The organism is Carboxylicivirga linearis, from assembly GCF_018271995.1.
GTDB lineage: Bacteria > Bacteroidota > Bacteroidia > Bacteroidales > Marinilabiliaceae > Carboxylicivirga > Carboxylicivirga linearis.
Genome location: NZ_JAGUCO010000006.1, coordinates 1 through 230,686 on the forward strand (window position 1 = coordinate 1; position 230,686 = coordinate 230,686).

General features: G+C 36.5%; 166 protein-coding genes and 3 tRNA genes (1 of these 169 cut by a window edge). 73 read left to right on the plus strand and 96 right to left on the minus strand.

Features of this window, described 5'->3' with window-relative positions; translation table 11 throughout:
- The first annotated feature begins 357 nt into the window (after window positions 1–357).
- The 3 genes from KEM10_RS10220 (at window position 358) to KEM10_RS10230 (ending at window position 2,787) form a co-directional block, all read left to right on the plus strand.
- Window positions 358–1,122 carry an energy transducer TonB gene (locus tag KEM10_RS10220; RefSeq protein WP_212215900.1) on the plus strand — a complete coding sequence of 255 codons (765 nt, stop codon included), beginning with the start codon at window positions 358–360 and terminating at the stop codon, window positions 1,120–1,122.
- Between the two features lie 65 nt (window positions 1,123–1,187).
- Window positions 1,188–1,949 (plus strand): LuxR C-terminal-related transcriptional regulator, encoded by a 762-nt coding sequence (locus tag KEM10_RS10225; protein ID WP_212215901.1) that lies wholly within the window; start codon window positions 1,188–1,190, stop codon window positions 1,947–1,949.
- Window positions 1,950–2,082: 133 nt separating this feature from the next.
- Window positions 2,083–2,787, plus strand: coding sequence for an energy transducer TonB (locus KEM10_RS10230; RefSeq protein ID WP_212215902.1), 705 nt, complete (start codon window positions 2,083–2,085; stop codon window positions 2,785–2,787).
- A 137-nt stretch (window positions 2,788–2,924) separates the two neighbouring features.
- Here the strand turns inward: KEM10_RS10230 and KEM10_RS10235 are convergent, their stop codons facing one another.
- Entirely contained in the window at window positions 2,925–4,067 is a 1,143-nt protein-coding gene (locus KEM10_RS10235; protein WP_212215903.1) for a methionine aminotransferase, read from the minus strand.
- 151 nt (window positions 4,068–4,218) lie between these two features.
- A complete protein-coding gene (recO, locus tag KEM10_RS10240) occupies window positions 4,219–4,950 on the minus strand; it encodes a DNA repair protein RecO (protein WP_212215904.1) in 732 nt (243 codons plus the stop codon).
- Window positions 4,951–5,091: 141 nt separating this feature from the next.
- Between recO and KEM10_RS10245 the strand changes: the two genes are divergently transcribed.
- Both KEM10_RS10245 and KEM10_RS10250 read left to right on the plus strand, forming a co-directional pair.
- On the plus strand, window positions 5,092–6,462 hold the full coding sequence (locus KEM10_RS10245; protein ID WP_212215905.1) for an MFS transporter: 1,371 nt from the start codon (window positions 5,092–5,094) through the stop codon (window positions 6,460–6,462).
- Between the two features lie 91 nt (window positions 6,463–6,553).
- Window positions 6,554–6,637, plus strand: a tRNA-Leu gene (locus KEM10_RS10250).
- 59 nt (window positions 6,638–6,696) lie between these two features.
- On the opposite strand, the gene KEM10_RS10255 is transcribed toward KEM10_RS10250, so the two are convergent.
- From KEM10_RS10255 to KEM10_RS10270, 4 genes are all read right to left on the minus strand, one after another.
- Window positions 6,697–7,914, minus strand: coding sequence for a hypothetical protein (locus KEM10_RS10255; RefSeq protein WP_212215906.1), 1,218 nt, complete (start codon window positions 7,912–7,914; stop codon window positions 6,697–6,699).
- Window positions 7,915–7,994: 80 nt separating this feature from the next.
- A complete protein-coding gene (locus KEM10_RS10260) occupies window positions 7,995–8,552 on the minus strand; it encodes a hypothetical protein (protein WP_212215907.1) in 558 nt (185 codons plus the stop codon).
- A 147-nt stretch (window positions 8,553–8,699) separates the two neighbouring features.
- Window positions 8,700–11,000 carry a TonB-dependent receptor plug domain-containing protein gene (locus KEM10_RS10265; RefSeq protein WP_212215908.1) on the minus strand — a complete coding sequence of 767 codons (2,301 nt, stop codon included), beginning with the start codon at window positions 10,998–11,000 and terminating at the stop codon, window positions 8,700–8,702.
- Between the two features lie 29 nt (window positions 11,001–11,029).
- On the minus strand, window positions 11,030–11,524 hold the full coding sequence (locus KEM10_RS10270; protein WP_212215909.1) for a YfiR family protein: 495 nt from the start codon (window positions 11,522–11,524) through the stop codon (window positions 11,030–11,032).
- 298 nt (window positions 11,525–11,822) lie between these two features.
- On the opposite strand from KEM10_RS10270, the gene KEM10_RS10275 reads away from it, so the two are divergent.
- Window positions 11,823–12,221, plus strand: a complete 399-nt coding sequence (locus KEM10_RS10275) for a hypothetical protein (RefSeq protein ID WP_212215910.1) — start codon at window positions 11,823–11,825, stop codon at window positions 12,219–12,221.
- Here the strand turns inward: KEM10_RS10275 and KEM10_RS10280 are convergent.
- From KEM10_RS10280 to KEM10_RS10315, 8 genes are all read right to left on the minus strand, one after another.
- Window positions 12,208–12,420: a YwbE family protein gene (locus tag KEM10_RS10280; protein WP_317196655.1), complete on the minus strand. Its 213-nt coding sequence runs from the start codon at window positions 12,418–12,420 to the stop codon at window positions 12,208–12,210. The genes KEM10_RS10275 and KEM10_RS10280 overlap by 14 nt on opposite strands.
- On the minus strand, window positions 12,410–12,934 hold the full coding sequence (locus tag KEM10_RS10285) for a YkgJ family cysteine cluster protein (protein ID WP_212215911.1): 525 nt from the start codon (window positions 12,932–12,934) through the stop codon (window positions 12,410–12,412). The genes KEM10_RS10280 and KEM10_RS10285 overlap by 11 nt, the downstream gene beginning before the upstream one ends.
- A gap of 46 nt (window positions 12,935–12,980) precedes the next feature.
- Complete coding sequence (locus tag KEM10_RS10290; protein WP_212215912.1) at window positions 12,981–14,486, minus strand: TlpA family protein disulfide reductase; 1,506 nt, start codon at window positions 14,484–14,486, stop codon at window positions 12,981–12,983.
- Between the two features lie 45 nt (window positions 14,487–14,531).
- Complete coding sequence (locus KEM10_RS10295; RefSeq protein ID WP_244825749.1) at window positions 14,532–15,275, minus strand: glycosyltransferase family 2 protein; 744 nt, start codon at window positions 15,273–15,275, stop codon at window positions 14,532–14,534.
- 18 nt (window positions 15,276–15,293) lie between these two features.
- Complete coding sequence (locus KEM10_RS10300) at window positions 15,294–16,175, minus strand: hypothetical protein (protein WP_212215913.1); 882 nt, start codon at window positions 16,173–16,175, stop codon at window positions 15,294–15,296.
- A gap of 24 nt (window positions 16,176–16,199) precedes the next feature.
- Complete coding sequence (nadB, locus tag KEM10_RS10305; protein WP_212215914.1) at window positions 16,200–17,771, minus strand: L-aspartate oxidase; 1,572 nt, start codon at window positions 17,769–17,771, stop codon at window positions 16,200–16,202.
- Between the two features lie 92 nt (window positions 17,772–17,863).
- A complete protein-coding gene (locus KEM10_RS10310) occupies window positions 17,864–19,546 on the minus strand; it encodes a hypothetical protein (protein WP_212215915.1) in 1,683 nt (560 codons plus the stop codon).
- A 15-nt stretch (window positions 19,547–19,561) separates the two neighbouring features.
- Window positions 19,562–20,761, minus strand: a complete 1,200-nt coding sequence (locus tag KEM10_RS10315; protein WP_212215916.1) for a DUF4249 domain-containing protein — start codon at window positions 20,759–20,761, stop codon at window positions 19,562–19,564.
- A 182-nt stretch (window positions 20,762–20,943) separates the two neighbouring features.
- Here KEM10_RS10315 and KEM10_RS10320 point away from each other — a divergent pair, with 182 nt between their 5' ends.
- Window positions 20,944–21,648, plus strand: coding sequence for a hypothetical protein (locus KEM10_RS10320; RefSeq protein WP_212215917.1), 705 nt, complete (start codon window positions 20,944–20,946; stop codon window positions 21,646–21,648).
- A 12-nt stretch (window positions 21,649–21,660) separates the two neighbouring features.
- Window positions 21,661–24,435: a TonB-dependent receptor gene (locus KEM10_RS10325; protein ID WP_212215918.1), complete on the plus strand. Its 2,775-nt coding sequence runs from the start codon at window positions 21,661–21,663 to the stop codon at window positions 24,433–24,435.
- Between the two features lie 50 nt (window positions 24,436–24,485).
- On the opposite strand, the gene KEM10_RS10330 is transcribed toward KEM10_RS10325, so the two are convergent.
- From KEM10_RS10330 to KEM10_RS10355, 6 genes are all read right to left on the minus strand, one after another.
- Window positions 24,486–24,812, minus strand: coding sequence for a DUF2149 domain-containing protein (locus KEM10_RS10330; protein WP_212215919.1), 327 nt, complete (start codon window positions 24,810–24,812; stop codon window positions 24,486–24,488).
- A gap of 27 nt (window positions 24,813–24,839) precedes the next feature.
- Window positions 24,840–25,433: a MotA/TolQ/ExbB proton channel family protein gene (locus tag KEM10_RS10335; RefSeq protein ID WP_212215920.1), complete on the minus strand. Its 594-nt coding sequence runs from the start codon at window positions 25,431–25,433 to the stop codon at window positions 24,840–24,842.
- Window positions 25,433–26,128, minus strand: a complete 696-nt coding sequence (locus tag KEM10_RS10340) for a hypothetical protein (protein ID WP_212215921.1) — start codon at window positions 26,126–26,128, stop codon at window positions 25,433–25,435. Before KEM10_RS10340 ends, KEM10_RS10335 begins: the two co-directional genes overlap by 1 nt.
- Complete coding sequence (locus tag KEM10_RS10345) at window positions 26,128–30,351, minus strand: cobaltochelatase subunit CobN (RefSeq protein WP_212215922.1); 4,224 nt, start codon at window positions 30,349–30,351, stop codon at window positions 26,128–26,130. The genes KEM10_RS10340 and KEM10_RS10345 overlap by 1 nt, the downstream gene beginning before the upstream one ends.
- Before the next feature lie 130 nt (window positions 30,352–30,481).
- Window positions 30,482–31,150, minus strand: a complete 669-nt coding sequence (locus KEM10_RS10350; RefSeq protein WP_212215923.1) for an HmuY family protein — start codon at window positions 31,148–31,150, stop codon at window positions 30,482–30,484.
- Window positions 31,151–31,175: 25 nt separating this feature from the next.
- Complete coding sequence (locus tag KEM10_RS10355; protein WP_212215924.1) at window positions 31,176–33,371, minus strand: TonB-dependent receptor plug domain-containing protein; 2,196 nt, start codon at window positions 33,369–33,371, stop codon at window positions 31,176–31,178.
- Between the two features lie 670 nt (window positions 33,372–34,041).
- Here KEM10_RS10355 and KEM10_RS10360 point away from each other — a divergent pair.
- The 4 genes from KEM10_RS10360 (at window position 34,042) to KEM10_RS10375 (ending at window position 41,033) form a co-directional block, all read left to right on the plus strand.
- A complete protein-coding gene (locus tag KEM10_RS10360; RefSeq protein WP_212215925.1) occupies window positions 34,042–34,425 on the plus strand; it encodes a hypothetical protein in 384 nt (127 codons plus the stop codon).
- Window positions 34,426–34,480: 55 nt separating this feature from the next.
- Window positions 34,481–36,718 (plus strand): TonB-dependent receptor domain-containing protein, encoded by a 2,238-nt coding sequence (locus KEM10_RS10365; RefSeq protein ID WP_212215926.1) that lies wholly within the window; start codon window positions 34,481–34,483, stop codon window positions 36,716–36,718.
- Between the two features lie 68 nt (window positions 36,719–36,786).
- Window positions 36,787–39,135 (plus strand): penicillin-binding protein 1C, encoded by a 2,349-nt coding sequence (gene pbpC / locus KEM10_RS10370; protein ID WP_212215927.1) that lies wholly within the window; start codon window positions 36,787–36,789, stop codon window positions 39,133–39,135.
- 200 nt (window positions 39,136–39,335) lie between these two features.
- Window positions 39,336–41,033, plus strand: a complete 1,698-nt coding sequence (locus KEM10_RS10375) for a S41 family peptidase (protein ID WP_244825751.1) — start codon at window positions 39,336–39,338, stop codon at window positions 41,031–41,033.
- 57 nt (window positions 41,034–41,090) lie between these two features.
- On the opposite strand, the gene KEM10_RS10380 is transcribed toward KEM10_RS10375, so the two are convergent.
- Together KEM10_RS10380 and KEM10_RS10385 are read right to left on the minus strand one after the other, a co-directional pair.
- Window positions 41,091–42,542, minus strand: coding sequence for a DUF5723 family protein (locus KEM10_RS10380; RefSeq protein WP_212215929.1), 1,452 nt, complete (start codon window positions 42,540–42,542; stop codon window positions 41,091–41,093).
- Complete coding sequence (locus KEM10_RS10385; protein ID WP_212215930.1) at window positions 42,542–43,147, minus strand: hypothetical protein; 606 nt, start codon at window positions 43,145–43,147, stop codon at window positions 42,542–42,544. The genes KEM10_RS10380 and KEM10_RS10385 overlap by 1 nt, the downstream gene beginning before the upstream one ends.
- Window positions 43,148–43,269: 122 nt before the next feature.
- Between KEM10_RS10385 and KEM10_RS10390 the strand changes: the two genes are divergently transcribed.
- A complete protein-coding gene (locus KEM10_RS10390; RefSeq protein WP_212215931.1) occupies window positions 43,270–45,258 on the plus strand; it encodes a thioredoxin domain-containing protein in 1,989 nt (662 codons plus the stop codon).
- Here KEM10_RS10390 and KEM10_RS10395 read toward each other — a convergent pair.
- Window positions 45,247–45,474, minus strand: a complete 228-nt coding sequence (locus KEM10_RS10395) for a putative signal transducing protein (protein ID WP_212215932.1) — start codon at window positions 45,472–45,474, stop codon at window positions 45,247–45,249. The two genes, KEM10_RS10390 and KEM10_RS10395, sit on opposite strands and share 12 nt — an antisense overlap.
- Window positions 45,475–45,671: 197 nt before the next feature.
- Here KEM10_RS10395 and KEM10_RS10400 point away from each other — a divergent pair, with 197 nt between their 5' ends.
- A complete protein-coding gene (locus KEM10_RS10400) occupies window positions 45,672–46,046 on the plus strand; it encodes a BlaI/MecI/CopY family transcriptional regulator (protein WP_212215933.1) in 375 nt (124 codons plus the stop codon).
- Window positions 46,039–48,003 (plus strand): M56 family metallopeptidase, encoded by a 1,965-nt coding sequence (locus KEM10_RS10405; RefSeq protein ID WP_212215934.1) that lies wholly within the window; start codon window positions 46,039–46,041, stop codon window positions 48,001–48,003. The genes KEM10_RS10400 and KEM10_RS10405 overlap by 8 nt, the downstream gene beginning before the upstream one ends.
- A 45-nt stretch (window positions 48,004–48,048) precedes the next feature.
- Here KEM10_RS10405 and KEM10_RS10410 read toward each other — a convergent pair whose 3' ends face one another.
- Together KEM10_RS10410 and KEM10_RS10415 are read right to left on the minus strand one after the other, a co-directional pair.
- Entirely contained in the window at window positions 48,049–49,569 is a 1,521-nt protein-coding gene (locus tag KEM10_RS10410; RefSeq protein WP_212215935.1) for an acyl-CoA dehydrogenase family protein, read from the minus strand.
- 200 nt (window positions 49,570–49,769) lie between these two features.
- On the minus strand, window positions 49,770–50,333 hold the full coding sequence (locus KEM10_RS10415) for a flavodoxin family protein (protein WP_212215936.1): 564 nt from the start codon (window positions 50,331–50,333) through the stop codon (window positions 49,770–49,772).
- A 257-nt stretch (window positions 50,334–50,590) separates the two neighbouring features.
- Here KEM10_RS10415 and KEM10_RS10420 point away from each other — a divergent pair, with 257 nt between their 5' ends.
- Both KEM10_RS10420 and KEM10_RS10425 read left to right on the plus strand, forming a co-directional pair.
- Window positions 50,591–51,490 carry a porin family protein gene (locus KEM10_RS10420; protein ID WP_212215937.1) on the plus strand — a complete coding sequence of 300 codons (900 nt, stop codon included), beginning with the start codon at window positions 50,591–50,593 and terminating at the stop codon, window positions 51,488–51,490.
- 17 nt (window positions 51,491–51,507) lie between these two features.
- On the plus strand, window positions 51,508–53,070 hold the full coding sequence (locus tag KEM10_RS10425; protein WP_212215938.1) for a WG repeat-containing protein: 1,563 nt from the start codon (window positions 51,508–51,510) through the stop codon (window positions 53,068–53,070).
- A 48-nt stretch (window positions 53,071–53,118) separates the two neighbouring features.
- Here KEM10_RS10425 and KEM10_RS10430 read toward each other — a convergent pair whose 3' ends face one another.
- The 13 genes from KEM10_RS10430 to KEM10_RS10490 all read right to left on the minus strand — a co-directional run bounded on the left by KEM10_RS10430 (window position 53,119) and on the right by KEM10_RS10490 (window position 74,589).
- Entirely contained in the window at window positions 53,119–54,375 is a 1,257-nt protein-coding gene (locus tag KEM10_RS10430; RefSeq protein WP_212215939.1) for an ABC transporter permease, read from the minus strand.
- A gap of 38 nt (window positions 54,376–54,413) precedes the next feature.
- Window positions 54,414–56,666 (minus strand): heparinase II/III domain-containing protein, encoded by a 2,253-nt coding sequence (locus tag KEM10_RS10435; RefSeq protein ID WP_212215940.1) that lies wholly within the window; start codon window positions 56,664–56,666, stop codon window positions 54,414–54,416.
- A 170-nt stretch (window positions 56,667–56,836) separates the two neighbouring features.
- Window positions 56,837–57,709: a helix-turn-helix domain-containing protein gene (locus tag KEM10_RS10440; RefSeq protein ID WP_212215941.1), complete on the minus strand. Its 873-nt coding sequence runs from the start codon at window positions 57,707–57,709 to the stop codon at window positions 56,837–56,839.
- Window positions 57,710–57,720: 11 nt separating this feature from the next.
- The gene (locus KEM10_RS10445) at window positions 57,721–58,926 is read right to left on the minus strand and encodes a glycoside hydrolase family 88 protein (RefSeq protein ID WP_212215942.1); all 1,206 of its coding nucleotides are present in this window, start codon (window positions 58,924–58,926) and stop codon (window positions 57,721–57,723) included.
- A gap of 121 nt (window positions 58,927–59,047) precedes the next feature.
- The gene (locus KEM10_RS10450; protein WP_212215943.1) at window positions 59,048–60,487 is read right to left on the minus strand and encodes a glycoside hydrolase family protein; all 1,440 of its coding nucleotides are present in this window, start codon (window positions 60,485–60,487) and stop codon (window positions 59,048–59,050) included.
- A 128-nt stretch (window positions 60,488–60,615) separates the two neighbouring features.
- Window positions 60,616–63,387: a two-component regulator propeller domain-containing protein gene (locus KEM10_RS10455; protein ID WP_212215944.1), complete on the minus strand. Its 2,772-nt coding sequence runs from the start codon at window positions 63,385–63,387 to the stop codon at window positions 60,616–60,618.
- 182 nt (window positions 63,388–63,569) lie between these two features.
- Window positions 63,570–64,433, minus strand: coding sequence for a helix-turn-helix domain-containing protein (locus KEM10_RS10460; protein WP_212215945.1), 864 nt, complete (start codon window positions 64,431–64,433; stop codon window positions 63,570–63,572).
- Between the two features lie 665 nt (window positions 64,434–65,098).
- Complete coding sequence (locus KEM10_RS10465) at window positions 65,099–65,578, minus strand: hypothetical protein (protein ID WP_212215946.1); 480 nt, start codon at window positions 65,576–65,578, stop codon at window positions 65,099–65,101.
- A 96-nt stretch (window positions 65,579–65,674) separates the two neighbouring features.
- On the minus strand, window positions 65,675–66,547 hold the full coding sequence (locus tag KEM10_RS10470) for a DUF4349 domain-containing protein (protein WP_212215947.1): 873 nt from the start codon (window positions 66,545–66,547) through the stop codon (window positions 65,675–65,677).
- A 25-nt stretch (window positions 66,548–66,572) separates the two neighbouring features.
- Window positions 66,573–67,526: a hypothetical protein gene (locus KEM10_RS10475; RefSeq protein WP_212215948.1), complete on the minus strand. Its 954-nt coding sequence runs from the start codon at window positions 67,524–67,526 to the stop codon at window positions 66,573–66,575.
- A gap of 200 nt (window positions 67,527–67,726) precedes the next feature.
- The gene (locus KEM10_RS10480; protein ID WP_212215949.1) at window positions 67,727–69,307 is read right to left on the minus strand and encodes a hypothetical protein; all 1,581 of its coding nucleotides are present in this window, start codon (window positions 69,305–69,307) and stop codon (window positions 67,727–67,729) included.
- A 951-nt stretch (window positions 69,308–70,258) separates the two neighbouring features.
- Complete coding sequence (locus KEM10_RS10485; protein ID WP_212215950.1) at window positions 70,259–74,044, minus strand: LamG-like jellyroll fold domain-containing protein; 3,786 nt, start codon at window positions 74,042–74,044, stop codon at window positions 70,259–70,261.
- Between the two features lie 200 nt (window positions 74,045–74,244).
- Window positions 74,245–74,589, minus strand: a complete 345-nt coding sequence (locus KEM10_RS10490; protein ID WP_212215951.1) for a LytTR family DNA-binding domain-containing protein — start codon at window positions 74,587–74,589, stop codon at window positions 74,245–74,247.
- 232 nt (window positions 74,590–74,821) lie between these two features.
- On the opposite strand from KEM10_RS10490, the gene KEM10_RS10495 reads away from it, so the two are divergent.
- The 9 genes from KEM10_RS10495 to KEM10_RS10535 all read left to right on the plus strand — a co-directional run bounded on the left by KEM10_RS10495 (window position 74,822) and on the right by KEM10_RS10535 (window position 86,827).
- On the plus strand, window positions 74,822–76,738 hold the full coding sequence (locus KEM10_RS10495) for a S9 family peptidase (protein WP_212215952.1): 1,917 nt from the start codon (window positions 74,822–74,824) through the stop codon (window positions 76,736–76,738).
- 536 nt (window positions 76,739–77,274) lie between these two features.
- Window positions 77,275–78,864, plus strand: coding sequence for a bifunctional phosphoribosylaminoimidazolecarboxamide formyltransferase/IMP cyclohydrolase (gene purH / locus KEM10_RS10500; protein WP_212215953.1), 1,590 nt, complete (start codon window positions 77,275–77,277; stop codon window positions 78,862–78,864).
- A gap of 12 nt (window positions 78,865–78,876) precedes the next feature.
- Window positions 78,877–79,902 carry a rod shape-determining protein gene (locus KEM10_RS10505; protein ID WP_212215954.1) on the plus strand — a complete coding sequence of 342 codons (1,026 nt, stop codon included), beginning with the start codon at window positions 78,877–78,879 and terminating at the stop codon, window positions 79,900–79,902.
- 76 nt (window positions 79,903–79,978) lie between these two features.
- Window positions 79,979–80,809: a rod shape-determining protein MreC gene (mreC, locus tag KEM10_RS10510; RefSeq protein WP_212215955.1), complete on the plus strand. Its 831-nt coding sequence runs from the start codon at window positions 79,979–79,981 to the stop codon at window positions 80,807–80,809.
- Window positions 80,802–81,320: a rod shape-determining protein MreD gene (gene mreD, locus KEM10_RS10515; RefSeq protein ID WP_212215956.1), complete on the plus strand. Its 519-nt coding sequence runs from the start codon at window positions 80,802–80,804 to the stop codon at window positions 81,318–81,320. The genes mreC and mreD overlap by 8 nt, the downstream gene beginning before the upstream one ends.
- A gap of 3 nt (window positions 81,321–81,323) precedes the next feature.
- Window positions 81,324–83,153 carry a penicillin-binding protein 2 gene (mrdA, locus tag KEM10_RS10520; RefSeq protein ID WP_212215957.1) on the plus strand — a complete coding sequence of 610 codons (1,830 nt, stop codon included), beginning with the start codon at window positions 81,324–81,326 and terminating at the stop codon, window positions 83,151–83,153.
- Window positions 83,143–84,561, plus strand: coding sequence for a rod shape-determining protein RodA (rodA, locus tag KEM10_RS10525; protein WP_212215958.1), 1,419 nt, complete (start codon window positions 83,143–83,145; stop codon window positions 84,559–84,561). The genes mrdA and rodA overlap by 11 nt, the downstream gene beginning before the upstream one ends.
- A gap of 290 nt (window positions 84,562–84,851) precedes the next feature.
- A complete protein-coding gene (locus KEM10_RS10530) occupies window positions 84,852–86,156 on the plus strand; it encodes a KamA family radical SAM protein (protein WP_212215959.1) in 1,305 nt (434 codons plus the stop codon).
- 95 nt (window positions 86,157–86,251) lie between these two features.
- Window positions 86,252–86,827: a pentapeptide repeat-containing protein gene (locus tag KEM10_RS10535; protein ID WP_212215960.1), complete on the plus strand. Its 576-nt coding sequence runs from the start codon at window positions 86,252–86,254 to the stop codon at window positions 86,825–86,827.
- A gap of 52 nt (window positions 86,828–86,879) precedes the next feature.
- On the opposite strand, the gene KEM10_RS10540 is transcribed toward KEM10_RS10535, so the two are convergent.
- On the minus strand, window positions 86,880–87,554 hold the full coding sequence (locus KEM10_RS10540; protein ID WP_212215961.1) for a hypothetical protein: 675 nt from the start codon (window positions 87,552–87,554) through the stop codon (window positions 86,880–86,882).
- Between the two features lie 44 nt (window positions 87,555–87,598).
- Window positions 87,599–89,188, minus strand: a complete 1,590-nt coding sequence (locus tag KEM10_RS10545) for an aspartate:alanine exchanger family transporter (RefSeq protein WP_212215962.1) — start codon at window positions 89,186–89,188, stop codon at window positions 87,599–87,601.
- Between the two features lie 206 nt (window positions 89,189–89,394).
- Here KEM10_RS10545 and KEM10_RS10550 point away from each other — a divergent pair, with 206 nt between their 5' ends.
- From KEM10_RS10550 to KEM10_RS10560, 3 genes are all read left to right on the plus strand, one after another.
- Window positions 89,395–89,721 (plus strand): acylphosphatase, encoded by a 327-nt coding sequence (locus KEM10_RS10550; RefSeq protein ID WP_244825753.1) that lies wholly within the window; start codon window positions 89,395–89,397, stop codon window positions 89,719–89,721.
- 66 nt (window positions 89,722–89,787) lie between these two features.
- Window positions 89,788–90,273: an RNA polymerase sigma factor gene (locus KEM10_RS10555; protein ID WP_212215963.1), complete on the plus strand. Its 486-nt coding sequence runs from the start codon at window positions 89,788–89,790 to the stop codon at window positions 90,271–90,273.
- A gap of 11 nt (window positions 90,274–90,284) precedes the next feature.
- On the plus strand, window positions 90,285–91,346 hold the full coding sequence (locus KEM10_RS10560; protein WP_212215964.1) for a hypothetical protein: 1,062 nt from the start codon (window positions 90,285–90,287) through the stop codon (window positions 91,344–91,346).
- Between the two features lie 6 nt (window positions 91,347–91,352).
- Here the strand turns inward: KEM10_RS10560 and KEM10_RS10565 are convergent, their stop codons facing one another.
- The 5 genes from KEM10_RS10565 to KEM10_RS10585 all read right to left on the minus strand — a co-directional run bounded on the left by KEM10_RS10565 (window position 91,353) and on the right by KEM10_RS10585 (window position 96,578).
- The gene (locus KEM10_RS10565; protein ID WP_212215965.1) at window positions 91,353–91,619 is read right to left on the minus strand and encodes a DUF4834 family protein; all 267 of its coding nucleotides are present in this window, start codon (window positions 91,617–91,619) and stop codon (window positions 91,353–91,355) included.
- 48 nt (window positions 91,620–91,667) lie between these two features.
- Window positions 91,668–92,540, minus strand: a complete 873-nt coding sequence (locus KEM10_RS10570) for a phosphatase PAP2 family protein (protein ID WP_212215966.1) — start codon at window positions 92,538–92,540, stop codon at window positions 91,668–91,670.
- Window positions 92,541–92,822: 282 nt separating this feature from the next.
- Window positions 92,823–94,427 (minus strand): S41 family peptidase, encoded by a 1,605-nt coding sequence (locus tag KEM10_RS10575; protein ID WP_212215967.1) that lies wholly within the window; start codon window positions 94,425–94,427, stop codon window positions 92,823–92,825.
- A gap of 9 nt (window positions 94,428–94,436) precedes the next feature.
- Window positions 94,437–94,886 (minus strand): dCMP deaminase family protein, encoded by a 450-nt coding sequence (locus KEM10_RS10580; RefSeq protein ID WP_244825755.1) that lies wholly within the window; start codon window positions 94,884–94,886, stop codon window positions 94,437–94,439.
- Between the two features lie 96 nt (window positions 94,887–94,982).
- Window positions 94,983–96,578: a M14 family metallopeptidase gene (locus tag KEM10_RS10585; protein WP_212215968.1), complete on the minus strand. Its 1,596-nt coding sequence runs from the start codon at window positions 96,576–96,578 to the stop codon at window positions 94,983–94,985.
- 97 nt (window positions 96,579–96,675) lie between these two features.
- On the opposite strand from KEM10_RS10585, the gene KEM10_RS10590 reads away from it, so the two are divergent.
- The 4 genes from KEM10_RS10590 (at window position 96,676) to KEM10_RS10605 (ending at window position 99,758) form a co-directional block, all read left to right on the plus strand.
- Entirely contained in the window at window positions 96,676–97,575 is a 900-nt protein-coding gene (locus KEM10_RS10590) for a DMT family transporter (RefSeq protein ID WP_212215969.1), read from the plus strand.
- On the plus strand, window positions 97,556–98,047 hold the full coding sequence (locus KEM10_RS10595) for a YkgJ family cysteine cluster protein (protein WP_212215970.1): 492 nt from the start codon (window positions 97,556–97,558) through the stop codon (window positions 98,045–98,047). Before KEM10_RS10590 ends, KEM10_RS10595 begins: the two co-directional genes overlap by 20 nt.
- 55 nt (window positions 98,048–98,102) lie before the next feature.
- Window positions 98,103–99,116 (plus strand): type IX secretion system protein PorQ, encoded by a 1,014-nt coding sequence (gene porQ / locus KEM10_RS10600; RefSeq protein ID WP_212215971.1) that lies wholly within the window; start codon window positions 98,103–98,105, stop codon window positions 99,114–99,116.
- A gap of 126 nt (window positions 99,117–99,242) precedes the next feature.
- On the plus strand, window positions 99,243–99,758 hold the full coding sequence (locus KEM10_RS10605; RefSeq protein ID WP_212215972.1) for a hypothetical protein: 516 nt from the start codon (window positions 99,243–99,245) through the stop codon (window positions 99,756–99,758).
- On the opposite strand, the gene KEM10_RS10610 is transcribed toward KEM10_RS10605, so the two are convergent.
- The 10 genes from KEM10_RS10610 to KEM10_RS10655 all read right to left on the minus strand — a co-directional run bounded on the left by KEM10_RS10610 (window position 99,755) and on the right by KEM10_RS10655 (window position 108,824).
- The gene (locus KEM10_RS10610; protein WP_212215973.1) at window positions 99,755–101,068 is read right to left on the minus strand and encodes an NAD(P)/FAD-dependent oxidoreductase; all 1,314 of its coding nucleotides are present in this window, start codon (window positions 101,066–101,068) and stop codon (window positions 99,755–99,757) included. The genes KEM10_RS10605 and KEM10_RS10610 overlap by 4 nt on opposite strands.
- A gap of 102 nt (window positions 101,069–101,170) precedes the next feature.
- On the minus strand, window positions 101,171–102,061 hold the full coding sequence (locus KEM10_RS10615; RefSeq protein WP_212215974.1) for a lysylphosphatidylglycerol synthase transmembrane domain-containing protein: 891 nt from the start codon (window positions 102,059–102,061) through the stop codon (window positions 101,171–101,173).
- Between the two features lie 75 nt (window positions 102,062–102,136).
- Window positions 102,137–102,841 carry a phosphoadenylyl-sulfate reductase gene (locus tag KEM10_RS10620; protein ID WP_212215975.1) on the minus strand — a complete coding sequence of 235 codons (705 nt, stop codon included), beginning with the start codon at window positions 102,839–102,841 and terminating at the stop codon, window positions 102,137–102,139.
- An 89-nt stretch (window positions 102,842–102,930) separates the two neighbouring features.
- Window positions 102,931–103,959 (minus strand): 6-phosphofructokinase, encoded by a 1,029-nt coding sequence (locus KEM10_RS10625; protein WP_212215976.1) that lies wholly within the window; start codon window positions 103,957–103,959, stop codon window positions 102,931–102,933.
- 61 nt (window positions 103,960–104,020) lie between these two features.
- The gene (locus KEM10_RS10630) at window positions 104,021–104,833 is read right to left on the minus strand and encodes a universal stress protein (RefSeq protein WP_212215977.1); all 813 of its coding nucleotides are present in this window, start codon (window positions 104,831–104,833) and stop codon (window positions 104,021–104,023) included.
- A 110-nt stretch (window positions 104,834–104,943) separates the two neighbouring features.
- A complete protein-coding gene (gene queA / locus KEM10_RS10635) occupies window positions 104,944–105,993 on the minus strand; it encodes a tRNA preQ1(34) S-adenosylmethionine ribosyltransferase-isomerase QueA (RefSeq protein WP_212215978.1) in 1,050 nt (349 codons plus the stop codon).
- Window positions 105,994–106,152: 159 nt separating this feature from the next.
- A complete protein-coding gene (gene truB, locus KEM10_RS10640) occupies window positions 106,153–106,860 on the minus strand; it encodes a tRNA pseudouridine(55) synthase TruB (RefSeq protein ID WP_212215979.1) in 708 nt (235 codons plus the stop codon).
- Between the two features lie 11 nt (window positions 106,861–106,871).
- Window positions 106,872–107,666, minus strand: coding sequence for an undecaprenyl-diphosphate phosphatase (locus KEM10_RS10645; protein WP_212215980.1), 795 nt, complete (start codon window positions 107,664–107,666; stop codon window positions 106,872–106,874).
- Window positions 107,667–107,681: 15 nt separating this feature from the next.
- Window positions 107,682–107,933, minus strand: a complete 252-nt coding sequence (locus KEM10_RS10650) for a DUF3098 domain-containing protein (protein ID WP_212215981.1) — start codon at window positions 107,931–107,933, stop codon at window positions 107,682–107,684.
- A gap of 12 nt (window positions 107,934–107,945) precedes the next feature.
- On the minus strand, window positions 107,946–108,824 hold the full coding sequence (locus KEM10_RS10655; protein ID WP_212215982.1) for a cell division protein FtsX: 879 nt from the start codon (window positions 108,822–108,824) through the stop codon (window positions 107,946–107,948).
- A 200-nt stretch (window positions 108,825–109,024) separates the two neighbouring features.
- On the opposite strand from KEM10_RS10655, the gene wecB reads away from it, so the two are divergent.
- On the plus strand, window positions 109,025–110,182 hold the full coding sequence (wecB, locus tag KEM10_RS10660; protein ID WP_212215983.1) for a non-hydrolyzing UDP-N-acetylglucosamine 2-epimerase: 1,158 nt from the start codon (window positions 109,025–109,027) through the stop codon (window positions 110,180–110,182).
- A 1-nt stretch (window position 110,183) separates the two neighbouring features.
- On the plus strand, window positions 110,184–111,368 hold the full coding sequence (locus KEM10_RS10665; RefSeq protein ID WP_212215984.1) for a glycosyltransferase family 4 protein: 1,185 nt from the start codon (window positions 110,184–110,186) through the stop codon (window positions 111,366–111,368).
- On the opposite strand, the gene KEM10_RS10670 is transcribed toward KEM10_RS10665, so the two are convergent.
- The gene (locus KEM10_RS10670) at window positions 111,360–112,718 is read right to left on the minus strand and encodes a polysaccharide deacetylase family protein (RefSeq protein ID WP_212215985.1); all 1,359 of its coding nucleotides are present in this window, start codon (window positions 112,716–112,718) and stop codon (window positions 111,360–111,362) included. The genes KEM10_RS10665 and KEM10_RS10670 overlap by 9 nt on opposite strands.
- A 22-nt stretch (window positions 112,719–112,740) precedes the next feature.
- Window positions 112,741–114,234, minus strand: coding sequence for an oligosaccharide flippase family protein (locus KEM10_RS10675; RefSeq protein WP_212215986.1), 1,494 nt, complete (start codon window positions 114,232–114,234; stop codon window positions 112,741–112,743).
- Window positions 114,235–114,477: 243 nt separating this feature from the next.
- Here KEM10_RS10675 and KEM10_RS10680 point away from each other — a divergent pair, with 243 nt between their 5' ends.
- The gene (locus tag KEM10_RS10680; protein ID WP_212215987.1) at window positions 114,478–115,293 is read left to right on the plus strand and encodes a DUF1698 domain-containing protein; all 816 of its coding nucleotides are present in this window, start codon (window positions 114,478–114,480) and stop codon (window positions 115,291–115,293) included.
- Here the strand turns inward: KEM10_RS10680 and KEM10_RS10685 are convergent.
- The 3 genes from KEM10_RS10685 to KEM10_RS10695 all read right to left on the minus strand — a co-directional run bounded on the left by KEM10_RS10685 (window position 115,277) and on the right by KEM10_RS10695 (window position 118,961).
- Window positions 115,277–116,404 (minus strand): hypothetical protein, encoded by a 1,128-nt coding sequence (locus KEM10_RS10685; protein WP_212215988.1) that lies wholly within the window; start codon window positions 116,402–116,404, stop codon window positions 115,277–115,279. The genes KEM10_RS10680 and KEM10_RS10685 overlap by 17 nt on opposite strands.
- Window positions 116,405–117,073: 669 nt before the next feature.
- Window positions 117,074–118,489 carry a Kelch repeat-containing protein gene (locus KEM10_RS10690; RefSeq protein WP_212215989.1) on the minus strand — a complete coding sequence of 472 codons (1,416 nt, stop codon included), beginning with the start codon at window positions 118,487–118,489 and terminating at the stop codon, window positions 117,074–117,076.
- 7 nt (window positions 118,490–118,496) lie between these two features.
- Complete coding sequence (locus tag KEM10_RS10695; protein WP_212215990.1) at window positions 118,497–118,961, minus strand: T9SS type A sorting domain-containing protein; 465 nt, start codon at window positions 118,959–118,961, stop codon at window positions 118,497–118,499.
- Window positions 118,962–119,038: 77 nt separating this feature from the next.
- Here KEM10_RS10695 and KEM10_RS10700 point away from each other — a divergent pair, with 77 nt between their 5' ends.
- Complete coding sequence (locus KEM10_RS10700; protein ID WP_212215991.1) at window positions 119,039–119,776, plus strand: tRNA lysidine(34) synthetase; 738 nt, start codon at window positions 119,039–119,041, stop codon at window positions 119,774–119,776.
- A 32-nt stretch (window positions 119,777–119,808) separates the two neighbouring features.
- On the opposite strand, the gene KEM10_RS10705 is transcribed toward KEM10_RS10700, so the two are convergent.
- The 3 genes from KEM10_RS10705 to KEM10_RS10715 form a co-directional block, all read right to left on the minus strand.
- Window positions 119,809–121,053 (minus strand): DEAD/DEAH box helicase, encoded by a 1,245-nt coding sequence (locus KEM10_RS10705; protein WP_212215992.1) that lies wholly within the window; start codon window positions 121,051–121,053, stop codon window positions 119,809–119,811.
- A gap of 96 nt (window positions 121,054–121,149) precedes the next feature.
- The gene (locus tag KEM10_RS10710) at window positions 121,150–121,710 is read right to left on the minus strand and encodes a 3'-5' exonuclease (protein WP_212215993.1); all 561 of its coding nucleotides are present in this window, start codon (window positions 121,708–121,710) and stop codon (window positions 121,150–121,152) included.
- Between the two features lie 29 nt (window positions 121,711–121,739).
- Entirely contained in the window at window positions 121,740–122,297 is a 558-nt protein-coding gene (locus KEM10_RS10715; protein ID WP_212215994.1) for a hypothetical protein, read from the minus strand.
- A 233-nt stretch (window positions 122,298–122,530) separates the two neighbouring features.
- Between KEM10_RS10715 and KEM10_RS10720 the strand changes: the two genes are divergently transcribed.
- Both KEM10_RS10720 and KEM10_RS10725 read left to right on the plus strand, forming a co-directional pair.
- Window positions 122,531–122,926 (plus strand): hypothetical protein, encoded by a 396-nt coding sequence (locus tag KEM10_RS10720; RefSeq protein ID WP_212215995.1) that lies wholly within the window; start codon window positions 122,531–122,533, stop codon window positions 122,924–122,926.
- Window positions 122,927–122,958: 32 nt separating this feature from the next.
- Entirely contained in the window at window positions 122,959–123,357 is a 399-nt protein-coding gene (locus KEM10_RS10725; protein ID WP_212215996.1) for a hypothetical protein, read from the plus strand.
- A gap of 90 nt (window positions 123,358–123,447) precedes the next feature.
- Here the strand turns inward: KEM10_RS10725 and KEM10_RS10730 are convergent, their stop codons facing one another.
- Window positions 123,448–123,660, minus strand: a complete 213-nt coding sequence (locus tag KEM10_RS10730; protein ID WP_212215997.1) for a PLDc N-terminal domain-containing protein — start codon at window positions 123,658–123,660, stop codon at window positions 123,448–123,450.
- A 125-nt stretch (window positions 123,661–123,785) separates the two neighbouring features.
- Here KEM10_RS10730 and KEM10_RS10735 point away from each other — a divergent pair, with 125 nt between their 5' ends.
- From KEM10_RS10735 to KEM10_RS10750, 4 genes are all read left to right on the plus strand, one after another.
- A complete protein-coding gene (locus KEM10_RS10735; RefSeq protein WP_212215998.1) occupies window positions 123,786–124,205 on the plus strand; it encodes a hypothetical protein in 420 nt (139 codons plus the stop codon).
- A 145-nt stretch (window positions 124,206–124,350) separates the two neighbouring features.
- The gene (locus KEM10_RS10740; RefSeq protein WP_212215999.1) at window positions 124,351–126,738 is read left to right on the plus strand and encodes a TonB-dependent receptor; all 2,388 of its coding nucleotides are present in this window, start codon (window positions 124,351–124,353) and stop codon (window positions 126,736–126,738) included.
- A 37-nt stretch (window positions 126,739–126,775) separates the two neighbouring features.
- Complete coding sequence (locus KEM10_RS10745) at window positions 126,776–127,996, plus strand: DUF4374 domain-containing protein (RefSeq protein WP_212216000.1); 1,221 nt, start codon at window positions 126,776–126,778, stop codon at window positions 127,994–127,996.
- A 103-nt stretch (window positions 127,997–128,099) separates the two neighbouring features.
- Complete coding sequence (locus tag KEM10_RS10750) at window positions 128,100–129,236, plus strand: PepSY-associated TM helix domain-containing protein (protein ID WP_212216001.1); 1,137 nt, start codon at window positions 128,100–128,102, stop codon at window positions 129,234–129,236.
- Window positions 129,237–129,326: 90 nt separating this feature from the next.
- Here KEM10_RS10750 and KEM10_RS10755 read toward each other — a convergent pair whose 3' ends face one another.
- The 7 genes from KEM10_RS10755 to KEM10_RS10785 form a co-directional block, all read right to left on the minus strand.
- Window positions 129,327–132,578, minus strand: a complete 3,252-nt coding sequence (locus KEM10_RS10755) for a DUF6055 domain-containing protein (protein ID WP_212216002.1) — start codon at window positions 132,576–132,578, stop codon at window positions 129,327–129,329.
- Window positions 132,579–132,793: 215 nt separating this feature from the next.
- Window positions 132,794–134,053: a DUF819 family protein gene (locus KEM10_RS10760; protein WP_212216003.1), complete on the minus strand. Its 1,260-nt coding sequence runs from the start codon at window positions 134,051–134,053 to the stop codon at window positions 132,794–132,796.
- Window positions 134,054–134,258: 205 nt separating this feature from the next.
- On the minus strand, window positions 134,259–134,702 hold the full coding sequence (locus KEM10_RS10765; protein WP_212216004.1) for a hypothetical protein: 444 nt from the start codon (window positions 134,700–134,702) through the stop codon (window positions 134,259–134,261).
- A complete protein-coding gene (locus KEM10_RS10770; protein ID WP_212216005.1) occupies window positions 134,702–135,571 on the minus strand; it encodes a hypothetical protein in 870 nt (289 codons plus the stop codon). The genes KEM10_RS10765 and KEM10_RS10770 overlap by 1 nt, the downstream gene beginning before the upstream one ends.
- A 10-nt stretch (window positions 135,572–135,581) precedes the next feature.
- Window positions 135,582–137,105, minus strand: coding sequence for a RagB/SusD family nutrient uptake outer membrane protein (locus tag KEM10_RS10775; protein WP_212216006.1), 1,524 nt, complete (start codon window positions 137,103–137,105; stop codon window positions 135,582–135,584).
- 11 nt (window positions 137,106–137,116) lie between these two features.
- Window positions 137,117–140,236 (minus strand): SusC/RagA family TonB-linked outer membrane protein, encoded by a 3,120-nt coding sequence (locus KEM10_RS10780; protein WP_212216007.1) that lies wholly within the window; start codon window positions 140,234–140,236, stop codon window positions 137,117–137,119.
- Between the two features lie 24 nt (window positions 140,237–140,260).
- Window positions 140,261–147,946: a S8 family serine peptidase gene (locus tag KEM10_RS10785; protein WP_212216008.1), complete on the minus strand. Its 7,686-nt coding sequence runs from the start codon at window positions 147,944–147,946 to the stop codon at window positions 140,261–140,263.
- Window positions 147,947–148,351: 405 nt separating this feature from the next.
- Between KEM10_RS10785 and KEM10_RS10790 the strand changes: the two genes are divergently transcribed.
- Window positions 148,352–149,983: a tetratricopeptide repeat protein gene (locus KEM10_RS10790; RefSeq protein WP_212216009.1), complete on the plus strand. Its 1,632-nt coding sequence runs from the start codon at window positions 148,352–148,354 to the stop codon at window positions 149,981–149,983.
- 38 nt (window positions 149,984–150,021) lie between these two features.
- Here KEM10_RS10790 and KEM10_RS10795 read toward each other — a convergent pair whose 3' ends face one another.
- The 5 genes from KEM10_RS10795 to KEM10_RS10815 all read right to left on the minus strand — a co-directional run bounded on the left by KEM10_RS10795 (window position 150,022) and on the right by KEM10_RS10815 (window position 162,587).
- The gene (locus tag KEM10_RS10795; protein ID WP_212216010.1) at window positions 150,022–152,790 is read right to left on the minus strand and encodes a carboxypeptidase regulatory-like domain-containing protein; all 2,769 of its coding nucleotides are present in this window, start codon (window positions 152,788–152,790) and stop codon (window positions 150,022–150,024) included.
- Between the two features lie 269 nt (window positions 152,791–153,059).
- On the minus strand, window positions 153,060–156,068 hold the full coding sequence (locus KEM10_RS10800; RefSeq protein WP_212216011.1) for a VIT domain-containing protein: 3,009 nt from the start codon (window positions 156,066–156,068) through the stop codon (window positions 153,060–153,062).
- A gap of 499 nt (window positions 156,069–156,567) precedes the next feature.
- Window positions 156,568–161,898 carry a T9SS type A sorting domain-containing protein gene (locus KEM10_RS10805; protein ID WP_212216012.1) on the minus strand — a complete coding sequence of 1,777 codons (5,331 nt, stop codon included), beginning with the start codon at window positions 161,896–161,898 and terminating at the stop codon, window positions 156,568–156,570.
- 440 nt (window positions 161,899–162,338) lie between these two features.
- A tRNA-Ser gene (locus tag KEM10_RS10810) sits at window positions 162,339–162,425 on the minus strand.
- Window positions 162,426–162,514: 89 nt separating this feature from the next.
- Window positions 162,515–162,587: transfer RNA gene (locus tag KEM10_RS10815), tRNA-Trp, on the minus strand.
- A 194-nt stretch (window positions 162,588–162,781) separates the two neighbouring features.
- Here KEM10_RS10815 and KEM10_RS10820 point away from each other — a divergent pair.
- Window positions 162,782–163,651: a tetratricopeptide repeat protein gene (locus tag KEM10_RS10820; protein WP_212216013.1), complete on the plus strand. Its 870-nt coding sequence runs from the start codon at window positions 162,782–162,784 to the stop codon at window positions 163,649–163,651.
- A gap of 129 nt (window positions 163,652–163,780) precedes the next feature.
- On the opposite strand, the gene yccS is transcribed toward KEM10_RS10820, so the two are convergent.
- A complete protein-coding gene (yccS, locus tag KEM10_RS10825) occupies window positions 163,781–165,904 on the minus strand; it encodes a YccS family putative transporter (RefSeq protein ID WP_212216014.1) in 2,124 nt (707 codons plus the stop codon).
- Window positions 165,905–166,490: 586 nt separating this feature from the next.
- Here yccS and KEM10_RS10830 point away from each other — a divergent pair.
- From KEM10_RS10830 to KEM10_RS10875, 10 genes are all read left to right on the plus strand, one after another.
- Entirely contained in the window at window positions 166,491–168,146 is a 1,656-nt protein-coding gene (locus KEM10_RS10830) for a glycoside hydrolase family protein (protein ID WP_212216015.1), read from the plus strand.
- A 155-nt stretch (window positions 168,147–168,301) separates the two neighbouring features.
- Window positions 168,302–168,742, plus strand: coding sequence for a TPM domain-containing protein (locus tag KEM10_RS10835; RefSeq protein ID WP_212216016.1), 441 nt, complete (start codon window positions 168,302–168,304; stop codon window positions 168,740–168,742).
- Complete coding sequence (locus KEM10_RS10840; protein ID WP_212216017.1) at window positions 168,717–170,000, plus strand: TPM domain-containing protein; 1,284 nt, start codon at window positions 168,717–168,719, stop codon at window positions 169,998–170,000. The genes KEM10_RS10835 and KEM10_RS10840 overlap by 26 nt, the downstream gene beginning before the upstream one ends.
- An 81-nt stretch (window positions 170,001–170,081) precedes the next feature.
- Window positions 170,082–171,044, plus strand: coding sequence for a transglutaminase domain-containing protein (locus KEM10_RS10845; RefSeq protein ID WP_212216018.1), 963 nt, complete (start codon window positions 170,082–170,084; stop codon window positions 171,042–171,044).
- On the plus strand, window positions 171,041–171,574 hold the full coding sequence (locus KEM10_RS10850) for a hypothetical protein (protein ID WP_212216019.1): 534 nt from the start codon (window positions 171,041–171,043) through the stop codon (window positions 171,572–171,574). The genes KEM10_RS10845 and KEM10_RS10850 overlap by 4 nt, the downstream gene beginning before the upstream one ends.
- Window positions 171,575–171,645: 71 nt before the next feature.
- Entirely contained in the window at window positions 171,646–173,148 is a 1,503-nt protein-coding gene (locus KEM10_RS10855) for a TolB family protein (protein WP_212216020.1), read from the plus strand.
- Between the two features lie 48 nt (window positions 173,149–173,196).
- Window positions 173,197–175,419 carry a patatin-like phospholipase family protein gene (locus KEM10_RS10860; RefSeq protein ID WP_212216021.1) on the plus strand — a complete coding sequence of 741 codons (2,223 nt, stop codon included), beginning with the start codon at window positions 173,197–173,199 and terminating at the stop codon, window positions 175,417–175,419.
- Window positions 175,420–175,573: 154 nt separating this feature from the next.
- Window positions 175,574–176,956 (plus strand): sensor histidine kinase, encoded by a 1,383-nt coding sequence (locus KEM10_RS10865; protein ID WP_212216022.1) that lies wholly within the window; start codon window positions 175,574–175,576, stop codon window positions 176,954–176,956.
- Window positions 176,957–177,167: 211 nt separating this feature from the next.
- Complete coding sequence (locus tag KEM10_RS10870; protein ID WP_212216023.1) at window positions 177,168–181,511, plus strand: CusA/CzcA family heavy metal efflux RND transporter; 4,344 nt, start codon at window positions 177,168–177,170, stop codon at window positions 181,509–181,511.
- Window positions 181,512–181,515: 4 nt separating this feature from the next.
- Window positions 181,516–182,619 carry an efflux RND transporter periplasmic adaptor subunit gene (locus KEM10_RS10875; RefSeq protein WP_212216024.1) on the plus strand — a complete coding sequence of 368 codons (1,104 nt, stop codon included), beginning with the start codon at window positions 181,516–181,518 and terminating at the stop codon, window positions 182,617–182,619.
- A 29-nt stretch (window positions 182,620–182,648) separates the two neighbouring features.
- Here KEM10_RS10875 and KEM10_RS10880 read toward each other — a convergent pair whose 3' ends face one another.
- Window positions 182,649–183,113, minus strand: a complete 465-nt coding sequence (locus tag KEM10_RS10880) for a hypothetical protein (RefSeq protein WP_212216025.1) — start codon at window positions 183,111–183,113, stop codon at window positions 182,649–182,651.
- 186 nt (window positions 183,114–183,299) lie between these two features.
- Here KEM10_RS10880 and KEM10_RS10885 point away from each other — a divergent pair, with 186 nt between their 5' ends.
- From KEM10_RS10885 to KEM10_RS10895, 3 genes are all read left to right on the plus strand, one after another.
- Window positions 183,300–185,204: a helix-turn-helix domain-containing protein gene (locus KEM10_RS10885; RefSeq protein WP_212216026.1), complete on the plus strand. Its 1,905-nt coding sequence runs from the start codon at window positions 183,300–183,302 to the stop codon at window positions 185,202–185,204.
- A 118-nt stretch (window positions 185,205–185,322) separates the two neighbouring features.
- Entirely contained in the window at window positions 185,323–186,003 is a 681-nt protein-coding gene (locus KEM10_RS10890) for a hypothetical protein (RefSeq protein ID WP_212216027.1), read from the plus strand.
- A gap of 74 nt (window positions 186,004–186,077) precedes the next feature.
- The gene (locus KEM10_RS10895; RefSeq protein WP_212216028.1) at window positions 186,078–186,626 is read left to right on the plus strand and encodes a GNAT family N-acetyltransferase; all 549 of its coding nucleotides are present in this window, start codon (window positions 186,078–186,080) and stop codon (window positions 186,624–186,626) included.
- A 371-nt stretch (window positions 186,627–186,997) separates the two neighbouring features.
- Here KEM10_RS10895 and KEM10_RS10900 read toward each other — a convergent pair whose 3' ends face one another.
- The 5 genes from KEM10_RS10900 to KEM10_RS10920 form a co-directional block, all read right to left on the minus strand.
- The gene (locus tag KEM10_RS10900; RefSeq protein ID WP_212216029.1) at window positions 186,998–187,639 is read right to left on the minus strand and encodes a M50 family metallopeptidase; all 642 of its coding nucleotides are present in this window, start codon (window positions 187,637–187,639) and stop codon (window positions 186,998–187,000) included.
- 77 nt (window positions 187,640–187,716) lie between these two features.
- Window positions 187,717–188,160, minus strand: a complete 444-nt coding sequence (locus KEM10_RS10905) for a MarR family winged helix-turn-helix transcriptional regulator (RefSeq protein ID WP_212216030.1) — start codon at window positions 188,158–188,160, stop codon at window positions 187,717–187,719.
- Window positions 188,161–188,227: 67 nt separating this feature from the next.
- Window positions 188,228–188,707 (minus strand): glutathione peroxidase, encoded by a 480-nt coding sequence (locus tag KEM10_RS10910; protein ID WP_212216031.1) that lies wholly within the window; start codon window positions 188,705–188,707, stop codon window positions 188,228–188,230.
- A 66-nt stretch (window positions 188,708–188,773) separates the two neighbouring features.
- Window positions 188,774–189,217, minus strand: coding sequence for a DoxX family protein (locus KEM10_RS10915; protein ID WP_212216032.1), 444 nt, complete (start codon window positions 189,215–189,217; stop codon window positions 188,774–188,776).
- A gap of 22 nt (window positions 189,218–189,239) precedes the next feature.
- Window positions 189,240–189,653 carry an organic hydroperoxide resistance protein gene (locus tag KEM10_RS10920; RefSeq protein WP_212216033.1) on the minus strand — a complete coding sequence of 138 codons (414 nt, stop codon included), beginning with the start codon at window positions 189,651–189,653 and terminating at the stop codon, window positions 189,240–189,242.
- Between the two features lie 111 nt (window positions 189,654–189,764).
- Between KEM10_RS10920 and KEM10_RS10925 the strand changes: the two genes are divergently transcribed.
- Window positions 189,765–195,413, plus strand: a complete 5,649-nt coding sequence (locus KEM10_RS10925; RefSeq protein ID WP_212216034.1) for an alpha-2-macroglobulin family protein — start codon at window positions 189,765–189,767, stop codon at window positions 195,411–195,413.
- Window positions 195,414–195,610: 197 nt separating this feature from the next.
- On the opposite strand, the gene KEM10_RS10930 is transcribed toward KEM10_RS10925, so the two are convergent.
- Together KEM10_RS10930 and KEM10_RS10935 are read right to left on the minus strand one after the other, a co-directional pair.
- A complete protein-coding gene (locus KEM10_RS10930) occupies window positions 195,611–197,182 on the minus strand; it encodes a T9SS type A sorting domain-containing protein (protein ID WP_212216035.1) in 1,572 nt (523 codons plus the stop codon).
- 183 nt (window positions 197,183–197,365) lie between these two features.
- Complete coding sequence (locus KEM10_RS10935; RefSeq protein ID WP_212216036.1) at window positions 197,366–198,931, minus strand: T9SS type A sorting domain-containing protein; 1,566 nt, start codon at window positions 198,929–198,931, stop codon at window positions 197,366–197,368.
- Window positions 198,932–199,157: 226 nt separating this feature from the next.
- Between KEM10_RS10935 and KEM10_RS10940 the strand changes: the two genes are divergently transcribed.
- Complete coding sequence (locus KEM10_RS10940) at window positions 199,158–200,711, plus strand: glycine--tRNA ligase (RefSeq protein ID WP_212216037.1); 1,554 nt, start codon at window positions 199,158–199,160, stop codon at window positions 200,709–200,711.
- Window positions 200,712–200,860: 149 nt separating this feature from the next.
- On the plus strand, window positions 200,861–203,362 hold the full coding sequence (locus tag KEM10_RS10945) for a YfhO family protein (RefSeq protein WP_212216038.1): 2,502 nt from the start codon (window positions 200,861–200,863) through the stop codon (window positions 203,360–203,362).
- Between the two features lie 899 nt (window positions 203,363–204,261).
- Here the strand turns inward: KEM10_RS10945 and modC are convergent.
- From modC to KEM10_RS10960, 3 genes are all read right to left on the minus strand, one after another.
- The gene (modC, locus tag KEM10_RS10950) at window positions 204,262–205,344 is read right to left on the minus strand and encodes a molybdenum ABC transporter ATP-binding protein (RefSeq protein WP_212216039.1); all 1,083 of its coding nucleotides are present in this window, start codon (window positions 205,342–205,344) and stop codon (window positions 204,262–204,264) included.
- Between the two features lie 3 nt (window positions 205,345–205,347).
- Window positions 205,348–206,052 carry a molybdate ABC transporter permease subunit gene (gene modB, locus KEM10_RS10955; protein WP_212216040.1) on the minus strand — a complete coding sequence of 235 codons (705 nt, stop codon included), beginning with the start codon at window positions 206,050–206,052 and terminating at the stop codon, window positions 205,348–205,350.
- A 165-nt stretch (window positions 206,053–206,217) separates the two neighbouring features.
- Window positions 206,218–207,291 carry an alpha/beta hydrolase-fold protein gene (locus KEM10_RS10960; RefSeq protein ID WP_212216041.1) on the minus strand — a complete coding sequence of 358 codons (1,074 nt, stop codon included), beginning with the start codon at window positions 207,289–207,291 and terminating at the stop codon, window positions 206,218–206,220.
- 94 nt (window positions 207,292–207,385) lie between these two features.
- On the opposite strand from KEM10_RS10960, the gene KEM10_RS10965 reads away from it, so the two are divergent.
- A complete protein-coding gene (locus KEM10_RS10965; protein ID WP_212216042.1) occupies window positions 207,386–208,096 on the plus strand; it encodes a hypothetical protein in 711 nt (236 codons plus the stop codon).
- Between the two features lie 131 nt (window positions 208,097–208,227).
- Here KEM10_RS10965 and KEM10_RS10970 read toward each other — a convergent pair whose 3' ends face one another.
- Window positions 208,228–208,683 (minus strand): hypothetical protein, encoded by a 456-nt coding sequence (locus KEM10_RS10970; protein WP_212216043.1) that lies wholly within the window; start codon window positions 208,681–208,683, stop codon window positions 208,228–208,230.
- Between the two features lie 233 nt (window positions 208,684–208,916).
- On the opposite strand from KEM10_RS10970, the gene typA reads away from it, so the two are divergent.
- The 6 genes from typA to KEM10_RS11000 all read left to right on the plus strand — a co-directional run bounded on the left by typA (window position 208,917) and on the right by KEM10_RS11000 (window position 215,451).
- Window positions 208,917–210,719, plus strand: a complete 1,803-nt coding sequence (gene typA, locus KEM10_RS10975; protein WP_212216044.1) for a translational GTPase TypA — start codon at window positions 208,917–208,919, stop codon at window positions 210,717–210,719.
- A gap of 158 nt (window positions 210,720–210,877) precedes the next feature.
- Window positions 210,878–211,537 carry a TatD family hydrolase gene (locus KEM10_RS10980; protein WP_212216045.1) on the plus strand — a complete coding sequence of 220 codons (660 nt, stop codon included), beginning with the start codon at window positions 210,878–210,880 and terminating at the stop codon, window positions 211,535–211,537.
- 20 nt (window positions 211,538–211,557) lie between these two features.
- Window positions 211,558–212,262 (plus strand): ThuA domain-containing protein, encoded by a 705-nt coding sequence (locus tag KEM10_RS10985; protein WP_212216046.1) that lies wholly within the window; start codon window positions 211,558–211,560, stop codon window positions 212,260–212,262.
- Window positions 212,263–212,304: 42 nt separating this feature from the next.
- Complete coding sequence (locus KEM10_RS10990; protein WP_212216047.1) at window positions 212,305–213,066, plus strand: sulfite exporter TauE/SafE family protein; 762 nt, start codon at window positions 212,305–212,307, stop codon at window positions 213,064–213,066.
- 110 nt (window positions 213,067–213,176) lie between these two features.
- A complete protein-coding gene (locus tag KEM10_RS10995) occupies window positions 213,177–214,196 on the plus strand; it encodes a branched-chain amino acid aminotransferase (RefSeq protein WP_212216048.1) in 1,020 nt (339 codons plus the stop codon).
- 190 nt (window positions 214,197–214,386) lie between these two features.
- Window positions 214,387–215,451 (plus strand): 3-deoxy-7-phosphoheptulonate synthase, encoded by a 1,065-nt coding sequence (locus tag KEM10_RS11000; protein ID WP_212216049.1) that lies wholly within the window; start codon window positions 214,387–214,389, stop codon window positions 215,449–215,451.
- Between the two features lie 4 nt (window positions 215,452–215,455).
- Here the strand turns inward: KEM10_RS11000 and KEM10_RS11005 are convergent, their stop codons facing one another.
- Window positions 215,456–216,073, minus strand: coding sequence for a GIN domain-containing protein (locus KEM10_RS11005; RefSeq protein WP_212216050.1), 618 nt, complete (start codon window positions 216,071–216,073; stop codon window positions 215,456–215,458).
- 100 nt (window positions 216,074–216,173) lie between these two features.
- Here KEM10_RS11005 and KEM10_RS11010 point away from each other — a divergent pair, with 100 nt between their 5' ends.
- Together KEM10_RS11010 and KEM10_RS11015 are read left to right on the plus strand one after the other, a co-directional pair.
- Window positions 216,174–217,385 (plus strand): dipeptidase, encoded by a 1,212-nt coding sequence (locus tag KEM10_RS11010; protein ID WP_212216051.1) that lies wholly within the window; start codon window positions 216,174–216,176, stop codon window positions 217,383–217,385.
- A gap of 308 nt (window positions 217,386–217,693) precedes the next feature.
- Entirely contained in the window at window positions 217,694–218,419 is a 726-nt protein-coding gene (locus tag KEM10_RS11015) for a DUF6567 family protein (protein WP_212216052.1), read from the plus strand.
- 130 nt (window positions 218,420–218,549) lie between these two features.
- Here the strand turns inward: KEM10_RS11015 and KEM10_RS11020 are convergent, their stop codons facing one another.
- A complete protein-coding gene (locus KEM10_RS11020) occupies window positions 218,550–220,448 on the minus strand; it encodes a methyl-accepting chemotaxis protein (protein WP_212216053.1) in 1,899 nt (632 codons plus the stop codon).
- A gap of 216 nt (window positions 220,449–220,664) precedes the next feature.
- Window positions 220,665–221,228, minus strand: coding sequence for a YceI family protein (locus KEM10_RS11025; protein ID WP_212216054.1), 564 nt, complete (start codon window positions 221,226–221,228; stop codon window positions 220,665–220,667).
- Between the two features lie 155 nt (window positions 221,229–221,383).
- Here KEM10_RS11025 and polA point away from each other — a divergent pair, with 155 nt between their 5' ends.
- Window positions 221,384–224,167, plus strand: a complete 2,784-nt coding sequence (polA, locus tag KEM10_RS11030) for a DNA polymerase I (protein WP_212216055.1) — start codon at window positions 221,384–221,386, stop codon at window positions 224,165–224,167.
- A 252-nt stretch (window positions 224,168–224,419) separates the two neighbouring features.
- On the opposite strand, the gene KEM10_RS11035 is transcribed toward polA, so the two are convergent.
- The 4 genes from KEM10_RS11035 to KEM10_RS11050 form a co-directional block, all read right to left on the minus strand.
- Entirely contained in the window at window positions 224,420–225,280 is an 861-nt protein-coding gene (locus tag KEM10_RS11035) for a 4-hydroxy-3-methylbut-2-enyl diphosphate reductase (RefSeq protein ID WP_212216056.1), read from the minus strand.
- A 4-nt stretch (window positions 225,281–225,284) separates the two neighbouring features.
- Window positions 225,285–225,989 (minus strand): (d)CMP kinase, encoded by a 705-nt coding sequence (gene cmk / locus KEM10_RS11040; protein WP_212216057.1) that lies wholly within the window; start codon window positions 225,987–225,989, stop codon window positions 225,285–225,287.
- 89 nt (window positions 225,990–226,078) lie between these two features.
- On the minus strand, window positions 226,079–228,133 hold the full coding sequence (locus KEM10_RS11045) for a M16 family metallopeptidase (protein WP_212216058.1): 2,055 nt from the start codon (window positions 228,131–228,133) through the stop codon (window positions 226,079–226,081).
- A gap of 62 nt (window positions 228,134–228,195) precedes the next feature.
- Entirely contained in the window at window positions 228,196–229,527 is a 1,332-nt protein-coding gene (locus tag KEM10_RS11050; RefSeq protein WP_212216059.1) for a M16 family metallopeptidase, read from the minus strand.
- Between the two features lie 271 nt (window positions 229,528–229,798).
- On the opposite strand from KEM10_RS11050, the gene KEM10_RS11055 reads away from it, so the two are divergent.
- Both KEM10_RS11055 and KEM10_RS11060 read left to right on the plus strand, forming a co-directional pair.
- Window positions 229,799–230,296 (plus strand): DUF6452 family protein, encoded by a 498-nt coding sequence (locus KEM10_RS11055; RefSeq protein WP_212216060.1) that lies wholly within the window; start codon window positions 229,799–229,801, stop codon window positions 230,294–230,296.
- Window positions 230,262–230,686: the 5' portion of a DUF6048 family protein gene (locus tag KEM10_RS11060; protein ID WP_212216061.1), read on the plus strand. The gene runs 265 nt beyond the window's last position; only the first 425 of its 690 coding nucleotides appear in the window; its start codon is at window positions 230,262–230,264; the stop codon falls past the right edge of the window. The genes KEM10_RS11055 and KEM10_RS11060 overlap by 35 nt, the downstream gene beginning before the upstream one ends.

The following is a 230,686-nucleotide window of genomic DNA, read 5'->3' on the forward strand; positions in this document are numbered from 1 at the left end:
AAGAGCATAAACATACCATTGAGTTGAATTATCCATAATACTAATTTATTGAAATATCTGAAATAACGGTTTAGCAAACTGCTATTCCCTGCCTGCTGCAGGCAGGTATCCGTTGAACTAAGGGATCATTAATTCGGCTGCAACAATAATTAATATAGTACAATATAAAAATTGCATGCCTATTAAGTCTGTCTTCATTTATGATTGTAATGGATAATCAGAATTAGTCTGTCAATAAGGCACTATTTCCTCAACACATTATACTCATAATTGAGTATCGACACCTCATCTACAATGAAGTAATTTTGTTAAAGTGTTTATCTCAGAATGCTGATTTTTACAACTAAACTAAGTGTCATGAAGAAGGTATTGATTGTGTTGTTGTTAGGATTCATGGCCATGGGAATTCATGCTCAGACTGATGAAAGGAGTAAGACAGATGACGGAATGATTCCTGCCCAATTCCAAACCAACAAAATGCAGTGGCTTGAAGAAGTGACTGCTCAACCCACTAGTCCCATTTGCTGTTTCTTGCAAAAAGAGATTGAATATCCCGAACAATGTGCCGAGATATATGAAGAAGGCGAAGTAGTAGTGCAATTTGTTATTGAAACAAACGGAGAAATAAGAGATATTGAAATAACCAATCCGGTATCAAGACTACTTGATAACCAAGTGGTATACTGCCTAAAAAAAACCAGTGGCAGCTGGGTACCAGCTATTCAGGACGGAATATCTGTTGAAACCACACATAAACTATGTGTAATATTTGATGTAGAAGGCAATACTCCTCTGGAAGAACTATCGGCCTCGCATTACCTAAGCGGTATTAAATACTTATTGGAAGCTGAAGAGATTGAGCAAGATGTTTTCCTTGCTGAAAACACCAGAAATAAAAAAGCAAGAAGACATTACAACAAAGCTTTAGCACACTTTAAAGAAGCCAATAAGTTACAAGCCGAAGAATCATCTATCTATTACTGGCAGTCAAGAGCATATGAACAAATGGGAGATATGTCGATGATGAAAGAAAAAATGGATGTATATGAGGAATTACTAAATCCCGATCCTGATATTATAGAAGAGTATGTTACCATCGGGTATAAAAACAACTCTAAATAGAAGCGGTTGTCTCTTGACATCACTCTTAACAGGCAGATAACTTTGCTGAAATAAAGCATTGGAATATGGAATCGTTATCTTTTGCCGACCTACTCTTTGCAATTAAAATACTCGACTCGCAAAGTATTAGAAGTGATGACAAACCGCAGATTGATTATATAGCCCTTCATTCTGAGAAAACACTTTTGGGCAATCAATTTTACCATATTGTAAGCTTCCCTCAGTTTAAGCTCGAATATGTCTCAGAAAACATTTCCAATCTTTTAGGTTTAGATCCCGCTCGAATTACGCTTAAACAATTGTATAGTCTTATCCATCCCCAGGATTTACCTCAGATATTACTGGCCTCAAAAAAACTAATAGAATTTTTATTTAGAAACTTTCAGTTGATTCAACCACATCAAATAATAGTCACATTTGATTACCGCATTAAAAATAAAGAGGGTCAGTACATAAGAATTCTAGCTCAAAATGGCATGATAAGTAAAAACATAAAAGAAAGATCGTGTAAAACCATTACACTACATTCCGATATCACCCATTATAAAACCAACCATAAAATAAAGTTTGATCTGATAAATTATGGCGATCCTATTAATTTTATTTTTCCTGATGAGGAACTAAATAATATGGATTTGTTTTTCACTCCACGCGAAAGAGAAATACTAACACTTTTAGTAACCGGTAAAAACAGTACCGAGATTGGTAAAGAACTATTTATAAGCAAACATACTGTTGATACACATCGCCGACATATGCTTAGCAAAACCCATTTATGCAATACGGCCGAATTAGTTGCCTTTGCCGTTAATAACCATCTGTTTTAATAAACGGCTGACTTCTGCCTTCATTCTGTTATTTAATCCACGTTCCATAATTATAAAAGGTATCGACAAGCGCATTAAATAGTTGTATATTTAATAGTGTGTTAGTTCAGAATTCTAATTTAAAACCGATGTCATGAAATATTTACTGGTGATACTTTGGTTTGGAATCATGACAATGGGACTTCAGGCTCAAAATGAAGAAAGGAGTAAGAAAAAAGAGGGAAGAGTTCCTGCACAATCTCAAACCAATAAAACTCATAAAATCAAGGAAGTAAAAGTACAACCAAAATTTTCAATTGGGTACTTTATGCTTAACGAAATTGAATACCCTAAAGAAAGTTTAGATCTACTGGATGAAGGTCAGGTTCTGGTCCAGTTTATAGTTCAGCCCAACGGTGAAATTCGGGATATTGAATTATTAAACTCCGTTTCAGAAAAGTTGGATGAACAGGTAATTAGTTGTTTGGAAAGAACGAGTGGAAAGTGGACTCCGGATGAAGAAAATGGAAAGCCCGTTGAATCTGTACGTAAAATGTTGGTAACATTCGATATTAAAAACAACGCACCCCTTAACCAGCGATCTATCAATCATTACACCAGGGGTATGAAGCATATTTATCAGGCAGAAATCTATGAAAAAGACAATGCTTTAAGTGAAAATAAAAGGATCAACAAATTAAACAGACAATATAAAAGAGCTTTATATCATTTTACTGAAGCAGGAAAATATCAAGCCGAAGAAAGCACCATCTATTACTGGCAATATTATGCAAATAAAAAACTGGGAGATGTTGAAAAGATGGAAGAAAACCTTCAGGCATTCAAATCAAGCCTGTAACACACTAACCTTTGATGATAAGCACCTATGTTGATTAAACAAATCATCTGAACTAACACATTTTACAATTAGCCAAATCAATTATAGGATACAAAAAGAAATTCACAGATTTAATTATAGAGTGCTTGGCTAATAATTTACAATTGCTTCAATCTATTGGCTGCCTCAATCAATATTTCATCGGGTTGCGCGTAATTAATACGTACTACCTGTCTCTTTGATTTCTCATGCATAAAAGCACTAATGGGCATTACAGCAACTCCTCTATCCTTAATTAATCGAATAGCGAAATCCTTGTCTGCCTCTTCCGATACTTCGGAAAAGTCAAACAACTGAAAGAAACTTCCCTGTGAAACAATGGGTTTAAACTTACTTGATTCCATTAAGTCAATAAAAAAAGCTCTACGATCCTGATAAAATTTACGCAATCCCTTATACTCTTCTTTTTCGCTTAAAAAATCGGCTAAAGCTAATTGAAAAGGTGAATTAACGCTTTGCACCATCACCTGATGTACTTTTCTGAATTCACGCATTATTTCTTCCGGGGCCAGACAATACCCTATTTGCCACCCTGTCACATGATAAGTCTCTCCAAACGAAGCAATGATAATACTTCGCTCTGCCAAAATAGGATATAAAGCTACACTTTGATGTGATTCTTCATCAAACACAATATGCTCAAATGTTTCTTCACTTAATATCACAATCTTGGTTCCATTAACCATACGTTGCAAACGAAGCATATCAATTTCTTTCATCACCCACCCCGTTGGATTATGCGGCGTGTTAATAATGATCATCCGGGTTTTTGAATTAATCATCATCTGCACCTGTTCCCAATCAATATGAAAATCGGGCTCTTTCATAGGCACATAAACAGGCTGAGCTCCATTCATTTGTATGGCAGGTACGCAATATTCGTTAGCTGGCTCAAAAACAATAACCTCATCTCCTTCTTTAACCAAAGCTGAAATAGCAGTAAACATAGCTTGCTGCACACCAGCAGTTATGGTTACTTCGGTCTGGGGTTGATAAGTACGGGAATATAATTCTTCCGTTTTGATAGCTAATTTTTTACGCAATGCCATCTCTCCCTGAAAAGGGGCTATTTGATTCAATCCTTCGCGAAGATGTTTTTCAACTAAACCAATTAATTTTGAATTACAATGAAAGCCGGTATAACCATCAGCCAGATTAATAGCATTGTATTCGCTGATTAATGGTGCTATAGTTGATGAAAAATTAGATTTCAGGTTTTGATATTTTGTACTTATGTGCATAATTGGGGTGCCGAGAATTATCTCTGTTTTATTTATTAACTAAATGTAACTAAACTGGAAATAAAAAGCGATGAGTTTGTGCTTTTTGAATCAGTTTTAATTACCAACGTAGGGAAATCTTTGACAAAAAACGCTGCAGGCCTTGTGATAACTACTCTTCACTATGAAACAACGCTTGCAGAACTTCAAAAGATTTAATGGTTCCCAATCCGTCTAAATGTAACTCGTAATAGCGAATTAGAACTTCCAATAACTGACTACGATAATCAGCACTCATCTTCAAATCAGATAGGTTTTCTATATCCAGATGATATAATTCCTCCCATTTTCTGCAAAGCGCATCTTTAATAAAATAACCATGTGATGGTTCGTACGAAACAAATCGCCCGTTTAATAAATCAAATACCTGGTCGTTTTCATCATCTGCTGCCGGACCAAAACCAAGAAACCGACTTAAATGAAACAGAAAAAAGAGATGGAAGTTATGCATCCCTTCACCCCCGGTGTCAAACACTTCAATACCATGATAAATAAAATTGAACAAATCTTCATTAGACTCCTCTTCTCGTAATACCTTAGCCATTATTTCGGTTAGAAAAAATGCGATGGCTCTTTTGGTCTGATCAAAAGGAATAGAAGATAAGGGATGTAGCAATTTAAATTCCTTTATACGCTGCAAGTCCGATTTGGGACGATGATATACCTGCATATCAATTAAGCTTAATGGCTGCAACAGAACTGTATTTCCTTTGTTTTTACTCGACCGAACACGATTTACCACATACGATTGCCGACCAAAAGCCTGGGTGTATACATTAACAATAATGCTACTCTCTTTGTACTTAATATGATTTAATACTATGCCTTTTGTACTTACTATCATCATTGCAAAAATAGAAGAAATAAACATTGCTTTTTTACTCTAATAACTTTCTTACTCTAACAACTGTCAAATATCAGTGTATGATTGATATAAAGTATCTATTTTAGCAGCCTTTATTTCGTTAATTTTAAATTTTAGTAGATGAAGAAGGAATTCTCAAAAGCATTCTGGGTTGCTAACACTGTTGAGTTGCTCGAGCGGGCAGCTTATTATGGGGTTTTTGTTGCAATGACCTTATATCTTTCTCGAATATTAGGTTTTAATGACATTGAGGCAGCATGGATTGCCGGACCATTTGGTGCTTTATTATACTTCTTACCCACATTTAGCGGAGCATACGCAGATAAAATTGGATTTAGAAAAGCATTAATGTTAGCCTTCTTACTGCTAACCATTGGTTATGCCGGTATGGGTATTCTACCTGCCATTTTTGAAAACGCCGGTTATGTATCATATGGAGAAACAACCACTTTCAAGGGACTGGAGTCATCTAATTATAAATATTTTATCATTCCCATCCTATTAGTTGTTGTAGTTGGTGGTTCATTTATAAAAAGCGTCATTACAGGTACCGTTTCAAAAGAAACAACCATATCAAATAGAGCACGTGGTTTCTCAATTTTTTATGCCATGGTCAACATTGGTGCTTTTTCAGGAAAATTAATTGTAAAGCCTCTAAGAGTATCCATGGGAGACGAAGGTTTATATATCCTTAACTTCTTTGCCGCAAGTATGACATTAATAGCTTTGGTCACAGTTTTTCTTTTTTATAAAAGTACACAGACCAAAGGTGAAGGGAAATCAATAAATGAAATATGGAGCGCATTGGCAAAGGTTTTTACAAATACTAGATTAATAACCCTAATCATAATTATTACAGGATTCTGGATGGTGCAAAGTCAATTGTACGCCACAATGCCTAAATATGTACTTCGAATGGCAGGAAATGATGCAGCTCCCTCTTGGTATGCAAATGTCAATCCTTTTGTTGTATTTACAACTGTTGCATTTATTACTGAACTTATGCGAAGGAAAACTGCATTGTTCTCGATGACAATCGGAATGTTTATAATGCCTGTATCAGCTCTTGCAATGGCATCCGGTAATTTATTTAATGGAAATGAGTTATTGGGTTTTCACCCTGTTTCATTTATGATGATTGTAGGCATTATTTTTCAAGGTCTTGCAGAAGCGTTTATCTCTCCTAGATTTCTGGAATATTTTTCGTTACAGGCACCTAAAGGCGAAGAAGGACTTTACCTTGGTTTTAGTCACCTTCATTCATTTATTGCACATCTTGTTGGATTTGGTTTATCAGGTTACTTATTAAGTAAATATTGTCCTGATCCAAAAATTTTATCTGATACAGAGAAGCTCACTGCATATGATCATGCTCATTATATCTGGTTTGTATTTGTTGGTATTGCCTCGGTTTCCGCTATTTCGTTGATTATCTATGGTAAAGTCACCAAATGGATTGACAGCAAAAAAGAAGCTCCTCAGATGGACTAAAAAATGAAAAACATTTTAAAGTTTTTGTTTGCAGATATGGAAACTTGAATTATCTTTGCAACCGCTAAAGCGAAAAGGTCTTTAGAATGTTGCCCAGGTGGCGGAATTGGTAGACGCGCTGGTCTCAAACACCAGTGATAGCAATATCGTGCCGGTTCGATCCCGGCCCTGGGTACAAAAGCAAAACCTGATAGTTGAACTATCAGGTTTTTTTGTTTTATAAATTAAGAACATCTATACCACGGTGACTCCGTCTGTTTGAAGAAGTGCAATTTTCTCAATCTTTTTAAATATCAACTTTGGATAGGCTCCCAATACATCTTGATTCCTTCGAAGATAGGAAACCCGCACCGGTGAATAATCTGTAAATGATTTTACATACTTCTTACTGAAAAGAGAGTTGGCAGATACAACTGATTCAAGGACGAACAACTCAATGCTTTTTTTCATCAGGGTAAGAAAAACAGCCTTATTATTATAGCTAAGGTTCTCAATGCTATCTAATATTTTCTTTCCTAACCAGAATGTTTTACTTGCATAATCATCAATAACTGATTCTTTAGCGGTAGCCGAAAAACAAGTTAACAGTCCTTGTGATGTATCATCCTGCACATCTTGTAAATCATCCAATATTTGAAGGTAAGCTCCATAATTATACAAAAACTCCTTTTGCTCTTTATTTAAGTCACCCAAAATCATGTAACCATCAGCCTGAACCGAACAACCTCCCTTTTCAACACATATTTCAAAGATCTCATCTTGGGTTAATTCTCCACTTTCAGAAAGCAAATCGGAGCTTTTTGTTTGAGCTTTATGGATAGCAAGTAAGCTTTCGTATACCTTTGGATATGATTCCCGTGGCCATTGCTTCTCTATCATTCCAACCAATTGAAAGATTTTATCTTCGTTGTGATTGGCCGGATCCACCAACTGATTATCCAAACGTTTATAAAACCGATGGGCAAAAGCTGCTTTTTCATCTTTTGAAATGTTAGCATCATCTACAAAATTATCGGTATAAGGATAAAGCATGCTATAGGCAAATACAGAAGGTGTCAATTTAATATCTTGCCCTAACAAATATTGAAGCCCGTTCATAATCCAAACATTACGACAGGCCTGAAATATTTCTTCCAACTCTAATTCAGCATCAAACTGACGTGCTTTTCTTACAAAATGCAAAGTAGTATCAACCATCTCATCCGATAAGATGATGTTCAGTTGTTCATCTGAATAATCCAGACATTCCTTTAGAAAATTTCTAATATGAGTAAATAATGGATGTGAGGATCCCATCTCACAATCAGACAAACACGCATTTATACTTCGTAAAAAAGCTTCAAATTGCTTTTCTTTTACTTTCTTTTGAAGAAGCGAATAGGCAGTATCTAATTTTGGAAAAACAGAAGAACTATTATTCCATAAGGTTTTAAAGTGGGTTAGGTATTCCATCAGCGATTAAGTTTATATCACTAAGATAGAACTTTATTTATTTTTAAAATGAGAATGCTTGTTGCATTTGTTTAGCCTCGTCAGCTATACTTCTTTATTAAGATATGAATGCTTTTACGTGTTCTAATTCTTTTTATTTCATCAACAAACCATATTTGTGCTTTTAACTGACATTCGCTAATAATAGCAAATAACTCCTGTACTTTCTGAATTTCATCTTCGCAATCGAATTGAGGGGTAGAATAATCTGATACTATTTTATGCCCTAATTCATTTCTTAATTCGCCTAAATGCTGTGCGGCAGCAAGTAACTCTGCCTTACTCTCAAATTCAATAGATTTTTCAATCTCCTTCAAACTTTCAGTAAAACCCACACGTGTCTCCATTTTCTTGGTAAACCTTATTGGATACAAAGAACCTCTGGTAATTAAATCACAATAACGTAATACAAAGGCCAGCACTTCTTCTGTTATCTGATAATAAATAAACAGTGATGTAATTCTGGCTTCTATGCTATCACTATTTTTTAAGGTTTGATTTGCTACACCTTCTAATTCATTAATTCCACGCATATAATTTTCAAACATATATACATCAGGATGTAGTAATTCATTAATTAAATCTTTTTCATAATCCATATTGTAAATATTAGAGGTGAAACACTCTTATAAATTAAGAAAATTCAACGTCGCTACAAAATAATATTCTCATAAGATGCTATACTGACATAAAATAAGAAGAGCCACCATTGCAATGGCAGCTCCCCAACTAATTAGTAAATGGAATTAAAAGGTAAGATTACAGCCAACCAAGTAGCTAATACCTGTTTTATCGGTAAATAAAAATTCCTGAGCTGTACTATTGGTTACGTTTCGTACATTCAAGTATGTATTTAACCATTTATTTACCTGATAAGATGTTTTTAAATTCATTGTTAGTTTGGGATCAATCTCAACCCACTGAAAATTTTGTCCCACAGAATAGAATGTTTTTTGCTTTGATAAGGCATAAAATGATGTATTGATATTCCATTTTTTACCAGGCTGATAGTTAATATAACCCCCTCCATAAAATTTAGGAGTATATTCATGTGTGAATGACAAATACGCTGGCGTATTATTCAAATCATATGCATCAGCACTCTCACCGGTTATACCTTCATAAAAAGAAGATTCAGTAACTTCAAAATTCTCCAACTTAGTATTCTGATACGTTGCAAAAACAGAAGCATTTAATTTTTCGTTATGCACATATTTCAAGCTTAAAGTTGCACCCAGCTGGTTTGCTTTTAAATCAATATTCTGCATACTTTCTGTAATTTCCACATCAGTTGCACCCGGGTCTCCTCCTTCGCCAAAATTCTTAGTCATTTGCGAGAAGTTATCCGACTGATTATAAAAAACCGACAAATCGGCTTGCAGTTTTTTACCTAACTTTTTACGCATACCTAACTCATACATGGTCATCTCCATGGGTAATAAATCCTTGTTCCCCAATCGATACATGGTCATTCCTCCTGATTGATCATCCTCTCCCATACCAGGCATATTAATGGTTTTATTCATATAGGTATTTAAAACAAAAGGACCAGAATTGGCTTTTGAAGCAACTGCTCTAAACAAAGTTGATTCATTTGCCTTAAATGAAGTTGAGAATTGATATGAAGTAAAGTCATCGTCCGTGGCAGTAAAATACCCCTTTACCATTGCCCCTGTTAGTCGTAGTTTCTCAAAAGCAGTATAATCCAACCGTAAACTTCCTTGTAGTGTACCTAAATCAACCAAACCATTTAACAATCCTTCATCAGAATCAGTATCTACATAATTTTCATCGGAATACAATGCATAATCAGCTTCAACACCAGGACGAATTGTTAAGTTTTTAATAGAGAAGTTATAGCCCATTTTGGCATCCATCTCAGTATAATCATACTCATATCCTGCCATCCCTTTTATAGCATTTAAATGTCCTGTTACCGCCGAAAAGTTGGCATCGAATTTACCCGAAGTCAGATTTAGGTTATTACTGAATGAATTGGATTCTCGCGTTGACAAAACTGAACCTAAATCCATGTATGAAGTTTGTGATGATGAGTTCTGATAAGATCCTATATAATGGATCTGTGTTTTATCTGATATTTGATAATCCACTCCCAGATTCAAACCTGCTTTATTCACACCCAACCAATAATCATCATTAAAGCCCGATGCCGAAAACATATCGTTCACACTTGCATTTATACTTCCTACCTCGCCACCAGAAACATAGGTATCGTTTTGCGGAATATAGTAAGTATCCTGAAAACGATCAGCTTGTTGATAATTGGCTGACAGATTTAAGCCAAGTTTTCCTTTTGAATACGAAATATTACCATATCCAATGACTGAATTATGCGAACCACCCTGCACATCGGCTCTCGCATGAAATCCTTCCTCGGTAGTCTTTTTCGTAATTAAATGAATAACTCCTGAAACAGCATTTGGACCATATAACGCTGTTGCCGGACCATAAATAATCTCTATCTTCTCAATATCCTGAATTGTAATAGGAAGATTTTCCCAAAAGGTAGCTCCCAAAAATCGGTTATACACAGGTCGATTATCAATCATCACTAATGTGGTTGAGTTAACCGAATTAGATACATCGGAACCCGGAGGTAAAAAATCGTTCCCTCGAATATGAACATCGTAATTACCGTTTGTTTTTTCACGAACTATAATGCCCGGAGCTAAGCGCAATGCTTCAGGAATATTTCGGGCACCTGAGTTTTCTAACTCTGTTGAACTTATCACCGTAGTCGCCAATGTTGATTCAAAAAGGTCCTCTTCTTTTTTTGAGGCTGTTGATTGTGATGGATTTAAAATCAACTGATACAATTCATCAACTGACGAAACTTTAAACCGTTTAACCAATTCAATAAGATCTTCGAATGGTATCTGTAATAAATCATCTTGCGTTAAATCTCGCATCTCATCAAGCGACATTTCGCTATAATTTAAAACCTTTGACTCTTCCTGCCCTTTTACAAAGTGGCTATTCACAATTACCAAAGTGGTAATGATCAATATATATTTAATCCTACTCATAATATCCTCTACTAAAAAAATGATGTGTTTTATTCTCTTACAATTCCCAGGTTTAGCAATGAACCTGACAGATGAAGTTGATGTGATTTTATGACAGTCGGAAATATCTCAAATTCAATTTTACTGCTATTATCAATAAAATTAATTCCTCCGCCTGTTAAACCATTCTTATCTGTTATTAACAAGGTTGGCTTTGATACCACCTGCTTTTTCACATCACCCAATTTTACACTTGACGATCTATCAAGGTAAAGAACATGATACAACTTCCCAGATAACTCATCAGCGTTAACATGAACTACTTTAATTGAGTTTCCGAACAATTGCTTCTTTTGAGCAATAGACTCCAACTCCTGGTGCATTTCCTTACTACCAATTACACCGATCACGAATTCTCCTGCCAAATTAGGCCACTCAATTCGTTGGGCAATGTTGTACATAAACAAGGCCTGAAACTTGTAATTCTGTGCTTCTGCTCCCCAAGCAATACAAAGCAACACAATTAGTGTGTACATTTTTTTCATAAACAGTCTTATTAAAATCCCCTTTAATTCCATGGTTATCTAAAAACCATATTTAACTGGTACAAAACTGCATACATCCGGTATGGGAAAGAAAATTATTCAATCAACAACAACATATCCTCTACCTGTTAGTTGATTGATAAACGAGAGTCGTTAGTTTATTAATGCCGGCCATTTGTTGATTTCAAAGCATGAAAGGAAACCTTTAACTAACCCTCTTAGTATAAACGATCTTTTCTTTTCAGAACCATTGGCATTATCTTTGCTTTTATGGCATCATTTACCTAATGATTGAGATATGAATAGAATAAAAAATTCCTTTTTTGATGTAAAGATGGGAACTGCCGGCGCATTTTTTTTGGGAGCTGTTGTATTTGCCGTCAATTATGGTCATGGTTGGCAATTGGCATTGGTGGCAGCATCGAAACAGGCATTCTATACTTTTTTTATTGGGGGTGTAATGACGAAGATGACTGAAAATCTTGCCGTAAAAATCAATAAACGAACTAAAGCACTTACAATGGCAGTATTGATTCCCACCTTGGTAACTTCAGCACTAACCTACGGCATGCACTCATTAAAAGGAACACCAGAACCTTTTATAAGCACCATTCCTACTTTTATTTTTGCTCCTCCCGGATTTTTTGGATGGGCCTTACGTAAACGCAGGCAGTTGGAGAAGCTTAATCCTCAATAATTTCCTGTACCCTTCCTACTTGCCCATCTTCTAAGCGCACTTTAATACCATGCGGGTGAAAAGCACTTTTTGTTAGAATATCTTTTACTATGCCTCGTGTAAGCTCACCCGTCCGCTGATCTTTCTTAAGAACAATATCCACTTCTAAGCCGGCACTAATATTTCTTCGTTCTTTTCCTGTCATTTCTTTATTTTTCAAGTAAACTCTTTAGTGGAACCAAATCCTTTTCGGAGTAGTTTAATTGCGGATTTTCCTCCAGATATTCCTTATTAATCAAATACAGTTTGCTATTGTAGGTATCTTGCTCAAAAATATTTTCATCATCGAAATACTCGTCATCCACATCGGTGAAATTCAGGTGACAAAACGATAATTCCCACTGATCGCCGGCCTCATTCATATTTACCAATGGAAATCCATGGGTACGACAAATAATTGGGCGAGCATTATAAATGGTACAGACATGATTCTTCAAATAAGCACAAGTACCTTTATTACCCTCTTGAATCTTCTGATTTAGCACCTCAGGATATTCCTTTTCTATCTGTTTTTTGATGGCCTCAAATTCAACGGGAAAAACATCAAAATCCAAACAACACAAATCGCATCCTTTTTTACAAACCATATGATTGCTATGCTCATCACTCAAATAATTCACATAGGAATCAATCTCATCCCGCAAAGTATAGTAAGAATTTAATTGCTCGCTCATCCCTCATCATTTTTTGCAAAGATAAGGCTAATCAAGCCTTATGCAATTAAATATTGAGTGCTTCATCAATTGCATCCAGCAGCACTTGATTATCTGATGGATGTGGAGCATTTGAATAAATCATCTCTCCATCAGTATTAATTAATATATAACGAGGTATACTATTAATATCCAATCTCTTGTTCAATTCAACCAAATCTTCTTCTTCCAGTATGTAATGCTCACCCTTAATCCCTTTTTCAGTTATGGTAGCTTTCCACGATTCCTCAGTACACTGCCAGCCAACATATACAAATACAACGTCTTTATCTTTCAGTGATTTTTTCATCCCTTTGGCATATTCCATCTCTGTCATACAAGGGCCACACCAGGGAGCCCAAAAGTCGATGTAAATAGCTTTGCCTTGATATTTGGTAACGATATCATTTATAAAATCACTGCCACTATTCAGAATATGCAAATGAGAATTATCCTCGGCCTGCAATTGCTCATATAGTTTTAATTCCTCATTATATTTAGTCTCTAGTTGAGCCTTTACGTTTTTATCAGCAATAAGATTGGGATCATAAACACCGTCAAGGTTGTTGAATTCATGATTCTCTAACTCACGATAGTACCTTTTGGCAATTAAAATATCCTTAAAAAAACCATCATATTGACTTTGATAGTTTTCAATATCAAATTTTATTTGCTCACTAATAATAACATCGCCAAAATACAAACTATCTTCCACTTCCTGTGGTATGCTAAGGGTGGTTTTTACATCCAACTCGTGCATTAAACCCCCAAACCAACCGGTTTTAAAATCACTGGATGATAAATTGGCCTCTTCTAAGAATGAAAAATATGATTCTGGTAATTCTGAAACGAATTGCTTCATGTCTTGCCCCGTTTTCATAGGATGTCTCCATATATATCGCATCCTTAACCAGTAATTATTTTGTGTGATATCTGTTTTGACCCAATCAACTAATTGCTTACTGTTAGGCTGAGATGATAAATAATTATTCAGTTTTGCAATGTCTTCTTTTAATTTTTGATTCATATAAGCTGAGTAATCTAAAGGGCCCAAGTTCCTAACAATACTGTCTGAAATATGATAAGCCTCGTTTATTGAATCTTCAAAAAACACATTGTAATTCTTAACCTCCTCAGCCAATTCACTTCCCTTGCCCGACACCTTATATAAATCATGCAGATCCTGAGTATTATTAATCACTTTCGTCCAGCATTTTCCATCAATATCTATAAACAGACTATCACCAGGCGAAACATAAAAACGAGTTCGACCAAAGTACTCCAATTCAATATCAATGGGTTGATTCAGCTCAAATGCAAACTTAAAAGAACCATCGTCTTTAATAATCTGGTACTCTACATTCTTCTCTGTAAACATATCGGGCACAAACAAAGTCATCATATTATGATTCTCCACTTGTTCGTAATCACTTACTTTCCCACTAACAATAACTTGATTAGAAGAAATACTTGTTTCATCAACGCAAGAAATAAGCAATAGAGCAGACAAAAACAGGATGCAAATATTTTTCATAAATTTAAGTTTTGTTAAACCTAAGAAAGTGAATTTATTTGAATCTTAAAAACGCTTATATACGATTACATATTTAAAAAAACGAAAAGCGATAGGAATGTGATGAAGTATCGTTGAACCTAAACCAAAATACCGGCGCATAATATCGAAACGCTCTTTCAGACCCGGAACTATATTTTGCTTGGTTAGCCCGCCATCCAAAAATCGAGATAAAACCAGATGAGTATTAACTACTGAATGGGCCTTTTTCAATGCAACCAAACACCACTCAAAGTCGGCCGAAAAGCGATATTTTGTATTGTATTTTTCCGCAATTTTGGTGGAAACCAGTATCGACTGATGACTTACCAGCATTCCTTTCTTAAAATCGGTATATTGTAGTTTTATTGGTGGTTGAAGGCGACGTTCTCCAATAACTTCACCCTGTGCATCAATCATAACCGTATCGCCATAATAAATATCAGCCAAATCATTATTAACGAATAAGTTTGACAAGGTTTCAGCATCGTAAATCTCATCCCCCGAGTTAATAAACCAAAGATAATCACCAGTAGCCAAATCAATACCTTTATTCATGGCATCATACAAACCATCATCCGGTTCACTAATCCATTTAGCAATTACCTTTTTATTGGCTTCGATAATATCATACGTTCCATCGCTTGATCCGCCATCAACAATTATATACTCAATATTCTGATAGCTTTGACAGGCAATACTATCAATGGTTTTTTGCAGCGTATCGGCTCCGTTATATACAATGGTAATAATGCTAACTAATGGCTTCAAAAGTATTGCTTTTAGGTATTAACTCTTTTTCTTGAAATAACTGAAAAGTTCTTTTACTATGTCCTCGCGATATTTGGTAACCAAACACGGATTGATATAAATATTGCCATGCCCTTTTTGCGCCATTTGTTGATGAAAAGCAACGTGTTCGCACAGAACCTGTACTTGTGGATCATTATTATCTAATGCCTGATAGCTACACCCTTTTACAGACTCATATTTATAGATGGCTAAGCCATTAAATCCCGATGCCACCGGAATAAGAGGATGATGTTTTTTAAGAAAATTCCATTTCGTTCTGTTTCCTTCAATGATATTCTCCGTCATTGGCCTTTCGTCACCCGATTCCCTTAACGCATAGGTATCATGAAATACTTTCTTACATCGCTTATATAAAAACTTAGTTCCGTTTGACACCAACGCATCCCATGATATATCCTGACCAAATGAATGAACAATACCTTCAAAACTGAAATGGTTAATATCCAGATCAATTACAATCATATAATCAAACTGTCGTTGCAAGCTATCGAGATAATCCATATACATATTTCTGAACCTCGACATTTTCTCTATTCGATGGCGGGAATAAAACGGATTAACACCATCTTTCTTCTTCACTGGTATAGTAACCTGCTTGGTGTCCTCTCCTAATATATGAACATCATTGGCTTGCGTTTTCCAATTTTCTAAAACCGCTTTGGTATCATCAATACTATCATTCTCAACCACCACAACGGCTGATTCATTGAATTGACTTCGGAGCCTTTCAATAATAGGAATGTTTACTGTTAACCGCTTCCCGCAATCTCGCACTATCGAACAAATTACAACAGAGGACTCACTCATTTTCTGTAAGCCCTGTTCTTTCATCTGCTCAATCTCACTTGTATATTCCATTACTGAATTACAATTTTTTAAAGTTTAATCCTCTAATTTATTCGGATAATCAATGGTATAATGAAGTCCCCGGCTTTCTTTACGTTTGCGCGCCATTTTTATGATCAGATAGCCAACATTGATTTTATTACGCAGATGGCAAATCTTTTCTGACACCTTAGAGTCTTGATACAATTTCTCCGTTTCGCGGTAGATAACTTCCAATCGATCGTAGGCACGATTTAAGCGAATATTGGAACGAACAATACCCACATATTTACTCATTATCTGCTGGACTTCTCTGTTGGACTGAGTAATCAGAATCATCTCCTCAGGATGGGATGTTCCTTCATCATTCCAATCCGGAATACGTCTGTTAATCTCTATATTCTTGATGGTTTCAATGGCATCTTTAGCTGCCGCATCGGAAAAGACTAAAGCTTCAATCAGCGAGTTACTTGCTAACCGGTTAGCTCCATGTAAACCTGTTGATGAACATTCGCCGGTTGCATACAATTGATTTATTGAACTCCGTCCGTTTAAGTCAACTTTGATTCCTCCACATAAGTAATGTGCTGCAGGCACAACCGGAATCATATCTTTGGTAATATCAATTCCCAAACTCATACACTTATTGTAGATGGTTGGAAAATGATTTCTGGTTTCCTCTGCTGACTTATGAGTAACGTCCAGAAAAACATACTCATCGCCAGAAAGCTTTAACTCATTATCAATAGCACGAGCTACAATATCACGAGGTGCCAGACATCCACGCTCATCATATTCCTCCATAAATTCCTGTCCATTCTGTCGGCGGAGAATACCTCCATAGCCTCTCATGGCTTCGGTAATTAGGAAGGATGGTCTTTCTGAAGGATTATAAAGCGAAGTTGGATGAAACTGAATAAATTCCATATTCTCAATAATCCCCTTGGCCCTGAATACCATCGCAATACCATCACCTGTAGCAATTAATGGATTAGTTGTAGTATGGTAAACACTACCTATTCCACCTGTAGCCATCATGGTTGTTTTGGCTAAGATAGTTTCAATTGCCCCGGTATTTTTATTCAGAACATAAGCTCCGTAACACTCAATATCACGCATCCAGGGCTCAGTTACCTTACCCATATGATGTTGTGTGATAATATCAACTGCAAAGTGATACTGTAACACATCAATAGATGGATGTGAATGTACTTCTTCAATTAATGCGCGTTGAATTTCTGCGCCGGTATTGTCTTTATGATGAAGTATTCGGTGTTCGGAGTGACCTCCTTCGCGATGTAAATCAAACTGGCCATCTTTCTTTTTATCAAAATCAGTACCCCACTGCAATAATTGCTTAATTTGCTCCGGAGCTTCCTTTACAACCTTTTTAACAGCCTCCACATTACACTCTCCGTCACCAGCAATTAAAGTGTCGTTAATATGTTTTTCAAAAGTATCGGGATCGTATGTTACGGAAGCAATTCCACCCTGTGCATATGCGGTATTGGTTTCTTTCAGTTCAGTTTTACTGACCACAGCAACTTTACCATAATCAGCCACCTTTAAGGCATAACTTAAACCGGCAATACCTGAGCCGATAACCAGAAAGTCGTATTCCCTTTTCATTATTTTCTAGGTTTCAAACCTTACAAAGGTATAAAAAGATTGGCCTTTATGGTCATTTGATCAAAAGGCATCTGTATAAAAACAATGAAAATTTATCTTACGGTAAACTCACTGGTTGTCCGAAGCACCTCTCCTTTAGAATTAATCCCCTCAACAATAACGGTATACTCACCCGTATCATCACCTGTATAAAATACTACTTCGGTTTCTTCATCGACAATATCCACATTGCCAAAATACAGCACATTACGAAAATCGGCTAACCTGTTTTTTCTTTTCTCTTTACTTGAGTAATCTGGCGAAACATAAGTATAAGAAGGATGGTAGCATTCTCGTGCTTGTCGAAAAATCCGATTATCAAAATCCATTGCTGCCATATTATTCTCTATGGAATAAAAGCAAAGCAATCGACCTAATTTTTCTTCTTCTAAAAAGTAATCTAAATTAATCACTTCAATATGATCTAATTCTTCCGGATTTATTTCGAGTACTCTATTTATATTGTGAACCGGAATACCGTCGACCAATGTTAACGTTTTTCCATCTCTTGGGTAATAAGATTTAGGTTCAAAGGTTTTGAAAAAGTACTCCCCTTTTTGCTTTCTTAATCCCACATACGGTACAATTTCCTTTATTACTTCTTCTACCGTTGGCAAATTAATAAACCTACCTATTGGAACTAGAATTTCAGCTTTGCCATAAAAAGGAGGTTGTTTTTGTAACGAATCTTTCCCGCTTCCATCCTCGCGATATGCCGAATAAATGGTGTTAATTTGCATATTAATGATGGCCCTGTTTAGCTCTTCCACCTTTTCTTTTGACAAATTCAAAGGCTCAATCATCTTTTCGGGATAATCTTCTGAGAAACTTGGATCTAAATTAACCTTATAATTGATAGAACTAGTATCCAAATTAAAGGGTTGAATAACCATTTCACGTTGTCCGAATTCGTTAACAACAAATCTAAATCTACCCAATGAATCGGTCGTTGAAAACTGCATTAGCGGAGAATCACCTACAAAATTCAGCGTCATTTTTTCTCCGGTAATCAGTTCACCATTTTCTAAATCAGTAATGGTACCTGTGATCAATTCCCCTTCAACTTCAGGTAGCAAAAGATCATCTCCTTTAACCACACTTTGTTTTTTATTGAAAGACGACAGTGAGTTAGTATTAAGCCCTTTTATAAGACATGATTTAACTACAGACACTGTTACATGATTCACATCCTCCTGCAGTGTTTTTGATAAACTTAGCTTTACATTATCACGATTACCATAAAACACCTTTTTTACATCAACTTGTATAAAATTACCATCCTCTTCGTACTTACTATTAATCTGCTTTTTAGTTGATATATCACTCTCAGCAACAGCTGGAAGTGAATTCTTTGCAAAGGGATTAATTACTGATATAGTTTTATAGGTATAAGGTTTAACATCTAGATTTCTCATCCATCGAGTATAAACCCTAAGTGCATAATTAGCTGTTGATATCGTATCAGGCAATGATACTACTGATTTGACTTGCCCATCTTGCAATCTTAATTTTTGTTGTAATACCGGCTGATGTTCATTGTTTAACAATTCAAGATAAACCACCTTTGAAAGATCGGAAGGCTGATTTGATTCGGAATTTAAATTCACAACATTCACCCACATATCTTCACCGCCAATATAAAAATCTCGGTCGGTACGTAATACCAAACTCTCTTGACTACGAACAGTTATAAAACTGACTACAAATATGATTGCTAAAGCAATATTTCTCTTCATTATATTAGGGTTAAGTTATTCTTCCCAGAAAGCTGGTGGATAGGTCACTCCTCTCAATGAGCAATCTGAGCAGATTGGATTTGATAAGAGCAATCCAACTACATTAAAGCCCATTTCACCATAAACCGGTTCATAAAACTTAAAATTGCCATTCTGAACTTCACCAACATAAATATCATAAGGAGTTGGATAATCAATTTCATCGGTGAAAAAAGTATCAAGATTACAATTTTCATAAATATTGTACAATGGAATGTCAAGCTTTAATATCTCATCATAATCAATATAGATTCTTTTTGAAAGGACAGATCCAGTTTGAAAATATCCCATAACAGGCTCACTTTCATTATTAACATTAAAAACATTCCCTCTTAAAGAGAATGGTTGTTTACCAAAAACATCACCAACTTCCTCAGTTGATTCAGCTAACTTTCTCCAATATTCATATTCTTCCTGAGAAATAGTTAATTGTTTCACCAAAACACTATATCTCATTGTTAATCTATCAGATAAATCAGATGGAATAAAATTTATTTCCTTATTAGTAATTTCTCCTCCTATTTGATCACTAAAAGAATAAACATTAATATTATTCGATTGATTAGTTTTCCAACAAATATAGTTTTCTATCGGAAGTGAAATCAATATTTCATCATCAGTATATGCATATCTCTCTGGATATGGAGTCATAAACTTCCAATCCTCCTCGTACATCCAACGTACATAAGCACTCTGACTTGCACTTCCATCTACATAAATACTTATTCCCTCATTTTGATTTTCTTCTTCCTGATCCCAAGCCGTATTTTTCTTATAGTAAACATTACTTATCTCAGTCTTTGGTAGTATCTCACACTCACTAGACTGGTATTTATTTCCATCAGATGTTTGAATATGCAGGGTTAATTTATCACCTTCACTAACAATCAGATTTGTACTATCGGATTTATATACACCTGGACCAAACTCAGCAAAATAATATTGTTCTCCTTTATCATCAGTTACAAAAACAACGGCACCAGACTCGTACGGTGATGACTCTGTTATGGAAGTTGTAGATCGCCTTAATTCGATCGTATGAGACTTATTTTCATTGGTAATTAAACCATCAACTACCAACAAATTATCATACCCATCAATATTTACATTATATGGTTCCAGACAAGAGTAGGCAATTGCTAATAAAACAATACCAAAGATGAATTTACGGAGCATGATAGATTTTTAGGTTAAGTTGAGTTGGTGAATCTGAATATCACTTCAAATCTGACAAAAAAAAATGAAAAAATACAGAATTTGGTTAGAAATGTAACAAATAACATCACACCCCCTTGAAAACCCGCGATAATTTTTAAATTTGTTCGATCTATCACAATCTAACCTTTGCTCCAAAACCTATGCTAAGAAATTTAATCATCTTTGGATTTTTAAACCTGACCATCTCCCTCATTGGTCAGAATACTCAAATGATAACCAATCGGGTTGATTCAATTAAGGATTTCTATTATTCTGAGACCTATAATGAATATGATTTTCTAAACGGAAAAGAATACAAACCTTATTACAATCCTACCACCTCATCACCCCTTTTAGAATCAACCATGGGTGTTGGGACGGTATACTGCAAAGGTGTTGCTTACAAAAAACTAACTCTTTTATATGACAGAAACCTGGATGAATTAATTGTAATGCCCAATAAATTCATTGCAGAAAACATATATGTAACACTTAATAAAGTTAAGATTGATTCATTTTCAATAAAATATAACGATAAGCTATATCATTTAATCCATCATAGATCTGATGATGAGTTACCTCAGGGCTTCTACGAGATACCGTATAGTGGCAAAAACAAATTATTCATTAAACACAGCACCAACAACCTATATAACAACGGTATCTTAACCTACTATCCTAAAACCGAAAGGTATTTATTAAAAGATGATCAGTATTTTCAATTTAAAAAGAAAAAGGATCTGCTATTGATATTTTCTGAGAACAAGAAAAAAATACGGAAGAAATTAAGATCATTTCACAAACCTTTCAAACAGCTTACTAACTATCAAATTTCACAAGTCCTTCAATTTGCCGAATCACTTTAACCTACCCGATCGATGAAGAAAGCACTAATAATATCACTTTTTATCTCATTGTCTTTAAAGGCTTTTAGTCAAGTTAGCACAACAGACTCCATTTCTTTTGATCAGGCAATTGATTATTTAGAAGAAAACTCCCCATATCATTTCTTCTACAGCCCTGAATGGAGTAAAGGTGTGTACTTTTATGATTTTCCTGAAAACATGGCTCCCACAAGTGCCATCCGTTGGATAGCCAAACAATCAAACCTAAATTATTCCATAGTGGATGAGGTGAATGTTGTTTTTCTTAAAGACTATGTATTAAAAACCAATTATGCTCAAACATATCTGAATTATCTTAATCAAAAAGAAGCTTTTGTGCGCGACACCGTTGTATACGAAGCTCCTAAAAAACAAATTGATGAAGAAGTTGAAATAAGTAAAGAATACCAGCTTTTTAAAATCGGAAGTCCTTCTGGAAATATAGGTGTAAAAACGGCCACATTAAGCGGTAAAATATCCGATATTGAAACTGGTGAACCTTTGATTGGAACGGTTATTTATATTGAAGATTTGAAAAATGGTACTGTATCAAACATGTATGGGCATTACTCATTTACACTTCCAAAAGGAAGGTATAAAATAGAGTTTCGATCCATTGGAATGAAAACAACATACCGAAATATTGTAATCTATTCTGATGGGAATCTGGATGTTGAAATGAGAGAAGAAACAACTTCATTAAAAGAAGTAACCATTACTGCCAGAAGTGAAGATCCGGTTCGGAACCTACGCATGGGAATGGAAAAAATTTCAATGAAAACACTGAAACAATTGCCACTGGGAATGGGTGAACCTGATATTATTAAAAGTACCTTATTACTTCCGGGTGTACAAAGTGTTGGCGAAGCATCAAGCGGGTTTAATGTGCGTGGAGGTAGTACTGATCAAAACCTTATTCTTCTTAACGAAGCTCCTATTGTTAACACCTCACATTTCTTCGGGTTTTTCTCTGGATTCAACTCCGATATGGTCAAAGATATTACTCTATATAAAAGTGGAATACCAGCCAAATACGGTGGTCGTGTATCATCAGTTATGGATTTAACATTAAAAGAAGGAAACCGCAAAACCTACAAAGTAAACGGAGGTATCAGTCCGGTATCCGGAAGACTAATCGCAGAAGGCCCATTAAAGAAAGATAAAGGATCATTCATTCTAGGAGCGCGAACTACTTATTCCGATTGGGTTTTGAAATTATTAGATGATAGCAAACTTAGTAATAGCAAAGCCAACTTTCACGATCTTCAGGGTAACTTCTCATACGATATTGATGATAAAAACAGCATCTACCTTTCGGGCTATTACAGCTATGATAATTTTGACTACTATACCGAAGATGCTTTTGAATACTCCACTATGGCGTCAACATTAAAGTGGAAACATGTATTTAGTCCTAAGTTGTTTTCAACTACATCAGCTATGGTGAGCAATTATGAATATACTGTTGATTCACGAACCGACTCTACTCAATTGCATTCGGTGGAATATAGTCTGAACCAGTATGGTTTCAAGTCTGATTTCTCGTACCGATCAAGCCAAAACCATAAAATCGATTTTGGTTTAAATACAATTTGGTATGAACTATCTCCCGGCACCAGAACACCTATTGGAGACGAATCACTAATAGCACCTAAAACGATTGAAGATGAGCAAGCTTTAGAAGCTGCACTTTATGTAAGCGACGAATTTGATTTGACTCATTTCATGTCAATATCAGCTGGCTTACGTTGGTCGTTCTATAGTAACTTCGGGCCCAAATCGCAATTCAATTATCAGAATGGATTACCACGTACCGAAGAATCAATTACTGATACCAGCCATTATGCATCGGGCAAATCTATTTCTTTTTATTCAGGTCCTGAGTTCCGCTTTTCTTCCAACATCAGATTGAGTTCTACAAGCTCGATGAAGATTGGATTTAACCGGATGTATCAATATATTCAAATGATTTCCAATACAGCTGCCATGGCACCTACCGACATCTGGAAATTAAGTGATAACTATTTAAAACCGCAGCGAGGTGATCAATATTCTATTGGGTACTACAAAAAGTTGCGTAATAATACTATTGAAGCATCTGTTGAGACTTATTATAAAAGCCTAAAAAACATCATTGATTATAAGGGTGGGGCTCAATTAACCATGAATGAGCATTTGGAAACAGATGTACTAAATGGTGTTGGTAAAGCCTATGGAGTTGAAGTGATGTTTCAGAAGAAAACCGGCAAGCTAACCGGATGGGTTAACTATACCTACTCGAGAGTATTGCACAAAATTGATGGTAATTTTCAGGAGGAGAAGGTGAATAATGGAGATTATTTTTCGGCAAACTACGATAAACCTCATGATTTTAAATTTGTTACCAACTATAAATTTAGCCGACGTTTTAACGTTTCAACCAACTTCTTTTATAGCACCGGACGACCGTTTACAGCACCGGTAGCTTACTATGATTTAGCCGGAGCTCAACGGATTTATTATTCCGACAGAAACTCCATACGAATGCCTGATTACATTAGATTAGATGTTGCTGCCACCGTAAATGGTAACCTGGTTGCTAAAAAACTAAATCATAGTTCATGGACTTTTGCGGTATACAATATAATGGGACGTCAAAATGCTTATAACGTATTCTTCAGAACCGAAGGAGAAGAAGTAAAAGGATACAAAATGTCGATTTTTGGACAGCCTATCTTTACTGTTACCTATAACTTTAAACTATTTGGCAACGCCAAGGATGATTTTTAAAATATATCAGCATACAAGTAAAAATTGTTGCTGATATATTGTACTATATTTTATTCGGGTATATAAATGATTTCTCCATTTTCGAGCTGGTAGGCTACCCCTACTCTTTTCCCTTTGTTTCTGCTTTGAGAGGTTTCATCAGATGCCTTATAAGTTTCTATTTTTTCTCCTTCTTTAGTAATGATTTCCATGTTTTCTTTGCCCGGATTTTTAACCATAGTAAAATCGTCTTTCGAAAACATTTCTGTCATTTTATAACGCGAAACAAGTGCCACCATTAGCGCTACGGCAAATACCATAGCTACATCAAACAGATTTGACACGGTAGCCATTGGATCAATATCTTCATCTTGTAAAAAGCGTTTCGAACGTCTCATATTATAGCTATTTTAATATGGGTTTACTTACTTCTCTTTCTTTAGTAACTCTACTACAAACTCAAGATTGTTGATATCTGTAGCATACCATCGTCTTTTAATCTGAAGAATAATAAAACCCACAGCACCTATCAACAAACCAATAACGGTGGTAGCAAAAGCAACCTGCATATTACTGGCCATGGATGCAATATCACCCGAAGCTAGTCCTACAAGGGCAGGCCCCATAGGAATTAAGGTTCCCATCAAACCTAAAATAGGTCCCAATTTTGCCAAGGTCTGACTTCCGGATAAATCTTTCTGACACTCAATTTCAAAATCGTTTAAAACTTTATGATAGTGTGTTTCGGTTGGTTCAACCCTCATTACCTTACTGAGGTAAGCAAAAGACAGTAATTTTACATGCTGACTTCTCTCCTGCAGTTCATCTCTCACATTCTTCGAATTCAACTTATCAAAGACACTCTTCATCTCTTTATTAAATTTAAGCTTCTGAACATAAATGCTGTAAAATGAACCGATAAGCATAAGTGCGCGAATAAAAAATATCAACAGCAATACCATTACAGGTATCATAAGTCCTGTAGATATCCAATATAATAATTGTGTTATTTGTTCCATTATAAATGTGTTATTTTTCTTTTTATTTGAAAACACTTCCATACAACGCCCAGTGCAATAATTGCAACAACAGCTACTAATATGAAGATATATTCGAAGCTATAAATGTTATGATCGGGAGATTTTGTAACCGGAAGTCCCAGATATTTAATTGATAGTATGATTGCTCCCATTAACTGAAAAATGTGCATAAAAAATTTCATTTCGATGCGTAGTTCCACTTCAGGCATGCTTTTTCGAAACAACAGTTGAACACCACCTATTGCCACAATAAAAATGATTGCTATTGCTATTGCCATCACTTTAAAATCGATACCCGATATGTTCAAATAAATGAGGCTTTCGAAGTAAAACAGTGCAGGAAATACAATCAAACCGGGGAAATAAATACTGAATTTAAAAAACCTCTTTACTTTTTCACCATAATGATTGCGTATCATATAAATGGCCAGCAAAGCTCCTAATATGGCATCGATCACCAAAAAAACCACAAAATCGATCATTCGGTCATTATTTTGTAAATGACTCCTGAGTAAATCATAACTCTGTTCAATGGCTACAGTATGCATTCCCCAAGTATATATACCAACAATAGATAACCATGCAAGAAGTACCCCCGGCTTTGAGAAAAAGCTAAGCTGAATTCCGAAAACCAGGGTGGCTAAAATAAAAAGTATGATGATTATTGTTTCCATTACTTTCTTCGAAGTCGAATAAACAATGCTAATAAAACCAGTAATGCTAAAACTGCTATAACAATAGTTGTATTAGCTGATAACTTTTTCAGCTCTGCTTTTTGAGGTTGCACTTTCTGGTCTTCTTCTTTTTTTAGTACAACGTTATCATTACTTTCTTTACTAACGGGTTCAAGAACCTTATCTATCTCACGATTATAAGCCTGTTGCTTGTCTTCAGGCAATTGATTATTAATAAAAAGACGAAGCTTAGCATTATCACAGACAAAACCACTACATCCCGCTTCGTAATTTGTAACCAGGTTGGCATGCATTGCGGCCATTTTCTGAACCTGTTCAGGGGTAGCCTCCCACATTCCTTTACGAACGGTTTCCAGCATTATGGCAGTCATTTCCTGTAATGCATATGGGTTTTTATTGCGAAAAAAGTCTTGTACCTGCAATTTGTATTTATCCTCGACATACACCTCATACAAATCATCCCATAAGCGATCTTCAATAACACTTTCTTTCATCACATTCCATCCAAAAGTATTACGAAACGTTTCAGCAAACACTTCAGCTGAAGAAGCTCCTCCTTTCATATGTTCTTGAATATACCGCGGATTAAGCAAGGTTGTTTTACTTTCAATTCCAATGGTTTCTTTCAGTCCCATTACACGAGGCTTATTACTATTCCTGAAATCATTAAAATAGCTTTCAGCGTCATTTCCGGTTACTTCTTTAACCGCCAGGTTTATCCCTCCCATAAATTCATACACATGGTCGAGACTTAAAGCACCCCAAGCGTTACTCTGACGAGGTTGTACCACTGCCTCGGTATTCAGTAAAGCAGCTTCAAAAACGTTCTTACCAAAATCGCCCCAATTATCTTCAGTTCCGTAAACAGCACCCATATTATTTAAATAGGTTTTAGCTACAACAGAGGTACTATCCCAGCTGTCACTTTTTTCAACCATACCCATAATAGCTGTCCCGTAATTACCGTTTACCCCCCCGAAAACGCGATGCTTCGACATTTCCCGTGCTTCTTTAGGCGAATAACCTTTATCAATCAGATATTTCTCTGCGTCTTTCATGCCTTTGCTAATTAGGTTATCACCATCCTGAGCATCGGCAGCCATTGCAACGGCACGATTAATAATAAACAGGCGTGATGCAGCCAAATCGCGCAATTGACCGGAGGTTTGAACCACTAAATCAATACGTGGGCGACCTAACTCCTCTTCACTAATAAGACGTATATCATTTACCTTACCGCGAGGAGTCCATATGGGTTCAATTCCCATCATATAAAGAATTTGTGCAATGGTTGTTCCTTCCGATTCGATAAAGCTTCCGGCCCACAGTGTGAAACTGATTTTTTGAGGATAAACTCCGTCATGCTTCTTCTTATAATCTTCCAATAACTGATCCGTAAGTTTTTTGGCAACCTTCCAGGCCTCTTTGGTTGGGGTATTTTCGGCATTAATCGAATAAACATTAAAACCTGTAGGTACGGCAGATGAATTAGCAATAGGATCACCACCTGAATTAGGACGAATATAACCGCCATCCAAAAAGTTTAAAATACTTACCATCTCACCCTCGGGACTTTGAGCCAGTTGTTTCTTCTTTTTATTGATATCGTATAAGGTGTTTTCAATCGCTAACACAGCATTGGCAAAAGACTGTTCTTTAGGGTCAGCTTCAGGTACTTTAGGAGTAGCTCCACTACTGGCATCCACATCTTCCGGTTTCTTAATTGCTTTTTTAACCTTCTGTTCTTTAGCTGAGTCATGCTTTCCATTAGTCGAATGCTTATGAGTTGCTGCTTTCTCTTTTTTGGCTTTCATCATAGCCATTTTTTTTGCATCCGTTTCTTTTTTTAAGCGGGCACGCTCGGCCTTAAAATCCATAGCTTTTTTGTAATCAGCTGTAGCCACAATCTTTTTCCTTACAGCATCTTCATCATGCCCCTTAATAACGCTCTGTACATATTGTGTTGACGGTTTCAGGTATGTTTTTCTGAAATAAACTTCATCGTTGAGTTGTTTTCGATCTACGGCTCCACGCTCAAAATCATATTCCGACATAGCAAAAGCCAATGCATCAATATGCATCATCAGAACTGTCTCATCCAATAATTTAGGAGTGTATGGTATGCCTAAGGTATACAAGCCTCCTGCCACTTTTTCGTGCTGAAGCTCGGCCAGGTATGCCTCTATTTTATGCATCTCATCCTCAGTGTAAGGAATGGATAAATCATCATTCAAATTCAGGTCAAGATGCATTCCTTCATCAACAAACATTTTTTTTGCAGATAAAGCATACTCTTGCCTGATGGCTCCTTTTGACTGCGACCATGTATCCATTTTTTGCACAAGCAATTGTGAATTACTCAAAGCCTTGGCTTCGATAAAGGGAGGTGTAAGATGCTCAAGTGTAGCAGCATAAGAGCGTCGTTTGGCAATCATAGCTTCACCAATATTACTTATGGTATAAACATATCCGTGCGGCGTATTACCGATTAAAGGATCTGTCCAATCGTAATCCGATAAAGCAATTTGCTTGCCCGGAGTAAATTCTAAACTACCGTGTGTGCCAAAATGCATAATGGCATCGGCCTCGAAGGCTTTTTGAATCCACAAATACGGAGCGATATATGTATGCGGAGGAGCAACCTTAGCTCCATGCACCAAGGCAAACGTATTATTGCCCAGTCCCGGCAACTGTTGAGGAACTATTGCTACATTACCAAATTGGACCCGTCCGACAGCAATATGATCCTTTCCGTTTTGGTATACCGACATATAGTTTCCGGGAGCTTTTCCGTATCGATCCACCACATCCTGATAGATTTCAGATGGTAATGTTTCTTCGCACCACTGCTCATATTGGTCGGCTGTTATTAAAGCCGGATTGCCTGTTTGAAGATAAGTATCAAAAGCACCATCGGCGTACGGTCCCAAAACCGGACCTTCTTTCATCACACGCTTTTCAAAGCTGCTATAGTCGGCAGGTAAATCCCCCAGATTATAACCTTCTTTCTGCATACGTAGCAATACATTGTGTAGCGACGGAAGCACTTCCATATCGGCCGCTACCAAAGCATTTTTTCCGGGGCCTTTAAAATACACAATGGCCACTTTCTTATCAACATTAGCGGCATCGGCCAGATATGTATATTTATCAACCATCTCGCCAAATTTCTTTAATCGGTTGGGTATGGCTTTAAAAATCAAATGCCCTTTCTCATCTTCAAATTCTGCAAATAAGGCATATGGAGCAATTCCGCCATCGAACTCTGGCATGGTAACACTTTGTGAGAGCAACCCACCTTGCATACCTTTTTTATCATCAAGCCAATCTTCGTATCGCTGATGAACCATTATCGGACATAGAACAGGCACATTTTGATTTTGAAGCCATTGAGTAATCCCTCCGGCATTACCACCACCCATAGATAAACGCCCATGAGGAATATAGATAATCAGGTCGGGCGATATCTCTTTCATATACTTTAAACGACCGGAAAAACCGGCAACCGGATAAACGTTATATTGACGCTCTTCCAGTTCATGAATCAAGCTATTAAGGTAGCCTCGATTTGAATTAAAGGGCCCCGGTATACTGGTCAGTAGTGCAATTTTTTTATATCCTGGCTTGTGAACACCTTGTTTCACACAATAGGATTCAAAATCCTTTACATTTTCAAGTGCTACCTCTTCATCGATATAAAACAAAGCATTTGAGGGAATTGTGAGTGCAGTATCGATAAGTTGTGTAAAGGTTGTTTTTCCATCAATAACAGTTCGAATATAATTAAACAGGTTACGATAGTTTTTATTTCCTCCGTTGTCGAGGTAAGATTCAACAACTCTGGCTGTATCACCGGTAATATTGGTAATATTTAATCCTTTGGTTGTAGCTCCCCAAAGATTCATTGCTACACCTTCATTAGCGGTTTGATGGACATACTCTAACTGTTCTTCGGTCAATTTTAATCCCATCCCAAAGAATAAGAGCATATCGTACTTTTTAAGATCAGATAAATCTTTCTGCTCTAAAATATCGATTTTAACGAAACTATTTTCGTTTGCCCCGGCCATTTTAGAAGACATGAACTCAGGATAATTTATTAAGGCTACTTTGGTAGGAGAATAGTACCTCCCCCATACACTAAAAGCCGCTACTATTATAACAATACCGACTAATGAACCTATCAGTTTTTTTGTTTTCATATTCAAATTGAGTTGGATATTTGTTGATTGAACTTTTATTATAAAAGCCTTGCTTTATCCGGAACAGATAAAGCAAGGACTCTCATAATTCAGGGGGGCTTCCAAAAACCCGATAGTATAAAAAAGAATTTTATTGCATTAAAGCATATTCCGCATTAATTACACGATCGCTAGTTGTTGCACCGTAAAAACCTGTGAAACGCAATTTATAAACATCACCGTTTTCGAATTTGATAAAATAGAAGTAATGGCTATTTACTTCATAGAGCATAGAGTTCATATCAAAACTCTTCCAATCATATCCGATGGCGTCCATTTCACTATTATAGACTGCATCAGCTATATCGGTTAAAGTTAAATTAGCAAACGATTCTGCAATCGCATCTGCATCTTCACTTTCAGTAAATTCTACAAATGCAACCTGACAATCAGAACTAACCAAAGCACCTGCAACATCATAGGGATAAGGTTCAGCACTGGATCCTAAATTAAGTCGATACGAAGTAAAAACAATATCCCAACCTGTTACAGTTGTTTCAACATTGTATTCTTCACCATCAACCCCTTCACAAAGGTTAAAGCTTGTCCAGCTATCCGTATCGTATTCTCCTTCCGACACTGGAGATTCTTCTCCTAACTTAATGTATACCTGACTGGTATAACTAACGCCGGCAGAAGTATTATACCCCAGGTCAGCTTCAATTGTTTTCATTCCATAGTCTTTAACATCTATGGTTTCATCATCGTCGCAGGCTGCAAATAAAGCAACAACGGCCATCATCAATAGTAGCTTTTTCATCATATATTATTTTAATTGTTATTATTTATAAATGTGTGAAACGATATTTCAAATTGATAAAGAAGGATCTACCGTAAGAAATGGGGATACCCGCACCACTTGAGTGAGCTCCTCCACTAGACGGCCTGTTAACATTGGTAACATCCAGCAAGTTTTTGGCCCCCATCGTAAGCTTTAGTTTGTTTTGGTAAAAACATTTCATCACGGAGAGATTGAAAGTATGATAAGCGTCTTGTTTTCCCTCCGTTATATTTCCATCAGAATTTGAATAGAAATAAGGAATAGCGCCATTATACTTGTAATCGGCAGATAAGGTAGTTTGAGTTTTTTCTTCGGTTAGCTTAAAACCACCAAACAAATCGTTTGTAATATTAAATTCATCAGAACCGTTTTGCTCTGTGTAACTATTGTAACGACCTGTTATACCATAACCAGCGCGCATGGTAAGAAAATTACTAATTCCGTAATTAATGCTTATATCACTTCCTGTAGATTGATATTCGGTTATATTCTGATAGACATATTGGGTGCTGTTTTCATCCTGCACCAACGAAATCATATCATCAACATCATTATAATAAGCTGATAAGCTAAAACGCCAATGATGCTTATTCTTTTGTATTGAATAATCTACCGACGTATTCACATTGTACGACGATTCTGCAGTCAGATCCGGATTACCATAAATCTCGTGATTAGAATCCACAAAGTCGTAATACAGCTCTTTTAATTCGGGAGCTCTGAAGCCATGCGCAAAGGATGCACGCCAATTAAGAGCATCACCCACATGCCACTTGGTATTGATTGAGTATACAACGGGCGCATCATATCCTGAATTATAACTGTATCGAAGTCCGGGTTGCAATTCAAAATGATCAGAGAGCTTATAATTAAGATTAAGAAAAAATGCATAATCACCAATGCTTTGTGATTTATCGATTACCCTTTCACCTTCAAATGTTTCGTAGTTTACATCCACTCCACCTTGCATGCTTAGCACCCCCGGATAAATGGAAGTTCCGTAAATGGCTCTCATCATTTGCTGAGTTGCTTTCTGCGAACTAAGCTTTTCGCCTTTGGTTTCTTCTCCGTTGGCCAAATCCTTATTCACTGCTTGCGACGAACGATCGTAATAGTTATAGGCAGCTACCATATTTAAATGGTGCTTTTTATTAAATGTATTTTGTAATCCTCCCGAAAAATCATACCTGTTGGTAAAATAATAGGTGTCGTACACCCTCGTACCGGAGATATTACTCTTATTATGCAGCTCATCGCCAAATAACCTGAGATTGACATTTACCTGAAGTTCATTTTTATGAAATGTATAACCGGCATTAGCTCGCTTGGTATTTTTGGGTTTCCAATTCATTTGCCGATCAGACTTATCAAAATCTACTCCGTTGAAATACTCATATCCTCCTTCGGCAGTAATAGAATGATTACCCGTTTTAAAAGCTGCGTTGGCATTACTTACAAAACGCCCAACACTCTCAGCATAGGCATTTGCCTCGGCCAACCATTTATAATAGCTATTATTTTGTGTGATTATATTAATGGTTCCGGCCAATGCATTATTTCCATATATAACCGACATGGGGCCTTCAACCACTTCTACCTGCTTGACATTGGCCAGGTTAATCTGACTCAAATCCACGTTTCCGTCTATGCGGCCAATAACAGGTACACCATCAATCATTACTTTTACACTTGATCCACCCATACCAAGCATTTCAATCTGGCTACCTAAAATCAAATCTGATGTTATACGAATATTTGCTTCCGCCAACAGTAATTCATTTAAGGTAACAACACCTAGTTGTTCAATTTTCTTCCCGGTAATTACTTTCACCTTAAATATTGAACTGTCGGCACGTGTAGGGGTATTTGTTCCTGTAACCACTATCTGATCCAAATCAAAAACGTCTGGCTCCATTAGAACTTCATTTACTTTACCCAGTTCTTCAATTGATACATATTTAGTAACATACCCAATTGATGAAATTACAACCATGCCGGCAGTTAGTTTAGACATATCAAGTTTAGCATATCCCTCATTATCTGATACTACATGACACGCTCTATTATCCATTAATTGAATGCATATATGAGAATTGCACACAACACTTCCATCTTTTGCATCAATCATTCTAAAAGTATGTAAGTCGGCAGGCTTTTCTTTTTCATAATCGGCCTGGCTAAATACATGTGTATTAGACATGATAATATAAATTGTTAGTAATAATGTTGTTCTGAAATTTTTTTTCATTGATAAGTGGAAAAATGATACTGCTGTGTTTATCAATGCAAAAATAGATGCCTTCACAAGGCTGAACAATCCCAAATAATTGTTAAAATTTCTTAGTTCAACCTATTATATTCAATTAAATACACGATCTTATTTAAACATAAAATACTGTATTATTGGCGAATAAACTTTTCAATACCCCAACATATAGTTAACCACAAATGGTTAGTTAAAAAATGCCAATAGTCTGACTTCTTCGGACGATCATCTTTCGTTTTAGTGAAAATTCGAACGAATTTCTTTCAATCATCAGGCTTTTTTGCTCGAAACTCTGATTTTTTAGCAGGTTTTTTAATGAAATTGCTTCAAACTCCTGGCTTTTTCAGATAAGCTTCTCCCCAAAAGATGAAATTTTTTCTGAAAATCATACAACTTCGACATAAAAACTCAGGCAGTTAAGCATTTTCGCAAGACGATCTTTCGAAAAAGTTACAATGATGTCGCTTGTTCCCAGATCATTCTCACTTTTTGCGAGAAAAAAGACCACAAAAGACAGAAGTTTTAAGGTTTCAGCCAGATGACTTATAATTAACAGGCAAACAATCGGTATAAGTTATTGTTAAAAACAAAACGCATCCACATTTTGAAAAAAGTTCTGGTCATATTTCTCTCAGCAATTAGTCTTACTGCTTCGTTGCATTACAGCTTTACATTGTTGATATTTAAAATAAACCAGAATTACATTGCTCAAAATCTGTGTATTCAGAAAGAGATTGAAGATAATACATGCCAGGGTTGCTGTCACTTAAAAAAGGAATTAACCAAACAAAACAATCAGGAAACCAACCTACCTGAAGAAAGTCAGCGAAAAGTATTGATTGATTTCTTTCCCAATAGAATCATTTCATTCAATCCTTCACACACAGCACAAAAAGTACTCTTTGGATCTTATCAGATCTTTTACATGTTAAGGATTACAAAGGATATTTTCCATCCTCCCAAACTGTTGTTAAAACATAGAATTTAAAAAAGCACATTTTAACTGATGTGCACACATTGTTTCAACAACATACAATTCAAATATGAAAAGATTAATTCTTATGATGTTGTTGTCATCTGTATGCTTTGCTATGTCATATAGCCAAACGTTACAACTACTTGATGGGCAACAACAAACTCCTGTTATCAATGCTACCTTCAGCTACGGAAGTCATCATGGCATTTCCAATAAAGAAGGTGAAATTAAAATCAAAAACGACTCTTCATCAACGTTATACTTATCACACATCAACTATGGTGAATTATCGATCAGTCCAAATCAATTATCAGAAATTTTAAAAATTGGCAGCTTATTGTGGAATGCGCATAATTTTGAATTACAACCGGTAAGTATTATCGCTCTTCATCAAACAACCAACGACTCACTTACTATTGTATTTGATAATCACAATCGGTTATCGCACGATGCAGCGTCTGTTTTATCACAATTACCAGAGGTTTCATTAATCAGAAAAAGCGGAAGTTATGGTTTCGATCCAGTTCTGCGTGGCTTTAAATACGATCAGTTGAATATTATAATGGATGGAGCTCAAAGTGCTAATGCAGCTTGTCCCAATCGCATGGATCCGCCAAGCAGTCAGATGCCGGTTAATATGTTATCACAAATAACTGTTTTAAAAGGCCCCTACTCCTTGCGTTTTGGAAATGGTATTGGCGGTACCATTAATTTTAAAACGGAACCATTTCAGTTTAATAACAATGGTCCACTATCGGGCAGGTTATCCGGAAGCTACGAAAGTAACGGAGGTATCTGGCGAAGCGAAGGTTTGATTGCTGTTCAACAAACAGCTTACAATCTTAAATTTTATGGTGCTGCCTCTTCAGGCAATAATTACAAAGACGGTGATGGAAATGAAGTTCCTTCTTCCTTTAGTAGAAATAACATCGGTGCCATTGCAGGATTTAAGCTAACTGACAATCAAATTATCAAGCTAAATATTAGTCATAACTATGCCAAGAATGTTGATTTCCCAGCTCTTGCGATGGATTTACGGAAAGATGATACCTGGCTGGGTAGTCTGCATCACACTGTTACTTTTAATAAAAAGTTGGTAGAATGGAATACCAGTCTCTACTCAACATTTGTTGATCATTTGATGGATAACTATGATAAAATTATAGATCCTCGAATGGCAGATGCGGTTACAGATGCTAAAACCTATAACTATGGGGGACGCACCGAAGGAAAATGGCAGTTGGGAACTAACCACTTATACCTGGGTGCTGATTATAGAGGCGATGAGGCAGAAGGAGAAAGAAGCAGAACGTTCTTAATGGGGCCCAATTCAGGTAATACTGTAACTGATAATGTATGGCAAGATGCATATGTTAGTCGTGCAAGTGTTTTTGCTGAATTTCAACAGCCATTAAATCAATGGAAACTCATTTATGCCGGTCGTATCGAGTATAATCAGGCGGATGCCAATAAACCCGACGAAATGTTCGAATCGCTATACAATGAAGTTTCAAGCACTAGTTTCAATCCCTCACTTAGTCTGGGTGTAAGCAAAAAACTGAACAAGTCTTTTGAAGCAGAGTTATGGTTAGGACATGCCCAACGAAGTGGAAGCATAACCGAACGATACATCAATTTTTTACCGGTTGGGGTTGATCCCTTTGAAATGATTGGAAACCCTGAATTATCATCCGAGAAAAACAATCAGCTGGATGTTATTCTTAAATACCAAAAGGCTTCAACTCAGGTTCAGGTTTCAGGCTTTATGGCTGCTGTTAATGATTTTATTTCTTCAGAGATAAGACATGACATCAATCCTAAAATGGCAACGGCCCCCGGCGTTCGTCAGTTTATAAATATTGATAAAGCTGTATTAAAAGGTTTTGAAATAACCTGGATCCAGCAATTCACTTCAACCATTAGTCACAGGTTAAGCATGGCCTATACACATGGTAATAATAATGAAACGGATGAAGCCTTACCAGAAATTCCACCCATGGATTTGCGTTATTCTTTATTCGGTAATTTTCTTAAAAACAAACTTCAACCCGAATTAACTTACAGGCACGTTTGGAAGCAGGATCGAATCGCTTCAAGCTTTGGTGAGACTGAGACTCCCGCTTTTCAACTGATTGATTTATCAATTAACTATGAAATCAGCAAACACCTACAATGCAACGCCAGCATTAATAATTTGTTGGATGAAACGTATTACGAACATCTGACTCGTTCAGTGCGTGGCGGTAAAGCAGCCATTAATGCACCGGGGCGGAATATGATGTTTACAATTGTTGCCCGTTGGTAAAAAATGAAAAGCCTGACAGGGTGCATCTCTGTTAGGTTTTTTCTATTTTCCTCTTAAATTTGGCTTTCATGAAAAAAGGAGAGTCGTCATTAAAAAGAAAAGGCATATGGATATTAGTTGGCCTGTTGGCTATATCCTATTATTGGTGCCTACCTAAAACTCTATTCGACACAACTTATTCAACCTGCATCAACTCAAAAGATGGAAAACTACTTTCTGCTCATATTGCCAATGACGGTCAATGGCGCTTTGAAGCAGCTGATTCCATCCCTTATAAATTCAAGGAATCAATTCTTCTGTTCGAAGATGAATATTTTTACTATCACCCGGGTTTTAATCCCGTATCTATGGCTCGGGCATTGTTTCAGAATATAAAATCAGGAAGCATTAAAAGCGGTGGCAGTACCCTAACTATGCAGGTGATCAGATTGGCGTTCAACCGCAACCGTACCCTCTTTAATAAACTGATTGAAACAATTCAGGCCACACGTCTGGAACTACGATGCTCAAAAGATGAGATTCTTCAAATGTATTCTGTTCATGCACCATTTGGAGGTAATGTGGTGGGATTGGAAGCCGCGGCCTGGCGCTATTTTGGGAGACCTGCGCATCAATTATCGTGGGCCGAATCGGCTTTACTGGCCGTCTTACCCAATGCTCCTTCGTTAATCCATCCCGGCAAAAACCGATCACGTCTATTGGAGAAGCGCAATCGTCTCTTAACAAAATTATTGGATAATAATTCCATTGATTCAACCGACTACTATTTATCTTTGGCAGAGCCTCTTCCTGACAAGCCTATTGCCTTACCACAATTAACGCCCCACCTATTACACCAACAGATGAAACAGCATGGTGAGGGCACGATGCAAACATGCATCAACTATATCTTACAGAAGCAAAGCAACCAAATAGTTGATAAGTTTTACCGAATCTACCGACAAAACGAAGTGCATAATATTGCAGCCATTATTGTTGATAATCAATCGAAGCAAGTGCTTTCTTATGTTGGTAATTGCAATTCGCAATCAAGTGAATATGGTCATGATGTAGATATTATACAAGCATCACGAAGTACTGGCAGTATTCTTAAACCCTTTTTGTATGCCGCTGCACTGGATGATGGAATATTACTTCCTAAGATGCTGGTAGCCGATATTCCAACCTACTACAGCGACTTTGCTCCAAAGAATTATACTGAAAAATTTGATGGTGCTGTGCCCGCTCACACAGCCTTATCCAGATCGCTGAATGTACCAGCCGTAAGGCTTTTAGACGACTATAGGGTGGAACGATTTCACACTCTGCTTAAAAAAATAGGAATATCAACCATTAATCAAGCTCCTTCGCACTATGGATTATCTTTGATTCTGGGTGGTGCTGAAGCTAACCTTTATGAATTAACTTCAACATATGCTTCAATGGCTGGCGTTTTAAACTACTATACAAATAACAATAGTACTTATCAAGCTAATGCGTATCAATCAGCTTGGATCAAAACAAATGCTGATGACCTTGCTACCCCTACCAACACTCTTCCACCTTTATCAGCCGGGGCAATTTATCATACTTTCGAAGCATTAACCAACGTTCAGCGCCCCGAAAACGAAGCTGGATGGGAGAACTTTACTTCTGGCAGAAAAGTGGCCTGGAAAACAGGAACCAGCTTTGGAAACAGAGATGCATGGGCCATTGGTGTTACACCTGAATATACCATTGGAGTATGGGTTGGTAACGCATCTGGCGAAGGCCGTCCTGCAATTATTGGAGGAAGTGCTGCTGCACCAGTAATGTTTGATCTTTACCGTTTATTGCAACCAACCAGTTGGTTCGACATCCCGTATGATGATCTTCAACCGATAGAAGTTTGTAAAGAAACTGGTTTTAAAGCATCAATCAATTGTTTTAACCGAGATACCTTGTATGTACCTTTGGTGGAAAAGGATTTACCAGTTTGCCCATATCACAAGATTGTGCATCTTTCAAACGATGGTAAATACCGCGTTAATGCCGATTGTTATCCGGCTTCACAAATCCGCAATGAATCATGGATGATTCTTCCTCCGGTTATGGCGTGGTATTTTCAATCGAAAAACCCCGGCTACAAGAAGCTTCCTCCTTATCTACCAGGCTGCAAACCCAACGATGAATCACCATTAGAAATTATTTACCCAAAACCCGGAGCACAGTTGGTGGTTCCTAAAGAAATTGATGGTTCCATCGGTAGAATTGTATGTAAAGCATCACATCAAAACCGCTCCGAAACATTATTTTGGCATTTGGATAATGAATACTTAGGTAGCACTCGTCATATTCATCAAATGGAGATATTGCCACAACAAGGAAATCATACACTTAGTATAAGTGATGAAAAAGGGAATATAATAAAAAGGCATTTCAACATTCCATCCCTTTAAATGATTCTAAACTAAGTGACATAAAAACTAAGTTAAACTTGAGTTAAAGTGTAAGATTAGTAGCATTGAAAGCGAAGGTTTTAAACGGAAATATTAACTTTGCTTTTACGACTTTATTAAAAAACCATATTATTTATCTGATTTACCCTTAAAGTCATTAAAAGAAAAGAAACGCATTGTATATGAAGAATTTTGTGAGAATGCCGAAAGTAAAGTGGACAGCTACCATTGCGGTAGTCTTCGTAATGCTTTTTGGTTTGTATAGCTTTAATGATGACAAGCGTAATTTTGAAATCATTAAAAACCTTGATATTTACTACACCCTGTTTCGCGAACTGAACAGTTATTACGTTGATGAAACAGAACCCGAAGAACTTGTCACTACAAGTATCAACGAAATGCTTGAGTCATTAGATCCATATACTACTTATATTCCGGAGTCGGATATGGAGGATTTTCGCTTTATGACAACCGGCGAATATGCAGGTATTGGCTCATTAATATCAAAAAGAGATGAGCACGTTGTTATTGCCGAACCTTACGAAGGATTTCCTGCTGCTAAAGCCGGATTACTTGCCGGAGATAAAATATTAGAAATTGATGGTAAAAACATGGTTGGAAAAAGCACACCTGATGTGAGTGATATGCTAAAAGGACCGGCCAATACTTCATTAAAAATAAAGGTTGAACGCCCAGGCGAAAAGAAACCTTTAACTTTTGAATTAACTCGCGAGAAGATTCAAATCAATGCTGTTCCTTATTACGGCATGGTTGATGATGAAACCGGATTAATTATACTTAATAACTTTACTCAGGACTGTGCACGTGAGGTAGAAAAGGCATTTCTTGATTTAAGAGATCAGCAAGGGGCTAAAAATGTAATTCTTGATTTACGCGCTAATCCTGGTGGTTTATTAGATGAAGCAGTAAAAATCGTTAACCTTTTTGTTCCTCGCGGAATGGAAGTAGTTAGCACTAAAGGTAAAGTGAAACAGTGGGATAAAGTATATAAAGCAACTCGTCAACCTATTGATACTGTTATGCCAATGGCTGTATTAATTAGTAGAGGATCGGCTTCTGCTTCTGAGATTGTTTCAGGTGCTTTACAGGACTTAGACCGTGCTGTTATTATTGGCCAACGTTCTTTTGGTAAAGGTTTGGTTCAAACTACCCGTAACCTATCATACAATGCTAAGTTAAAATTAACCACCGCTAAATATTACATTCCTTCGGGCAGATGTATTCAGGCTCTTGATTATTCGCACCGCAACGACGATGGTAGTGTTGGACTGGTTCCTGATTCATTGATTTCGGAGTACGAGACATTAAAAGGACGAAAAGTATATGATGGTGGTGGTATTTCACCGGATATCTTGGTTGATGCTCCAAAATATTCAAGCATTACATTTGCTTTAGTTGCTCAACAAACCATATTTGATTATGCCACTCAGTTTGTGCTTGACAACAAAAGCATTGCTCCGGCTAATGAATACAAAGTGGATGATGCAACCTATAATCAATTTATTGAGTATGTGAAGGTGCAGGAAGATTTCAAATACACATCACGTTCGCAGCAAAAATTAAAAGACTTAATTGAGATTGCTAAGAAAGAAGATTATTATTCAAAAGCAGAAGATGATTTCAAGCAATTAGAAGAGACCTTGAAACTGGATATTGAGAAAGATCTTAATTTGTTCAGAAACGAGATTGAAGAATTACTTGCCATTGAAATAACCAAACGCTATTATTACCAAAAAGGTGCCATTTTAGTTGGTTTGCAAGAAGATAAAGAATTATTTAAAGCCAAGGAGCTTTTAAGAGACAAATCACAGTATAATGGGCTATTAAATGGTCAGGTATTAAGTCACGCTGGTGATAAAAGATCAATGAAAGAATAGAACCAAGCTTCAAGATATACAAGCCGGGAGTCATTTGCTTCCGGCTTTTTTTTATAACTATCTCCAGGCTCTTCGATGTTTTGTGTAAGGATTATAATAGCATGGCAGAGCCTGAATACCTTTATTAGGTTGCCTTTTCTTTTCGTCTTTAGGATCACACCCCGGAATAATGCTGATTCCGAATCTTAGATTTATTCCTCTTGCATCGCTTAAATCAAAAAATGAGAAAAGGTTATCGGTGATAGCATGAATATGTATCGGTCCCAATTTAGCTCCAACACCAGCTCCAATGTTAAAGTAATCTCCATTTATCATTGAATATGATAAGGATGCATTGAGAACTTTATAATCAAAGGTATTAGCTGATAATGAAAACGAGGGATGAAGACGATTTCGATAGAACTCGTTACGGAATACAGCTCCTGCATTAATATGATCTGTTAAAACACGAGTTAATCCCACATACATTTGAGGTAAAAGGGGTGAAATATAACCTGAAGCATTTGGCTGAGGCACAAAAATATTTTGCAAACTATCACCAATATTTGAGATATAATCTGGATCATCAAAATCACTTTCGCTATCGGTTCCACTATAGCTAAATGTTCCTGTCGACTCAAAATTATTCACATCACTTGTCCAGTTAATAAAACCAACATCCAATAAGCTTCCTGATAATGTAGTTCGCGAATTCAACTGATAAACAAATCCAATATCAAAGCCTATACCCAAATTACGGTTATTCATCATATAACTCATCCAATCAATATCTTCCTGAAAAGCAATATCTGTCACATAACCATCTTCATCAGTTGATACTTCCAATGGAAAAGAAGTATTTACCTTTGTTTCCAAATCCATATCTAAAGCAAAAGTGCGGTCGTCGGTATATAAACCACCTTCAGTGCGAGGAGTATATACATTTCCCTTACCAAAAATCAGTTTACCCCTAATACCTAATTGAAACCTTTCACCCGTTTGTTTAGCCCAACCAACTGCATATTCGCGGTAATGATTCATATTTAATCGAAGTCCGTTTAATGAAGCCGCATTACCTGTAAAAGCCGGATAGTTACCTTCCCATAGCAGCTTAGCCGTATTCTGATTAAAGGTATTATAAGTATACACCTTCTCAGTTAAGGCAAATGTCCAATACGTATTTTTTATCCACAAACCCAAATAAAGAGGTGTGTAATGCGTTTCAGCACCAACCAGTTCATGCCCCTTCATATTTCGAATGGCTCTGTCTGGATTAAAATAGAGCGAGTCATTCTCTTCCTCAAATAACTCCTGAACCGTAAAAGCTGTATTTGAATAATTAGTATGAAAAGAAGAAAGCCCAGGCATCCCAATTATAACAGGGCATCTGGGAGTAACTGCCGGATTCACAAAGTTGGCCTGGGGTAATTCGTGCATTAAAAATAAAGTAAGGTTCTGCTGCGCCATACCTATTTGCACAACAGTCAACAAACTACCTAAAATGAAAACTCTTCTTAGAATACTATTCATCAGTTTTCAATATTAAGTTCAACCCTCACTCCTAATGATGTTTGAATTGAATATTTATTAAAATTTAGCCTTACTATGTTTGAAAGCACCAGATCATTTACCTCTAACTCAATGATCATCTGATCAGCAGACAATAAGCCATCAATATGCTCTGTTACCTCAATAAAAGATGTTTCTTTTGATTCCTTTGTAATAATGCCATTTTCATCAATAACAGCCTCATCAACCTGAATACCATCAACAGGTGTTATTTCTATGGCACTTCCCAAATTCTCAAGATAATAAAAACGCAATGTTCCTTTGGCAGGGTATCGGTTTACAAGATCATAATGTAAATAGACTCTTTTAATATATTCTTCCGACTCAAAAGATTCATTTAAACTAAAAAACAAGGTATCTTCCAGCACCACATCAATGGGAGTTAAATCACCAATAGGTGGAATATCTCCGGGAAGTTCATGAGCATTGTTAAACTGGTATCCGAAGGAACCCACAGGCAAGGCAATTTCGGGCTCATAAACTACCTCATCCGAAATTTTATCATAGTCCAATCCTACACATCCGGCAAGAAGTATAAGTATGATAATGATTAAGGTAGGTCTCATGAGTTATTGCTTTAATATATTACACGCAAATTTAACTTTAATATTGCCCTTTTTAAGCACATTGTCAACCATTATTTGAACAGTCTTTCAATCATGATGTTTTGCTAGAAAGAGTAACTTTTATGAAACCAAATAAGCTCATTGCCGAAACCAGTCCTTATCTTCTTCAACACGCTCATAATCCGGTCAAATGGTTTCCCTGGGGTGATGAAGCCTTTAAGAAAGCTCAAAATGAGGATAAACTAATACTGGTTTCAGTTGGATACTCGGCATGCCATTGGTGCCATGTTATGGAACATGAATCCTTTGAAGATGAAAGCGTGGCTGATATCATGAACCAACATTTTGTTTGTATTAAGGTAGACAGGGAAGAACGCCCTGATGTTGATCAGGTGTATATGGAAGCTGTACAAATGATTAGCGGACAAGGAGGCTGGCCTTTAAACTGTTTTGCCCTACCTAATGGACAACCGGTTTGGGGTGGAACATATTTCTCAAAAGAGCAATGGATACAAGTGTTAACAACCCTAAGTAACTTATACCAAAACGAAAGAGATAAAATTATAGATCAGGCCAAACACCTTACAGAAGGAATTCGCCAGCAGGATTTTCCAGAATTATCAATACTGCCGCAGTCGACCGATGAAGCAGAAATCATTTCAAATCTTAAAACCCGGTTTGATAATATAAACGGTGGATTGGGGGCTGCTCCAAAATTTCCTATGCCAATATCTCTCGAATTAATATTACAATTGGGATATATAAAAAACAACAAAGAATTGCTTGATTTTGCATTTCTAACATTGGATAAAATGGCCTCAGGAGGAATTTACGATCAGGTTGGAGGCGGCTTTGCCCGATACTCAGTTGATGAGCATTGGTTTGCTCCTCACTTCGAGAAGATGTTGTATGATAATGCCCAATTAATATCGCTGTATAGTAATGCCTATAAAATTAGTAGCAATCCTGATTACAAACGGATTATTAATGAAACGTTTGAATTTATTCAACGCGAATTAACTTCTGTTGATGGAGCTTTTTACTCTGCTTTGGATGCCGATAGCGAAGGAAAAGAAGGTAAGTTTTACACCTGGAGTTTTAATGAATTAAAAGAGATAATTGGTGATGACAAATACTTTTTCAGTTACTTTTCAATAAATGAAAATGGCAATTGGGAAGATGGAGTAAATATTCTGCATGCAGTTACTCCTCGAAACATTTATTCTGAAAATCAATCCCTTGTACCACGAGAGTTTGAAAGCAATATTCAGCAAATGCTACGAATGCTTTTAATTGAAAGGAATAAACGTATTCGCCCAAGCCTGGATGATAAAATCCTTACTTCGTGGAATGCCCTGACCATCATCTCATTTTGTGATGCCTATCAAGCTTTGTCCGATCAAAAATTCTTAACTGCGGCCCAAAAAGCTTTTAACTATCTACGGTCAAAAGTAGTGCAAAAGGATGGTACAATTCATCGGTCATCAAAAAATGGAGTCAGTAAAATTGAAGGCTTCCTGGATGATTATGCCTTTTACATTCAGGCTTTAATTAAGCTTTATGAAGTCACCTTTAACGAAGAATATATACTTGATGCATTGAATACAACTCAATTTGTGATGGATCATTTTTACGATGAAGCCATTGGAATCTTTTATTATACTTCATCTAAAAGTGAAAAACTGATTGCCCGCAAAACAGATATTCAGGATAATGTAATACCATCCTCAGTAAGTACAATGACTATGAATCTGATTCAACTTTCGCAAATAACTCACCTACCCGATTACGAAACCATTGCAGATATGTTAATTACCAAGATGCATGATCAGATAGAAAAAAATCCGTCTTATTATGCGCAATGGGCTTTACTATCATCACTTCGGCAGGCAAGAAATGAAGTGGTTATATGCGGTACAAATGCTGAGATGTTTCGAAAAGAGTTACAGACGGAATTAAGGCCCGGCACTATTTATGCCGGTTCATCAAATTCTAAAACTCAACTGAATATTTTAAAAGATAGATACCAATCGGATAAAACACTTATTTATCAATGCAAAAACAAAAGCTGCGATCTACCCATTGAAGATCCCGAAGATTTAGTTATTTAAGCTCATGTATTTCATTAATTCCTGAGCTTCCTCCATATCCTTCTGAAAAATCATAACATTGGCTTCAGGTACAATATGTGGAGCTATGGTACTGGTATAACCATTTAACACACTGGCTTCAATATTATGGCTTTCCAACAATTCCTTAATTTGAATAGCATCCATTGGGTTACCCGAAAAGGCAATTACCATTTTTTCGTTGTTTACATCACTCATCTTTCTACATATTTAAGTTAAGATTAGTATCAAATATAAAAATAATTTGCATAAGCTAATCCCTTTTACAATAAGGCTTTCGTTATTAAAATCAAAACTACAAAACTTAAAATTACGTTACTAAACTTATTTTTAAGTTGACAAACTTAAATTTAAGTTGTAAGTTTACAGTGCTGATTAACTAACTTGGTATTAAAATGATAACTTTAACAAAAGCAGAAGAGAATATAATGCAAATATTGTGGAAGCTGGAAAAAGGCTTTGTAAAAGATATCCAGAGCCAGTTTCCCGATCCCAAACCTCCTTACAACAGTGTTTCAACAATTGTGCGAGTGCTGGTAAAAAAAGAAATTGTAGGGTACACCAAGTACGGTGGTACTTATGAGTATTATCCATTAATTTCAAAAGAAGATTACCGAAGTGGTCAGATGGGACGTTTGGTTAACAAATATTTCAATAACTCTTTCAAACAAGTTGTCAATTTCTTTTCCGAAAATAAAAACCTCAAAATAGAAGAAGTAAATGAAGTAATAAAAATGCTTGAAGAACTGAAAAAAGAAAAAAATGACTGATTTTCTGATATACCTGTTTGAATCGGGATTGTGCTTAAGCCTGTTTTACCTTGGCTACATTGTGTTTTTTCGAAAAGAAACCTATTTCACATTCAACCGATTTTACCTGCTGGGATCAATGATACTGGCACTTACAGTACCTCTTATTTCAATACCCGTTGAAATTGGTAATCAGGGATATTTACATGAAACAGCCAATGGTGTAAGAAATATTAAAGATTACTACGAACACCTTATTCTTTTAACTGATCCCGGAACACTTGCTGATCCGTTAGCTGTTGCTAAAGATCCACAAGAGGCATTGCCTCAACAGTTGGTAAGCAAATCAGTCATCTCTATTTCAAGCATTCTGATAACAATATACATACTGGGAGTGCTGTTCTTTACCTTTCGGTTATTCTACTTATTGTTAGGCATTAAAAAGATGCTGGCAAGAGCAAAAATTGAAAAAAGTAAAAAGATGAACCTGGTACTCATTCAGGATGAAGTACCTTCTTTCTCATTTCTGAAATGGATTTTTGTTAATCCAGGCATACTTAAACCCGAAGAATTGGAACAAGTACTAACGCATGAAAAAGTTCATGTGGAACATAAACATTCAGTGGATTTGCTATTGGCACACATCATAACCATTTTCCAATGGTTTAATCCACTAACATGGCGCATACAGAAATCAATTAAAACCTGTCACGAGTACATTGCCGACCGAAAGGTGGTTGAGCACGGACATGCTTTATTTGATTATCAGTCTCTATTACTGAGTCAGTTAATCAGCATTCGCTCAGTAGAGCTGGTCAATAATTTTAATTTATTATCAATTAAAAAACGAATAGCCATGATGAATAAACATAAATCGGGCAAATGGGCTCAATTGAAAGCCTTTGCCATCGTACCTATACTATTAGCTGCTTTCTTCTTTTTTACAGATATGACAAGCAGAAATGAAGATTTTAGTTTCGAACAGCCTGTTGCAGAAAAATCCAATCAACTAATTGGTTCGTGGATATCAAATGAAACAGGAATTAATGTTATTCAATTTGTTGAAATTAAAAATGATGAACTTCTTACATTCAAAACTACCGGTGATAATAACATTGTAATAAATGATTATTCATGGGATGCAAGAAAAAGACAATTGATACTTAGTAATGAAAAAATTAAAGAGAAAGTTAATTATAGTCTTGAGAACAATAAGTTAATCATCGACTGGGGTAAAAATAATAAAGTAACTTATATCCGAAATGATGAAAAGAATTCTTACACCTTAATGGATGATGGATTCCAAAAGCTGAATCTACCTTACGCAACACAGTTAAATCCGTATAAAAAAGAAATGGTGTTATGCACTATTACTTTAAGCGGAGATAAACTGAATGTAGATGGTAAATCGGTTCGTTTTTCTGAGTTGGAAAACTTTATGGTAAAGTTAAGATCTACAGCAGATCAAAGTAAGGTGGCCAAAATGGTAGTGCTAATGAATATCGACAAAGATGCCAAAATGGAATATGTCGATCAGATTAAAACAGCACTCAGAAAAGCCAACACTTTAAAGTTGGGTTATCTGGCCAAATTAAAAGGTCATAGCGGAACTGATTACATGGCCTTATTTAATTTATTACCACCGATGGATGCAATATTAATTGAAGATGTTGATCTCGACAAAAAAGGAATTGCTCTGTTTGAGATTGAGAAAGATTATAAAGACTTTGGTTCCAAACTAAGTAAGCATGCAAGAGACAATAAAAAATATGTAATGCTATATAGTTACAGTAACAATACCAGTTATGAAGATTATATCAAAACCATTGATCTGGTTTATAAAACTATCAATTCATTGCGTAAAGAAAAGGCTTTCTTCCAGGGCGATAATTATGCGGAATTAAGCTACGAAGAACAAAAGGCTTACCGAGAAATGTATCCTATTTCTTTAACGATGAGAAATATTGATGAAGATTAGATAAAAAATTAAAGCTCCGACTGGCCATCGGAGCTTTTTGTTGTTTTATACATAGTTTAGCCAGTTGCTATCATATTTATAATCTTCAATAACCTGAACTGAATTATTATATTTAAAGGCAGATAAAATACTGGTAATCTCCTGTCGAAGGTATTCTATAGCATTATCGGTTAGCTTAGAATCAAATCCTTTGTTACTTAATTCCAGCACCTGATCAACACTAACTATACGGCCAATTACCTGACCCAATTCCACCATTTTTCGCTGAGGCATATTCAAATCAATTTTAAAATTGACCAAATCCTTCACCACTTCACTGGCTTTTTGAGTCAGGTCATAGCTTCTAAAGAAATCCAGTAGATTATCGAGTTTAGCTTTTCGCATTAATTTCAAAACAGCTTCCGATATTTGTGAATAAAGCATATCATTTGAACCTTCAAAAATCTGGAATGGTCGACTATCAACGGTTGATCTACCCGCAATATGATTTAATTTGTACCCCTTGGCTCCCACTAATTGAAGTAAGGTTTGTGAGGCTGCCTGCATCATATCAGTAGCAATACTTTTTACACTATTGGCTTCAATACCAATCCCTGAAAGATCGTTTTTTAAACCAGCCTTGCCACTACTGTTAACACACATAGCAGAACAAATGGTAAAACGCGATTGCAATTCAGCCAACCGTTGTTGCACCTGATCGTAATTTAATAAGCTCTTACCACCAACAAAACGCTGCTGACAATGCTTAATGGCCTCATCCAACATACGCTGAATAAAACCCATGGCCATTCCCGGAAACGACATACGGCTTCGATGTAACAAGTCAAGCATCATTTTAACACCTGAATTCTCCGGTTCTAACTTCTGTACTTTTGGAATTTCTACATCAATTTTGTTTCGCCCGTAAGGAATCTGATACAAACCAAGGTTTTCGAAATACTCTTCTACTACAATATGTTGCTCGGGCTGAGTAACATCACAAACAAAAAAGTCGATATCGCGAGCTAGTTTTCCATCACCGGTATCTTTTCGTGCTGTAAGTAACCAGTAATCGGCCCAACCTGTTAAACCAGCCCAATGTTTAGTACCATTTAGTTGATAATGCGAACCATGATCTTTATAATGAGTTTTCATACTTAGGGCATCACTTCCAAAATCAGGTTCTGTAATCATTAATCCACCCATATTACCTTTTTCAACAAAGCGTCTCATCACCTGAGCTTTTGTTTTTTCCTGACCTGATTTTATAACCGGCTGTAAGAACAAAGCCATGTTAATACCAAAGGTTAAGGATAAAGCCAATGATTCGTATGAGGCCGCACTCATTAAAGCAATGCTTTCTTTTACATCACCTCCTAGTCCTCCATATTCTTTTGGAATAATTGCCGAAAACGGATTTGCCGACATAATTTCGCGCATGACAAAAGGTGGCATCCCGCGCCTTATTGCTAAATCATCAACCGTAGATCGCTGATGATATACACTTTTCATTTTGTTTTTTAAGTCGTTTAGAATCACATCAAATGCACTCTCAACTTTTTCTTTTACTTCTGCAACCTTAAACATTTATTCATTTTTTAATTACCACTCTTGTTTTAAAAACAAGAATATCGCTTCTAAGTAACGAATTATAAATGAATAAGTTTTACTTTATTTAAGATAATACGATCCGAATATATTGGAGGAAAATTCTAACAACTCTTTAAAGCATGTTATTGAAGTACTTGAACGGATGATAAACAGAAAAATCCAAATAAGTAACTCTGTTACTTTTCCAACACATTGTGTTGACTTTGCAAAATACGATCCTTCAAATCAATAATCAGGTTGTGGAAATTTTCATTTTTCAAAACATCACCCTTTTCATATGCTTCCATCGAAATCGCATCTAAATATTCAATGCCCAAAGCCTTAAACAATCGACGAAACTGCTCAATGGTTAAATCTCTTTCATCTATTTGAACTGCCGAAGGTAAAAGTAAGGCTGCTTTTTTGCCATACAGTTTTTTGTTAACGAAATAGGGTTTAAAGCGATCGATCATCAACTTAGTACGCCCTGATGCTCCGAACCAGTATACAGGAGTACCAAATACCAAAACATCCGATTCTTCCATCTTTGCATACAACTTCTTCATGCCATCAGATTGCATGCAAATTAATTGTTCTTTGTTACATTCACGACAATCAATGCAAGGCTCAATATCATGATCATACAAATCAAACACATCAACATCAATCTCTTCATCTTTTAACTGTTCGGCCAATAAATTAGCCATAGCAAAGGTGTTTCCGTTTTTCCTGGGGCTTCCTATAAATATTGCTACCTGCATATTATATTGATGTAAGGTTCTTTTATTAATATACTTATATTTTTTCAAAAAGATTTATTCTGAAGCAATTTTTAATAAGAATAACATCTCGTAAAAATTGGTTCACTTAAAGTATATCTAAGTAACAAGCATTAATAATCGAAAGCATCTCAAGCAAATTATTGAATTAGATTAATTTTTTCTCATCACCTGTAACATTCAAAAGATATAAGCCGTCCTACCTCATGAATAACAATTAAACTTAAATTTTGGAAGCTATGAACCGATCTATACTTATAACCCTAATTGTTTTATGCACTACTAATCTGTTTGCACAAAACGAAAACGTAACAAAAATTGTAACCATCAATGAAAACGGAGAACGAACTGAAGTGATTGTTCCGGGAGTAAAAGTTGAGGTAAATGAATTTAACGATACCATTACCAAAATCACAGTAGGACGCAGACGAATTGACGTTATTGAAGACCATAATCGGGCAAGGGTTCGAATGGTTCGATTGCCTATAGAGAAATTTAAAGGCCACTGGGCAGGTGTTGACATTGGCTTTAATGGATATATGAATTCCGATTTCTCAACCAGCTTGCCTGCCAACGATATGTTTATGGATTTAAATCAAGGTAAATCCGTTACTTTCAGCATTAACTTCTTACAATATAATATTGGTTTACAACGAAACAGAAACAATCTGGGAGTTGTAATCGGATCGGGTATCAGCTGGTACAATTACCGAACCGACAATCCATACTTCTTCCAGAAAAACCCGAACACGAATGTAACCGAAGGCATTCCTGTACCCGATGAATATGATGTTACTAAAAACAAAATAACATCCACTTTTATCAACTTTCCTTTGTTGCTCGAATGGCAATTACCAGCCTCTAACGATGCCCATCGTTTCTTTATTTCTGCAGGTCCTTATGCCGGATTTAGGTTATGGGGTCGCACCAAAATGGTATATCACGAAGGCGGTTCGCGGAATAAAGAAAAAAGTAAAAAAGATATCAATGTAAATCCTTTTCAGTATGGTGTGATGGTTCGCATGGGTTATCGATTTATTAAACTTTACGGATCGTATAATTTCTCTACTTTTTATTCTTCCAATAAAGGTCCTGAGCTTTATCCTTATACTGTTGGAGTAACATTATTAAGCTTTTAAACTTAAACAGATTAAATATGCAAATTCGCAAAATCTATATGTTCCTTTTTATCCTTCTTGTTTGTCCTTTATTTTCGATACAAGCACAAACAACTACCGATAGTGTGCTATTGAAATACGATCGCCACTGGGAAATAAAAGAAGGTCTATACCGGGTGATGCTTGACAACAAAATGGGTGTTGTAAAAAGTAATGGAGACATTATTGTTCCATGTCAGTTTAATCAGGTGTGGAACATTGATTCCGAAGGTTTCTTCCGCGTTCTGAAAAAAGGAAAAGCCGGTGTTTATCACGAAAGTGGAAAAGTGATTATCCCTGCAGAGTACGATCAAATATGGTCATTTAATAATGGTTGGGCCAAGGTGATGCAAAACGGTAAGCTGGGTTACTTTAATCGCGAAGGATTAGCTGTTGTGCCTTGTGTTTACCAACAAATATGGTCTTTTGAGAATGGAAGAGCTCGTGTTTTAAAAGAAGGGAAAGTAGGCTATATTAATGAAAAAGGATTTGAAATAATACCTCCTGCCTATCAACAAATATGGTCTTTTGAGAATGGTAGGGCACGAATTTTAAAAGATGGCAAGGTGGGGTATATTGATGAAGAAGGAAACGAGGTAATCGCTCCCATCTATTCGCACATTTGGAATTTTGAGGATGGTAAAGCAAAAGCTTTGCTGGATGGACAAATGGTATGGATAGATGAAAAAGGTCAATTGCTTGATATTCCTATTGATCAAACCGAAGCCAAAGAAACAGAAATTGAGGAAAGGCAAACAACACAAAAGCAAATTGTTATTGAAGATGACTGGGGAAATGAAACACGAGTACGCATTCCCGGTGGCAAAGTAATTATAAAAGAAGATGGAAATAACACCTATGTAGAAATAGGTACGGGTAATAGTAAGAAACAATACCGGTATAAAGACAGGAGATTTAATGGTCATTTTACCGGAATTGAACTAGGTTTTGCCAATTATGTAAGCGCCGATGGTACCACACACCTTCCGGATGATGCCAGCTATTTAACATTGAACGATGCTCAAAGTTTTAGCCTTGGATTGAATTTTTTGCAATGGAGCATTGGGCTTCAGCGCAGAGGTAACATTGGATTAGTTAGTGGTTTAGGAATTGAACATACCCGTTATCGATTAGCAGGACCATATATCATTACGAAAGATGAAAATGGCAATACAAGTTATAATACGAGTGACAGAAACATAAAAACCAATCAACTCACAACTACCTATATTAATGCTCCTTTATTACTTGAAATGCAAATTCCTACGGGTCATTACCGTCCGTTCTATATTTCAGGTGGAGTTATTGGCGGATTTAGAATCAATTCGTTTAGCCGGGTAAAATATAATGACAATGAAGGTCCTGGTAAAGAAAAGAAAACAAGCGATTTTAATATTCGTGATTGGCGCTATGGGGTAATGGTTCGCATGGGATACAGAGCCATTAATTTATTTGGAACTTACTATTTATCAACTATGTTTGAAGACAATAAAGGTCCTGAAATCTATCCTGTTTCTGTAGGTATATCCATTGGAATAGATGGATGGGATTTAAGCAGGTAACCTGATTTTAACTCTAACTTATGAAAATACGGCCACGGCCGTATTTTTTTATAAGGCATTAATAGCTTCCACCGGATCCATCTTAGAGCCCTTCCAGGCAGGAAGGTAACCTGACAGAATACCAATCGTAGCAGATATTCCTAATCCTTTTAGAATATTGGTGAGGCTTAAAACAATGGATGTATCCAGTACTAGGTTAATTACTAAAACTCCCAAAAAGATAATTAATAATCCAGCCAACCCTCCTATGAGTGATAAAGCAGTACTTTCAATTAAAAACTGTAAGAGTATAAAACGGCGTTTGGCGCCCAATGCTTTTTGAATTCCAATAATTCGGGTGCGTTCTTTTACCGAAACAAACATGATATTTGCAATACCAAATCCGCCAACCAAAATAGAAAAACCACCAATAAACCAACCGGCAATATCAATCACTCCAAATAAATCATTCAATCCTTTCTGAACTAAACTAATGCGATTTAAAGCAAAGTCATTTTCAGCTTGAGGTTTTATTCTTCGGATTGATCGCATAATACCTGCTAATTCATCACTAATATCATCGGACGAATAACCCGGTAATGCTTTTACCATAATAAAGGGTTGCACTGATTCGCTGCGAAGGTTAAACATTGTTTTAGCAAAGTTAACTGGTATCAGTATGTTTTTATCCAAACTGTTTCCCAACATATCTGTTCCTTGCTTCTGAATTACACCAACCACCCTAAGTCTTCTTCCCATTAATTTAACTTCACGATCCAAAGGATCTGTACCCTGAAATAATTCTTCTGCAATATCAGCTCCTAAAACAGTTATATTGGTTCCGTTATGCGATTCTTGTGGTGAAAAATAGCGCCCCGAACCAATTTCAAAACTCCATATATCTTCAAAACTATGAGTCACCCCCATCACTGCTACTTTGTCAAACGAATTATTTTCAAATGACAATCTTCGCGACGACGCCATAACATAACAAACTGCTTCTGCCAGCTGCGACCTTTTCTTCACTTGTTCATAATCATCCAACCCGGGAACACGACGATTCATATATCGCCACCATGGATACTCAGTTTCACCCTCTGGTGGTGCCCATGGCCACTTTTGAATATAGATAACATTATTCCCTAAAGACTCAACGCTTTCGCGAACCGAATTTTCCAGTGTATCTATCAAAGTAAAAACTGAAATAATGGAGAAAATACCAATGGTAACACCCGATAAGGTTAGAATTGTACGTAATACATTTGAACGCAATGCATTGATTGCAAACAAAAAACTCTCTTTAAAGAATTTATAAATAAGAATCATGGGTCGGTATCTTTGCAAAGCAAGATAGGAAAAATGTCTCAGCGTTCCATGTAAACCGTTCCCAATCTGTTGGATCGATTATAATCAACTGCATGATCTACATTATTGATATACACTTTTTGGCCCTCCTCCTTTTGATTAACAGATAACTTAAATGGAATTTGGCTGTCGATAGTAATGTTATTCTGTTCAGGTTGCCATTCCACAGCTGCAACATATTTCGAAAGGCCATGCAACAGCACCCTATCTTCATTTCTGAGATAACTCCCATGAGCAATAAAGCAACTTTTACAATTATTTATGTCAGCCTTATTCTCACTGTTAAAAGTAACAGCAGTAATCCATGCATCTGTTTCCCATCCATCAAATGAATTGATACTATTTCTATGCTTGATCCTACCGTCTGCCTTTAGATTGATAAATACCTTCGTTACCTCATCTCCTTGCGCAATGCTTACTCCTTGCATATCTTTTCCATCAAAGGTTTTTATAACCGGTTGCCTTTTTTCATTATCACTTAAAATAATAGCTGTCACAAAAGTATTTTTGTCGGTAATCTTATCCTGATAAACTGACCAATATGGTTTCTCATTTTTCGGTTGATGATCTTCTAACCCAATTTTTTCTTTAAGTTTTATCTTCTCAGGAAAATCATGAGGTAATCCTCCATCAGGAAAAGTATTTGGAAACAGAGGCCTGACTTTAATTTCTGCATCAGCCTCTTTTACTGTAAGATCTATGCCATTCCTTTTTGACTCTCCATTATAATGTAGAAGCCACTCAAAGCTCCCGGGTTCATAACTTTCTACTTCATCAATGATTAAAATTACGTCTCCAACCCATAAAAAATGACGATGATTTCTACTAAAATAACGAGCAGTGGGCCCGGTTGCATCAGCCATAACATATTTATAAAAACCATTATCAATCAGATGGTTTACACTTCCGGAATTGGATACTCCATAATACTGATCTTTCTGTTCCTGAGCCTTTTCATTCCATGTTATTACATTATGCGCCTCACTTTGTACGTAGTATTGGGTATAGCTGGGATGCCCGTAACTTGAGTTTCCTGAATCAATAATCAGATTCTTTCCTTTATGAAAAAGTATAAAAGACCCCGCATCGGCATGAGCATGATTCCACGAAAAACCAGATTTAACAGCTAACATGGTGGAGTTATTTTGCCATGAATCTCGCATTACCACCCATCCAATATCAGAATACATTTTCGACAATTCTTTCTCAGGAGCATAATCAACAGGTAGTAAGGGTAACTCAGGATGAAAAATTAATCCCAATGGTGTTTCGCTTTCAAGCCCTTCAGCATGATTTCCGCTATTTACCCGTTGCAGATACCAGGCGTAAAGATCACTTTGATGACCAAGGTTCCACAATAACAAAACTACCGAATTACCATTTCTGCGAATATCAGTATCACCAAAATTAACACACATACTGCTACCCTCTTCGGTATAGTAGGTTGTATAAATAAAGAAGTCGGCCATTTTTTCCATCATCTGAACATCAGGCAGATTCTTGTCAGGTAAGCTATTTTGAAACGCATATCGAAACAGCATATATTGCGAAAATCCATAGGAAGCATAGTTTATACCCTCATAAAAACCTCCGTCTCTATCGAAATTGGATGGTTTATTTTGTAAAACGCTACCCTGATATGAAACCCACTCGTTAATGGTTTGCGATATATTTATAGCCCATTCTGTAGCCTCAGGAATTTCATTTTTAACTGCTAAAGAAGCAAATCCGGCCATGTACACACAGGCTCCCCACCAATTATGGCCCATAGTATCAAATGTATGAATACTGGTTTCAGGATTTAACCAATCATCCATAGCCGGCTTAATTCCCAGTCGTACAATGCCTTCTGCAATTTTTCTCCTTTCGTCATGGTTTAAATATTCATAAATACAATCATATGCTATTGCTAAATCAAAACTGGTATGCGATACATCTAACCCTGCCTGCCATGGTGGATTACGGTTTAATAATTGCTTTCCTTCCCAAGTGGTTTTATGGATGTAATCAAGTAAGATTCTTTTTAATGCATCGGCATATTTTTCATTCTCTGTCATTCGATAAGCCAATGCAAGGGTGGCACATTCTCTTGATGCCAGATGATCTTTTTTTACTAATTCATTGGCATTGTTTCTAATTTTCAGCCACGACCTTTTGACTGATTCATTTGTGGTTATGTGCCTTTTAAGCCTGTTAATATTATCATCTGTATGTAATAAATAGTTATGTGCCTCAACAGTTATAAGACTCATTAAAAAAATTACTATTACAAACAACCTCATTAAAACTCTCATCTAATATATTCCTTCAATTAATGCCTATCTACTCGATTATCATTTGATAATAATCATCAATATACTACACCCATTGTTATTTTTATTCATTTTTTCCCTTCTTTTCTAATCAATTCCAATGATTTGTATTAATCAATGGAGTAATGCAGTATTGATTCGTCATCTTTAAAATCTTTCGGACTACATTGATAATAACCTTTGAAGCATCTGGAAAAATATCCCGGTGATTCAAATCCAACCATATAAGCAACTTCAGAAACATTTTTATCGGACTCTTTTAATAAAACAGCAGAAACTTTTAATCGCTCAATTAGAATAAAGCGTTTCATTGTTAGTCCGGTCTTTCTTTTAATCCTGCGATATACGTAATTAGGCGACAAGGATAACAAACGGCTTAGCTTTTTCACGTTTAGGTCAGTATCATCAATATGCTCTTGAATTACCGCTCGTATTCTGCATATAAAATCATCATCCTTTACGTTGTATAAAGGACTTGCATCAACTACTTCGTTCTGACTCAAATGCAGATGCTTTAGAATATTAAGCACCTTAAATTTAAGTATGTAAAAATTTACGGGCACCGATATGATATCAACTGCCCCCAGTTTCACGCCTTTTCGTTCGTTTAGATAATTATCTTCTGTTGTTAAGAATATAAGTGGAATGCAGGAAGTAGAAGAATTATTCTTAATTAGCTGAGCTATTTGCAAGCCTTTTACATCTAAACTGACAATAATTACATGTGCAGAATATAGCTTATTCCAATAAATAAATCGTGAATCACTAATACAAGAAGTCAGATTAAAATCATTCGACAACTGTTCGCGAAAAGCACTTAGTATATCATTATTATTTCCGATTAAAACCATTTGAGGAAGGTCGTTTTTCACATCTTTAGGTTCAGGAATCTCAGTATGATTCCTCTGATCAGCAATGGCTCTTAAATGAGTTAGTCTGTTTGCTATTTTAACTGTCCCTAAGGTTGATTCCATAAGATTCATACGAGTTGATTTTAGTTAACATCTGATTTAAGTCTTAACATTTTGCGTAATCGTAACAGAGCCTCCAAATAATAGTAGTCGGCATAAATGATTGAAGCATCTATTTCACTATTGTTAGGTTTATGCCCGGTAGAATGCATCAGAAAAGAGGAGTTATGGTTTCTACTCTGGTAGATTTCTGATGATAATTTCTTGAGCAATTGAATGGCGGTGGTATTATATTTCTCTTGTTTCGAGTCGGAACTAAATTGCGATAATTCCAACAAAGCGGAAGCCGCAATACAAGCTGCTGAGGCATCTTTGGGTGCTTGGATAGAAGGATCATTAAAGTCCCATTTGGGAATTTCACCTTCAGGAATATTACGAATAAAAACATCTGCCATCTTCTGAGCCGTAGCTAAAAAAGGTAAATAGTTTGTTTCGCGATAGCACATGGTGAAACCATAGATGCCCCAAGCCTGCCCCCTTGCCCAAACCGAATTATCATTATATCCCTGATGCGTCACTCCTTTAATTAAATGACCATCAATAGTATCAAAAACGGCTACATGAAAACATGAAAAATTATCTCTTACCAAAGATTTCCTTGATACTTCAGCATGACTAAAAGCAATATCATATTGGCTATAATCTCCTCCATTTTTTGCAGCCCAAAAGAGCATTTCCAGATTCATCATATTATCGATAATGGTATTATGTGGCCAATGCATTTTTTTGACCATTGCAGGCCATGACAGAATGGTTCCAACCTTTGGATTAAATAGCTTTACCAATTTATTTGATGTATCAATAATTACTTGCTTGCTAAGCGAATCAGATAAGTTTTTTTGCTGATTTCCATAACTACAGAAAACCTGAAATCCCAGGTCGTGGTCATTAGGAGTGCCAAAAGCTAAAGGCTTCAATAGACTTGTATATTTAATTGCCTCTTCTTTCCATTTATCATCGCCGGTAGCCTCAAACAAATTCCATAAAACACCCGGCCAAAAGCCACTTGTCCAATCATTATAATCCACACAATTCCATTTGGTTTGAAGGCTAAGTATATTTCTGGGCAAGCTATCAGCAGGTAAATTATTAAGCGTTTTAACAGCCTGGCGAGTGCAATATTCAATTTGTGTATCTACCCATCTGGTATTTATGCTACTTTCACAAGAACTCAGCACTATTACACTAACAATCAATGCAATTACTATATGTATTCTGTTAATATTCATTCAATAAAATTCTATTGCAACACTTTTTAGTGTTGAGTTATATTCAATTTCTCTGCTAATTATTATGAAGGTGATGCCTGATGGCAATCAAACCCAATTGCACTTCTGCAACAAAAATCTTTTAATGATCTGTTTTTATAAATTGTATATTCTCTGCGTGTTCACCTATATATATTCGTGCAAAATCAGAAGTTTTATACCAAGGTGGTTTGCCCTTCATATTGTCATGAATGGTGTCTCCGTTTATAACCAGGTTCTCGAATACCACATTTTTCACCTGTCGTTCATTATTATATCCTGAAATAATTGATAATTCGGCGTTATCACCAAAGTATGAAATATCCTTAAAATAGATATTCTCAATACTTTTACCCGGTGCCTTGCAGTACTTTTGGTTATAAAAAATTCGAAGATTCACCAATTGCCCCTGTCTGAAATTTTCAATTCTGATGTTCTCAAACCTAACGTTTCTGATGATGTTATTGTCTCCCCCATTAATTGCCAGGCAACCCTGATAATCGATTTGCTGTTCTTTATGATCGAGTATATCAATGTTTTTATAAAGCAAGTTTTCAATAACATCGGTTGAATCAGCATTACCATGAATACCAATAAAAATGGGATGTGCTACATCGGCCCAAAGCACTGAATTCTGCATGGTAATATTTCGGCTTGCTCCGTTAAATCCTTTTCGGGTGGCATACACTGTTGTGCAGTCGTCGGAATTTCGGCAAAAAACCCTGTCGAATAGCACATTGTTGCTGGCAAAAACATTCAACCCATCACCCCATCCAAAATAGCTGATGCTTTTTACGTTACTAATAACAACTGAATCGGATCCTCCGGTAGCACATTGAGTTGTAAATATACCTTCAACCAACACATTTTTAGAGTTAGCAATATGTACCCCCATCTTAACAGTGTGTTCTATCATACCCCTGCCAATTACCTTAACGTTATCAGCATTGTGTATAAAAATCTGACCTCGCACAATGGCATCACCAGCTATATAAACGGTTTTCCCAGATGGAACAAAAAGCTTTCCATCTTCCAGGTTATGAATACCCTTGCCAAAAAATATAACATTCTTGTCATTTGCATCCGGCACGATATCTTCAATTGGATTGGCAAAAAGATGCAGGTTATGAAAGATATCTCCATTTACTTCGATAGAGAGGTTTTGAGGTTGATCAAGAAAAAATGTTAATTGCTTTTTAGAAACCTGGGGTTGTATATCTAATGATAAAGGCCTGACTTTGCTTGTTGAGATCAATCCTTTGTTATTGGTAACCTTCACTTCAATTTTACCATTGAAATCGAAAAATGCCATTGAAGACTTCTCAACAGTGTGTTTACCATTCCTTACTTCATCAACCTTGGTAAGATAAGTTGGTATTGTTTGCCATTTGCCATCGGTTAATCTCACCTGAACTGTAAAATCATCGTTCAACAGGGCACCCTCCGGTGCAACATATGTTTTCAATAATCGTTCAGCTATCAAATTACCATTGGGAATTATGAGAACAATACAGAAGGTTAATATTTTTAATATCGATTTCATTTGCAACATCGGATTTAGATTAACTAGGTATTGCTGATTAATGCAAAGTAAAGGCGAGATCTTGATTTTAATGAAACAAAATCGACCTTTTGGGTATCATTTTACTAATTTGGGACTTCTTTTATCTGTTAAAGATCCTCTTTAGAAATGAATCTTTTATGGTATTCGGCAGGTGTATAACCGGTTTCTTTCTTAAAAATTCGGTAGAATGACGTTTTTGAATTAAATCCACAATTTTGAGCCAATGCAACCAAAGTAAATTTTGAATATTCGGGATTACCCATCAGTTCAATTACTTTTTTCACCCTAAAACCGTTGATAAATTCGTTGAATGTAATATGAAGGTTTTGATTGATAGACTGTGATATTTCATTGGAAGAGCACCCAAGCTCTTTAGCTAAATCGGCTATTTTCAAATCAACATTTAAATACAACTCCTTTTGTATGATAAACTGACTTATCTTTTCTAGCATTGCCTGACTCTTCTCTGATGTGAGTCGCGAGGATTCATATTTTTTAGTCTCCTCTTTTTCTTTGGGCTTACCTTTTTTTATATTGTAACCCATCCATAAAATAATCAACAATACCGCGAGAACTATTACTGCCTGCCAGAAGGGATTCCGATAAAACACAGGAGATATAGTTACTTTCAATTGTCTGATTGTATTTAAATCAGGACTTTCATTGCCTTTTGCCAGACAAACCTCAAAGACATACTTACCTGCTTTTAAACTCTGATAAAAAACCTGATTGTCGCCCTTGAGAACTTTCCAATTATCATCCTCCCCTTTTAAACGATATAAGTATACATTGTCGGACTGAGCATAATAATTGAGTGCTACAAAACGAAAACCAAGGTTATTCTCTGCTCCCTTCAGGTTGAGATACGATAGTTCTTCTACAGGTTCCTTTGCTCCCTTTTCATCTGAAGCTATAAACCGATTACCATTTACAAAAATATCAGTAATCAGTACTTTCTTTCTTATGGGATCTTTTATCAAACTATCCGGTTGAAAATGTACAAGGCCTTTTTCATTTCCAAACCATAATTGACCATCCTCTGAGATGCTATTCATAACAGCATTAGGATTAAATGCCAAGCCTGGTAATCCGTCGGAAAGAGAATAAGATTGAAACACCTTATGTTCCACGTCAAAGCGGCTTAAGCCTTTCAATGTTGCTACCCATAAAACGCCTTCAGGGGATTCAGCAACAGAGGAAATAGAATTATTGACCAATCCATCGGTCTGTTTATAGGCTTGTATTTTATTCAAATCTGACGATACCTGATCCAAACCTCCTTTTTCGGTAGAAACCCATATATTACTTTTAGAATCTTCGAAGAACGCTACTGTTTTATCTAACGGAAGGCCGATTGCTGTAACAATACGTTTCGGAATTCCGGTTGAAATATCATAAATAGCTGTTCCAATCATACTCCCAAGCCAAAGACGATTTTTACTGTCTATATAACCGGCATATAATTGGTTACTTATTATATCTGAATTAGATTCTGTAAAAACCTGAGCTTCACCAGAGCCATCAATTTTGTATAAACCATTTAAACTTAATATCCATCTAACATTATTGGCGTCTTTAACAATGCCATATATTGCTCCCGACAGAAAATCTTTTTCCGTGCGATAATTGATCAACTCATCACTTGCAACGTCATACAAACTTATTCCTCCTCCGTAAGTACCCACCAGAATATTATTCTCCGTAAGAGGATAAAAACTAAGTATAATATCGGACCTCAAGGCGTCAACATCGTCCTTTCGATAAAATTTGCTTATCCCTTTATCCGGGTTGCTCACAAACAATCCATCCCGAGTACCGATCATCTTCAAGTTGTGCTTACCAAAATAGAACGATCGAATACTTTGTTGGCCAATAAATAACTCTCCTACCTTGGATGAAACCTTAATTGAGCCATTAATACGATTGCTATAATTTAAACCTGCAGCATAAGATCCAATCCAAAATCGTCCATCAGCATCAACCAGAACTGAATAAATTGAGTTGGAACTTAAAGATGATGGGTTGGAACTGTCGTGAGAAATTAGCTTGCTCGTTTTTGAATCAATATTGTATAATATTAAACCTCCTCCATCTGTTCCGATGCACAAATTATTATTGACAAGATCAAAAGTGAGTGTTAGAATATAATCGTTAACAATAACAGGTAATTCAGTTATTTTTTTTGAATCTGTATCAAATAAAAAAAGTTGTTTTGTATCCGTTGCCAACACTAAATTCTCAAGATAACCTGTGATAGCAACCAATCCTCCGCCAAAATTATTTGTAGCATAATAACCTGTTGTATTACGAGCAATATCGTACTCGATCAATCCTTTATCAAGGCTGGCAATGTACAATTTTGTTTTATCGGCTGAAAGATACGTGCTTGTTATAACTCCTTCATTAACAACCTGCTGAATTGCTTTTGTTTGAACATTTATTTTTGACACCCCTTTGCTGGTTCCAATGTAAATACTTGTATCTGCAGGACTTGATATCAGACACTTAATTTTATTTTCATTAGTAACTATTTGATAAGACTCGAAAAATGGGTTAATAAAATCCCAATAAAACAATTGATCATCAGAACCAAACCAAATACCTTTATCCGGATCGTTGGCAAAACAGTTAATACTTACCTTATTAGTAGGGAATTTTTCCGAAAAAGACCTGATTGTTACTCCGTCAAAACGGTCGAGTCCTTCCAATGTAGCCAACCAAACATAACCGAACTCATCAATGTGAACAGATTTTATATAATTGCTTGATAATCCATCTTCAACTCTTATTTTCTTAAATGAATTAATCTGAGCCCGCAGCCCATATGGAAGAAATAATATTAAAAGTGCAAATAATATTCTTGAGTATCCGATATTCATTTATCTCACGGTTCTGTTTTTACAGCAATAATAAAATTCCATGGGAACGTTTATTACGATCTCAAATGTACAAAAACAGATCTAAGTAAAGACAACAATCAATAAGGATGAATCAACTTCCTTAATTGTTTCAATAGCTATTTTGTAAAAACAGTATAGGTGGAAAAATGAATAACATATTATTATACAGCTTCTCTCTGTATTTCGGATGGCAAATAACCAAAATGTTCGCTAAAACACTTTGAAAAATAACCTGGAGAAGTAAAACCAACCATGTAAGCAACTTCAGAAATGGTTTTATCACTCTTTTTCAACATCGATTCTGATATTCTTAATCGCTGTACTCTAATAAATTGCTTGGCTGTATAACCCGTTTGTTTTTTAATTTTTCGGTATAACATCGTATAGGAAACACAGAGAGAATCAGCCAATTCAGCCACACAATAATCATGTTTATCAATATTATCCTTTATGACCGTTATTGCCTTGTTGACAAAATCATCCTGATAAGAACCAGATTCAGCTTCATCAGTGGCAGCTTCATTAATTTCATCAATCTTGTTAGTACTTATATGATTAAGAACATTTAAAATCTTATACTTAAAAACACTATAATTAACAGGTAAAGATACAACGTCTATGGCTCCCAGTTTTAAGCCCTGAAGCTCCTTAAATGAATCATTTATTAATGTGGTAAATAGTAAAGGAATACGTGAAATATGAGGGTGAGCCTTAATTATTCTTCCTAATTCTAAACTATTAAAACTTAAGTCTAAAACGATAACGTCTGCATCTTGTAATTCTACAAAGTTAACTTTATAGAATTCTGTTGATCCCATTGAAAGATTAAAATCCTTTGATAATTGCATTTTGAAATCACTCTGCAAAAGATACTCATCTCCTATTAAAACCATATTTGGTTTATCTATAGCTGTATCGGGCTCAATACCATTTGTGGTATCCTTCTTCTCAGAAAAAATAGATCTTAATGGGATAAATCTTTTTGAAATACGGACTCTACTAAATATATCTTCCTGGATCTTCATAGCATTCATTTTTTGAAAAATTAGAGTTAGCCTAATTCTATCTCATTATACAATCTCTTGAAATAAATCCTTACACTGTTAGCTATCGTAATATGATAGGGCAAAATTATTCTGCAATTGACATTAAGATATGGAAAATTGTTCAAACTCCTTTAAATTCTTCTTCCATCATGTGCATCATTAAGGGAGTAGATGCACCTTCACATCACTAGCAAAATCTAAAATACTTGCTTTGTTAATTTAACTTGTTGAAACATGTATATCACATATTATCAAGTTGATTAAACAACTATGCAATGTTAGTATGTTCATAAAAAACAGACGTATCAAAAAATGACATCCCCATATCATTTAAGGCCAACTTAAGCATATAAGGGCTTTTCTGCAAGCTCGTTATCTAATTATCCTAAACCTTTACCTATTTATCCACCTCAGCTACACCAAAGCAACCTTTCATGTTAATTATCAAGACATAACAATCCAATACTCATATTTATAATGAATATTACACTTTAAAACTATCTCTAAGTGAGGATGTGTAGTTTTTAATATAAAATGATTTGCTGAGAGAGATCAATTAAGTGATTCTGTCAGATATATAAATCAGATCCTATTATTTTATGTGAATACACAAACCTAAATCAATTAAATAAAATGAAAACAGATTAGGCTGTGACCTTAGCCCCATTCCATTCCTTTTGTATATCGTGCATTTTAATTACAAATGGTATCAAGGCGATTAGTTCAAGGCGTAAATTAAAATGAAAACCGTTTGCAAGATTCAGGAAGGGATAAACAAACATCATGATACCACAAACTAATATTCCTGCATATCCATCGAATAATGCCAGCTGAATAGCCCAATCTTTTTCAGTCCATAAAGCAAAAGCTGTAATTGCCTTTACAATAAAAATTATTGAAAGGAGTAATCCAACAGGTGAGATAGGTTCATACGATTCTAAGCCATACAATGAAATACTATAGGTAGCACCCAATAAACCTGCCAATAAACCAGGGATAGCAAGACCGCCGGTAATTAAAAAGAACCAAAGAAATATCTTTATCCATAAAGGTAATAACTGACGGCGTGTCTTTTTTAACTGATTGCGAATATCGTCGAAAGGATCATATGTGTGGTCATCCATTATTGTGAGGTTTACTTTACTTAAAAAATATGCAATTTATGATGATTTGATCAAACGCTTACCGTCCCTTCTATAACTATCGAGGAATTCGGGGTATTACATGTTCTTCTTCTTACGCTTCCAATTCTTCCATAACCAAACGATACCAATTGCCAAAATCCAGAATGGCCATAGTCGAATCATAAATAACAAAAAATCAACAAAAGCAAACCAGCCTTTGGATAGCGACATTTTTAAACGCTCCAAAAACGAATCTCTTTTTTTGGCTACATAGGTAAATTCCTTTTCCTGAGTGAGCGTTAGCCTAAGAGTACTAAAATTAACCTGACTACTCAGGTATTTTAATGTGCCGGTGGTGCTTTCAATCTCTTCTTCAATACGACGGATCTTTTCTTCTATCTTCAATATTTCCTCAACAGTATTGGCTTTATTAAGCAGTTGGTTATACCGCGCCAGGTAACTCTTTTTATTGGCCAATCGGGTCTCCAGATCAATAAACTGGGTAGTGACATCACGGGCATCAATATTTTTATACTGTACTTCTCCTCCGCCTTTTTCCAATGCTGTAATAAATAACTCGAAATAACGGCTGGGAATTCGAATGGTTAGATCATACGACGATTGATAGGTAGAATTACTTAATGCCTCATTGCCATAATAGCCCTGCCAGCGCAATAACAAGGTATCTACCCTGCTTTTAGCCGTCTCAAGGTTCGCCACCTTAATGTCCATACGGCCATCTTTAATAATCTTCTTTTCCTGTTGCTGAACAGCACTTTCTACAGGCAATTCCGGCATAGGTGGTGCAGGTGAATTGGCAAGTTCCTGGCTGGTTATGGGTATTTCTTCTTCTAAAGCAAAATCTGCCATTTCTGATCCTGTTCCCTGATAGCCCAAAACGGTTGTAGGTTTCTGATGACAGGAGGTTAATAGTGCTGAAATTAAAAGGATGTAAAGTGAGGTTTTCATAAGATATGGTTATTACAGAATAATATTAATCGATCCAAGCTTTTATCTTATCATGTAATTTGATTTCTAATTCTTTTAGATCTTTATAAACTATATGAGGATAATGATTCGTATCGAAATGTGTTTGATGAAAATCACTTTCTAAGCAAGAATAAATAACAGGCCTTTTTAAACCTAATGCATATCCTGCTTCAAAATATACTCCGTGTTTCTGTTCTGTAAAGTCGGCAATTAAAAACTTACTTTTTTTAATATATCTAATAATTGCATCATTAATAGTTAAATCACTATCATAATGAATCTCATCAACAATTATTGGTTTATAACCGCACTTACTCACCACACTTTTTATAGTGCTTCTTAAATCTTGTGATTGATCCGAAAATGACATAGCTATAAAACAATTTTTAGACTTGGCACCATTTTCTATTGATTCAACAACATATTTCAAACCTTTAAATGTAAGCTGAACTATCCCAGCTGATTTTCCTTGCTTTGTAATGGATGTTTTTAATGTGACTAATTCTTGTTCTTTTAATGTAGAAAAATAAAAATAGAGTTCGTCATTATTCTTAAAGTATAACCTCTTTGATAAATCATCATAGTCATATCTAAGATCAATCTGTGCCCCTTCAAAATCTTGACTAGAATGCAAGTAAAGCATCAGATTAGTAATCTTTTCTTCAGGAAAAATTGGAACATTAGCTTCTCTAATCATTCTCTCTAATATTTCATTAGTAAGAACAGATTCATTACCTAATCGGCAATATTCCTGAGGAAATTTATCATTTAAAATTAGGCCATAAAGAATGTACTTATTCTTCTCAACAAATTCACTATTCACATGATCATAATGAAATCTAAAAAACTGATCTCTTCCTCCAGTATTAATTGTATACTCTACTAAATCAAAACTTGAAGGATAATTCTTAGTTTCTAATCCTGTTATATGGCATCTTGCTATATGATAGTTACCCATAAATTTATGTATTAAAAAAAATGCAATAACACCAGTTTTTCAACTGTGCTATTGCATTCTATATTCTTATAGGTTTTAGTTTGTATTGCATTAGGGCTTTGTTTGTTCCCTACTAATTTAGTTTATGTTATTTAGGTTTGCAAAAGATATCACTTCTTCCTTTGTACTATCATAGTATTATTTAATAATTGAATTGATTATTAAACAAGCATTAGAACAAGAGATATAGCTTTTGGAGCCCATTCTATAAGTGAAGACCAAACATTCGAATCCCAATCTCTATCACTATCTTCCTTTTTTAATTCTTCAGAAATACTCTTCGCTAAAGCATTTAAATTCTCTTCAAATCCGATTTCCTCTAAATATTCTTTTATCTGAGATCTATTCCTACCTTTTAGATCATTTACGTCAACAACAATTGCATTTTTCGCCAAATAACTATTTTCTTCAATACCATTTACTTTTGTAGTAATTAAAACAGTTTTTTTATTATCTGATTGATTTTTAATACTCTGAGATATCTTTTGCATTGTTTTATCATTAAGAGAAAAAAGAATTGAATATTGGTTAGGATCCGATGCTGACTTATTCATCTCAATATCCACCCCATCAACAACCAGATATACCTTACTTTTTGGTGCCGAAGAGAATTCTGATTTAACTTCATAGGTATCGTCATTTACCTCTAATTGTATGAATTTTCGCTTAATTGGAGTTTTTGTAAAAGAAAACATAACTGATTGAAATGGCACTCCGGCTTTACCTACTCCTGTAAATAAAAGGTCATGAGTTCCGAAAGGAATATCAGCGTTGTCAGGTATAGTCAATCTCCATCTATCATTTTTCAAATCAACCAATTTATATTTGCTATAAACATATTCTCCTCTTTGCAAACTAGCAGTTATTTCTAATGCAGCTCCAGTTGCATCAAAAACTTTCTCAAAATCGAACTCTCCTTGAATAACAATATTTTTTCCTTCGGGAATTAATGGTTTAATGGTAATAATCGGTTTTTTATGTATTTTAAATTTATTATTATCATTATTAGGAAGTGGGTATGAAACCTCTATTTTTGCATCATTATCAATAAAACTACCATACAGATAATATTCCTTTGACTCTTTTAAATTATCTAATGAATTAAATTCCAATTCCGTAAAAACATTTGAATTAACTCTAATTATATCATTATTAACTTCTGCCACACACGTTGCGTCTTCTCGCGGTTGCAATAATAACTTAAGTCTTTTTACCTGTATACCATCACGTGTTGTTTTTATCTTAATTCGTGGTTTATTAATATCATTAAGATAATAAATGCCATCACTTGATACATCAACTCTAAGATCAATATCCGTATTAAATCGCATTCTCAATGTTCTAGGTTGTGTCTTATAACTGAGTCGTTGCCCATTTTGATTTGAAATTTCCCATCTTACTACATATTGCACTTGGTCATAAGAATTGATATCTTTCGAATTAATCTTGAATTCAACCTGATTTTCAGAGTCTGTTGTGGCATCAAATTTTCTGAATGGGTTTTCTGCCCCAAAATTATAAAACTCTAGTTCTTCAATTCTAGGATTCAATGAACTTGCATATAATGAAGAATCACTTGACCAATTAAACGAATAATAGAAATGATAAAAACTGTTTCCATCTTTGCTAGGAGCTGCAATTTCTATTACTGGATTTAATACATTAATATACCTTAATGTTTCTTGAGCTGTTAGATTCCCAAAAAATACAATCAACCAAAATAAGAAAGTTAACTTTTTCATATTCTAATTTTTAACTATTAATTAAACATCTTTTCTACCTTATATATTTCTTAATTACCCACCCCTCCAGCTTCACCTTACACCAGTCATTACGGGTTCCCTGCACATCAATGGGGTAATCCTTTAAAAGAATGGCTCTAGGCCCTGGGGCACTTCACGCAGATACAGCTTTTCGGTATCTATCTTTTTATGATTGGTAACCTGGGTTTGCATGGAAGGAGCCACAGTATCGCGATAGTGAATAAATACCTTATTGCCTGCTACCAGCTCGGTGGCAATCTGCGGATAGATACGTTCGTAAGCCAAACCACTATGAGAGATAAAACCATCTTTAGTCTGGTTATTATTGGCTTCATCACCTGCAACATACCATAATGAAAGTCGCTACCATATTTTTCAAGATACTTATGACAGCATTATTTTTTACGAGGTGTTAAGTGTTTCAGTTTTCATTGGCATGGGTTAAATATTACTAGTACCCAAATTAAGGAGGGATAATAAAAGATGCCAATGTCTGGTTTATTTTAGAGGATGAGCGGTCGCTATTTCTGGATAAGCGGTAAAAAAGACGGAAGACCGAAGCGAAATTTTAAAATATTTACACTATAGATTGTAATGTAGAATTGTTGAACTACTTGGCACCTAATTAGTAATCCAACATTAAAGACAATAGTAAAATTATACTCTTAAGTAAAAAGTAGAAAGGCTAATGGCTAAAGAAGACAGGAGACGGAAGTGTGAAACTGATTGTTAGGATTTGCTTACCTGGTCATCTTCAAATAATCGGGAGTCCTGTATGGATGACAGTAACTGATTTGCAAAAAAAGAAGAACGGAAAAACAGAGAAAGGGCTTTTAAGCTGAGCTTGTATCTGAAGATGGATCGCAATTGAGTAATATTGAGCCATTGAACTGCAACAATGGCAATTCAACGACTCAATTGTTATTAAGGCTAGTTTTTAATTATTTTAAAAGTCTCGGTGGCTGTTTGGGTACTGACATTAACAATATATAACTGCGATACAGGCAGGGTAAAAGTGGTTTCTGCTTCAAAAGCTGACCATTGCTGCACAAGATTTCCGGCAAGGTCGTAAACTCTAACAATCGCCTTTTCACCTGTGGTTTTCAAAGTAAAGTTATTGGCTGAGGCAGTTGGATAAATTGATATCCCTGATTCCTTTCTGTCATTGGCAGGAATATTGGTTGGTTGGTCATTAAAAACTTTCAGGTTTACATAGTCGAAAAAGATTTTGGCATGATCACCTGTACCGGCATTTTCCGATTGCATTCCTACCTGTATCTTTCCACTTGTTTCTTCATCCAGTGTAAATGTTACTATTTCCGACTCCCATATTCCATATCCAAAAGATGTTTTAGATGAAAGAACAGCAGTTCCACTTTGAGGAATCCATCCTGCCAGACATTCACCCTGAGTGGCGCTATTGGCATTATATACAGCATACTCCAGATTATAGCTACCTGCAGGTAAAGTAACATTCTGATAGTATACGGCAGAACCTGTCCATCCGGCAGTGATGCCCAAAGCTCCTGCTCCGCTTCCTACTGCACCGTCTGATCCTGCGGAAGGAATACTAATACCATTTAAAGTCCCCAGGTATCCATACTCAAAAGTAGATGCAGCTACCCATTCACCATCCTGAACACGGGTCCATCCTTCAATGGTTTCAGCAGCTCCGTATCCGGGGCCAAGATTACTGCCTGTGCCGGTTGTTTCGGTATAATTACAATTGATATCAAAGCCCGGATTATTAAGATAAGTTGATGTTACATCTTCCGACAGATTTAAATAAAAAGTCTGGTTATACGAAACTCCCTTGTAGGTATAAGCAACTGTTATTTGCGATGATTCCTGCACATTTTCAAACACATGGTTTTGTGTAGTATTTCCATCACTCCATAGCCAGCTGCCGGATGTCATAACCATACCCGGCTTGAACGTGGGAATCAGTTCAACACTTTGACCGGCTAATACCGAGATAACGCTATCGTTTACAAGGTCGCCAGCATCCAATTTATAGCCAGCATAAAATGGTTTTACTTCTTCCATTATCTCCACAACTTCTGTATGGGTCATTGAAGCTCTGTATATTTTTAATTCATCAATAGTACCTATAAATAATGGATCGGGCCACTGCGATTTGCCTACATAGTTTTGAGCAGTATATCCCATATCAGAAGGATTAATTGTCATTGAAGAATTACTTCCTGCTTCTACTCCGTTAACATATAGCTTAGCTGTATTACCCGATTTTGTTACCACCAGATGAGTCCATTTATTTGCTTGCAATGCCTTTGTAGTAGTTATTTGTTGCTCACTCCCTCCGGCTTTAATGGCAAAACGAATATAACCATCGTTTGCCTTTGGAGTAAGAAACATATTGTAATTGGTATTATTTCCAAAGTCCCAAACGCGACACCAATCGTTTAACTCATCGGGTTTAATCCAAACGGCAATGGTAAAATCATTGAGATTACTCACCAAATTATTCGGAAGATGCAAATAAGATTCAGAGTTACCATCTAACCACACTGCACTATTGTTGGCTCCCATACCGGTATAAGAACAGGTATTTAAGTTGGCATCATTTCCGGCCCACACATCAATAACTGTGTTACCCTCTTCTTCATCCATAGGATAATAAGCAAATGCATTTTCACTGGGTACCAATACAATTGAATAATTTAGCGAATAATCAGTTCCATCTATTGAATAAGTTACGGTTATACCTCTTTCTTCCTGTACATCATTCAATACTATATTTTGTGATGTTTCGCCGGTGCTCCACTGCCAGGTTCCTCCTTCGATGCCTTCTTTTAGAGTTGGCATCAGAGTAACTGATTGGCCGGCTACCACCAACACCTTTGGGCTATAAACAATAGCAGCTTCACCCACTTGATAAGCCGGGCCTATGGGTTTTACATTAATATGGAAGTTAATGACTGATTCAGCTCCTCCCATATTGGTACCAGTAACAGAAATCACGGTGTCATTAGTATTTACAGTTACTTCTTTGCTACTCGTTGTTTCTCCGGTATTCCATTCATAGCTCGAATGCCATGATGATGCCCAAACCGAAATAATGACATTTGAATTCTGATTCACGGTTACCACTGAGTCATTAACGACCCCATCATCAGTGGTTATCGAATAGAAATACTGATCGGGCAAACAATCACCATGCATAGATATACTAAACATCTGGGTACTCTCCACTCCATTCGCATTTGTATAAGTTACCCTGTACAAACCGCTATTATTAGCTTCTATTTGCAAATCTTTTGATGTACTTCCATTACTCCACAACCAGTTACCGGTATCTGTTTCTCCATCTGGTAATAATGGCATAAGGGTTAACTGACTGCCTGGAGTAACATTATTTAATTCGCCTTGATTATAAGTAACTCCATCATACAAAATAGAAGCACCTAAAGTAATGGGAGCATCAGCCTCAGTAATTGCGGGACGAGTACAAGTTAAAGTGGTAAAACCCAAATGATCGTATCCACCACTGGTTCCACCCCAGGCACCATCATCAGCAACCACCATATCAGCCATATCATGAGCATAATTCAGTGCAATACCTTTACGCCCTTCGTAATGGCCTAATATTCTATCCCAGAAAGGTCTGAATTGACCTCTTGATCCTCCATTAGGTCCTGTTTGTCTCCATGAATTCCAATAATCGGTTCTCACGTCATGGTACCAATAATCTGTCCACGGCACATCATCAACACCTGTGTTATAAGCAGCCACAAATTCTATTCCGGCTAGCAGGCGATCATCCATATAACCGTACAAGTCATCACCCTGGTTCCAGGCTATCTCGCAAATATCAACAGCTAATCCCACAGCCATCATGGTGTGGCCCTGGTCTCGTCCCGATTCCTGCATCTGACCTAAATACCCCAAAGGCCCTCGATCGTCTTCATGCACTACCGGCACCAGGTTACCGATAAATTCAGTCAAGCCCCAATTATCAACATTGGTAAGAGATGGATCTTCTTTAAAAGTCCCAACCTTATCGTACTTATAAAAGGCAACTCCCTGATTATAGATAAACTCATCATCACACAAAACTCCGATACTCATTATGGCCAAAACATTGCATAAGCCCCAATTCGACCAATAATGACCGGGTGTTCCGTTGGCCCATGTATCATGCCTTCTACTTAAAAAATCGTAACACTTAGGATACCATACTCTTTGCATCCACAATTGAAAGGCTTTAAAATCATCCGGATCCCACCCTTCATAATCGCGCATTAACTCAGCTGCATTGGCAAACTCATAACCATACAAACCTGAAGCCAACGACATATTGGTATTACCGGTTACATCCTTAGTGACACTTGCCCAGCTGTTAAGAATATATACAGCCCGGTTAGCATGAGCCACATCACCGCTAATTTTCCAGCGCAAGGCATTAAGGTAAGCAGCATGCGCTCCACGTGCGGCATTAATATAATTCTCATCGCCGGTAACACCTCTTTTAATAACTTCCACGGGCCAGGTTGCCACATCGGATTGTGACCATTCGTTGTTCTTGAGATTATTATAACCGGCTACAACGGCAGGATTATTGGCTGCCAGCTGTTCATTTATTCGGACAAAATCTTCTTCGGTATGAAGCATGCCTGGATGCTTAAATCCTTGTGCAACTATTTGCCCCGATAAAAGAATCAGGATGAGTATGTTAATAAAGGTAGATTTTTTCATATTCAGTTAATTAATTTGTTTACAAAATCATGCAACATATGCATGATTAGAAGTGTAAACCAAGTTGATTTCCACGAGCAAAATTAAGCTGTGTTAATTCAATACTATTATAATTATTTACAAAATGTTTATAAAGAATCGATCCGTTTTAATAGCAATTTTTGCCAAAGATTAGCTCTGAAAAAGAAAATATAACCGACTTAGGAGTTTACAGTCAGATAGTGCTGCTTTATTTTTTTTACCAGCATTGAAATATTACGACGAGAAACAGTAAATGAACGACCGTTTTCCATGGTTACCTTAGGTGTATGTTTATAAAAAGCAACCAAAAACAGAACATTGATAATTGTATTGCGGTTAATCTTCACAAATTCCTGCGGAAGCTTATCCTCAATTTCTTTTAAAGCCATACAACACAATATCTTTTCTTCATCATGCAATTCAATAGTAATCACACCATCTATGTAATACATGTGGCATACTTCGGTTAAATTAATCTTACGATACTGTTGTGTACAGTTTAATATTAAACTACTATTCATCATGGGGTTAGATTATAGCAGGTGGATTATTACAAATTTAACATATCTATTTGAACATTGAAAGTTAATTTCTGTTCAATACAGATTAGATTAATATTTTTTTGTATTCGCTATTATTCAAGCCCCACAACTACATAAATAAATTAACACACTGTATAACAATCACCTACCTTGCATTAGTTTAAAACAATTCGTAAATTCAATACTTTAAAAAACATCTTTAAACCTATATCTAATGAAAAATCACCCAGTTTTAAGTCTATTGATGATTGGAACTTTACTGATTACAAGTTGCACTTCATCTCCCAAACAGGAACAGCGCGCTCCTATCCTTCCTCTTGAGGACTTCTTTAAAAACCCTGATAAAACCAGTTTTCAGATTTCGCCTGATGGTGAATACTTTTCGTATCGAGCACCGTACGAAAACCGAATGAATATATTTGTCCAGAAGGTTGGTGAAGAGGGTACTACTCAAATCACCTTTGAAACCGACAGAGATATAGCCGGTTATTTCTGGGCTAACAACAATCGAATTTTGTATGTAAAAGATGATGGGGGTAACGAAAACTATAAAATATACGGTGTTGATATTGATGGATCGAACCTGATCTGTTTCACCGATTTTGAAAATGTTCGAGCGGGCATTATTGACGACCTGAAAGATATACCTGAAGAGGTTATAATAAGTATGAACAAACGCAACCCTCAGGTTTTTGATCCTTATCGTTTGAATATAGAAACCGGAGAAATGGAGTTGCTATACGAAAATCCAGGTAATATTGCAGGATGGATTACCGATCATGAGGGTAAACTAAGAGCAGCCATAGCAATGACTGATATGATCAACCAAAGTTTATTGTATCGCGAAACAGAAGAAAATGAATTCAAGAATATCCTTACCACCTCATTTAAAGAAACATTAAATCCTTTGTTTTTTACTTTTGATAATAAGATGCTGTACGCGTCATCTAATATTGGAAGAGATAAGTCGGAAATAGTGATTTTTGATCCTTCAAGCGCTGAAGAAAAAGAAGTATTATTCAGCCATCCTGATGTGGATGTGAGTGGATTAAACTATTCTGAAAAACGTAAAGTTTTAACAACTGCTACTTATGTAACCGATATGCAAGGCCGTCATTTCTTTGATGATGTGACAAAAGCACTTTATGAACGAGTTGAAAAAGAATTACCCGGATACGATGTATACCTTGTAAGTTCAAACAAAGAAGAAGATAAATTCTTAGTTCGCACCTATAGCGACCGCTCCTTGGGTGCCTATTACTTTTTAGATACTCAAAAAGATAAGCTTACACACTTAACAGATATCAGTCCCTGGTTAGACGAATCACAAATGGCAAAGATGAAACCGATCAAATACACTTCCCGCGATGGTAAAACAATCAACGGTTATCTAACTCTGCCTGTTGGTATTGAAGCCAAGAATCTTCCGGTTGTCATTAATCCTCATGGCGGACCATGGGCACGCGACGAATGGGGTTTCAATCCTGAGATACAATTTTTAGCCAATCGTGGTTATGCTGTTCTCCAAATGAATTTCAGAGGATCAACCGGTTATGGTCGTGAGTTTTGGGAATCATCATTTAAACAATGGGGTCGTACCATGCAAGATGATATTACCGACGGTGTACAATGGTTGATTGATCAGGGCATTGCCGATAAAGAGCGTATTGCTATATATGGAGGCAGTTATGGTGGTTATGCTACTCTGGCCGGTTTAACTTTTACTCCCGATTTATATAAATGCGGTGTTGATTATGTGGGAGTAAGTAACCTGTTTACTTTTATGAACACCATTCCTCCTTACTGGGAACCCTACAAGCAAATGCTTTATGAGATGGTTGGCGATCCGGTACAAGACAGTTTGTTGCTGGCAGATGCATCCCCTGTTTTTCATGCAGATAAAATAACCGCTGCCTTATTTGTAGCACAAGGAGCTAACGACCCACGAGTTAATAAAGATGAGTCGGACCAAATGGTGGCAGCCATGAAAGAACGTGGTGTAGATGTAGAATACATGGTGAAAGACGATGAAGGTCATGGCTTTCGCAACGAAGAAAATCGCTTTGATTTTTATAATGCCATGGAAAAATTCCTGGCTAAGCATTTAGAAAATGAGGTAGTAGAAGAGTAGTAATTAGAATATATAAGAAATAGGGAACGATTCTTTGTTTGCATTTTGCTGATAGAGAACCGTTCCTTATTTTTTAACACCTCATCTCGATCCTCTCCTCAAGGAGAGGAAGACAAGACGATAAAATAACAAGTAACAACTCCTTCTCCTCGAGGAGAAGGTGGGTTGAGGTGACAAAACTATTGCTTATTCTTTGCGATGAACCAAATATGATTGTGATTAAACAGCTTTTTAGATTGAGAATAACCTGATTAATCTGTGGTTTTAAATATTTAATCCTTTAATAATAACTACATCACTACTTCTTCAGCTGAAGGTTGAGATCAGGTCTTTTTTCTTAACAAAAGCAAACAATTCCTAAAAAACCAATTCTTCAATACTAAATCTCAAATTAACTCGTCAATAAAAATAAATATGTCCAAAGCATATTTATAATCGTAAAAATCCGTAATATTATAAGCGTTTTAATGCAAAAAGCACCTTTGCCAAACAGGCTTATTTTCTTATTTTTGCGCTAAAGAACTAATTGGATATAAATGAATACGTTAAAAAAGGTCAAATCGGCATTGGTATCTGTCTTTCACAAAGACGGTTTGGATGAAATAATTAAGACGCTGCACGAGCAGGGAGTAACTATTTACTCTACTGGTGGAACACAAGCTTTTATCGAAGGATTAGATGTTCCTTGTGAGCGTGTAGAAGATCTTACAAGTTATCCGTCTATTTTAGGTGGAAGAGTAAAAACATTACATCCGAAAGTATTCGGTGGAATTTTAGCTCGTCGCGATAACGAGGGTGATTTGGAGCAATTAGCCCAATACGAAATTCCAGAGATTGACCTTGTTATTGTAGATTTATATCCATTTGAAGCTACAGTTGCTTCTGGTGCTCCTTTACAAGACATTATTGAAAAAATTGATATAGGTGGTATTTCTTTAATCAGAGGTGCTGCTAAAAATTATAAGGATGTAATCATCGTTCCTTCAAAAGATCAATACGCTGATTTATTAACCATCCTGAAAGAAAAGAACGGAGAATCAACTCTGGAAGATCGTATGCAATTTGCCGCTGCTGCCTTTGGAGTTTCTTCGCACTACGATTCAGCCATCTCCAACTTCTTTAACAAAGAGAAAGATGATATGGAACGCATCAGTCTGAATAATGGCGATGTATTACGTTATGGCGAGAATCCTCATCAAAAAGCAACAGTTTACAAATTCAACAATACCAAAGAAGGTGCTGCTTTGGCTGATGCAAAAGTATTGCAGGGAAAAGCTTTATCATACAACAATATGTTGGATGCCGATGCTGCCTGGAAATCGGCCAGTGATGCTTACCATGCTGTAACTCACTTAGAGAAGAAATCAGCCGTATCGGTTATAAAACACCTAAACCCTTGCGGTTTGGCTGTGAGCGACGACATTATGAAATCGCTGGAACTGGCATGGGCTGGTGATCCAATCTCGGCTTTTGGTGGTATTATTTGTTTCACTGACACTGTAGACGCTCCTATTGCAGAATGGTTTGCTAAAAGATTTGTAGAAATTATCATTGCGCCTAAGTTTACCGACGAGGCATTAGAAATATTTGCTAAGAAGAAAAACCTTCGTTTGCTTGAGACTCCAATTAAGGAGGCTATCACAGGCGAAAAACTGATCCGTTCCGTGAGTGGCGGTATTTTGGTTCAGGATGAAGACGAAGGAGTTGACGAAAAATTTGAAACCGTAACCAAACGTCAGTTTGCTGATAACAAAATGAATTTGGCTAAATTCGGTATCACAGCTTGTAAGCACCTTAAAAGTAACGCCATTGCGCTAGTTACCGAAAACGAAGACGGTGCTTTCTGGTTAACCGGAGCCGGTATGGGACAACCTAACCGTTTAGACAGTTTGCGTCATTTAACTATTCCTCGTTTCAATCTGAAAGAAGGAATCGATATTAAAGAAGCAGTTCTTATTTCAGATGCATTCTTCCCATTCCGCGACAGTATTGAAGCAGCCAACGAATATGGCGTTAAGTACATTGTTGAGCCAGGTGGAAGTATTCGCGATGAAGAGGTTATCGAAGCTTGTAACGAGTTTGACATGGCCATGATTTTTACAGGAAAAAGACACTTTAAACATTAAAAAACTAATTGGATGGGACTATTTTCATTCTTGTCGCAAGAAATAGCCATTGACCTGGGAACGGCCAATACCATTATCATCAGCGGTGATAAAATTGTGGTAGACGAACCTTCGATTGTGGCATTGAATCGCAAGACAGACAAACTGGAGGCCATTGGCGAAAGAGCTCGTCAGATGCACGGTAAAACACACGATAACATTTATACAATCAGACCACTGAGAGATGGTGTTATCGCTGACTTTAATGCTGCCGAGCAGATGATCAGAGGTATGATCAAGATGACCAATAATAAATCGCGAATGTTCACGCCGTCGTTAACCATGGTTGTTTGTATCCCATCCGGAAGTACCGAGGTTGAGATTCGTGCCGTACGTGACTCGTCGGAGCATGCTGGTGGACGTGAAGTTTATATGATTTACGAGCCAATGGCAGCTGCCTTGGGTATTGGTTTAGATGTTGAAGCTCCTGAAGGAAACATGGTGGTTGATATAGGTGGTGGTACTACCGAGATTGCAGTTATCTCGTTGGGTGGTATTGTTACCAATAAATCTATCCGTATTGCAGGTGATGATTTAACTGCCGACATTATGGAATATATGCGTCGCCAGCACAACATTAAAGTAGGTGAACGTACTGCTGAAGAAATCAAAATACAGGTTGGATCTGCTCTTCCTGAGCTGGAAACTCCACCTGAAGATTTTATTGTGCAGGGTCCTAATCAAATGACAGCGTTACCCATTGAAGTACCTGTATCCTATCAGGAAATTTCACACTGTTTAGAGAAATCCATTTCTAAAATTGAAACAGCTGTATTATCTGCTTTGGAGCAAACACCTCCTGAGTTATATAGCGACATTGTAAAGAATGGTATTTTCCTTGCCGGTGGTGGAGCATTGCTTCGTGGTTTGGACAAGCGTTTGTCGGACAAAATCAATATTCCATTCCACATTGCCGAAGATCCGTTACATGCGGTGGCTCGTGGAACCGGTATTGCATTGAAAAACCGTCATAGGGTATTACCATACCTTATCAAATAAAATTAATTCACCTTAACTGCCTTGCTGATCGGGCAAGGCAGTTTTGTTTTATTACTGAAAACACCCACCACTTGCAATGAGAAGTATTATCCGTTTTATCATTAAGAATCATTTTACCATTCTTTTCGTCCTAATAGAACTGATATCCCTTCTTTTCGTCATCAATTACAACTCGTATCAACGGTCTGTCTTTTTATCCTCATCCAACCATGTAACCGGTGGTTTGTATGAAAGCTACAGCAACAGTACCGAATACCTGATGCTAAAACAGATTAATAACGAGTTGGCACAGGAAAATGCCTATCTGCGAAGTCGTCTTCCCGAATCATTTAAAGCATCAAGAGACTACTTTAATCTGGTCTTTGACAGCTTGAGTCAGCAGGAATATGTTTACCGAGCTGCGAAAGTCATTAACAACTCAACCAACAAACGATTTAACTACCTAACACTTAACAAAGGTCGCAACCATGGTTTAGAAGCCGAAATGGGTGTTATCTCTTCAAAAGGTGTGGTAGGAATTGTTAAAAATATTTCTGACAATTATTCAACCGTAATCTCAATCCTTAACACACGTTTAAAGATATCAGCCAAATTAAAATCATCGGGTTATTTTGGTGCTCTGGAATGGAACGGTGGAAATTATCAATTTGCTCATTTGCGGGAAATTCCGCGTCATGCTAAAGTGAATGTGGGTGATTTGATAGTAACCAGTGGTTATTCTTCCATCTTCCCAAGTGATATTTTAATTGGGCATGTTGAAGAAGTAACCTTAAACCAAGGCGAAAGTTTTTATGATATCAAGGTGAAACTATCGGTTGATTATAAGAATTTGTCTTATGTGGAGGTAATTGGCCATCCATTGAAAGAAGAACAACTAGAACTGGAACAAGAAACAGAAAATGATTAATTTATTACCAAGATATATTTTCAACTTCTTTTTTCTAACACTTATACAGGTGTTGGTACTAAACAACATTCAGTTTAGTGGTTTTGTAAATCCCTATTTGTATGTGTTGTTTATCATCACCCTTCCGTTTGAAACACCTGGTTGGCTTTTATTAGTGCTTGCATTTGCATCGGGCTTTAGCATTGACATATTCAGTAATACCTTGGGAATGCATGCTTCGGCTACCGTTTTAATGGCCTTTTTCCGACCAACAATACTGCGTGCCTTTGCTCCGCGCGACGACTACCAACCCGGAACCATTCCTACCATGGCATATTACGGACCCAGTTGGTTTTTACGTTATGCATTAATCCTGGTTTTTATTCACCATTTGTCCTTATTCTTTATTGAAGTATTCTCCATCACACATTTCTTCTCTACCTTATGGAGAGTATTGGCAAGCTCGGTGTTTACAATGATATTAATCTTTCTATCGCAACTTTTTGGTCGCAGTAAAACAAAAGGGAGGTAAGTCGTGGGAGGAATTAATAACCGCACCTTAGTAATTGCAGCCATAATGGTGGGCATAGGATTGCTATACATTGGCAAACTATTTGTTTTGCAGGTATATGATCCTTCTTATAAATTTTCGGCTGAAAGTAATACCCGACGCAAAGTTACACAGTATCCATCCCGTGGATTGATTTATGATCGTAATGGTAAACTTCTGGTTTCTAACCAGGCCGTGTATGATGTAATGGTTGTACCTCGAGAACTGGCTCCATTCGACTCCTTAGACTTTTGTGAATCATTGGATATTACAATGGAAGATTTGCGGAACATGTTTGATGAGATGAGGGTAAATATTAGAAACAGAAAAATATCAACCTTCAAACCATCGGTTTTTTACAAACAGATGAGTGCAGAACGATACGGACGGTTTCAGGAAAAATTGTACAAATTTAAAGGATTCTTCGTTCAGGGTCGATCACTTAGAAAATATGAGTATCCTTTAGCGGCGCACGTACTAGGCTATTTGGGTGAAGTGGGGCAAAACAAACTCGATCAGGATAACTATTACGAAAAAGGCGACTACGTTGGAATCAGCGGTATAGAGCTAACATACGAAAAAGAACTTCGAGGTACCAAAGGAGTAAACTATGTAATGGTGGATGTTCATGGTCGTTCCAAAGGCTCATTTCGCGAGGGAAGATATGATACTGCTGCTATAACCGGTCAAAACCTTACTTTATCACTCGACATTGAATTACAACAATATGCTGAAAAGCTAATGCAGAATAAAATTGGAAGTATTGTGGCCATTGAGCCTTCTTCCGGTGAGATTCTGACATTTGTTTCGGCACCGGGTTATGATCCGTCTCTTTTGGTTGGCCGAAGTCGGGGGAAAGGATTCAGCACACTGGCAACCGACTCATTAAAGCCCTTAAACAACCGAGCTTTACAAGGCACTTATTCACCCGGATCATCCTTTAAACTGGTAAATGCTGCCATTGCCTTTCAGGAAGAAGCAATTAATGATTACACCCGATTCGACTGCGCTGGTCCATCAGCCACACCAATTCGCTGTACACACCATCACCGTACACCCATTGAAGCTGTCGGTGCCATTGAAACATCATGTAATCCATTCTTTTATCAGGCTTTTAAGCAAACATTGGAACGTCCCGGAGTTAAAACACATGATGGGTATGAAAAATGGTATGAACATGTTCGCAGCTTTGGTTTTGGTGAACGATTGGGCATTGATTTACCATATGAAATAACAGGTAGTGTACCATCCGCCGAGTTTTACGATAAATTGTATAAAGGACACTGGATTGCTTTAACCGTTCGTTCACTGGGCATTGGACAGGGTGAATTATTGGTTACCCCTTTACAAATGGCCAACGAGGCAGCTATATTTGCCAACAGAGGGTACTATTACAGCCCTCATGTGGTAAAGGCTATCGAAAATCAATCTTTGGCAGAGAATTACACTGATAGAATTAATACAACTATTGAACCACATAATCTAACCTCGGTAATTGAAGGTATGTCGAAAGTTTATAGTGGTGAAATAGGTACGGCCCGATATTATCAGAACGATTCCATTGCTATGTGTGGTAAAACAGGAACCGTGCAAAACCCATTTGGTGAAGACCACTCTGTTTTTATTGCATTTGCCCCCAAAGAGAACCCGAAAATAGCCATCAGTGTTATTGTTGAAAACGCTGGTTACGGAAGTACCTGGGCCGCACCTATGGCAACTCTGCTAATGGAAAAATACATTACAGGTGAAATACCACGACGACATAAATATTATGAGAATAAAATGTTAGAAGGAGACTTTATACATGCCGAATAATCAAGTCAAAAAAATAGATTGGGTTGTAGTATTGCTTTATACGCTATTGGTAGGGTTTGGATGGCTAAATATTTATGCCGCCAACTTTAACCCTGAAAATCCTGTGTTTTTTGATACTAAGTTTGAATATTTCAAACAGTTAATGTGGATAGGTTTTTCCTTATTCTTTGTTGGCGTTATTCTTATTACCGACAGTAAATTTTTTGTTGAGTTTTCATACATCTTTTATGGTATTACCATCTTTTTATTACTGATGGTTTTGTTTTTTGGTAAAGAAGTTAATGGAGCTAAAGCGTGGTTTGAAGTTGGTCCTGTTCGATTCCAACCCGTTGAACTTTGCAAACTGGCCACCACGCTTGCTGTTGCACGATCTATCAGCAGATATGGTTTTAGTTTTAATAGGTTTAGCGATTTTGTGAAGGTAGCAAGCATACTGGTATTACCCATGCTTATAATTATCCTACAAAATGATACCGGATCAGCTCTTGTTTTTGCTGTTTTCATCCTGGTATTCTATCGCGAAGGTTTATCTCCATACTACCTGGTATTTGGGCTAATTGCAGCAGTGGTTACTACGCTGACTCTAGTTGTACCGAATGCAACTATCGTTGGATTAATTGCGGTAGGTGTTTTTATAGTTCTTTTCCTTAAAGGAATGCGTATGGAATTAGTTCGTCCCATTCTTATCACCCTGATAACATTAGGTCTGGGCTATTTATTACGAAGGTTCCTAGAAAAAGATTGGCCAACCGAATACATTGTTCTACCTGGTTTACTAATTGCAAGTATATTTTTACTGGTCAAATCATTTGTAAAACGAACTTTAAAGAAGCTACCCGTTTATATTCTTATTTTATGGAGTGCTATACTTCTTACTTTATCTGCTGATTACTTCTTTGAGGAGGTACTTTCAGATTATCAGCGAACCCGAATTAATGTTGTTCTTGGTTTGGAATCAGATCCCTTAGGTGCCGGATGGAATTTAACTCAATCGAAAATAGCCATTGGTTCAGGTGGTTTTATGGGGAAAGGATTTTTAGAAGGTACACAAACCAAATTTAACTTTGTACCCGAACAATCAACCGACTTTATCTTTTGTACTGTTGGTGAAGAATGGGGCTTTGTAGGTTCTGTTGTAGTGGTTGTATTATTTTTAGCACTTTTTCTTCGTTTAATTTTCCTTGCCGAGCAGCAGCATTCAACTTTTAGTCGGGTTTATGGCTATGGCGTGGCATCTATCTTTTTCTTTCATTTTGCCATTAATATGGGTATGACTATGGGGTTAGCACCTGTAATTGGTATTCCACTACCTTTTTTTAGTTATGGAGGCTCCTCATTATGGGGCTTTACCTTGCTATTATTTGTATTTCTAAAGCTCGATACCAACCGTAACGAATTGATACGTTAATCTATGTTAATTGTAAGCAACAGATACAAAAAGCACGCATAACACTTGATTACCGAAGTGTTTTTCAGTAACTTAAAGTATGTGTTGATTTTTAGTTGAGCTGTTTTGAAATAACTTTTTTTTAAACTACTTTTGCAGCGCTCTTTAGGGATTGAAAACTAAGAGTCTCACACCAGGCTAAATACATAATATATCGATTGTTATAATCATTTACAATCAAGCCTGATTAGTATAAACCGATGTTTATTACGTGCATTTTTGCCGAATCATCAAAATAAGTAGTTACGCCTATGAAGTATAGAATTTATGCGCTGCACAATTATCGTCAAATCCCACAGATTGAGAAGCTTTCAGATGAAGATAGATTCAATATCGAAGTAGTTGGCACTGTTCTACCATTCAAAACAAACAGTTATGTTGTTGACGAATTGATAGACTGGGATAACTATAAAGAAGATCCTATTTTCATTCTTAATTTCCCTCAAAAAAATATGCTGGCCGAAGAAGATTTTAATCATATGGCCAAAGTTTTAAAAAGCGGTGCCGATAAAGCAACCATAAAGGAAGAAGCCAATAAAATAAGGGAAAAATTAAACCCCCATCCCGCCGGACAGTTAGAATATAATGTTCCTGAATATGATGGCGTAAAACTTACCGGAGTACAACACAAATACAACGAAACCATGTTGTTTTTCCCTGCTCAGGGACAAACATGCCATGCTTATTGTACTTTTTGTTTCCGCTGGCCTCAATTCACCAATATGGATGAAATGAAGTTTGCCATGAAGGAGATAGACTATGTGATTGGCTATTTAAAAGAACATCCTGAAATTACAGATGTATTGATTACCGGAGGTGACCCAATGGTGATGAAAGGCAAAATCATCGATCAATACTTAACAGCATTGGTGGAAGCCAACATACCACATTTGCGAAATATTCGTATCGGCTCTAAAACTCTTGGATTTTGGCCCTATAGATACCTTACCGATGATGATGCCGACATGGTGCTAAATGCCTTTAAAAAGGTTACCGATGCCGGTTTATCATTAGCTTTTATGGCACATTTCAACCACTATCGCGAGTTGGAAACAGAAGCCGTACAACAAGCTATTAAGAAGATTCGTGCAACTGGAGCTCAGATTCGTACTCAGTCTCCGCTTTTGAATCACATTAATGCTAAACCCGAAATATGGTCAACCATGTGGCAAAAGCAAGTTCAATTAGGAATAATTCCTTACTATATGTTTATTGCCCGTGATACAGGAGCCCAAAAATATTTTGGAGTCTCGCTAGCTGATGCATGGGAGATATTCCAAAAAGCTTATACTAAAGTTAGCGGTATATGCCGTACTGTGCGCGGACCAAGCATGTCTTGCACACCAGGTAAAGTTCGAATTGTTGGAGTTACCGAAGTAAAAGGAGAAAAAGCATTTGTATTGGAGTTCATTCAAGGCCGCAACAGCGATTGGGTAGCTCGTCCGTTTTTTGCTAAATACAGCAACAAAGCATTATGGATGGATGACTTACAACCCGCCTTCAATCAAGAGGAATTCTTCTTTGATCAGGAACTTTCTGATATGTTTTTAGGTTAAGCAACAAATAAACCTTATATATTTAAGCGGAAACAGAGTCATTTTGTTTCCGCTTTTATTTTGTATGTTTATCCCATCATTTATTTTATTGTGATATGATACGCCCATTTTTTGAAGAAGAAGAGTTTTCTGGAATAACATTTACCCAAGACACCTTGAGCAAGGGCGAATATGATAATTGTGAATTCATTAACTGCCAACTTTCAAATCTCAATCTATCAGAATTCACTTTTGTTGACTGTCTTTTTAAAGGCTGTGATTTAAGCACCTCTCAATTAACTAAAACAGCCTTTAGTAATGTTAGATTTAAAGATTGCAAGTTGGTTGGTATGCCATTCAACGAGTGTCACGAATTCATGTTCTCCGTTCAGTTTGAAAATTGCCTGCTAAACTTGTCATCATTCTATAAGAGGAAGATGAAAAACACCTTTTTTATCAATTGCCAACTGGAAGAAGTAGATTTTACTGAAACTGACTTATCGGGATCTGAGCTTCCTGATTGCAACCTTAAAAATGCCATTTTTGAGCGCACTAATCTTGAAAAAGCCAACCTAAGTTCAGCATACGACTTCAATATTGATCCTGATATAAACAGGATCAAAAAAGCCAGATTTTCGCTTCGTGGATTACCCGGTTTATTAACTCAATATGACCTAAAAATTGACATATAAAAAAAGCTGCTTCCATCATTAAAAGCAGCTTCTTTATTATATTTTAATTCTTCTAAAATCTAAAAATCAATCCACCGGAAAAATCTCCTTGCACAGTTAAAACCCCTGTACTAATACCTACTCCAGAAGACGGACCACCACTGCCAATACCCAGAAATAAACCTCCTCCTTCGAAATACATAGGCATTAATAATCTTCCTTGAAGTCGAATACCTATTCTGTCACTTAAATAAAATTTTAAGCCGCCTCCAATAGCACCAGAAAAGGAAACATGATCATCTACTCCACTCTCAACATCAAACCAGGTTACACCCAACGAAATTAAACCAAATGGCTTAACAGGCCCATCCATCACTTCATAAATACCACCTAACTGAAAATAGTGAATGGTCATATCATAGCTTTCACGGATTCCATCATAAGTACTCCATTTAGCATCTGTAGGCGAAAAAGAATAACTCAATTCTCCCATCATTCGGGGCTTTACACCTACCGAAAGAGCTACACCATAGTTCTCAGCATTATACATCTTTAAACGCCCACGATAAGCATCAATGCTACCATTTAGCTGATACCCAAATAAGGGGGTCAGCTCAATAACCGGGCTATTTCCTGATGAAGATTTTGATTCTTCAGGTAGTTTATACATTTGGTGCACCGTTCCACTCTGCGCCCACCCAATAATTGTAAAAAGCAGAAAAGAGACACTTACAATTAGTTTTTTCATTGTTATAAGGTTATGATTCTAATTGTATAGTAAGTACGTAAAATTTAAGCTAATAATCCAAGTATTTGTACAAATATTACCAACAATACCATAGCAACCGGATATACCGTTGCGTATGCAATAGCCGGAGCATTACTATCGGATGTACTATCTACAGCAGCCAATCCAGGTGTACTGGTCATCGACCCTGTAATGGTTCCTAACAATGTTAATATATTTATCGATTTGATGAAATATGCTGCCACAACAGCCATTATCATTGGTATAAGAGTAAGTAATCCTCCAACCACAAATAGTAAAAAACCATATTGTTGATAGGTATCAACCAGGGTAGCACCTGCTTTCGTTCCTACGGAGGCTAAAAACAACATCAAGCCTAACTGACGTAACAATTGGTTAGCTGCACCTGACATACTCCAAATAACCGGTCCGGTTCGACCAATACGACTTAAAATCATGGATACAGCTAAAACACCTCCGGTTAGCCCAAGGCTAAAAGTAAATGAGTGACCAAATGAAAGTGACATTTTTCCAAATAATACACCTAGCACAATACCTGCCGCAACGGGGAAAAAGTCGGTGTCTGATAGTTTCTTATCATCATTACCAAAGATTCTAATTACCTGCATCATATTTTCACGATTACAAGCTACCATTATTTTATCTCCCATTTGCAACTTCACATTGGGCGATGGTGTAATATCAATTCCACTTCGTCGAATACGAGTGACCGTTGCCTGGTAATTAATCCAAAGATTAAAACTGCCTAATGTTGCACTTACAGCTTCTTTATTGGTTACCAATATCGATTGTACTTCATAACCTTTATCCAAAGGCACCTTTTGGTCGGTTTTAGATCCAATTAAAAACTCTATCTTTTCCAATGCAGCTTGTGTACCTACTGCCCTTAATAAATCACCTTTATGCAAAACTGTTTGACGACTTGGCGTTACAGCATGTCCATCATGCATCACACGAGAAATCACAGCTTGTGTCATAGTCCGTACACGAAGCTCTTGTATGGTTTTACCAATTACATTCTCATTCTCAACCCTAAGGCTGATGTGTTTTATTTCAGGATGACCTTCAGTTGATTGTCTTTCGTAATCTTCCTCTGCTTTTTTAATGTTAGCGCGAATAATCTTAGGATAAAACTTTACAAATAGTATCACACCTATCACACCAAAAGGATAAGCAACACCATAACCAATTGAAACCAATGGCGAATTGGTGGTTTCAATAGCCGCCGCCAGTCCGGGCGTACTGGTCAAAGCTCCGGTAAGTAAACCCGTAACAATAGGCATGTCTAGCCCTAAAAAGTAATACGATAAAAAGGCTACCAATGACGCTGAAAAAATAACGGCTGCTGCAATTAAAACCAGATTTCGACCATTCTTTTTAAAAGAATCAAAAAACCCAGGACCCGCCTGAACACCAATGGTATAAATAAATAAAATCAGTCCTATCTTTTCCAGCACACTGGGTAATACAACCCCCATATGACCAAAAACTAATGCCACAAATATAATGGCCGAAATATCCAGCGATACTCCTTTAACTTTGATATTACCGATAATAAAACCTAAGCAAATAATAATAAATAAAGCAAAATAGCTTGTTTGAAGTAGTTCCATGGTTTTGTTAATGTTTGCCTGCAAAGTTAGCTAATTTTAAGTGACCAGAGTTAATATTTATACCATTTATATTCATAAATATTCTTAAACACCCCCTCTATTTAGACTTTTTTTGTATTAAAATTCACTTTTACATTTCACACCCCTATAAAATATTCAAAATTTCTGCATATTTTTTAATATTTTCACGTATCAAAAATAATTTGATGAAGCACTTTCCTTCTTTGTTGCTCTTTTATAAATTTACAGGTATGGAGGATGGTAATATGAAACGTGTTCGAGTGATTGTTGGTGGAAGGGTTCAGGGTGTTGGCTTCAGATACTATGTAGCTAATGGTGCAAAGCAACATTGCATTAAAGGGTATGTGCAAAACCTTTCCGACGGAAGAGTTGAAATTGATGCTGAGGGCGAAAGTGAAAATATACATCACTTTTTATCTGATTGTAAAAAAGGCCCTAACTTCTCAAGAGTCGATACCTTTTTGGTAAGCGACATTCCTTTTTACGGTTTTGATCGATTTAAAATAAAATAATTTTAACCGTGCTGTAACATTCCAATTCACTAGTGCGTCACACCTGTGTCTTATGACAACAAATGTATGACTGTAAAAGAATTTAACCTAGCTGTAGATCAATACTCCGACGGAGTCTACCGCTTTGTTCTCAAGAATATAAAAGATGAGGACAAAGCGAAAGACATTGTGCAGGATACATTTGAGAAACTATGGAAAAAACATTCAGATGTAAATAACGATAAGGTTAAAAGTTACCTTTTTTCTACAGCGTACCATACATTAATTGACCTTACCCGACGTGAAAAAAAACAAGCCCGATGGGATGAAGTAGATGATAACAAACATTCATTTACCGATGGCTATAGCGATTTAAATGAAATTCTTCATCAGGCTGTTGATCGATTACCGGAGATCCAGAAAATGGTGGTGATGTTGCGCGATTACGAAGGATACTCTTACAAAGAGATTGGAGAATTAACCAATCTAACTGAATCTCAGGTGAAAGTTTATATTTTCAGAGCCCGTAAATACCTAAAGGAATACATCGGCAAAATGGAAGTAGTGGTTTAAAAGGAAAGATTATGAAAATTGATAAAAACAATTACGAAGCATACCTACTGGATTATCTTGAAGGAAATATAACTCCTGAAGATAAAGCTATCTTGTTTTCTTTCCTGGATGATAACCCTGAGTTAAAGAGCAACTTAGATGTTCCGGTAGATCTTATTCTACCAAATCCAAACATCGGCCCTTCATTTGATAAAGCTTCTTTAAAGAAACATGAGGCTGAAGAGTTTGACTTAAGTCCGATAGAATATTTATACATTAAAGAACAGGAAGAAGGACTAACTGAAGTTGAGAAAAATGAGCAAAGTATTCTTGAACCTAATGAAGATAAACGATCAAAAGAGCGAAAGTTATATTCTATCAGTTTTTTAAAGCCCGATTTAAAAATACATTTAAGCAACAAATCACAGCTGAAACATTTTACTATCAACAAATTCATTAGCCAGATACGTTTGCAACATGTGGCAGCTGTTATTGCTGTTTTATTAATTGCATCTGCCTTATGGTTTACGCCTAAACAATATACCCGCAATTCGATGGCAGTTATTGTTGACAGAGAAGAAACTTCTACTAATACTGAGAGTGATTTAATAGCTAAAACAGAACCAAAAGTTGATAAAACGCCTTTAATTATTAAGACGCCTCCTTCAAAAGATAGTCTGATGCAGATTGCAAAAGACCCAATGGGTAAGCAAAAAAATATAAATAAGAATAAGACTGCCGTTACTCAACCTAAAAAACAAATTATTGTTGCTCAAAAACTGAGTACCCGTAGCGACATTAACCTTAATCAAACAAAAGAAATAAATGGCTATGAGTATGCACTGAATGTGATGATGCCTCAATATTTATCAAACAATATTTTAAGTCGTGAACTAGCCGAAATTTACAAGAAGATTGAGACCGATGAAGAGGTTCCAACAAAAAACATAGCTTTAGTTGAAGGTGGAGTTAAATTCATTAACTTCTTCTCAAAAGATGCAGTTAGTTTAGATAAATATTACGATAAAGAGGGTAATCTAATTGGCTATAACCTGCAGGGAAACGGATTAAGTGTGAAGCGCAATGCGCAATAAAATCCATTATTTCATCTCTTCAAAATCTACATATTCTCCCTGATTCTCCATAAACGTTGAATCATTCTTCTCCTGTGTGCCTTTATTAATGGTTACAGTTCCTTCTTTTTTCTTTTCTTCCTGTCTGAAATTATTGGCAGCATTTTGCTGTTGTTTTTGCATTCGTTCCACACCTTTCTTTAAGAAATAAGGCATTACTAATCTACCTATAAACTTAAATACATAGTAAAAAACTAAAATATAGAAGATGGTTCTTAACAGACCTACAATCATAATCGACAATTTTTACAAATATAAGTCAATAAACCCGCAATAACCATGCTAAAACTGAACCAACATCGATACGGCTGCTCCTTTGTCAGTTATTGCCGGCACAGCTGTCACATTGTGCTTCTTTTTCTTTGATCGTCTGTCGTAATGCCAGTAAACCAGGTTAGTAAAAGCAATCCCCATAGCTGCTCCAACCGTTACGTCATTAAACCAATGGCGCTGATTTAACATACGCATGGTTCCTACAGCCGAAGCCATTGTATAACCGGCAATGCTATAAAAAGGACTTATATGCCCATATTCACGATGCAAATAAGTAGCAGCCACAAAAGCCTGACAGGTGTGCCCCGATGGAAATGATCTTTCTCCTTCACCATCTGGTCTTATATTATCAGTGGTAGATTTTAATATGGTAACGAAAGATGCTGCCAACAACTCTGATTTGATCAATAACTTAGTGCTCTCCCAGGTGGAATGTTTACCCTGTAATCCAAAGGCCTGTAATCCATAAACCATTGCGATAGGTCCCCATTGAAGATAGTCATCAAAAGAACTATGAAAACCACTAAACTCTTCCTGAATCGAACCATTGATCGAACGTTTCCCAAAGCGATCGGAGGTGTTTGCCGAATTGCCTGAATACATACCAATACCCATTAGCAAGGCAGGCGCGATTAATGACTTTTTTAACCGATTTGAAGGTTTTACGTCGTATTGATAGCTGATTGGATAATCCCAGTTGATATCAGGGCTTATTAGCCTTTGATCCTTTAGATCTAAATCGAGATTAAAGTTGATTTCCGGCTCTATTGAAATGGAATCAATACTAGATAATTTTAAATTAAGAGTAATACGATCCTCTTGTGCAATAATTGTTTGTCCCCACAAAACAATCATTGCAATTCCTAAAAATGCAATTCTCATCCTATACTTATTTGCGTAGCACCCGGTAAAGAGTCACTACTAGTCCCACTCTATTGCCTTTGAATCTATCAATCCCCTATCAAAGACAATCTCTTTAACTATTTCAAAATAAATAATGTTACACTTCCGATGAATTATCTAAAAATTAAATAGCCAACATTCAACATATCAATCCATTAAAAAATACCCAACATTAAGACACACACCAATCGCATTTATCCCCATAAAAAAACCCTGTTCACAATTCTGTAAACAGGGTTTGATATTATTTTAATATTTAATTTACAATTTCCGAGCTTCGTTCAAAGCTTTAATAAATGTTTCATCCACCTCGTGTATCATTGGATAGAAACCTTCATTATCTATAATATTTCGAGCTATATAAGCTTTTACTTCTTGCCTGATTAATGACTTAGAAATCTGGTATTGATCTTTATTAAACGAAATACCTTTATCTTTAGCATAAGCCAGAAAATCATTCATTATTTGGTGCTCATCTAATTTATCACTTATTGCTGAAGCAGTTCTAAGCTCTTCCAGTTCTTCGCGATGGTTATCGGAATATTGCAGAGCATATCGATAAATAATACCATTCGATCGTAGACTGATAAAATAATCAGTAATCATAGTGGTATCGCGAGGCACAAAAACATCAGGCATAATTCCACCACCGCCATAAACTGTTCTTCCTTCTTTTGTTTTATAGGCTAATGATTCATCAAACTCAATACTGTCCTGACTAAATAATTCTCCATGCGCCACCCTATTATAGAAGTCGTGATAATAATCTTCAACTCCGTTGTCATATGGCTTTTGAATACATCGCCCACTTGGAGTGTAATAACGTGCCACTGTTAATCGAAGAGCTGATCCATCGGGCAATGGAATTTGCTGCTGCACTAAACCTTTACCAAATGATCTGCGACCAACCACCAAACCACGGTCATTATCCTGAATAGCACCGGCAAAAATTTCACTTGCCGAAGCAGAGAACTCATCAATTAAAACAATCACTTTAGTATCCTGACATGAACCCGCACCATTGGCATACACATCCTGTCTTGGTTGAGATTTACCTTCGGTATAAACAATCAGTTCTTTAGCTGCTAAAAACTCGTTACACATTTGAATGGCTATATCCAGCAATCCTCCTGAATTTCCACGCATATCAACAATAATTTTCTCGCACTTATTTGCTTTTAACTTAGCAAGAGCGGTCAAAAATTCCTGATAAGTAGTTTGTGCAAAACGATCCACTTTTACATATCCGATGTTGTCTTCCACCATATAACTAACGTCTACACTATACATTGGAATAGCTCCACGGGTAATGGTATATGGTATAACTTCATTGCTGGGACGACGAATAACACCTACCTTAACTTCAGTACCCATTTCGCCCCGCAACGTCTTCATTATGTCATTACTACTAATATTTCTTCCTGCTATTACCGAATCATTCACCTGAACAATACGGTCGCCAGGCAAAAGCCCCACCTTTTCTGAAGGTCCACCGGAAATAACACTAATCACCAACACAGTATCTTCCTGCATACTAAACTGTACTCCAATACCGCCGAAGTTACCTTGTAATTCCTCGTTCACTTTATTCAAATCCTTAGCCGGAATATAAACGGTGTGAGGATCTAGTTCCTTTAATATCTCAGGAATAATAGCTTCTTCTATTTCTTCGCGGTCAACCGTATCAACATATTCGTTAACGATATGATCCATTAATGCATCCAGCTTACCAGTTTGTGGATAAATCATTAGAGGATTCCCTTTCCCGGATGGTGCCGGCATAAAATTTCTGCCAATGAAAATGCCCAACACTACCAAAAGGGCAAAAATCACCGGCATCAATATCTGATTACGTGTATTTTTCATCCTAACTATTTATATAATTTCTTCTTCAATATGTACAATCTCTATCTCGGCTCGTTCCAACAGTTTTATACCATCATCATTATGGTATTTCTCGGTGAAAACCACTCGTTTAATGCCTGCCTGAATAATTAATTTAGCACACTCAATACATGGTGAAGCTGTTACATATAAAGTGGCTCCATCAGAACTATTATTCGAACGGGCTACTTTGGTAATTGCATTTGCCTCGGCATGCAATACGTAGGCTTTTGTTTTGTTATCGCAATCTTCGCATTCGTTTTCAAAACCCGATGGTGTTCCGTTATAGCCATCGCTGATAATCATTTTGTTTTTTACGATGATAGCTCCCACCTGCCGGCGATTACAATATGAATTCTGCGACCAGATACGCGCCATTGCCAAATAGCGTTGATCAAGCAAAAACTGCTTTCTGTCTTTTTGCATTGTTGTTGTATCCATATTTTTTTGTTGAACACAAATGTAACAAAATAAGCTTCTATACCTTTTGGAATGGCCTATTTATGCAATAATTTTAAATATTGGAAGTTCGAAAATCTAGTCTAAAACCCTGTAAACCGGATATGGATAATAATTACTTCCCCATTGTGGAACAATATAACGATCGAAAAAGTTCCATTTCAACAATCCATCATCAGCCTTTGCTTCAAATAAGTATGAAATCAAATTAGCTAAAGGTTGATTCATGGGTATTAGAATGTCACCTTCTGAAAATATTTTCTCTTTTTGTGTCCATTCACCCTCTATATGATTTGGGTAATGCCCCTGATTCAATCTATTAGCAGGACTAATTTTTGAAAATAGAAATTCTTCTACATGCATGGTAGCTTCTTGTTCAAGCCTTGAATATTTTACACCATGAATATCAAGTAGTTCAACTACTTCATTTATTGGCTTATTTAACACATAAGCTTTGGGGTATGAAATACTTGATTCTGCAAAATAATCGGCAATATAAGGGGCCGTTACCGTGATTTTACGATCTGTTTTCTTGTATCGCTTCCATCCATTTTCGGTATGACTATATTCTGCCTCAAAAGCCAATATGGTAACTGAATCCGGGGTAGGATAACCTTTGTATGTAATAGCAAAAGAATCCTTTACTGCTTCCTGTTCAGCGCGAGCTATGGTTCTGTTATCAGCCTCCTGTAATAGATCTTTTATCTCTTTTTTATTTTCCACTGCATAATCTAAAATACTCCATAATAGATTGTAACAACCTTGCACCCTTGATTTATAATCAGCATACACATAGTTCTCGTTTAAAATAGCCAAACGGTTGCGGACACCAATATAATTGACCAAATAACGGGGTTCGGCAGCATATGAAATCCATCCTTTCTGAGGTTCCAAACGATCTACAAACTCTCCGTAATAACAATTTAAGGTTTGATATTTATCGCCAAGGGTTTTATGCACTTCCGGCATCATATTATCGCGCATATAATTTATTAACTGCCTGTCGCCATTGGGATTCATCATCCAGGTAAAAGTAATAGGTTCTTCGTGAAAAGATCCATTGGTTGTATGACAATCAACGGTAATAGAAGGATCCCATTTATTAAGGATATTACTTACCACACCTCTAATTTCTGGTGATTCAAGCTTTAAAGCATCACGATTTAAATCCAGGTTTTGACCATTATAACGTATACCAACTACTTTAGGTCCATTTTGATGCGTTCTGTTTTGATCGCTTCTTTTCTCATTTCCATCCGCATTTAGATTCGGAACAATCAACACAATGGCATCTTTCAGATATTTCTGATTTTCTTTCTTTAAAATATCACGAGCCAGCATTAAACTGGCTTCTTTTCCTTCTACTTCTCCGGCATGTATATTTGACTGAATATATACTACAATTCGTTTATCATTCTTTAGTTCTTCCACAGAATAAATCATAGGATTGGCAATTACCAGCATAGGTACCTTTCGCTCTTCAATAGTTTCTGCAACCTCTTCAATTCGAATAAATTCTGATTGTTCATCTAACCATTCGACTATTTCCATCACCTGGGTATAATCTGAAGTTTGGGTATAATTAGATGATTCAGCTACTGTTAGCCTTTCTTGAGAAAATAAATTACTTGCCATAAAAAATGCAAGAATAAGTCCTGAAAAACGTAGATTCATGGTTTAAATATTGTATTAGAAGTCGTAAATATAGTTATCTTAACTCATTGACGAAACGAACAGTAATACTACCTTTGCGCGGTTAAACAAAACATTTATGCCAGAACGACTAAAAGTTATATTAAGCCTATTACTATCAATGATTTGTTGGGCTATTTCTTTTGTTTGGATCAAACAGGCATTTGAGTCGTTCAACCCCATTACCATTGTATTCTTCCGATTGGTGATTAGCTCCCTGATGTTAATTATTATTTTAAAACTTAGCAGGAGACTAATACCTTTAAAACGAGAAGATGTGCGATGGTTCTTCTTACTTGGTTTTTTTGAACCTTTCCTATACTTTATGGGCGAAAGCAATGGTTTAAAAATTGTATCCTCAACAATGGGTGCAGTTATTGTTTCAACCGTACCCCTTTTTGCTCCCATTGCCGACCGCTTGTTTTTTAAATCGCGATTAAGCTTTTTAAACCTTGCCGGAATCACTATATCATTTACCGGTGTTATGATTCTGATTTTTGAAAAAAACTTCAGTCTGGCAGCACCTATTGAAGGAATTGCCTTGATGTTTATGGCTGTATTTGCAACCATGGGCTATGCCATAGTTTTAAAAAAGATTCCGGCTCATTATAATGCGGTTACTATTATCACCTATCAAAATGTAGTGGGTACCATTTTATTTCTACCTTTCTTTATTGTTATTGATTGGCAACATGTTACCCACACACACATAACTACCGAAGCAGTGATTGCTGTTCTTCAGCTCTCGGTTTTTGCATCCTCACTGGCATTTATCTTTTTTACCTATGGAATGAGAAAAATAGGAATTAGCAAAGCCAATGTATTTGTAAATATGATTCCTGTATTTACTGCCTTTTTTGCTTGGTGGATACTGGATGAAGAAATTGATCTGCAAAAACTCGTTGGTATAGCAATTGTTATTGGTGGAGTATTTATTTCGCAATTGAAACTAAGAAAAAATGGCAATCGACCTAAATAAACTCAAAGTTGACGCACAGAATAAGTCAAAGGAAAACAAGGTATTTCTCACCCGACTAAAGAAGAAAAAACCAAAGGATCTGGATGAGAATGCTCAAGATTTGCACCATCAGGTTTTTGAATATACCAATTGTCTTGAATGCGCCAACTGCTGCAAATCAATAAGTCCAATTGTTATCGACAGAGATATTGACCGACTGGCAAAACATTTACGTATTAAACCCTCTGCCGTTATTGACCAATACCTTCATCTGGACGAAGATGGTGATTATGTTTTTAATGAAACACCCTGCCCATTTCTGATGCCTGATAATTATTGCATGGTATATGAATCACGTCCACGTGCCTGCCGAGAGTATCCGCATACCGACAGAAAACGATTTTTTCAGATTAGTTCGCTAACCTATAAAAACACTTTTGTTTGTCCGGCTGTTTTTGATGTGGTAGAAGGATTAAAAGTCATTTACGATTAATAATTAGACAATCATTTACACTAAAATGATACTTTTGCCGTTTTAGAATCTAATGATGAAAAAATTACTTGTCATATTAACCATATTAACCTGCTGTATAGCTGGCAATGCCCAGCAAGCAGGCACCTACACCTACGATTTTCTTAACCTGGCTAATTCAGCACGTGTTGGCGCTTTGGGAGGTAATCAGGTTGGTTTAGCTGATGATGATATTAACCTGGTTTTTAATAATCCGGCCAACTTAACATCTGCCGTTAATACAGACTTAACTCTTAGTTATGTGCCTTATGTTAGCGATATCAATATATTTTACTCAGGCTATGCTCATCATGTTGAAGGCGTAGGAACTTTTGGATTAGGTATTCATACTATCAATTATGGTAATTTCGATCGTGCTGATGAAGACGGAAATTTGCAGGGAACTTTTTCTGCAGCAGAATATGCTATTCAGCTTAGTTATGCTAAAAAACTTTCACAAAAACTTCACCTTGGAATATCGATTAAACCAGTTATTTCCAGTTTCGAACAATATAACTCCTTTGGTTTAGCGGCGGATATTGGAATGATGTATCAATCCACTAATCAACTGTTTTCTGCAGGATTGGTAGTTAAAAATGTGGGATCACAAATCAGCACTTATAACAACACTTACGAATCGATGCCTACTGACGTTCAAATAGGTATTGCTAAAAAGCTGGCCCATGCCCCTTTCCGGTTGGCCGTAACGGCTCAGGATTTATTAGATTGGAATTTAAAATATTCAGTTAGCAACGGCAGCGGTGATGAAATTGAAGATGGAGGCAATAATGGAAATGCTTTTGATCAAATGATGCGTCATATTGCCTTAGGAATTGAATTTGTTCCAAGCGACAATTTTTGGGTTGATTTTGGATATAACCACCGCCGACGCAAAGAATTAGGGATAGGCTCAAAAATGTCGACAGTAGGCTTTTCTTGGGGATTTGGGTTTAAGGTTTATAAATTCAGGTTTTCCTATGGTTCAGCCCGGTATCATTTAGCTGGCACATCTAACCATTTCAGTCTTTCTACTCGTCTATCCGACTTTTAGTATAGAAAACATAATATTCAGTTGTCATCTTTACTTACATAATGTTAAGAGAATATAAATATTTATTTATATTTGTACAGACACTTGTCGTTTATTTACGTTATAACATCATAAACTGGAAGAAGTATGAAGACCTTTAAGGTAGAAATTCCTGAGGATCAAGCTGACTTTATGTTAAAACTGTTTGAACAACTTGACATTGCATATCATGAAGATTTTGAGCCAGAAGAAAGAACCTATATTGCTCAGGATTATATGATTGAAAAAGGCCTGATCCCCAAACCCAAGGATAGTACAATGGGCACAGAGGAAACATCTAGCGATCTGGATAAACTAAAGGAACTAAGAAATGCTATTAACCGTTTGCAAGACACCCGTTCTTCGGTAATTGGTGATAACATGATTAAATTTAGGTTGCCGAGCTCTAAGGCAAACGTTCCTAAAACATTATTCAACAGCCTCAACGACTTAAAAGAATATCTTCAAAATTACCTGAGGATTGACATCGATCACATCTCTTTCTCTCCTGTTAAAGGTGAAAAAGTTCAAGAGGATGATATATTTGAAGTTATTGTACATGTAAAAGATGCCAACTCAGGAACTACTACTATTACTGCCGGATACAGCGACAAAGCCCTTTAGCTAGTACGCACTAAAGGTTGGTTGCTTTTATCCTTTTTAGCTTTGTTATAGGGTGCTATTAATATGCGTAATGATTGATCGCGCCACAAGTAACTTTGTGCCCAATTCACAAATATAAAGAAGCGATTTTTAACACCAACAATGGCCATTAGATGAACAAACAACCATAGTATCCAGGCTATAAATCCAGAAAACTTCATTGCCGGCAAATCAGCTACAGCCATATTACGTCCAATAGTAGCAAGGCTACCCTTATCTTTATATTTAAATGGCTTCTGACTCTTTTTAACAAAATTATTTGCCAAATTATCGGCCTGTTGAATGGCTACCTGTGCAACCTGAGGATGACCTCTTTCATATGCATCATCATCTAATACACAAGATATATCGCCAATTGCATAAACTCCATCTAATCCAATAACCTGATTATATGAATCTACAATCAATCGATTTGACGGAGTATAAACTTCCTTATTTAAACCTTTGATGTATTTACCACTAACACCTGCGGTCCATAACAGATTTGTTGCATATACTTCGGTTTGATCAGACAAGCTGATTTTTTCACCATCATAGTCTTCTATACGGGTGTTCAGATGAACTTCCACTCCTAATTCTTTCAGGAATTCAAGTGCCTTTGCTCCAGACTTTTCCGACATACCATTCAGTAATCGAGGGCTAGCTTCGTATAGCAAAATTTTCATCCGACTAAAATCCAGTTCCGGATAATCCTTAGGTAAAACATATCGTCTCATTTCAGCAATGGCACCCGACAATTCAACCCCTGTTGGTCCACCTCCTACTACCACCACCGACATTAACTTCGTATGATCATTTACATTCTCTGTTAAAATCGCTTTCTCAAAAGATGCCAGTATTCTGTTTCGTAGATTAATTGCTTCAGCCGTTGTTTTCATTGGCAAACCATATTTTTCGAGATTAGCTGAACCAAAATAATTAGTACTCACTCCGGTTGCAATCACTAATTTATCGTAACTTAATTCACCATTCCCAGTAATAATCTTCTTCTTATCAGGAAGAATTTCCAAAAGTTCTGTTTGCCTAAAATGAAGATTGGTATTTTTCTGAAAAATCTTTCTTACCGGAAAAGATATGGAACTTGGCTCAATACCTGATGTTGCCACCTGGTAAAACAATGGTTGAAACTGATGATAATTCTGCTTGTCAATAACCACCACCTGGTAAGGTGATTTTCGAAGTTTACGCGCAATTTTCAGGCCGGCAAATCCTGCTCCTACAATAACGACTCGTTTCTTGTTGTTTTGTGGTAAATTAAAGTTGTTTTCCATGGTTGACTCTTGTTTTATGTAGGAAACAACCACTAAACAGGAAAGTTCGTTAATTATAGAAAAAAATCTATAATTAAATTCATTTCACTTATTTACTATCAATTACGACTCTTCTTCAGATATGGCAAAAACCTTTTTCACCCTGAAAACATAGTATAATCCAGGAGTGGACACTAACAAGGAATTCAAATAAAACAACACACTTACAGCAACAGCAATTTCCTGATTGACTCCCAACAACAGGGCTCCTTTAAAAAAGGTAACTTCGCGAGCACCTATTCCACCTAAAGTAATGGGTATGGCAGAAGCAATGGTTGAAAGAAAGAACAAAAACATATAATCATCCCAATGCCCTTTTGTTTGTCCTCCCAAAGCTTTTAACAGGCATAAAACGGCTAACATTTGCACACCCTGCACCAATAGCGACCATAAGGTAACCGCAACAAAAGCTTTAGTTAGTTTTTTATTAAAAATGCGTAGAAATAGATAAAACCCTAAACTAACAAAAGGAATGAATAAGAAGAACCACCCCTGGTAAGGTAAATCATAATTAATAAAATAAACTAAGCCTAATATATAAACCAGAATGATAGACAAACCACTCACCCTGTCTGCCAATACAGCGCCCAACAACTGCTTAACAGGTGTTTTAAATTTTTTATGTAAGTAAAAAACTTTATAGCCATCGCCTCCAACGCCACCCGGCAAAAAGAAATTATAAAACATACCTAACCAGTACAGCTTTATATTGGCTATATGAGGTAATTTAAGTTGAATAGCATTAAACAGTTCATTTAAACGAAAAGAACTAATTATCTGAGACAATCCATAGATTAGCAATGCCCAGAACACATACCAAAGATTAGCTGTAGAAATTAAATGCCCAACTTCTTTTAAATCAAGTTTAGAAACAATGTAATAAATGGCAGCTGCGGAGAACACAATCTTAAGAATGAGCTTAAGTACAGTAACTGCTTTTTTTGATAATGCCATACTTCTGTTTATCAAGCGTAATTTTAAAACAAAAAAAGGCATCCTCATTATAAAGATGCCATATATTTTGCCTCATTATCTTTTATGCAATCCACATTCTTTGGTATCAGGACTTTCCCACCACCAACGGCCGGCTCTTACATCTTCACCTTCCATTATAGCTCTGGTACAAGGCTGACAACCAATACTTGGAAATCCTTTATCATGTAACGTGTTATATGGAATTTTTTTTGTTTTGATATAATCCCAAACCTGCTCTTCACTCCAGTTAGCCAGCGGATTAATCTTCAGTAAATTATTATTACTATCCCATTCAACCACCTCAATATCTTTTCGTGTTACCGACTGACCAGCACGTAAACCACAAATCCAGGCATCAAGCCCTTTAAAGGCTCTTTGTAAAGGCTCTATTTTGCGAACGAAGCAACATTCTTTTCTATTTTCCTCGCTCTCGAAGAACAGATTGATTCCTTTTTCATTCACCATCTTCTGAACTTTCTTCTTCTTAGGGAAGTAAACCTGAATGTTCTTTTTATATTTTCTGGATGTACGATCAATCAAATCATAGGTCTCAGGGAACAGTCGACCTGTATCCAAAGTAAATATTTTAATATCAGGGTTGATCTCCACCAACATCTGAGTTAACACCTGATCTTCGGCACCCAAACTTGACGATAAAGCAATCTTATCCCCATACTTATCTGTAAAATATTTAATGATTTCCTGAGCACTTGCGTTACTCAATTCATCATTAATCTTCTTTATTTCTTCAGCACTCATTTACATCTATTTTGTGCAAATATAATAAAAAAGCCACCTGAGAGAAAAGAGGCGGCTCATATGTTATTCCTACATTAATACTATCATTTTCAGGTACCGAAACACACTCCCATACTTCGTCCCTGCTGAATTAAATAATGGTCGGGATTAACCAAACGCAATTTACCTCCCACTTCCTCTAAGGGTACCGATGTAATAGTATCGTTTTTGATTGACACCATCGTTCCAAATTCTCCGCGATGGATTAAATCAGCTGCATGAGCACCGTATCGGGTAGCTAAAATTCTGTCTTGCGCACTAGGAGAACCTCCGCGTTGTATATAACCTAAAATAGTCTCACGTGTCTCAAGACCTGTCATTTTCTGAATTTTCTTTCCAATATAACTGGCCGCTGATTTTTTCTTTGGGTGTTCGATTCCTTCAGCTACTACTACAATAGAATAGGGTTTTCCTACCCTGTTACGTGCCATTAAACACTCGGCAACATGGTCCAGATCATATTCCAGCTCAGGTAAAAGAATAACATCTCCACCCGCAGCAATACCAGAATATAAAGAAATCCAACCGGTATGGTGCCCCATTAATTCAATCACCATAACCCTTTTATGAGAATTGGCTGTTGTATGTAAACGGTCGATAGCATCGGTAGCAATACCCACCGCAGAATCAAAACCAAATGTTACATCTGTTCCCCAAACATCATTATCAATAGTTTTAGGTATACCCACTACATTTAAACCTTCTTTTGAAAGCAAATTGGCTGTTTTTTGAGTACCATTACCTCCAATACAAACGATGGCATCTAATCCTAATTTTTCGTAGTTTTCTTTGATGATTTTAGGCATATCGGCATCTTCTTCACCAGCCGATCGCTTAAATGGTTTCAAACGTGATGTTCCTAAGATGGTACCTCCAACGGTAATAATTCCCGAAAGAGCTTTTTCTTCCATCAAATTAACATCCATATCAACCAAACCACTAAAACCATTTGATATACCCACGATTTCCATTCCGTATTTTACAATGGCCGTTTTTCCAACTCCCCTAATGGCTGCATTGATACCCGGACAATCACCTCCTGCTGTAAGTATACCTACCCTTTTTTTGTCTTTTCCCATAACATCAAGATTAAATCTTTACTCTAAATTACATCTTTTTATTGAATCAACCCCTATTTTATCATTCATGAAAAACCAAAAGAGGCACATCTGTATGAAACAGTATCTTTCGGGTAATACTAGGATGAAATATTTTAGAAATCATGTTTCTCTTTCTGCGTGTCATCGCAATCAAATCAGTTTCTTTGCTTTTAATGTAATCATCCAACGAATCGATAAAATCATCGCCAGTAATGAATTCAAATTCCATCTTATACTTGCGATAGGTTTCGGCACAATACAAGCGCATTTCTTCCAGGCGCTTCTTATCCCATCTATCAGGCATATTAGTGGCAAAATGCACAGCATGAATTACTGTATTAAAAGGCGTTACCAGCTTAATAAGTTTATGTAGTGAACGGTAGTCCTGCTCACCAAAGTCGGTTACAAATAATACATGACTGATTTTATTTAGGTCGATAGTTGACTCTGCTGGAACAGCCAGAACGGGGACCTTGGCATTTTTAATCACATCGCTGGTTACACTACCTAGTAATTCTTTGATGGTTTCACCCTTACTCCGGGTGCCCATCACTATTACATCCGGATCATCGCTTACACTTAACTCAACCAGAACATCTTCGGGGTAACCTTTTACATGACGGGTATGCATTCTCACATTACTTGTCAACTGTGGTTGATATTTTTTTAACAGTACGTCAAAATGATTTCGTATCTGCGTATCATCCAACTTTTCAGAATCGTCATCATGATAAGCATGAGAACAATGCAACAAGGTAATATCAACTTCCAGTTTTTGCGCCAGTGTCATTGCATAGTTAATAGCATTAACCGAATATTCAGAAAAATTCACAGGCACATAAATCCTAACCATCAGATTGATTTAAATGAGTTACATAACCCAATTTACAAAAAAGATAGTTTATTATAAAACAGAAAAGCCGACTTTATTAGCCGGCTTTCTATTTATCTAGATTCTAATTCTTAAATAATTAGCATCGCATCTCCATAAGTTCCAAAACGATACTTTTCTTTTACTGCTTCCTGATAAGCATCCATAACAAAATCGTACCCTCCAAAAGCAGCTGCCATCATTAATAGAGTTGATAATGGTAAGTGCAAGTTAGTTATCATGCTATTTGCCACCTGAAACTCGTATGGAGGGAAAATAAATTTATTCGTCCATCCTTCAAAAGGCTTCACATGACCAAAGGTAGAAACTGAGCTTTCTAAAGTACGCATTACAGTTGTACCAACAGCACATACTCGTTTCTTCTTGTCCTTACCTGCATTAATGATTTTAGTCGCCTCTTCGGTAATAAAGATCTGCTCCGAATCCATTTTATGCTTGGTTAAGTCTTCCACATCAACCTGACGGAAGTTACCTAAACCAACATGTAATGTAATTTCAGCAAAATCGGTACCGATGATTTCCAAACGCTTCATTAACTCACGACTAAAGTGCATTCCTGCTGTTGGAGCAGCAACGGCACCTTCGTGCTTTGCATAAATGGTTTGGTAACGCTCACGATCTTCAGGAACCACCTCACGATTTACAATACGAGGAAGAGGTGTTTCTCCTAATCCATAAAGCTTCGACTTAAATTCATCATAAGGTCCATCATATAAAAAACGTAAAGTACGTCCTCGTGAAGTAGTATTATCAATTACTTCAGCTACTAACGAATCATCATCGCCAAAATATAATTTGTTACCAATACGAATTTTACGAGCCGGATCTACCAAAACATCCCAAAGTCGTTGTTCGCGGTTTAATTCTCTTAATAGAAAAACTTCTATTTCAGCTCCGGTTTTTTCTTTGTTACCATATAAACGAGCCGGAAATACTTTGGTATTATTAAATACCATTACATCCTGATCTTCGAAATAGTCAATCACATCTTTGAATATCTTGTGCTCGATCGTTTTTTCTTTGCGATTTAACACCATTAAACGTGACTCATCCCTGTTTTGAGTAGGATGTAAAGCAATTAATTCTTCAGGCAGTTTATATTTAAACTTCGACAGCTTCATAGAGTAATCTTTTTCCTGTTATTATTTTATTTATTTTCTTCCTTCAAAACCATATTTCACCATCCATACCATTTAAGATATGCTTCTGTACCAATTAACAAAAGAGGGTGAAAGATGACATTTTAATTAAAGCATAGGCCACCTTATACGTAAGGTTTTCTATTTTGTTACAAAGGACGCTAATTTTTTTTCAAAATCAAAGATTGAAATAGCATCTTTTAACTGATAATCACCAATTCGCGTTCGTACCAAACCTGATAAATGAGCTCCCGAATTTAAAGCCACACCTAAATCATAAGCCAGAGAACGAATATAGGTACCTTTGCTACAACTAACATCCAGCTTTAGATGTTTCTCACCAAATTCTATCAATTCAAGCTTACTGATATGAATCTTACGCGCTTTCATTTCAACGTCCTTTCCTTTACGAGCCAGATCATAAGCTTTTACACCTTTTACTTTTAAAGCTGAGTATATGGGAGGAATTTGCTCTATATCACCTCTGAACAGCTCAAGTTTCTCCTGTACCAACTCTTCTGTAATATGCTCCCAGCTGTAAATTGCATCAGGCTCAGATTCTTTGTCGTAGGTTGGAGTAGTACTACCTAACTCAACATCGGCAATGTATTGTTTATCTAAACCAGAAAATTGCTCGATTTGCTTAGTAGCCTTTCCGGTGCAAACAATAACCAATCCGGTTGCTAAAGGATCAAGTGTGCCGGCATGACCAACTTTAATTTTTTTGATATTCAAATATCTCTTTAACGAATATCTGATTTTATTGACAACATCAAAGGATGTCCACTCAAGCGGTTTATCAATTAATAAAACCTGACCTGCCTGAAAATACTCAGCCGAAAATTCCATCTTCTTACTCTCTAACAAAATAACCCACACACAATTGCAACTAACCCAACTACTCCACAATAAATAGAGAAATAGGTTAATTTACTTTTTCGCACTAACTTAATCATCCAGGTACAAGCCAATAATCCAGTTAAAAAGGCAGCAATAAAGCCAACGATAACAGGCATAGCAGATTCACCAGAAACTGTAAATTCGCTCGATAACAAATCCTTGGCCATCTTTCCTAAAATTAATGGCACAACCATTAAAAATGAAAATCGAGTTGCTCGCGTTCTATCAATACCCAACATAACTGATGTAGAAATAGTAGCTCCTGAACGTGAAATACCGGGGAGAATAGCGATAGCCTGAGCAATACCAATAACAATGGCATTCGAATACGAAACCCCTTTTTCGGTTGTTTTAGCTTTATCTGCCAAAAATAAAAGTCCAGCAGTAACCAACAGCATAAAACCAACCAATACAATCTGATTTTCAAATAAGGTCTCTAACTGATCGGCAAATACCACACCTACAATAGCAGCTGGCACCATTGAAAGTATTATTTTCAATGAGAAAATAGTTTGTTCATTCCATTTAAACTGAAATAAGCCACCTAAGATCTCTCCAATTTCTTTTCGAAAAATAACGATTGTACTTAAAGCCGTTGCACCATGTAACATAACCGTCATAAACATGCTTTCTTCAGCAATCACATTTGAGCCGAATAATGCTTTAACAATTTCGAGATGCCCACTGCTACTAACAGGCAAAAACTCTGTTAATCCTTGAATAATTCCAAGAATCAAACCTTCTAAAATACCCATGAAATAATTTGTTGATTAGTCTACTGATTTTGGCTTTTTCATGATAGCATAAATCTCGAACATAAAGCCAAATAAAACAATGATTGGAGCTAGTGTGATACGTCTAAAACTATATATTTCTTCGTTGAAAACGGCTGGATCTTCAGATCTTCCACCCATCATCAATAAAAAACCTACAATTATAATTGCAAATCCGATTGCAAGTAGTATATAGTTTTCTTTACCTAAAGCAAACTGAAACTTTTGCTCGTTTTCTTTTTTAGCCATATCAAGTATATATTAAAAATATAAGTCGTCTGTACTTAGGTTTAAATATTTATTAACCGCAAAAAAGGTTGAAAGAAGCGTAATCAACACTCCGCATACAATTACTATTCCAAAAAGAACCAATATCAAATCTAAATTCTGAAATCCGATAACTCCGGCAAGTTCATGATTGGTGGCATATATCAACCCTGACAAAAGCATTATTGCCAAAACAGCACCAATAAATCCATGCAATATACTGGTAACTAAAAAGGGTTGCCGAATAAAGGTTTTAGTGGCGCCTACTAATTGCATAGTTCTAATTAAAAAACGCTTTGAATAAACAGATAAACGAATTGTATTATTAATTAAAGCTACTGCAATTAAAAGTAACATTACCGCAAAAGCCAACAGCACCAGTGATATTTTATTTACATTTTTATGCACCAGATGAATCAAATTCTTTTGATACAAAACTTCTTTAACCTGTGGGAATTCCATAATAATATTTTCCACACCGGCTATACTGTCGGGGTGAGCATATTCGGCATATAATTTCACCTCGATGGAAGAAAATAATGGGTTATATCCAAGAAACTCTACAAAATCTTCGCCTAACTCTTCCTGCAGTTCTTTGGCAGCACGCTCTTTATCTACATATACGGTTTGCTTCACAAAAGGTGAAGTAGCCAACATCTTTTCCAACCTTTTCACTTCGGCTTCCCGGGCATTATCCTTAACCATCACTGTGAAACCAATATTTTCTTTCACATAATTAGATAATCTCTGAGCATTAAGAGACAGTAATCCAATGATTCCTAATAAAAACAGAACCAAGGCAATACTAATGGTGGTAGTTACATATGAACTGCGTAATTTCTTACCACTGGATATTTGATTCGATTGCGCCATGTATCAAAATTAGTGCAAAAATATAAAATGCCATCAGAACCACTGAAGAAGATGCAAATTAATCGCGTAATTAACAAAATTTAACCGCAACCCAAAACAAATTGTACTTTTGAAATTCCATCCCTAAACTTTATTGACAAAAGTATTTTAGCTAGTTTTGATGCTAATTATAAATATAGAAATGCAGAATTAAAACCCTCATGATAAAGCTAATTAACGTAGTAGGCGCTAGACCTCAAATAATTAAAGCAGCAGCCATTAGCCGCGCTATTGCAACATCTTACCAAACAGAAATAGAAGATGTTGTGGTTCATACCGGCCAACATTATGATGCAAATATGTCTGGTGATTTTTTTAGTCAATTGAATATTCCTCAGCCCAAATATAATTTGGAATGCGGCTCATTAAGTCATGCCAAACAAACCGCACTTATCATGAATCGTTTTGAGGATGTTTTACTCAAAGAAAAGCCACATTTTGTGCTTGTATATGGAGATACCAATTCTACTGTTGCGGCCTCGTTAACCGCTATTAAAATGAATATTCCGGTTGTTCACATCGAGGCCGGCCTGCGCTCCTTCAATAAACGCATGCCTGAGGAAGTAAACCGAATTATGTGCGACCATATTTCAACATTGTTATTCTGCCCTACCAAAGCTGCCATACAGAATTTATTAAACGAAGGAATAAACCATCATGCCTTACCTGCCAATGCAGATAAACAAGGCGTTTTTCATTGCGGTGATATCATGTATGACAACTCACTTTATTATTCAGCTTTATCCTCAGAACACAGCACCATTTTAAAAGATTTAAATCTGACATCGGATGCATTTATTCTTTTCACTATGCATCGCGATTTAAATACGGATAACAAGAGCCGTTTAAAGGCTATAATTAGTTCTGTTGTTGAGTACACAAAACAATCGAATTTAAAGATTGTATTTCCGGTTCATCCGCGCACCCATAAAATGGTGGAAGGTCTACTGGATGCAAAACTGAAAAACAAATTGTTTGACAATCCTAAAATCATTCTTTCCAAACCACTTAACTTTTTTGATATCATTCAGCTGGAAGCTAATTGCAAATTAATTGTAACTGATTCTGGGGGCGTACAAAAAGAAGCTTTTTTCTTTAAAAAACCCTGCATTGTTCTTCGACCTGAAACAGAATGGATTGAGTTGGTTAATGGAGGGAATGCGATTCTGGCAGATGCCGATAATAAGAAAATTTTAAGTTGCATGTTGAATTTTCCGGGAGTTGACTATTTAAACTACCCCCCCTTATATGGCGATGGTCATGCAGCTGAATTTATTTGCAACAAAATTATTGAACAACACAAAACATCTATAAATTAGGATGAAGAAAATTAAAATCGTTCATATTGAGGATCGTTTTCATCCTGAAATGGGTTATCAGCTTAATTTTACGGCAAAATTTCATAGCCAAAAATTTGAGATGCACATCATAACGGCTGATTCACTTGCTTTATTTGGGCAAAATTTATCTAAAGATGCTCTTAAAGAAAAAGACAGACTATTTGAAGAGGAACATAACGTTACTATTCATAGACTGCCGGTACTTTATGAAAAGAAACAAGGATATAACCTGTTATTAAAAGGGGTAGTTGCTAAAATTGATCAATTAGCCCCTGATGTGCTTTTTATTCATGCATTGGAATCATATACCGGATTACATCTCTTAAACAAAAGAAGTTTCTATAAAAAGTATATGGTATGTACCGATACCCATACCTTACTAAATCAGTTCAACAATTCACTTCCCGAAAGAATTTATTTTTCCTTCCACAAAAAGACGTTGATAAAGAAACTGAGGAAATATAACACCCCTGTTTTTTATACTGCCAATGAAAACAAGAATATTCTGATTGAGAAATATGGCTTAGCTCCATCTCAGGTATTTCCATACTTAATTGGCACTGATTCTAACCTTTTTTACCCCAATAAAGAATCAGGCATAGAGTTACGAAAAAAACTTGCCATTCCTGAAGGAAACAAAGTCATCATCTATGCAGGTAAATTTAACAAACCTAAATCACCACATTTAGTTATAGATGCATTGAAGTACCTTAAAGGTTTATCTTCCAAAATTACACTTGTTATGGTAGGAGGAAAAACAGAACCGTATTATTCAAATCACTTTTTAAAGATAGAAGAATTTGTAAGCTACCAAATTATTATAAAAGATGCCATTAAAGTAAGTGAGTTAAACTCATACTACAACATGGCGGATTTAGCTGTTTTCCCAAAAGAAAACACACTTAGTGCACTTGATGTACAACTTTGCAAACTTCCAGTAGTAATGGAAGCGGATAATACAAATACCGAAAGACTACAAGCCGGTGGCTTAATGTACACAAAAAACGATGTCTCCGACTTAGCAAATAAAATGGAGCAATTGATTAGCAATGACGAATACAGAATGCAGTTAGGGAACTCTGGATATGAATTTATTTCGGCTAACTTCACTTACCAATCAATTATTAAGGAGATGGAGCAAACTATTGAAAACCATTTAAGTTGATAATTTATTCAATAAAGCCTTACCTGTGTAACTTTCAAAACTTTCTTCATTTATTAATTTCAAAACAGATAGATAAAACGCTGTAATTCCAGGAAATTCGTACTCATCAAAGAATGAATTATGCCAAAGCATAGTGAATATTCCTCCAAATTTTTTGCTTTCATTAAGGAGTAATTGAATATGGTTATAAGCCTGATCGTAACAATACTTCCGATAGTTAAAAAGAGTACCATCCATTACATGAAGTGGAAACTCCCAAATATCCATCATTCTATCATTTTCAAAATCATAAGGCCTATAAGGATAACAGTAACTGTTTCTATAGCCTTCGTGTTCTGCAAAGCCCAAAGTAGTATCATATCTAAGACCGGCAGCCTGCTGATTACTTAACGTTTCTGTCATAAAAAAACGAAGAAAGTGCTGCCGAACACCATCGACTTCATACATAAAGTTTTTCTTTAATTCAGATAACGCAAAACTCATATTAACTACACTATCAGCAGTCTTTAACGAACCATGCAATCCTACTTCACAAGAATCATTATGCAAGTACTCCATTACATTTTTAATACCTTGATCATGAAACAAGTATTTTGCATCATGATCCGATCCATCTTGATTTAGAAAATACCATGTTGAAACCATTCTAAATTGCTTCTCAACATCTCTCATCCATTTAAAATTCCAATGCGGATCTGCTTTTAATCCTGGAATAAAGGTTGGTATTACAGAATCAATAACTGCTTTTAACAGACGCTTACGTGGATATGTCAACTTCTTTAAACCAAACAGTTGCAAAACTCTATAGGCCGATTCCTTCCAGTGATAATAACTAACCCTGTCAATATCATGCGACAAAAGAAAAACCCCGTTATCCGAAAGTCTTTTCCCTTTCACAGTTATAGAAGATACTTTTGCCAACTCTTTTAAACCCTGTATTATTATAGTAAAATAATAATTAACAACGGGTATATAAATGATATTTAATTCTTTTTGAATAGATACTTCATATGGAAAACGCTCCATAAAATCTTTCTCTTTCGAGTCCTTCTCTTGCCAGCAAGAAAGTAAATAAAAGGCTGATTTTAATAGGTCGTGATGAAAAACCAATCGACCGCTTTGTAATGAATAAAACCGCTTATTATCAGAAGTTGGAAACAATACAGGTATTTTTTTACCGTCCCAGTTTAAGAAAAAATCTGTCCTCAAAGATGAATCGGATGAAGGAATAAAAATACTACCTCTTCCCTCTCCATAACTCAACATTGACTTTAAATAACCTAATTCAATATGTTGATTTAAATGAAATAAAACATATTCTAATTGTATATTATTTAAAGACTCTTTCATATTTTATAATCTCATTTAATAATTATTTCTTTAAACTATTAATATTACTTCTAAACATCGATATATGCCGCCACTTGGCCCAAGCTTGTTTAGCATTTTGTATTTCTATCTCCTCAAATACATTTAAATAATATAGCATTACAAAATAACTCAAGAGAAGTAATATTTTAATTACAATATCTATAAATAATGATATTGATGGAATTATAAAAAATAGAAGGCAATATAATATTCCTGTAAAAAGAAATACGCTAATTTTCTTCCACTCATAATTAATCTTCTCCAGCTGATTTACTTTATAGAAAAACCAAACAGCAGCGAACAACTGGCTAATGGCAGTTGTAAAAGCAGCGCCTTCCTTACCAAATTTAGGAATTACAATTAAATTAAGCCCTATATTGATAACTCCTGCCATAATCATAACTACAGAAATGATTTTGGTTTTTTTAAACTTGGTTAAAGGCAATACAAAGACCTGTCTCACACCTGAAAACAACAACCCTATTATAAGTATTGGAATAACGGTAATAGCATCAAAATATTCTGTTTTCCCGGCAACTAGTATATAAACTATTTCTTTTCCAAAAAACACAATACCCAAGCCTGAAACCACCATAAAAAGAATAAAATAGGTAAATGTTTTTAAATGATACCGGGAAACACCATCTTCATGCATCGATTTATAATACTGGAACGTATAAGATGTTACGAAAGATGTAACAACAATTACTTGAAGTAAGTTGGCAACTTTAATGGCAACAGAAAAACTACCCACAACCTCTAACGAATAATACGCTTCCAATATATAACGATCACTGACAGTTAGGACCAAAGTTAAAATATTAGATATGGCCAATGGATAACCGTAGTTTATCATTTCGCCCAATAATTTTTTCTGCCATTTTATTTTACAGTTCTTTGATATCAGTGGTAAAACAATAAGCCAGGTTAATCCGTTTGACAGCAGTTGAGACAGAAAAACACCTTGAAAACCGATCTTTCTATAATGCAATAGATAAACCGTGAAGAGTACTGTTAGAATTATATTTACAGCCAAATAGCCCGTTTGCTTAAACGCTTTTTGCTGCAGCTTTAGCAGAATAAATGGAACATCAAACAGCAATTTAAATAAGCTTGATAAAGAGAAGATTATTATTATCTTTTTACTATTTATACTATTAAATATTTCAAGATTTAATAATATAAGAGCTGTAATAGTTGCTCCTAAAGCACTTGTAAAAACATTAAAAAAATAGGTTGTGAAAAATAGAGACTTTTGTTCATCTTTACTTTTCATTTCATTATACCAACGTGTAAATCCTCCTTTTGCACCCCATCCTGAAATCATCAGTAGAAACAGGTAAGCAGTTTCGTAAAGAGCCAATAACCCCATTTCTGATTTTGAGATATAAAGAGCATACATAGGCATTAAAATCAGGCCACTCGCCTTTGTTAAAAAATTACCAATCCCATAAAAAAATGATTGCTTAAACAAGCCCCTCAATCTATTTATCATCTCTATTTTTTAATTATCTGTATTACACGATAACAATACAGTTAGCCACACAAACAGTAATAATCAATGTTTAGCTGCAAATATAGTATATAAATAGTCATACGTGAGATAGCACAAATTTCTATTAAAACGGTACCAAAAACCTTTTTTATTTTTGCAGCTTTTAAGTTATGTGCTAAAAAACTACATTTGCATGCTTACAGCTAATAACAATAAAAATTCAACAACAATAGTGGCAGTATCATGAAACAAGTCGAACAACTACTTTCTTATATTCAATCAAATGGTAAGCACGGATTATATCAATTACTGCCACCTGCACTTATTAATAAATATGAACAGTTAAAAACATTACCCTATAAAAACGTTCGCCTGGATGATCAGCGCTTTGATTACTTCACCAGCAAACTTGATTTTACCAAAGCAAATATTACTGATATTGGTGCCAATATAGGGTATTTTTCATTTCGTCTGGCAACAGAGAAGCAGTGTTCGGTTAACTTATATGAACCATATATTCAACATTACAAGGCTTTAAAAGTAATTGAAGAATTACTCAACATTCAGAAAAATTGTAATATTTATAATAAAGGAATTAGCCTCGATGATATTGAACAAATGGATAATACCGACATATTATTGTTCTTTAATGTACTTCAGCATGCAGGTGAAGACTTTGACAAGAAATATGTAAAAACAAAATCGGATTGGGAAGCACATGCCGTATCTTATTTGTCTAAACTTCGAGATAAAACAAAATACTTAGTTTTTCAAAATGGATATTCATGGCTCGGTCATGAAGAAGAATTTTGTGACAAGAAGGATATTATTAGATTCACCCTAGATTTATTACAAAAAGCAGGTTGGACTACTTTGAACTGTGGAATTATTACAGACTTTCATAAAAAGGAGTATCGTGACTTGGATATTAATAAAACAACGAATAACCCTATTAATTCAAAACTAAAATATTTAGAGTATGGTATCAAATATAGATTGGGATTAGACGTTCCGAACTTAACATTTATTCAAAGGCCTATTTTCATCTGCCAGAGCTAGATAAATAACACTTAATCAACTCTTTACACTGAGACAAGAAATCAAGTACAAAGTATTTTCTAGAATAATTTCGCCAAAATAATTCTCTATAATTAATATTGGCTGTTGGTTTAAATTTCTGAAAGTTTTGCTTTGTTAGTTTTTTCAATAAATAGCCGGATATATATCCAGATAACCAAAAGTACCCCCACTTGACAGATGTGTTAGGCAAAATCGGGTCAAGGTCGAAACAAGGGCTAACAAAATCCACCCCATTATCGGCAGAAATTTGAAGAGGTCCCCATAGTCGGGGGTTACACTCTATCGCATAAAAAACATCTGATGCATCACACCGTTTAAGTTCAAACATCATAGGCCCTGTCCACTTCAGTTTACCAAAAAGAAGATCTATCTTTTCTGATAATTCATTAGAAAGCGAAAATGGCTCTGCTTTCAAAACAGATTTTCCATTAGGTTGCTGAACTGTGTTAAGTTGTGAAAAATTATTTATCAAACAACCTTTCTTATAAAAAGCACAATAATAAACACTTGGACCAAGTATAAACTCCTGAACAAAATGCTTCGATAAATCAAGGTTTAAATTAACAACTTGATTAAAGGATTCTTCACTATCTACCAATAAAGGATATTTGAGAACATTACTATTACTATCGTAATTTTTGGGTTTAATAACAAAACTATATGCAAAACTAGTGGGAAAACTTCTTAATTCAGATGGAACTTTAATATCAAAATCTGTACAAATATTTATGAATGATTTTTTATTTGATAATCGTTCATACACTTCCAAATCATTAATACATAAATCAATTCCTTGAAGTAGCTCATGACGGTTTTCTAATATTTGTCTTATCTGCCATTCACCTATAGGAAGAATTGAATAGTTCCCATATTGCTTCTTTGTTTCATTTAAAAAACTTATAAAACTCGTTGCTGAATACTTCAAAAGAGGTGTTTCCATATATCGTTTAAATATCATATTAGTTAAACGTTTCGGAAACTCTTCATTTATAGCAAATAAAAACTTAACCCTTTGTTGCGATAGAATTCTAACTGATGTTATTGCAGCTCGTCTATTAGCATCTGCAAATATTAATATTGTTCTTACCAATTTTATAAATAATAAAAAAAACCTCAAATAAAACTACAAATTAAGTCATTTATTAGAAACCTTTGATACGACAGAAACAATATGTTTAAATTAAAGTGTTCCTAATTAGTGAATGAATATTTTGCGATATGAAAAACAGAAATAGTTAGTCATGTTCTTAAAAAATAGAACTGTTGAAAAAAGCGCATTTTTTTCATTTAAATCAAAAATTGATTTTAACTATTTTTGCCCAAGGTAGAAAGCAAGAAGCAAAAGCAATATAGGGTACAGAAGATCAGTTAAGCAGTTGAAAAAGCCAATAATCAATATAAAATAATTGAAGCATACGATGAGATTTTGATGACTGTTTCAGGGAGGGGTGAGTATAGATAATTTAGCATTACTCAATTGAAAATATGAAAACTACTATATTAAAACAAAAACGATTTTCTAAATAGTCAATTACCATGCGAAACTTACAAGATTTCGAAATATCTACTCAAACAAAAACACTTGAATATCTATTTGTATAATAAAACTTAGTGAAATCTATTTAAATACATTATTAAAGAATATATCTGAAAATAAATTCATTAATTTTTATCGACTTTGAAAGAAAAATGAGAATATAAATGCATATAAAAAAAGGTAGACTATTGCCTACCTCTCTGAAATCTGCTTATTTATTATCTATTCCGAAACATGAATATACATATCTTCGCTAACAGTCTTCATTATTAATTTTTCAGCATCATTTAGTTTTAAATCACTGTTATGACCCCCAAAAACCCAAAAATCGTTATTAACAGTAACACCGGTTAATCCCGCCTTAATCTTAGATAAATCTCCCTCAATAAACCATGTTTTGGTTATTGGATCATATGTTTCTGTACTTGACACAAAATTCTCATTATCAAAACCACCAGCTACAACAACTCTGTTATTAATTACTCCTATAGCATAGGATACTCGCCCTTGGTTCATTGCTGGCAACAATTCCCATTCCTTTGTATCAATATCATATGTCACCATAAAATTATTAATTGGTTTTGATCCAGACATGCTCTCGCGCCCATTACCTATGTATATTTTACCATTATAAATGGTTGCTTTAGCCCCGATTAAAGTATAAGGTATTTCTGCAACTATACTCCAGGTATCAGTATTGAAATCATACTCCTCAATATTAGTCACATTTGTACTTGATAAATCTGCCAAACCACCAATTGCATACAATTTATTATTAAATGCAACCAAAGAAAGCCCCCATCTACCGTTATTCATACTGGCTATGGTTGACCAGGTATCGGTAGCTGGATCATAAACATCCACATCTACAACTGCAGTATTGGAACCACTTTTAAATCCTCCTGCTACATAAACTTTCCCATTAAGATATGTTGCAGCAGCATGCACCCTACCTAAAGGCAAATCGGTTTTTACTGACCATGTATTATCGTTTAAATTATATGCTTCAAAAAGTGCACTTGTGAAATCTGACTGACTCTCACCTCCCATTACATATATTTCTGTATCCGTTGCACAAACGACAGGATACCTTCTACCATTTACAAAAGATGATTCTTCCGACCATATTCCTTCTTGTCTGGTTGTAGTAATCTTATTCCCGGTAAACCCATACCCATCCGGAGATTCTGTATTGAAACTTAAAATTCCCGTTCCAGTTGGTACTTTGTAATCAGTGCCTGTTTTTTCGGCAAATAATGCATAAGGCACACTGCTAAACGGATTAACTCCTACTTCAAAATAATTCTGTTCATTACCTATAGAAGCTTCAACCTTTACAAACATTTGCGCACTCCCCCATTCAATAGATGAAAAATCATCATTGGTGATTCCTTCACCGATTTTAAGATTAATCAATCCATAATCATTTGTTGTAGCTTGCTGTACTTCGTTATAAACTAAATCACCATCCGGTGCATCCTGAACAATGGATATTTTTATATATACATCAGCGTTAGAAACATAAGTTCCATCTGTATTACGTATTAAAGTTTGATAGTTGAAATGCTGAGGAGCAGATTGCTGACCAACAGCAATAATGGTAATAAATAATAAAACGGCGCTTAATAATTTTTTCATAATATGGTTATTTCTTTAATATTTTTGTTTGGTATAGCTCCTTTTCAGTTTGTATATGAAGAAGATATTCTCCCGACAATAATTTGGATACATTAATCGTATTATTCTTGATCTTAGATTTTTCTAACATCTTACCTGCAAGATCATAGATACAAACCTCAACAACCCTCTCTGCATCAATACCCTGAAATAATACAACATCATTACATGGATTAGGGTAAACCTTTAAGATATTATCCATTTTTAAAGGAGAATCTGAAGTAGAAAGAGACTCTTCCACAAACAGCATACCGTTAAATATTTGATAATTTGAGCCAACAATGTTTCCTATTATGGGTTCTCCAATTGATACATCTATCAAATATTCCTGAGTAACTGAACTCAATCCTGCTGTAGTAATTAACTCTTTTTCTTGAGCATATGTAAAGAAGGTTATACTTAAAAAGAGAATAAATAATTTTAATTTTTTCATATTATTATGTTTGTTAGGTGTCAAATATAATAATAAAGCTTTTAACACTCACTCCTTTTTTTAACTATTTTTGCCCCATGTTCGAAAGCAAAAAGCAAAAACAATACACGGTTCAAAAGATCAGGCAGACAGTGGGTAAAGCCATCAACCAATACAATATGATTGAAGCAGATGATCATATACTTGTGGCTGTTTCGGGAGGCAAAGACAGCTTGGCTTTACTCGAAATTCTTTCATGTCGCAGAAAAGCATTGCCTATCCATTATCATATTCATGCTGCACATGTAATTACTGAAGATGTTCCTTACCAGATTGATGTGGATTGGCTATCGGATTTCTGTAATAAGCTGGATGTAAAATTACATCTGATTCATACCAAAGCAAATCTGGAAACTGCAGGCAATAAAAAACCTTGCTTTGCTTGCTCGCGAAACCGCCGTAAAGAGCTATTTAAACTGACCAATGAACTGGGTATTAAAAAACTTGCTTTTGGTCATCATTTGGATGATGCTGTTGAAACGCTTGTGATGAATATGGCTCAGCATGCTAACATTTCGTCTATACCCGCCCAACTAGAGATGTTTGATGGTAAAATACAGGTGATACGACCTTTGATATTTTTAACCAACAGTGAAATGAAACATTATGCTTTAATAATGGGATTCCCATCATTAAAGCGTGAATGCCCGTATGAAGATCATACCATAAGATATAAAGCACGTGAAATAGTTGAACAGATGACCGAATTAAATCCTAAAGCAAGAATTAACCTTTTCAACTCAATGAATAAAATTGATTTTGAATACCTTCCATAGCAAAAGAATAAGAAGCATAACTTACATAATCTTTATCGTTTCTTCTTCTTGCGTTTGATTTTAGATACTTCTTCTTCCATCTGCTCTGCTTCTTTCATAAGGTTCTTCCAATCTGTACTGGTTTCTGCTGAAAAATCCAGCGTATCTAGGTAATCATCTTTATCCAACTCTGTCACCGGCAGCTGATACCCAATATAATTTTCAATGGTTTCCAACAGTTCCTTTTCTTCGGTGCTGCAAAATGATATGGCAAATCCCTTTTGCTTTCCCCGACCGGTTCGGCCAACACGGTGAACGTAATTTTCAGCCTGATCCGGCATATCGTAATTCACTACATAATCAACACTTGGGATATCTATACCACGGGCACTTACATCGGTTGCAATCAACATTTTAACATCCCCATTTTTGAATAAATTCATGGCTTTGGTGCGCTCATCCTGGTATTTATCGCTATGTATTGTTACGCTATCAACCCCTACACGCTCCATCGCTTTCATAACACGCTCTGCACGCACCTTGGTTCGCACAAAAACCAAAATACGGCTATCGGGATAGGATGTAGCCACACGCTCCAGAAAAAATCGCTTATGATCCATTTCGATATGCGCCAGCGAGTGCTCAATATTTTTGGCAACAGGGTCTTTCGGTGATATTTGAATACGGATAGGCTTTCTTACCAATGAATAAGCCAGCTTTTTGATTTTTTTATCAATGGTAGCCGAGAAAAACAATGTTTGGCGTTTCTTAGGAAGATATTTTATTAGATCTTGAATATCTTTATAAAAGCCCAGATCCAACATATGATCTGCTTCGTCCAGCACCAACATTTCGGCATTGTATATCTTCAAATGTCCCTGATTAACTAAATCAAAGACCCTACCAGGAGTAGCAATAATTACATCTGTTCCTTTTTTCAAACGTTCAACCTGCTTATCCTGATCTGTTCCACCAATAATTGCCGTAAACTTTAGCGTTGTATCCTTTCCTAACTTCTTAAATACATCCGTAATCTGAAGAGCCAGTTCGTGAGTTGGAGTCATTACAATACAACGAACACCTGCTTCTTTAGCTGCACGTTTTTTTTGCAAGAGGTGAAGAATAGGAATAGCGAAGGCAGCAGACTTACCTGTACCTGTTTGCGCAATACCCAAAACATCTTCACCATTTAAAATTGCAGGAATGGCTTTATACTGAATATCAGTAGGACGTTTGTAGCCTTGCTCTTCAATTCCCTTCAACACTCTGGCATTTAGCCCGAACTCTTCAAATTTCATATTCTTCCTTTAAGTAAAGATGTTTGTGTACAGACTATTAAATTAATTAACCCGTACTTGGTGACAAAGATAAGACAAAGTTATGAGTTGAATACCTTACACCACAAAAGCTCCCATTTTGTATAACTCATATACAATTTTAGCTTCATGCTCTGCATCATCCATTCCACGGTGAGCTTCAATGTAACCTGTATTACCAAAGAAATATTCCCAGGCTTCTTCTACCTTTGGCCATTTATATCCGCCATAACCGTTTCGCGAGGGCAATTTAATAATAGGAGTGGCTTCAATCATTGGGCAAGGTAATTCGTTTATGCGAAAACCTCTATCTCGTAAATAATCAAAATCGAAACGTTTATTAAAAGCAGTTGCACGATGATTATCAAATAAAAACTGAATAGCTTCGCGTTGCGATTCCAGAGTTGGAGCTTCCATCACCTCTTCCGGTGTTAAATCTGAGTTTTGAAAAATCCAACCATATCTTCCATAGGTATGACTTCGGTCAAAACCCGGTTCGCGAATTAATGATTCGTAAATGGGCTCTACTTCACCGTTATCAAGGTTAAGCAGAACCATTCCAATTTCAACTATTTTCCCGCCCTGGTTAAGAAATCCGGTGGTTTCAATGTCAACAACTAATATTCTGTTTTCAATCATAATTGTATTTTGAAACGTCAAAACTACTATTATATCCGCACAAAATAACCCAAACCTAAAAAGCCTTTATGACCTAACCCCATATAGCCGTATAGCCCCCTCTTTCGTCCCCACCTAAAACTAATAAGGTTAACATGAAAAATAAAACCGTTCTTCATTCCTTCGGTAACAACTCTATCATCAGATTTAGAGCCATTAACGATAGTATAGCCAACACTCAGTCCACTACTCAGTCTGAAAGATGGATTACGCAGATATTCAAAATCGACCTGTGGAGCTATCACAAAAATACTATTCGTAATTTCATACGGTACATCCCTATTCCACATCCCCGAATACACCCCTTTCTCAGCCTCTCTATCATACATTAGATTAGCCCCAACCTTCAACCAATTATTAAGGTAACTGTAATAATCAAAATTGAATGCGCCTAAAACAAAATGGCTGGATTCGTCAAAACCTTCTTCATTAGTATGTCCCAAGCGATAAATTGAAAATGGTGAATAAGAAAAACTTAATTCTTTAGTCTGCGCTTGTAAACAATTTGATAAGATGAAATAAAAGGTAATAATCAGGATTTTTTTCATAATAGTTGATTTGGAAAAGTTAGTCTAATGCCTTTTAAAGATAATACTCTTAAAAAAATCACAAACAACAACACCACTTTTATGTGACATCCTTCTTTAAAAAGCTACATTTTTGTAGCAAACTACATCAATACAAAAACCTTAACAACTGTATATCTGATACCTAATTCTCTTGGCACTTCTTTTGGGTAATCAATTACTCAAATAAAGGTAGAATCAAAAACAATACAATTATGAAAGTATTTTTGCCAATGACTGGAACCAGTAAACCAGAAGAGTCAACTGTTGGTCCGTTAATTAGTGCCGACTTTGGTTGTATTTATAATGATGAAGATAAGGCTTACATGGTGGAGCCACATTCATACGACATTGGAAACATTGGAAACCTTTGTGTTCAGCTAAAAGCCCGAGGAGTTAAAACCATTATTACCGAAGGTATGCCATTGTTAACTTATTTAATGTGTATGGATATGGGTTTAACTGTTTACAAAGCCAAAAAAGCGAGTCCTGTTGAGAATATTCTTTTGCAGGAAAAAGATGAACTAGCCATTTTTACAGCAAAAGATACTGTGGTGAAAGGCGATTGCATGGGAGCCTGCTCCAGCTGTTCATCAAACTGCGCTTCGTAACATTGTTTGATTTATCTTAAACCGCTTTTATTATGATGATTAAAGAAAACAACTGGAAAAACTGGCTGGCTGAAGGCGATCAATATTTAAACGGAATGCCTAAACCAGGTAAGCCTAGTAAATTTGGTACCGACATCAGATACAACATGTTATCTATGGGATTTGAAAGCTATGTAATGGCCATCCTTGATTTTAAAGATAACTTACCTGATAATCATACTTTCTCAGATCTGGTTTACGGATTAGAACGCGAAATAGATCTCGATTTAGAATTAAAAGAGCGTATATTAAAATACGAGAGCATACAAGAAATTTGCTCATTGGATAAATATACCATTAAACAACCTAGCGAAGATGAAATTACCGATCTACACGGAGCTATCTTAGAAATTAAAGTGTTAGCTCATCAAATATGTAAAGAACCAGCATAAAGAAACATGCATTGGGATAATGCACTTAACTTATCCTATCAAAATCTATGAGAACAAAAGGCCTTGTAAATAATTATTTATGAGGCTTTTTTAATTTGTGATTTTTTGATTTTTGCCCATTGCAAAATAAAGAACAGATCCTAAAAACGGCAAAAACAAAACGATTAAAACCCAAATAATTTTATTATTACCGGTAAACTCGTGATTCAGAATATTTATCAACGCTATTAATGGTAATAATAATACAAAAAGGAAAATTGCTAAAATAATTATCCATTCCGGGCCACCAATAAAGAGAAACATTTGATTTAGTTTTAAAAGTATTTCTTAAATATACATCATTTTATTTAGGGAAAGATATCCTACAAATTGAATAATTTAGCAGAATGGAAATTGGCATCGAAATAAAAAAACAACTTATAAACAAAATGAATGAATTACTGAATGACAAAATCAGTATTCTTAATAAAGCAATGGAAGAAACCATTGAATCGATGCAAAATGATACCAAAAGTAGTGCCGGTGATAAATTTGAGACGGGTCGTGAGATGATGCAGATTGAACTGAATAATCTGAAGAGTCAGATGGCTCAACTCAAACAATCGCAAAGCGACCTTTCAAAAGTCAATTCTTCAATGGTTTATAATAAAGTAGGTTTCGGAAGTCTGGTAAAGACCAATCTGGGTATTTATTTCTTCAGCATTGCCCAGGGCAAAATTAAACTCAACAATAACAATTACTTCTCTATATCATTAGCCTCTCCAATAGGCCAGGCATTAAAGGATAAGAAAGCAGGAGACACAATTAATTTCAACGGTAGATCGATATTAATTGAAGACATTCAGTAGCCCATTTCATTTAACAAAATAGTAACAGATTTCCCTAATAATAGGGATTGATGAGTCCTTTTTCCACATGTATGTTTGCATCATCTTTTTAACGATTTGATGTTGTAAGGATGTAAAACTTGAATTAAGGAAAAATAAGACTTTAGTGGGGAAAAGATTAAGCTATACTTGGGCAGTGTTATTGTTGATGACAAGCGTTACCATTCAATCTGTTACTGGCCAAAAGTCAGTAGTATTGAAGGGTACAGTAATATCATCCGACGGAGTAACGCTTCCGGGAGTTAATATAGTACTGAAAGGTACCGAATTTGGGACTGTTACTAATTTTGATGGCAACTTTGAAATACAAAACACACCGACTGGGAACTACATTATTTTAGCCAGCTACATGGGCTATGAATCATATGCATCTCCTATTCAGATCAACAACCAGAGTTCTAACTCAATAAATATTGTTCTTAATGAAAAAACATACAAGATAGGAGATATAGAAGTAACTGGTAAATCGGTAGTTTCTCAAATTAACGAACAAGCTTATTCGGTTACTTCTGTGTCAACCGAAGATCTCTTTAACAGCACCGCCAATGCTAAAGAAATTTTAAATAAAGTACCAGGAGTACGTATCACTGAAGAAGGTGGCTTAGGGTCGAATATAAATTTCACTATTAATGGTTTTTCGGGCGATCAGGTGAAATTTTTCATGGATGGGCTACCCATGGATAATTTCGGTTCATCTTTAAGTATGGCTGATATACCGGTGAATATGATTGAAAGAATAGATGTTTACAAAGGTGTTGTACCCGTTTGGTTAGGCACCGATGCACTGGGTGGAGCCGTGAACATCATCACCAATAAAAAACAAAATTTCCTTGATCTATCCTACTCTTACGGTTCATTTAATACACATAAGGCTTCTGTTAACTTTGCCCGCACTAATACAGAGAACGGCTTTACCATCAGAGGAAATGCCTTTCTTAATTACTCTGACAATAACTACAAGGTGTGGGTTCCCATTACCAACAGTGACAATGTCATAGTTGACACCGCTGACGTTGAACGCTTTCATGACAGATACAGATCTGGAACCATTAAGATTGAAACAGGCTTGGTTGATAAATCCTATGCTGATAACATTTTAATTGGACTGATTGTCTCAGCAAATGATAAACAGGTTCAACATGGTGCTACCATGGCCACAGTTTATGGTGGAATTGTGCAAAACAGCAAATCGCTTATCCCAACATTTAGGTATAGCAAAAAAAATTTATTCACCGATGGATTGGATATAAGTCTGTATAGTGCAGTTAACATCAATCAATCTCAGGTGATTGATACTTTAAGCGGAATACGTTACAATTGGCTGGGTGAAGCTTTTAAGATAGAAGGAAGTACCGATGGGGAGAACTCAAGAACCTTAACCACATTGGACGACATGGAATTTTTGAGTCAGTTTAACACCAGTTACGCTTTCAACCCCCTTCATTCTTTGGCATTAAATTATTCTTATAATTATTTCGAACGGGAATCCTTTGATGAGGAGAATCCCGATTACTTACCCAACCAGTTTCAGCGTTCGCTGAACAAGCATGTAGTTGGTTTAGCTTACAAGCTCGATGCCACTGAAAAATGGACAACCACAGCATTCGCAAAGCTCTTTCATTTAAAGGCACAAACCTCAAAACTATTTGATTTTGGATTGGATACACAACGTACAGAAGCTGTTGAATCGGATCAAACTAAGGTAGGATATGGAATCGCCTCTTCCTATTTTCTATTGCCTAAGTTACAGCTAAAATTATCCTATGAACACACCTATCGAATGCCAACTCCTTTGGAGATCTTTGGTGATGGTTTGTTTATCGATCCTAATCCTGATTTGGGTCCGGAGCAAAGTGATAACCTTAATCTGGGAGCCGATTATCGTTTTAAGCTTGGATCCCATCATTTCTTTAATGCGGGTGGAACTTTTGTTTATCGCGAAGCCAAAGACCTTATCTATACGGTTATTCAGATAGCCAGTCCTGTTACTTATTACGACAACCTGAACCAGACGCGCACTCTTGGAATGGAAGCCAATGTGCAATATCAGTTTAAGGATCTTTTCCATATAGGTGCCAACATCACTTTTCAGGATATAACTGATCAGGCCGAATATATTTACGATAACTCATACACCGGTGGTGGCTGGAAAAAGAATTTCCATTATCAATACAGGGTACCTAATATTCCGTATTTATTCGGAAGCGCCAATGCCGGCTTCACCTTGAAGAACTTATTGTCTACTGGGGATAATCTTACATGTGATTATTTCTTCAACTACGTTGAGAATTATTACCTCTCATGGTCGAAAAACAGCAATTACATTATTCCTAAACAAACGTCACATGATGTGATGATTTCTTATGCATTGAAGAATTCAAAGTACAATGTATCGGCTGAATGTCGGAATCTGACTAATGAGCGCCTCTATGACAAATTTTATTTACAAAAACCCGGAAGATCATTCTCCATTAAGCTGAGATACACTTTATAAAAAAACAAGAGAATAAATAATTATAAATATTTAAAAGATGAAGCATTTCAGAATTAATAAATCAGTTTTGCAGCTATTAATAGCGTTTGCTACAATTGGAATTTTTTCGGCATGTAGCGATGATGGTGACAGTAAAACTACAGGTGGTGAATTTGTTATTACAGGCGGTATTAATGGTGAAAATTTTAATAACTCGTATTATTCGGTTGCATTCAACGATATAATGAGCGGATCTCTTTCATTTATTGGTGAGGATATGCTTCAAATGGGTTATTTCTCATACAGCCAGATTGATGATAAGATTTTTTGTGCCGGCGGATTGGGCGCAACCGGACTATATGTTATTGAAAAAGATGCTGCAGGCAATCTGAATGAAACAGCCAGCCTGGCAACATTCAATAACAGTATTCAGGATGTTGTTAAAGGCGATAACAGCAATGTTGTAGCCATTGAAATGTCATCTTCATCTGATATTGTGCGTTTACACCTGATCAACACCTCATCTCTTGAGATAAGCTCAACTGTTGATACTCAGGTATCAGAATTAAGTGATCTGACAGGTCCTTCCTTCTCAGGCATGGTGGTAAGTGGGGATTATGTTTTTGTTAGCTACTATATCAGCGATCCCAATACTTTTGCAACTACCTCAACCGACAAAGCAGAAGTGGCTGTTTTCAATTACCCCGAATTAACCTTTGTGAAAGTAATGGAAGATTCGCGTGTTGGCCCCATCGGTGGATTTGGAACCAAAGCTGGTTTAATCAAAGACGAAAGTGGAAATGTTTATGCTACATCAGGCAGCAACCCGGCAAATGGATTTAGCCAATTCACCAAGCCATCGGGCATTTTAAAAATTAATGCCGGTGAAACTGAGTTCGATACCGATTTCTTCTTCGATATTGAAGATGTAACTGGCGGATACAATACTTCACACCTGGTATATTTAGGCGATGGTAAAGTATTTACCGAAATTAATACGGCTGTAAGAAGTGAACAGGTGATCTGGTCAGATTCTCCATTACAAACCGCCATATTGGATTTAAACAGCGAAACCATTAATTACATCGATGGTATTCCTGAACATGCTGGTATTGGACGCAAACTGGAAGCTGTTTCAATTGTAGACGGAAGCAACATTTACATGTCTATACCTGAAGACAACAGCATTTATGTATATCGCATCAACACCTCAGATTATACAGCGGTGCGCGGTGCGGAAATTGAAGCCAATTTTATTGGTGGTATCTATAAACTTTAATTCCCCCTTTCATCTAATGTCGGTCTCTCCCGAGGGGCCGGCATTTGCCTTTTTCCTACTTTAAATAAATCCTGAATCTAAAATCTTTTAAGCTCATAAATACATGAATTCAACATTCAAAAAGATTAATAGCTGGCTGCATTTGTGGTTGGGACTGGCATCAGGCATTGTGGTTTGCATTGTGGGAATAACAGGAGCCTTGTATGTCTTTCATCAAGAAATAGAAGATGCTCTTGAACCTTGGCGCTTTGTTGAAGCCCAGGACAAGAATTTTGTACCCCCCAGTCAATTGATTGACACAGCTAAGAGGTATGTTCCCGGCATTGAACCTACTGGCTTAACATACGAAGACAAAGAAGGTGCCGCTGCAGTAGGTTTTATTTCACGTGAAAATGGAAAGATTGCTTTTAAGGTAGTTTTTATGAATCCATATACCGGAGAGTTTATTAGATTGAAAGAGCCATTGGGAGAAGGCCGGTTCAACTTCTTCCATTTTATTGAAGATGGTCATCGCCGTCTTTGGTTACCACAGGACATAGGCAGCAAAATTGTTGGCATAAGTACCCTTATTTTCTTAATCATTCTTATTACCGGTCTGATAATGTGGTGGCCTAAAAAATGGAGCAAACAACAGCTTAAAAGAAGTCTTACCATTAAAAGAAATAGTAACAGTAAAAGGTTGATTTTAGATTTGCATAATGTTATGGGATTTTACATTCTATTGTTTGGGTGTGTATTTGCCATAACCGGTCTGGTTTGGAGCTTCAGCTGGTTTGGTAATTCGCTTTATTACCTTACTTCTGGCGGGGAATCAAAACCTGAGCACGAACATCCTCATTCTGATATTAAAAATGCACATCTGGCTGATTCCGATAGCATACCTGCCATTGATAGAGCTTTTTACTTAACAATGCAACAGTTTAATAATCCTCAACGCATATACATGACTCCCACTCTAAGAGAAGAGGATGAATCGATTGAAATTGTGGTAAGCCTGATAAAAGGAAAATACTACAAACACAATGAGTATTTCTATGATCGATATACGTTGGAGCCCATAAGGGTAAAAGGTGACAGATACGAAGAATCAGTTTTTGCAGACAAACTGGATAAAATGAATTACGATATTCATACAGGAGCCATATTGGGTTTACCCGGAAAAATTCTGGCTTTTTTTATCAGCTTGATTATTGCCAGCTTACCAGTCACCGGTTTTATACTTTGGTGGAATAGAAGATAAGGAAGAAACCTTCTAACAAACTGATCACATAAAACTTAAATAAATCCTCCGCCTGATAAAAATAATATTCAGGCGAAGGATATGATCTATTTATGGAATCAAAATTTTATGAGTATAGTTCTCCGCTCCTTTTTGAATGTTAACAATATACATACCGCTAGCCAACTGTTTGCTATAAGTAGAATGTGACGGTAATTCATTAGCCACCAAAGTACCGGTAAGAGTATAAATCATGACTCTTGCATTTTGTGGCAACTGATTAATGATGACTTCTTTATTTTGTGAATATACTTGTATGGTATTCTCCATTCCATTATCAACCGAAGTAACAACATTACTATGTCCATAAAGGTTGGTATGATTAAACTTCACCTGATAAGGCCATTGCTCATCATTGCTATCATCATCATCCCATGCATGACGCCAATGCGTTGTAGGTGCACCGGAAACAACCAACCATAAACGTGATGCGTTATTCGGGCAATCAAAATGAAGCGTATCTTGTGGTGTGTTATAACTAGCCGAACCAACCTCACTGTATACTCTTGTGCCATCTCTCAACATAACCACAAATCCATAACGCCAACCGGCAGCCAAAATATTATTTCTGCGATATCCGGCCATCCCACTTTTCCCTTCAAAGAAAGCACTTACGCGTGTTGCTGTGGTAGGAGTGTTTAGCATTATCACGTTATAACCATAGTTTTCGGGGCAATCAGATGCATTCACCAACCAATAATCATCTCCCTGATCTGCCATTGAGGTTTGAGGACGGGACAGAATTCTACTGGTTCCATCATCTATTAATGCCGGAATATCCCAAGTTGCGAAACGAGCCGCACATTCGTACATCTCATTATTAAATTCCGACTGATTAATGCCTGTTATACGTTTGTAAGTCTCCACCGGGTCTTCTGGTCTTATCGACTCATTCCACAAACGACCAATAAAATCCATTCCATGCTTATAGGTCCAGAAATCCTGTATAAAGTAATTTTCATATCGGGGTGCTTCATGCAAAATATGCTTATGGGCAGAATTTAAATATCCGGCAAAATAACTGGAAGTAAATTGCTCATTCGGATACACTTTAAACCCCTGCCATTGGGCGCATTGCTCCCACCAGCCATTTCCGCCCGAAGCATTGCTACCAAAACCATACATCCATCCGTTTTGGTTATTATTATCACAATGCACCTGATACTGAAAGCAGTGCCCCACTTCGTGTGCCATTGTATGTCCGGCTACTTGAGCAGACCAGGCAGTAAGCGTTAACAAACCAATCATATCATCCACTCCCGATCCACTTGCTTCCCAATCACGTGTATATCGCAAGCGGATTATCATTTTATATTGACTCGACTTTGAACCATCTCTTGAGATAAACTTCAAACTATCGGTATAAAACTCATATGCATTTTCAGCTATTTCAAGCAGGTGATCGACATTAATTCGATAATTACCATCAACTACCACACTCGGATCCTTACCATAACCTGGTTCCCAAAATACAATCCAGTTTTTCGACTGTTTGCTTCGATCCATGCTCCAGGCATTTGTCGGATCGTTTACATCCCCCATCATCCAGCCCGGAATGTATATTTTCTTTTTAATAATATTGTTGATAGCAGAGGTAGCATCTGCCAGTGCTTGTAAAGAAGCATCTAAATTACCAACAACCAACAATGCATTATCGATAGCCGTTTGCAGGTTATCGGCTCTTGTACCTGATATCAATTCCAGTTCTTCTGTTCCTTCATCAATGGCCGTTTGTAAATTGATATAAGCTTGAACTGAAGCTTTGGCTATTGTAATTGCTGAATTAATACTTTGATTAGCCGCATATAAATCATCGTATATCAAAGGATCTGCCGCAATGGTTTGTTGAGCTTCTTGAACAGCTTCTGTTAAAAGAGTAGTTGCTGTATTTTGCATTTTTTCTTCTAACAGACCTTGCGCAACAGTTATCTGCTCTTCTATGGCAATTGCCAAATCATTACTATCAAACTGACCAATATATTCTAACCGGAAATTATCGAATAATACCCAAAAGTAATTCTGCTGAAAATCACTTCGAGCACCAAAAACAAGTGTGTCTCCTTCATCTAACATGATATCATTTAACTCCATCAGATAATTATCTGCTGAAGCAGTCATCACTGTTTGAGCACTCGACATGGAGTTGACATATCCATTTAAAGAGCCACTACCTGTGTATGTGTGTTGATATAGTGAATTAAATAAGCTACTCTTTTGAGCAAAGCTGCTGGTGCCGGCATAAAAGGATGTATGAATAACTTCTGTTCCGGCATTATATGCTGCTCCTCCATCATTATTGGAAGGACGTTCAAAACCTTGCGCTGTCAATCGATATTTTCCAGCTGGAAGACCTGTTATCATTTGATTCATATCAAAGGTCTTCTGATAGAACTCAACACAATGATAGTTGATAACTCCAATACCATCCCAACCATCTTGCAAGTTATCATCAAAACCCTGGTTGATGATTCTGTCAGTCATATCCAACGGAGAATCGGCAGATGCATTCAAAAGCTTAAATTGAGTGATTGCATCATCCAAACTGTCAATTGCCTGATTCACATTTTCAACAGTTGGATCATTCAATGCATCTTTGGCTGCGTTAATTGCTACCTGCAAATCATCAGCACCTATTGCATTTACATCATAGATTGCTTCAGCCTCTGTAATTAAATTTTCCAATGCTGTTGTATTGGCAATCTCGGCTATTTCAAACAGCGAAAAAGAATCAAATCCCAATCGATTATTCAACCACCTGAAACGTGCAACAATATAATTATATGGCGTTGAATTGGTAAAAACAATCTGATTCTGAGTCCAGGCTCCACCACCATTTACTTCGGTTGCATTAATTAATATCTCAGGCTCTGTCGATGAAGTTTTATTATTGGTTAATGAAACTTTACACCACTGCTCTGTACCTGCACCAGCTGAAGAATCGAGATATTTTACATGATACGAGAAGTAATACATTTTGCCTGCCTCGATATTCCATCCTGATCCTATTGATCCCGATGAACTGGAGCTTTCGTTTACTGTACCAACAAGGTATTGTGAATTATCAATACCCCCGGATGAGTATAAAGTAAATTTGTCGTTGGTGAGTTGGGCGGCTGAAGTGGTAGCATCTGTCCACCCCGTATAACCATTTTCAAACCCGGGATTCGTTATCATGTTATCACCAACTATTTGATAACTTTTTCCTTCAACAGAGATGATATCTCCGTTTGACTGCGCATAGGTTGTTTTTGCTATTCCTAAGGCAATTACTACAATTAGCAAAAGATGTAAAGGTTGTTTCATAGAATTGTGTCATATAATTGAAGTGCAAATTACAATCTATTAAGTGTAAAGATGTGTACAAATTCTGTTTTTGTTAGAATAGAATCGATCAACCATAAAAACAAATGAAATATATTTGGTTGCACAGCTATACAATGAGTTTTTGCTTATGCTCAGCAAAATAAAAAGCCCGACACTAATGCCGGGCTCGATCAAAAAAAATCTAAATATCTTAATTATGGTGCTACAGTCTGCATTAACAATCCACACATCCAGGCACCATAGGTTCCTAATGCATAACCCAAAACAGCTAATAAAACACCAACTGGTGCTAATGATGGATGAAAGGCAGCAGCTACCACCGGCGCACTGGCAGCACCTCCAATGTTAGCCTTACTTCCCACAGCCAAAAAGAAATAAGGTGCTCTAATCAGCTTGCCAACAATAAGCAATAATACCACATGAATAATCATCCAGATGCCACCCACGGCAAATAAACCAATATTATCAAATATCTTAGTCACATCCATCTTCATGCCAATGGTGGCAACCAATACATAAATAAATACGGTTCCAATTTTTGAAGCTCCGGCACCTTCATATTGGCGAAGTTTAGTAAACGACAAAGCAATACCAATAGTCGTTGATAAAATGATCAACCAAAAGAATTTTGAAGTTAGGCTAAAACGATTCAAAAACGGTGCATGGTTTTCGATAAAAGGAGCTAAAAAGTCAGCCATCAAATGTGCAATTCCGGTTATACCAAAGCCAATCGCCAAAATAACCATTATATCGGTTGACGAAGGAATACGAGCTATCTTCTGGCTAAATTCATGCATTTTATCGCGCAAATGAGTAACACTGCTTGAATCTGCTTTAAAATATTTGTCAATCTTATCTGATTTACCAACACCGATCAACAATACGGCCATCCAAACTTCAGCTACCAACACATCTACTGTAATCATGATGGAATACAATCGGTCTGACGGTTCAAAAATTTCGTACATGGCAGCCTGGTTAGCTCCTCCTCCAATCCAGCTACCAGCAATGGTTGTCATACCTCGCCAAACTGCATCGGGACCGATCCCACCAATTAAATCGGGACTAATGGCCGAAGCAATTAAAATGGCTAATGGTCCGCCAATAATTACTCCTACCGTACCGGTTAAAAACATAATCAGAGCTTTACTACCCAATTTAAATACTTCGCGCAGATTGATGCTAAGCGTTAAAAGAACCAAACTGGCAGGTAACAAATAACGGGAAGCTACAAAATACAATTGCGAATGCTCGCCATCAACAATGCCAAAAGTGGTTAATAAACTAGGTAAAAAATAACACAGCAAAAGGCTGGGTACAATTTTGTAAAACCTCTTAAATATTAAATTAGATGAGCTACTTGTATAAAAAATGGCTCCCAGTAATACTATTAAAATTCCTAAAACAACGGCATCGTTGTTTATTAACGCTGATGTCTGTTCGTGGTCTATCATTCTCCTTTTCTTTTCAAAATAAAACTGATTAATGGTTTTATATATAAGCATTAATCAGTTGTAAATGGTTCAATGCTGCAAAGATATATATTCTTTAGAGCGATAAAAGACTTCTTTTTGCTTAGTATTACATAATTTAAGGAGCTCATAAAAACAAAAAGCCTGGCTCGTGCCAGGCTCTTCAATTAAGCTATGTTAGAATAAGCTATTCTATAATAATGTCTACTGTATATCGGGCCGGATTAGTTGCCAGATCGTACAGATCAAATTTTAAGGTATAGTACCCCGATTGAATTTCGTAAGGAATATAATCGTTAAATAATACCAAATCTTTTATCTCATGATAGGTTTCTCCCAAAGGAATCTTCATTTCATCGGGTTGCCATGGCGTATCAATCCCTTTTAATGATAAATTTCCAATACCAGGTTCCAACGGTTCAACAAAAATCAGGTTAACCCTGCAATCTTTCAAGGCAACATCATCCTGAAAAATGGCATCGAGCTTTATGGGATTTCCTCTGTAAAAATACTGATCTGCCACCGGAGCATTTACAGTAATGGTAGGTGGCGTTGTATCTCCATCTTCCTTACCACAAGCAAGCATCACTAATAACAAACATAAACCGGCTATATATTTTATCTTCTTCATTACAAATCTTTTTTAATTAGTAGTGTCTCGTAACAGGCTTCGTAGGTATAATAGCTACCTTCATAAAATGCAAAACCTCCCCAGTAAGGCATAATTATATTTCCTTCTTCATCATAGGTGGCAACCACATTTTCTTCCAGATGAATTTGCATATTCCCTTCTGAATAAGACCATAGATACATCATTATACTACCATGATTAGCGCTGGCTGCTATCTCCTGAGGACTAATACTAATTTCTTTCTTTTCAAAATCAATAACCCCAATAATTGTGCGACCATAACCCCAAAAGTTATAGATCTCAATTTGGTTATAGGTGTTCTCAACCTGACTAATGGTTAAATATCCATATTGATCCCAGTAACCATTTTCCTCACCATCAATCTGACCGTACTGAATACTATTGTCTATTTGGTTATACGAACCAAACAAATAGGTATCTTCAAATACAGGTGGCTCATCTGTTGTAAAACTATCTGCCTGGCTAAAAGAAAACCCGTTCTCAGAAAACGTATAAGCTTTGTAATAATAGGTTGTACTGCCAATTAGTTTATCAACCAACATAGAAAAAGTGGCTCCTGCCTTATTATGTTGGATGATACGAGTCGACTCAGTCGGAAAATCCTCTTGTGTACTCATAAAAAAACCATGTTCGATAATATTAGTATCACCTTTGAGTTCCATATCGGCTGTTAGGTAAACACGATCGAAAGTTAAACTATCGTAATAGGCACTCAACACAGGTAAATCTTGTGTTGATAAATGGTTATACTTATCAGCATCAACTTCTTCTTCGCACGATGTAAAAGTCATCATGGTAAAGAGGATAAGTAGGAATAAACTAAATCTATTTTTCATCACGTTCTTCATAATTTAAACTTTAATCGTTTTGTTCGCTTTCGCTGATATGAACATTATCCTGTATTTCGCGGGTTGGAATTTGAAACACCCAGTTTTTAGCACCTGCCGGCACACTTATCTGTCCCGAAATGCTATGGTTCGAATTGGTGTAATTACGGTTGATGCCGCGGTACAAGCGTTTTAAATCGAAATACGAAAAGCCCTCGCCCCATAATTCAATCCGGCGTTGCAGATAAACGTACTCTACATCTACTTCATTCATATCCCATCCCGGCTGACGGTTTTCCATTAATGGACGAATGGCTTCTGCAGCCATGGCATACTCGCCTTTGTGTGCGTAGGCTTCTGCTTCGATCAGATACATTTCAGCCGCACGCATATACGGGTAATCCTGAGTCCAGTCGTTGGCCCAGCCAAATTTTAAACTGGCCAGTTCCTGGGTAATATTCGGGGCTGTTTCGAAATAGGATTCAAAACGTACTGAGTCTTCAGCCGACATTCCATCCGGGCTATTAAATAAACCTTTCCGAACATCGTCATCGGGTATTACCTGATACAAGGCATAATCAATCTCACGAACCGAAAGAATACCGGCATAACCGGGACTATTATTGGAGATATGCGAAAACCACGAAACCAGAGTTGTTTGCGTTTCGTTACTGTGATCAAAACCCCATATCCATTCATTATTGCTTAAATCCAAAAAACCGCTTTTCAGTTCTTTCTCACTCATTAAACCATAGCCCTGTCGTGCTAATTGCGAATGTTCAGCTGCTTTATCCCAATCCTGAATTAATAAATAATAACGAGCCAGTAAACCATGAACAACATCGGAATTAACATATCTTTTGCTGGTTGATCGGTCAAAGCCATCAATCAGTTTCAATCCTAATAAAAGATCCTGTTCAGCTTGTTTTAAAACCATTTCAACGGTATTTCGCCCTTTTAATACTTCTTGTTGTTCCTTCGAAATAGAATCTCCGTCGGCTAAATAAATAGGCACACCCGGCTTATTCCAGTTAATGGTTTCTTTGGTTATCACCTCCTGGTATAACTGTATCAGATACAAATACGACATACCTCTTATGGTGTAGGTCTCTCCAAGGCAATTCAAGAAAAAGCTATCCTCGGTATCTCTGTCAACCAAGTCAATAATTCGGTTGGCATTGGCAATAAGGGTATAAAAGGTATTCCAGTTATAAGCTGTGCGTATGTATGGTGCCGAACGATATTGATGCAGGTAATCCCATGAGAAATAATGGCTCACCGGCTGCGAAATATCCTGACACATCATATCGGTTGCATGCAATACAGCCGTAAAATTAAACGAGTCGTGGCTACCTCCATCCTGGTAACTGACCATAAAAGCATACAAACCGTCTACCAATGCTTTTAACTTGGAAGGATCATCTTTGATAATTTCTTTTAAATCTTTCTCTCCCACGCCGGTTGTATACTCGGTATCTAAATAATCTTTGCTACACGAGGCCAATGATAGTACCAGCATCATCAACCCTATTTTTATATATTTTAATCTACACATAGTGTTTGCTTTTACATGTTAATTGATAAACCTACAGACATTGTTCTCATGGCTGCATAATTAAAGCCTACTGCCCCGTTTAAACTCTGACGCGGATCTAAACCTTTACGCGCACTTTTCAACCACAGGTTATCTCCGGTTAGATAAATGCGAGCACTTTTCAAATGGAATTTAGATAGCATCTGATTACCCAAAGTGTAGCCCAGGGTAATATTACGCAGGTTGAAATACGATGCATCGGTATAAAAACGATCTGACGAAGCATTGATATCGTTGTAATCGTGCGATAAAATAGGTACATCGCTATTGGTATTCCGAGGCGTCCATCTCTTCAGCATATCGCGGTGATAATTACCGCCCACTTTACTTCCCATCAGTGATTGATAATTACTATCCATTACCGTACCGCCAATCTGAAAAGCGGTTTGAACCGAAAAGTCAAAGTTTTTGTATGATACTTGCGAGTTTACACCTCCGGTTACATCCGGGATAGAACTTTTTCCGGTCTTTACAAAAGTGGCATCTTCGGTATTATCAACCACTGTAATAATGGCATTTTTATAATGATCGTACTCGTATCGGTAATACAATGCCTTACCCGTTTCGGCATCCACACCAGCCGATTTATAATCGTAGAAATCATAAATAGAGCCACCCAACTCGCGCCAGAAAGAGCCATCGGAATAACCATTCTGATCCTTATTTGGCGGCAAAGTCAACAGCTCATTTTTATAATGTAAAGCATTAAAACCAATACTCCAGTGTAATCCTGCCTTCTTAATTAAATGAACAGTCATATCCAGCTCAACTCCATTGTTGCGCATATCAAGGTAATTGCGCCACTGTGTTGATGGTAAGCCTTCGGAAAGAGGCAATTGATACTGAAAAAGAAGATCACGGGTTGTTTTGATAAAATAATCGAAACTAACATTTAGCTTATCAAACAAAAAGGTTTCGATACCCACATTAAAGTTTTCACTCTTCTCCCAGGTTAAATCTGCATTACCTCTTGAGTTAAGAGTAATACCGGCTTCTCCACCAATATCAGCAACCACATACTGATCTTCGTATGCATACCAGGTTCCAATGTTATCATTACCCTGTGTACCATAACTGGCTCTTAATTTAAGATCGTTCACAAAAGCATATTCTTTCATCCATTGTTCCTGACTAATACGCCACGAAGCACCGGTAGACCAGAAATTACCCCAACGACTATCTGGATGAAATACAGAAGTTCCATCGCGACGGAAACTTCCAGACAAGTAGTATTTGTTATCAAAATTGTATTCTAACCGGCTTAAATAACCTTCTAAAGCATATTCGCTATAACCTGATGTAAGGCTCCGGTATGAAGTAGCATTGGCAAATTCAGGGTTATACGGATCGTAGAAATTAGCCATACTACCAGAAAGGTTGTTGTTTTTATTCTTCTTCGACTCATGACCCAATAATGCCTTTACAGTATGCGAACCAATTGTTTTTTCGTAGTTCAATAACTGGTTGTAGTTTGTTGACACATATCGCTGAGACGTTTTATAACCTAAACCGCCAACGCCCTGGGCATCACCCCCAATAGGTGTCATAAACGTAGACATGTAATTAAAATACAAATCGTAAGCACCGTTTACGGTTAGGGTTAATCCATCGATAATATTAAATAAAGCTGATCCGCGCAATGTAAGGTTATCGGCCTTATTATCGTTGATGTCGGCCTTGGTTGTGGCAACCGGATTGGCTAACGAAGCAAAAGGACGGCCCGTACTTTCGCCATAATCGTATGCCGGCTGGCCATTGGCCTGATACTGTTTCTCACCGGTTTCAAGATCATACAAGTATACCGGATAAATAGGCGCTACCGATTGGGTAAACATAAACAGGTTGCCCTGACTTGCACCACCAGCAGCAGCCGAATTCTGAATAGTACCGGTATATGCAATATTTCCTGAAAGCTTAAACAGGCTGCCAAACTTCTGATCAATTTGGAAACGCGCGTTTAAACGTTCAAACTCCGATCCGTCAATAATACCTTCGTCAGACAAATACCCGAATGAAGCATAGTAGGTTGACATATCGCTACCTCCGCTTAAGCTAAGGTTATATTCTTGTCGGATACCTGTTTTAAAGGGAACTGTTGCCCACTCGTTTCCCCATTTGGTTTCTGTGGCATTTGGATTAATCATACCCGTAAACGGATCGATTAATTCGGTATTGGAAACACCCCTGTAAACATTATATATTAAGCTATTATCAATTAAATCCTGCGATGCCTGCATGCCGGCTTCGGCATATCCATATTTATTTAAATAACTATTGCGCAATGCCTCCCAACTTAGCTGGTAGTATTCAGCCGGATCTGTAACGATATCGTAGTTAGGTACTCCCCTGCTGTTGACTCCAACCCTCGAATCGAAATTAATACTCAAAGCCCCCGATTTACCTTTTTTAGTGGTTATTAGTATCACTCCGTTTGCGCCACGTGCACCATACATTGAGTTGGCGGCAGCATCTTTTAACACCGACATATTTTCGATATCCTGCGCAGGAATAGAATTCAGCGATCCTTCGTAGGGTACGCCATCCAATACAATCAGAGGCGATTTCGAAGCAGAGATAGAACCTAATCCACGCACAATAATGCTTCCTCCTGAGCCCGGCTGACCCGAACTTTGTGTTACCTGAACTCCTGCCAAACTACCTTCAAGGGATTTTGCCAGGTTGGCCGATTGCATCTTGGTTAAATTCTCCCCTTTCACCACACTGGCAGCTCCGGTAAACGAACTCTTTTTAGTTGTACCGTAAGCTACTGCAATCACTTCATCCAAGCCAACCGATTCATTTTCGAGCATTACCACATAATGCTTGCGGGCATCCAACTGAATCATCTGCGTTTGCATACCCACAAAACTAACCTGCAGCGTGGTAGTGTTTTCATCAATGGTAAGACTAAAGTTACCATCCATATCAGTAACTGTTCCGGTGGTCGTTCCCGGAATAACTACTGTTACTCCGGGCATTCCCGTATCGGTTTCTTTCTCAATTACCACACCGGTAATTGTTTTGCTTTGGGCCATACAGACAGTTATGCCTGCCACAAAAAAGACCCAAAACAGACTTATATATTTTTTCATTATCATTGTTTATACAGATCAGTATTACAGCTTGTTAAATTTTCTTTTAATGATGTTGTCATTCACCATAATCTCCAGCACATAAATACCCGCTTTTAAATCAGATGCATTAATTTTAGAAGCATTGATCATTCCTGTTTTAATTGTTACACCAGTAACAGAAACAATTCGATAATCGGCTCCATTAACCACATCGTTTGATAATTGGATATAATCCCGAACAGGATTTGGATAAATAGTGATAGAACTTAATTCAACCTCATCAATTCCTACACGAAGCAACACATTAACATTTGCCTCTATAGTCAAGGTGGCTCCTTCTGGATCTGCCGCCGAAATGCTTAACACTGTATTTCCAATAATTGCAGGTTTAATAATTAACAGATCATCGTTTTGAAACAACTCAATATTGTCGTTGTCTTTTGATACGGTATAGGTTACTTCATCACCATCAGGATCGCTGATGTATTCTTTCAGATCCAAATGATATTCCAGATGCTTGTCCAAATGAACCGTAAAATCCATCTCTTGAATTAGTTCAGGAGCACGATTTGTATTTGTAACCGTTACTATAAACGTGAAGGTGTTTACATTACCTTTGGTATCTTCACCATTAACAACTATACGATATATGCCATTACTGTCATAATCAGGTCTGAATTTCAGTACCATATTCTGACCATCAAACTCACCGGTAACAATATCATATTCTTCTGCCAGCGTTAATGTGTAATCGATACCACCCTTGTGCGATGCAAATAAGGTAAAATCGTATTCTTCATTTTCGGCAATGGTAAGAGCAAAATTGTTACTGATATTATAAGAAGGCCCATTGTTACGAGTAAACTCAGCACCTACTTTCTTTACTTTATTATTTGGATCGTTTGAGTTGATAGTAATTACAGCTGAGTTATCACTATTAAATACACGCGAGCCATAAAAAGTAAAATCTACAGTGGCAGATTCGCCCGGTGCTATAGTACCTGATGTAGTTGAAGCTTCTAACCACTCAGGACTGATTTGTTCGTTTTCGACGGCCTTAACCATCCAGCCCACATTGGTTACAGGCAAATCGGTTATCGGCATATATTCAGTACCGGTTGATCCAAACATATTACCAGCTTGTAATTCTGGTGAAATTTCACCCAATGCGGCAGGTGCATCCATCTCTCCCGGATAAATAATTCGGATAAAGAAAGACTCACCCCCCTGAATCATAACAGGTCGGTCGAAAGTGACTATTTCTTTCACCACCTGACTATTATAAAGTGGTTTTTCGTAACTGTAGTTGACCTTCTGTGAGTATATCAATCCGGTTTTCAAGAATTCTTCATCTCCTGCAAATATCTGAACAGTATAATAACCCTCTACTAAGCTTCGATAGGTATAATAATGGATCAGATGAGAGAAACAGAATCCATCTTCAGGGGCGATCAACTGCGTAACTGTATGCACCGGATAACCACCAGCACCCCATCCGAAAGTATGTTTCACTTCTTCTGAAAGTAATTGAGTTAATACCCTTGCATCATCATTAATATCATCACCGGCTGTACTTTTTACTTTTCCGGTGCTTTTTAACTCCACCGAGCTACTGTTTAAGGGTACAGCATCGCCCATCGAATAAGTATCGCTCAACGACATAAAGTCATAGGCATATTTAATATTCAGATTAAAATCCAGGTCATTTTTACCGGAATTATCAATGGTTACTGTTTTTGTTTTAATGGTTTCACTGTCTACTGCATAAGCACTAATGTTATCAGCATCAACTGAGATAGCAGGAGCTTCCTGAATGTGTGCACGACACTGAACTCTGATTTTATATTGCTCATCTACATCTGCTTCCTGCAAATTATCCAGCTCTTCCTTCGTCAGATCTTTAACTGCCTCATAATCCACAATTATTATTTCGCCGCTTAGATCTGCCACTGTATTGGGGCGTTTGAATAACCAAATTCGTCCTTCCAATTTACCTTCGGCAGGAATTACCAGTGGAATAGGTTCCGGGTTAATAATATCCGGCGTATAAGTAGGCAGATATTCAATGTCCATGTAACCCCAGGTAAGTGTTCCTGATCGCATAGGCACCCAGGTTTCCATCTGCGCTTTAAAGTTACTTTCAAGACTAGTAATAAAGAACTTGCCCACTCTAAAGTCTCTCAATCCGTTGTTCTCCCAGGTAAAATAATATACCCAGTTATCGTCCAATGGTTGATGTTGGTTAACATATCCATCCTGATCAACCACGTAAATATTTCCGAAATCGATATCATCAATTTGCACATCGTGCTCTCCTGCAATAGTTATATTGAAAGGTAACTTCAACATCCCGTCACCTACCGTATTGTTCAGTATGGTAATGTACTCGGTATATTCGCCGGCATAAATATGAGTAGCATCCACTGTTATCTGGTGCGTTAAACTGGCACCGGGTTCAAGAATTTCCTTTTTAACGGGGAAAAACTCAAGCGCACAGTTATTGCTGATATATGACGATCCGTAGGCAACATTTAACCCTTCGGTACCATCTATGTTTTCAACTCCAATACCGGAAATTCCAGGTACCATTGAAAAATCGGTAAGATCAAAATTATATTGCGTTTTAATTCTACCGTCTTTGTAAAGAATAGCTTGCCATGACATAGGTCCCATTGACATACCAAAACCATCGGTAAACGAACGCCAGGTAATAATAAGCTCATCTTCATTTTGCTGATAATAAACGCCCGCTAGCTCATCACTATATAAATCATTGTAGCTGAAACCAAACATCGGAGCAAAGTAATTATTCAATCCATCGGTAGAAGGAATCTGTACATCACCTCGGGGATAGACTTCACTGGTATCGGAGAAGGCAATTACTCCGGTATAACCAATAAATATCTCGGAATAGGCATTGCCATAAAACTCGAAATCCCATGGCAACTCAATAGTATTCCAATAATTACTGTAATTGGTTACATCCATTGATACCAGCTTAGTTCCAGTTTTTGTTATATCAACCCAATCGTAAAAAATCGATTTATGATCATTACTATTAAAGAATTGATATTCGTAATCTTTAACCGCTCTTGATGATTTAAGAATTGATTTATCTTCAAAAACAATACTACTTGCCTTTAATGCATACTCAAGATTACTATTCCCGGTATTTGAAATAGTAAGCTCAACATTGGTTTGTTCGCCAGCATTAAGGTTAATATTAAACTCCTGAACATTAGTTGATATTAATGGGGCCTCCACAATATTACTTTGTAATTCAACCGAAATTGTTTCATTCGTATTAAATACAATTTCAAGCGTTGCGGTATAGCTACCCACAACATCACTTAAAGCTTTAATTATAAAAGTTTCGATGGTTTCGGCACCCACACTCACTGGCAATATTTGATCGGTAATAAGCTGGAACTGATCAGCATTGGCACCTTTTATTACCATGCTGGTAATCTCACCCGGAGCTGTTCCGTCGTTTATTACTCTTAGCTTGCGCTCGATATTGGCCAAATGAAAATTATCTCCAAAATCAATGGCTTCCTGATCAAGCAATAAGTCAGACTCTCCACCTGCTGTTACATCAATATTAGCTGCATAGTTGATGTATGGCTTGGTAGGCATATTAGTTAATATCGGCAGATATTCAACGTACGAATCTTCATTAAGCTTATCTGTTAGTAATGAGTATTCCATGGTTACAATCTCATCTGGCAACAACACACCTGAAGGATTGGTAATTGAATGAAACAAACCTAAACCAGGATTAACCATGGTAATATTGGTATTGGTTGTAATGTTTGTTTGATTACTTAGGATATAATTGGCGACAATGGCATCGTTTTCTTCCAAATCGTGTGCCCATACCGACCAAAAAGTAGTATTGGTGAATCCATCCAAATCATTGTAAATAACCTGCATATTACCACCTTTATCAATTATCATTTCAAATTCAAGCAGATGATAAATAATAGAGAAGGACTCGCTATCAAGGCTTCCCATCGGTATATTCTTAAACAGTACTACAAACTTATCACCAAAATCCTGGTAATAAATTTTACTATCAATTGTATTGCTATACAACACCGATTCGCCCAATGCACAAAAAGCTTTGGTTGGGCTATATTCATTTAAAGGTGCCATCGGGAACTGATTAAATGTTCCGTCGTTGGTAAAGGCTATTAATCCCTTAGGTGATATATATGCCTTACGTTGTTTCTCCCCAAAAAATGGAAATCCGAATGAAAGATCAACCTCATGCATCCAGGTTTGATCGGTAATGGTTGCCAAATTTTCGATTACTTCACCTGTGGTAGTAATATCGATCCAGGTATCCGGTGTTTCATCAGTTTCAACAAAATATCCAAAACGACTTATATCAGATGTCTCACCTTCAAAATCATCTGGTCGGTCAGCAAATTTTGGTATAAAATATTGCAAAGGTTGTTCACCCAGGTTTTTCATCATTAGTGTTCCGGTAAGGGTATCGCCAATGGTAACATCAGCGAATGAAGCCGATTTTGGTGAAAAAGCAGCGTTAGGTGGATTTACCGCCTGCCCCGTTACTTTAATAATATACTCGCCAGTCTGATCGAGGTCGTATAAGCGGAACTCAGTATTTAGCGATCCGGCCTCTTTGGGTGTATAACTCAGGTTAAAGATAACAGATGACAGAGCTTCTACTTTCTTAACCATGTCTCCTTTCAACCTAATAGTTCCGGTAGCCTCTTCCTGACGCCCCAGAATTAAATCAGCCAAACCAGTGTTAGAGATATGGGCCTCCAATACCTTTTCATTTCCGATAACCACGCGGCCGAAATCAAGAAAGGTTGTTCCGGACAATTTTGGTTCATGACCTTCAACAATTGTTTGCAACGGAAAACTTAACAGTTGATTTTCTGTATCGTTGGTTTGAATATTTACATTGAAATTATAGGTTCCGTTGATTACATCAGAGATATCAATATTGTAGATTACAGTATCTTGATTCTCACCTGGGGTACTGCTCACCTCGCCACTTTCCCGTGGTAAGGTGATAAAGCTATTCCCTTTGGAAAAGTAACTGATAGCCTCTACCATAAACGAAAATCCTTCGATATAAACATCGCCTAACGACTTCCAGGTCGATCCATTGTTTGAGCTGTAATAGTTATTTTCGCGCCCCCAACCTTCTTCGGCTTCAAAAGCAACTGATAAAGGGTATTTATGACCTGTTGGCGGGTGAATAACTACCCAGAAATACGATCCATTCTGAAAATACAGGTTATTCGACAACTCGTGTTTTGCTGTCTGTCCCACCGTATTGTCGCGCAACTCTTGTCGATGACGTAATTTGGCTGTGGCAATATCGGCCCCTTCGAATATTTCAATTACAATACGCTCGTAATCTGCCAATTCAAAATTTAAACGAGCAGCAATGTGCGTTAGGTTAAAGCCATCTTCTAAATTTACATGATATCGAGTGGCCGATGAACTAGGTGTTTCAGGATTGGCTTCCCCTATTTGATAATAAGATGATGCCGTTAAATACCCTTTAAAAATACTGGTATCGGCATGCTGATTAAACTCCACAAGCGTTTCGTAGGGACTGGTTTGATAAACCTGAACATTACTCTCCGTTGAATAAGCATAACTACGGCTATTACTTGCTGCTATAAAATCTTCGTTATCCTCAATATTTAAATCAAAGTTGGTCAACCAGCGTAATGATCCTGCTCCTGAATTTTGTAATATAAACTGATCTTCAATACTTGTATTTTCCTGAGCATTCAATACATGCTGAACATAGCTTAATGGCGAACCCGCATTAAAGTCAACAATCAACTCAGCAGTTGGACCAGCTGTTGTTTCAGCTTGTATCACATTGGACAATACTGATTCATTACCCCATTTATCAACAGATACTACTCCAATGTAATAAGTAGTAAGTGCATCCAATTCCTCAACATAATACTGAGCCTCGGCCCCAACAGCATCTGTTGACAAGGAATTATATTTTTGAAATGGATAATTCGCTAACTGAGCTCCATCGATTGATGTTTTGGAAAAATACACTTTGTAATAATCCGGTTTTCGCCCATAACCTGTTTCAGGTACAGTAAATGTTAGATTCACCTTATCCTGGGTTGACGAAGCTACCGCAAGATCAGTAATGGTTGCTGGACCGGTAGTTGTTTTTTCATCTAAGGCATACAAGGCATTGATATTTCCAGTTCCGAGTTTATTGTAATACTTGTGTTCTTCAGCATTATCACCATAAACATTGTAAACCGATCCTTTTAGAATAGAAAACACCTCGGTATTGGTAAGATCTTTTCCAATGTTATTGGATACAATCAAAGCAGCCACACCCGACACATGCGGACAAGCCATTGAAGTTCCTTCGAGCCAACCATAACCACCGTTGGGCAACGTACTAAAAATACCATGATGATATGGAGCTTCTATTTCTTCTTTATTCATTTCTTCATCTAAATCCATATCGCCTCCCGGGGCCGAAACATCAATCCACTGACCATAATTGGAATATGCAGCCTTGGTCTTATTCTGATGAATAGCAGCTACCGTTATCACATTCGAAAGGTATCCGGGGTAGTACTCGCCATCAGCATTTGAATTACCTGCGGCAAATATTACCACACCTCCTTGCATCGGGCTTCCTTCATACATACCAGCTTCCTCAATAAAATATTGAATACCTGCTTCAACCGACTCCTCGCGTGTACCGGCAGTTGAATACCCCCAGCTGTTTTGAGATATCACAGCACCGTTATCTGCAGCATATACATACGAAGCTGCAAAACCTCCTTGGGTTGTTCCGTCAAAAATCTGACAGCTCATCAACTTAACGCCGTCTGAGTTACCTGTTCCTCCAGCTATACCAGCCGAACCAATCCCATTGTTATTTACTGCACTAATAGTACCGGCAACGTGTGTTCCATGATCGCCCGGTGCAATCTGACCTGTTGCCGAAGCAAAGTTATATCCGTAAACATCATCGGTATATCCGTTTAAGTCACTGTCTTTACCATTGGTACCGTTCAGTTCCTTTTCATTAATCCACATATTGGCATTCAGATCGGCATGGGAATAGGAAATACCTAAATCATGCACCGAAACAATTACCGATGGATGACCTGCACACTTCTCCCAGGCTTCCCAAAGGTTGATATGAGCCAGATCAAAACGATCTAAAGTACCAGTTGGTCCGTAGTGATAATGTTGTTCCATCAACTCATCATCAAACATGAAATCCTGCTGTGTAGATTTTAATTTAGCAACATTCTTCTCAGGATTATAGCGAATAACTCTACCTCCATCAAAACTTTTTTCTCTAATTCGCTCAGCTGTTTGAATGGATGAAATATTCTCAAAGGTTTCTATCACCTGATTCAATGAGGCCTCTGATGAATAACTTATTTCGTACCACAAATGCAAGCCATGTTTTCGGTGTCTTTCATCATATTTAGCATTGTACGGAAAAACTCGTTTTAATTGAGATGCCCTAAAGTATGTTAATGCTTCATCTATCTCAGTAACACCTGTCTGAGGCTGAGTATCAGATGTAGATTTTAACATTATTAATTCAATCTCGGGTTTGACTTTAACCCTAAAGACTCCTTGCAGATATCCTTCCTCAAAAACTTGCTGTGCATTGCTGGCCGCAGAAAGCAAAATGAAGAAGCCTATCCAAAAGCAACTTCGCATCTTGTTCATCATTGTTGATTTTAGGTTTACTATTGTATTTAGGCCGACAATTAAAACCTTATGGGACGGTATTTCTTGTCGTTTTGCGCCGTTTATGGCAAGGTTTATGTGTTGATACACCTTAGCCAAGGTGCACAAATCAGCGGCATTTAACATTACTTAGCAAATTAAGAGCCCTATTAGAACCTCATCTGCACCCTAATTAATCCTCAGCACTAACAGCGATGTTTACATAATCCACATCTCATCTAACCGCTTATTACATTGATTTAATTACATTATTCACCTCTCATTTTGCAAATAGTTTGCTTACCTATTCCGGTTCAATGTTTTTGTTTTTGTATGCAATTTTTAGGCTTTATAAGGTATTTTTGAATTTCATCAATGAGAGTTTTCTTAAACACCCAACAAAAAATGAGTAGATACTCAAACAAAAAGTACCTGATTATAATTGTATGTCTATGTGTTTTCGCACCCCTTCTGAAAGCAAAAACTACTTTTAAAGAAGATAGTCTCAGTATCGTTTATAGAAACGCATCCATAAAAGAGGATCGTTTCAACTCTTTAATTAAATTGATTGAACACACCCGTAATTACGATCACAAAAAATCTATATTGTATGGAACACAAGGCGAGATACAAGCCTCAAACGAAGATGATATTTACTGGAAGGCCAGATTTCAGTTTGAAAATGGGGTAACACATTATTACCTTTCAGCTTATGATAAGGCATTAGACAAATATCTTAAAGCTACCAATAACTTTAAATCAATTGATGACTATGTAAATCTTATTAAATGTTACAATAACATTGGCATGATTTACGATAGAATCGAACAATATGAGAAGGCTGTTAATTACTATCAGGCTGCCATTGAGGAATTCAAACAATTGGACACTAAAAATAAAGATGACTTTAATCGATTTATTCCTCAGTTGTATAACAACATAGCAAGTGCATATAATAAACTGAAGCAAACTGATTATGCGATTGAATATTATGAAAAAGCACTGCAGGAAGCTGAAAGAATTAGCTTTGACCATATTTTAGGGGCTATCTACACCAACCTGGGTATCATTAAACTAGAACAAAACAACCTACCTGAAGCCAAAACTTATCTAGACAGGGCTCTTACAATACGAAACAATAACAGCGACACTTTAAATCTTGCCAAAACATATAATGTACTTGCCAATTATTATTTACTAAATAATCAACTGGACAGTTCCTTATGGGCAAGTGAAACGTCGTTGAAAATATCTGTACAATCCAATTTACTTGAATTACAAAGGGCTTCGTATGCCTTATTGTTTGAGGTATATGAACACAAGGCCCTCTATAAAGAAGCTCTTCAGCAACATAAAAACTTTAAGCTTATCAGCGACAGCATTAGTAACGAGCATAAACTAAACCGACTAGCTCAGTTAGAAACTTCGCATGAATTGGAACAAATTGAAACACGGAACAAAACTGAACAAGAAAAATTAAAATACAAATACACAATTCTTTTACTCCTTCTAACAACTTTAGGTACTATTGCCATTGTGATAGCACAAGTATATAAATCGCAAAAAAGTAAACTAAAAAAGAAGTATAAGCTGCTAAAGTTGAATGCTGATACAAAAGACCGCGAACTTACCACCAATGTTATGCAATTAGTGCAAAACCATCAGGTAATTACTGATACGGTTAAAGATTTAATCAGCTTAAAAAAAGATGCAAACAATAAAGTAGGAACTAAAATTCAAACCTTAATATTCAAACTCCAATCACAATCAAATCAGGAAATATGGAATGAATTTGAACTTCGTTTTAATCAGGTACACAACCACTTTTTTGACAACCTGAAGAAAAAGCACCCTACTATTACAACTACAGAAAAAAGATTGTGTGCATTATTACGTTTGGACATGTCTTCAAAAGAGATTGCAGCTATTACCAATCAGACCATAAGAGGTGTAGAAGTTGCAAGAAGCCGACTGAGAAAGCGATTGGGATTAACCGGAAAAGATATTAATCTGGGTAGTTATCTCGATTCTTTTTAAAACGGAGTTGCACTAACGCAACTCCGTTATTGTAATATTTACTTTATACTTACCTTAATCGTGTTACTATTTCCATTGATATCTTTTGCTGATAGTAAATAAACACCAACTGGCAAAGATGACACATTAATCGTTGAAATTGCATTTCCAGTTACAACCATCCGCTGAACTCCAGCCAAATCGTAAATCTTAGCTTCAATAACAGGTGTTTCTGAAATAATAGTAAGAATATCTTCCGCCGGATTAGGATAAATATCCATCGCATTTTCATCAACTTGCTTGATAGATGTTGCCACCTGGTCTAAACCATATTCCTTATCCTTAGTATATTGATTTAGCGAGAATGAGGTACTATAAATATCATAACCGTCTAAAGTAATGGTTAGCGTATACGACCCGTAACGAATATTAGTGAACTCGGTTAATCCAGGTGTAAAATCATCATCAGAAGACATCATCTCATATCTGTAATAATCGTCTTCCAATACAACAGATGCACCGCCCAATTCACCTCCTTCGGTGTTGGAACCACGGATTGCATTATCGTAAACAGTAATATTGATGTCTCTTGTCAGCGCAACAAGGGTATACATATGCTCTAAATCAGTGGAGCCATCAACAGTAAAATAACCAAATACATCCAATGGTTCGTAACCGCCTTTTGTGATTGATACGGTATATTCGCCGTAAGGAATTTCATCGATATAGGCAATTCCAAAATCATCACCACTGCCAGTATAATCGCTGTAAGTTTCAGCTGTAGCTGTATTGGTTAAAACTACCCTTGCTGATTTCAATAATCCTTCTCCAGAAAAATCATTGTAAATATCTTCATCATATACTTTAAATACCAGGTTTCGCGAAGGTATTAATACAATGGTCTCTCCAACTGTTGTTGCAGCTGTAACCTCAAAGTTACCCTCAGCCGATGCATAACCATCCTTTGAAACCACGTAAGAATAGGAGCTGTATACCACACCATTGAAACTCGCCAGTCCGGATGCATCAGAAACAGCTGACCAACTATAGATGTAATCTTCATCCAATAATTTTACTTCAGCACCTTCAAGCAAATTACCCTGACCATCCTGTATGGTAAAATCAAATGAAGCTACCTCACTTGTCATATCTAGAGATATTGATTTAGTGGATTCTCCATCATAAATCTGATATGGTAAATCATCTGAAATTAGTATTTCATAAGTGATAAAGCCATCTGCCGAAACAGTGATGTCATATTTACCGGTTTCAACATCCGAAAGAACAGCTATTCCGGCTTCGTCTGTTGTTAATACAAACTCTTCCAAACCGTTATTGAGCACAATAGTTGCACCTGCCACAACATCGCCGGTAGAATTATGCGTAACCTCAAAAGTTACTGTACCGGTTTTAAATTTGGTACTTGACAAATCACTTGTTGAAATAACCGTATTGCCATTACCATCGTCTTCAAAAATATACAAGGTATTGTCGTTAACAACCAGCTCTTCTATTTTGCCAAAGTAATAAGCTCCATCAGAAGGATTACGCGATAACTGGTAATTATTATTACTTATACCTGTTAAACACTGAATTTTATAATGCTGCCAGGCTGAATCATAATAACTATAAACAACACCATAAGATGTTGGCACTACTTGAATGATATCCTGATTATTAGTACCAGCGGCCAATACCGGAGTTGGATTATCAATATCGGTTCTAATAACGTATATGCCATTATTACCCTCTGAAGTGGTTGCTGTAAAGAACAATTTATTACCCGATAAAACCAGGTTATCTACATGATCATCTTCATCAACACCATTAACGTTAACAACCAATACTTCTGTAGGGCTTGAAATAACAGTTAGCTTTCTATAGCCAGATCTCTCGCTGTTTACTGGCGGCTCACTAACGGCATATATTTTATTATTACTTTCAATTAATTCTGCATCATAGAAATTATAATCCAAAACAGTTGTGATTTGAGTAGGATCAGCTAATGCTATACAAGTAATGGGCTCAGATTGCTGATAAGACACGTCGTAATTAGTAGCAAAGATGTAACTGTCGTTATTGGCAAGATGACTCCAATGAGCTGTTGATGCAGACTGTCGTTCAGCATATTTTGAGATAGTACTACCTTCAGCGTCATAATTAATTTTAAAAATGCCATCAAAACCAGAAACGTTTGATATTCCTGCGAAATACAGACTTTGATCAATAAATACAGTTGGCATTTCTCCTGTAGTAAATGTATAACTACTATGTCTGATTCCTCCAAAGACAGGATCTTCTTCTAAAACAATATTACTTGCGCTGGTACCATCTGTCTCCTGCACACCGCAAAGAAAGGAATAAGAATTAATGTCATAAGACCCTTTAAAGAAATCATAATATCTGGCGCCTGTTTCATACGGTGCCTGAACAATTGTTGCAACATTTAAGTTTGATCCATCAGCACTAACAAACAAACTGGAAGCTGTACCATTATTGATAGTTCTAACCATCGGATGATCCGATTCCGAACTTAGTTTACCTTGATAAAATGCAACCGGATCTCCCGACCATCCCTGTAGATATTGCATCATATCTAAATCAAGAGCATCGGCTTCAGTATAGTTTTCCGTATCTGTACTATAAAATATCAGATCGTTGGTGCCATTATTTATACCATACACAATTCCGGTGTTGTAGATATTGGCATCAATAAAAGTACCTGCTTGTGTTTTTCTAATATAGGTATCGGGCACTATTTCATTTGCCTGGGAAAAAGCAGATAAATAAGTTAACAAAATGAGAAATAAGCATAAAGTTCTTTTCATACGAATGACTTTTAAGAAGTGTTTGCAACTAAAAAGAGCCATGAAGAGACTCTTATGAGTTTAGATTAATTACTTAATGAAAATAAATGTAATCCAAACACTTCAACAAAAGCTTATGCATTGCCTTAGATTAACCTCAACAATGTGTTAACCAATCCGTAGCAAGCAAATTTACGCACCTCTCGTTAATCAATTTATTTTATTGATTAAAAGCAATTAAACACCTCACGTTTAGCCTCATGTTATCAATTTCTACATTTTGTATCCGTTTATTCAACTATTATTTCTGCCAAATCAATTACCTGCTTTTTGTCTTTCAACTGTAGCACTACCCGACGGCTTGTTTGACGACTTGTGCCATAATTACGGAATATCTCGGCATACAAGGTGATGGGCCCACTAATACTCTGACGTCTGTCGCCATAGTAATTAGCCTGAATGAAATAATGACCTTTAACTGCCTTTTTGATGCAATATTCCTCCGGACCAAAGCCGTTGGTAATATCCTGCGACAAACGCCCACCCAAATAAGTGTTTTTGTTTTGATAATAACATCGTTCGCCCGTTGGTTCAGTTACCCAAAGATCCACATCTGAATTATCGCTACTCCAGCTTAATACAATTCTAATATCTACAGGCATTTGGTACATCCAGCTAGCAGGTATAGAATCGGTATTTTCCAACGTTTTGTTGCAATTAAGTAGAGCATTCAACTCATTAACCAATATGCCTGAAATAGACCTGTTGCCTCTCATGTCCTGCTTTTCAATTGCTATCTTTAGCATATCAACTGCTTTATCTAAACTACCCTGTTTTTGATAAGTCAATGCTAAGTCGCGATACGATTGAACATCTTCGGGGCGTAATTGCAGAACCTTTTCATAAACCTTCACTGCCAATTCAACCTGGTTAACCTGCAATAGTTTTTGCCCGACTATACGATAGATCTCAGCATTATCAATCTTTAGCTCAGCAATATTAGTTATAACCGATACTCCTTCCTCAATCCTCCCCCTCTCAAACAAATAAGAAGCCATATCTAGATAAAATGAAGGTTGCCTACTGTATTCTCCTTTCTTGTTAAGGTAATATGAGTAAAGTTCGTTGGTTGGCAATTGTTGGATATCTGCAATGTACACAGCTGTGCTATCCCATGCCACAGTATTCACTTTTATAGCCGGAGTTTGAATAATTGGCACATCCGAACCACCACGACGAGGCGGTAGATCTTCAGCCTCACTATCTGCTATCATAAAGAATACAGGTGCATCAACGGCTTCTTCTTCAACCGACATATCGTTAAAGTCCAGAGAAAGATCTTCGTTCATTTCAACATCATCTTCTACGATAGTAAGCTGATTAGCCACTCCTGTAGGAGGCGGTGGAGCTTGCTCTTGTTGCCGTGTAATGGCAGGTTGTTCTCTAATAGCCGGAACCAGTTCTTCTTCTGTTGGTCCAGGCAGTACAATATCCGGTAGTTTTGCATCAGATAACGGATAAGTTGTATTCCACCACTTTTTAAAGGCTTCTACCATTGACAATGTGTCGCTTTTAGCAACCTTATTTTGATTAGAGTTCCACTGAGGCTGTCTTTGCAACAATTCGTTGTATTCCTTCTGAAGTTCTGCCGGAGGATCAATCTTAAAGCGCACATAATCCTCTACCCTTTCCAGTACCATCAACGAGGTATAATCGGTAATCACACCATATGCTTTAGCCATCCGAATTATCTCGTCCTTATTATCCTCTTTGTTTTGGCTCAAAACAGTAATGTAATTAGCAGCACACAAACGGGCTATCGGTAATTCGTAACTGGCTTCTCCCTGCAACTGAAAGTTATTATTGATAAGAACCTTATCACCACAAACAATCTTAACATCTAACACAGCCTCGTCACTTAACCCCCTACCAGAAACAATAACTCTATTCTGATCGCTGGATAGTTTACCCACCAGGTAATTTACCTTTCCACTGGCAACGCTCGTTTTCACATAAAGTGGATCAGTAATCATTTTGTTGTAAGCCGATTCGATAGTACTGGTGCCTAAATCGATAAACACAACACGCTCCTGCGGCTGAATATTACGTAGAAACGTATGATCCGATACTTGCGAAGAGCTAACCGCAATAATCGTTTTTTGAGTATTTGTTTCAGGAAGCTCTCCTAAATTCATCATACCATCGCTAAAAATAATAAGCTCTTTACCTTTGAGTGAATTTAAATCAATCTGATCCATGCGGGTTCCTCCATCATATACCGTACTCATTAACTCATCCTTAAGGTGAGCTGGAATTTTCCCCTGCACAGTCAATTCTCTAACCTTTTCGAGTTGATGATTAAAAGCATAAATACTCAGATGAGTTGTTTGATGGTAGTTCAGATAAGTGGATAACAATTGCAGTTCTTTTTCCATATCTCGATTGAGACCTGAACCCGAAACATCCCAGAGAACAGCAATACTATCTAACAGCTCCTTCTTTGAAGTTTCAATATTAATGGGATATGTGGTATAAAAGTAATTACCAAAGCGTGAAGTAAATAAACTTGCTGAATGATCGTTGATCGGCAGTTTCATCTGAAAGAGTCCACTGGGCTGCACTTTGGCATTTAACGATGATGCTATATAATTATCGCCATCCTTTTTAAAACTCAACCTGGTAAAATCATTGTCTGTAATAATGGGTTTAACATCCGACTTAACGGCATTAACAACAATTGAGAAATCTTCAATCGGATTCTTATACATCAAGGGTAACTGATAGATATAGGATTGATCTGCTTCAACCAGCTCCTCCTGACATGTAATTTTAATTCTTTTAGTGCCTTTAGCAGGAATGGGATAAACACGTAACCGGAAATTGTTACCACTTGTTTTCTCCAGTAAGCCGGGATCAATCCCTCTCCTAACAATGGTTTCAAAAACTCTTGTTCCTTTGTTCTTCTCCACAACCACACCTTCGCGTAAGATGCCATTTACATCCATGGCAAAACCTACAATCTGCTGATTACTCTTTAATGGAAAAGAGAATTCGCCTTCCAACAAGCGATTAAGCGGGTTATAAAAAGTAATATCATAGGTTGTAAGCGCTATGTTCGACATTGTTTTTACATCAACAGACATACGATGTATCTCCAACTCCACAGAATCGTTTTTAATGCTTAAACGAGGAAATACATTAGGATTTGCTTGTGGCACATTTGAGATCTGCGAACACATATTTGAAAGAAAACAAACTAGTACAACAACCAGCATTGAAAGATATTTAATTTTGAACATGGCGATTATATTTATGTTAGCATATTCAATAAAAACAATAGGTATGCCATCATAAAGTTTTTCTAAAAACCCACATGTATACATTTATATTTCTGTTACTTACATAATGATATATAAAATTAAAATGTTAAAATGAAGTATGAAGTTCCGCCCAATCGGGCGAAAAAAGAAAGCCTCACCCATAAGATTAAGTGTTAGTCAATATTTAATCAGCCAAGTAATGAACTTTATTGGATCAACCTTAACAAACTATTAGATAATGCCGAAAAACTAAGAGAAGGTCAATTATTAATTGCTATTTATCGCTTGTGGCATCATGTAATCTAAAATACGCAAACAGCTGAGACTTAAGGGCTGGAAGGGAGAGCAGACAGCTAGCTATTCAATTCAGTTTTGAATGTCAGGCTGTGATCTTTTATTGAGAAGGAATGAAGAACCTCGGTGGACCTTTACCATAAAAAATTACAGGAGCACAATTAGTACTCCCGTAAAAAATGGTCTAATGACCTGTGATTAAAAGTTTGGAAGTTAATTTTTTAGTATTGCCTGTTAGTTCAATGAGATACATACCTTCAGGTAGGAACTCAATATTCAATTTTAATTTAGAACTGACATGATTATCATATACTTGGGATGACAATTTTTTACCATCAAAAGTATAAATGTTTAATTTGAATGGCGACTTGATTCTATTAGAACCCCAGTCAATTGTTACTTCGTCTTTTGCTGGGTTAGGAAATAGTTCTAATTGTCCACTTTGATTATTATAAATGTCCCAGATAGAAGTACTGGAATTTACAATTACCCGCACCTTACCTTCATCCTGGGCTGGAGTATTGGCATTATCGCGTACTCCAATATTAAGGTGGAATGTATCAATTTTAGTTTCTGAGTAATTAAGCTTTTCTTCTTTTTCGACAATTAATTCGCCTGTAGTTGGATTTAGACTAAAGGCATCTTCATTGTTGTCGTCTGCAAAATAGAATGTCAATGATTGATTTTTATCTTTGTCATCAGCCCATAAAGTGTCGATCACAGTACCTTTTACCAAATTAGGCTGAATATTAATTTCTTTATGATAGAAGACAGGACGATGGTTAACCTCTGTTATGATAGAGACTTCATTTGAATATTGGCTAATGTTATTACATCGATCTTCAGCTGTAATAGTGAAGAAATATTCTTTATTAGGGATTAACCCACTAACTATTGCTGCAGTATCTGTATGAACATTTATCGGAGAAGGTTCACCAAAAACAGTGGCAACTCCATTATAAGGAGCCCCACTAATGGTGTCATAATGTACTTGGTAGTTTAGAATATCTTCTTCCAATATTTTATTCCATTTAAGTACTACATTCTCATCTTCCATCTGAGCAGATAATAAATATGGTTGTACAGGAGGATTGGAATCAACAATAAGTACTTTACTAATAGCTGTGGCATCTCCGTATAAACTTTTTGCCTTAATAATAATTTCACCAGAAGATTCCGGAGCCAAGTATGTTGCATTAATTTTACCTTCAATAGCTTCAACAATAATGCTTGTATCTGGTGTTTCAGCATTAAGTAAGCCCCGGGATACTTCAACAATAAACTGCTCACCATCAGCCACTACTTCTTCTGTATTGTACATTAATAAAGAGGAAGTAATATTTGCAGTAGTTTGGCTATCTAAATTAATTGTATCGGGATCAACCATTAATTCAAAATCACCATGTGGAATAAATGGAGCTAATGTAAATGTACCGAATGCATCAATTTTTGTACTTACGGTGTTGTTTATTTCATCAACTATACCCCCAATGTAAATCCATCTGTTATTTTCTTTATCTTCCTTATAAACTCTGAGATCAGCTTCATCAATATGGCGAATACTTCCATCTTTTTGTTCTACCAATAGTTCTTCATCAAGATAGTTTATAACTATGGTAACATCATTTTCACCAACTGAAGTATTGTAGGGTTCAAATTGGTAAAAACCGCCAATCCCGTAATCAAATTGATAAATTTCAGATGCTATCTTTCTTATTAGCTCAATTCTTTTCAATTTAGCAGGTGACGAAGACTTTAATGTACTTTTAGTTGTTACTCCAGTTCCATACCAGTCCCAGTATGCCAGCTTAAAATATTCAATTTCTTCTGGCAACTCAAGTTTGTCACCATTTACAACTAGTTTACTTTCCGGTCTCTTTTCAATATTGAAATTCATATCGCCACTAGAAGCCTTAAGGAATGAAAATATGTTGAAGAAACTAAATACTTGAGCCATGCCATTTTGAATTTCACTCCATAAATAGTCGCAAGAACCTTCAACAATATCCTGAATTATTTCTTCAGCTTTATAGGTCTCGTTGTTTTCAACAAATGAGTAGGTTTCAGTTGGTAACAATTTCCAATTATAAAAAACTCCTTTTTCAATAGGATATTGGTTGTATTCAGAGTATTGAAAGCCTGCACCAAATTTTCCTTTAAGAATGTCCAGACCAAATGCAATTTCAACATTGAAAGAACCATCATCAACTTTATCAGTGACAATTTTTTTATATGGTACAGGAGGAAATTCCAAGGCAGAGCGTGCATGATTAAACGCAACTGTATTGAATGGTGCATTGAAAATTTTACCCGATGTAAGGTCTGATAAATTAAGTTTGATGTTATCTGATGGAGAATTGAGCATTGAGTTAGCCAATCCTACCTTTTCATTGAAAGTATCAATAATTTTTTGATCCTCTATTGAAAAAGTATATTGGAATTCTCTTTCTTGGTTTATGCCAGCTTCTCCTAATAATATGTTACCGGCCTGTAAGTCGTATTTATAGCCATACATGAAGCCGATACGGAATGATGGGTTTTGAACAAACCGCGAGGTGCCAAAATGCACACCATACATTAATCCACCAGCTGCGCCCAGAGATGCCAAATCAATTTCCAGATCATCAATATCTATTGGAATAGGGATAATGTCGTTTTCTATTTCAAGCCCATCGTCATCGTCGTCATTATTGGATTTGTCTTTATTACTATCTTTCTTTTTGTTTTCATCATCGTTTTCAAACAGCTTTTTTAAATCAAAACCAGCTTTTGCTTCAACGCCTAATTCAAACTCATTTGAAAAACTCAAATCAATATCAGTGGGATAAAATGCAGCTTGGGGACTTTTTTGAGTATAAACAGTGGTCATGAAATTAATGTCGCCTACTGCATTGGCACTACCTTCAATTCCTGCTGCAAAAGGGGTTTCATCACTACCATCAATAACGTCGCATTCAAGGCTAGCTCCAGCGCTGGCTTGTGCATTAATATTAAAGCCAAATCCATTTGATAAAGCAGCCTCTTCTATTTCCTCAAACTGTCTTTCAATACAAGCGACAAAGAGACGCATTAAAGGAGCATCCATGTGTGGTAAAGCTCCGTTTGCCAATACCATAAATTTAGCCAGTGATTCTTTACCAGAATTGTTCTGGTAATCAAATTGAAAGTCATCCTGATAAAGCGTACTGGCATTTATGCCTGCTGTTGCTTCAGCACCTGCTTCAAAAGGACCAGCTTCAATTTTTGCTTCAGCCCCAAATTCAAGACCAGCAGTTGTTCTGCTTTGACGAGATAAGATGATGCTATCAGCATAATCCCCGGACCCGTTATTCTTCATGTTTAAAGCCATTTGTGCACCAAGTTCTTTTTTAACAAGTAAATACGAAATACCCAGTTTCATAAAAGTGCTTCCAGACCAAGTTTTCTGATATTCGTAGGGCAGAACCTCAATTGTAATTTTTTCCTGTTGATCTTCAGTGAATTCTTTGGATTCAGCACCTAATTTTGTAATAGAATAATTGCGTGTACCTAAACTACTGCCAGGAATAGCAATGTCGACAATGCCTTTAGAATCAGTATACATTGTATCAAGACCTGGTATTATTACCTCAACACCATACATTGGGTCATGACTTTCCTTGTCGATCACTTTATAATACCTATGTGCTGTTCCACCAAAGCTCACATAGGTCTTCTGTGGCTGATTTAGGTTAAAAGTAACCTTGTCGAAAACATAATTTACTTCGCGTTCTTTTAATTTTATATTACCAAAGTCAACACATGCATCTTCGGGAATATTAATATCAATCATAAGGGTATCGTAGTATCCTTTTGCTTTTACTTCGAGCTGGTAACCTTTACCTGGTTTAACAAAAGGAATTGTGAAACCACCACTTTTGTTACTATACGTAGTTTTGGTTTTACTACTTATTAGTTTAACAATTGCACCTGATAAGGCTTCATTATCGACACCTGATATGTAGCCCTTTAAAATTGAGGAAATTAAATCACTTTGTGCATCGGAAGTTTCCAAGTAATTATTATACGAGATATCATCGTCTACCTTACATCCATTACCATTAATATTTGATTCATGGATAGGACCATTTTTGCTGTTCCAAAAATTATAATCAGCATTTATATTAGCGGGTGGATCCGAACTATTAGGTGAAATGATACCATATTGGTTTTGTTTTAATAAGAAGTGATTATTCTGAAAAATTAGCCTGTCATCAAGTAACGCTTGATTATATGCGAATATTCCATGGGCGTATAGTTTATTAAATATGCAGTTCTCAGTGAATATATCATCAATTGAATTAACTGCTCTACGGTAATGTATAACTGCAGAAGAATCCCTTATTGTTTCGTTGTGTTTATTTACATATCTGCCACCATTTAAAAAGTAGGTATACTTGAAAAACAGACTGTCACCAGTAATATATCCCCAATCGCCTGGCATTGGTTTGCTATTGATATTTTTAGGTTCTGATGCCTCCCATTTATAATCGTACATAGAAGTAAAAATGATTGGATTCTCTGACGAGCCAGTGCTTATTAGTGCCGCATCTTGGAGATTAATTGTTAAAGGTTTACCTGCGATTGATGTTGGTAAAAATTTAATGATATTACCTTCTGCTATAGTAAGATTGAGGTCTTTAATTAATAAGTCACTTACGATTAAATAAGGAATAGAATAGTATGGTAAAAGTATGTTGTTGTCATACTCAATGTCACCAATAGTCATATTGCCATCAATTGCAATGGCATTGATACCATTTAACCTAAACGTATTGTTATTCATGTTCATGACATTTGGAAAATCATGCAAATAATTATTGAGCTTTAAATTTGAAAGAGTAATGGGAGTATTGGTGTTATTAGTAAAAGTACAATTTGAAATATTACCTTCTGAAGAGTTAAGAACCAAACCTATCTTACATCCATTAAATATTGTATTATCAAGATACATATGCGCCCCCAGAACTCCTTCATTTGCACTTTTTTCAATTGTAGAATTACTGATATAGAAGTTCTTTAGGTTTGGAGTTTGGTCAGCGAATACTAACATAGGAGAGAACTGATTGTTGTTTTTTGATTTGTATGTCTTGCCCCCACCGTATTTCACTATAACATTGTCCAGTTGAGAATCACTGTATTCCGTTTCTTGTTGATCTACGAGAATATATCCCCAATCACCAGGCCTCGGTATCGTTATATTATTTTCAGTATCCCGGTCGGATGTGAAGATAATTGGATAAAAATCCGATCCATTGGCATAGATGGCTTCTTTTATAAGCATGTAGGCTTTACGAATCGGATGGAATTTAAATTTTATTATAGTACCTGCTTCTATTTCAACTTCTCTATTAAACACAGCTGAATCAACCACTAAGTAGGGAGAGTGATCTGCAGATAAGAATTGTGGTGTATCATACGTTCCTGTTAATAAGGTTTGAGTATAACTAGTTGCTGGAAGTAATAATAATGCGATTAGCAATATAATTTTTCTCATAGTGAAGGTTTTATTTAAGAGTTGCAAATACTTAATTGTGCACAAATGTATTATCATATGTTTCTTATGTCAATGCTATTCAAATGATTTCTTTTTTATGGCTTATCTGGGATTCAATCTAATGAAAACGAAATTAAAGAGCATTATGGAATTTAGAGCATAATATTAACTTAACAACTATGGGATATTATTGACTAAAGTTGGGTGATACAGATAGTTTATAATTATCCGAAATGTAGATTTACCAAGAAAAGAAGATGATGGTATTTTTTAGGTTTATAGAAAACTAGTGGTAGATAGATTTTCTGACGGTATTGGTAAATTATTTCTAATTCTGCCAGATTCTGATACACTGCATTAATATTTAAATCAATAGCACTGAAACGTCATGGTAACAATAAAAAGAGGTTAACAAATCTCTGTTAACCTCTCACAATCCGCGGAGAGAGGGGGATTCGAACCCCCGGTACCCTCACGGGTACACACGCTTTCCAGGCGTGCACAATCGGCCACTCTGTCACCTCTCCAATACATTACATAAAGATAGAAACTTATTGTAAAGAATAAAGTTCAATTGCAACAAATAAAAAATCCCGAGTAAATCGGGATCTTCTTGCACGGGAGGAGCGACTCGAACGCCCGACACCTGGTTTTGGAGACCAGTGCTCTACCAACTGAGCTACACCCGTAAATTTGTATTTTTATCAGCACTGCCTTTGCTAATGCGGATGCAAAAATAGGACAAAATCTGATATTTCAAATTCTTTATCCACATTTTTATTTTTCAGGTATTGATCGGGCTCTTTATCCCAGAAACATTGTCGATCCCGCCATTTGATTGTATCTTAGCACGATATTTAAAACACTCGAAAAATTACATAGAATGAAGAAATATCTGATTTTGAGTTTAAGTGCCCTTTTATTTGCCTGTAACCCACTTAATAAGTTACCAGGACTTCAATCAGGTGCCGAACAAGCATTTTCCTCCAATGATTTTCAAAAATCTTATACCCTCTATAAACAGTACATCGAACTGGCCAATAATAATGATACTGAAGTAAGTGACAATATTTATCTAAAACTGGCACAAGTTTCGGGTGAATTAGGTAAAATGGAAGAAGCCAGTAAACTTTATTATTCATTGCTTGAGAAAAATGAAAGCAGTGAATTAATCAACGAATTTGCCACTCTGCTACAAAGCAAAGGAACCAATCAGCAAGAGATTGATTTATGGAATAAATTTGAATTGGATGACGAGAACCTTAAATCAACCAAAGTAGATCGCTTGATCAATCTATACTCAAAAACCGAAAGTTACGATGCCGTAATAGAAGTGGTTGCCAACAAGGGTAATATTGCTTTAAGTAACGATGCCACCATGCAATATATTACTGCTCTTGAAAATACTGATAGTAAAATAGAAGCAGCTAAAGTCTGTAATCAATTAGTAAAAGAACAACCCGATTATATCCCTGCATTGGAATGGAAAGGAAAGTACTATTACGAAAAAGCTGATGCTCGCTATAAAGCTGAAATGGCTAAATACAACAAAAACAAAAATGCTACTACTTACGCTTACTTATTACGCGATTTAAAGAAGGTATCAGCTGACTTCCGCGTAGCACGCGACACCTTTGAAACTTTGCGTAAGTATGATGCCGAGAATAAGTCGTATATTAAATACCTAAAGAACTGTTATCTGCGACTGGAACAAAAAGCAGAAGCCGCTAAAATGGACAGATTATTAAAATAAGATATCACACCACAAATATTCAAAACCGAAGTTTACGCTTCGGTTTTTTATTGCGAAAATGTAAGTGTTGAATCATTGCATTTATCCCAGATACTAACAGGTTTGCCTTTTTAATTTTGACAATGATTTCTACTCCTTCTCACTCATACTTCTGGCCTGTTTCAGCAGCTTATTACTAACACCGGCAATATTATAAAACAGGCGTAATTGCTGACGCTTCTTTTCATTATTTAAATCATCAATACGATCGCGCATCGTCATTAACATCTCTTTTAACGAATGTTTATCAACATCTTCTTTTCCTTCAATAATATCCGCTGCTCTATTCAGCGCTTCATTAATTTGAACAGCTAGTTCGTTATATCCATCAACAATTAACGGATCGGTATCTCGTCGAGCTCCAAAAGCAGAAATATATGAAACCAATGCATGATTCAAATAAGTTAGTGTAAAAGCCTGCTCCATCATAAAACGTTGTTTCCTGGGCTCAAGCCTCATACTCTGCCACGAAAGCGTTAACTGATTATCGGCCTTATGTGCTTCGCGTCGAGCCACACGGTAATCGTAATCATCCACTCCCTCGTTGGGTTTATGCGCTTTTACAACCGTTGAAAAATACTCTGCATTTTTACGAAGTGCACTGGATAATAATCCTGGGAGTCGACGATATTGCCAATCGGGCCACAGAACACGAATAGACAGAATGGCCAAAGTAGCACCAAGAATTGTATCAAGCATACGCGGAAACATCACAGCAATACCCGAATCGGTTATAAGATTATTACTCGAAAGCACATAAATAGTAATAAAAACCACTGCAAAAGCATAATTAGCCTGGCGATAAAAGAAAAACCAAAATGCCGAAGCCAGCAACATAATCACCTGACCGCTATCGGTAGGTAGAATCTGTATAACCGACACTCCAATTACTACACCCGCCATCGTTCCCATCACACGTTGGAATAAACGTTTTCGTGTTTCGCTATACGTTGGCTGGTTGACAAACAAAGCTGTTAGTACAATCCACTCTCCTTTTTCAATCTGGAAATAAGTGGCAATAATATACCCAACCAAAAAACAAGTACTTAAGCGGATAGCATATCGTAAGCGAGGATGTTGAAAACTCAACTGATCTTTTATACGCTGAAATAGTGTACGAGTGTCCTGGCGCAGGCGAGGTGGTGATGTACTTTTTTCCGGTTCATTAAAATGTTCTAATGATTGATGCGAGCGTGTAAGGTTGTGAAAAAGAAGAATCAATAACTGCTTATCTTCTTCTGCCATTTTATCTATTTCAAACTCTAATGCACTTACTAACCATCCAATAGAAACCGGATGATTGTATCGCTCACCTGTTAATAAATTTTTTGAGGCTAAACGACAGGCATGTGCCAGCTGATGCAGCAACTCACCAAACCCTTCCAGAATTTCTTTATACTCAATTTTCTTGCCTAGTTTTTCGTACCGCTCTTGTGATGATGCAGCTCTCTCATGCAAACTTTGTAATAACATAAACCTTTGCAGATATGGCATCAGAACTTTAGGATCGTTCACCTCTTCACCATAACTATTGAGCACTTCCTTGCATTTCTCAAGCAAGTTAACCACCTGAACATTTAAGATGGCCAAATGCCCTCCTACTACATTTTCTTCTTGTCCATCACTGGGAAACAATTTTGCTTTCGCATCCAGATAATCTGCTAAGGCTAAATAACCCCGAGCCAAACGCTCATCTAACAATCGCGTTGGTTTAAAATAAAGTAAGATCAACGAAAAAATACCATAGATAACCGCACCTGCAACTAATAAAATTGGCTCCCAATACCATTCGGGGCTGTAATGCATGCCCAGCATTGCATAAATACTTACCAAAATAGCCCCATAAGAAATGCCTCGGTAACGCTCACTCATCCCTCCTATCAGCACAAACGTAATAGTTGCTAACACAAAGCCTACTCCGAAAATAATAGGATAAGGTCGTAACAGAACAACCGAAAAAGTAGTGATTAAGAATCCACCCCAGGTTAACAATAAAGCCTTGATTCTTCCTTTGGGATGGTCATCTGTTTCGGCCAAACCACCTGCTACAACACCCAATGCCAGGGTAGATCCAAAATAAGGATATCCCAAAGCCACAAGAGGGATGACCAAAACAGCCATTGCTACTGTTACCTTTGTAGAATAAAGCAAATCGGGGTTGCGCCACATTTTAATGCGAAGACGATGTAAGTATGGAAAAGCTATTCGCGCCATAGATTAGTTTTATGTTCAAGTTGTCTGTAAATACTCTTTCTCTTTAAGGATTTAGAGCAATTAAATGTTCTAACCTTTAATCTTTTTCAATAAAATGGCATCCATAGCTGAAATACAAAAGTAGCTATTTGTATATTTATTATTGATGTTTCTTTCTTTTTTCAAAAACGATTTAAACCTTTCCTATACGAGAACACCTAAAAAACTATAATTATAGCCTCGAGCCGGCAGGCTTTTACTTTTTTACTACAGTCAAAAAAGGTACAAAAAAGTCCGCGACTGCATTAGTGCTGATTTCTGACTATTGCAGTTCTTAACTGGGGCCGGGTGATTTTCGAGTAAAACTCTCAACTTCCCGGTCTTTCTATAAAACTACCTCAATTCAGTTATCATCCTTAATGAGGCTGAATAAAAAACAGTTAATTTCTCAGACTCTTGCCAAATAATTACAAACCGTTCAATTTGTTTAGAATTGGTAGTTCGTATGTTTCATAGATTCTCATTTTTTAATGAAACACTATGCTAGTTGATTTTTATTAAACATTTTTACATTTCAACAGCAACATATCTTTAAATACCAAACTAAATGAATAAATCATATATCTCTTTATCGGCAATATTAATCTTTTTTGCCTCTTTGACCCATGCCCAGGTTACAGAACGCGAACGCCCTGAAGGATGGGAAAACCTGGTTTATGGCGGACGCTTTATGGATCGTTTTCTACCAATGCCCGACCTTGGCGGTATGACAACCAAAACATGGGGTGCCGATTGTGTGATTCCCCGTGATATTAATAATGGTATTGAAGAAGATGAGTGGAGTTATTGGGGAGGTAATACCCGGTTGGGACCTGATGGCAAGTATCATTTATTTGTTTGCCGTTGGGCTGAAAATTCGCCACACGGTCATATGGAATGGGGAAATTCCGATGTGGTTCATGCGGTTTCTGATAATTCTTACGGCCCTTTTAAGGTTATTCAGGAAATTGGCAAAGGTCATAACCCCGAATGGTATATTACCAACAGTGGTAAATATGTAATATATGTGATTGGTGGATATTACGTTTCGGATGATATAAACGGTCCGTGGGAGCGCAAAGAATTTGAATTCGACACACGCGATCGTGAAATAATCGAGGGGCTTTCGAACCTTACTTTTGCCAAACGCGAAGACGGTTCATTCCTGATGATTTGTCGCGGCGGCGGTGTTTGGATGAGTGAAGACGGTATTTCGGCATGGAAGCAGATTACTGACTCAAGAGTATACCCTCCGGTTGACGGTCGTTTTGAAGATCCATTGATTTGGAAAACCAACGTACAGTATCACCTGATTGTAAACGACTGGCTGGGACGTATTGCCTGGTATCTGCGCTCGAAAGATGGCATCCATTGGAAAGTGGACTCGGGCGAAGCATATCTGCCGGGCATTGCTCATTATGCCGACGGTACCCGTGAAGACTGGTTTAAGTATGAACGCATCAAAGTAATGCAGGACTCATATGGAAGAGCAACACAAGCTAATTTCGCGGTGATCGACACCTTAAAATACATGGATCTTCCCAACGATAATCACAGCTCAAAATTGATTTCTATTCCTTTAACCATCGGTAAGTTGTTGACAGTCCTAAATAAAAAACCAATCACCGCTAAAACAAAAGAAATAAATGTGCTCATCCAGACTGAAGAAGGATTTGATCCGAATACCGATATGGATATTGAATCGCTACGTTTTGGAGCTCCTGAAATGATTGATGTGGGCAAAGGCTGTCAACTTAAAAATATTCAAGCTGTTGAAGGTGGTGCTATCCTAACTTTTGATGGCGAGGGTAACGGCTTTACCAATGATAACTTTGCAGGAAAACTATTGGGTAAAGACAAGCAAGGCAACTTGTTGTTCGGATACGGCCGATTACCGGGCGTGGATTATATGGAAGCTTCTTTATCGGCTCGTAAACCTATTTACAGCGTATCAGGAATGACCGTAGATGTAGAGAATTTCGGTCAGTCGCCCTCAGACAAAGCAAAAATTCAGGTATATCTATCTGATGGCGAAAATATGATTGAAGTAGCTGCAGGCAACATACCAGCTCTGAAACCATACGAACGCAAAACCATTGAGCTAAAAGTAAAAAACAATCAGAAAGAAGATGATCAGTACCAATATCTGGTCATTATTAATCAAGGTAAAAAGAATGAAGTGGTGTTTAGTACCAAGTCCAAAGCTCAAAGCCCGAATGAATAAAACCGCTGATAGCTAATGGCTACTTGCTGTTAGCTTTTTTTTAGCTGACCTCACCTATTAAATTATGAAATTTTGCTTTCGAACTTGGAAAATCGATTTATGTTAGATAGATTTATACTGATTAATTATCAACTTAACCTATTACTCATACATTCATGAATCCTGCAAAATTCTTCAATCAGCAGCAAAAAATGGCTATTCAAAATGCCATACATAATTCTGAATTAAAAACCAGCGGTGAAATAAGAGTTCATATCGAGAATCATTGTGAGGCAGAACTGCTAGACCGGGCTACTGAAGTTTTTCATGTATTGCAAATGCATGAAACCGAACGAAGAAACGGAGTGTTAATATACCTTGCTTTGGAGGATAAAAAAGTAGCTATTATTGGCGATAAGGGAATTAATGAGGTTTCACCAGATGATTATTGGCAAAATGAGATAGCTGATATTCTCAATCACTTCAAAAACGGAGAGTTTGATATCGGAATAATTCAAGCCATAAATAAAATTGGCGATAAATTAATTGAGTTCTTCCCTATTGAAAAAAACGATGTAAACGAATTATCCGATGAAATCTCATTCTATAACAACTAAGCTTTTTCTTTCAGTTCTCCTGTTTTTATCATTTAATGTAGCTTCTGCTAACTCCATATTTGACAAACCAACACCTGACCGCTTTATAAATGATTATGCCAACCTCCTAAAGGAGCATCAAATCGAACTGCTGGAAAACAAGGTTAAAGAAGTTGAGTACAACACATCAATGCAAATTGCCATTGTTACAGTAAAGAATCTTGAAGGAATGAGACCTTCGGCCTTTACACATAAACTGGCCAACCAATGGGGTGTTGGTCAAAAATATAAAGACAATGGTATTTTAATAATGATTAAGCCTAAATACTCCAATGAAAAAGGCGAAGTTTATATTGCCGTTGGAACCGGATTAGAAAGTACTATAACCAATAATAAGGCACAACAAATAGTTAACTCAGATCTGATTCCGAATTTAAAACAAGGTTATTTTTATGAAGGCCTTGACGAAGCGATTGATACCATTTCTTCATACTCTGCAAGTAGTAAAAGTAAAGCATTTATTGAAAGTATATTCTCTCAAGAGTTAATCATTACACTTCTTGTCATCCTATTACTGCTTCCTCCTTTTTATTTAGTATACTTGAAAAATAGACGGGTTTCTGATGAATACTCGCATTTCTATGTAAAGGATGGATATGACGAAAAGAATCTAATTGAACAGGTGACCTTAATGGAGGAACGTTATAATAAAAAGTACTCTAAATTTAAGAAGTTAATCATTCGATATAACTCCATAACAAAAGGTAATCTGTTTAAATATTCCGATAAGATAGACAACCAGATGTTCTGCTACCTATTAAACGGCCAAAACAGATACAAGCTATTTTGGGAAATGATCGATCCATTTTTCTTATTTATTTGTGGCCTTTTATGTACTCTCGCATTAATTGCTAATCTTATTATTCTTATTTATTATGGATGGGTAGGTTTGATTATCGGACTTACAGCTATAGCGTTAATTGTTTATGCTTTAATTAGTTTTCTGAATTCCTTTGTGGAAATGGAACAGTTTGCATTAAGAAAGAATAAAAAGTATCTGGGAGGTGTTGGCGTATCATTATTTGCTATTAATGCATTACTAAAGAAAAACATAAAAACAACCTATAATCCTACTACCAATTCGTATTCTTACATACCACATGTCGTATTCTATACTGCTGCTTCCGGAAGTGGTTTTGGTGGAGGTATTAGTGGATTTGGAGGCGGAGGCTTCGGCGGAGGTGGTTTTAGTGGTGGAGGTGCCGGCGGAAGTTGGTAAAACTATGCATGGTTAATAGGAATAGAATACTGAGAATGTTTCAGATAATTAAATTAGTATGAACTCTGATCCGTTAATTTTATGATACATCTCCCTATCAAATACATATTTGTTCTACTCTTCTTAATTATACACCTAACAATTGATGCTCAGGATTTTTATAAAATAGATAGTATAGTTCTGCAATATCCTGATCGAAAGACATCATTGGATGAATTAGTTCATTTTATCAAAAACGATTTTGATACCGACACTGAAAAATCAAGGGCAATTTTTACATGGATAGCTCATCACATCCGCTATGATGTTAAAAAGTATCACTCCTATTTGAAATCGAAAAAAAAGAATAATAAGAACGTTAAATATAAGAACAGATTTAAATACGAGCAGAAAGTGGCCAATAATACATATCGAAAGAGAAAAGGTATTTGTGGTGATTATTCTGTTTTGTACCAACATTTATGCGATTTGACTGGTGTTGAATGTGCAGTGATAAGTGGATATGCCAAAACCAGCCTAAAAAATATCGGTAGTAAATCGGGCGAAAGACATGCCTGGAATGCTGTATATATCGATCATAAATGGCAATTACTTGATGTAACATGGGCCGCAGGCTATCTTTCAGAGGATACTTTTTATCCCAGTTTTAATGATTACTATTTCTTTACAAATCCGGATATGTTCTTCTTGAAACATTTCCCAAGAAAAACCGAATGGGTTTTAACGGATAAAACGCGTGAGGATTTTAAAGATCTTCCGTTAATAAACTCCTACTTTTTATGGAGTTTGGTTAGTATAAATCAACCAGAAAAAGGGACTATAAAAGTTGAGAATAACAAGATTGTAATATATCTCTCGAATATCAAATTTTATGATAACATATCCTACTCGTTTTATAATCAAGGTTACGGAGAAATTGTTAAGAAAAACGCAAGTGATGATAACTGCCGCTTCGAGATAGATTATCTGTCAAAAAAGAAAGATTATCTAAGTATTTATATCAACTCGCAACTCTTTGCTACTTATAAAATAAAGACCCGATGAAAAAACTTCTATTTATACTTGCCGTTATGTTGGTTGGGTGCAAATCAATTTTTAATCCCATTTTCTCAGCTATCGTGAAGTATCAACAATCCGATACCTGCAATAAAGTTTTAATAGCTAAAGTAATTGATTACAGAACTACTCAAGGAATGTTTCCTCTTGCTGCTGATTGTTTAAACAGTTCTATAAATTATAACGAACTTGAAATAGCTCGCCAAATGATGTGGTTACCCGACTCATTGATTTCTGATTCATCCATTATTCGTTTTGAAGAAACATGGAATCAATCCTGCCCCAAACAATTCGATTCCATTTCATTTACCTCATATCAAACCGACTCCATTGATATTTTTACAAATCTGATATTTCGTAACGATACATCCTATTCTGTTTTAAAGGAAAGACGGCGACTGTTATTTACCAATGATACTTTCTCGAAATTAAGTCATTACATCATTGATGTGCATAGTTTTGACAATAATGGCGAACCAATTGACTTAATTTATAAAAGGAAATCATCAAAAAAGTAATCTATCTACTTCCCTTTTCTGTCACTTCAATAAATTTCAGTAAATTAGAGTAAATCTATTTCTGAATCCAAATGAAATCAATCCATCTGCTTATAGCCATAAGCCTGATTACTAACTATGCTCTGATGTCGGCACAAAATAAAACAGGGATATTTGATAATCACACCGATATAGGTATCACCAAAAACAAAGGACTGGCAAAGTACCGTAATGATAGTCAGTTGTATATTGTTGGCGGATCGGGCGAAAACACGTGGAGCACACAAGATCATTTTCATTACCTGTGGACCACGCTACAAGGCGATTTTATCCTTCGTGCCGAAGTGCGTTTTTTGGGTGATGGTGTTGACCCTCATCGTAAAACAGGATGGATCATTCGGAATAACCTCAACAGTAATTCAGCCCATGTGAATGCTGCTATTCATGGCGATGGCCTGACTTCTCTTCAGTTCAGGCGGCAGGCAGGTAACGAAACCGAAGAAATACAATCGACCGATACGGCTCCTGATGTGGTTCAGTTGGAAAGGCGGGGAAACCTTTTTATAATGTCAACGGCAAAGTTCGGAGAGGAGTTTACTACTGTTCAAATAAAAGATATCAATCTGGATAACGATGTTTATGTGGGTTTGTATATGTGCTCACACAATCCTGACGTTATCGAAGCTGCTTCGTTCCGTAATGTGCGAATCATCAAACCTGCCGATAAAGACTTTACCCCTTATCGCGATTACATAGGCAGCAAGCTGGAAGTGATGGATTTTGAAACCGGTCTTCGAAAGGTTCTGTATGAATCGGGGCATTCTATTCAGGCTCCCAACTGGATGCCCGATGGGAAAAACCTGATTTTTAATTCAAAAGGATTGCTGTTTACCTATGATCTAGAGGATGATATTATCGAACCGTTAAATACCGGCTTCGCCAACAACAATAACAACGATCATGTATTGTCTTTTGATGGAGAGCTGCTGGGCATCAGTCATCATAATGCGGATGACAACGAAGCTTCAAGCATTTATTACCTGCCAGCCAAAGGAGATTCTGTTCCGGTGAAAGTGACCAAAGACGGAGTGGGTGCTTCTTATCTGCACGGATGGTCGCCCGATAAGCAAAAAATGCTTTTTACAGGTGAACGTAACAGTCAGTACGATATTTATGAAGTCAATGTTAAAACGGGTAAAGAAAAGCAGCTAACCGATCACAAAACATTGGATGACGGATCAGAATACAGCCCCGACGGACAGTATATCTTTTTTAATTCAGTCCGGTCGGGCAAGATGAAGATATGGCGCATGGATGCCGACGGTAAAAACCAGATTCAGCTGACCGATGATGAATACAACGATTGGTTTCCGCACGTTAGTCCTGATATGAAATGGATTGTATTTATTTCCTTCCCGAAGGATATCGATCCGGGCGATCATCCTTTTTACAAACATTGCCTCATTCGTTTAATGCCATACGAAGGAGGTACACCTAAGGTAATTGCCTATATCTATGGAGGTCAGGGAACCATTAATGTTCCATCGTGGTCGCCCGATAGTAAACACATTGCTTTTGTTACAAACTCACAATAGGATAGCAACCGTCTTGTTTGTATATTTGATTAATCAACCTCATCCTTAATGAATAAATATCTGTCCATATTATTATTCTTTCTGTGCTTCACTGCTACTACTCACGCTCAACAACGCGCTAAAGTGGGTTTAAGTTTGAGTGGTGGAGGAGCAAAAGGGATGGCACATATTGGCATTTTGAAAGCCATTGATAAAGCCGGATTAAAAATCGATTATATTACGGGTACCAGCATGGGAAGTATCATTGGTGCCATGTATGCAGCAGGTTATTCGGGCGAAAAAATTGAAGAAATAGCCGGTCAGCTCGATTGGGATAAATTATTATCAGGTAAGCCCTCTTTCTACGATGTAAACCTGTATGAGAAACAGGAATACGAGAATTCAGCATTGACAATCCCTTTTGAAGGGAGTAAACCGGCTTTAACCACAGGACTAATTGAATCAGAGGAGATTTGGCTGCAGTTCTCTGAAATCTTCTTCCCGGTAAAAGATGTTAAAGACTTTAGCCAATTTAATATACCGTTTAAGTGTATCGCCACCGATTTATCAACCGGCGATGCTGTGGTGCTGGATAAAGGAGAACTGGTTTTTGCCTTGAGGGCCAGCATGGCTATCCCTGGCGTATTTCCGGCTGTTCCGTATAACGATACCGAACTTGTTGACGGTGGCATTATCCGTAACTTTCCTGTTACCGATCTAAAAGAGATGGGCGCTGATTATGTTATTGGCGTGAACCTTTTTGCAGGATTATCACATGCAAGCGAATTAAAATCGGCTGTTGATGTAATGTATCAAATCACTAACTATCGCGATGCTGCCGATCTGGTAAAAGAAAAAGCTTTGTGTAACCTGTTAATCGAACCTCCGCTAACCGAGTATACGGCAGGCAGCTTCTCCGATGTGGACACTATTATGCGAATTGGTAATGCAATGGGCGAAATTTACTATCCTTATTTCAAACACCTGGCCGACTCATTAAATGCTATTGAAAATATTCCTCACCAGGTTGAAGGTCGTTTACCTGAAAATAAATCCATAACAGTTGATAGTATTTCGGTTATCGGTCTGCAACGAACCTCCGACGAAAGCCTCTTGCATATTCTGGATGTTGAAAAAGGTGAAACCTATTCGGCATCTGATCTGAATGATAAATTCCGACGTGCTTATGCAGGTCTTAACTATGCATATACTTATTACGTTATTGAGCCCTCAGAAGAGAATCATGGAGTTTTGAAATGCATTGCCAAAGAGAATCCATCGAGCCATTTAAACATAGGACTCTCCTACCATAGTTTTACCAATGCAGGCGTTACCGTAGGATATAGCTGGCGCAATCTGATTAATAATCAATCGTACAGTTTGGCCAAAGCCAGCCTGAGCGAAAACTGGAGAGTTCGGTTATTACACCGACAATTATTTGGGGATAAACTAAACAGAGGTTTGCAACTATCGATGGAATCCGATCGCTTAAACATTCCCATTTATGAAGATTCGCAACAGCTATACCAGTTTAAAGGCATTTTTAATAATATCAATGTCGAATTTTTTCAACTCCTAAATTCACAATCAAGCATTGGCGTTGTCGGCAATTATTTTTTCAACAGTTTCAATCCATCTATTTCGGCTACAACTCTAAAAGGAAATTTATCGCGTTTTTCGGTTAATGCTAATTTCAAGCATAATTCGCTCGACAGAAGAAATCTACCACGTAGCGGTAAAAACACAGAATTAAAGATCAGTGCAGGTTTTAGCCGTCATTACAAATATGATTTATCAGCCTTTAATGCGGGCGATTCAACATTTACTATCTCCAAACCTTTGTTGAAATTTAAGTTTAAACATGATGCTTATCAGGCTTTATCATCACGATGGAGTCTTTTTGAAAATATTCAGGCAGGATATATTGCCAACAGCGAGGATATAGTTTTTGACGGTTTCTTTATTGGCGGAATACAACAGGTTTATAACAACCAATTGAATTTTGTGGGTTTTCAGGATGCCCAGATAACTACGTCTTCCATAATGTCCTTCGGGCTGGGAGCTCAATACAAGATGGTTAGTGAATTATATACCCTGTTAAGAGCCAACATAGGAATAACTGATTTTGATAACCCTTTTAAAAAGAACAGTTTTGATGATGCAACATTCGTGAGCGGAGCAGCCGTGAGTGTTGCTTACTATTTCTCGGCATTGCCTATTGAGTTCTCTTTTATGTATTCACCCAATATTGATAAACTATACACACATATTAATATTGGCTTTGCATTCTAATGATTCCAAATCATTTTTCATCAAAACAACCTAAATCATAAAGACATAAAATACCTGTATATTTATCGACTAAAATTGTTAATTTAGTTGTGTTACCTCATTTGCGTATGCATTTTTGAAACAACAAATAACCTGTACACCAAATACATTCCGAATGAAACTCCTTCGGTTATTAAATATCAGAACTAATGAAATTCATTATGAGGAAGCTTATAATGACTATAAAAAGGAGCTGCATCTTTCAATATTAAGGTACAATAAGATTCTGATACCCTTTATGTATCTGGTATTTATCTTTTATCTTATTGGTGATTATTATATTTGGAAAGTACCTGAATTTGCAATATTACGATTACCTGGCATCCTAACCTGTACACTCATACTGTTAGTTACCATCTCGAAACTCAGAAACAATATTCAACTGGTAGTTTCTGTTAATAATATTCATTGTATTGGTCTGTTAATTATGGGATTTGGTTTGGTTGTGATCGGGCCCGAACACAACTTTAAGGGCATCATCTCATGTATACTCTTTATTATAGCTGCCCATTTTTTTATTAAAGGCTATAAATCAATTTTATTATTTGGTGTTGTAGGTGCCGTATTAGCCATTGCTACACTTGCATATTCTATGCTTCATTTCAATACTTATCATTTTGCCGAAATATCAGGTTTGGTAACTGTTTTTATTGGTATTATAATTTTAAGTGTATCTAATGAAAACAAACGGTTCAATGAGTTTTATTTGCAGGCGAATCTTGTAAAAGAAAAAGATAAAGTTCAGGGACAAAATCGTCAATTGAATGAGATTAACCAACAACTAGATGTTGCATTAAAAAGGCTTGAAGAAGCTGATAATTCTAAAAACAAGTTCTTTTCTATCATTGCTCATGATTTAAGAAGCCCCTTCTCCACTGTTGTAAGTTTAATGGAAGAACTAAAGTTTAATCTGGATGATTACAGCAAGGAGGAGATCAAAAACCGAATCAAAATAATGGAGGAAGCAACCAACTCAACTTTGGCGTTTCTCAACAACTTACTATACTGGGCTTCATCACAATTAAATGGTATTAAAATCAACAAAAAATCGCATCAACTTAAAAACCTTGTTGAGCAAAGCATCAATCCATATTTAAATGCTGCCAACCTAAAGAACCTAAATATACATCTTAAATTAGATGATGATATAAATGTGTTTGTTGATGAAAGAACCATCAGTGTAGTTATTTCAAATCTGTTTAATAATGCAATTAAATACACACCTAATGCTGGAGACATAACTATTTCAAGTACCAAAAACAAATCAGTTGCCATACTATCAATTGAGGATAATGGTATTGGAATGAGTGACACAACAATCAAACAACTGTTTGAAATTGATAAAAACACAAGTAGAGCTGGAACAGAAAACGAAAAAGGATCGGGTCTAGGATTGGTATTGTCTTCCGATTTTATCAAATACAATGGTGGAGATATTGAAGTAAGTAGTAAAGTTAATGAAGGCAGCTGTTTCTCTGTTTCATTACCCATCAGATAGACTGCACAGGCCCCATTATTTCATACCTGTAATGATGTTCAAAACAAAGAGTAGAAATCTATTGTTATAAATTATTAAACCTATTTGATAAATAGGCTTTATTGCGATTACCACTTGTCTTGAATAGATGTAATAGGTTATAAAGATAACTGACTAAACACCTTAAACACCTGGCAATCACTTAATATACAAATAACCTAAACCAAAAGTGATGTTGGAGAAAATCATTGATTTCAGCGTTAAAAATAAGCTTATTGTCATCCTCTTTACCCTTACGGTTGTTGGCTTTGGCTTGTTTTCAGTTTATAAAATTCCGGTTGGTACTGTTCCTGATATTACCAATAATCAGGTTCAGGTCATCACTACTTCTGGAAACCTGTCTACTCAGGAAATAGAACAGTTTATAACCGCACCTATTGAGATGGAGATGGCCAACCTTCCGGGTGTTGAAGAGATCCGTTCGGTGTCAAAATTCGGTATTTCTTTGGTAACAGTTGTCTTCGAAGATAAGCTGGGTACTTATTTGCCTCGTCAGTTAATTGCAGAAAAAATTAAAACTGCTTCAGAAAGTATACCCGAAGCTTATGGTGCCCCTGAAATGGGGCCTATCTCTACCGGTTTAGGTGAGATCTATCAATATATTCTGGATGTGAAACCCGGTTTCGAAGATCGCTATACACCTATGGATTTGCGAACAATTCAGGACTGGATAGTAAAACGACGTTTATCAGGCATTAATGGGGTGGTTGAAGTCAACAGCTGGGGCGGCTACCTAAAACAATATGAGGTGGCAGTTAATCCTTCGTTACTAAAAAGCATGGAACTTACATTACTGGAAGTTTTTAATGCACTTGAATCAAACAACAGTATTTCGGGAGGTGCTTACATCGAAAAAACTAATCAGAGTTACTTTATTCGAGGCGACGGTCAAGTCAAATCTATCTCCGACATTGAGAATATTGTGATTAAAAATAAGGCAGGTCATCCTGTTTTGATAAAAGATGTGGCGAAAGTTCAATTTGGTTATGCCAATCGTTTTGGAGCCATTACGGCCAACGGCAAAGGAGAAACCATATTGGGTCAGATAATGATGCTGAAAAATGCGAACTCAAAAGAGGTTATTCAGGCCGTTCACAATCGCGTGGAAGAAATACAAAGCGGATTGCCCGAAGGGGTATTTATTAACCCTATTTTGGAACGTGGCGAATTAATTGGAAAAACCTCAACCACTGTTGCCGAAAACCTGATTCTGGGAGCCATCATCGTTCTTTTCACGGTTATTCTTTTATTGGGAAACTGGCGCTCGGCTTTAGTGATTGCTTCCATGATTCCGCTGGCCCTATTTTTCACCATTTCGATGATGTACATTTTTGGTATTGATGCCAACCTTATGAGTTTAGGGGCACTCGACTTTGGAATTATCATCGATGGCGCTGTTATTATTGTGGAATACATTGCTCTGAAGATGAATCTTCTTACAAAGCAAAGCTCCGACAATGATGAACGGCAAAAACAAATGGATCGGATAGCCAATGAAGGCGCATCTAAAATGATGAAATCAGCTATTTTCGGTCAGGTTATTATTCTCATCGTTTTTATTCCTATTCTTTCTTTACAAGGCGTTGAAGGTAAAATGTTTCATCCTATGGCACTGGCATTTTCCTTTGCAATAATTGGTGCCATGATAATGGGATTAACCTGGCTACCGGTAGCATCTTCTTTATTTCTGAAACCTGTTGATGAAAACAAGAAAACAATTTCGAAATGGATTATGCAGAAACTGCATATTGCTTATACCCCTTCTATTGAATGGGCCTGTCGGAACAAGAGAATTGTGCTGGGATTAGCTATCCTGTCTTTAATTGCTACAGGTATTATTTTTACGCGTATAGGTGGTGAATTCGTTCCTACCCTGGATGAAGGTGATTTTGTTATTCAACCTGTTTTGAAAACGGGAACTTCTTTAACAAAAACTGTGGAAACTACCACTCGAATGGAGCAAATTCTGATAAAGGAATTCCCTGATGAAGTGGATCAGATTGTTTCGCGTATTGGTGCTGCCGAAGTTCCTACGGACCCGATGTCGATGGAGGAAATTGATATGATTATCAAGCTAAAACCAAAAGGAGATTGGAAAGCAGCTGACAACAAAGAAGAATTGGCCGAGAAGTTCAAAGAAGCGCTTTCTATCATTCCCGGAATTGAATATGAATTTACCCAACCTATTGAAATGCGCTTTAATGAGTTGATAACAGGTGTGCGCTCCGATATAGCCATAAAAATTTATGGCGAAGATCTGGATTATATCAATGAAAAAGCCAATGAGATTAAAAAGCTAATTGCTGATGTACCAGGCGCTGGAGATATAATTCTGGAAAAAACAACCGGATTGCCTCAAATAAAAGTGGATTACAAACGAGATAAGATTGCTTACTATGGTGTTGATATTAAAACCCTTAACTCCTACCTTTCAACGGCATTTGGTGGACAAATTGCAGGCGTGGTTTTCGAAGGTGAAAAGCGATTTGATATGGTAGTACGATTGCAAAATCAAAATCGCACCGACATTACAGATATCCGGCAATTGATGGTACCTGTCTCATCAGGACATCAGGTTCCACTCGCAGAACTAGCCAACATTGAATACACCAAAGGTCCGGCAAAGATATCGCGCGAGAACACTCGTCGACGAGTAGTAGTGGCGGTGAATGTGCGTAACCGCGATTTACAGTCGGTAATTGAAGATATTCAGGTTCTGATCAATCAAAAAATTAAATTAAGCCCGGGTAACTTTATCGAATACGGTGGTCAGTTCGAAAACCTGCAAAATGCTACCAATCGATTGATGCTGGCAGTACCGGTTTCTTTGCTACTAATATTTATCTTCCTCCATTTTGCTTTTAAATCGTTGAAAGATGCCATTATGATTTTCACAGCAATTCCTCTGGCAACTGTAGGTGGTGTTTTCTTACTATGGCTTCGCGGAATGCCTTTTAGTGTTTCAGCAGGTGTTGGTTTTATTGCTCTGTTTGGTATTGCCGTATTAAATGGTATTGTCTTGATCGAACACCTGAAGGAGCTTCAACATAAGAATGGTGGAAATATTAGAGGTATTATAGTAAAAGGAACCAAAGACCGATTGCGCCCTGTTTTACTGACCGCAGGAGCTGCTGCCATGGGTTTTCTTCCAATGGCTATATCAACAGGTGCGGGAGCCGAAGTGCAGCGTCCGTTAGCAACAGTGGTAATTGGCGGGCTCATTACCTCTACCTTGCTGACTCTGATTGCTCTTCCGTTGTTATTCGAAATATTTTATAATGTAGTCAGGATTCAGATCTTTCCGTTTAAAGTAATCCGATCAAAAGGTACTGCTGTTATTATAAGCTTTATGTTGCTTTCATCTCCATCGTTATTTGCACAAAAGCAAGAGCTAAATCTTAATCAGATTATTGAAATTGCTGTCAATAATAATAAGCAAATAAAAGCCAGCGAACTGGAAGTGGAAAAAGCCAATGTAATGAAAAGAACAGCTTTCTCGCCGGATAAAACAACCGTTGCCTACAGTACCGACGAGAATAATATTGCCGAGAACGGTCATCCTTTAAAAGTTTGGGGTGTTGAGCAACGTATTGATTTTCCCGGTTTGTATGTGTCGCAAGGAGAAATGCGAAAGCTTGAAATAGATATTGCCGAAACGGAAATGTTAATTCAAAAAAACACCTTACAAAAAGAAGTATCCCTACTTTATTACGAGCTTCAAATGTTGTATAGTCAAATGAATATATACAAGCAACTGGATTCGGTTTTGATAAAGCTGGAACGGTTTAATGAACGACGGTTTGAAGTAAAGGATATCAGCAAACTGGATTTACTAAACATCAAAGCAAAAAAGAACCGAGTGATGGTGGCTGAAAATAACCTTAACCTATCCATTGAGAATACCTTCAAACGCTTAAAGGTTGTGATGAATTACAAGGAAGATTTTACGGTCCCTAAATCATCAGAGTTAGTCTTGTCAACCTCATCAGTTAGTGACTCTCTTTTGCTTTTTAAATGGTTTGATCTGCAAAATCAACATGCCGAATCACTGGTGAAGGTGGAAAAGAATAAAATGCTGCCAGATATCACATTCAACTATTTCATAGGATCAAATGCATACGAAAATGCTCAAAACTACCAGGGTTTTGAAGTTGGTTTGGCCATTCCCCTGTTCTTTGGAAATCATTCTGCCAATATTAAGGCAGCCAGATTAACAGGACAATCGCAATCGTTACAATTCTCAAATCAAATGGATATGATCAAAAATGATTTGGAGAAAATGAATGCCGAACAAAAAAGGTATGCCAATCTGATTGACAATTATAACGAAATTGAAAAACCTCTGGCTGATGAAATGATGCGTACGGCAATGAAAGCATATCAATTGGGCGGCGTCAGTTTTTTTGAGCTATCTAATAATTTTGAAGAAGCCATTAATATTCAAATGCGCTACTTCGAAAATGTATTTAACTATAACCGAATAAGTCTTGAAATGAAATACTATACTAACTTTTAATACCATGAGAACAATATTATATATACTACCTTTTCTGATCCTTTTTTCATGCAGTCATAAAGCTTCAGAAGAAGAATCAACAAACAATAATCTGATAGAGATAAGCAAGCAACAATTCGAAGCTGAACAGATGGAGTTGGGCGAAATTCAGCTTATGACTTTCCCTTCAAAACTGTACTTTACAGGTTATATCAAACCCAACACCAACGGTTGGGCTAAAGTAGGATTACCTGTTGAAGGTATTGTTCAGCAAATTAAGGCTAATTTAGGGCAAGCCGTACAAAAAAATGATCCTTTGTTTGTTATCGGAGGGAATCAGTTTATCGACCTTCAACAAAAATATGCAGAATCAAACGCTCGCCTTAGTCAGTTAAAAGCAGACTACAACAGAGTAAATCTGTTATACGATGAAAATATTGGAACTGAAAAAGAATATATCACTGCAAAAAGTAAGTACGAATCGGAACTGGCAAAGAATAATGCTCTTAAGATGAAACTTGAGAATATTGGATTGAATGTGAATCGCATTGCCCAGGCATCGTTGTATACTTCATACACCATTACATCACCCATCAAAGGATATATTACTAACATGGAGGCAACTATTGGCGAATACATCGATCAACAGGAAGAAATGGCATCTATTGTTGATACAGAAAAGTTGCGCTTACAAATTATCGCTTTTGAAAAAGATATCATGTCAATAAAAGTGGGGCAACAAGTGGAGTTTCATTCCAGTGGGAAAGATGAAGTAGCCTTAGCAACAATCAGCCTTGTTGGCAGAACAGTAAATTCCGAAAGCAAATCTATTGAATGTTATGCTACCATCGAACCTGAATATCTTGATAAATTTATCAATAACCAATTTGTGGAAGGAGAAATCACCTTAAGTTCCGATACAGTTGCTGCCCTTCCGACTGATGCCATTATTCAGGCAGATGACTTGAGTTATGCTCTGCTGTTAGAGAATGAAACAGACAGCAGTTACTTATTTCAGAAAGTTAATATTCAAAAAGGCAGATCAACCAAAGATTTTATCGAAGTAAAAAACAAAATAAGATCAGGAAAAATAGTTACAAAAGGAGTTTATAATATTGTTGTAGATTAATAACCTGATTTCCACTAAAACTTTTAGGCTCAGAACTCAACATCAATATCAAGTTGACGATTTTCTTCCAGCGCTTTTTTATCGAGTTGATTACCAATAAATAACCCAATAATTAAACCAGAAGGAATTCCCAAACCAAGATAAACCATTTTACCCATAACATAACCGATGATAGCTCCGAGAGGAATTCCAATAAGAATCATCCCCATGATGAGCCATCGAGTTCGGTAAAAACTGCGAGGTACAATTTTAAGTTTTCGTTCCAGCAATTTTACAATGAAGTACAGTGATTTATTTACTATTCGCTGTAGTTCTTTGTTTGAACCGGCAAACAAGTTGATCTCTTCGATTCTTTCGTTTATTCTAGCACTAATATCTTCAGGAATATTTTTTTTCTTAACTTCATTAAGCAGTCGTCGAAAGTATATAAAACGCTTTCTGAGCCTAACATTTCGCTTTATATCCGGTTTATCAGTAAGTTCTAATATCTCCATAATTTTTCAGATTAAAAGCACAAACTATCTTACACTGCTAAATCTCTAACTATTAGTCAATATACCACATTAAGTTCACAAATTAAAATATACGATCAACCAGTTACTTAAAAAAAAAATATTGATTTATACAGAAACAATCTACATATCAGATAGCCCTTACATCTTTAATAAAAATGTTGTAATTTGAGTAAGGTTGATATGGAGACGGGAAACATGCCGGAAGATAAATTTCTGAAAAAAGTAAAAGAGATTATACTTGCTCATCTGGAAGATGATTCTTTTGGAGTAGCTAATCTTGCCCGTGAAATGGGTTTAAGTCGTTCTCAGCTATTTCGTAAGTTAAAATCATGCAGTAATTATTCGGCCAATCAGCTCATCAGAAATATTCGCTTAGCCGAGGCTTGTAAACTAATTGAAGAAGATACTTATACTGTCTCAGAAGTAGCCTATAAAGTTGGTTTTAGTAGCCCATCTTATTTTAATAAATGCTTTCACGATCAGTACGGTTGTGCTCCCAGTGATTATCTGAAAACCAAAACAGAGCAAGCTGTACCTGTTGAAAAAACGCTTCAAAGAAGCTTAAGACCGGTATTAAAAATAGTTATACCGGCAGTGATGGTATTATCGGTTATTTTGCTCTTATCCCTCATCCGCAACAATAGCAATACATCCGTAAATGCAGCATCTGTCAGCGAGCATTCCATTGCTGTAATGCCTCTGTTGGATCTATCGGAAAATAAACAGCGTGAACACATTGCCGTTGGACTAACTGATGCAATTATACTGGAATTATCAAGAATTAAAAACCTACGTGTAATTTCAAGGGGTTCAGCCATGCTGTTTCAGGATTCGGTTTTACCTTATTCAAATATTGCTGCACAACTGGGAGTAAATCTATTGTTAGAAGGTTCCATTGTGTATAACGATGATAGTATGCGTGTCACCGTTCAGCTGATTGAACCATTCCCGGAAGAAAAACACCTGTGGGCGAATAAATATGAAGAAAGTTCGCTCAACATCATTCATCTTTCTAATGATATTTCAAATGCTATAGCCAATGAAATTGAATTGGTTGTTGATGACTCAAAAAAAACATCCAGTGTAAATCCGAACGTTTACGACCTATATTTAAAAGCTCACCATTTATGGCTCACTCAGAAACCACAATCTATCAGAGATGCTATTGATTATTTACAACAGTCAATGGCCATCGACTCTGGTTATGCCCCGGCATACAGTTTATTGGCCGAATGCTATATTAGCCTGAATAAATTTATCCGCAATAACGATGAAAAGCTTAAAAACAGGCAAAACGGGAGAGCTGCCATTGATAAGGCCTTGAACAAAGCTATTGAAATAGACGGATCGTTGGCTGAAGCCTACATTACCAAAGGCAATATATTGGGTAAGTTCGATTATAACTGGGAAGGTATGAAAACCATGGTTGAAAAAGGTTTAAAATTAAATCCTAATAAATCAACCGGTTACATAGCTCTTTACTACTACTATTTGGTAAAAGGTGAATTGGATAAGTGTATTGCAATGGCTCATAAAGCCGAAGAATTAGATCCATTAAATCCACGAACTTTAAATACAGTTGCCAATGCATACGTATTAGCGGGACGTTACTCTGAGGCCATAGAACAATATCAGGATGTTATTAAAATGTTCAGCGACTACGGATTCGCCTGGGACGGACTTGGATATGCTTACTATATGATGGGAGATACAACCAATGCTATAGAAGCGTGGAGCGAATTACATCGTATTATTGGCAATACTGAGCTGGTGAAATACTATCAAACAGAATCATTTAAAAAAAGCATTCGTTTCTGGCTGGATAAAACAACCACCGGCGAAAAAATGTATTGCTCTAATCCTTCCATAATAGCCATGGTTCATCTGTTTGTTGATGACCCAGAAGGAGCAATGGATTATATTGAATTCGCTTACAAGTACAAACATCTCGATTTGCCTTTTATGATTATCAAACCTAATTTCAGAAAGTTATATAACCATCCTGGGTTTAATGAGATCGCAAAAAAAGTAGGTGTCAACCTCAACAATTATAAGAAGATGAATATTTGATGCACATCGCAATAATTGTTATACAAATGAACCAATATTAGCATTGATTGCAACATAATTACTGGGTTGAGAAACACCATTCTGACGAATTTTGATTAATACTTTAAATCAAAACGTTATGAAAAAATTTAATTATTTCGCTGCTATTTTTGTGCTTTTAATGCTATTCTTCTCATGTGAAAAGTACAATTCATTCGAACCCAAACCCGATCAGGCTGAATTAAAATCAGATCATACTCCTCTTACCGGTTTTGATGAATGGGGATTTAACTACCAGGCACAATTGTTTGATGGGTATCTGATCAACGCCCTATTTGGCGATCCTGCCTTTGCAGGAATGGAACATTATAAAACAATGGTTTACAATGGTGAAGGACCTGAGTTTTGGGAAAAAGTAATTGCGGAGTACGATTACTTTAACTATATGATGCCAGCCGGTTTGCTTGATTGCAAGATGAAAATGAAATGGAACACCTACTTATTGGGTAAGGATGGTGTATACCCCGAATCATGGGTAGATTCTGATGCCTGGATTGTGTTTCATTACAAGATGAAATCAAAAGATCAAAACTGGACACAAATAAGAAAATTGGTTGCCCGCAACAGTAGTTATGAATTAATAAATGGCTACTGGTATAATCAGGATGGTAAAGAAGTAGGAAAAGAATCCTATTATTGGCCCGACTTAATGATCATTCAGGTTATTAATAATGGTAACAACCCATATGTACCAATGGCTATGCCCGAAGATTACAACAATCCCAACGGATCGGGCGTTGGTAAATATAAGATGAAGTAAATGTATTACTCTTAGAGATCTCCGGCTAATACCGGAGATTTTTTTACTTTTATTCGAAAGAATAAAAAAATAAAATGTTTGATAGCTTTATTCGTGATGGAAATCCAGATGACTTACCTCTAATTCAACAAATTTCTGATACCGAGCTTGGAACCGGTTATTTCAACACCTTCAACAATAATCTTTTTTCAGAATCAAACCAAATACGAGTAATCATCCACAAAGAGGTTCTGGTTGGATTTTGCTATTCATATATAACTTCTTTCAAAGAAATCAATATAGCTTGGGAACTATCCGAAAATCAATTCGCACCCAATGACAAAGTAGGTGTTTTGAAAACTATTGCAGTAAAATACAGATTCCAAAAGCAAGGACTTGGGAATGCACTGCTTGAGGATACCATTAATGGAATATTCCAGAATAACGCAACAGCTATTTTTACCTCCCTTTGGAATAATCCAGATAAGGAATCTAATATTAATTTAATGATTAAGAATGGATTTAGGTGGCAAAAAACCATACCTAACTACTGGACATCCGACAGTATTATAAAAAGTTATCATTGTCCGGCATGTGGATATCCATGTAAATGCTCAGCAACTATTTACCTCAAATTACACTAGCTCTTTCTTTCAACCATTGTACACTTATAAACAATAATATCTCAATGGTGTCTATGAGATCTATGATCTTGATTTCTCAAGTAGAAGAAAGCAAATAGTATTCCAAATAAAACGACTCCTGTAAAAATATAAAATGCTACCATGATTACTATTTTTAAGATGAAACATCTGTTAAAACGGGTATCATCACTAATATAATACCATTGATACCAAAGAACAATCATTCAAACATTATCACTACAATGTCATGCATAAAAAACACAATCTCTTCTACAAAAATACAAATTATGCAAGGTGATGTAAATAGTTGCTTCTGCTAGTATTATGGAGCTTTAACAATAGATGTGCAGCTTATCAATAATCCTTGATATCTACTTCCAGCTTCGTCTTATATTTAAGTAAGTAATGTACGATACCACAGCCAACCATATAATGGCCCAGCCCAACTGAGGTAAAATGGGGAGCAATGAAGTAAAATGAGCCAAATCGGATGAAGGACCACCGTTAAAATCGAGAATAATATAAAACAAAGTGGTGGCTCCAATAGCTAATAATGAATATACCTGAACACTTTTCTTAGCCTTCGAAAGCCAGTAGAATAGTCCGGCAAATACAATTAATAATATGGTTGATCCAAGGGAGTTAAACCAAACAATACCACTGAATATCAAGACAAGCATTATCAAATACAAAATCCATATGATATATTTTTCTTTGTATAAAGCCACAAATAATAATAAATTTCCCCAAATGGCACTTCCGATGTATCCTCCTGGAATGACCAGCAAAGACAAACCACCAGCGACCATAGCATAGCCCGACCCATTATTGTTAATCTGAATACCGTGTACGCTACCTCCGGTAATCAGAGCAAATAAAGCATGACCGGTTTCGTGAAAAATAGTAACCAATAAAGTAATAGGATAAACTACTAATGCTCCGTAAGGTATATAATTAACAAGCACCCAATAAAGTAGAATAGAAGCAATGATAAATAGAAGTTTCTTTGTCATATCAGTTAGTTATTCGCATTGATGAAAATACTATTCCTTCAATAAAATTCCTAACTAATATAATATCATAGCTTGCTTTATTTACCGGACAGATGATCAATAATTTTTCCCAAATCCTCTTTCAGTCGAATTAATTCTTCAACACTCATCGGTCCTTCTAAAAGATGATTGGCTAATCGTTCGGGAATAAGAACTGCTCTTTCCTTTAGCTCCTCTCCTTTTTCGGTAAGCTCTACAATTACTTTTCGCTCGTCTTGTTCCGACCGTTGTTTAGTAACCAGGCCTTGTTTCTCCATTCGTTTTATCAAAGGAGTGATGGTATTAGTATTTAAAATCAACTTCTTAGCAATATCATTTACCGGTTGCCCATCACTTTCCCACAAGATCATCAATACCAGATACTGCGGATAAGTAATTTCCAAGGCATCTAAATAAGGTTGATATTCTCTGGTAATTAACCGAGACGCGGCGTAAACCGGAAAACAAAGCTGATTTTCTAACTTTAATTGATCGTAACTCATAATTCAAGAACAGGAGACTAAATACAAAGTTGCAAAAAATAACAGCCTCCTGACTTAATTGTTTCTATTAATTAAGAATATTTTCCAAATACTTCTCAATCTTTTCCGGTTTAGTAGTTGGTGCAAAACGCTTAACAGGGTTGCCGTCTTTATCAACCAAAAACTTGGTAAAGTTCCATTTTATCTTATTACCTAATGTGCCTTTTAATTCACTTTTCAGGTATTTGTACAATGGGTGTGCATCATCTCCGTTAACATCAATCTTTGAAAACATTGGAAAGGTAACCCCATAGTTTATCATGCATCCTTCTGAGATTGATTTCTCATCGCCCGGCTCTTGATTAGCAAACTGATTACATGGAAAACCTAATATAACCAAACCTCTATCCTGATACTTTTTATACATACTCTCTAATCCCTCAAACTGAGGTGTTAATCCACATTTACTGGCTGTATTAACCACCAATACTGTTTTTCCTTTAAACTCTTCCATTGAAACTGGCTTGCCTTGCAAACTCTTCGCTTCAAACTGATAAAACTGATTCATTTCTTTATTTTTTTAGTTGCTAGCTGTTAACCTCGTACTAATTGCCATTATTATACTTTACTATAACTACTGCCTGTTTTTATTAAACATTACACAGAACACTCCGGTTGACCACAAAGCCCAAATAATTAAAACAGGCTGAAAAAATAATCGAATAAACCGTGCTCTGTCGGTATCTAACCCAAAGGCATCAACCTGATTGATATATTGAGAAATATTACCTGGGAATATTAACACGTAAAAAATTGCCAAAGCCAAGCCTGCTATCACTTTGTATTTTCCGGAGAAAATCATTGATAGTCCAAGCAATATTTCCACCACACCGGATGCCAATACCACAAAATCAGTATCAAACGCAAGCCAGGTTGGAACTTGCGCCACAAATTCGGTACGTAACCATAGCAGGTGACCTGTTCCGGCATAAACCATAAACGACCCAAGTAGAATTCTAAAAATGCTTTGCCAAATGTTAGTTTTACTGCAAGGTGAGTTAAGTATGTTCGTTTTCATTTCTATGGTTATTTGTTAATTTTTACTTCAACTTTAGTTCCACCACAACATTACCTTTTATTGCCTTTGAATAAGGGCAAGTAGCATGTGCCTGCTCAAGCAATTTCTGGGCTGTTTCTGCATCTGTTCCTTGTATATCAGCTTCAATCTGAACACATAAATTGTATCCTTCTGTTTCTGACATCTGCAAAGCAACAGTCACCTCCAGTTTTGACTTAATTCTAATTTTTTGCTGATGAGCTACATATATTAAGGCATTGTCGAAACAAGCAGCATATCCGGCTGCAAATAATTGTTCTGGATTGGTAAAATCATCATTGGCTCCACCCATCGCTTTGGGTAAGCGGACTTCTAAATCCAAAATACCATCGTTACTTTTTACTTTTCCGTTTCTTCCACCGCTTACTTCTGCTGTTGTTTGATAAATCGTTTTCATAAGTCTTATTTAAATTTCTTTTTATATCGTTTGCGACACAAATATACACGTTAATTTTATGTCGCGTGCGATCTTTTAGGTTTTTAACGAACTTTAACTCAACTGAATTTCATGCAACTGTGTTATTTTATTAATCTTAATTTTAAGCTTCAGGAGGTGATTGTTGCTGATAATTATTATTTTAGAATAAAATTTAAACTAAATACCATAATGTTCAAACAATCCATTTGGGGTTTTCTAATCGTTTTAATTACGATCGCCACCACCTATTCCTGTCAATCGAAACAAGAAAAAAGCACTGTTAAAGAGGTTGTTTACAATGAAAAGGTAAGCGCCTTTACCTCTGGAATAATCTCTAACGAAGGGCTAATACAGGTTCAGTTTGCAAATAAAATTACAGGGGTTGAACCGGGTCAGCAAGCCGATTCAAAGCTCGTCAGTTTTAAGCCTTCAATAAAAGGTAAGACAGAATGGTTAGATGCATATACGTTACAATTTGTGCCTGATAACCGACTTCCTTCCAGCACTGAGTATCAGGTGGAAGTAAACCTTCCTAAATTGTTTGAAGATGAAAAAGAGATGTTTAAGTTTAGCTTTGCCACCATCACTCAAAATTATCGTTTTGTTTCAACAGGACTGGAACCTGTAAGTGCTGATAAACTGGAAGAAAACACCTATAAAGGAAAAATATCTTTGGCTGATAATGCCAATAACAATGATATAGAAAGGCTTGTAAAAGCAACACAAGACGGTAAAGAGTTACCCATTGAATGGACTCATATTGCAAGTGAAAACAATCATCAATTTATAATTAAGGAGGTAATTCGCAAAAAGCAGGCTGGCTTGTTGGTTCTGCACCTGGACGGATCACCTATTGGGGTTGATAAAAAATCGAAAGAGGAAATAGATATTCCATCACTGAACGATTTTAAAGTGGTATCAACCAAAGTGATGATGCACCCTGAACAGCATATTGTGGTTACCTTTTCCGATCCATTGGATGCCAGGCAAAACATAACCGGAATGGTAAGCCTTGGTAAGGTAGCTGATTTAAAATACGAAATTGACAATAACCGCCTGAAAGTATATCCACCATATCGATTATCGGGAAAGAAAGAAGTGATTGTACATACCGGTATCAAAAACAGTCTATCCTACCCGCTAAATGAAGAATCGAGATACGAGCTATTGTTTGAGACCCCAAAACCTGCTATTAGTTTAATTGGTCGCGGAAGCATCCTTCCAAATTCCGATGGTTTGATTTTTCCATTTAAGGCAGTTAGTCTAAAAGCTGTCGAAGTGCGTATCATTAAAATATTTGAATCGAATGTGGCGCATTTTCTGCAAGTGAACGATTTAGATGGAAGTAATCAACTTCGTCGTGCCGGTCGTTTGGTACTGAAAAAGACCGTACAATTAGACAAAGACCCTTCATTAAATCTGGCCGAATGGAATGTATTTTCTCTTAATCTAACCGATCTGATACAAGCCGAACCAGGTGCTATTTATCGCGTGGAGCTTAAAATGAAGAAGAAGCATAGTTTTTATCCCTGCGGTGATGGTGAAAACAATGCAGAAACAGAAATAACTGACGAAGAGAACGAAATAACAGAAGCTGACATGGCTTATTGGGATCGCCCTGATAGTTATTACAGTACTTATTGGGATAATTACGAACCCTATAACTGGCGCGAACGAGAAGATCCGTGCTCCGACTCATACTTCAGCAATAAAGTAGTTGGTAAAAATATTCTGGCTTCTAACATAGGTATAATTGCAAAAAAAGGAAACAGTAAAGAAATTGTTATAGCTGTTAGTGATTTAAGAACAGCCCAACCTATTGCCAATGCCGATGTTGAAATTTTAAATTACCAAAGTCAGGTAATGGGACAAATTAAAACTGATGCCAATGGATTGGCTCGTATCCCTATTGAAAACCGTCCTTTCCTTGTTATTGTTAAAAGCAACGAACAGCGTGGTTACCTTAAGTTAGTGGAGGGTAACACTCTTTCGTACAGTCGTTTCAATATCAACGGGCAACACACGCAAAAAGGAATGAAAGGTTTTATCTATGGCGAACGTGGTGTTTGGCGACCCGGTGATACTTTGTTTGTTTCATTTATCTTGCAAAATAAGGGTGAAGCCTTGCCTGTTGAACATCCAATTGTTTTTGAATTATTGAATCCTCACGGACAAATAATCAATAAGCAGGTTAGTAGTCTGCAAAACCAGACTTTATTCTCTTTTAGCACTAAAACGGATACCGATGCTCCTACCGGATACTGGACAGCAAGAGTAAAGGTGGGCGGAAGCATATTTGAAAAAGGTTTGAGAGTAGAAACCGTAAAACCCAACCGACTAAAGATCAAGCTTGATTTTGGCTCTGATAAATTAAATCCGGGTGAAGCCATGAACACCGACATGGAAGTAAACTGGCTGCATGGCGCTGTGGCTCGCAATTTAAAGGCTGATGTTGCGGTTACCTTAAATCAAACACGAACACAATTTGATACTTACAGAGATTATGTATTTGATGATCCGGCACGCAACTTTAACTCAGAAGAATATACCGTGTTTGATGACAATTTAGATGCCAACGGTAAAGCTAATATTAATGCTACCATTGATGTTGAAGATGCAGCTCCGGGTATGTTAAAGGCTTCTTTCCTAACCAGAGTTTTTGAAAAAAGTGGAGATTTTAGTGTGGATCGATTCACCGTACCGTATGCGCCCTACCCCGTTTTTGTGGGCATCAAAACACCCAAAGGAGATAAACGAGGCATGCTTTTAACTGATACCGCTCATATTGTTAATGTGGCCACACTGGATGCTGATGGCAACCCGGTCAGTGTAAAAAATCTTTCATACTATGTATATAAAGTAAGTTGGCGCTGGTGGTGGGAATCATCTCAGGATAACCTTGCAAAATACGTTGGTACACGTCATCAAAATATTATCACCAGTGGCAAAGTAAGCACAGTAAATGGTGAAGGTCAGTTTAAATTTAAAATCAAGTACCCTGAATGGGGCCGTTACCTCATCCGGGTGATTGATAATAATAACGGGCATGCAACCGGAAAAACGGTTTATGTTGATTGGCCGGGATGGGCAGGTAAACGTCAGGATAAAGATGCATCATCCGCATCAATGTTAAGCTTCTCTTCTGATAAAGAAAAATACAATGTAGGCGAGAAAGCAACCATTACATTTCCTTCATCTGCAGCCGGACGAGCCTTAGTTTGCATTGAAAATGGTAATTCGGTGATGAACAGTTGGTGGGTAACATCCGAAGAAAAGAGCACATCTTTTAGCTTTGATATTACCGAAGAAATGACTCCGAATGTATATGTTTCGGTAACATTACTTCAGCCTCATGCACAATCGGTCAACAACCTTCCTATTCGTTTATACGGTGTAATTCCATTAATGGCTGAAGATCCTAAAACACATTTAAATCCTGTTATTGATATGCCTGATGAATTACGTCCGGAACAGGATGTTACCATCAAGGTAAGCGAAAAAGACGGACAAGCTATGAGCTATACTTTGGCCATGGTTGAAGACGGCTTACTGGATCTGACCCGATTTAAAACACCTCGCCCATGGGATTATTTCTTTGCCAAAGAAGCATTGGGTGTAAAAACATGGGATTTATACGATCAGGTGATTGGTGCTTATGGTGGAAAAATTGAGCAAATGTTCAGCCTTGGAGGTGATGACGATATGGCTGCCAAAAAAGGTGGAAATAAAGCCAACCGTTTTAAGCCGGTGGTTAAGTTCTTTGGTCCATATACTTTAAGGGCCGGCAACACAGATGAACATACTTTTACCATGCCCCGTTACATTGGATCGGTTCGCACCATGGTGATTGCCTCATCGGAAAACGCTTATGGAAACACTGATAAAACAACTCCCGTCAGAAACCCATTGATGGTATTGGCAACTTTGCCTCGTGTGTTAGGACCTGACGAAGAAGTAGATTTGCCGGTGACTGTTTTCGCTATGAAAGAAAACATCAAAAATGTGAAGGTAAAGGTAGAATCTAACGATTTAATGACTGTTTTGGGTGATAATACTCAAACCATCAGTTTTAATCAAACAGGCGAACAGGTGGTTGTTTTTAAAGTGAAAGTGAAACCGACGATAGGCATTGGCAAAGTAAAAGTTATGGCCAGTGCTGCCGGTGAAGAAGCAGAGGATGAAATTGAACTGGAGGTTCGTAATCCAAATCCACGAATTACAACCGTTTCAAATATTCAAATTGAAAAAGGTAAGTCAGGAAAATTGGAATATACACTTCCGGGTATTGAAGGCACTAACCATGCTTCGCTGGAGATTTCTTCTATTCCTCCAATTGATTTTGGTCGACGCTTGAAATACTTGATTTCATACCCTCACGGATGTGTTGAACAAACCACTTCAGGAGCATTCCCTCAGCTATTTTTAAGTGATTTGATTGATAGCGGTGATGATTTTGAAGAAACCACTGCTCGCAATATTAGAGGTGGCATTAATCGTTTGGCCGGTTTTATCAAACCTGATGGAGGATTAAGTTACTGGCCTGGCAGCACTTCATCGAGTGATTGGGGAACTACTTATGCCGGACATTTCTTATTGGAAGCTGAAAAGAAAGGATATCAGCTTCCGGTTGGTTTTAAGAACAAATGGATCAAGTATCAACGCTCTCAAGCTCGTCAGTGGAGCTACAATAAATTATATCGAGGACGTGATCTGGCTCAGGCCTATCGTTTATATACCTTAGCATTAGCTGGTGAACCAGAATTGAGTGCGATGAACCGAATGCGAAACCTAAGTTACCTGAGCTTGCAGGCCCGCTGGCGATTAGCTGCTGCCTATGCTTTAGCTGGTCATAAAAATGTAGCCAACGAATTGGTTAATAATGCATCGATGGACGACTTTACAGAGTATGATCGTAATTACAGTTATGGTTCAACCGAGCGAGATATTGCCATGATTATTGAAACGCTTGTATTACTGGATCGAAAATCGGATGCAGGTGACTTGGTATTACAATTATCAAAAAGCTTATCGAGCCAACAGTGGATGAGTACTCAAACAACGGCTTATTCACTTTTAGCCATTAGTAAGTATGCCGGAACATCAGGAGTTAGTAAAGGCATCCGTTTTGAATGGGAAGGAGCTGATCAAAAAGGTGCAAAAGTTGAATCTCAACTTTCTATCTATCAATCAGCTTTAAATACTGCCCGTACCAGTGGATCGTTGACCATCACCAATAAGTCAGAAGGAGTTTTATTTGCCCGTGTAATAATGGATGGTATTCCAGCCACAGGAGATAGCACTGCTTTGTCGTCTAACCTTCATATGAAGGTTGTTTATAAAGACCTCGCGGGCAATGTTATTGATGTTACTCGATTGGAACAAGGCAGCGACTTTATTGCCGAGGTATCTATAAAAAATCCTGGAACTAAAGGTAATATCGAGAACTTAGCTTTAACTCAAATATTTCCATCAGGTTGGGAAATCAGAAATACCCGAATGGAAGATATCAAAAGTGCATATGAGGCTAATACTCCTGATTACAGGGATTACCGCGACGACAGGGTTTATTCATATTTCAACCTGATGAAAGGATATTCAAAAAAGTTTGTTATCATTTTAAATGCAGGATACAAAGGAAAATACTATTTGCCGGCAGTAAGTTGTCAGGCAATGTATGATAATACAGTGGCAGCTCGCCAACCCGGTAAATGGGTTGAAGTGGTTGCTGCCGGAGAATAATATAATCAACCTAAAAACTTAACCAAAAGTGAAACATTCAAAGGAGAAAGATTTTGACTGTGGCTATAAAAACATGATGTTTAGGACTAAAATGAATCATTGTAAATCGGTGATACTTTTTATCCTGTTAACCTCTGCATTAATCTGGATTATACTTTTAGCATAAACAATAAAGGCAGCCATTGCGCTGCCTTTATTTACTGCTTTATTAATTTTAGTACCAGATTTTCCTCATCAGTATTGATTTTAATTAAATAAAGGCCATTTTTAAAATCATCCGTCCTTATTGTATTGATACCTGCATTTACTCTTTGTTCATGTATCAAACTTCCACTTAAATTATAAATACATAAGGTTCCACAAAGTGTTGAGTGTATTTCAAAATACTGGTTAAAAACGGTAGGAAACACTTTTATTTCAGATAGGAATGAATTATTGACTAAGGTAGCCTCATAATTAAATTGTTCACGCTTAGTGTTCAAATACTCTGTGGACTCAACATCCCATTTTTGATACACTTTAGTCAGTACCTTAGATGTGGCTTCTTCATACATAAAAATCCATTTCTCACCTGTTTGCTGTTTCCAATCTTCATCTCCACTTCTGGTTTCATTTTTGACTTCCGTTTGATTTCCAAATTCATCATAGATTTCTGAATCTTTTGATGCTTTAGATAAAACACCATTTCTATAGGATTCAGTCATTGAATACACTAGTTCATCAGTTTTGAAATCAATTGTATAATAATATTTCAACCAGGAAGACTGACTCCATATTTCATCTAACTCGCTATTATAATCAGACAGCTGTAACCAGGTCCATCGGAAGTCGTTGGCCCAGTTACCATTATATATTTGATAGGTTTCTATTGTGGTAGGCGGAGTTCCTTCCCCATCGCCATCGGGATAAGAAGCACTAAGTTTTTCGGCATCAACAAAGTAAGCATCATTATCCACTTCTTCGTGAGGAAATTCAGGCCCTGTATATTCCTGATAGGTATACGAGTCCACATAGCTGCTTTGTACGTGCCCCTCCTGATTCCAGAAATACCAATTTACATCAATATATCGTCCAACCAAATCGAAGTTACTTCCGTTATGGTAATATTCATAACCTCCACAAATTAAATTATCGTCATCATACTCCCAGGTATTTTTCCAGCTCGCAAACCACGATCCTTCATACCTGTCATACGATATTTGTTCAGTTAATAATCCGTCTTCGTAATTATAATCTGTTTTATATCCGTAAATCTCCACCCATCCGTCAGGATAATCGTAATAATAGCTTATTACCCCAACCTCCTGACCAAAGGCATCATAGATTCGTTCATTCCAGGTTCCTTCAGATAATTCCCAGTCAGAAGAAATCCAATAATAAATTAACACTTGAGAAAGGACTCCATAATCATCATAAATATATGAGTATTTGTAATCTTTAAACCAACTGTTGCCATCAAACGATTCTTTAACTTTATCCTTTAGCGTAAGGTTATCATAGTAGGTATATGTATTTCTTTCATTCGATGACTCTGAGATCCACAACAATCCATCTTCGTTATATTGAAGATTGGCTATTATCGGTTCAATCCACTCATCACCATTCCAGTAATCGGTTGTACAATGAGTAGGCAGATAATCTTCCAGATATGATTTAAGGATAATACTTTTTGATGAAGACTGATGATGACTTTTTTTCGAAAGTGGCTTTTGGGCAAAAGTTGTAGTCACTATGACTATTGCCAGTAATAGGGGGAATGGCCTTTTCATAGCTTAACGCTTTAGTTAATAAATTCATTATATCCAGCATATTACATCAAAATATAATGCTTTTATTGGACAAAAGACAGTGTTGAGTACTAATTGTTTGCTAAAATGTTTGAATGAAGCTAATAAGTTCTTCTTTAAACATTATAAAAAAAGGCCATCCAAAGTGGACAGCCTTTCATGCCTTTATTGTTTTATTACTTTTTGAATATTCTCTCCTTTAATGGTTTGTACTTTTACAATATACAGGCCTCTTTCAAAATCATCAGTATTGATTGAATTGGTACCTGGCCCAATGATTTGTTCCAGCACCTTGGCTCCACCTAAATTATAGATAAATATCTTACCTGAATATTCAGATTGTACTGCAATGTTATTCATAAATGCAGTTGGATATATTTTTATTCCTTCTTTCACTAATAAATCGAGATTAGTAGCTGAATATTCAAATTGTTCACGCATATAATTTACATACATTGAACCATTCCAATCTGAATGAATTTTAATTAATATTTTAGATGTTGCACCTTCGTACTCATAATCCCACATTTCGCCACCTACTTGCATCCAGTTTTCATCTCCGCTATGGGTTTCGCTTTTCGATTCTGTTTGGTTACCAGATCCATCAAACAATTCAGAGTTCTTAGATGCGCTTATTAATACACCATCTGTATAACTTTCATAAATATTATAAGTTAAAGCATCGGTCCAATAGTCCATATTGTAATATTCTTTTTGCCATTCGGTTCCATTCCAACTTTCATCCATTTCACTTTCTGAATCTGACATTTGAATCCACGTCCACCGATAATCATTAACCCAACCGCCGTCATAAACCTGATAAACTTCAATGGTTGTAGGAGGAGTTCCTCCACCATCACCATCGGGGTATGATGCAACCACTTTTTCGGAATTCATGTAATTAGCATCATTATCTGGTTCTTCGTTTGGATACACTGGACCAGTATACTCCTGAAATGTATAGGATGAAATGTAACTATTTTCAACATGACTTTCTGAATCCCATATGTACCAACTTACATCTGTATAACGACCACTCAACACGTAGTTGCTGCCATTATAATCATATTCATATGCTCCGTTTAAAACATCCTGTTCATCGTACATCCAAACATTTTTCATTTCAGGTACCCAAGCACCATTATCTCTTTGATAATAAATCTGCTCTGTTATTAATCCATTAGTATAAATCGATTCATCTTTATAACCGTAATCTTCAACCCAACCTTCAACAGCATCGTAGGAGTAGCCTATTTCTTCACTAACATTTCCATACTCATCATAAACAATGTCATACTTGTATCCATATGAAATTTCCCAATCGGCACCATTCCAATTATAATAGACAGATTGGGATTCATAACCCATTTCGTCATACATATACGACTGCTTTGACTGATAATTCCAATCGGAACCATCAAACCATTCCGTAATATAATCCTTAACCATCCCATTTTCATAATAGGTATAAGTCATTCTTTCATTCGGAGATTCCGAAATCCATAGCAAACCATTCTCATAATATTGCAAGTTTGTGGTAGATGGATCTGCCCATTCCGCTCCGTTCCAATAATCTGTTATAACACTTGTAGGTAGGTACTCTGCCTTGGCAGCTTTAAGCTTGTTAATCTGCTCCCGGCTCTGTTTCTGATTCTTTTTTGTAAAAGGATTTGCCACTACAGTTGAGCATAGCATCAATCCAACAAAAAGTAAAGTAAATGTTCTTTTCATTCCCCTATATTTAAATTAAAAAAAGTGATTTTTGATCAGGTTGTTCGTATATAATATACAACCAAAACAAAATAAAAGACAGAGCTATCCTTTATTTTTTGACCAATATTTTTCAGATTCTTTGATTTCTTACCTACTTTCAAGCGTAAAGAGTTGAGCTGAAAGTTCGCAGATAATCAAAAATGAACTATTTTTGCATTTTTGATAAAAATCACAAGACAGACATATGGCTCAAGAAGACGTTTTTAAGAAACTGGTTGCACATTGTAAAGAATACGGATTTGTTTTTCAATCCAGTGAAGTATATGATGGATTAGGCGCTGTTTACGATTACGGCCAAAACGGTGTAGAATTAAAGAACAATATTAAAAAATACTGGTGGGATTCAATGGTGCTTTTGCACGAAAATGTAGTAGGACTAGACTCTGCTATTTTTATGCACCCTACCACCTGGAAAGCTTCGGGCCATGTGGATGCCTTTAACGATCCGTTGATTGACAACAAAGACAGTAAAAAACGTTATCGTGCCGATGTTTTAATCGAAGATTTAATCCAGAAGTTTGAGGAGAAAATTAACAAAGAAGTTACCAAAGCTAAAAAGCGTTTTGGCGATTCGTTTGATGAGAAACAGTTTTTGGAAACCAATCCTCGCGTATTGGCCAATCAGGAAAAAATCAATACCGTTCATGGCCGTTTTGCAAAAGCTTTAAACGATAATGATCTGGAAGAACTTCGTCAGATTATTATTGATTACGAAATTGCCTGTCCTATCTCGGGCACTAAAAACTGGACTGATGTTCGTCAGTTTAACCTGATGTTCTCAACCGAAATGGGATCAACAGCTGATGGTGCTCAAAAAATATATTTGCGTCCTGAAACGGCTCAAGGTATTTTCGTAAACTACCTGAACGTTCAAAAAACAGGTCGTATGAAGTTACCATTTGGTATTGCCCAAATTGGTAAAGCTTTCCGTAACGAGATTGTTGCTCGTCAGTTCATTTTCCGTATGCGCGAGTTCGAACAAATGGAGATGCAATTCTTTGTTCGTCCGGGTGAAGAAATGAAATGGTTCGAGTATTGGAAAGAAGCTCGCATGAAATGGCATAAAGCCATGGGTATGGGTGATGAAAAATATCGTTTCCACGATCATGATAAATTGGCTCATTATGCCAATGCGGCTACCGATGTTGAGTTTAAAATGCCATTCGGTTTCAAAGAAGTAGAAGGAATTCACTCACGTACCGACTTTGATTTATCGCAGCATCAGGAATATTCAGGTAAGAAAATTCAATATTTCGATCCTGAATTAAATAAGAGTTACGTACCATATGTAATTGAGACATCTATTGGTGTGGATCGTATGTTCCTTAGTATTATGGCAGGTGCGTACAACGAAGAAGAAGTAGAAGGCAAAGGTGGTAAGAAAGAAACTCGCGTAGTATTGAACCTACCACCTGTTTTAGCTCCTGTTAAATTAGCAGTTATGCCATTGGTAAAGAAAGATGGTTTACCTGAAAAAGCACGTGCTATTATTGATGATTTGAAATTCGATTTCAATTGTCAGTACGACGAAAAAGACAGTATTGGTAAACGTTACCGTCGTCAGGATGCCATTGGTACACCGTATTGCGTAACCGTTGATCACCAATCGTTAGAAGATGATACCGTAACTATTCGTTACCGCGATACCATGGAACAGGAACGAGTAAAAATAGCTGAACTTCATGGCATTATTGCTAAAAAAGTAAGTATGAAAGAGCTTTTTAAGCAAATGGCGTAAATCACCATTTCTTAGTCTCTTTCATTTAAAACATATTACCAACCCGCTGATTTTAATTAGCGGGTTTTATTTTATCATAACTGAAAAGTATATACTCTTTTTGTTTACAATTAGTATGTGTATTTTCACGTCAAATAAAAAACAAAATCATGATTGACAGAATAAAAGCCCTACTACCTTATATTGGAGCTGTTTTAATCTTCATTATTCTTAGTACCGCCTATTTTACTCCTGTACTGGAAGGAAAAAAGTTACCTCAGCTGGATAATTCGCATGCCAAGGCCATGGCAAAAGAGTTGGTTGATTTTGAGAAACAAACTGGTGAAAAGTCGATGTGGACTAACTCCATGTTTGGAGGTATGCCAGCCTATCAAATAAAAGGTGATGCTTCAAAAAATGTCTTTTGGTATTTCAATAAAATCACACATCTTGGTTTACCGTACACTACCATAGCTATTGTTTTCTTATATATGCTGGGCTTTTACCTTTTACTCTTAAGCCTGAAAATTGAAAAATGGCTAAGTGTTGTGGGTGCTGTTGCTTTTGCTTTTGGGTCCTATAACCTCATCATAATTATTGCCGGACACATAACCAAAACATACGCCATTGCTCTGATGGCCCCTGTAATAGCGGGTGTTTTATATGCTTATAACCGAAATAAGTGGATTGGAGGATTAATAACCGCCATTGCATTAGGAATGGAAATTGCCTACAACCATGTGCAAATAACTTATTATCTGGCTTTAATGATTTTGATTATAATAATAGCAAAGCTGGTCTATGCTATTAAGGAAAAAGCCATCAAAACATTTACGCAGACATCAACAATATTAGCTGTGGCTGCAGTTCTGGCCATTTTACCTAATATTACAAACCTGATAACGACCTACGAATATGGTAAAGAATCCATTAGAGGAGCCTCTGAACTAACTGCTAAAGAAGGTGAAAAGGAACACTCAGGCTTAGATATAGATTATGCATTCAGCTGGAGCTATGGCAAAAAAGAAACACTCACGCTTTTAATACCAAATATAGTTGGTGGAGCGTCGGAACCCATAGGGACTAATGATGGCGCCATGAGTGAGGTAGATAATCGCTTAAAGGAATATGTGTCTCAATCAAGTCAATACTGGGGCGGACGTGTTTTTACCAGTGGTCCCGTATACATTGGTGCTTTGGTCTGTTTCTTATTTTTTATTGGAGCTTTTTACTATAAAGGCAAAGAAAAATGGTGGTTAATAGCCGCCACTGTGTTATCAATATTACTTGCCTGGGGTAAGAATTTTGAAGGATTTAACCATTTTATGTTCTATAATTTCCCATTATACAATAAGTTCAGAACGGTTGAAATGGCCTTGGTCATCGCTTCCTTTACCATGCCGGTATTGGGTTTTCTTGGATTGAAAACAATCATTGATAAGCCGGAACTTATTAAACAGGATAGTAAATGGTTTTTAATTGCATTTGCTTTAACGGGCGGTATTAGTTTGTTATTTGCAGTTGCTCCGGGTGCTTTGGGCATCTACGATTTCCTTAGCCCACAGGAAGCTCAATCATTTGCACAACAGATACAACAAGGTGGTGATCAAGCAATGATGTATAAGTTATTACAAGATAATTTAATTACAGCTCGTCAACACCTGATGACTTCAGATGCATGGCGTTCGTTTATCTTTATTCTGATTGGTTCTGCATCGCTATGGTTTTATTCACAAAATAAACTGGCTACCCGCTATATTATCTGGGGTTTTGCCATTCTTATATTTATCGACCTTTGGGGTGTTGATAAACGATACCTAAACAACGACAATTTTGAAACTAAAACAAAAGCCAAGGAAGAATTTGCCAAGTCAAAAGCAGATGAAGCGATATTAAGAGATCAGGATTTATACTACCGGGTTTTACCAATCTATCGCGATCCATTTAAGGACGGTTTTACGCCTTATTGGCACAAAACAGTTGGTGGTTTCCATGGAGCTAAATTACGACGCTATCAAGATTTATATGACAGATATATTTTCAATAACTGGCAAACTCTAATTCAATCCTTACAAAATGCCCAAACATTGGGTGATTTAGAAATAGAATTGGAAAATATGCCAATTCTGAATATGCTGAATACGAAATATGTTATTTATAACCCGGGTGCTACACCAATATTTAATCCGGCATATATGGGTAATGCATGGTTTGTGGAAAACATTAAACTGGTAGCCGATGCCGATGAAGAAATAGCTGCCATTGGAGGTGTTAATCTTCATAAATCAGCAGTAGTTGATCAGCAATTTAAAGAGCAGATTAATGGTTATTCAATCGATTCTATTCAAGGTAGTATTGATTTGGTTAGTTATGCTCCCAATAAGTTAATTTTTGAGTCAAATACACCTCAAAATCAAGTAGCAGTTTTCAGTGATATTTATTACGATAAAGGATGGAATGCATATATTGATGGTAAGAAAACGGATCATTTCAGAGCCAATTATGTATTGCGTGGTTTAATGATTCCTGAAGGACAACATACAATTGAATTCCGGTTTGAACCTACATCATTCTACACTGGTCAGTGGGTTGCAGCTATAAGTTCAATAATAATACTTTTACTAATTGCAGGAGCTGGCTTCTGGTTTTGGAAGAAACAAAAAACGGAATAAAATGAAAATAAAAAGAGGCTGACCTATTTGGTCAGCCTCTATTCTTCAACTAATCTTTTTCTTTTAAAAGAAATAACTACTAACAGTGTATCATTTAATTAGTCTCTTTTCAATTAGAAGATCTAATCGTATTATTAAAAGAGAATTACATGATTTTCCTGAATAGGAATTAACTACTACTTCACGATTAATAATATCAACACAAGCAATATTACTACAACCTGATAAGTGATAAAATAATTCGGAAATTTTAATCTTCGCTTTACGATTTTTAAAGGTACGCGTTCTTCATTCATAATAAGTAACGGTTTAAGGTTTAGTAAAAATAATATTTCGGAAGTTAATAAACAAACCGACTAATTCGATTAAACGTTCAATAAAAGCCATTTATCTAAATAGTTTTGATTAACTTCCCATTTTCTAATATAAAAGCCTGTTTTTTATTGATCAAATAAATTATATAAATTTATTATAGATAAATAGCAAAAGCATACAAACGCTTTTATAATAACACTGCTAATACTCAATAACGTTATTTTCAATTATTCCATTAATTAAGTTTTCAGAACTTAAATCAATATCCTTCTTAATCAACCGTTCTTTTGGATGGGTGTTATTGTATGAATAATTTCTAACCTGTTATAAATTGAAGAAAATGCTCAGTTTTAATTATCTTTATCAATCATGAAAGATCTTGAGAAATTACAATGTGAACACTGTCAGGCGGAGTTTAACAAACATGATCTTGACCGATCCTGCAGTAATTGTTTTTGCTGTACTGGCTGTGAAATATACCTGTGCCCTAATTGTAAAAAAGAAATTGTGTTGACTCCTATCGGAGAACCTACTACATGTCGCTACCATAATAAAGATAACCCTTTAAAAGGTTAACGAGTAACCTATCCGGCAACATCAATGGCCACTGACTTGAACAAGCACCAAACCGTATTTCCGGGTTCAACAAACATTTTTTTACCTGATTCAGCTGTTATCTCCACAACCAACTGAAATCCCACATCTACGATACAAAGAGTTGTTGCTCCCCTATCAATAGTCTCAACTATTACCCCTTTCAACTGGTTTTGGATCGTCACCTCTTTCAATTTTTCTCGCGAAAGTGCAATATCATCAGAACTGATAAATATTTTCATCTCCTCACCTACCTTGTAGGTTTGATTGCTTTTTTCGCATTTTACTCTAACACTGTTTGCCTCGCCATTATTCGATAAAATGGTTATACCTCTATCTGTATCAATTTCCTTCACCTTCATGGTAATTGAATTCATAATGGAGTTTTTACCAAACATCTCCAAGGCTGCATCCGACCTTAACAGATCATGATAATCAGCATGACCAATGCACCTTCCCTTTTGAATGAGACACAACCTATCTGTTAACTTTAATAAATCAGGTAAATCATGACTAACGACTAAAATAGGTATTTTAACTTTCCGGTGTATTTTCAATAAAAATGGTAATATCTGACTACGCAGTTGCACATCTACTGCAGAAAAAGGTTCATCTAACAACAATATTTTAGGAGCCGACAATAAGGCTCTTCCTAATGCTGTTCTTTGTCTCTCACCCCCCGAAACCATGGCTGGTTTAGTCTGTAATAAATGTCGAAGATTTAACAAATCTACAACCTGATCGAAACCCAGATGTTTAGAGCCAAACCGTTTAATTCCATACAGTAGATTCTTTTCGATAGTCATATGCGGGAATAATCTCCCTTCTTGAAAAACATAGCCAATATTGCGCTTCTGAACCGGTATATTTATATCCAACTCAGAATTAAAAACTATGTTATCATAAATTTTTACAAAGCCCTTTTCTGGTGTTGCCAAACCGGCTATAGACTGAAGCAATGATGTTTTACCCGAACCACTGGCACCATAAATACCTGTGATTCCCACATGGAAATTCTCCTTAATTCGTACATCAAAAATGTCGCGTTGTAATGTAAAATCCACTTTAATCATAGGCTATCTGCGCTTGGGCTTTAATTGTTTTTTGATATACCACTCCGAACCTGCCATAGCAATAAAAGATATTAGTACCGAAACCAATACCAATCGTAAAGTAGCCATTTCTTGTCCGGGAACCTGCATATAAGCATATATAGCTAAGGGTAACGTTTGTGTTTCACCGGCAATATTACCAGCAAAAGTAATGGTAGCTCCAAACTCACCCAATGAACGGGCAAATCCTAAAATACTGCCGGAAACAATTCCTGGTAAAGCTAGCGGTACCGTAATTCTAAAGAATGTTTTAAACTTACCGGCACCCAAAATACGCGATGCATCTTCCAACCCCGGATCAATCATCTCCATGGCTGTTCGTACAGATCGTACAATAAGTGGAAATGCAACTACAACAGAAGCAATTACCGCTGCTTGAAAAGTAAATGCCAATTTAATTCCTAAGGCAGAAAACAACCACTGACCCAATAACCCCTTCGTACCTAATAGCAGAAGCAATAGGTAACCGGTGGTAACAGGTGGCATTACCAATGGAAGGTGTATAATGCTTTCGATAATGGCTTTTCCTCTGAACTTTTTTCGTGCCATTAAATAACCAACTAATAAAGCCAGAGGCACAGCAATTAAAGTGCAATAAAAGGCCACCTTAAGGGATAAACCTAATGCATGTAACTCGGCTGAATTAAATTTGATCAGTTGATTAAACATAGAATAAATATAAGGTAATGACACAAAAACTTATATCTGTATAAATCTTACTATAAAAAAAATGCCATTATCTACACATCGCTATCTTTCAGCAGTATCTGTTAATATCAAAAAACTAAAATCCTACATTTTTGTAGGTGTAAGAAGTATCATCAACAAATTTGTTTAATAGCCTTGTTTTAGTTCTTCTAGATTTCGTTTGGCTTCATCACTGCCAGTTTGATCATAAATAAGTTGATAAGTGTAATAAGCCATTTCGCGACCACCTTTTATTCGTAACTGTTTTGCCAATTCAAGCATTATTTCCATTTCCCTCTTGAAAAGTTCCGGATTATTTGCTGAAATAAACTTGATTGATTCAGCAACATTCGCATAGTTTTCGTTTGATAAATTCAAAAGCAGATGAGGCATTAAAACATTTTCGTCAATCGAAATTGATATTCCCATTTGCTCTTTAACCTGACTGACAAAATCCTGCACTTCTGTAATATTCTTTCCTAATATACTATCAGGAACAGTAGTAAACGAACGATAAAAGTTATATCCCTTACAAAAACCCGTATATGCATTGGTCTGATGAGTTTCGTCTTTTAAAACATCAAACTTCCAATGCAAATAATCTATTTGCAATGAATCCAACAGAAAATGAAATGCATGATTTGACTGCTCCAATTGTGGATAGTTCTCATTGCGTCCCATACCAAAATACAGTGCTTTATTCTGCTTGAGTTCAATTTTATTGATGTGTTTGGCATCTACAAGTTGAAGTACCGGGCTGGTTGCCAAATAAAACGAAAAATGATCCGGCTTATTCAAAAAGCATTCAAGTACCATTGCACCGGCCATTGAATGTCCTGAAACCATTCGAACACCTGAAGTTTTATACTGGCGTTCCATATCAGGAAGTAGTTCTTCCAGTATGAAAGTCAGATACTTTTTACGACCCTCTTCTTTCAAGAAGTCTTTTTTGCCATCAACCGACTCTATACCAACTGTCACAAACTCATTTTTCAATATAGATGCCCGAAAATCAAATGGTTCAGCACTCAACAAAATAGCAAGTGGATATGGGTGAGTTTGAAAATCATCAGGGTGAGAAAGAAAAACCTGAACACTACGATTTAGAATATTTGATTTGTATTCAATGCTTTGCCCAATAGTTATATCCTTACCGACAGTTTGCCCAACTGCGGAAAACACGATTAATAATAGAAAAAAAGTTAGTGAAACTCTATTCATACTTAAATCTCTAATTCTGATTAAATATAAACAAAATGAACTTTAAAGTAGAGTAGGTTGTTTGCTTTAGCAAATACTCTTAACACGAAAAATTATGCGAACTACAATCCTTATCTTCTCATTAACCGTCTTTTTAGCATCCTGTAATACATCATCCAAAAAATCAGAAAGTACAAGCGATTTATTACCACTTGGAACTCATAAAGGTACAGTTAGCGAAGTTATTCAAACTCCTTCATATACATATCTGCTAATAAAAGAAAGTATGGGTGAAAATTGGATAGCCATACCCAAAGCTGAAGTTAAAGAAGGACAGCAAGTGTTTTACGACGAAGGACTTGAAATGAAAAACTTCCAAAGCAAAACACTGCAACGTGAATTCGAGACCATCTATTTTGTTAAAGGCATTAGAAATGAAGCTTTGGAATCGGTTGATGAAGCCATCCGTAAAAATATTAACAAATCATCCGGAGCTGCTAAAACCGATATTGAAATAGAGCAACCACAAGGAGCACAAAGTATTGCTTACATATTCGAAAACAAATCATCTTTATCAGATACTAAAGTAACCGTTAAAGGAAAAATCGTAAAGGTTAACAATGGCATTTTAAATACTAATTGGGTACACATTCAGGATGGTAGTTCCTTTGAAAATAGTTTTGATTTAACCGTTACCACTGATGAATTGTATCAGGTTGGAGATGTTGTGACTTTTATAGGCACCATTGGTCTTAACAGAGATTTTGGAGCAGGTTATATTTACAATGTAATAATGGAAGATGCAACTAAAGTAGTTAGTCTCTAAACTTTTACATTCCGCGTTTAAATACATTGTATAGAATAGTTGATTGCATTGCAATCAGCTATTTTTCTTTTTACAATACCCTTAGTATTTATAACCTGCTTTTAGGTAGATATTTTCTTAACAGCCTTAATCTATTTAGTAACACCCTTAGCCCTATTTTTTTGAAATTCTCTATTGGTTATAGACGAGGTTGATTTTACTTGTAAATGCTTTTGAATAACAGCACAAGAATGGTAGTATTCAAGTTCAATCAAATGACTTAATATTTTATTTTTTACCTTTTCACTAACCGGAGTAATCATTTGAGACATAATGTAAATCAACGAATCCGGATCATTTTGCATAACCCATTCTATTGATTTAAAATAGTCTTCAAAATCTTTAAACGGCAATTTTTCTATATCAAAGTGGAAATCATACTTCTCGAGAAGCTCAACAATATTAACCACATTTTTATACCATCGGAAACGGGGTTTTCCATCAACATCCGTCCACATATATTCCGAAAAGGCTTTGGAATCTTTTTTTGCCAATTCATCACATGTAAAATAAAATGTTCCTTTAGGAGCAAGCTGTGGATTCTTCATAACTATAGCATTTTATACTATTAAATTAATAATCAAATCTTAAATATACAAATCAGCTCTTCACTTAATAAGGATTACAAAGATTTATGAGGATTTAGTTTATTAGAAAAATAAGGTTATTCCAATTTGTAAAATTCCCAATTCTTTTAATGATAATTAATACCTTTTTTACACTACAAGCTTACTAATCACAAAAATAAGGCGTACCTTTGCGGCTCATTTGGATTTTATATATGCAAGAGATTAGAAATGTAGCCATTATCGCGCACGTTGACCATGGTAAAACCACATTGGTAGACAAGATGTTAATGGCTGGAAAGCTATTTAAGGATCACCAGGATATGGGTGAACTTATCATGGACAACAATGACCTGGAGCGTGAGCGAGGCATCACAATTCTGTCGAAGAATGTGTCCGTAATGTGGAATGATGTAAAAATCAATATTATTGATACACCGGGCCACAGTGATTTTGGAGGAGAAGTTGAGCGTGTTTTAAACATGGCCGACGGAGTTCTATTACTTGTGGATGCCTTTGAAGGACCAATGCCGCAAACACGATTTGTGCTACAAAAAGCTATTTCTCTGGGATTAAAGCCAATTGTAGTGATTAATAAAGTGGATAAACCAAACTGTCGTCCTGAGGAAGTACATGAATCAGTTTTTGATTTAATGTTTTCTTTAGATGCCACAGAAGAACAGCTTGATTTTCCATCAGTTTACGGTTCGGCAAAAGAAAACTGGATGAGTACTGACTGGAAAGAAAAGACAGACAACATCCATGCTATTTTCGATGCTATTATTGAGCACATTCCTGCTCCAGAATACAACAAAGGAACACCTCAGTTACAAATTACTTCATTAGACCACTCAAAATATTTGGGTCGTATTGCTATTGGTCGATTGCACCGAGGTGAATTAAAAGTGAACCAGGATGTTAGTCTGGTTAAACGTGATGGTAGCATAACTCGCACTCGAATCAAAGAATTGAACGTATTTGATGGTTTGGGACGAACAAAAGTTGAACACGTTACATGTGGTGAGCTTTGTGCGTTAGTGGGTGTTGAAGGTTTTGATATTGGTGATACCATTGCCGATTTCGAAAACCCTGAACCATTAGAGCCTATAGCTATTGATGAACCAACTATGAGTATGTTGTTTACTATCAACAACTCTCCTTTCTTTGGTAAAGAAGGAAAAATGGTTACATCGCGCCATATTAAAGACCGTTTAGATAAAGAGCTGGAGAAAAACCTTGCTCTACGAGTAGAAGATACAGAATCAGCTGATGCATGGAACGTATACGGACGTGGTGTACTTCACTTATCCGTTCTAATTGAAACAATGCGTCGTGAAGGTTATGAGCTTCAAGTAGGTCAGCCACGTGTAATCATCAAAGAAGAATTGGGTGAGAAGCTGGAACCTGTTGAAGATTTAACTATTGACTTACCGGAAGAACACTCTGGTAAAGCCATTGAAATGGTTACTCAACGTAAAGGTGAGTTGAAAACCATGGAGAAAAAAGGCGAACGAGTTCACCTTGAATTCAATATTCCATCGCGAGGTATTATTGGTTTAAGAAGCAACATGTTGACTGCCACTCAGGGTGAAGCTATAATGGCACACCGCTTTATTGAGTTTCAACCATGGAAAGGACCTATCGAAAAACGTATCAACGGTTCGTTGATTGTTATTGAATCAGGAACATCCATTGCTTACGGAATGGATAAACTTCAGGACCGTGGAAAGTTTTTTATTGAGCCGGGTGAAGATGTTTATATGGGTCAGGTAGTAGGTGAAAACAACCGTGAAGGTGACCTTACAATAAACGTTACTAAAGCTAAAAAGATGAGTAACATGCGATCATCAGGTGCAGATGATAAAGTAAAGCTTGCTCCTCCGATTAAATTTACTTTAGAAGAGGCTTTAGAATACATTCAGGGCGACGAATATGTGGAAGTTACGCCAAAATCTATTAGATTGCGTAAAATTTTACTTCTGGAACACGAACGTAAACGCGCGTCGAAACAAGAATAAATTATGATATAACCGGTAATTTTCGGATTGTCGGGTTAGCAAGTTTGAGGCGATTATCAATGATAATCGCCTCTTTCTTTTTTTATTGACATCTATGAATGCTAGAGGATAAGCAAAACCGTTTCCTAGTTTTATTCCAAAATATGGTATCTTAGGGTATGCAATTCATCGATTTCCATACCCACCATATCCATTCTGATCCAGAGATCACTTCCATTTACAATGTTCCTCTGGAAGAATTAAACACTTCGCAATCCAATCAAAATATCTCTATAGGAATTCATCCATGGGAAATTAGTAATATAAATAATCAATTTAACTCAATTAAACAAAAACTCAGTCAATCAACAGTTTTAGCACTAGGAGAATGTGGTTTAGATAAAATCAAAGGACCCGATTTACAAACTCAAATCGATGTTTTTAAAGAACATACTTCTTTATCTGAACAACACAAAAAACCACTGATTATCCATTGTGTAAAGTCTTATTCTGAAATTATCAAACTTCGAAAAGATATAGACCCCAAACAACCATGGATATTACATGGCTTTAATAGTTCAGTTGAAACCATGAATCAAGCTATAGAAACAGGATTTTATTTCTCCTTTGGCCCTTCATTAGTTACTCATCCAAAAACACAACTAACATTCAGAAATACTCCTTTAAAACGTGTTTTTTTGGAAACAGATGATTCAAATACTAATATTAAAGAATTATATCAAAAAGCATCCGAGTTAAGAGATTTAAACATAGAAGAAGTAATAGAACAATTACAATATAATTTTAAACTTATATTTAATAATTACAGATATTTATAACATTTAATATAAAGTATAGAATGAAATACATCATCCTCTTTATTGCACTTCTTATTTCATCCACATCTTTCAGTCAGAAAAATATCAGTGCAATGCTTATAACCAGTCAAAGAAAGGTGCCAGTAAAAGAATTTTACGCGATGTTTGACAATATACCTGAACTAGTCTACACAGAAGTACTTCAACCCAAAGCCAACGAAGATATTGAGCATAATAAAGCAAACAATTATGACATCTTAATATTTTACGATTTAAATGATTCTATAACTCAAAGACAAAAAGAAGCGTATTGGCAATTGCTCCAAAATGGTAAGCCCATGCTTTTTCTTCATCATACATTGGTTTCGTACCAAAAATGGCCTGAATTCATTCATATTATTGGTGGAAGATATTACCGGGACCATCCAGAAAGAGGTCCTTCAACTTTTGAACACGATATTGATATTTCAATTGAAGTAATTAATAATAATCATCCCATATGCAACAATTTAAATAATTTCACTATTCACGATGAAACCTATAATAATTGTTTTATACTTCCTGATGTAACTCCATTGCTTACGACTTCCACTCCAATCAACATTCCTTACCCAGCTTGGATACATAAAGTAAAAAACGCAGAAGTTGTATATATCCAATTCGGACAGGATGAAAATGCCTTCACTCATCCCGAATATCAAAAACTCATCGAGCAAAGCATTAATTACCTGACAAAAAGTAATTAGTAAAAGGATTCTACTACTTTTGCGAAGCAAAATAAACCATTTATGCTTCCAACATTCATCAACCCTTTAAACACCTCATTAAACACCTGGTTAATTACTCTTTTTTGTGCCTTTTTAATTGGCGTATCAAAAAGTGGATTGAAAGGAACTGCCATGGTCTCTATTCCTTTACTTGCCTACCTGTACGGAGGTAAAGCATCGGTAGGAATCATCCTGCCTTTTTTAATTATGGGCGATTTAATGGCATTAACTTTTTACTTTAAAAGTGGAAAAATCAAATACATTATCAAACTGATTCCATGGGCTGTTGTGGGTATTTTAATTGCTGTTTATGTTGGAAATCAAATCAACGATCAACAGTTTAAGTTAACCATTGCCATTGCTATTATTGTTTGTTTGGCACTATTGCTTTACAACGAAATTCGCAAAAAGAAAATCAACCTAATTGACAATCGATTTTTTAGCGGATCTTTGGGTTTAGCCGGAGGTTTTGCCACTATGATGGGTAATGCTGCAGGACCTATTTTCAACCTGTATTTATTGTCAATGCGCTTACCCAAAGAAGCTTATATTGGAACGGGAGCATGGTTTTACCTGTTTTTGAATGTTTTTAAGGTTCCCTTTCATATCATTAGCTGGCAAACCATCACCTTCAAAACTATCCAATTGAATTTCATAATGTTCCCCGCCTTATTATTGGGTGCATTTGTTGGCAAAAAAGTAGTTAGTTATATTCCGGAAAAGGAATATCGCTATCTGATTTACTCAGTTATATTATTATCAGCAATTTTATTGTTCTTCTGATAAAGCGTAGTAAAAATGCACTTTTCGTGTGTTTTATCATGTAATTTGTAAGCACTTTATTGTACCTTTAGCAAAAATAAAGGTTCACACTACTTAAAACCCTGTTAAAGATGAATAATATTGATTGGGCAAATCTTTCATTCAGCTACATGAAGGCTGATTATAATGTTAGATGTTATTACCGCGATGGTAAATGGGGCGAACTGGAAGTGCATTCTTCTGAGTACATCAATATTCATATGGCTGCCACCGGACTACATTATGGTCAGGAAGCTTTTGAAGGACTGAAAGCCTTTAAAGGTCAGGATGGCAAAACGCGCCTGTTTCGTGTTGATGAAAACGCCAAACGTATGTACAACTCGGCAATTGGCACCATGATGGCTGCCGTCCCCGAGAAACTATTTATCGATGCAGTGGTTAAGGCAGTTGAAATGAATAAGCGCTTTGTACCTCCTTACGAATCCGGAGCTTCATTATATGTTCGTCCGTTACTATTTGGTGCAGGACCCAAAATTGGTGTTTCTCCATCAGAGGAATATTTGTTTATGGTATTTGTTATGCCGGTTGGTCCTTACTTTAAAGAAGGATTTAAGCCTACCGATATGATGATTACACGCAAATATGATCGTGCTGCTCCGCTTGGAACCGGTAATATTAAGGTGGGTGGTAATTATGCAGCCAGCCTACGTGCCGGCGACGAAGCACATGCAAAAGGTTATTCTTCAGTTTTGTTTTTAGATAGCAAAGAAAAGAAGTACATCGACGAATGTGGTCCGGCTAATTTCTTTGGCATTAAAAACAACACCTATGTAACGCCTGAATCTAAGTCCATTTTACCTTCTATTACTAATATGAGTCTGATTCAATTAGCTAAAGACATGGGCTTAGAGGTAGAACGCCGTCCGGTACCATTAGAAGAATTATCTACTTTTGAGGAAGCCGGTGCCTGTGGTACAGCAGCCGTAATCAGTCCAATTGCTAAAATTGATGATATTGACGAAGGTCGTTCTTATATTTTTAGTGCCGACGGAAAACCAGGAGAAACATCAGTTAAACTCTACAATAAATTAAGAGGAATACAATATGGTGATGAGCCTGACACACACGGTTGGGTAACTGTTATAGATTAAATTACCAAAGTTTATATTTCAAATCCTGTAAGAAATTTCTTGCAGGATTTTTTATTGCTTTTTTTAAGAGAACACCCCTTAAGCACCCTCCTATTCTTCTTTTACTTTGATATACAGACTCATTTATTTACCCTTTTGATGGTATTTGTCTTATATTTGCCCACCTAAGCAAAACTACCATAATTAAACAATGACCGATTTAAGAATTGAAAACGTCAACATCATTGCCGAACAACCAATCATCAAACCAAATGATTTAAAGGCTTTGTTTCCGTTGACCGACAAGAGTATTGAAACTGTTGAAAAGGGTCAGCAGACAGTGAAGAACATCCTGCAAAAAACAGATAAACGACTTCTGGTTGTTGTTGGTCCGTGTTCTATCCACAACATTGAATCTGCTAAAGAATATGCCCGAAAATTAAAGGCATTATCCGATGAATTAAGTGATTCTCTCTATTTGGTGATGCGGGTTTATTTCGAAAAACCCAGAACCACAGTAGGATGGCAAGGATTAATTAATGATCCTTATTTGAACGATAGTTACGCCATTGAAGATGGATTAAAAATGGCTCGCGAGCTATTAAGCTATGTAGCCGAAATAGGATTGCCTGCTGCAGGTGAAGCTCTGGACTTAATCACACCTCAGTACATGCAGGATTTATTCTCATGGACAGCCATTGGAGCTCGTACAACCGAATCGCAAACACACCGTAATATGGCCAGTGGATTAACATCGGTTGTTGGCTTTAAAAACGGAACCAATGGTGATATAAAAATAGCCATCAATGCACGTATGTCGGCTGCTGCTCCACATAACTTTGTTAGTGTGGATCCGGAAGGAAATGTTGCTGTGGTTAAAACAGCTGGTAATCCAAATTCGCATATCATCCTAAGAGGTGGTAAAGAGCCCAATTATTCAGCTGAATACGTTAGGAAATACGAGCTCCACCTAGAAAAAGAAGGTTTAGAGCCACGCTTAATGATTGATTGTAGTCATGCTAACAGTCATAAAAAAGCAAGCAACCAACAATTGGTTTGCGACGATATTGCGCAACAGATAAAAGACGGTAACAAATCTATTATTGGCTTAATGGTGGAAAGCAACCTTAAATTCGGTAAACAAAGCATTCCGGCTGACTTAAAGCAATTGGAATATGGTGTTTCAATTACTGACGAATGTATTGGTTGGGATCAAACAGAAACCATGCTACGAAAACTACGTGATGATGTAAAAGACATTCTAACTAGCAGATAAAGCATTATTGAATTGGACCAACCGTTACTGTACCTGTTGAGTTATTTGTAATGGTTGGTTCTCCTTTATATTGAACATCAAACACGCCCGTGCAATTCAATATCAATTGCTCAATTGACCAAACTTTTGCCGTTCCCTCACCAACCCAATTTAAAACAAACCCATTTACAGGCAAGTCTAGCGAATTTAAGTTAGCTGAACCGGTAATATTTATAGCTACATATTCCTGCAACTCCCCTTTCAGTTCTATTTCTGCTAATCCAACAAACGAAAGAGCATTTAAATGACCAGGTATTTTAATTTCTGCAGTAAGATCTTCTGTAGGTCTGATATCTATATCATTCGGGAATGATAAATCTAAAGTTCCATTCTCGACTTTAACACTCAGTAAATCCATAATATTTTCCTGACCACTAACCTGCACTAACTGCTCCTGCCCTGTTGATATTCGTATGTCAGTAAATGATAATGCAGAGACTCCCGAAAACGATTCAACATCAAACGTTTTCGTAATCACTTCACCTTCTCCAACAACTATATGAGAATCAGACACACAATCACATTCTTTTGAATTACATGAAACAAAAAAGCAGACCAACACTATAATTCCTATTACTTTCATATACAATACACTTAAATTGAAAGTGTTAAAAAAAATCAAAACACAACCGAAATTACTGATTTTGAATTTCAAATTGTACTTTCGAACAAACTTAAACTATATGAATCTGAAAAACAACATCTTTTTTGCTGTTACACTTGCCTTATTATTTACTTCAGGTAAACCTGTAGGTAAAAAATCATTAACCATTCACAATAAAGCTATTACTATTGACACACATTGTGATACTCCAATGAAATTTGTCAACAAAGGCTTTGACATAGGAAAAGAACACGAAGCTCCTAACAGCCGGGTAGATATACCCAGAATGGAAAGTGGTGGATTAGACGCCATCTTCTTTGCCATCTTTACCAGTCAACGTCCTCGAACCAGCGAAAACTACGAAAAGGCATACAATTTGGCCAATCAAATGATTGACTCAACTTACGCAGCCATAAAAAACTATCCAAATCAGGTAGAATTAGCCACTAACAGTAAAGATGTAACCCAAATATCAAAGAAAGGAAAAAGAGCCATTTATTTAGGCATGGAAAATGGTTTTCCTTTGGAGAAGAATATCGATAGAGTTGAAGAGTTTTACAACAAAGGCGTAAGGTATATCACCTTATCACATTCAAGTAATAATGATATCTGTGATTCATCAACCGATAAAAATGGTCCGGAACATAATGGCCTAAGTGATTTTGGAATAGATGTGGTGAACGAAATGAATAGATTAGGTATGATAATTGATATTTCACACGTTTCTGATAAATCGTTTTTTGACGTGATGAAAGTTTCAAAAACACCTGTTATTGCTTCGCATTCTTCCGTGCGATCTATATGTAATCATCCTCGCAACATGAGCGATAAGATGATAAAAAAACTGGCCGAAAAAGGTGGAGTTATTCAAATTTGCATATTAGGTGCCTACATTGAAGAGGAAGATACAACCAGCATTAATTACATCAAACACGAAGAGTTACGAAAGAAATACAATAACTTCAATTATAAGAATGAAGAGGAACGCAAAGCTGCCTGGAGAGAATGGGATCGAATAGATAAAGACTACCCTCCTGTTTTACCCAATATTGCGAAGGCTGTGGATCACATTGATTATGTAGTGAATCTGGTAGGCATTGACCATGTGGGCATAGGATCTGACTTTGATGGTGGCGGTGGTCTATCCGACTGCCAGGATGTTGGAGATTTTCCAAAGATTACCGATGAATTATTAAACAGAGGATATTCTAAAGAGGATATTTATAAAATATGGGGCGGTAATTTTCTTAGAGTCTTTAAAGAAGTAGAAGATTTTGCTTTAAAAAATTAAATTTAAATAGTTTAATATCAAGCCAGTTGACTTTTCAACTGGCTTTTTTTGTCACTACAAATTAAAAAAATAACCCTCACTCCTGAATATTTTACTTTTTTGGTCTGAAAATTGCATGTTAAATATTATTGCAAATTAACAATTTGTATTAACACACATTCAATAATTTGAATCGACAATTTCCTTACAACCCCCTTAACCAAGAAAGGCAGCAAGCTATCATTGCCTGCTGTCTTTTGCTTTTGTAAATGTTGCTTTTGATAATTTTAACTTAAATAATAAACCTAATTACACAAACCTCACTTATTATGAAACAGATAATTTTTAGTCTAATCTCTATCCTATTTTTTAGTTCTTGCGCGGTTCATTCCGGAATAATTACCGGTAATGCATCAATTAATGATTCTAATTTCAGGATAGTAGGATTAGCTGTTGGACAAGCCTCAACAAAACAAATATTTGGTATTGGCGGATTAAAAAAAGATGCCTTAACCTTAGAAGCCAAACGAAACCTTTATAAGAATTACCCATTGCAACAAGGACAAGCCTTAGCTAATGTTACAGTTGATTATAAGAGGTCGTTTTTCCCTGTTATTTGTAAAACCGAAGCTATTGTATCTGCAGAAATTGTTGATTTTAATAGCACAAACAATAACAGCAACTCAAAACCACTAAACGACTGTATTTCACTTGGTAACAAACCGATTATATTTCTTCATAAGGATGATCTATTACAGGCTAAAATATTAAGTCAATCTTCAAATAAAAAAACACTTCTGTTTGAAAATCAAAATGGTAATTACAAAATAAAGAAGATTAAAAACAATAAGATATATCATTCATCAAGCTATTCGAGTGAATTTAAATTAAATGACGAAGTTCTATTTCAGAAAAGCAATAAAAAGCAGATTGGTAATATAATTGCGACTAATAAAAAAGGTGTTATCATTGAGTATAACAAAACAATGTCTCAAAAAGCTTTCTACGAATGCACATACATCAATTTAATCTTGGCCAAAAGCCAACACTATTAAATTTTGGATTAGGAAAATTCATTTTTAATGCAATGGCAATTCATCAGTAAGTTTGCAACAACTATAGATACAAAAAAGACAGCAGGCGATCATTACCTGCTGTCTTTTTTATTTTATAGAAGGTTAGTTTTTACTTAAAGAACGACACCGCTGTTTTTAATTTAGCTGCCAGTTGTGTTAATTGCTCTGCACTGTCAGAAAACACATTGGCTGTGGCAGAGTTTTGCTGCGTAACCTCATTGAGTTCCTGAATAGCTTTATTTACTTGCTCAGCCCCACTTTTTTGCTCAAAGCTGGATGCTGTAATTTCCTGAACTAACATTGATGTATTTTCAATATCCGGAATGATAGCCTCTAACTCTTTTCCTGATTTTTCAGTAATATCAACACCATTACTTGTTAATTCCATTATTTCATTAGCCGCCTTTTGCGATCTCTCAGCCAATTTCTTAACTTCCGTTGCAACTACTGAAAAACCTTTACCTTGCTCGCCTGCCCGAGCCGCTTCCACTGCTGCATTTAAAGCAAGTATATTTGTTTGCTTCGCAATTTCCTCAATGATATTAATCTTCTCAGAAATAATATGCATTGCCTCACCAGCTTTCAATGTAGATTCAAATCCGGCTTTCATACCGGCTGCTGCTTTTTCAGCAATTTTCTTTGTTTCCTCCGAGTTTTCGCTATTTTGCTGAATGGTTGCTACCATTTCTTCCATCGATGAAGATATCTCTTCGGAAGATGCAGCCTGATTGGAAGCCCCGGCAGACAGTTGAGTTGAGGAAGAGGTTAACTCATTACTCGAATCTTCAATTTCATTAGTACTCTCTACTATACTATGAAGAATTTTTTTCAAATTACCAGCCATATCAATTAAGGCCAATTGTAAGTCTCCAATCTCATCATCCTTAATTTCATCTTTTGACTTAGCAACATCTAACTCACCATTTGCCAAACTTCGTGCTATAGAAACGCTGTTTTTAATCGGCTTAACAATTACATTTGCCATCCAGTAAACAACAACATATAAAAGCCCTAAACCAAGTACACCTATTAAAAGACTATAGTAAAGAATTTCATTGGCCTTAGACATAATTACATCAAGTGGTACTTCAATTCCTATTGTCCATGCTTTATCTACCCCACCTAACTTCACAGGCGACATAGATACAAAATAGTCTTTTCCGGCACCTTCATCGTAATATTTGAAATCAACATTTTCTAACTGATGAGTGCTATTGATTGCTTGTCGGAAAGAGGCAGTATCTTCCTTCATAACATCAAACAACATTTCTCCAATCCATTCTTTGTGAGTATGCCCTACAATTCTGGTATCGTTAGATAGAAAGAAAGATTTTGAACCATCAAACAAATTAATGTCCGAAACAATTTTCTCCATATCAGTTAAACCAATATCAACACCTACCAAACCAATAAATTCGCCATTCTTTTGAATTGGAGCCGCTATGGTAGTCATTAAAATACCAGCTAATTCAGGTGTAACCTGATCGTAGTAAGGATCCCAAAGTTCTAATTGATTTCTTTCTCTTGATTGATAATACTGACTGGTTAGAATTTCATTGTTTACATCCACCCGCTCTTTTGAAATGGTTATTTCATCATTCAAACGAAAATTAACTACCCTGTCTCTACCATTTCGCATATTGTAACCTTCCTCGGTTGCATTTAATTCCCATGCCTGCCAGGTTGATAGATAATTTGGATTGTTTTTTAGCCAACCTAATAACATTTCATCTAATACATACGAACGATAATTCTCATCAAACTGCTCATATTGCTCATAAACATCCCGAATTGTTATTGTTGCCTCTAATACCTGATTCAAATCACTTTGTATCATATTTCGGTATTCTGAAACTCTGGCATTAATAATCTCTTCAGAATCCTGCATAGCTTTTGCTCTAAGGTTTACACTTATATATACTAAGGTAAAACCGTAGATAAAAGTAAACGAAACCAAGGTGTACAACAATAGCCTTGATTTAAGAGTAAATCGATATCTTCTTCCCACAATAATATGTTTTTGGTTGTTTTTAGGATGTGTCTCGACGACAGTGTGAAATAACTACTTTTTTTTAACCCAACCATAAACTTTTTGCCACTTTTAGACGAAATGACCAAAATCATACTTGAAGTTGTATAATTTTAATGCATTTTTTTAGATTACACCCCATAAAAAAAGGCCAACTCACGTCGACCTTTAGTTTTATAATATTATGTAAATATTTTATTTTGTTACCACCTTAAATGTAAGAGTAAAGTCATCGTAAATCATTTTATCACCCAAATCATCAAAAAACTTGCCTGAACCATAACGTACATCGTACTTAGTACGATCAACTGTCATTGATCCTTTATAAACACCATCCGACTTTGTCACATGAAATTCAATGGGGTGCGTTTTACCCTTAATAGTTAATTTACCATTAACATGATAACCATCTCCCATTGATTTTACCGATGTTAATGCTAGTTTACTGGTTGGATAAGTAGAAACACTAAAAAAATCATCCGATTTTAAATGACCAATTAACTTTTGTTTATATTCATCACTCTCTATATCCAAATTCGTAATTGATGTCATATCTACCACAAATTCACCTCCGGTAAGCTTATCTCCTTCGAACTCTAAAACTCCCGATTGGAACAGAATATTACCATTATGCTCTCCGGTAACTTTTTTGGCATCCCATTCTATTTCACTCTTCTTAATATCTACTTTTTTGCTCTGAGCATTAGCTATAGTTCCAACCAAAAGAACCAAAACAGCTAGCATTGATGTAATTTTCATAGTCGTTTTTTTAATAGTTACACTCATTTAAAACACAACTATCAACAAAAGTGTTCATTTTAAAACTGTTATACATATGTTAATTCCATGGCTATATTTTAATGATTACTACTATTATTGATAGTTTTCTATCTTTAGAAAAAATTAATTTGACTATGTCCACTCAGGGAGAAAAGAAAGATTTATACTTACTGGATGCCTACGCTCTAATATTCAGAGCATATTATGCATTCATCAGAAATCCACGAGTTAACTCAAAAGGATTTAACACATCGGCAGTATTTGGTTTTACCAATTCATTACTCGAGATACTTACTAAAGAAGATCCAAGTCATATAGCGGTAGTTTTTGATCCATCAGGTCCCACCTTCCGACACGAAGAATACCCAGAATATAAGGCCAACCGGGATGCTACTCCTGAAGACATCAAAAAATCAGTTCCTTATATTAAGCAATTGATCGAGGCATTAAACATACCAGTTATTGTAAAAGATGGTTTTGAAGCGGATGATGTTATTGGAACACTATCAGCCAAAGCCTCTGAAAAAGGCTATCAAACTTACATGGTAACCCCAGATAAAGATTATGCACAGCTGGTTAAAGAAAATGTGTTTATGTATAAACCACGCAGCAAAGGTGGTGGCATTGACATTTGGGGAATCGAACATGTAAAGGAAAAATTTTCGGTTGAAGATCCAAAACAAGTTATTGACATATTAGCCTTGTGGGGCGATGCTGCCGATAATATACCCGGATGCCCGGGTGTCGGTGAAAAAAGAGCCAAGGATATGATTAGTAGCTTTGGTAGCATAGACGGCATCTACGAACATATTGATGAGTTGAAAGGAAAACAGAAAGAGAACATGGTTAACTTTAAAGATCAGGTAAAGTTATCCTACCATTTAGCAACCATACGATTAGATGTTCCCATTGAGCTGGACGAAAAAGCTTTGGAGCGAGAAAAACCTAATATGGATGCCGTCAATAAATTATTTGAAGAACTCGAATTTAAAAACCTGATTTCAAGAATCAATAAGTTATACGGAACAGCTCCTGTTCAAGGTGATTTATTTGGAGCTCCTGTTGAACAAACTCCGCAAGAGCCAGTAATAATAGAAAGTTCATTTAAAAACATAAATGATATAACGCATCATTATTATTTGGTTGATAATGATATGAAGCTTGCTTCGTTAAAAGCAGAATTAAGTGTTCAAAGTCGCTTTTGTTTCGATACCGAAACCACATCTGTTCATGCCATGGAAGCAGAATTGGTAGGAATGTCATTCAGTTGGAAGGAACATGAAGCTTATTACGTTCCGGTACCTGCAAACAAAGAAGAAGCAATTGAGCTGGTGAACGGTTTTAAAGAAGTTTTTGAAGACGGAAACATCACCAAAATAGCACAAAACCTTAAGTACGACATGTTGATATTAAAAAACTACGGTATTAATCTTGCCGGTCCGTTTTTTGATACCATGGTCGCTCACCACCTACTTTACCCGGGACTAAAAAACGGTATGGATTTCATGTCGGAAACCTACCTCAATTACACTCCTATCTCTTACGAATCGGTGGTGGGTCCCAAAGGTGCTAAGCAAAAAAACATGCGGGATATTGAACCTGCTCAGGTATGTGATTATGCCGCTGAAGATGCTGATATAACCTTACAACTGGCCAATAAGTTTGAGAAAGAAATTGCAGAAAGTGATGTAAAAGCTTTGTTCGAAGAGATTGAAATGCCACTGATTGAGGTCTTAACTGACATGGAATTTCAAGGAGTAAAGTTAGATGACAAAGCTCTGCAGGAATTTGCCACTAAACTTAAAGAAACCATTGCAGGACTCGAAACCAAAATAATTGAACTGGCAGGAATGGATTTTAATATTGCCAGTCCTAAACAAGTGGGAGAAGTACTTTTTGAACATTTAAAAATTGATGCCAAGGCCAAAAAAACAAAATCAGGCCAGTTTAGTACCAACGAAGAAACACTACAAAAACTAAAAGATAAGCACGAAATAATTCCTGCTATATTAGAATACAGAGGACTGGTTAAATTATTGAATACGTACGTTGAAGCTCTACCTAAATTAATCAATACTTCAACCAATAGAATCCATACCAGTTACAACCAGGCAATAGTTGTTACCGGACGATTAAGCAGTACAAATCCAAATCTACAGAACATTCCAATTCGCGATGAAAACGGAAAAGAAATACGAAAAGCTTTTACTGCATCAGATGATGAGCATGAGTTTTTATCGGCGGATTATTCGCAGGTTGAATTACGCCTAATGGCGCATTTTAGCAAAGATGAACATCTGGTTGATGCTTTTAACCGCGGTGAAGATATTCACGCAGCTACGGCAGCCAAAATCTTTAAGGTTCCCCTAGACGAAGTAACATCAGACATGCGCAGAAAGGCAAAAACGGCCAATTTTGGTATTATATACGGCATTTCAGCCTTTGGATTAGCAGAGAGACTTACCATACCTCGAAAAGAGGCTAAAGAGATAATAGACGGTTATTTTGATAGTTTCCCTGGTGTTAAAAAATTCATGGATGATTGTATAGCTAATGCACGAGAAAAAGGTTTTGTTGAAACGCTACATCACCGTAAACGAAATCTTAGCGATATCAACTCGCGTAATGGTGTGGTGAGAGGTGTAGCTGAGCGTAATGCCATTAATGCACCTATCCAAGGAACCGCCGCTGACATTATTAAACAAGCCATGGTGAATATTTTTGAACGCTTTAAATCAGAGAACATTCAATCAAAAATGATTTTACAGGTACATGATGAATTGAATTTTGATGTATTGAAAGGCGAAATAGATAAAGTGAAAGCCATTGTTAAAGAAGAAATGGAAAATGCAGTGCAGATTTCAGTTCCCTTAGATGTAGATATGGGAACCGGTCAGAATTGGCTCGAAGCACATTAATAAATAAAAAACTCTCGTTTTCCACGAGAGTTTTTCTTTTTGCATCACAGCGGCTGGTTAAAGGAGATTCACAAGGGGAACCGCTGATAAATGGGTTAGGTAATATTTAGCAGATGATATTACCATCATACATTGGTTTCGTTTTATATGTTAATGTCAAAAAAGGCAAAACGTAACACCTTTAAAAGACAAAAAATTACAAATCAGTGATGAATACCACTAATTCATACACGAAACATTAATTTTAGTTGACTAAAGAAACTTTTTAATTGACTCAGCAACTTCTTCCATTTGCCAGAGAGGAGTAGAAGTTGCACCACACACACCAATAGAAGATCTGGCTTCAGACAACCATTTAGAATCCAATTCAGAGGCATCCGAAACAAAGTAACTGTGTTTATTCACTTCGCAACAAGCAGCAAATAACACTTTGGCATTACTACTTTTCTTTCCTCCAACAAAAACAATAACATTATGCTGCTGAGCAAACGATTTTATTTTAGGAACACGCCCCGTAACCTGCTTACAGGTTGTATTATGCCATGTAATAGATTCCCCTTTTCGTTCCTCAATAAGCTGTACAATACACTTTAGCTGATCGGGATTTTTAGTGGTTTGAGCAAACACTTCTATTGGGCGAGTAAAATCCAACTGATCAATCTCTTCTTCCTTTTCAATAACAATCGCTTGTCCTTCACACTGGCCTTCCAATCCAATTACCTCAGCATGACCTCGCTTGCCGAATATAACCAATTGCCCTTCCTTTTCTTTTACCGATTGATAGGCCTTTTTTATTCGTTGTTGTAACTTCAAAACAACCGGACAGGTTTCATCCTGTAATTGCAATCCGGCTTTTTTGATTAATTGATAGGTAGCAGGTGGTTCTCCATGCGCCCTAAAAAGAACTGTTCCACTCTTTATCTGATTGATTTGATTGTACGATATAATCTTCATTCCAGATTGATACAAACGCTCTGCTTCAGCATCATTATGAACAATATCCCCGACGCAATATACCGGAGTTCCATTTTTTAAAATTTGATCAGCCGAATCAATGGCTTTGCGAACACCAAAGCAAAAACCGGAATGACTATCTATCTCAACTTTAACCATTTAATTAAGCTAAATTGCGTTCGCGTAACACATTCATAATCCAATCCATCTGCTCTTGTTTGTTCATATCACTATTATCGAGCAAAATGGCATCATCAGCTTTTTTTAACGGACTTTCTTTACGTGTGCTATCCATATGATCGCGCTGCTTTACATTTTCTAAAATAGCATCAAAAGAAAGACTGTTGTCTGTTGAATCTTTCGCTTTCAATTCGTCATAACGGCGTTGAGCTCGTATTTCAGGAGAGGCAGTCATAAAAAGCTTTACATCAGCATCAGGAAAAACAACCGTACCTATATCACGGCCATCCATCACAATACCGCCTTCTTTACCCATCTCCTTCTGTAATTCAACCATACGATGACGCACAAAAGCAATGGTACTAACCGCACTCACATTATTACTCACCTCTAAACCCCGAATTTCATCTTCAACAATGGTTCCGTTTAAAAATGTTTCGTTCTTTTTCTCTTCAGGTCGATACCTAAAAGTGATTTTTATATCGTTTAGCTTATTCTGTAATTCATCCAAAAGAATTTCACCATCTGTAATCAATCCGTTTTGCATGGCAAATAAAGTGACAGCCCGATACATAGCTCCCGTATCGATATACACATAACCTAACTCTTTGGCTAAATCCTTTGCAACCGTACTTTTTCCACACGACGAATGGCCATCAATGGCTATTACTCCTTTTTTCTGATTCATTTCTTATAATTTGCCGACAAAGGTAGAAAAAAACGGGCAGCCTTTCGACTGCCCGCTTACGGTATCCATGCCAATTTCTACCGTAAAAATTAAATATCATATTTAGCATCAATGGAATCATCATTCACTGTAATAGCATCAAATACTATATCGAATGATTGAGGACCAACTGACTGCGTAATTGCTTTTGGAAACTTAACACCATCAACATCTGTGTATTCTGTAATTAAACTAACTACATTACCTTGTGGCGTTTCACTTACCTCTTTCACTTTTAAACCTGTTGAACGGCTGAAATAAACAATTTGTGTTTTACCTGTTGGATTCGTTATTTTCATTTTATAAGAATCATCTCCTTCTACATCTTCAGATCCTAGCAATTCGGCAGTAAAACCTAACTCTGAAAATTGAGTTTCAGGAAAAATCATAGCTTCCACTTTCATGCTCTCCAATTGCTCTCCTTCCAGGTTTTGCTCACCCATAGGGCTTATCACTTTGGCTGCTTCACCGTTACATACTTGCTTCGACATTAAATTTTCACCCATATAGGTTTCAACGCAAGATTTATTTGGGCGACTACTATACATCTTCATCGTTAGATTCATGCCTTGAACAGTCATACTACCTTGCATACTGTAATTTTTAACGGCATTAACAGCATCAGCGCCACCTAAAGCAGTTACATAGTCTTCAATCACCTTTTCAGCTGTTAAACCTTCAGGTAAAGGCATTGACTTAACTTCCTCGGCATAGTAGTTATACACAGCAACATCACCTGCTGTACTAAATTTCTTCAATGTTTTCTTCATTTCAGGTACATTACCCACGGCTAAAATCAAGGCATTATCAGGTGTCAGATATTTTTGAGCCATCGCTTGAACATCTTCAAGTGATACTGCACTTAACTTCTCTAAATAGGTTTGATAATAATCCTTTGGAAGATTATATTTTTGAATATTCAAAGCAAAACGAGCTACGGTTGAAGCATCTTCCAATGAACGAGAAAAACTACCTGCAATCATGTTCTTAACCAGATTAAGATCTTCCTCTGAAACCAGCTCGGTACGCATCTTATCCATTTCATAAATAATTTCGGTAAAAGCGCTGTCAGTAACACTGGTTCTAACCTGAGCTGATGCTGAAAATGATCCTATCAAATCATCTGAACTAAGTGATGAATAAGCTCCATATGTAAAAGCTTTGTCTTCACGAAGATTCTGGAATAAACGACCACTTGAACCACCTCCAAGAATACCATTCATCACGCGAGCTTTAATCAAATCGTCATCTCCAGGTTTTAAATTTACAGTATAAGTAAGATCAATAGTTGATTGATTTGCAGCATCTTTATTTGCAACAACTACTTTTGGACCATCAAATGTGGCTGGAGCTTCGTATTTGTGTTCAGGTACTTCTTTTTCTTCCCATTTAGCAAAATAGGTTTTAGCTTGTTTTTTAGCTTCCTTCATTGAGATATCACCTACGATTACTAAATAAGCTACATTAGGACGAAAATATGTTTCGTAGTAATTCTTAATATCATCAACCGTAATATTTTCAACGGTTTGCTCGGTTAAAATTTCTCCGTAAGGATGATCTTTACCATATAATAAAGCTCCTGAAATATTATTGGCTATTGAAGATGGATCTTCTTTATCAGCCTTGATACCGGTAAGCATTTGCTTTACCGACTTATCCAACTCTTCCTGAGGAAAAACAGGATTATACAGTACATCAGCCAATAGGTCAAGTAATTCATCAGAGTGCTTTTTAAGCGAACTTGCATAAATACTCTTTGAATTGGTTGAAAGAACAGCACCAATAAAATCAACTGCTTCGTCAATTTCAGCTTTTGATTTAGTAGTAGTACCGGCACGCATTAAATCACCTGCCATTGAAATATATCCAGCTTTATCACCTTCAAAAATAGGATCAATATCCAATGATAAGCTGTATGACACAACTGGTACTTTATGGTTTTCAACAACAATTACTTTCAAACCATTTTTTAGTTCGAATGTTTTGGCATCTTCTATATTGATTTTCGGAGCAGGTCCGGCTGCAGGCATTTTGCTACGGTCGAGTTGCGCATTTACCGAAATGGCAACTAAAACACTTAAAAATAAAAATACTATTTTCTTCATTGAAGTATATTTTAACCCTTAAATGGGTGTTCTGTCTAAACTATTTATGAATAAACTGATGATTAGTTTTGTTGCGATTTTGGTAAGTAATATAGCACTACTCTATTGTCTTTAGTAAGGTACTTATTAGCAACACGCTGAATATCTTCACGAGTAACAGCCAAATACTTATCCAACTCGGTATTAATCAAATTAGCATTACCGAAATAGGTGTAATTTCGTGCTAAAGTATTAGCTCGGGTTGCCACTCTAATGTTACCTTTTACAATATCGTTCTCAAACTGATTTTTTAATTTCTGAAATTCTTTTTCTGAAATTAATTCATCCTGAACCTTTTTAATCTCAGCATCCATAGCATCTTCCAAATCTTTGGTTTCAACTCCCATATTAGGTAAGGCTATAGTCAAAGCCAATGATGGCTCTTTGTAACCAATTGGAAAACTAGCTACCTGCATGGCTTTTTGCTGATCATCAACCAACGACTTATACAAACGTGAGCTTTGGCCTTTTGATAAAAGCGTACTCAACATATCCAATGCATAATAATCATCAGTTCCCATGGCCGGGGTACGATAAGCTTGTAAAATCAAAGGAAGTTGTACGTTATCAAAAACAGTATCACGAACTTCACCATTTAATGGAGGCTCAACAACCGGGTTATACTCTAAATTTTGTTTTCCGCGAGGGATATCAGAAAAGTATTTTTTAATCCATTCTTTGGCCTGATCAATTTCTATGTCGCCAGCCAATACTAAAACAGCATTATTAGGCACATAAAACTTATTGTAGAATTGCTGAAACTCTTCATCTTTAGCAGCCATAATATGCTCAGGATCACCAATGGTAGTCCAGCGATATGGATGTTCAGTAAAAGCACGCTTCATTGTTTCCTGAAGAATAGTACCATACGGACGATTGTCGTAGCTTTGCTTTTTCTCTTCAATTACCACTTTCTTTTGAGTAGCAATACCTAAAGAATCAACTTTAGCGTGCAACATTCTTTCCGACTCCAGCCACAAACCTAATTCTAACTGGTTAGAAGGTAGTGTTTCGTAATAATAAGTTCGGTCGCTTGAAGTATTTGCATTTAAAGTACCTCCCGCATTTTGCACAATTTTAAAATACTGTCCACGATCAATATTTTCTGTTCCTTCAAACATTAAATGTTCAAAAAAATGTGCAAAACCTGTGCGATCAGGACTTTCGTGCTTTGATCCAACATTATACATTACCGAAACTGTAACATTTGGGGTAGTTTTGTCTTGATGCAAGATAACGTGTAAGCCATTATCCAGATCAAATTCCTCGAAGTTAATTTTATTCAATTGGGCATTAACAGATCCCAGGCCAGCAATAATAAAAAGGAATGCCAGCAATGAAAAACGATTATTCATACTCGAAGTTCTTTGGTTTAAGTGATAAATCAAAATTTAGCTTTGACTTCACCAATTAACAGACCAAAAGGCATAATAGTTTGATATGATTTAATTTATGTTATTATAGTTTACATAAACAATGTTCGTAATCGAACAGTAGTGTGTTCGATTACGAACACAATTGTCAGCAATAAATAATTTTTATTTTTTACTTAGTTCATGCACATATTGATTACAGACTACTATTTTTGCATATTACCAATCATTTATTGCAACGAAATATTATAACATGCGATATATTCGAATAGTAAAGTGGCTGACTTTAATTATTGTAGCAGGTTTTTATGCCTGCACCGATACAAGTTTTTGTTTATCGAATCAACATGCCATTCAAGCTTCATTTTATTCATTATCCTCAGGAAGTGAATCCGACACCACTTTAAGAGGTGTTTATATTTGGGGTGCAGGTCGACAAGATTCACTGTTATACGATAGTACTAATGTGAATTCAATGTTTTTACCATCTAACTTACATGCCGACAGTACTATTTTCATCATTAAGCAATCAGTATTGATTAATAATACTGTTAGATCTGATTCTGACTTTGTTCAATTCAACTATTCACGACATTTAAATCATGTTTCGGGCGAATGTGGTATGACATATAACCTTGTGCTCGATACCGTTTATTATACAACCAACCTTATTGATTCTGTTAGTATTGGATATGCCAACGTAAATTATGGAGAAGATGCCGAAAATGTTAAGATATTTATTCAGTATTAGTTTATTAATAACCTGTACCATTGCTTTTTCTCAAGAAACAGAAGAAGCAAACAGTTTGGAAAAACCAAGTTTTGATCCGGGTATTGCAATTGGTATCAATGTTGGCACCTTCATTGTTCCATTTTTTGAGCCCGAACGTTTAGGACTGGAAGCCACTGGCAGAATTCAGTTTAACAACAAATGGTTTGCCGTAGGAGAATTAGGTTACGAAAATGTATCGTTTGATAAAGATTCGTATGATTATGATTCGAACGGTAGCTTTCTTCGTCTGGGAGTTGATTACAATATATTTAGAGTTGAAGAAATAGGAAACAACGATAACATCATTTTAGGATTCAGGTATGGATTTGGTGTAACAGACTATAAAAGTAACAGATACACCATCAATGA

Coding starts and splice junctions, on each gene's coding strand:
- KEM10_RS10220 (WP_212215900.1), top strand. CDS start 358: ATGAAGAAGGTATTGATTGTGTTGTTGTTAGGATTCATGGCCATGGGA.
- KEM10_RS10225 (WP_212215901.1), top strand. CDS start 1,188: ATGGAATCGTTATCTTTTGCCGACCTACTCTTTGCAATTAAAATACTC.
- KEM10_RS10230 (WP_212215902.1), top strand. CDS start 2,083: ATGAAATATTTACTGGTGATACTTTGGTTTGGAATCATGACAATGGGA.
- KEM10_RS10235 (WP_212215903.1), bottom strand. CDS start 4,067: ATGCACATAAGTACAAAATATCAAAACCTGAAATCTAATTTTTCATCA.
- recO (WP_212215904.1), bottom strand. CDS start 4,950: ATGATAGTAAGTACAAAAGGCATAGTATTAAATCATATTAAGTACAAA.
- KEM10_RS10245 (WP_212215905.1), top strand. CDS start 5,092: ATGAAGAAGGAATTCTCAAAAGCATTCTGGGTTGCTAACACTGTTGAG.
- KEM10_RS10255 (WP_212215906.1), bottom strand. CDS start 7,914: ATGGAATACCTAACCCACTTTAAAACCTTATGGAATAATAGTTCTTCT.
- KEM10_RS10260 (WP_212215907.1), bottom strand. CDS start 8,552: ATGGATTATGAAAAAGATTTAATTAATGAATTACTACATCCTGATGTA.
- KEM10_RS10265 (WP_212215908.1), bottom strand. CDS start 11,000: ATGAGTAGGATTAAATATATATTGATCATTACCACTTTGGTAATTGTG.
- KEM10_RS10270 (WP_212215909.1), bottom strand. CDS start 11,524: ATGAAAAAAATGTACACACTAATTGTGTTGCTTTGTATTGCTTGGGGA.
- KEM10_RS10275 (WP_212215910.1), top strand. CDS start 11,823: ATGAATAGAATAAAAAATTCCTTTTTTGATGTAAAGATGGGAACTGCC.
- KEM10_RS10285 (WP_212215911.1), bottom strand. CDS start 12,934: ATGAGCGAGCAATTAAATTCTTACTATACTTTGCGGGATGAGATTGAT.
- KEM10_RS10290 (WP_212215912.1), bottom strand. CDS start 14,486: ATGAAAAATATTTGCATCCTGTTTTTGTCTGCTCTATTGCTTATTTCT.
- KEM10_RS10300 (WP_212215913.1), bottom strand. CDS start 16,175: ATGGAATATACAAGTGAGATTGAGCAGATGAAAGAACAGGGCTTACAG.
- nadB (WP_212215914.1), bottom strand. CDS start 17,771: ATGAAAAGGGAATACGACTTTCTGGTTATCGGCTCAGGTATTGCCGGT.
- KEM10_RS10310 (WP_212215915.1), bottom strand. CDS start 19,546: ATGAAGAGAAATATTGCTTTAGCAATCATATTTGTAGTCAGTTTTATA.
- KEM10_RS10315 (WP_212215916.1), bottom strand. CDS start 20,761: ATGCTCCGTAAATTCATCTTTGGTATTGTTTTATTAGCAATTGCCTAC.
- KEM10_RS10320 (WP_212215917.1), top strand. CDS start 20,944: ATGCTAAGAAATTTAATCATCTTTGGATTTTTAAACCTGACCATCTCC.
- KEM10_RS10325 (WP_212215918.1), top strand. CDS start 21,661: ATGAAGAAAGCACTAATAATATCACTTTTTATCTCATTGTCTTTAAAG.
- KEM10_RS10330 (WP_212215919.1), bottom strand. CDS start 24,812: ATGAGACGTTCGAAACGCTTTTTACAAGATGAAGATATTGATCCAATG.
- KEM10_RS10335 (WP_212215920.1), bottom strand. CDS start 25,433: ATGGAACAAATAACACAATTATTATATTGGATATCTACAGGACTTATG.
- KEM10_RS10340 (WP_212215921.1), bottom strand. CDS start 26,128: ATGGAAACAATAATCATCATACTTTTTATTTTAGCCACCCTGGTTTTC.
- KEM10_RS10345 (WP_212215922.1), bottom strand. CDS start 30,351: ATGAAAACAAAAAAACTGATAGGTTCATTAGTCGGTATTGTTATAATA.
- KEM10_RS10350 (WP_212215923.1), bottom strand. CDS start 31,150: ATGAAAAAGCTACTATTGATGATGGCCGTTGTTGCTTTATTTGCAGCC.
- KEM10_RS10355 (WP_212215924.1), bottom strand. CDS start 33,371: ATGTCTAATACACATGTATTTAGCCAGGCCGATTATGAAAAAGAAAAG.
- KEM10_RS10365 (WP_212215926.1), top strand. CDS start 34,481: ATGAAAAGATTAATTCTTATGATGTTGTTGTCATCTGTATGCTTTGCT.
- pbpC (WP_212215927.1), top strand. CDS start 36,787: ATGAAAAAAGGAGAGTCGTCATTAAAAAGAAAAGGCATATGGATATTA.
- KEM10_RS10375 (WP_244825751.1), top strand. CDS start 39,336: ATGCCGAAAGTAAAGTGGACAGCTACCATTGCGGTAGTCTTCGTAATG.
- KEM10_RS10380 (WP_212215929.1), bottom strand. CDS start 42,542: ATGAATAGTATTCTAAGAAGAGTTTTCATTTTAGGTAGTTTGTTGACT.
- KEM10_RS10385 (WP_212215930.1), bottom strand. CDS start 43,147: ATGAGACCTACCTTAATCATTATCATACTTATACTTCTTGCCGGATGT.
- KEM10_RS10390 (WP_212215931.1), top strand. CDS start 43,270: ATGAAACCAAATAAGCTCATTGCCGAAACCAGTCCTTATCTTCTTCAA.
- KEM10_RS10395 (WP_212215932.1), bottom strand. CDS start 45,474: ATGAGTGATGTAAACAACGAAAAAATGGTAATTGCCTTTTCGGGTAAC.
- KEM10_RS10400 (WP_212215933.1), top strand. CDS start 45,672: ATGATAACTTTAACAAAAGCAGAAGAGAATATAATGCAAATATTGTGG.
- KEM10_RS10405 (WP_212215934.1), top strand. CDS start 46,039: ATGACTGATTTTCTGATATACCTGTTTGAATCGGGATTGTGCTTAAGC.
- KEM10_RS10410 (WP_212215935.1), bottom strand. CDS start 49,569: ATGTTTAAGGTTGCAGAAGTAAAAGAAAAAGTTGAGAGTGCATTTGAT.
- KEM10_RS10415 (WP_212215936.1), bottom strand. CDS start 50,333: ATGCAGGTAGCAATATTTATAGGAAGCCCCAGGAAAAACGGAAACACC.
- KEM10_RS10420 (WP_212215937.1), top strand. CDS start 50,591: ATGAACCGATCTATACTTATAACCCTAATTGTTTTATGCACTACTAAT.
- KEM10_RS10425 (WP_212215938.1), top strand. CDS start 51,508: ATGCAAATTCGCAAAATCTATATGTTCCTTTTTATCCTTCTTGTTTGT.
- KEM10_RS10430 (WP_212215939.1), bottom strand. CDS start 54,375: ATGATTCTTATTTATAAATTCTTTAAAGAGAGTTTTTTGTTTGCAATC.
- KEM10_RS10435 (WP_212215940.1), bottom strand. CDS start 56,666: ATGAGTCTTATAACTGTTGAGGCACATAACTATTTATTACATACAGAT.
- KEM10_RS10440 (WP_212215941.1), bottom strand. CDS start 57,709: ATGAATCTTATGGAATCAACCTTAGGGACAGTTAAAATAGCAAACAGA.
- KEM10_RS10445 (WP_212215942.1), bottom strand. CDS start 58,926: ATGAATATTAACAGAATACATATAGTAATTGCATTGATTGTTAGTGTA.
- KEM10_RS10450 (WP_212215943.1), bottom strand. CDS start 60,487: ATGAAATCGATATTAAAAATATTAACCTTCTGTATTGTTCTCATAATT.
- KEM10_RS10455 (WP_212215944.1), bottom strand. CDS start 63,387: ATGAATATCGGATACTCAAGAATATTATTTGCACTTTTAATATTATTT.
- KEM10_RS10460 (WP_212215945.1), bottom strand. CDS start 64,433: ATGAAGATCCAGGAAGATATATTTAGTAGAGTCCGTATTTCAAAAAGA.
- KEM10_RS10465 (WP_212215946.1), bottom strand. CDS start 65,578: ATGGATGACCACACATATGATCCTTTCGACGATATTCGCAATCAGTTA.
- KEM10_RS10470 (WP_212215947.1), bottom strand. CDS start 66,547: ATGAAAACCTCACTTTACATCCTTTTAATTTCAGCACTATTAACCTCC.
- KEM10_RS10475 (WP_212215948.1), bottom strand. CDS start 67,526: ATGGGTAACTATCATATAGCAAGATGCCATATAACAGGATTAGAAACT.
- KEM10_RS10480 (WP_212215949.1), bottom strand. CDS start 69,307: ATGAAAAAGTTAACTTTCTTATTTTGGTTGATTGTATTTTTTGGGAAT.
- KEM10_RS10485 (WP_212215950.1), bottom strand. CDS start 74,044: ATGAAAAAATCTACCTTTATTAACATACTCATCCTGATTCTTTTATCG.
- KEM10_RS10490 (WP_212215951.1), bottom strand. CDS start 74,589: ATGATGAATAGTAGTTTAATATTAAACTGTACACAACAGTATCGTAAG.
- KEM10_RS10495 (WP_212215952.1), top strand. CDS start 74,822: ATGAAAAATCACCCAGTTTTAAGTCTATTGATGATTGGAACTTTACTG.
- purH (WP_212215953.1), top strand. CDS start 77,275: ATGAATACGTTAAAAAAGGTCAAATCGGCATTGGTATCTGTCTTTCAC.
- KEM10_RS10505 (WP_212215954.1), top strand. CDS start 78,877: ATGGGACTATTTTCATTCTTGTCGCAAGAAATAGCCATTGACCTGGGA.
- mreC (WP_212215955.1), top strand. CDS start 79,979: ATGAGAAGTATTATCCGTTTTATCATTAAGAATCATTTTACCATTCTT.
- mreD (WP_212215956.1), top strand. CDS start 80,802: ATGATTAATTTATTACCAAGATATATTTTCAACTTCTTTTTTCTAACA.
- rodA (WP_212215958.1), top strand. CDS start 83,143: ATGCCGAATAATCAAGTCAAAAAAATAGATTGGGTTGTAGTATTGCTT.
- KEM10_RS10530 (WP_212215959.1), top strand. CDS start 84,852: ATGAAGTATAGAATTTATGCGCTGCACAATTATCGTCAAATCCCACAG.
- KEM10_RS10535 (WP_212215960.1), top strand. CDS start 86,252: ATGATACGCCCATTTTTTGAAGAAGAAGAGTTTTCTGGAATAACATTT.
- KEM10_RS10540 (WP_212215961.1), bottom strand. CDS start 87,554: ATGAAAAAACTAATTGTAAGTGTCTCTTTTCTGCTTTTTACAATTATT.
- KEM10_RS10545 (WP_212215962.1), bottom strand. CDS start 89,188: ATGGAACTACTTCAAACAAGCTATTTTGCTTTATTTATTATTATTTGC.
- KEM10_RS10550 (WP_244825753.1), top strand. CDS start 89,395: ATGAAGCACTTTCCTTCTTTGTTGCTCTTTTATAAATTTACAGGTATG.
- KEM10_RS10555 (WP_212215963.1), top strand. CDS start 89,788: ATGACTGTAAAAGAATTTAACCTAGCTGTAGATCAATACTCCGACGGA.
- KEM10_RS10560 (WP_212215964.1), top strand. CDS start 90,285: ATGAAAATTGATAAAAACAATTACGAAGCATACCTACTGGATTATCTT.
- KEM10_RS10565 (WP_212215965.1), bottom strand. CDS start 91,619: ATGATTGTAGGTCTGTTAAGAACCATCTTCTATATTTTAGTTTTTTAC.
- KEM10_RS10570 (WP_212215966.1), bottom strand. CDS start 92,540: ATGAGAATTGCATTTTTAGGAATTGCAATGATTGTTTTGTGGGGACAA.
- KEM10_RS10575 (WP_212215967.1), bottom strand. CDS start 94,427: ATGAAAAATACACGTAATCAGATATTGATGCCGGTGATTTTTGCCCTT.
- KEM10_RS10580 (WP_244825755.1), bottom strand. CDS start 94,886: ATGGATACAACAACAATGCAAAAAGACAGAAAGCAGTTTTTGCTTGAT.
- KEM10_RS10585 (WP_212215968.1), bottom strand. CDS start 96,578: ATGAATCTACGTTTTTCAGGACTTATTCTTGCATTTTTTATGGCAAGT.
- KEM10_RS10590 (WP_212215969.1), top strand. CDS start 96,676: ATGCCAGAACGACTAAAAGTTATATTAAGCCTATTACTATCAATGATT.
- KEM10_RS10595 (WP_212215970.1), top strand. CDS start 97,556: ATGGCAATCGACCTAAATAAACTCAAAGTTGACGCACAGAATAAGTCA.
- porQ (WP_212215971.1), top strand. CDS start 98,103: ATGAAAAAATTACTTGTCATATTAACCATATTAACCTGCTGTATAGCT.
- KEM10_RS10605 (WP_212215972.1), top strand. CDS start 99,243: ATGAAGACCTTTAAGGTAGAAATTCCTGAGGATCAAGCTGACTTTATG.
- KEM10_RS10610 (WP_212215973.1), bottom strand. CDS start 101,068: ATGGAAAACAACTTTAATTTACCACAAAACAACAAGAAACGAGTCGTT.
- KEM10_RS10615 (WP_212215974.1), bottom strand. CDS start 102,061: ATGGCATTATCAAAAAAAGCAGTTACTGTACTTAAGCTCATTCTTAAG.
- KEM10_RS10620 (WP_212215975.1), bottom strand. CDS start 102,841: ATGAGTGCTGAAGAAATAAAGAAGATTAATGATGAATTGAGTAACGCA.
- KEM10_RS10625 (WP_212215976.1), bottom strand. CDS start 103,959: ATGGGAAAAGACAAAAAAAGGGTAGGTATACTTACAGCAGGAGGTGAT.
- KEM10_RS10630 (WP_212215977.1), bottom strand. CDS start 104,833: ATGGTTAGGATTTATGTGCCTGTGAATTTTTCTGAATATTCGGTTAAT.
- queA (WP_212215978.1), bottom strand. CDS start 105,993: ATGAAGCTGTCGAAGTTTAAATATAAACTGCCTGAAGAATTAATTGCT.
- truB (WP_212215979.1), bottom strand. CDS start 106,860: ATGGAATTTTCGGCTGAGTATTTTCAGGCAGGTCAGGTTTTATTAATT.
- KEM10_RS10645 (WP_212215980.1), bottom strand. CDS start 107,666: ATGGGTATTTTAGAAGGTTTGATTCTTGGAATTATTCAAGGATTAACA.
- KEM10_RS10650 (WP_212215981.1), bottom strand. CDS start 107,933: ATGGCTAAAAAAGAAAACGAGCAAAAGTTTCAGTTTGCTTTAGGTAAA.
- KEM10_RS10655 (WP_212215982.1), bottom strand. CDS start 108,824: ATGGCGCAATCGAATCAAATATCCAGTGGTAAGAAATTACGCAGTTCA.
- wecB (WP_212215983.1), top strand. CDS start 109,025: ATGATAAAGCTAATTAACGTAGTAGGCGCTAGACCTCAAATAATTAAA.
- KEM10_RS10665 (WP_212215984.1), top strand. CDS start 110,184: ATGAAGAAAATTAAAATCGTTCATATTGAGGATCGTTTTCATCCTGAA.
- KEM10_RS10670 (WP_212215985.1), bottom strand. CDS start 112,718: ATGAAAGAGTCTTTAAATAATATACAATTAGAATATGTTTTATTTCAT.
- KEM10_RS10675 (WP_212215986.1), bottom strand. CDS start 114,234: ATGATAAATAGATTGAGGGGCTTGTTTAAGCAATCATTTTTTTATGGG.
- KEM10_RS10680 (WP_212215987.1), top strand. CDS start 114,478: ATGAAACAAGTCGAACAACTACTTTCTTATATTCAATCAAATGGTAAG.
- KEM10_RS10690 (WP_212215989.1), bottom strand. CDS start 118,489: ATGAAAAAATTATTAAGCGCCGTTTTATTATTTATTACCATTATTGCT.
- KEM10_RS10695 (WP_212215990.1), bottom strand. CDS start 118,961: ATGAAAAAATTAAAATTATTTATTCTCTTTTTAAGTATAACCTTCTTT.
- KEM10_RS10700 (WP_212215991.1), top strand. CDS start 119,039: ATGTTCGAAAGCAAAAAGCAAAAACAATACACGGTTCAAAAGATCAGG.
- KEM10_RS10705 (WP_212215992.1), bottom strand. CDS start 121,053: ATGAAATTTGAAGAGTTCGGGCTAAATGCCAGAGTGTTGAAGGGAATT.
- KEM10_RS10710 (WP_212215993.1), bottom strand. CDS start 121,710: ATGATTGAAAACAGAATATTAGTTGTTGACATTGAAACCACCGGATTT.
- KEM10_RS10715 (WP_212215994.1), bottom strand. CDS start 122,297: ATGAAAAAAATCCTGATTATTACCTTTTATTTCATCTTATCAAATTGT.
- KEM10_RS10720 (WP_212215995.1), top strand. CDS start 122,531: ATGAAAGTATTTTTGCCAATGACTGGAACCAGTAAACCAGAAGAGTCA.
- KEM10_RS10725 (WP_212215996.1), top strand. CDS start 122,959: ATGATGATTAAAGAAAACAACTGGAAAAACTGGCTGGCTGAAGGCGAT.
- KEM10_RS10730 (WP_212215997.1), bottom strand. CDS start 123,660: ATGTTTCTCTTTATTGGTGGCCCGGAATGGATAATTATTTTAGCAATT.
- KEM10_RS10735 (WP_212215998.1), top strand. CDS start 123,786: ATGAATGAATTACTGAATGACAAAATCAGTATTCTTAATAAAGCAATG.
- KEM10_RS10745 (WP_212216000.1), top strand. CDS start 126,776: ATGAAGCATTTCAGAATTAATAAATCAGTTTTGCAGCTATTAATAGCG.
- KEM10_RS10750 (WP_212216001.1), top strand. CDS start 128,100: ATGAATTCAACATTCAAAAAGATTAATAGCTGGCTGCATTTGTGGTTG.
- KEM10_RS10755 (WP_212216002.1), bottom strand. CDS start 132,578: ATGAAACAACCTTTACATCTTTTGCTAATTGTAGTAATTGCCTTAGGA.
- KEM10_RS10760 (WP_212216003.1), bottom strand. CDS start 134,053: ATGATAGACCACGAACAGACATCAGCGTTAATAAACAACGATGCCGTT.
- KEM10_RS10765 (WP_212216004.1), bottom strand. CDS start 134,702: ATGAAGAAGATAAAATATATAGCCGGTTTATGTTTGTTATTAGTGATG.
- KEM10_RS10770 (WP_212216005.1), bottom strand. CDS start 135,571: ATGAAGAACGTGATGAAAAATAGATTTAGTTTATTCCTACTTATCCTC.
- KEM10_RS10775 (WP_212216006.1), bottom strand. CDS start 137,105: ATGTGTAGATTAAAATATATAAAAATAGGGTTGATGATGCTGGTACTA.
- KEM10_RS10780 (WP_212216007.1), bottom strand. CDS start 140,236: ATGAAAAAATATATAAGTCTGTTTTGGGTCTTTTTTGTGGCAGGCATA.
- KEM10_RS10785 (WP_212216008.1), bottom strand. CDS start 147,946: ATGAACAAGATGCGAAGTTGCTTTTGGATAGGCTTCTTCATTTTGCTT.
- KEM10_RS10790 (WP_212216009.1), top strand. CDS start 148,352: ATGAGTAGATACTCAAACAAAAAGTACCTGATTATAATTGTATGTCTA.
- KEM10_RS10795 (WP_212216010.1), bottom strand. CDS start 152,790: ATGAAAAGAACTTTATGCTTATTTCTCATTTTGTTAACTTATTTATCT.
- KEM10_RS10800 (WP_212216011.1), bottom strand. CDS start 156,068: ATGTTCAAAATTAAATATCTTTCAATGCTGGTTGTTGTACTAGTTTGT.
- KEM10_RS10805 (WP_212216012.1), bottom strand. CDS start 161,898: ATGAGAAAAATTATATTGCTAATCGCATTATTATTACTTCCAGCAACT.
- KEM10_RS10820 (WP_212216013.1), top strand. CDS start 162,782: ATGAAGAAATATCTGATTTTGAGTTTAAGTGCCCTTTTATTTGCCTGT.
- yccS (WP_212216014.1), bottom strand. CDS start 165,904: ATGGCGCGAATAGCTTTTCCATACTTACATCGTCTTCGCATTAAAATG.
- KEM10_RS10830 (WP_212216015.1), top strand. CDS start 166,491: ATGAATAAATCATATATCTCTTTATCGGCAATATTAATCTTTTTTGCC.
- KEM10_RS10835 (WP_212216016.1), top strand. CDS start 168,302: ATGAATCCTGCAAAATTCTTCAATCAGCAGCAAAAAATGGCTATTCAA.
- KEM10_RS10840 (WP_212216017.1), top strand. CDS start 168,717: ATGAAATCTCATTCTATAACAACTAAGCTTTTTCTTTCAGTTCTCCTG.
- KEM10_RS10845 (WP_212216018.1), top strand. CDS start 170,082: ATGATACATCTCCCTATCAAATACATATTTGTTCTACTCTTCTTAATT.
- KEM10_RS10850 (WP_212216019.1), top strand. CDS start 171,041: ATGAAAAAACTTCTATTTATACTTGCCGTTATGTTGGTTGGGTGCAAA.
- KEM10_RS10855 (WP_212216020.1), top strand. CDS start 171,646: ATGAAATCAATCCATCTGCTTATAGCCATAAGCCTGATTACTAACTAT.
- KEM10_RS10860 (WP_212216021.1), top strand. CDS start 173,197: ATGAATAAATATCTGTCCATATTATTATTCTTTCTGTGCTTCACTGCT.
- KEM10_RS10865 (WP_212216022.1), top strand. CDS start 175,574: ATGAAACTCCTTCGGTTATTAAATATCAGAACTAATGAAATTCATTAT.
- KEM10_RS10870 (WP_212216023.1), top strand. CDS start 177,168: ATGTTGGAGAAAATCATTGATTTCAGCGTTAAAAATAAGCTTATTGTC.
- KEM10_RS10875 (WP_212216024.1), top strand. CDS start 181,516: ATGAGAACAATATTATATATACTACCTTTTCTGATCCTTTTTTCATGC.
- KEM10_RS10880 (WP_212216025.1), bottom strand. CDS start 183,113: ATGGAGATATTAGAACTTACTGATAAACCGGATATAAAGCGAAATGTT.
- KEM10_RS10890 (WP_212216027.1), top strand. CDS start 185,323: ATGAAAAAATTTAATTATTTCGCTGCTATTTTTGTGCTTTTAATGCTA.
- KEM10_RS10895 (WP_212216028.1), top strand. CDS start 186,078: ATGTTTGATAGCTTTATTCGTGATGGAAATCCAGATGACTTACCTCTA.
- KEM10_RS10900 (WP_212216029.1), bottom strand. CDS start 187,639: ATGACAAAGAAACTTCTATTTATCATTGCTTCTATTCTACTTTATTGG.
- KEM10_RS10905 (WP_212216030.1), bottom strand. CDS start 188,160: ATGAGTTACGATCAATTAAAGTTAGAAAATCAGCTTTGTTTTCCGGTT.
- KEM10_RS10910 (WP_212216031.1), bottom strand. CDS start 188,707: ATGAATCAGTTTTATCAGTTTGAAGCGAAGAGTTTGCAAGGCAAGCCA.
- KEM10_RS10915 (WP_212216032.1), bottom strand. CDS start 189,217: ATGAAAACGAACATACTTAACTCACCTTGCAGTAAAACTAACATTTGG.
- KEM10_RS10920 (WP_212216033.1), bottom strand. CDS start 189,653: ATGAAAACGATTTATCAAACAACAGCAGAAGTAAGCGGTGGAAGAAAC.
- KEM10_RS10925 (WP_212216034.1), top strand. CDS start 189,765: ATGCAACTGTGTTATTTTATTAATCTTAATTTTAAGCTTCAGGAGGTG.
- KEM10_RS10930 (WP_212216035.1), bottom strand. CDS start 197,182: ATGAAAAGGCCATTCCCCCTATTACTGGCAATAGTCATAGTGACTACA.
- KEM10_RS10935 (WP_212216036.1), bottom strand. CDS start 198,931: ATGAAAAGAACATTTACTTTACTTTTTGTTGGATTGATGCTATGCTCA.
- KEM10_RS10940 (WP_212216037.1), top strand. CDS start 199,158: ATGGCTCAAGAAGACGTTTTTAAGAAACTGGTTGCACATTGTAAAGAA.
- KEM10_RS10945 (WP_212216038.1), top strand. CDS start 200,861: ATGATTGACAGAATAAAAGCCCTACTACCTTATATTGGAGCTGTTTTA.
- modC (WP_212216039.1), bottom strand. CDS start 205,344: ATGATTAAAGTGGATTTTACATTACAACGCGACATTTTTGATGTACGA.
- modB (WP_212216040.1), bottom strand. CDS start 206,052: ATGTTTAATCAACTGATCAAATTTAATTCAGCCGAGTTACATGCATTA.
- KEM10_RS10960 (WP_212216041.1), bottom strand. CDS start 207,291: ATGAATAGAGTTTCACTAACTTTTTTTCTATTATTAATCGTGTTTTCC.
- KEM10_RS10965 (WP_212216042.1), top strand. CDS start 207,386: ATGCGAACTACAATCCTTATCTTCTCATTAACCGTCTTTTTAGCATCC.
- KEM10_RS10970 (WP_212216043.1), bottom strand. CDS start 208,683: ATGAAGAATCCACAGCTTGCTCCTAAAGGAACATTTTATTTTACATGT.
- typA (WP_212216044.1), top strand. CDS start 208,917: ATGCAAGAGATTAGAAATGTAGCCATTATCGCGCACGTTGACCATGGT.
- KEM10_RS10980 (WP_212216045.1), top strand. CDS start 210,878: ATGCAATTCATCGATTTCCATACCCACCATATCCATTCTGATCCAGAG.
- KEM10_RS10985 (WP_212216046.1), top strand. CDS start 211,558: ATGAAATACATCATCCTCTTTATTGCACTTCTTATTTCATCCACATCT.
- KEM10_RS10990 (WP_212216047.1), top strand. CDS start 212,305: ATGCTTCCAACATTCATCAACCCTTTAAACACCTCATTAAACACCTGG.
- KEM10_RS10995 (WP_212216048.1), top strand. CDS start 213,177: ATGAATAATATTGATTGGGCAAATCTTTCATTCAGCTACATGAAGGCT.
- KEM10_RS11000 (WP_212216049.1), top strand. CDS start 214,387: ATGACCGATTTAAGAATTGAAAACGTCAACATCATTGCCGAACAACCA.
- KEM10_RS11005 (WP_212216050.1), bottom strand. CDS start 216,073: ATGAAAGTAATAGGAATTATAGTGTTGGTCTGCTTTTTTGTTTCATGT.
- KEM10_RS11010 (WP_212216051.1), top strand. CDS start 216,174: ATGAATCTGAAAAACAACATCTTTTTTGCTGTTACACTTGCCTTATTA.
- KEM10_RS11015 (WP_212216052.1), top strand. CDS start 217,694: ATGAAACAGATAATTTTTAGTCTAATCTCTATCCTATTTTTTAGTTCT.
- KEM10_RS11025 (WP_212216054.1), bottom strand. CDS start 221,228: ATGAAAATTACATCAATGCTAGCTGTTTTGGTTCTTTTGGTTGGAACT.
- polA (WP_212216055.1), top strand. CDS start 221,384: ATGTCCACTCAGGGAGAAAAGAAAGATTTATACTTACTGGATGCCTAC.
- KEM10_RS11035 (WP_212216056.1), bottom strand. CDS start 225,280: ATGGTTAAAGTTGAGATAGATAGTCATTCCGGTTTTTGCTTTGGTGTT.
- cmk (WP_212216057.1), bottom strand. CDS start 225,989: ATGAATCAGAAAAAAGGAGTAATAGCCATTGATGGCCATTCGTCGTGT.
- KEM10_RS11045 (WP_212216058.1), bottom strand. CDS start 228,133: ATGAAGAAAATAGTATTTTTATTTTTAAGTGTTTTAGTTGCCATTTCG.
- KEM10_RS11050 (WP_212216059.1), bottom strand. CDS start 229,527: ATGAATAATCGTTTTTCATTGCTGGCATTCCTTTTTATTATTGCTGGC.
- KEM10_RS11055 (WP_212216060.1), top strand. CDS start 229,799: ATGCGATATATTCGAATAGTAAAGTGGCTGACTTTAATTATTGTAGCA.